Source organism: Thermacetogenium phaeum DSM 12270 (assembly GCF_000305935.1).
GTDB classification, from domain to species: Bacteria; Bacillota; DSM-12270; order Thermacetogeniales; family Thermacetogeniaceae; genus Thermacetogenium; species Thermacetogenium phaeum.
The window spans coordinates 2,747,843-2,939,057 of the sequence record NC_018870.1 but is presented as its reverse complement, the minus strand read 5'-3'; the positions used below and the strand labels follow the sequence as shown (position 1 = coordinate 2,939,057).

Here is a 191,215-nt window from a genome sequence, read left to right as displayed (position 1 = left end):
TAGTTCGATACATGTGAAGCGCTGAGAGGATGCATATTGCTTTGAGAATTGGGCGGGGCATATATCTCCAGGTTTTGGTGTGGCCTAACTTAATTATAAACCTCGATTGTCCATCACTTCAATTCCCGCCACACTTCTCCTAGATTTGCCTCACCCTCATAGCGCTCGCAAAGCTCTTCTCTGTATGTCCTGTTAAGCCTTTCCACAACCTCATTTAGCTTTAGACTTCGCGTCGGCAAACAGAACAGCTTGATCCAATACTCTTTGCAGGCCAATTCAAAATCGGCATAGAATTCACCCCCACCATCCAAGTGGATGGATTTCATTTTTATGAATTCATCTGAAAATTCCCCGGCCATAGAAGCCGCCGCTGCAATCCTTGTGTCCGCGAACCACTGAGTTCGCACGGAAGGCGAGGACAAAAGAAAACCCAGGAGAGGTTCTATCTGCGGAGAGAAGCGGTGAATACGCGGAGGGCCGCAGAAAGGTCTGAGCCTTTCGCCGGCACGGAGCGGGAGAACATTTGCGGGGATCGAGGTAACGGCCTGATGAATCGCACGTTACTAAAGCATTTGTAAGGCTTGGTGAACTGACGTATAGCGAACTGGACGTATGATGGTGTGGGGGGACGGGTGTTAGCCGCCCCCTCCGACCCGATATGCGGGAGTTGTAATATAAAATAAGGTGTCTTAGAACCGTTACAGCCCTGCCCTGCTGACGATTGTCTCGGCTACCTGCTCTGCGCTGCGGAATGGGAAATCGTCGGGGGTGAGCAGCTTTGCAGCTTCTCCCGCCGACATCTTTAAGTCCCCTGCCTGGCAGGTTGTCTCCGCCCCCTGGGGGAAAGCCGCCAGCAATGCCTCGGGGCTGCCAATGGGAAAGTTTGCTCCCTTCAATGCCCCGATAATCTGGTTTTTGATGGTTTCACGCACTGACATCGTCTCACCTCCTCATGGCCTGGTAGTCCGGAAGATGTCCCGGTGCCTCTATCTTACCGCGCTGTGTGATTTGCTGCTGTAAACCGTTTTACAGGAAGTGCAAAAATATAGAGCCGCTGCTTTCAAGCAGCGGCTTTGCGCGGTGTATCCGGCCTATGGGGAGATGCGGTAGATGATTATGCTGTCCCTTGCCAGGCGGTCCAGGGACTCCTGGAGTTCCGCGGCGCTTAATTCCGCTAATTCGGCTAGGTCAAGCCTGGAGAGATTGGTCAGGATCAGGGCGCCGTTCGGTGTCGTAGTTCCTTCCCGGCGGAAGAGCTCCAGGAGCAGTTCCACCGTTTTGCCCAGGGGAGTGCCAGCCTTGATTTCATAGAGCAGAAGTGCCATCGTGTTGATGCGCCGGGCAAGGCTTTGCACCACCTGCATGTTTCCTTCCCCTTGTTCCTGCCGCCGGGGCGCCCGGCTGCCGTTCCTATTTACCGATTTCATTTTGCCATCTCAAAAGGCCTCGGCGGCCCGGACGAGCTTTTCCCGGTTGATCAGGATCAGGCGGTGGCCCCTGGCGGCGATCGCTCCTTCTTCTCTCAGACTGCTCAGGACATTGGTCACCATTACCCTCGAAGCGTTCACCAGGTTGGCGAGATCCTGGTGGGTCAGTTCGATATCTATAGCGGTTCCCTCCGGAGCAGGTTTCCCGTATTCCTCTGCCAGCCTCAGCAGTGCCGCCGATATCCTTCCCTTGACGTCACGGAAGGCGATGCTGGCCACCTGTTCTGTGTAATGGCTTAATTTCTTCCCCAGCAGCTGGATTATTTTCAGCGAGGTTTTAGGGTTCTGGAGCAATAGTGCAAAGCTTTCCCGGCTGCAGGAACAGATGAAGGTGTCCTCCATGGCCTGGGCGTTGAAGGTATGGCGGGCGTCTTCGAAGAAGGTGTTCTCGCCGAAGAGGTCGTCCTCTTTGAGGATGTCGAGGGTGATTTCCTTGCCGGTCAGGGAGACCTTGAACAGCCTGACGCGGCCGGACTTGACCAGGTAGATGGTGTCGGCGGGATCCCCCTCGCAGAAGATGTATTCGTTTTTCCGGTAGATCCTTTTCCCGGCCAGTGCCCCGATTTTCTCCCGTTCGAGAAAATCCAGGGTTGAAAATACGGCCAGATCTTTCATACACCTGATTTTTTTCATCCAGACATCACCCGTCAATAATTTCCTCCAGCAGCTTGCGAAAGTTGTCCAGTTTGACCGGCCTGATTTCGATGGGGACCTGGGTGTAATCGTAGAACTCGAGTATTTTTTCGTCATCGATAGGTGTCAGACCGGTATCGAGGAGCAGGATGCGGTCATAAAAGCCGAAGTTCTGGCGGGCGTCAATCTCGTCCCATTTGAGTCCATCGACGAATATCTTGCGCCAGTTCTCCAGCCAGCCGCCCGTGATATAAAAGGTTTTGGCCTCGGCATCATACTCGGCAAGCAGATCCCCCAGGAGCATTTCGATGCAGTTACCCGCCCGGATCACCCGGGCGCCGAGCTCGCCGGCCAGCTTTTCCAGGTCCGGAGCACACTGTCTTCCTATCACCAGGGGGATGTTTGTGCCGTTGATGCCTTTCAACGCACCGGTCACCGACCGGGCCAGGGCTTCCGGGTCCACGTGCTGGCCGGCATCGAGGTAGAGGATCTCCTCCCGGCCCTGCATCAGATGCTCGATCTCCTTCTGGAGTATACCACAACACACGATCATTTTTTATTCCCCTTTCAAAAAAATGTTTTACCGGAATATTAGCAGAGTTCGGCAGGGCCTGCAGTAAAATGGATTACAAGTTTTTTGTTAAATGACCGGGGGGTACCGGTGGTAACAGGATCCGGATGGATTTCAGCAGGGAATATGCGATATACAGGCATTGCGGTAAATTGGCAGTTCTTCGGGAGTGAGGATCACTCATGCCGTTCACAGGTCCGGAGAGGCATGTCTGCTGAGCCGGCGAGCTGAAAGGAACCCCATCACCTGACCGACGGGAAGGAACAAGAAATCATAGGTTAGGGTTTTGAGTCCATTTTCCGCACCCTGCCTGATACAGACAGGTAAAAATTCTTATATTTAGATATATAATTAATGAAAGGAATGGATGAAAAATTCATAGAAAGTTGTTAGTGATTGTCAATAAGCATATAGGGGGATGGTCATGTTTGAGTTTATTGATGTCAAATTTAGGAACGTGTTAGAAGTACCGAAACTATTCATAGAAAAAGGAAAAATAACAACAATTGTTGGTGCGAGTGGCAGTGGTAAAACAACATTTTTGAAACTGCTAAACAAGATGATATCTCCGACACAGGGCAGGATTTTGTTTATGGGAACAGATCTAAGTCAGATAGATTCTATTGCTCACCGCCGACGTGTTTCCTTGCTCTCACAAAATCCTGTTATATTTGAAGGCAATATCAGAGACAACTTGACTATAGGACTGAAATTTCAAGGGAAGCCCTTACCGAGTGATGATCTTCTAATTGACATTTTGGAGCGAGTCAGGCTACAGAAACAGCTTAACAGCTCTGCGGATACTCTATCTGGGGGGGAAAAACAAAGGCTGGCGTTGGGTCGAGTTCTACTACTTAACCCTGATGTGTATCTTCTCGATGAGCCGTGTTCTGCACTTGATGAGGTAACAGAGGAATTGATTATTGAAATGATGGCAGACCTTGTTAAAAAAAATGGCAAAACACTTGTATTGGTGACACATTCAAAGGCTATTGCTAAACATTATTCCGATACGATAATAGAAGTAATCGATGGTAAGTGTTCCGGGGAGGTACACTTATGAACGGGATAAATAATTTGACAGTTTCGCAGGTTGTACTTGTAATCGTAAGGGTTCGCAGGATTAATAGAGAAAAGGAAATTCTAATTTCGTCTATCCGGATGACATTGCAGCTTATTTTGACAGGCTTTATTCTTACCTATGTATTTGATAACCCCAACCCTTTTATTACAGTAGGGATCATTTTGTTAATGGAAGCTTTTGCAGTTTATACAGTATTTAATAAATTTACGGATAAACTCTCAAATTCCTTAAAAAGGGTCATCGCCTTTTCCATGGGTGTGGGTACTCTTACTTGTCTCTTATATTTCCTTTTGATTGTTGTGAGGGTTAACCCTTGGTATGATCCGCAGTATTTTATTCCGATAGCTGGAATGTTTGTTGGCAACTCTATGACAGGGATGTCGCTTGGAGTGAAATCATTACTTGAAGGAATGACTACTCAAAGAGCCATGATTGAAGAAGCTCTCATACTTGGTGCAACACCAAATGTAGCATCGAGGAGTGTTGTTAACAGTGCTTTTAACTCGGCCATAATACCCACGATAAACTCAATGGTTGGAATGGGTATCGTATTTTTACCAGGTTTGATGACAGGGCAGATTCTTTCCGGTACAGCACCCACAACGGCAATCGCCTATCAAATCTCTATTATGCTTGGTATTTTGGGAGCGGTAGCGCTATCGGTAATTATAATGCTGCAACTTGGCTGCCGGACATTCTTTAATATGGAAAATCAACAGCTTCTTTAAAGCATCAAGCCGCAGACCGGTCACAGCACTGCTGGGGCTCTTTTGGTTTTTTTGTAGGGGGAAATAGTGTTGCAAGTGGGGGGAGGATGCAGAAAGACACGTGTATTGAGGTTTTCCGACTGCCTAAAAGGTGTACGGGTTGAGATCGAAGCGGTTGCCTACGCTGAGGATGGGGAGATGGACTGAAAGGGCGCGCCGAAGGATTTCAAGAAGCCCCGCAAATGTTTGCGGGGCTTCTGTGTGTGCGCCCGCCATGCGCTTCATGATTCGGATTTTAAAAACACTCGCGCGGGGTGGGAGAAACACCGGATTAAGCAGGATTTTATGCCATATCGAGCTGTAATGGGTGTGCTTCCCGCTTGCCGGGAGCTTGATAATATGTTATATTATAACAAAACATGTTTTTAATTACCAGCCGCCTTCCTTTCTTCAAGCCGTTTGCCCCATAAGCCAGTCCAATGGGGTTCTGCTTTCTATGGCTTTAATTCCAGCTGTATTGAAAAGGGGCAGGGCGTTCCTGGTGTTCGGTTGAGGACAGCAGGGACGGTCTGATGCTCTCGGAAAAGATCGCTTTTAATCCAATTTCGAAAAAGTCGCAGACGGGCGCAGGTTGCAGGTTATTAAAAACTCGACCGGCCGGACGGTCGGTGTGCTTCCGAAGGGGATCGGCGGAAGCGGACCGATCGTTCGTGGTGCCGGTCATCTGCCGTTGCTCTGTAAGGATGTACCGAAAGGAGGAGATTTTTATGAATTTTTTGAACGTAGGCACTTATCCACCGCGACAGTGCGGCATTGCCTCCTTTTCCAGGGATCTCAGGGACAATCTTGTCAGTGCCGGACACTCGGTGTGGATAGCGGCAATCTCCGATGAGGACACCTATGCTTATCCCCCGGAGGTGCGCTGGGTGATCCGACAGGAGTGCAGGGAGGACTATATCAAGGCGGCAGGGCAGGCCAGCATCCTCCCCCACCTCCAGGCGGTGATCATTCAGCATGAGTACGGGATCTACGGGGGTGCTGATGGTGGGTATATCCTTGATTTTGTGTCCGTTCTAGATAAGCCCTATCTTTTGGTAACCCATACCGTGCTGCCTCAGCCGGGCCCCAATCAAAAGATGCTGCTGCGTCTGCTTGCGCAGAAGGCAGCGGCCGTCATCTGCATGAGCGAGCGCTCTGCACACTTGCTGGAGAGGGTCTACTCCGTAGGACGGGAAAGGATTGCCATCATCCCGCACGGTGTACCCGTTTTCCGGCCCAAGGAGAGAGAGGAGCTCAAAAGGGCTTACGGCTGCTCCGGGCGCAGGGTGGTCACCACCTTCGGGCTGATCGGCCCCAGCAAAGGGCTGGAGAACGGGATCCTGGCCGTCAAGAGGCTCGTCGATAGACACCCGGATCTTCTCTACATAATTGCCGGCAGGACTCACCCCGTCCTGCAGAGGAGGGATGGGGAGAGCTACCGGGAGAAGCTCCTGGGCCTGGTTGCCGACCTGGGGTTGCAGGATCACGTGCGGTTTGTCAACCGCTTTCTGGACGTTGAAGAACTGGGAGATTACCTGTATCTGACGGACATCTACCTCAGCCCCTATCCGAATCGCGACCAGGCGGTGAGCGGAACCCTCGCTTACGCCTTGGGTTGCGGCAGGGCGATCGTTTCCACCCCTTACGAGTACGCCTTGGGGGTACTCAAGAAAAACAAGTGCGGGCTGGTGGCGCCGGATGCCAGCCCGGAGGCCCTGAGCAGGCTCCTCGACCAGGTGCTTTCCCGGCCGGAGCTCCAGAGGTCGCTGGAGATCAGGGCGTCCCGGCTGGGAGAGGAGATCAAGTGGCCGCGCGTAGCCGCCCGCTATGCTGATGTCGCTCGGCAGGCCTGCAGGCGCCCGGCGAGGGCCTTTACAGGTGAGAAGGTTATTCCCGGTGAGCTGGCTGCATCTGTGGAGAAGAAGGGCCTCTGGAGGTGGTGAGGGTGGACTATCGGCACCTGGCCCGGATGACCGACGAAACGGGGATGATCCAGTTTTCCGTCGGGGGGGAACCGGATCCCGAAAGCGGCTATACCGTCGACGATAATGCCAGGGCGCTCCTGGTTGCCCTGAACATGGAGGACGGTGAAAGGGAGAGGTATGCCTCCCTTTACGCCCGCTTTCTCAAAGAGGCGCAGCGTCCGGACGGGACCTGGTGCAACCTCCGGAAGGATGGGGTCTTCCTCCCGGATCTGGATTCGGAGGACTGTCAGGGGAGGGCCTTGCTGGCTTTAAGCAGCGCCGCCTCCAGCGATCTAGAGGAGGTGAGCGCGCTGAGCAGGGAGATGCTGGAGAAAGCTCTGCCGGCGAACAGGCGGCTCCATTACTTACGCTCCCAGGCCTACACCCTGATCGGTTTGCTCAACTGCACCGCCGTCTTCGAGGAGCGGAGGAACTCCCTCCTGGAGACCGCCGAAGAGTTTTCTCAAAACCTGATCCGCTGCTATCAACGCACCAAGAGCCCCGGCTGGTACTGGTTTGAAGAAAGGGTGACCTACTGCAACGGCATCCTCCCTCAGGCGCTGTTTGCCTATTATTCCTTCACCGGGGACCGCGGGGCGCGGGCGGTTGCCCGGGATTCTATGATGTTCCTCTGCGACCACCTCTTTGCCCGGGGTTACCTGAATGTGGTTGGGAACCGGGGGTGGTGGCGCAAAGGAGAGGACGCTCCCCTTTACGACCAGCAGCCCGTCGATGCCTGTTCCACGGTGCTGGCCTGCCGGGAGGCCTATCTGGCCACCGGGGAGAAGCAGTATCTGGAACTCGCCCGGCTGGCCCGGGAGTGGTATCTGGGTAAGAACATCAACAAGATGCCTCTCGTCAACCCGGAAACCGGAGGGTGCCATGACGCCCTGGTGCCGGGAGGGCTGAACCCCAACCAGGGTGCCGAGGCGCTCCTTTCCCTGCTCTACAGCGAACAGGTGATGCAGAAACTGGCTCCGGAGGGTGAGGCTGGAAGGCGCTGATGCCTGCTGCCGGCAGCCGGGATTTTTGGTGGCTCTGTTGGAGAGGAAGAAAACTGCAGCGAAAGGGGGAGAAAGTCCGGCTCCCAGGCTTCGGATCCGGGTGCGTCCGGATGGCGGAGCCGGAGAGCCGGTTGGAAGACAGCCATGAAGGTTGCTCTTTTGTCGCCGATTGCCTGGAGAACACCGCCGAGACATTACGGTCCCTGGGAAAGGGTCGTCTCCCTCCTCTGCGAGGGTCTGGTAGAGAAAGGGGTGGATGTTACCCTTTTCGCCACCGGGGACTCCCTGACCCGGGCGAAGCTGGAGTACGTCTGCAAGACCCCCTACGAGGAGGACAGCTCCATTCTCCCCAAGGTGTGGGAGTGCCTGCACATCGCCCATCTCTTCGAGCGGGCGGGGGAGTTCGATCTCATCCACAACAACTTCGACTTCCTGCCCCTCTCCTACAGCAGGCTGGTGGACACGCCTCTTGTGACCACCATCCACGGCTTTTCTTCGCCGAAGATCCTTCCCGTCTACAAGGAATACGCCGACAGGAGCTACTATGTGGCCATCAGCAACGCCGACCGCAGCCCGGAACTGGAGTACATCGCCACAGTCTACCACGGCATCGATGTGGAGTCCTTTGAATTCTCGCCGGAACAGGGAGACTACCTTCTCTACTTCGGGAGGATCCATCCCGACAAGGGGACGCGGGAGGCCATCGAGATCGCCCGCCGCTTCGGAATGAGGCTGTTCCTCGCCGGGATCATCCAGGATGAGGCCTACTTCCGGGAGCACGTGGCCCCCTTCCTGGACGGCCACCAGGTAACCTACCTGGGCTCTGTGGGGCCGGAGAGGAGGAGCAGCCTCCTCGGCGGGGCCTATGCCCTCCTGCACCCTATCAGTTTCGAGGAGCCCTTCGGTCTCAGTGTCGTTGAGGCCATGGCCTGCGGCACCCCTGTGGTGGCCTTCAACAGGGGTTCGATGCCGGAGGTGATCAGGGACGGTGTGACCGGCTACCTGGTGGGGAGCGTGGGGGAGGCCGTTGAGGCCCTGGCGCGGATCCCCGGGCTCGAACGGGCTGCCTGCCGGCAGTGGGTAGAGGAGCGCTTTAGCAGGGAGCGCATGGTGAACGATTATCTGGAGGTCTACAGGAAGGTTTTAGAAAAGGAAAAGGCCAGGGCGCGCCGCGCCCGGACCCCCTGGGGGAAGTGGGAGGTCTTGCTCGACGCCCCCGACTGCAAGGTCAAGAGGATCACGGTGGAACCGGGGCGGAGGTTGAGCTACCAGAAGCACTTCCGCAGGCAGGAGCACTGGTATGTGGTGAGCGGGCAGGCCCTGGTGACCCTTGACGGGAGGGGGATTCCGCTTCAATCCGGACAGGCGGTGGATATTCCCCGCGGGGCTGCGCACAGGATCGAGAATACCGGAGAGTCCCCGCTGATCTTTATCGAGACCCAGACCGGTAGCTACTTCGGTGAGGACGACATCATCCGGCTCGAGGATGACTACGGGCGCGCCTGATTCTCCAGCTCCCTCCTGATTTCTTCGGGTATCAGATCCCCCACCCGTCCCGTAGCCAGGCAGAGGTGGGTGTCGGCAGCCCCGTAGTAGACGAGAATTTCGTCATCGGCATCCAGGATTTCCTTGTCTTCCGCCGGGACGGCGCCGCAGGTGAAAACCACATTGGGCACCCAGCTCTCACCCGGCTTCCCGATTTCGTATTCAGCCTCCGGGGAGAGGATGGGGTTGGGAGAGCGGTAGATGATGCGCTCCGGGCTGTCCAGGGGGACGAGCATGACCCCTAGGCGGTACACCCGGGTTTTATCCACCCCGTGGTAGATCAGCAGCCAGCCGTACCTGGTTTTGATGGGCTGGGCGCCGGCCCCGATTTTCAGGAAGTCCCACATCTTGCCCGGGCGCGGGCCCATGATGATGGTGTGGCTTTCTTTGGGAACCGGGAATTTGAGCTGATCCAGATAGGAGACCCAAATGCTGGGTTCGATGCGGTGATAGATCACGTACCTGCCGCCGATCCTTTCCGGGAAGAGGAAGGCATCCTTGTCCCAGACGTCCTGGAAGGCCAGACCCTCCCTGCGCCAGCGGTCGAAGCGGCGGGCCAGAAAGTCCTCGACGGAGATGGAGGCGGCGGCTATCTGGGCGATGACTCCGTCGTAGGCGGTGTAGAGCATGTAGAGGCGGCCGTTGATGATCACGACCCGGGGGTCCTCAACCCCCTTTTTCTCGCGTTCGGTCTGGGGAACGAACACCGGTTCCGGGAGCCGCTCCAACACCCGATACCCGTCGGTGACCGCCAGACCGATGCGGGAAACCTCGTCATCCCCGTAGGCCCTGTAGAGCAGGTGGACCTTCCCCTGGAGGCGGACGGCGGCGGCGTTGAGAACGTACCTGCTCTCCCAGGGGTGCTCTTTCAGAGGGCTGAGGATCGGGTTGCCGGGATGGCGCACCAGGGGTTTGGCCGGGGGGTAGTCCTGGGTTTCCTGGGCGATTACCGTTACATCTTTGGGCTTCAGCCCGAGGAGCACATCCAGGAGGTCATCGTAGGCCCTTCCCTCCCCGATCAGCTGTGTGAGCCGCTGCAGGATCTCCCCCGGATCGAAACCCAGTTCCGCGTAGATTTCCTCCAGGAAGTCGTGGTTGAACCACTTCTCTTCCACGTGCGAGGAGAGGGGGGTGGGGATTCCCGTGCCTCCTTTGGCGCTGTAGCTGGCCCAGCTCCAGGAGGAGCAGGGGATGAAGGTGCCGTCGTCCAGCACCTGGCTGATCCCGTAGCCGTTGCACATCTCCCTCAGCAGCCAGGCATCCCTTTCCAGCCCGGTGAGGGTGATCTTCTGGGCCAGGATGCGGAGGGCGGTTACGAGTGCGCGGTGGTGGAAGTTTTCAAAGATGTTGTAGGCAGAAAAGGGGCTGGTTTCAAAGCGGCCGATGAGGGAGTTTCTAATCTTTTTCCCGAGGTTTTTCCTTTCCCGGGCGTAAGTCCTGTAGAGGAGCGAATAGTTCTGGGCGATCATGATCTGCCTGCCGATGAAGAGGAAGAAGCGGAGCTTAGGATACCTCCCTCCTACCCCCTTGCTCAGGGGGCTGACCACCAGCCTCGTCGTGAGCATGTTGAGATCGGAGATCTTCCCCAGCTTGAACGCCCCTCCCAGGATACTCTCACCCAGGATGATGGGCTTGATCTCCATCTCCTCCATGTCCTCAGGTGTCAGGTGGTCCAGGATCCGGAGCAGTACCCGGTCGGTCCACCTGCGGGTTTCGATGAGGTTGGCCAGGGTGACGGCATCCCTGGGGAGCATCCTCTCGGTGAGCTCCCTGGGTGTCCGGCAGCCCTCCGGAATCATGATGTTGAGGGGCGGAAAGTGCATCAGGGCCTCCCGGAAGATCTCATCCTTGATGCCGTAGGTCTTGGGATAACCGAGGAGCTCGAAGATGCTGAAAACGGCCTCCCTGGTTCCCTCCTCGGTATAGATGTTCCCGGGGGCCAAGCGATCGATGACCCTCTCCATTTCCGCCATAAACTCCTCCAAGTGCCGGGCGATCACGGAAGAAGGGGAGGTGGAAGGTATCTTCAGCCCTTTTTCCAGAAACTCATGGAACCTTTCAGTGTAGCGATTCTGCAGTCTGCTGAAGATGTCGGCCGTCCGGATTTCCCGTCCGCCTTGTCCTTCGATGCTCTTGGGCAGGACGATCGGCCTGCCGGGGATGAACTCCAGGAAGTCGGCGGGGATCAGGGGGGGTTTGTGCTCCCAGGTTTTTTGGCTCCACTTCTGGATGAAGCTGTCGCGCCCGTGCAGGAAGTGCTTTCTCTGCTCCTCCTTCTCGCTTTCGGCCCGGCCGGCGATGATGGTTGCGCTGTAGGCGTTCTTGCTGCTGGCCAGGTCCTCCTGAAGAACTTCCAGGTGACTCAGGAAGCCGGCCAGCCTCCCGCAGAAGGCGGCGGTGAGGGCCTCCAGGATGTCCTCCCTGCCGGCGTCCGGCGCAAAGCTGTAGTGGAAGATGAGGTCGTAGACCAGGTTTGCCCAGGTCTCGCCGTCAAAATGGAAATCCCTATCCTGAGCGGAGGCGCTTCTCTCCAAAGCCGCAAAAAGCGCTTCCGGGCATGCATCGGCGAAAACGGCGCGGTACTGGTGGAAGCCGTTGGCGAAGTGGCGGATGAGAGCCCGGGACTCCGGGGGTGGAAGCAAAGGAGTTTCCCCGAAGGGCTCCTTTTCGCAGATGTCCGGAGTTTTCCGGATGAGCCTCCCTTTTCTCCAGAATTCCTCATCCCTTTTGATGGCCTCAAAGATAAACCCGGTCAGATCTTTAAAAACGTGCTTCATTTTGTCGAGGGATACCTCTTCTGTTTTAAAACCGAGGGGCACCTCGCAGATCTTCTTGCGCTGAATGATTGCCCTGGTGATCATCCAGGGATCGATGCCGAAACCCCGGGTCAGGTCCGACCAGAATTTAATGTCCGTGCAGAAGTCCTCCACCAGGTCGTGGGAGACGGCGTAATTTCCGCTGATGGGGTCGCTGATTTTAAAACCGTAGAGGACCTCCAAGAGTGGCCCTAAAAAGAGCCTGCTCAGGAGATCTTCGTAGTATTGCCTCCGGAAGGAGGCCAGCACCAGGTCGTATTCCTCCCCGATGGGCTCTATCATTTGTTTAACGTGTTCCGGTTGCAGGCCGGATCCCTTTCCCCCCACCAGGTCGGCGGCGAGGAGCACCAGGTCGGATTCCAGGATGTTTGCCAGCTCCATAATTGCCCTGATGCTCGCTCCCCTGCCGTTACAGCCGGGCAGCATCAGAAATTCCATGTGGGCGGCCTTGAGATCGAGTTCCTTGATGGCCTTGAGGGCCTCCGCGCCGGCGGGATCCCCGGCGCAGATGATGAGCGAGCGTTCCAGCGCCTGCATCCCGGCCAGGCCCTCCTCGATAAACTGGAGGACCCGGGGAAGGGTGCGAACCTCGTTGTAAAAGGGAACGCCGATGACCAGGTTGACATCCTTAGTTGCCCGCGCCTGTTCCCGGGGGCCGCTGAGGCTTTTTTGAAACAGGACCTCCGGGTCTAAAACTCCCATTCAAACTCACCCACCTCTTCGTTTTGCCCGATGGCGTCCTTCATGATGGTGCAGATCCTCCTCAGCCCCTCAGGCGTTCGCGACTCGCACCTGGCAACCAGAACGGGCTGGGTGTTGGAGGCCCGCACCAGGCCCCACCCGTCGGGAAAGATCACCCGCACCCCGTCGACATCGATGATTTCGTACTCCCTGCGGAACCTTTCCACCAGGCGGGAGACCACGGAGAATTTGGCCTTGTCGGGACAGGGAATCCGGGTCTCGGCGGTGGCGTAATAGTGGGGGATGTCTGCCAGCAGCTGCGAAAGGGACTTCTCCGTATGGGAGAGTATTCTCAAAAGCCTCCCCGTGGCATAAAAGGCGTCGTCATAACCATAATATTCATCGGCGAAGAACATATGACCCGACATCTCCCCGGTAAAGACCGCTCCGGTCTCCCGCATCTTGGCCTTGATCAGGGAATGCCCGGTTTTGTAAAAGACCGGTTTGCCCCCTAACCTGCGCACCTCGTCTACCAGGGCCTGGGAGCACTTCACTTCGATGATCGCCAGTGCCCCCGGATGGCGGGGGAGGATTTCCCGCCAGAAGAGGCACATCAGCCTGTCCCCCCAGACCACATTCCCCCGATCGTCGACGACCCCGATGCGGTCGGCGTCTCCGTCGTAGGCGACCCCTAAGTCGGCATTTTCCTCCAGCACCACACTTTTGAGTGCGGTGAGGTTGGCCGTTTTCACCGGGTCCGGGTGGTGGTTGGGAAAGGTTCCGTCCGAACTGCAGTAAAGGGGGATCACCTCGCACCCCCAGTTCTGAAGGATCCTTTCCGCAAAAAGGGAGGCCGTACCGTTGCCGCAGTCCACCGCCACCTTGAGTTTCCGCGGCCCCAGCCGGATCTTTTCATTCAGCATCTCTATGTAGGGGCCGGCGGCATCCTTTGAATCCAGGGTGCCGGCTCCGGAGCGGAATTCCCCTCTGGAGATCATTTCCCTCAGGTGGGTGATCTCCTTTCCGTAGATGGTTCCCGGTCCGCAGGCCAGCTTGAAGCCGTTCTCTTCAGGGGGGTTGTGGCTGCCGGTGATCATCACCCCTCCTTCCACCTGCCAGTGCTCCCTGGCGAAGTAGAGGATGGGGGTGACCACCGTGCCGATGTCGATGACGCGGCAGCCGGTTGACAGCAGTCCGTTCAGGAGGGCATGGTGGATTCTCGGCGAGCTAAGCCGGTTGTCCCTGCCCACCAGAACGTCCTTTTTGCCGTGCTCCAGGACATAGCTTCCGAAGGCCCGTCCGATCAGCCGGACGGTTTCGTCGGTGAGATCCCTTTCCGCGTGCCCGCGGATATCGTACTGGCGAAAGATATCGGCATTCATTTTACAGTATCTCCTTATATCCATTTTCTTGAAGGGCGTTGATCACTTTTTTCAGCTCCTGGGCCTTTTTCTTGTGGCAGATGAGGATGCTTCCCTCGTCCTCGACGACGATCAGGTCCTTTACCCCCAGAGTGGCAACCACCTTGCTGGTGGTCTGTACCAGGGTGTTTTCCGTATCCACCAGAACACCACGCCCCTCCAGGATGTTGCCGTTGCCGTCCTTCTTTTTGTAAGACTCCAGGGCGGTCCAGGAGCCGACATCGTCCCAGCCGAAATCGCCGAGGAAGACCAGGACACCTTCGGCCTTCTCCATCACCCCGTAGTCGATGGAGATCTTCGGCAGCCCGGCGTAGACCTTTTCCAGCACCATCCCGCATCGCTCCGTGCCCCAAGACTCCTCGATCTCCTTGAGCCCGGCGGCCAGAGCGGGGAGGTGTTTTTCGATGAGCCTTTCGATCAGGTCGGCCCTCCAGACGAAGATCCCGCTGTTCCAGAGGTAGTTGCCTTTTTCCAGGAATTGAAGGGCGCGCTCCCGGTCCGGTTTCTCGGTGAACCCGAGCACCCGGTAGGCGGGGATGCCGTTGTAATCCCGGTAGCGCTCACCCCGGGCGATGTAGCCGAATCCGGTCTCCGGCCGCACAGGGCGGATACCAATGGTTACGGCGTGTTCCCCGCTGGAGGCGGCGCCGACGGCCGCCTCCAGCACCTCACAAAAGCGCCTTTCGTCGGCGATGTAGTGGTCGGCAGGGAGGACGATGATCACCCCGGCAGGGTCCCTCTTTTTCGCCGCGATGGTACCAAGCCCGATGGCGGCCGCAGTGTCCCTCCCGAAGGGTTCGAAGATGAGGTTTTCCTCGGGGATCTCGGGTACCTGCTCCAGGACGATCTCCCTGTAGTCCCTGGCGGTGATGACGAAGATGTTTTCCGGCGCCAGGAACATCTCCAGCCTGGAGGCGGTTTTTTGAAGCATGGTTCTGTCCTCCACCAGCCTCAGAAACTGCTTGGGGCAGCGCTGCTTGCTTTTCGGCCAGAACCTTTCCCCCCGCCCACCGGCCATAATCACTGCGTAGGTCATGAAATCACCCACCTTTCGCGTCGAGAAACTCGCTGTGCGATTTCTGTCACAATGAATGGCTGTCATTTGCTGCGAGGGTTTGCCGAATTGTGCGTGGTTCTAAGGCTGTGGCATAGGGCCTGTCCGGCCCCGGGCCTTGACTTATAACTTAACTTATAAAAGGAGAGGTTTTCTGAGGAGAAGATCCCGAGGGCTTTTTCCGGCGACATGTCTGCAGTCTATTTTAGCACTTTCTTCTGGCAACAACAACCTTTTAAAAGGAATGCCGGCGGCGGGGCAGAGGATCGTACCTGTGAGAGACGGGACAGTAAGAGTGAAAAAAGCTCGCCGGTCGCTGCTTTCGGGCCGCCAACCGGCAACGGTTGCCGGGTGGACTGCCACTCTCTTGCCTGTGGGGAAAAGAGCGTTTTCTGTTTGTTGCCGGTTGGCAGCTGCCGGATTAAGAATTGCCTTTGTTAGGGGGGTTGGTTGGGAAGATGTGTTATCGCCTGGGGAGTGGATGGCACCCTTCATCGGGCTCCGAAGGGGGTGCGGCTGCTGCTATCTCGCCGGCCCGCAGCTTGCGGAAGAATTCCTGCAGCAGTCGGGCGCACTTTTCCCTCAGCACCCCTCCTGCCACCTCGACGCGGTGGTTGAAGCAGGTCTCCCCCAGCAGGTCGACGCAGCTCCCGGCGGCACCGGCCTTGGGGTCGGGGGCGCCGTAGACGATCCGCTGTACCCGCCCCTGAATGGCTGCTCCGGCACACATGGGGCAGGGCTCCATGGTCACGTAAAGGGTGCAGCCGTTCAGCCGCCAGCTGCCCAGCCGCAGGGCGGCCTCGCGCAGGGCCAGCATTTCGGCGTGAGCGGTGGGGTCGTTAAGCCTTTCTTTGAGGTTGTGGCTGCGGGCGATGACCTCTCCTTTGGAGACGACAACCGCTCCCACCGGAACCTCCCCTTTGGCGGCGGCCTTGTAGGCCTCTTTGAGGGCCTCTTTCATGAATGTTTCATCGCTTGTTGCGCGTTCTTCTTTCTCCATGAATCGTCCCCTGTATCATTTCCCGGTAATGCCGTCCGGGGTACCGACTGGTTTAACTTTTGGCCTATTTTACCATGGAGGCCCGGGCAAAAGCAATTCAGCGCCATCCCGGCGGTGCTGCCGGCAGCGCCGGCTGTTTTTAAAGGCAAATGCGGACGTTTGTGACCTCTGACGGCCGGCCTTAGCCTTCCGTCTGCGGTGGGGGCGGGTGTGAGGTCTCATGTTGGATATTCGACACATAGCAGGAGCAGTCCTTCTATTTGTAAAAGGACTGGTCGAAAATAGAGGGATGGAGGGGCTTTTGCGGACTTGAGAAAGAAGTTCGCGGTTATCCCGGGCGGGTTTTGACAGGTTGATGAAAGTCGGTATATAATTTTTAGGCGACGGTGTTTTTCAAGAAAAGCGGGAACATAGGGAGAGGTGGCCGAGTCCGGTTGAAGGCGCTCGACTCGAAATCGAGTAGGTGGTGCTGAGCCGCCTCGTGGGTTCGAATCCCACCCTCTCCGCCAGAAGCTGCGGGCTTGTGGTTCTGCTGCAAGCCTGTTGTTTTTCCTTTCACCTGCGCCGAATGCCGGTTCGGCTTTAAAGCGGGCACCCCCTCAAGCCGAAGTGTTCCCGGGATCTTAAGAGGTGTCGGGCGGGCGCAAGGGGATGCCCCTCCAGCCCACCCTATATAAACGACTGCCCGGTAATCGGTGCAGGATTTTCTATCTAAATATTGTACTAACTAAATATTGTACTAAAAAAATAGATTGTACTAAAAAATAGATATCTTTGAGGCCGCTGTGGCTTCAAGAAGCGACGAGGTGTGTCCTGCAGGTGGAATTTGTCGGGAAAAGCGGCATAGTAGTTTTAATATAAATATAGAGGGAATGAGTGTGATGGGGCTTATCCGGTATCTGGATCTAATTAATTTGGACCTGATCTACAACCTGTTGATAGCGGCAGCAATTTTCGCATTCTGGGTGGTCCTCCGCAGGGTTTTTACCGATTTAGTCTTTAAGTACGTTCTCTCCTTCACGCAGAAGACCAAGACCAATCTGGATAACCTTTTGATTGAGGGGTTTCGCGGGCCGCTGCAGCTGTTTTTTATCGTCTTGGGGTTGTATTTAGCCCTCAGCTACCTGCCGTTCGGCAGAGAGGCCGACCTGTTTATTGCCAGGTGCTTTCGAACGGCGATCATCATTCTGATTACCGTGGGTTTTTATAATCTGGCCGATCGCTTTCAGGAATTGGATGGGGAATTGGAGAAGCTCCTGGGCATTAAGATCGATAAAATACTGTGGCCGGTCCTCGCCAAAGCGGCCAAGGTGATCATGGTTGCCCTGTCCGTTACTATTATCGCTCAAGAGTGGGAATACAGGATCGACGGTTTTATTGCCGGTTTGGGGCTGGGAGGTCTGGCGATTTCTTTAGCCGCCAAGGATGTCCTCACCAATTTTTTCGGCGGCCTGGTGATCATCACGGATAAGCCCTTTAGTATCGGGGACTGGATCGCGACTCCCAGCGTGGAAGGCACCGTGGAGGACATTAATTTCCGCAGCACGAAGATCCGCACCTTTGCCGATGCTTTGGTGACGATCCCCAATGCCGTTCTGGCCAATGAGTCGATCACCAACTGGAGCAGGATGGGAAAAAGAAGGATTACCTTCAATCTGGGCATCATGTACAATACCCCGAAAGAAAAAATAGCCAGGTGCATCAGGGATATTAAGGAGATGCTGGAAAAGCACCCAGAAGTCCATAAGGAGACGATCTTCGTGCGCTTCGATTCTTTCGGGGAGAGCGGTATAGAGATCTTCCTGTATTTCTTCACCATTACCACCAACTGGGCAAAGTACCTGGAAGTGAAAGAGGACATCAACTTTAAGATAGTGGAGATTTTAGAAAGGGAAGGTGTCGCCTTGGCCTTCCCCAGCACCAGCGTTTATTTTGAAAATGAGTTGCAGGCCAATGTTAAACATTAACGTGGCCGTTATACAACATCGCTGCTTTACCCTCCCGTGTTTTATCTGCCTGTTGTTATTTATTATAGCCCTGCGTATTAAGAATTGTGGGTTGACCCCAGATTTTGACAATTTGTAGCCCCACTACCTGTTATACACTATTTTGGAGCTTGGGGAAATAGGTCTGGCGCATGTGGTCCGATCTCTGGATAAGACCCTTAACATACTCAACCCTTTCTTTTTCGACGCCAACCGCCTGGCTGATTTCTGATTCAGCCCAGCCTTTTTCTAATGCCAGCAAGATAAGATCAAGCTCTTTATAGGAAAGGCCTATTGCCTCTTCATCGTTTATGCCGGGAAGAATATCGGGGGAAGGAGCTTTTTCAATGATATGCGTTGGAATATCCAACTGTTGAGCAAGTGCCTTCACTTGAGTTTTATAAAGGTCAAGAAGGGGCATGACATCAGCAGCGTCGTCGCAGCCGTGCTTGACAAAAAAGCCGATTTTGTATTCTGTCTTGTTGGCGCAGCCTACAACCAGCCTGTTTTCAAGCTCTCCGTGGAGGTAAAGCAGCACCATGCGCAGCCGGTGTTTTAAGCGGTAGTAAGCATTCCCTGTTTTGAGATACGAAGAAAAGTCTTTGTCCTTGAACCCTAAGAGACTCGACGAAAATGGAGTTTCTCCAGTCTTCTTTCGATAGTAGCCGTAAGCGGCTTGCATGATTCTTTCTCGGAGCTTACCGAGAAACGAATATTTGGTTAAAGCAAAAAGACGGTATGCATCCACTTCCTTCAGCCAATTTGTAAGATCGATTACTTTGATATCGATTCCTAAATCTGCCGCCAAAGTGAGAGCATCATGGAAGTGTTCCTTACGAGAGTCTTTGTCTGGCATCACAAGGACAAGTACTTTGTCAGGGCCAATCGCCATTCTGCATAAAGCGGCGACAACTGCCGAGTCCACTCCACCGCTGAGCCCGAGTATCACTCCTTCCCTTTCGAGTTCCTCCACTTTCGCGGCAATGAATTGAGTAAGACGAGAGGCGACAGCAGCGGAATCGATCTGCATTTCTGCTTGGAGACTTTCGAGCCCTGCCAAAGATGGTCTCCTCCTCGTTTTACCTGTCATGAAAATACATCGAGTTCACCCGCCGGTCTACCGCTCGACTCCCGATTCCAGGCCGGACAGGACGACGGCTCGCTTCGGGACAGCTCTGGGATGCTGCGTAACAAGTTGCGAACTGCTTCTGTCAATCGCAGCGTTTGGCCTCGCAGCGAATCCATTCCATCGAAACTCATAAGGTGTCTGTGCTCGCATCCCGACCTGTCATCCTCGCTTCGCCTTTCCTGTTACCCGGCCTTCCATAGGTCGCTCGCCGGTAGACCCGTCGGGTATTTTCATGCTCTGTTGGTGCCGCCCCAGGCGGCTTGAGGGTCTGCTTTTTACCCGGCCTGCCGGGATTACTCTTGTAATCTCTAAACAACCGGCAGGCATCTCTAGCTCTATTCTACCACCGAGGCCGCAGGCTAGGCGTTCCAATTAAGCTTCACCATCTACTATTCTAATTTAACCATGGTTTATAAACAATAAAAATCTTGGAAATTTCCTACAGCGGGTTGTCACCATCTTCAAATTTGAAAATACTGGTATACGGTTGTGACCATAGTGTATGATAGTGGCAGGGGGGATTACTAACGTGGCCATTGAGGATAAGAGCAGCCAGGTAAGCTACCGGGTCACTTGCCACTGCCTAGGCTATGAGGAAGGAACAACGCTTATTAGAAGGCGCTAAAGAAGCTATAACTGAGGCGGAATTGCTTTTTTCAGAAATTACATAACGGGCTGTTCGACGCCCGCCGGAAAGCTGATTATGCCGACCTGGTCAAATTTGAAGCCGATATTGTTGCTACCTGGTTTGATGAAGTAAGATCTTTTGTCGATCAAATTGACACACTTGTGGTTAAAGAGATTCACAGTCCCGGTTGACCTATCCGGCTTTAGAAAGCAAATGAATAAGCTGCTTTTTGCCGGGGAGGCATCCGCACTGCGGCCGCAGATTGCAAGCAGCGGGGCATGGAAGAGCTAATTGGAAGCGGTCTGCGTTGAAGCGGGTTTGGAGCCGGAGAGAAGGGAAAAATGCCGGGGCCGCATTTGCTTGAGGCGGAAAAGATGGTATAATAACAGTGAACGGATCTGGTGCGGAGAGATGGCTGAGTTGGTCGAAAGCGCTCGACTGGAAATCGAGTGGGCGGGTCAAAAACCCGCCTCGTGGGTTCGAATCCCACTCTCTCCGCCATTTTTATTATAGGGGCGCCCATAGCTCAACTGGATAGAGCGACAGACTTCGGATCTGTAGGTTGGGGGTTCGATTCCCTCTGGGCGCGCCAGTTCTCGTCCCTTTATCGGGGAGGAAGAAGTGACGAGAGAGAGAAGAGAGGTATGGTCGTGCTAGATGGGGAGGTAGCGGTTCCCTGTTGCCCGCAGTCCGCTAGAGCGGGGTCGAATCCCTGCCCGAGGGTTAGCCTTGTGGGGCTGCCCGGTGTAAGTGGTGAAGACGTTTGGGTCCCGCGCAGCAGGAACCCATGAACCCCGTCAGGTCCGGAAGGAAGCAGCGGTAAGTGGTGCTTTCCTGGGTGCCGCGGGGGTGCCTGAACCGAGCTAACTGCACCGGTACCGCCCGGAAGGTGTAATTCGGAGGCAGGTGCACGGCCATTAAATTTGAGGATGGCAAAAGTGGCATGAAAAGCCACTTTTTTTGTATAAGAAAGAGCCCGCAGGAAACAGCTGTTGTTAGCCGGCGTTGGCTCGAACCTGGAGTGCGCATGGCCGTCCGGAAAAGGGGACGCCGCAACGCTTTCGAAGGGCGGTGGGTCTTTTAAAGAGCTCACCTGCGCTGCCCTGCGTTGGCAGCCGGGCGCTTTTTTGTTGCGATTTGCCGGTAAGTATACTATATTAATTTTTGGAAAAGGCCACCCCGTGCCTGGTGTGTCTGCGACCGCTTGTCAGTGGAGGTGCAGGCAGAAAGGGGGCGCGGCTTCCGGAGCCGGGAAAGGAGGCTGCAGGGATGGAGCAGCTCGCTTTGTACAGGGAATGGCGGCCGCAGCTTTTTCGGGATGTCATCGGGCAGGAGCACGTCAGCCGCACCCTGAAGAATGCCGTTGTGCTCGGGCGGATCGCTCATGCCTATCTTTTCTGCGGCCCCCGGGGGACGGGAAAAACCAGCACCGCCCGCATTCTGGCCAGGGCGCTCAACTGCACCGACCTCCAGAATGGGGAGCCCTGCAACCGCTGCCCCTCCTGCCGCAGCATCAGCGCCGGGATATCCCTCAATGTCATCGAGATGGATGCCGCCTCCCACCGCGGGATCGAGGAGATCCGCGAACTCCGGCAGAAGGTCGGCATGGCCCCCGGAGGGGGGAGATATAAGGTTTACATCATCGATGAGGTGCATATGCTGACAGGAGAGGCCTTTAACGCCCTCTTGAAGACGCTGGAGGAGCCCCCTGCCCACGCCGTTTTTATCCTCGCCACGACCGAAGCGCAGAAGGTTCCTCTGACCATCCTCTCCCGCTGCCAGCGCTTCGACTTCCGCCGGCTCGACCGCTCCCTGATCAAAGGCCACCTCGCCCGGATCGCCCGGGAGAAGGGTTGGGAGGCCGAGGATGCCGCCCTGGACTTGATCAGCCGCCAGGCTGGGGGTGCCCTGCGGGATGCCCTGGGGCTGCTCGACCAGGCGGCGAGCTTCGCCGGGGGGCGGATCAGGCTTGAGGATGTCGAGATGCTGACCGGGGCCCCGCGTCAGGAGGTTTTGGATGGGCTCATCGCTGCGGTTGCCGGCGGGGATGTTCCCGCACTGATGGAGCAGCTGGACGGCCTTTTCGCCCGGGGGTATGAGCCGCGCCGGGCCTTGCTGCAGCTGGCCGATCGCCTGCGCGACCTGCTCTTCGAAGAGGGGGTGGGAGCGCCGGATAAAAGGCTGTATGTCCGCTTCTTGCGGGAGATTGCCGGTGCCGAGGTGGAGATGCGCGGGAGTGCCCGGCCGGACCTGATCCTGGAGCTGGCCCTGCTGCGGGTTGTTGATGGCGTCAGGGCTGCAGGTGAGGGTGCCCTAAGGGAGGGAAGGGAGGATGCCCTGTCCGGGAAGCGGCCTGCGGCAGTTCCTGCCTCTCGTCCGGCTGCGGCCGGAGGGGGGGGAGGCGGCGGGCAGCAGCAGGGGTTGGATGGTGAAAGGAGCGCAAAGATCCGCCAAAGGGTGCCGGCAGCGCCTGCGGCGACCGGTGAAGGTAGAGGGATGCCTCAGGCTGCTCTGGAGGGAGCGGGAGGGGCAGCCCCGCCGGGATCCGGCGATAAGGCCGAATCCGAGGAGCTGCGGTGTCATCCCGCCGCAGTCGAGGGAGCCCCTTCCTGCAAACGGGAGGAGAAGCGGGGGGCGGTGCCCACTGAGAGCGGGCAGGAGCAAGAGGGGCTGCGCGGTTTTGACCGGGAGGAGCTTCTGAGGGATCCCCCCGGCGGTGAGAACAAAGAGCCAGATCCGGCGGCGATCCGGAACGTCCTCATCAAAAGGGTGGGCAGCCACCCCCTCCTCTCCAGAGTTCTGCCGGAGTGTGGGCTGCGCATCGAAGGCAGCACCCTAGTGGTGGAGGCCCCTTCCATCTACTGCGATATCATCGAACAAAAGGAGGAGAACCGCAGGGCGCTCTGCGAGGCCCTGAGGGAGGGGGGCTATTCTCTGGAGCTGGCGCTGGTGCCGAAAGGCGGCAGCACCCGGCCGGAGGAAAAAGGCCGGGAGGAGAAGAGAGATGCTCCCCAGAAGAAGCAGTCCCCGGAGAGCCCTGTTTCCCGGTGGGTCAATGGGGAAGCTCCCCTCACCGGTGACGATCCGGTGAGTCTGGCTCTAACGCTTTTTAACGGCAAGGTCATCAAAAGGATTGAGGAGGGCGATTGATGTGGGTTTTGGCAACATGCAGAAGATGATGAAACAGGTGCAGAAGATGCAGGCGGAAATGGCGCGCGTCCAGCAGGAGCTGGGGGATATCCACGTCGAAGGGAGCGCCGGAGGGGGCGCCGTCCGGGTGGTGTCCAACTGCCATCAGGAGATCCAGGAAGTGAAGATCGACCCGGCGGCGATAGACCCCGACGATCCTTCGCTGCTGGAGGACCTGGTGCTGACCGCCGTCAATGAAGCCCTGAAGAACGCCCGGGCCAGGGCGTCGGAGGAACTGGAAAAGGTAACCGGCGGGATCAAGATCCCAGGGCTGTTTTAGAAGTGCGGGTGAGCGTTTTTGCTGCTCTATCCGGAGCCGCTGGCGGCCCTGATTGAAGCTCTGCGCCGGTTGCCGGGGATCGGCCCGAAAACCGCTCAGCGTCTGGCCCTGCATCTTCTGCATGCGCCTGCCGGTGAGGCGGAGCAGCTCGCCCGGGCGATTATGGAGGCGCGGGAGAAAATCTTTTTCTGCTCCATCTGCGGCAACCTGACGGATGTAGAGCCCTGCGCTTTTTGCCGTGACGAAAGCCGGGATCGCTCCCTCCTCTGCGTGATCGAGTGGCCGCGCGACATCATGGCCTTTGAGCGCACCGGGGAGTATAAAGGGCTTTACCATGTTCTGCACGGGGCGCTTTCCCCGATGGACGGGGTGGGGCCGGAAGATCTCCGGATCGGAGAGCTGCTGGCGCGCCTGCGCCGGGGGGGTGTCCGGGAGGTGATCCTGGCCACCAACCCCAATGTGGAGGGGGAGGCCACCGCTCTCTACCTGGCCGGTTTGTTGAAGCCGATGGGATTAAAGGTCACCAGGATTGCCCACGGCCTGCCCGTAGGGGGAGATCTGGAATTCGCCGATACGGCTACCCTGAGCCGGTCTCTGCTGGGGAGGCAGGAGATCTAATTAATGGAACGGCAGGCAGCCCTTAACTTTTGCTTTCATCATCGGGCACCCTTCTTCATATAATGTTAAGAAAAAAGAGGGCTCAATCGTCCGAGGGGGTGTCTGCCGTGGTCAACTGGCTTACCGATCAGTGCCGCAGCCTTTCGGATTTCTTCCGCAAGGGCAAGAACAAATACAACGACGACTATCTTGCGCTGGCCGATGCACACCAGGAGTGGGTGGCGGCGCGCAATTTTTTTGAGCAGGTGTCGGACCCCGATCTCGTGGACTACGCCATCCTTTCCCTGAAGGCTGCGGAAAAGCGCTACGTTTATCTCTGGAAGAGGGTCCGGGAGAGGGAGCAGGCCTGGGAGGAAGGTCTATGATCGGGAGCATTCTGGGGGTGCTGTTCGGCATCTTTTTGTTGTTTCTGGTGGGACAGGCCTTGTGGGGGCCGCTGCGCCTGTTTCTGTCCTTAGGGCTTCGCTTGCTCTGCGGCGGGCTGGTGCTGCTCCTGGTCAATGCCTGCACCGGAGCCTTTGGGTGGACGCTGGGCCTCAATCCGGTAAGCGCTGCGGCGGTGGGTTTGCTGGGCCTCCCCGGTTTGCTGCTGCTATTGGCTTTGAAGGCGGTAGCGGGGTAGGTGCCATGCCGGAAGAGGGCGGCAACGCCGGAATCGTCCATTTGACGGCGGACGGCGGTTGGCCGTTGAACGGAAGGAATTTGTATGGCAATCTAAGGGCGTTTCTTGCAGGCCTTCGCTTACCTGCCAGCCGGCAATCCTTTATGCAGAGCTTCTTGGATGCACGCTTATAAACGGGTAGGCGGTGGTTTTTATTGACATTCCGGCTTTTATTCCCTATACTCGTACGCGAAGGCAAGCATAAATCTGGAAGAGCATCTTGCTGGTTTGTGTGGTGTTGGTTGAGATATAATCCCGGCAGCAGTATGGTATTATTGCCATGCTCTTTTTTATTAGAAGACTCCTGCTGCCCCTGGCGGCTCCTGCATAACTCGTTCTATTAAATACACACTACGGATAAATGCATACTACGGAGGCTGCACATGCAGCGAATTATTTTTATTGAAAATAGTAAGCGAAGGCGCACGGTATATCTGAGGAAGATTTTCGGCCGCTTCACGCCTGCCCAGATTCTTGTGTTCGGCTTTGCAGCCCTCATCATGATGGGGACATTCCTCTTGATGCTTCCGGTGGCGGCGCGCGAGGGGCAGGCCACACCTTTGATTACCGCCTTTTTTACTGCGACCTCCGCTGTTTGCGTGACCGGGCTGGTGGTTGTGGACACCGCCACCCATTATTCCCTCTTCGGTCAGTTGGTGATCCTCGGGCTGATCCAGGCAGGGGGGTTGGGTATCATGACCATGACGACCCTCTTTGCCATGCTCATAGGCAAGAAGATCAACCTCAGGGAAAGGCTTCTCATCCAGGAGGGATTGAACGCCATACGGCTGGAGGGGGTGGTCAGTTTGGTGAAGAGCATTATCAAAATGACCATTCTGATCGAGGGTACCGGTGGTCTTATCCTATCCCTGCGTTTTATCCAGGACTTCGGTTGGGCGAAGGGGATTTACTACGGATTCTTTCACGCCATTTCCGCTTTTTGCAATGCCGGTTTCGATTTATTCGGGACGGTCTCCGGCCCCTTCTCCAGCCTGACCGCTTTTAAGGAGGATCCCGTAGTATCCCTCACCATTCCGGCGCTGATTATCCTGGGGGGACTGGGGTTTGTGGTAATCAGGGATGTTGCCGCCCACCGGCGGTTTTCCAGGCTGTCCTTACACTCCAAGCTGGTCATAACCATCACCCTGGTGCTTGTTGTGGCAGCCACGGCAGTAATCTGGCTCCTGGAAAGGGATAATACCTTAAGGGGTTTAACACCCCTGGGTACTTTTCTGGCATCCTTCTTCCAGGCGGTCACTCCGCGCACCGCGGGTTACAATACGTTGAGTATCAGCAGCCTGCGCGGAGCCACCCAGTTTTTCATTGTTATGCTGATGTTCATCGGAGCGTCACCGGGCAGTACCGGCGGCGGCATCAAGACGACGACCTTCGGCACCCTTCTGATTGCCACCTGGTCGGTGGTGCGGGGAGAGATTGATGTCGGGGCTTTTGAGAGGAGTATTACCCAGGATATCATATTCAAAGCGTTGGCTATAACCATGCTTGCCGTCTCGCTGATAGCAACTGTGACAATGATTCTGACAATAACCGAAAAGGCTACCTTCCTGGACATCCTCTTTGAAACAACATCCGCTTTCGGTACCGTTGGGCTGACCACGGGTATTACGCCGGATTTGAGCGAGATCGGGCGGATTCTTATAAGCCTCACAATGTATGCGGGGCGTGTCGGCCCCCTGACACTGGCTCTGGCCATCTGGCAGCATCGGGACCAGTTGGGCTTCCATTATCCAGAAGAAAAAATCATCGTCGGTTAATAAGGAGGTTTGCAGCAGCTTCAAGAAACTGTACTGTAATAGACTATACTTAACTATTTTGCTACCATAGAAGTATGGAACTTTTATCTATTGGAGAAGCGGCAAAGAGATTAGGCGTACACCCGAACAGGCTCCGGGCATGGGAAAAGCAAGGGTTAATCAGGCCCGTGCGGCTGCCCAGCGGCCAGCGGAGATACCCGGTGGAGGAAATCAACCGCATTTTAGGAACGGGAGGGATAAAGGCGGAGTCGGATGCGGTCGTTTTATACGCCCGGGAATCTACAAAGAAGCAGGCTGATGCCGGAAATCTGGAGCGCCAGATGGAGAGGCTGCGGGTATACGCGCGGGAGAAGGGCTACTGTGTAGTGGCGGAGTATTCGGATGTGGCTTCTGGTTTAAACCAACCGTCGGGGATTGGAACGGGTGCTTAAATAGAAATCACTTCGCAGAAAGAGCCTGAGAACGTGCATACGGAACTGGTCCGGGATTTGTTAGCGATAGTGACTTCTTTTTCGGCCCGGCTGTATGGCGCAAGGGGAGGCAGGAAAATCCGGCAGGGCTTCCGGGAGCTGATAAGGGATGCCGAAGAAACACAAGAAGGACAAATTTAGAATGACAGTGTGCGGGGAGTTCTTCCCGGAAATTTACCCAGCCTTCCGGTCTTCTAAGTTGAGCCGTGGCGGGGAAGCCCCTTTTGAGACGGAGATGCGGCTCTTCTGCGCCTGTATGCGGTGGGCCTTCAACCGGCTCCTGGAAGGCGTTTCCCGTGATGAAATCAAAAAGCTGGGGCAGGAAATTTTTGGGCTTAATTCCCGGTATGTGGATGACGCCAGGCTTAAGGCGCAAGGCGTGCTGGACTCCCGGAAAGAACTTCTGGAGCTGGAAATTGAGGAAACGGAAAACAAGTTGGGCCGGGCGAGGAGGAAGCTCGGTCGGGCCATGAGGAAGCTGGCGAAAGCAGAGGAGAAAGGGGCTGCCTTAGACATTGTTGAAAAGCTCCGCCTGGTGGTCAAGGGGCGGAACAACCGGGTAGCATCTTTAGAGAAGAAGCTGGCCGAGCTTGAGGTTCACCGTGAGAATGGCACGATACCAAAGGTAGTCTTTGGCGGCAGAAAACTTTGGGAAAAGGTCTGCAGGGGCCGCGCCGCGCGGGAGGAGTGGCGGGCCGCCCGCAAAAACCGCCTCTACTCCCGGGGCGACGAAACTAAAGGCGGCAACCCCAACATCAAGGTATCATTTGACGGGCAAGACTTCCGCTTGGCTGTCTCCATATCCCACCTTTCCGAACAGACAGGCACGGATAAACTTGGCCGTCCGAAGATGAGCCGTGCTCCCAGGGTAGAGGGCAGGCTGTGGCTGCCGGAAAAGCACCGCGAACTGGTGCGGATATGGCTGGCTATGAGGTTGCCCTATGCGGTAGAGCTGGTCCGCACCCTGGATGGACGTTACCTTGTGCATCTTACATTTGACCTGGGCGAGGCGCCGGAACCTGATTTTTCAAAAGGCTGCCTAGCTCTGGACACGAACCCTGATGGCGTGGCCCTGTGCAACGTCGGTGTGTCCGGCCAACCGGAGCCGTGGCCGAAGGGCTTCAGCGTTCCCCATCCCAGCAACCTGGGCAAGTACGAAGGAGAGTTTCAGGTCATCACTTACCCTAACGGCTTTCTGTACATCAGAGTACCCGACTTGGCATATGCATCCGGCTTCCGGCGTAGCTACCTGATAGGCGTCCTGGCCAAAGTGGTCGTGGACGTGGCTTTCTTCTTAGGCAAACCCGTAGTCCTGGAGAATCTGGATTTCGGCAAGGAACATCTGGATACCAACAAAAAGTTCAACCGCATGGCTTCCAACTTTCCTTTTGCGAAGATGGTAGAAGCCGTGTGCAGAAGGGCCGTCAAGGAAGGGGTGCCCTTCAAGCTCGTGCCCGCCCGGCACACTTCCACCATCGGTCGCTGGAAGTACATGGAGCGTTACGCCGTTCCTGTGCACTGTGCGGCGGCATTGAGCATAGGCCGTCGAGCTATGGGTTTTAAGGAACGGGTAACGAAAGAACTCAGACATCTGGTAGCCCAAATTAAGCAAAACCTGACCCAGAAGGTTGATCCTTATACACCGAGGGAAGGAAGAGGGATGACCCGCAGGGTTGGGGCTATCTTGAAGCATCTGGACGGGAAACTCCCTTTACACAACGGCCTCACTCGGCAGCAGCAGATGCAGTTCTACTCCGTCTGGCACGACTTCAAGGAGTTGGCCCTGGCGTTGCGGTGACCCCGTTTAGCCGGTGTCGATGTCGGACAAACCGGTAGGCGTCCTAACAGGACGCGGGAGGCGGGAATGGTTCCCCACCGGGAGGTCGGCACAACTTAGGTGGAAGTTGAGTTTCCCCGCGTGGGCGGTCCGTGCCGGTTGTGCCCTTCCGGTGTAGCACTCCCGTCCGGGTGGGACTCCCGGGCCGAGGTCCCCTATCGCCCTGCCCCTCGGAGGGCAAATCAAATATCCGAAAGGAGGCGAAAACCTGGTCTGGGGGCCGGCTTGGCTGGAGATAAAAACAGTCAAGTTTTTTGAACCAGGTTTCAGATGGAAAGAAAGCAGTTTGCCGTAATCGGGGTAGGAAGGTTCGGGGGAAGTGTTGCCCGTACGCTTTCCCGGATGGGTTATGAGGTGCTGGCCGTCGATATCGATAAGAATCAGATTGAGGATATCATGCATGATGTAACACACGCCGTTCAGGTGGATGCTCTGGATTTCGAAGCCGTTAAGTCGCTGGGTATCAGGAACTTTGATACGGTAATTGTGGGTATTGGTGGAAATTTACATGCCAGCATTTTGGTTACGGTGCAGTTGAAGGAACTGGGAGTGAAGCGTGTTGTCGCCAAGGCCATGGACGACCTGCACGGCAAGGTACTGGAAAAAGTAGGTGCCGACAGGGTGGTCTACCCGGAACGGGATATGGGGGTGCGGGTGGCCCATTGCCTGGTTTCTACAAATCTAATCGATTATATTGACCTGTCTTCGGAATACAGCATTATTGAAATGCAGGTCCCCGAAGGGCTCATCGGTCTTTCGATGGGGGATGCTGGTCTGCGTGCCAGGTACGGTGTTACGGTGCTGGCAATCCGCCGGGGCAAAGAGGTTATTGTCTCTCCGGGTGCCGATCAGGTGCTGGAGGAGAAGGATATCCTGGTGGTGCTGGGGAGCACAGATGACATCAACAGGCTGGAGGCTAAGAGCAGAAACCGGCGGAGCAAGCACCTGGGGCACGGCAACATACATTCCGCAGGCACCGTATCCGACCGGAATTGATGAGGTGATTCTCTCCAATGCCGGACACTTTAATATGGAGATCGATATCCCGGCACTGGAGAGCAGTCCCGTTTGCGGCGGCTGGTAAAGAAGGATGGGGAGGAGTTTACCATGCGTGACGGATGCCGCATCTATTGCCTGGCGGAGGGGAGACTTGTTAATCTGGTCTGCAGGGTGGGGCATTATTCACCTGCGGCTGCTTGATCTTGTTCAGGGGTTCGTTTATACTCAAAGGAAAATCCGGAGAGCAATTTTGTTAGCGCTGGGGACTGCTTTCCGGAAGTGGAATTTTTTCTGATATTGGGGTATTTCGATGTCCGAACGACAACGTGAGCTCCCGCCGCGTATTCTCGAGGCCTACATCGGAGAGTATGCTAGCGGAAAAAGTGAGAACGCCGTTAACAGGGCGTTGGAGCTTGCACGCCTGGGCCGGAGGGTTACCCTCGTCGATCTCGACCTGGTGGAACCGTGCTATACCCTGCGCCCGCTGAAGCGGCTCCTTGAGGAGCAGGGAATAGCGGTGATCGCCTGGGATACCAGGGAGATGGTGGGGCTCGGGGAGACCGGCAACCTTTTGAAGCCGGAGGCGGCCTTCTGCCTGCTCCGCCCCGGGGATGTCATCCTTGACATCGGGTACGGGGTCGCCGGGGCCAGGGTGCTCAATCTGATTGAGGGAGCAGCCGAAGAGAAGGGCCTCAAGGTTTACGCCGTCATCAACATCGCCAGGCCTCTTACGGCTACGGTTCCCGATATCGTCGAGCACGTACGCTCTCTGGAGCGCGTTGACGGCCTCATCAACAATTCCCATCTTGGAGGTGAGACGGATGTGGAGATCATCCGGGAGGGTTCCCGGATCGTAACGGAGGCAGCAGCGATCCTGGGAGTCCCGGTGATCGCCACCGCGGTGATGGAAGAGCTGGCTCCGCTGGTCGGAGAAACCGACTGGTACGGGCACCCCGTGCGGGTGCTGCGGCGCTATTTGCCGCAGGCTTTCTGGTAGCGGTTTTTATTTTTGTTTTATTTTTGGCGGCATTTTTGTTTTGGAGAACAACGGGGGGTGTTTTTATGGGGATCAAGCCGATTGAAGAAGAGAGAAAGGTATTCATGACCGGTAATGAAGCAGTTGCCTGGGCCGCTCTGGCCGCCGGGGCCGACATCATGTACGGGTATCCGATCACACCGCAGAACGAGATCATGCAGTACTGGACTCGGCTGGCCCCCAGGTATAATAAAAAATTTCTGCAGACGGAGGACGAGCTGTCCGCCGGTTTCACCACCGTCGGCGGGGTGCTGGCGGGGAAGAGGGCGTTTACGGCCACTGCAGGGCCGGGCAACGTCCTGATGCAGGAACCGATGTCGATGGCCGAAGCCATGCGCATTCCGACGGTCGTCGTGATCCAGCAGCGCGGCGGCCCTTCAACCGCTACCGTGATTTACTCCCAGCAGGAGGTAAACCTCACCTGTTTCGGGGGGAATGGCGAGGGGTTGCGGGTTGTCTACTCTACCTCCTCCCATCAGGAGCTCTTCGACTACACAATCAAGGCCTTCAACACCGCCTGGAAGTACCGCTTTCCCACCTTTATCCTGGCCGACGGCTACCAGGCTAAGATGCGTGAATCTCTGGTCATTTACGACCCTGAGCAGCGGGGGATCGAAATGGTTCCCGCCGAACCCTATGTCGGCAAGCCGGGCACACCGGGGGAGGACCGTCCGGCGGCGCATCTCCGCAACACCTACAACATCGAAGAAGAGCTCTTAGAGGTTCTGCGCAGGGATATCGAAGAGTATGAACGGGTGGCGCCGGAGATCGTCGAATACGAGGAATTCAACGCGGAAGGCGCCGAGATACTGTTGGTTGCCCACGGGATCGTTTTCCGTTCGGCAGCCATGGCGGCGAAGGAGCTGGCCGCTGCGGGAAAGAGGGTGGGCTACTTCCGCCCCATCACCTTAAGGCCCTTCCCCCAGGAGCAGCTGCGCCGGGCGGCCCAGGGGGCGAAAAGGCTGCTGGTGGTAGAGTCTGCCTACGGACAGCTGCTGAAAATGGTCAAAGACAACATCTACGGGCTGGACGTTCCCATTGCGGCGCTGCTCCGGCCGGGCGTCGGGATCACCCCCGAGGAGGTTAAGGCCAAATGCGAGGAGTTGCTCGGGGAAAAGGAGGGAATGGAATAAATGGAAATTGCGCCGAAAATGCCGAAGAGCTGGAATCAGGCCTCCAAACCGCATAAATTCTGCCCAGGCTGTGGGCACGGCCTGGTGTTAAAAGCCCTCGGTCAGGTAATCGACGAACTGGGAATCCAGGACCGCATGGTTTTCGGCTGCGATATCGGCTGCTCTCTCCTCTCCTGGGATTTCTTCGACGTCGATTCCGTCCAGACGCACCACGGGAGAACCACGCCGGTAATGGTCGGGATCAAGAGGGCGAACCCCGACCTGATAGTCGTCGCCTACATGGGGGACGGGGGCGGGTACGCCATCGGTTCCCAGCATCTAGTAAACGCAGCTACCCGCGATGACAAGATCACGGTCATTCTGGTCAACAACACCAACTATGCCATGACCGGCGGGCAGATGGCCCCTACCACCATGCCCGGGCAGAAGACGGAGACGACCCCCTACGGCCGTAATGTGGAAGAGGCCGGTTATCCCATGATGGGGCCGGAAATGGTTGCCGCCATCTCCCATGAGGGGGCCTATGTGGCCAGGGGGAGTGTTGCCAGATTCCGTCAGCTCAAAAACTTCATCAAAAAGGCCATCGAAAACCAGATGGCAGGGAGGGGATTCTCCTTTGTCGAAGCCCTCTCCACCTGTCCGACCAACTGGCGTACCAACGCTGCCCAGACCTGGTCCTTCCTGGAGGAGCAGATGACGAAACAGTTTCCACCCGGAGAATTGAAAACCCCTGTGGTGAAGGAGGGATAGGGAATGGGCAAGACGTGGAAGATCGCGCTGGCAGGAGAAGGAGGCCAGGGCGTGCAGTCGGTGGCCATGATTTTGACCGAAGCGGCGGCACTGGAGGGGAAAGAGATTCTCTACATCCCCAACTTTGGTGTGGAGCAGAGAGGGGGGGTCTCCATCGCCTTCGTGCAGATCAGCGACGAAAAGATCGGGGCTCCGAAGTTTAAAACCGGGGATGTCGTCATTGCCCTCAGCGACCGCGCCGTCCGCCGGGTGGGGATGCACACCGGGCCGGAAACCCTCTTTATCTACGATGCCAGCATCGAGGGGGTTGAGGATGACCTCCCCAAAAACGCCGGGAAGGTTCTGGCCATTCCCGCCCTGGAGACGGCCAATAAGGAGCTGCATCCGCGTGTCTTCAACGTTCTGATCATGGGGGCCGTCATCGGGGCGACCCATGTGGTGACGCTGGAAAAGGCGAAAGAGGCCGTGGAAAAGAAGCTGGGCTACAAATTCGAGCAGAACCCTGAACTGCGGGAGCTGAACTTCCGGGCTCTGGAGAAGGGCTATCAGATGATTGCGGGAATGGGGGTATCCTGACCGATGGAAAAGAAGAAAGCGATCACCACCGAGGTCAATAAAGGGAAGGCGATCTTCTCTCTGTTTCCCGGGCTCTGTAAGGGCTGCGGCCTCTGCCGGGAAAAGTGCCCGGAGAAAGCCTTGAACTGGTCGGAGAAGCTGGGGGTTTACGGGACTCCCACCGTGATTCCGGATCCCGCCCTCTGCAAGGCCTGCCGGATCTGTGAGCAGGTCTGCCCGGACTGCGCCATCGCCATTATGCGCAAAGATGGGGATAAGGATAAGTGAAGCGGGTTGCTCCCTGGTTGAACATCATAAGAAAGGCCGGTTCGCCCGCAGGGGCAGCCGGCTTTTGTTGTGACCGGCACTGTGGAAACCGGTAGATTACAGCGTTGGCCTTCGGATTTAGCAGGTTGAGCGTGAAAATGAAGAGAAGTGAAAAATTGAGGGATCTAAAGAGCGGTGGGAGGGATTGATCGTAAATATTTGACGGGTTTGTTTACCGTTAGAGAGCAAATAAAATTTGCCAGCTCCGAGATTGTCGGATATATTGAGATAGAAATGGATCGGGAGAAATCCGATTTTTATGTACAGATGGTTGCGGTTGGGTCCCATTTTTTTGGTTTTTTAGGTGAAGGGAGAAGGTTTTCATGAGAGTGATTGTCGTCGGCGCAGGGAAGGTGGGTTTCAACATCGCCCAGATCCTTTCCAGGGAAGGGCACGATGTGGTGTTGATAGAGAAAGACGAGGAAAGAATTCAGGTTGTCCAGGAACACCTGGATATTCAAACGATCTGCGGGAGCGGTGCCAGCTGCGCCACCCTCGAAGAGGCTGGGGTGCGGGAGGCGGACATGTTCGTGGCGGTGACGGAGTCGGATGAGTTGAACCTCGTGGCCTGCATCATGGCCAAACAGTACGGCGTGCCGAAAACCATTGCCCGTGCCCGCAACCCGGAGTATGTGGAGAGCAGCCGACAGATTTCCTATGCAAAAGTGGGAATTGATTTGTTGATCAACCCGGAAAGGGTTACTGCCCTGGAAATCGTCAAACTGCTGGAAAACCCGCAGGCCAGAGATGTTGAATTCTATGCCGACGGCAAGATCCAGCTGGAAGAGCTGGAAATCAGGGACGACCTTCCCCTTGCTTCCCGGCAAATCAATCAGTTAAAAAACCTTGGCCAGTTTCTGATCGTCGCCATCATCCGCGAAGGCCGCCTGATCATTCCAGGGGGAGATGATTACCTCCGGCCGCGCGACCGGGTTTATATCATCGCCCGGACCAGCGAAATGCCGCGGCTGGAAAGGCATTTTGCCTGCAGGCAGGTGAGAATCGAGGATGTGGTCATCCTGGGCGGGGGGAGAATCGGTTATTACCTGGCCCAGCAGCTGGAGAGGAAAAACTATAACATCAAGGTTATCGAAAAGGATCATAAAAAGTGCAAATCCCTGGCCGCCCGCCTGAAGAAAACCCTGGTCATCAACGGTGATGCTGTCGATACCGATCTGCTTCTGGAAGAGAACATCGGTCAGGCGGACGCCTTTATTGCGGTCACAGGTGATGACAAGCTCAACCTGCTGGTTGCCTTGATGGCCAAGAGCCTGGGGGCCAAAAGGACCGTCGTCCAGGTCCGGCGCTCCGATCTGATCCCTCTCCTGGAGCACGTCGATGTTGATACGGTAGTCAGCCCGAGGATCCTGACCGCCGGGGCAATCCTGCGTTTTGTCAGGAAGGGGGAGGTGGCTTCGGTGACCGTACTGGAGGACAGCCGGGCCGAGGTTATCGAGCTGACGGTCCCGGCGTCTGCCCCCGTCGTCAACCGGAGGCTGAAGGAGGTCAAACTCCCGAAGGGGACGCTGATCGGCGCCATCGTCCGTGGCGGGCAGGCCATCATCCCCGGGGGGGATGACCAGGTCAACGGCGGGGACCGGGTGCTGGTCTTCTCCATCCCGGAAAACATCCCGAAGGTGGAGCACTTCTTTGGGGCGCAGGGGAAGGGTGCCGCAAGGTGAACATCCATCTCGTCGCCCACCTGTTGGGGAGGAGCCTGGTCTTCCTTGGCCTCACGATGGTCTTTCCTCTGTTCTGGGCGGTTTATTACCAGGGGCCGGATCGGGCAGCGCTGCTTTCTTCCGCTCTCATCACCCTGGCCAGCGGCGTGGCCGTTGCGCTGTTGGTGCCCCCGAGAGGGGACATCCGCTATCGCGAGGGGTTTGCCATCGTCACCTTTGGCTGGCTGCTGGTTTCCCTTTACGGAGCGCTCCCCTACCTGTTGTGCGGGGTCTGCAGCGGTTTTCCGGATGCCTTTTTTGAGTCGATGTCCGGGTTTACCACAACAGGGGCAAGCATCCTGACCGATGTGGAGGCGGTACCGAAGGGAATCCTGTTCTGGCGCAGCCTCACCCAATGGCTGGGCGGGATGGGAATCATCGTTTTCCTGGTGGCCTTTCTGTCTCACGTGGGGGTCGGCGCCAACCAGCTGTTCCGGGCGGAGGTCCCCGGGCCGGTGGCGGACAAAATCAAGCCCCGGATCAGTGAGGCGGCGAAAATCCTGTGGCTCATCTATCTTTTCCTGACCGTTCTGGAAACGGCGCTGCTGTGGTTTTTCGGGATGCCGTTGTTCGACGCTTTGTGCCATGCTTTTACAACGATATCCACCGGCGGGTACAGCCCCAGGAATGCCAGCATCGGCTATTACGACAGCGCTGCCATTCAGTGGGTAATCACAATTTTTATGTTCCTCTCCGGCACCAACTTCGCCCTTTACTACCAGGCCCTGCGCGGCCGTAGTTTGAAGGCCTTCTGGCGCAGCGACGAATTCCGCTGCTATTTCAGCGTCGTCCTGCTCGCCACCCTGATAACCGCAGTAAGCATCCGCTCCTTGTTCCCTGGCGGGGAGCCGCTGGTGCGGGCGGCGGCGTTTCAGGTGTTCTCCGTCATCACCACCACCGGTTTTACCACCGCCGATTTCAGCCTGTGGTCGCCGGTAGCGCAGGCAGTTCTGGTGAGCCTGATGTTTATCGGTGGGTGTTCGGGATCAACCGCGGGTTCTGTTAAGATCGGGCGGGTCCTGATCCTGCTGCGGCAGGGCATGCTGGAACTCAAGAGGCTGATCCATCCGCGGGCGGTTCTCTCCCTCAAGATCGACGGCAAAAACATCTCCAAGGATCTGGCTGTCAACAGCCTGGAGTTTTTCTTTCTTTATCTGGCCATTGCAGGTGTGGCCACCATCATCATGGCCGCTACGGGTCTGGACCTGGTCAGCGCTTTCACCTCTGTTGCTGCTACCCTGGGCAATGTCGGCCCGGGTTTGGGGGCGGTCGGGCCTGCCGGCAATTATGCGGCGGTTTCAGCTTTCGGCAAGGTGTTCCTCAGCATCCTGATGCTGCTCGGCCGCCTGGAGATCTTTACCGTGCTGGTGCTGCTGTCGCCGGGTTTCTGGAAAAGGTAACCGGCTGGTCCGGGGAGAGGTGATTCCGATGGCGGGGAAGCGCAACGCAGCGGTCGACTCCTTGAAGGGAGCGGCGATTCTGAGCGTTGTTTTGATCCATGTCTTTCGGGACGGCGGGGCCGGTGTCTTGATCGGGGAAATCGGGAGGTGGGCGGTGCCGGCCTTTTTTATGGTCCAGGGATACTATTTGAGGGGCAGTGTTCTCAAACGGTGGCCGGTTTACTCCCTGAAGAGGTTGAGGCGCGTCTATCTGCCCTTTCTGGCCTGGTCGGCGGGATACGGCATCTATTTTTGGCTTGTTGACCGAAGAGCCTTTACATTGTCCGATGTGCTTCTGGGGGAAACGGCAGTCCACCTCTATTTCGTCATCTATTACGTGCTGTTTGCCCTGCTGCTGCCCTTCTTGTATCTGCTGCCGCAGAGGCTCAGACGCTGCTGTTACTGGGTGATGATTTTCAGCAATTTCGGAATTTGTTCCGCCCTGGAACTGCAGCGCTCTTACGGCATCCATCTCTTTTCCTACAGCGGGATCAATCCTGTCAAGTGGTGGGGGTTTGTGGCGCTGGGGATGCTGGCGGGAGAGCAGCGGGAGGTGCTGGCCGGCCTCATCAAACGGCAGCGCCGGGCTGTCATCTTGATCTCGGCCGGTCTGGCGGCGGCCGGTACGGCTCTCCCTTTTTTGACGGGAACTGTCGGTTATATGTACAACAGGTCGAGCCTTTTTCCCCTGGCTTTTGGCTGCACGGCCGGCCTTTTAGCCCTTTTCGATCGAGAAGGGGTGCCCGGTAGGGATTTTCTGGCCTTCCTGGGAAGAAGAAGCTTCAGCATTTATTTGTCTCATTTTCTGGTAGTGCATTATTGCAAATACGTTCTGGGGTTCGACCTGCTCTGGGCGGTCGCCGTTCTGGCGCTGGCCGTTTCCCTTCTTACCACCGCTGTGGCCGGCAAAGTCTATGAACGGCTCCGCCCCCTACCTGCCGGAGAGGGATGACCCCGCAGGCAGGTCCCCCCCCCAAGGCGAAAAATATTTTAATATTTGATTGTTTTTGGCTCGGAAAGGAATATGAGGAAATATGACGAATATTATCCAGAGAAGGACCGTGGTCGCAGTAATCGGAGAAAAGGGTTCCGCAAATCCCGTGATTTGAGGCCGCTCGGAGGAGGCTGCCCGGTCAGTGCAGTTCATCTGTATTTGGGATCTGGGGCCTGATCGTCAAAAATTAAAGAGAAGATTCAGCGGGGGGAGATGGCGAAGTGGGGAGGGGAGTGTATGTTTGCTACGCCTGCCGGAGCCGCCCTGCCAGGGCCAGAAGCATTGGGGGGACCAGGTACTTCCTTTGTGATGAATGCTACGAACTCCACAAGAGGGCGAACCGCCAGATGATGGAGTATCTGAACCAAAGGCGCTCTTCGTTCCGGAGGGGCACTTGTTCAGGCTTTGAAGAAGTGAGCAGGAAGCGGGATCCTTTCTTCTAATCCTGTTTTCGAGCCGGAGAACGGCAGAAGAGAAAGTGGCCGGTGAGGATTGGATAGGCCGTCTTTGCGTATAATAGTAATAGATCCGGGTGCAGGAGGAGAGGAAAAAATGGTCGGCAGCAGAAGACGACCGGCTACCGATAAGAAAGGGATTTTGCTCCCCGTTTGCGTGGTTTGCGACCAAACCCCTCCTTTGGGTATCGCAGGGGGGATTCTGGTTTCTGGCCACTTTCTCTGCACCCGGTGCGAAGAGGAGATCGTGCGTGCCCGGGTGGGTGACAGCGGGTATTGCCAGATCAAGGAGAAGATCAAAAAGATCTGGAGATGTTGAGGGTGGGAAAAGAGCCGTCGAGCCGGTCGAAGGAAAGCCGTGCGCCGACCGTTAGAGCGGCGGCCTCTGGTGCAGGAGAGCCGGGGAACGGGCGTTTGGGAAGCACGCCGCAGCCCCCGGCGTTTTTTGTTGCCGGCTTCCTCTGCCGGCCGTTTCTGGGGTATGCTAAAATAGATGATGACAGGCGGATGATTCTCTTGGTCGTTGGGAAGGGGCGAGAAGGTGAGGCGGCGAGACTGCGCGGCCTTCCGGAGGGGGTAGGCGGGCGGTGTTCGATCGGGGAAAGAATTGGTTTGCCGGGAAAGCCCCCCTTCTTGAGGGGCTGCTGGGGCACGCTGCAAAAGGGTATTGTGGTTTTCACACCCCGGGGCACAAGCAGGGGCGGGGCGCCTGGCCGCCCTGGCGCCAGCTGCTGGGGGAGCAGGTTTTCCGCCTCGACCTGACCGAGCTCCCGGGGCTGGACAACATCCACGATCCGGAGGGGATCATCAAGGAGGCAGAGGATGCGGCGGCCGGCCTGTTCGGGGCGGCGGAGACCTTTTTTTTGGTCAACGGCGCTACCGCCGGGATCCTGGCGGTGATTCTCGCCCATGCCCGGCCGGGCATGAGGGTGATCCTGCCGCGGGTAAGCCACCAGGCGGTGCTTCACTCCCTCATTCTCAGCGGGGCGCAGCCGGTCTACCTGCCCGTTCGCTCCCATCCGGAACTGGGGTTGACCGGAATGGCGACCACCTCCTCCCTCCGGGAGGCCCTGGTTTCCTGCCCCCCAGGAGAAGCTCTGGTGGTTCTTCTCCACCCCAACTATTACGGCCTGGCGGGGGAGATCCTCCAGCAGGTGCGGCTGGCTCACGAGAAGGGGTGCCTGGTGCTGGTGGATGAGGCCCACGGAGCGCACTTTTGTGCGGATCCCCTTTTCCCCCTCCCGTCCCTGCGGGCGGGAGCGGATTTTGTTGTCCAGGGGGCGCATAAGGTGCTGGGGGCCTTCACCCAGGCCGCCTTTCTCCACTGGCGGGGGGAACGGGGGGACGTCCAGAGGGTGCGGGATGCTTTGGGGATGGTGCAGTCGAGCAGCCCCTCCTACCTCCTGATGGCGTCCCTGGATGTCGCCCGCCTTCAGTGCCAGCAGGAGAAAAGGGGCTGGGGAGAGGTGGCCGTGCTGGCGCGGGAGCTGCGCCGCCGCATATCCAGCCTCCCCGGCCTCCTCGCTCCCGGCGAGGAGATGCTGGATGTGCCGGGGGTGGCGGCATGGGACCCCGCCCGTCTGGTGGTGAATGTGAGGGGGCTGGGGATCACGGGGTTTGAGGCCGCGGAATGGCTGCGCCGGGAGCGGCGCCTGCTCGTGGAGATGGCCGACTTTCAGAACCTCGTTTTCATCCTGGGGCCGGCGGATGACGGCGCCGCCGAGAAGCTCCTCGAGGCGCTGGCGGCCCTGGCGGGATCCTTTGGCAACGGGAGCTGCAGGAGCGGGCGTTACCCCGATCCCCTGGAGCTTCCCCTGCCGGAGCAGAAGATGACGCCGCGAGAGGCCTTTTTCGCCCCCTGGCTCCCGGTCCCCCGGAAGGAGGCCCGGGGCCTTGTGGCGGCCGAGGTGATCGCTCCTTATCCGCCGGGGGTACCAGTCCTCTGCCCGGGAGAGGTGATTACTCCGGAGCTGACAGAGTTCCTGGAGGAGTGGGAAGCGGCGGGAGGCACCTGGCCCGGGAGGAGCCGGGGTTTCATTAAGGTCGTTGCGGGGAGTTGAGGAGTTGGAGGGGAAGCTGATCACATTGGAGGGGCCGGATGGAGCGGGTAAGTCAACACAGGTTAGCCTTCTGGCATCCGCCCTGAAGGCCCGGGGATACCCCGTTTTGGTGACGAGGGAGCCGGGGGGGACGCGCCTCGGTGAGGAAATCCGCGGCCTTTTGCTGAACCCCCTTTACGGGGAGATGAACCATGTAACGGAAGCCATGCTCTATGCCGGGGCACGGGCGCAGCTGGTCGGTGAGGTGATCCTTCCGGCCCTGGCAGCGGGGGTGACCGTTCTCTGCGACCGTTTTGTGGATTCCAGCCTGGCCTACCAGGGGTACGGCCGCGGCCTGGATTTGGGGATGTTGAGGGCGATCAACGGGTTCGCCTTGAAGCAGCTGGGCAGCTTTTTGACCATTTTGCTCGATCTCCCTCCTGAGGAGGGGCTGCGGCGGGCGGCGGCGGGCCGCCGTGGGGACAGACTGGAGCAGGAGGATCTGGATTTTCACAAGAGGGTGCGGGATGGGTACCTCGCCCTGGCGGCCTCCAACCCGGAAAGGATTGTAGTGGTGGCAGCCGCCGCTCCGGTGTCGGCCGTCCAGCAGAGCGTCCTCAAGCATGCCCTGGCTTATCTCGAGGGGAAGAGAAAGGGGGCTTCTTTCTGAGCGGGATTGGGGAAGCCGGCCAGCAGAAAGGGGAGCGAGATCTTGCTGCCCGGCAGCTGCGGCAGGACTTAAGCTGCGGGAGCGTTGCTCACGCCTATCTCCTGGCCGGGCGCGCTGCGGATAAGAAGAAGCGGGTGATACCGGCTTTCGTGCAGGCCCTTCTCTGCACGGCTCCCGAGGGAGGGGTGCCGTGTGGATGCTGTGCCTCCTGCAGGGCCTGGGAGCGCCGGGCGCATCAGGATTACCACTGCCTGGAGCCGGAGGGCGCATCTCTGAAGGTCGAGCAGGTCCGGCAGTGGCAGCCTTTCTTTCGTTACCGCCCTCAGCTCGGAAGGCACCGGGTCTTTCACATCAACCGCCCGGAACTGCTGACACCTGCGGCGGCCAACAGCCTCCTCAAGATCCTGGAGGAGCCCTTGGGATCGGCGGTTTTCCTGCTGGTGACCGAAGATGAGCGGGGCGTTCTGCCGACTGTTGTTTCCCGCTGCCGGCTGGTCTTCTTCCATCCGGAAGAGCCTGGGGATATCGTGCGGCTGCCGGAGGGAGTCCTGGACGCGGAGAAGGCGGAGGCAATAGGGAGAATCATCCGGCAGGGCACCCCTGCCGAGCTGTTGCGGGAGGCGCGCCAGCTGGAATTGGACAGAGCCGGGGCGCAGGCCCTGCTGGACTACCTGCTTAAGAAATTCGAACAGGAGTACCGCCGCCTGCGCCGCTGCCTGCAGGACGGCCGCGGGGATGCAGAATGGCTCGGCAGGGTTGCCGGCTGTCTGCAGCTGCTCTTAAGAGGCAGCAAGCTGTTGGATGAAAACATTTCCGTGCCCTTGCTGTTGCCTCTGCTCTTATATAAAATCCAGAGGAGAATGCACGGGCTAGAATAGAAGCGGGGAAAACCCGGGAAAGCGGGGATTCGATTGATGGACGGTAATGAAAAGTTAAGTGAAGAGACACAGGCCGCCCCGCGGGAGCGGAATGCGCCCTGTGAGGCTGAGGGCGGGTCAGTAACCGTTGTCGGGGTCAGATTTCGCAAGGCGGGTAGGGTTTATTATTTCAAGCCGGGGGAGGAGGATCTCCAGCCTGGGGACAGGGTGATCGTGGAGACGGTCAGGGGGATCGAATCCGGAACCGTCGTCATGGGGCCTCAGGAACTGCCCCTGGATGAGGTGGTGGTTCCTCTGCGCGAGGTGATCCGCAAAGCCACGCCGGAGGATATCGCCGTTGTCGCCGAGAACGAAAGGCGCGCCCGGGAGGCTTTTGCCATCTGCGAGCAGAAAATAGTCGAGCACGGTCTGCCCATGAAGCTCGTCGATGTGGAGTTTACTTTCGATGTGGGTAAGATTCTTTTCTACTTCACCGCCGAAGGGAGAGTGGACTTCCGGGAGCTGGTCAAGGACCTGGCCGCCATCTTCAGGACGCGGATCGAGCTCCGCCAGATTGGAGTCAGGGATGAAGCCAAGCTGCTGGGGGGGATCGGCCCCTGCGGCAGGGAGCTCTGCTGCAGCACCTGGCTGGGGGATTTTGAGCCGGTTTCCATCCGCATGGCCAAAGGGCAGAACCTCTCCCTGAATCCGACCAAGATCAGCGGCATCTGCGGCAGGTTGATGTGCTGCTTGAAATTCGAGAACGAGTGCTACAACTGCATGCGCCAGGAGCAGGAGGCGGAAGCGGAAGAGAGCGCCTGCGGTGAGGCCGCTGGGGAAGAAGAGAGCCCATCCGGCGGCGGGGAAGAAGGGGCTGCCGAAGGGGAGAATGGCGGGAATGGGTGAGCTCTACCTCTGCGCCACTCCTTTAGGCAACCTGGAGGACATCACTCTGCGCGCCCTGCGGGTGCTGGCCGAGGTCGACCTGATCGCCGCAGAGGATACCAGGCATACCCGGAAGCTGCTTGCCCATTATAAGATCGCCACGCCGACGACCAGTTATCACGAGCACAATGAGCGGGAGAAGCTGCCCTTTCTGCTTTCCGAGCTCTCCCGAGGGAAGTCCGTGGCCCTGGTGAGCGATGCCGGAACTCCGGCGATCTCCGATCCGGGCAGCCTCCTGGTGCGGCGGGCGCTGGAAGAGGGGCATCGGGTTACGGTGGTGCCGGGCGCTTCGGCAGTGATTTCCGCTCTGGTCGTTTCGGGAATGCCCGCCTACCCCTTTTACTTTTACGGTTTTCTGCCGCGCAAAAGGGGGGAGCGGCGGGAGCTCCTGCAGGAGCTGGAGGGGAATGCCTGGACGGGGGTGTTTTACGAGGCGCCTCACCGCCTCCGGGAGACCCTGACGGATTTTGTCGAGGTCTGGGGGGAGGGGCGCCGAGTGGCGGTGGTGAGGGAGCTCACCAAGCAGTTCGAGGAGGTCTATCGGGGTTCCTTCGCCGAGGCGAGGGAGCACTACATGAGGCAGGAGCCGCGGGGTGAGATCACCCTGGTCGTCGAGGGGAAGCGGGGGGAAGGAACCGGCCTTCCCCGCCAAAATGCCGCAGAAATCCGGGAGGCGGTAGCTGCCCTCATGGCGGCGGGTGCGGACCTCCACGACGCCTGCAAGGCGGTAGGGCGCGCCCTGAAGATCGGCAAGAGCGAGGTCTACCGCGCCTTTCATGACTAAGAAAAAGAAACCCCCCTGCTGGGGGTTGTTGTTGTAAAGCCTGTCTCTTTCGCAAGGGATGGCAGCACAGCCTTCCCTTTCCAGGGGACTGCTGGTGGGGTTGTCCCTTGCAGGGTTATGAATGATGGCGGACAGAAAGCTAGACGGCCTCGCGGGCCATCTCCTGGGCCATGGCCTTGGCGCACTCCTGGCAGACGTTTTTGCCCCGGAAGTGGGTAATGTTGTCCGCATTGCCGCAAAAGATGCATGCCGGCTCGTACTTCTTGAGGATGATCTTTTCCTGATCGACGTAGATCTCCAGAGCATCTTTTTCGGCGATTCCCAGGGTGCGGCGCAGCTCGATGGGAATGACTACTCTCCCGAGCTCGTCCACTTTTCTGACGACACCAGTTGACTTCATTCCTTTCCCCCTCTCCCTTATTATTTCGACAAGATTCGCTAAGTAAAGCATACCATCTCTTCCATTAACAGTCAACATCCTTTTTGCTAAAAATTTTTGTTTTTTATGGATATTTAGGCCATGTAAAATTTCAGTAGGTAAAAGAAGGGGATCGGCTTCTTAAAAAGAAAAGAGACCTCGGCACCCAAAATCTATCACCCCAAAAAGGAGTGTGAGGTCTCATGTTAGATATTCGCCACATAGTGGGGGCAGTCCTTCTTTTTGTCAAAGGTTTAGTCAAATTAATTGGAGAGTGCGAAGACTTCTCTGAGCTTGAGAAAGGGGTTCACGAACTCTGCCAGGACGTGTGTAACCAGATTTTCACCTGGGCATTAGAAAAGATCGATACCCGTCTGATGAATGAACGAGACCGGAGCATCTGGGAGGTTGTCGGTTTTCGGACAAAAACAGCCATCAGCACCTTTGGGGAATTTCCCTTAAAAAGGCGCCTGTACAGGAACAAAGAAACCGGGGAAACCAAATTCTTTTTAGACGAACTGCTGGGCTGGCCGGAGCGGGCCAGGGTTACTCCTTACCTCAAAGAGTTGGCAATCAAACTAAGCACCGAACTTTCCTTTGGCCGGGCAGCGGAGATATTGAGTTATCTTGTACCTAAATTAAGCACCATGACCATCTGGCATATCACCCAAGAAGCAGGCGAAATACTGCAGCGAGAAGGGGAAGAGAAGAGAGCGGCGGTATTTGAAGACGGAGGAGCACCAGGTGGGAAAGAAGTGGTTGGGGAGTTGCATATTGAAGGTGACGGAGTGATAGTCAATCTGCAACGGGAAAAAGAGAAGCGAGGAGAAATCAAACACATAGTAACCTACGAAGGGAAGAAACAAGTTAGCCGGAACCGCTTTGCTCTGCAAAACAAGCTTGTTGTAAGCACCCTAAGTGAAGGACAAGTGGCCTGGGAAGAGAGCTATGCTCGGGCTGGGGGGAAATGGGATTTAGAACAGATCAAAGAGATCTACATAGGTGGCGATGGAGCAAAATGGATCAAAGAGGGGCTGGAATACTTCCCCGGTGCTGTATACTGCTTAGACCCATACCATCTAAACAGGCATTTAACCGAAGCCCTCTGGTATGACGAAGAAACCTTTCAGAAAGTAGGCGCAGCCATCTCTCATAGCAACTGGCAGGAAACCCAAGCAATACTCACAGAAGCAATCAAAAAAACCAGAGGCAACCGGAAAAAGAGGCTCATCAAGCTATTGCATTATCTTGAAGAGAACTGGACGGGGATTATTAACTCGGCAGGAGCAAAACGTTTAGGAACCATCGAAGGGCAGATTCAGCACAACGTAGCACGGCGGATGAAACGCCTGGGGGCCAAGTGGACCACAACCGGAGGAGACCGGATGGCCCGGCTTCTGGCTGCCAAAGCAAACGGAGAGCTTAGCAATTATGCTTCGCGCTGGCCAGTGGAACATGGAAAGCTGAAGGAGATAGCGCAGATAAAACCGGTAGAAAAGTCGGTAGAAAAACAAAAAGCCGGAGAAATAGGGGAATGGCTGCAGGCGACAATACCGGCATTAAAAGGGCCTTTTGCGGATCGTCCCTGGATAAAACATGTTTTACGGGAACTGACCCGGCCGGAATTTGCTGCTCTTATTTGCTAACCGGTTTTCTGAGTAGCACTGATAGCTTGGCCTCTGCATGTGTTAAATGTTTTGCGACGGGGTAACGTGTTATTGTTGTCTGTTCCTCCTAGCTACCTGGTTGTCAAGTTTATCTCAACAATCTTCAGTTAAATTCAAGGTCAAAGCCATTGCTTTGAAGCTTAAGGTTTTGAACGTCGAGGTCTCTTAAGGGGAAAAATTTTATTAAAAATACCTACTGGATCTTGACATGGACGGATATTTATCAAAAATGGCTAAACAAGTATTTTTTTTGGTATAATTAATCTTTGAATAAAGAAATCACTTTGGCAATGAAAGGAGCTAAAGCCCTGGCGGGAGGGACGGCCTGCCGGGCGTTGTCATGAGTGAACGTTCTTTTTATGTAACGACTCCCATTTATTATCCCAGCGACAGGCTGCACATCGGCCACGCCTACACCACCGTGGCGGCGGACTGCCTTGCCCGCTACAAGCGGATGCGCGGCTATGACGTCTTTTTTTTGACGGGTTCTGACGAACACGGCCAGAAGATCGAGCGCAAGGCCGCAGAAAAGGGCACCGATCCCCAATCTTATGTCGACCGGATCGTCGCCTCCTTTAAGGAGCTGTGGAAGAGCCTCAAGGTCTCCAACGACGACTTCATCCGCACCACCGAACCCCGCCATCAGAAGGCGGTGCAGGCCATTTTCCAGAAGCTCTACGAGCAGGGGGACATCTACAAGTCCTACTATGAGGGGTTGTACTGCACCCCCTGTGAGGCCTTCTGGCTGGAACGCCAGCTTGTCGACGGCAACTGCCCGGACTGCGGGCGGCCGGTGGAGCCCATGAGGGAGGAGAGCTACTTCTTCCGCCTCTCCAAGTATCAGGACAGGCTGTTGCGCTATATCGAGGAGAACCCCGATTTCATCCAGCCGGCTGCGCGGCGCAATGAGATGATCAACTTTATCAGGCAGGGGCTGGATGACCTCTGCGTCACCAGAACGACCTTCAGCTGGGGGGTGCCTGTTCCCTTTGCCCCCGGGCATGTGGTCTACGTCTGGTTCGACGCTCTGGTCAATTACCTCTCCGCCCTGGGCTGGCAGGACGGGGATGAGCGCTTCGAAAAGTACTGGCCGCACGCCGTTCACCTGGTGGGGAAGGATATCGTGCGCTTCCATACGGTGATCTGGCCGATCATCCTGATGGCGGCGGGGATTGAGCTGCCGAGGGCGGTCTTCGGGCACGGCTGGATGCTCCTGGAGGGTGGGAAGATGTCCAAGTCGAAGGGCAATGTGGTCGATCCCCTCGTTCTCATCGACCGCTACGGCGTCGATGCGGTTCGCTATTACCTGCTCCGGGAGCTTCCCTACGGAGGGGACGGATATTACAGCGAGGAAAACCTCGTCAACAGGATCAACACCGATCTGGCCAACGACCTGGGGAACCTGATCAGCCGCACTCTGGGGATGGTCAAGAAGTACCGGGGCGGGGTGCTGCCCGCACCCGGCGGCCTGGAGGGGCCCGACAGCGACCTGATCGCCTGTGCGGCGGAGTCCAAGAGGGAGCTGGAAAGGCAGCTGGAGCGCTTCGACTTCAGCAGCGCTCTGGCCGCCATCTGGCAGCTGGTGCGCCGCGCCAACCGCTATGTGGATGAGACGACCCCCTGGAATCTGGTGCGGGATCCCGGGCAGCAGGAGCGGTTGGGAACGGTTCTCTACAATTTAAGTGAGGCCGTGCGCCATCTTGCAGTCTGGTGCACACCCTTCATGCCGGTATTCCCGGAGCGCGTCTTCGAGCAGTTCGGGATCGGCGACCGGAAGGACCTGCAGACCTGGGAGAGCACCGCCAGCTGGGGGCTGGTGCCCGCCGGCCTTAATGTGCGGCCTGGTCCGGGGCTCTTTCCGCGCATCCAGGAGCAGCAGGAGGAGAGGGCGGTCGAGGTCGCCGTCAGCGAGCCGAAAGCGGCGCAGGGGGATAAGGCCGGGAAGGAAAAGGAGAAACCCCGGAGAGACGGGGCCGCCGCTGAGCAGATCACCATTGAGGATTTCGCCAGGTGCGATCTCCGGGTGGCCCTGGTCCGGAGTGCCGAAAGGATCAAAGGTGCCGATCGCCTCTTGAAGCTGGAGGTCGATCTGGGAACGGAGACGAGGACGGTGGTCGCCGGGATCGCCCAGCACTATACCCCGGAAGAGCTGGTCGGCAAGCGGGTGATCGTCGTGGCCAACCTCGCTCCGGCCCGGCTGCGGGGGGTGACCTCCAACGGGATGATCCTGGCGGCGGGCGAGGGGGAGAGCCTGGGCCTGATCACGGTGGAGCGGGAGATCCCCCCCGGAGCCCGGGTCAGATAAGAGGGGGTCCCTCACGATTGGGTGGGAGACCCTCCCTGTCCTGTGGAATCCCTGAGCGCCGTTTCCTGGAAGGTTCGGGGCGGCCGGGGAATCTCTGGAGGCCGCGGTGAGGCGAAGGCTTTCCGGATAGGGGAGCAGGGCTTTTAGCCCCGCTCTTTTAGTTTTGTTTGGGGGGACGAGGTATGAAGTTGTTCTTTAAGGGCTTTGGCCGCTGTTTTCCAGACGGCGAGGAGGAGGGATGGCGATATGGTCGTAAGCACGTTGGAAATAATCGATACTCATGCCCATCTTGATGACGCTAAGTTCGCCGGAGACCTGGATGGTGTTCTCTCCCGGGCGCGGGAGGCGGGGGTTTTCAGGATCATCTGCGTAGGGAGTGATCTCACCTCCTCCCGGCATGCGGTGGCTCTGGCGCAGGAACATGAGTGGATCTATGCGGCGGTAGGTGTGCACCCCCATGATGCCGCAGGGGTGCAGCCGCGCACCTGGGACGGGCTGCGCCTCCTTGCCTCTCAGGAACGGGTTGTTGCCTGGGGGGAAATCGGTCTGGATCTTCACTACAATTTTTCACCCCCGGAGAAGCAGGAGGAGGTTTTCCGGCGGCAGCTGGAAATTGCCGGGGAGCTCGGACTGCCGGTCATCATCCACGACCGGGATGCCCACCGGGAGACACTGGAAATATTGAAGGATTACCCCGGCCTCCCCGGGGTGGTCTTCCACTGCTTCTCCGGTGATGCCGGCATTGCCGAAGAGTGCCTGGCGAGGGGCTATTATTTTGGGATAGGGGGAACGCTCACCTACCCGAAAAACGGGAAGCTTCGGGAGGTGGTCAGAATGCTCCCCCTGGAGCGGATCTTCCTGGAAACGGACTGCCCTTATCTGCCCCCCCAGCCCTGGCGGGGTAAGCGCAACGAGCCCGGCTACCTCCCGGCAGTTGTGGATGAGATCTCCAGGGTTAAGGGGGTTTCCCCCGAGGTTGTGGCAGGTACGACGACTATGGCTGCGGCGAGGTTCTTCCGGCTGGTTGACCACCGGTAGCGGGCGGCCCCATCAGAGGAAGGAAAAAACACCGGCGGGTCAGGCGGGGAGCCGCCTTTGGAAGGCCGGGTAAAAGGGCCAGCAAACCGCCCCCCTGTCCGGCCGAAGGAGCGGGAGCCGGGCGGAGGAACGGCGGGCAGCTGAGGATGACCGGCTGACCGGCTCCTGCAGGCCTCCGGCATCTGGCCACCTGCCTCTGAGAGGGTTCTTCCGGCGGCTCTTTTGATTAACCCGCGCTCATTTGGGAAATAATGGTCACAAAACCGCTTCTCAAAAAGGGGAGGGGTTGTTGTGACTTTAGTGGAATTCATCGATTTCAGTTATGTCAGGAAGAGGAAGAGGAGGTTTGGGTGGCGCAGGTATTCCGCTGCTGTACTCGCCCTGGTGTTCCTTTTTCTCGGGGCAGGACGGCTGGGCCTGGTGCCGCGGGCGGCCTACGGGGCTATGTGGCAGGGCTTCAGGACCGAGCCCGCGTCCTCCGAAGGCAAGAAGGCTGTTCAAATTGCCGTTGGTTACAGGAAGGGGAGCGGTTTTTTCCTGCAGGCCTTCGAGGATACCCCGGTCAGGGTCCATGTCGACGGGACGACCGTAATTACCCGGGCCAACCTGCCACCCCTGGAAGATATTTTGCAGAACGCAGGGGTGGAGCTGGGGACGAATGACCGGGCGGAGGCCAGGATCGTCACCGGGGAGAGTAAGATCCCGGAGATCGAAGTGATCCGGGTGCGCAACAGGATCGTCACCGAGAAGGAGCCGATCCCCTATCCGGTTAAGAAGGTTCGTGACCCCCGCCTGGAGGTGGGGAAGATCCGCCTCTGTGCCGCAGGTCGGGAAGGGATTCTTCTCCAGAAGTTTGAGATCACCACGGAAAACGGGGTGGTCGTCGAGAAAAGGGCACTGGGCAGTGAAGTGCTGCGGGAGCCGGAACCGAGGGTGATCGCTTACGGAACAAAGGCTCCCCAGGGGGTTGAAAGGGTCGCCTCCCGCGGCGCTCCCCCTGAGGGCGCTCGCCGCGTTCTGCAGGTGGTGGCCACTGCCTATACTCACACCGGCCGGCCTACGGCATCCGGCGTCATGCCCTATGTGGGCGGGGTTGCCGTCGACCCCAGGGTCATTCCCCTGGGGACGAGGCTTTACGTAGAGGGATACGGCCTGGCCCGGGCGGTGGACACCGGGGGGCTGATTAAGGGAAACCGGATTGACGTTTTTCTGGAAACCGCTGAGGAGTGTTACGCCTGGGGGAAGCGCACCGTGAACGTCTATATCCTGGACTGAGGGCTTAAAGTCGAGGCCCTTTCGACAACACCGGGCGCTTCCATGGTAAAAGAGCTTTGCCGGAGTGGCCGCCCTCAAAGGGATCCGAAAAAGGCCTCAGTCTCAAGTAACTGCGTCAAAGGCCGGGGGATAACGCCGAAGCCCCCGGTTTTTCATTTTTTGGTGAGGTCAGCATTATTTTCTTTCCGCAATGCCTTATCGGGAAGAGGAATCCGGCGCCCGGTGTCTAATATTATAAAGGCCGTTATGTTTCACTTTTCCAGACAACTCATATATAATCATAAGATGGCTGGCTATTTATGGTATTGCCCGGTTAGGGAGGAGAGCCAAGTGAGCGGAGCGGAGATCAAAAGCCGGTTGCGCCTTCCCACCCGTTGTGCCCTGGTTGCCGCCGTGACGGGGTTTCTGGTGTGGGCGTCCATCGCCGGTGCCCGGCAGGAAATTAGGATCGTTGTGGACGGGAAGGAGGTGCGGCATCACACCCTGCAGCGCACAGTAGGGGCCGCCCTCGGTGAAGCGGGAATTGAGTTAGGGCAGTGGGACAGGGTGGTACCGGGAACCGCAGCAGCGGTGAAGAACGGTCTGACGGTTACCGTGGAGCGCGCCTTCCCGGTGCGCCTCGTTGCCGACGGCAGGACGCAGACCCTTTGGACCACCCGGACTTCCGTCCGGCAGCTGCTTGAGAGGGCTTCTTTGGAGCTGGGAGAGCACGACCGCCTTAATCTTCCGCTGCAGGCGGTGGTGAGCCGCAGCTGTGAGATCAGGGTGAGGCGGATTCAGGAGAAGACGGTGCGGGAAAGGTACAGCATACCCGCTCCGGTGGAAAGAAGGCCTGACGGCTCTCTCCTTAAAGGGCAGCAGCGCCTTGTCAGAGAGGGCACCTCGGGGGAGGGGGAACGCCTTGTCAAGGTGATCCTTGAAGACGGGAAGGTCGTTTCCAGGCAGACCCTTTCCGAACGGGTGGTGCGGCCCCCCGTCAGCAGGGTTCTCGCCTACGGCACGCTGAACACCGTTTCCCGCGGCGGGCAGATCCTGCGTTTTTGGAAGGCCCTGGAGGTTAGAGCTACGGCTTACAGCGCGGCGGCTGGCAGCCGCACGGCGACGGGGCACCCCGTCGGCCGGGGTGTGGTTGCGGTCGATCCCCAGGTGATCCCTTTGGGTTCCCGCCTGTTCGTCGAGGGGTATGGCTACGGTACCGCCCTCGATAAGGGGAGCGCCATCAGAGGCAACAGGATCGACGTGTTCTTTCCCACGGAAGCCGAGTGCCGCCGCTGGGGGGTGCGTTATGTGAAGGTTTACGTCCTGGAGTGAGGGTGCCTTTTCACCTGCTTTCCTGCCCGAGAGTTGGCGGCCGGCGCTGCGAAGGCGATCCCCGGCCTCTTCTTTTTTTCCGGCTGCGGACGCTCCTGAATTCTCCGCCAGATTGGAGGGGGATATCCTTTTTGTAGTATAATAACGGATGATGGGAGGCGAACGGATGGTTGTGGCGGCGTCACCGGCGGCTCTGCGGGCGCTCCTGAAGCGCTACGGATTGGAGCCTAAAAAGGGATTGGGGCAGCACTTCCTCTGGCAGGCCCGGCTGGTCGAGCGCATTGCCGATGCCGCGGAGCTAACGGAGAAGGATCTCGTGCTGGAGATCGGCCCGGGAACGGGGAATCTCACCGCTGCCCTGGCGCGCCGGGCGGGGATGGTGGTGGCGGTGGAGATCGACCGTTCGCTGTTCCCTCTGCTGAAAGAAACCCTGGCGGGGTTGGAGAACGTCCGCCTGGTGGCGGGGGACGCCAAAAGCGTAGATTACCGGGAGCTGCTGGAGATCTGCGCCCCCGGCTTCACAGGCCCCTGCAAGGTGTTGGGGAATCTCCCATACTACATCACAAGCCCGCTGATCATGCGTCTGCTCGGCCAGGGGTTCCGCAAGGAACTCCTGGTTTTTATGGTGCAGAAGGAGGTCGCCGATCGGATTGCCGCCGCGCCAGGAGGGAAGGAATACGGCTCCCTGTCGGTTGCCGTCCAGTACTACGCGGAGCCGGAGGTTTTGTTTCGCGTGCCCCCCGACGCCTTCTTCCCCCCGCCGGACGTAGCCTCTGCCGTTGTCAGGCTGCGCTGCCGTTCCCGGCCGGCGGTGAAGGTGCGGGATGAAGGCCTTTTTTTTGAGGTGGTGCATGCCGCCTTCCGCTACCGCCGCAAGACTATCAAAAACGCCCTGCGGGAAGCCGGCCTGCTGGTTCCGGAGCGGGAAAGCCGCTTCTTTGCGGAGGTGGGGATCGATCCCGGACGCCGCGGCGAGACGTTCGGTTTAAAGGAGTTTGCCCTGATGGCGGATGCTTTATTCGAGATGAGGGAAAGGAAGGAGCAGTAATGCGCTTCATCAGTCCGAGCAGGGGTCCCCTGAGCTGGGAGGAGGTCGTAGCAGATCTCCTGGATTATGTGACGGAGGACCCGTCGTTCAGCTACAAGATCATCATCGGGACTGATTCTCAGGTAAGGGAGGAGACGCACTTCGTTACCGCCATTGTCGTGCACCGCGTCGGCAAGGGAGCCCGTTACTTTTACTGCCGCCGGACGTACGAGAACGTCCGCAGCTTGAAGCAGCGCATCTTTATGGAGGCGGCCACCAGCCTGGAGATCGCCAGCAAACTGGCCCAGAGCCTGGCGGAAAGGGGGCACCTGGAGCTGGACGTAGAGATCCACCTGGACATCGGGCAGAACGGGGAGACCAAGGGGTTGATCCGGGATATCGTGGGGATGATCACTGGCAGCGGCTTCGACGCCAAGATCAAGCCCTACTCCTGCGGCGCCTCCACGGTTGCGGATAAGTATACCAAGTAAGGACGGGATGAAAAATTTCCTTTGCCGGGTAGAAACAATGTCACCTTCGGTGACGCAGAGGATAAAATGGCGGCTCATCCTTGCAGGCGCAGCGACTTTACGGGGATTGTTACCTCGCCCTTGACGCTGATGACGGCAGCCGAAGCGAAACAGGGCGTTGACTGGGCGGCTCTGCGCGTCGGCTGTTTATCTAGCGAGGAGTTTTAGGGCTAGTTCAACCGAAGATCCAGGAGCAGGCGCAAGGATGAACCGGACATATCAATTTCCAGGGCAGACCACCATGCCGCCAGCGGCGGCAGCAACAGAGGAACGAAAAAAGGATTTATCCTTGCCAGCGCAGCAACCTGACGGAGGTTGTTACTCGCCCTTGACGAAGGAGCAGCAAACGGCAGCCGAATCGAGACAGGATGTCGAGATAGGCGACTCTGCGCCAGGGAAGGCGCATAGGAGCCGGTCGGCTGCTTATCTATCGACAAGTCTTAAGGCGAGTTAAACCAAAAGATCCGGGAGCAAGCGCAAGGATAAACCGGAAGTATTTCCAGGGCAGATGAGAGGGCGTTTCTATAAGCTGCAGATGCTGAGGGCTGGGGCGCTAGACAGATGCCCTTGCGGAACACCTACACGAAGTACTCGATTGCTGCCTCAGGAAAGCGCTCCCTGATCCCCTCCCGAAAGAAGCACTCGATTTCTTCCAGGAGGTCTTTGGGGTAGAGGTACTTCCCGTAGCCAAACTGCCCCCACTTGAAGGACCTCTTTTCTTCGTCGAGAGGGAGCCCGCTTTCCGGAAACAGCTCCCGGATGACCTGCTTCGCTCGGGCTGTGAAGCGGTGGGTGATCAGCTCGAAGGAGAGTCCGGGGTGACCTTGAAAGGTTTTCAACCTGTCCAGGAGGTCGCTGTATTCCTCCCTCCAGTCCCCATCGGGAATGATGGGGGCGATCATGAAGCCCAGCGGGTAGCCTGCGGCGGCTACCCTGGACGCCGCCTCAAGGCGCGCCTCCAGGCGGGGTGTGGCGTGCTCATAGGCGGCGATCACCTGCTGGGAGTTGAGGGAGAAGCGGAATTTGGTTTTGCCCCTGTGCTCCAGGTGGAGCAGGGGTTCGACGCCGGTGAACTTGGTGACGAAGCGGAAGCTGCCGTGCTCCTGTTCGGCGAAAAAGGCGATGGCCCTGGCAAGCGCCCCGGAGTACGGTTCTACTGGGAGGGGGTCGGCGGTGGCCGCTCCCTCGAAGACCGTGTCGGCCGGCAGCCGCTTTTTTATGTGGTCCAGGGCGGTCAGCAGGATTTCCTCCTGATTGACGTAGATGCGGATGTAGGGGTTGCGCCCCAGGTTGGTGTGCAGGTAGCAGTATTCGCAGATGCCGGGGCAGCCGGTGGCCAGGGGGAGCTGGTAGTGGGCGGAGGGGCGGCAGGTTTCCAGCTTTCTGCTTTTCCGGACCCCGACTACCAGGGTGCGCTTGGCCCGAAAGAATTTCTCCCGCCGCGAGCCGCCCGGGATTCCGGTCACCCTGTTGTGCGATCCCGTAAACCCTATTTCTACGCCTTTCTCCCGGAATGTTCTGTACAGCTTCTCTCCCAGCGGGTAGGAGAGAGCATCTCTTTCGAAGAAGACCTTTTCCGGCCGGAACAAGGCTTTTCACCCCGTTTTTTCTTAGTATTGCCGGAAAGGCGGGATCATAAAGGAAGCTGGGGCTTTTTTAGACGGGAGCGGGGAGACCGCAACAGGTTCACTTCTTATTCACGGCGCACCCGGTCGCAGAGGTTGAACCAGTCGCATCCCGTGCAGAAGGAGTCGAACCACTGGCTCGGAGCGGCCAGGACTTTCTCCCGGATCTCCTGCCAGAGGACGATCTCGCCGGGAGCGACCCGCAGGAAGGCCAGGGCCTTCCTGTCGAGCCCCCGGATCTCTTCGTCGGCGCCATCCTTCTGCCCGCAGAGGCCGTCCTTCAGGTAGGGGCAGGCGCTGCAGACTTCGTCCGCCCCGGACGCCACCTCAATCTCCTCTCCCTCTTCCGCCCGCCTGACGATGGCGGACAGGTTTTCCACGAATGCGGGGGAATACCCCTTCCCCCTGTAAAAGTGCAGACAGATCAGATGATGGCCGCGCAGCCTCATGGTGTGATCATCCTTTCTGCTTTCACCGGCAGCAGTGCCTGCTCCGGGACTTCACATGTGGCCCGCTCTTCAGGCCCCGGTCAGCTTCATTCTAATATTCCTCAAGGGCCGAAGGCAACCGCTTTCTTACTTCCTGTTCTTCTTTTGCCCATTCTGGGAGCGGTAGTGCCTCACGGTATCATAGAGCAGGTTGCTCAGTATTTCGTGCATCCATTGGGTGCCTGCACCGGCAAGAATTCCTGCCACGAATTTCCCCAGCCAGGGATTAGCCGGGAAGCCCGATGATGCTGAAGAAATTAACCTGCGTTCCGAAGGCCAGAATAAGGCCGGCAAGCGACCCGCAGACCTTCCAGAGCGCCGAGATTTTTTCCGGACCCCGGTTCTTAACGAAGGGCTTAAAAATCGGTTTGAGTATTTCCTCCAGCCGTTCGGCGAGCAGGGAGATCATCAGTAGGGGAACAATTGAGCCGGAAGCGGCCATTTTCAACCCCCTACCCGGTTTTCTTCTCTATCATAATTTGCCACCGGTTCTGGGCATTACTGCCTGCCGCGGAAGGATCGGGCTGCGGTCGGGAGCATTATGCTGTCGGCAGCGTATGATATAGCAGACCCAAAACTGGATAATCCTGGTACTGCGGGGTGATCTCTATTAAGGGAATTAAGGTCGGAGATGTGGTTGTTCGCAAGTCTTATAAGGGTGATGTCCTGTTCCGGGTTGCGGAGATCGTAAAGGGCGAGGAGGGGGAATTTGCCCTTCTGAAGGGCGTTTTTATCCGCCTCTGTGCCAGCGCTCCTCTCTCCGATCTGGAGAAAAAGGGCGTTGCCGAAATCATTCGCCAGCAGAGCGCCTTTAAAAAGAAGAAGCAGCAATACATCAGGGTGGCACTCTCCAGACAGGGGCGCCTGCGGGAGTACAACCTGCAGAGGGGCGGGAGGAAAGGGAAGTACGATTTTTTTGAGCTGCCTGGCCGGGTGCTGCATCTCGACGGGGATCCCCAGTACTGTGAACTGTGCCTGAAAACTTATTTGCGCTTGGGCGTTCCCTGCCGGGTGCTCCACGTTCCGGAACAGGAGCAGCCGGAGGCGGTCAGAGGGTATCTCCAGGAATCGATGCCGGACATCCTCGTGCTTACCGGGCACGACGCCGTCAAAAAAGGGGTGCGGGATTACCGAAAAACAGATTATTACCGGAATTCACAGTTTTTCCTGGCTGCCGTCCGTCGCGCCCGGGAGGTGGAGCCGGACCGGGACAACCTGATCATCATCGCCGGGGGCTGTCAGTCCCATTACGAGGCCCTTATCGAGGCGGGGGCGAACTTCGCCAGCGCCCCGGAACGGGTCATGATCGACGTCCTCGATCCCGTTTTTATCGCCGAGAGGCTGGCCTTCACCTCGATCTATGAAAAGGTTCATCTCCCCGATCTCTTAGAACAGGCGGCACTGGGGGTGCAGAGCATGGGAGGGATTCAGACGAAAGGGAAGCTGCGGCTCGGGCTGCCGCGCCCGCGGTATTAGGCCGGCACCCCTTTGGCCGTATCTACTAACCCGGCCGGTTAAAAGAGGGAAGGGTTTTGGGTTTATTGGTCTTCTCCCGGTACATATGCTTGTCTGCTTGATCGATAGGTTTGTCGACATCAAGCTTTTGATCCGGTTTGCACACCGCTGCTCCTATACTTACTCCTAGTCCCCCCAGGCGTTCATCCGGTTCAATCCATTCCTTAACCTTCTCTAGCACTAGAAGGCGTTGTTTGATGATTTCCAGCTCGCCGGCACCACCTGGGGTGATTAAAACAAATTCGTCCCCTCCTATGCGGCAGGTGATATCCTCTTTTCTGTGCAGAGATCGCAGGGACCATCCTCTTGATCTGTTTCCGGAGAGTTGGTATAATACTATGAAGTACTTTTTGGACCGCAATCAAGGCTAAAAAGAAGGTGAGGCTCATGGCTACCAAGCAAGCGCTTGCGGAAATCAAGAGGGACCTTGATGCCTATATCGGTAAGAGGGTGAAACTCAAATCCTTTAAAGGCAGGAATAGGGTCGTTGAGCGAGAGGGAGTCTTGGAACGCACCTATCCCAGTATTTTTGTTATAAAACTCGATGAAAAGAAAGTTGAGAGGCGAATTTCCTTCAGCTATACCGATGTGCTCACGGAAAGCGTTGAATTGACTGTCTGTCGCGAGGACGGCGAGATTAAAATCGCAGCCGCCCGGAACTAATGGGCTGAGAGATGAAGATTAACCCCCCGGTTCCCGGGGGGTGTTTTTTTGTGCGCCCGGCATGGGCGTTAACTTGGTGGTGAAAGTCCACTGCAGGCGAGGCAGCACGAGTCTGCTGGCCGAAGGCAAGGGTGTCCATCGCGAGGTGGAATCCGAAGGAAGCTGGCGGCAAAACCACGGCCCGATGAACAAGAACCCCATAAGAGGCTAAGCCGTTCGGATGAGCTGGCGAAACACAGCGAAATCCCAGGCTGCCAAGGGGCGGCGGAGTATATGGGGCGGGCGCGGGGTGAAGGTTAACGCTCTTACCCGGGGAGGCCTGCCGGATAAGCCAGGTAGAGCTGGTAACCTGTGTCGAGAGGCGCGGCTGAGCCGGCAGGAGTCAGCAGAGGGCATAGTACCCTGGGGGACATGAACTCAGGGGGAAGGCCCGAACATCAAGACGGAGGTGAGACCGATGAGTTCGCGAGAAGGTCGAAGACAGCAGAAAACCCCGGAAGGGGCCTGCCCGCGGGAGGAAGTGGTGAAGCCACGGGGGACCGCGGGAGGGCCGAGACCTTCTCCGGCACAAAGCGGAGCGGCACCTCGCGGAGGACAAGGTAGCGGCCTGAACGCTATTCTTTTCTTCGTCAAGCTTGGTGAACCGCCGGATGCGGGCCCGCATGTCCGGTGGTGTGAGAGGACGGGGGCTAGCCGCCCCCTCCTACTCGATGTGCGCCCGGCATGGGCGTTAACTTGGTGGTGAAAGTCCACTGCAGGCGAGGCAGCACGAGTCTGCTGGCCGAAGGCAAGGGTGTCCTTCGGGAGATGGAATCTTAAGGAAGCTGGCGGCGAACCTCCGGCCCGACGAACAGGAACCGCATAGGAGGCTAGCAGCAGTTGGATGAGCTTGCGAAACAAAGCGAAGTCCTTTAGCGTGCGATTGCTGAGAGTAAATTCGGCGGGTAGATGGAGGGAAAGTCGACGCACTTACCCAGTAGGCCTGTTGGTACGCCAGGGATACGGGTAAGCCGGGTCGAGAGGCATGGTTGAACCGGCAGGAGTCAGCAGAGGGCATAGTACCCTAGGGGTCATGGACTCCGGGGGAAGGCCCGAACATCGAATCAGAGGTGAACCGATGAGTTCGTACGGAGGGAGAGAACAGCAGAAAACCCAGGAGAGGGTCTATCCGCGGGAGGGAGCGGTGAATACGCGGGGGACCCCAGAAAGGGCTGAGCCTTTCGTCGGCACGAAGCGGGAGAACACCTCGCGGGAAACGGGGTAACGGGCTCGATTTGCCTTGCTGCTTTTTCGGTCGGGTTGATGAAAGGCGGAGAGACCCCGGCGGCAGGTGCGCCTGGTTAACAGATTATGACAGAGCGCAGCAAATGGGGAAGAAGCGGCTGAGTGGGGTGTGGGCTGGACGGTTCTCTTAATAAAAACTCGGATTTCGTTAGAAGTTGGCGGTTGTCCCCTTCAGGCATTTTGATTATCTTAAAAGAAAAGTTTCTGGAAAGGGGATGTTGGAGCCATTAACCGTAAAGTTCTGTCGATGCTGATTGCAGTGATTTTTCTTGCCGGCCTTTGCGGCTGGTATACGCCAAAAGCGGATGCGTTTACGATGGATGAGTATATCCAGGCTGTACTCCAGGGCAGAACTTTGCCCGACCAGAGCAAGGGCCCTGTTGTGCCGGAACCCCCTGCTGCCGATCCCAAGCCAACACAGCCGGCAAACCCTCCGGTCCAGCCGCCTTCAGCCGGTAGCGGAGGCGCCGGTGGAGGAGGGAACCAGACTTATTATCCGCAGCGGGGGATGACGAGCATTGAAGATTATTACAATGCCGTTCTCAACAATCGATCAAAGCCGGTCTCATATCCGACCCGGCTCCTCCCCTCTGATCAGGCTTCCGCAACACCGGCGGATCCGGGTGGAGCTAGGGATGATGAACCTCCAGCCACATCTGTGCCACCAGTACCCTCCGCGCCTGATGGGCTGACGGCAGACGAAAAGCGACTCTTCGATTTAATCAACAACAGCAGGATTGGCAAGGGTATCTCTCCGGTGGCCGTCGATATGAAACTTACGGAGATCGCCCGGCTCAAGGCGCAGGATATGATAGAGAACAACTATTTCGGTCACATCTCCCCGACCTACGGTTCACCTGGGCAGATGCTCAGAAGGTTTGGCGTCAGCTTCCGGAGCGGCGGGGAGAACCTCTGCAAAGCCGGAGACGTTTATAAGGCGCACCAGCTGCTTTTGGGCAGCCCTGAACATCGAGAGATCATGATGAATCCGAAGGCCAATAAGGTCGGTGTTGCCGTTGTTCCACAAGGAGCCTGGGTGCTGGTTGTTGAGCTGTTCGTCGAGGCTTAAGAGGCACGGTAAAAACGCTGAGGAAGGTTGAGCGAACTAAAGAATTGATGATTTCCCGGGCAGACCCTCACGCCGCCAGGGGCGGCACCAACAGAGTATGCGGTCTATTTTCATGACAGCGTTCTGCTGCCTGCCCTTGCCGTTTCCCTCTCTTTTGGCCTGCCTGGTCTACCCGCTGCCGCTTCTTAATAAAATAAAATAAGCGTTTTTCCCGATCCTCGAAGCCCTTGAAGCTACCGTGTCTCCCCTGATGGGGACGACCGCTTGCCGCTTATGTGGGGTTTGTTAATCCGGTTTTTTCCCGGTCCTCCTCTATGAGAGTGACATCTTGGCAAAAGATACATATTATAACCAGCAGAGGTAATAAAATCTAACAACTCGACAAGGAGGGGTTGTCCGTGGAGGTTTCGGATCAAGAGATGTCCCGGGTAGATGGTTCGGATCAGGAAGTGGCGGAGGAATGTAAGAAGGCACTGCCGGAGGAGAATGCCGCTCCCGAGCACCGGGAAGACGGTGGAATGGATAACTGCGGCCGGCATGTGGATGCAGCTCCGGAAGAGGCCGTTGCTGATGAGGGGAATGAGCCCGTTCCCTCCGGTTTAGCTGAGCCGCCTGCTGGAGAGGATGGGTCTGATGAAGACGGTCAGGAGTCTTGCCGGGGCTCTTTGCGCGACTTGAAAAAATGCGCCATTTCTGAGATCTCTCCGACCGCCGTGGATTTGGCCGGCAAGGCGGTGGTGCCACCGGAGGTTTTGGAATATTACAGGCAGTTCGGGATTGACGAAAGAACATTAAAAATCCTGTTTCAGATGCGACCGCCTGATGCGCAGCCGGGGATGCGGACGGGTGCGGGAATATCCGGCTGAAGAAGGCCCAGCATTTAGCGGCAGGCCGCCGCTGTTGATCGACGAGGGAGGGTCACCTCCCTTGTTGTTTATCGGGAAATGAAAAACCTACCGGGAAAGGAGGTCAACAATGGAGTTACCTTCAATCAAGGTCCAGTTTTCTTTCCAGACCGCTTTACCAGATTACCCGGTTTCCTGCAGGATCGCCAACCCGGCTCTCTTCGGAAAGGTGCTGCCCGATGGCGAGCTTTTGGTTTTTGGCGGCTATGACCTGGTTTTTTGCTGCGGTCTCAGGCAGAGGAGTGGGGGGAATTTCTACCGTACGGTGATCCTTCCCGGCACCCTGACGGAAAAAATTCTGCCGGAAAAGACGGGGTTCGTTGGGGGAGAGAGGATAGAGATTGATCTCAAGCACCCCCTGATCGCTCAGGTCAGGCCCGGCAAGCCGTCCGGCGTGGGAATCTGGAGATTGCTGGCCGGCCTTTTCAGGGATAGGGTGTGGGTTGAAGTGGTTATCGAGGGGGAAATCGCCCTTAAGCTGGCAGGTTCTCCCCTTCGAAAGGAAGATGCCCGGCAGGCGAGCAGAAGGGATGCCACCGGTGCCGCCGGGATCCGGGAAAAGGAGGCACCGGAGGTGCCCGCAGGCAACCAGGCCGGGAAAAACGGCAGACGGGAGCCGGAGCCGGAAGGTGTGCGCATCAGCGATAAAATCGCCCTGGATCTGGACTCCCTGGCGTATCTGGTGGGGCGGGTGATTGAGCAGAGAGAAAAAGGGGCGTTGCCCGAGGGTCCGGCGGGGGGTCGGGCCGATCCCGGTGAGAAGCAAGAGCTTCAGCCAGCCGGGAGGGGTGAAGAGGAAAGCTGCTCGGACATCTTGCGCCGATATGCTGCCCGGAGCGCTCAAGGGCAGGGGCAGCAGAAGGGGAGGGTTACGGCAAAACAGGAGTTTGCGGGGTACGACCTCTCCTCCATCCCCCTGGAGCTGATTCCCAGCCGCCCCGGCCTTGAGAAAACCTTTGTCCAGGAGCCGCCGCCTTCCAAACCGCCTGAGTACGGTGGGTGAGGGAAACCGGCCAAAAAGCCCAGTTGGGCGGAGATCTGCTCTTTACTGCAGCATTATCCGATCTGCCCTCCTGATAAACCCGTCTCCTCTGATCCCAGCGCTCAAAAGAAACCCCAGAAGAAATAAAGAAAGGCGACCAACAGAGTATGAAAATACCCGACGGGTCTGCGGTCTATTTTCATGACAGACCACCATGCCGCCAGCGGCGGCAGCAACAGAGGAACGAAAAAAAAGGTTTATCCTTGACGGCGCAGCGACCTGACGGAGGTTGTTACTCGCCCTTGACGAAGGAGCAGCAAACGGCAGCCGAATCGAGACAGGATGTCGAGATAGGCGACTCTGCGCCAGGGAAGGCGCATAGGAGCCGGTCGGCTGCTTATCTATCGACGAGTCTTAGGGCGAGTTAAACCAAAAGATCCGGGAGCAAGCGTAAGGATGAACACATATTTTCAGGGTAGGATCTGCAGGAAGGAGGTATCTGAATGGCTGACAACTTATTATCTGCCCGTCTTAAAGCATTAATAGGGCAACAGGTGACCCTTTACGGCTCAATCTATAATGTTACCGGCCCCGTTGCTGCCGTCGGGGATGACTATTTGATGCTTGCAGATGCAGTAAGTGCGGTATACGCCCCATTTGCCAGCCTCAGCTTTGTGGAGGTGGTCTTTAATAAGGCGTAAAACAATGAAGTGCAAAGGGAGGAATTGGAATGGTGGTAATTCCAGCTGGTGCTTCTGTGGAGTTCTTTGAACTACTCCGGGCAATACCGGTGCTACCGTGACCGTTATCTCTGTAGCCGGCCCCCCCGGTTACAGGTGTTCTGGATTCTGTCACCGGGAATCTGGCCAAGGTAACCCCGCCGGGGGCACCGCCGGTTTATTTTACTATAAGCTATATCGTATAGGTTGCCATTGAGGTAACGTCGTAAGAGCGAGCGTATTGGGTGCCCTTTCGATTTAAGGCTGCCCTGAGCGGACACGGGCAGCCTTAATCAATGGTCCCCTTTAAAGGAGCAAAAAAAATACCCCGGCCTCGAACGAAGCCGGGGGATAAGGCGAGATTTCAGCTGTTACTAGGGATCGACAGTTCCGTTGAGGACACCGTCGATGAACAAGTTGAATGTTGTCCCCACAGTTCTGACGAATTGGAGGGAACAGACGGTATTGCTGTCATGCAATGTTCCGGTAGCATCGGTAAATGTCGGAGGCACGGTGAAGCTCACCAGTTTCCCGGAAGCGGGATCGGTGAACTGGACAACATCTCCGGCCACAATGGCTCCCAGTGTTGTGAAGGTGGCGGTTCCGGTGATATCTGTGTTTGCCGAGACTGTTGTACCCTCTCGAGTAATGTTGACGGTGACCCCTTGAATCGGGACGCCTGCTAGATCAATAAGAGTCACCACTGGCGGCTCTTGACAGCGCTGGGGTGGGAAGAGCGGCTGCTCCGGCGGACAGGGGAAGAATGGCTGCGGTACCGGAACGCAGGGATCTAGCTCGCAGAAGCCGTAGCTGGGGACAAGAAGTTTGACAAGAGCCTTGATCTGGATCTCCTTGCAGACCTTAACCCGGCAGCAGATGAGCTGGTCTCCAGTAATCGGATCTGTTGCCAGGTCACAAGTACAATCTCCAACAGCAATGACCTGGCACTGGACGAGGGTTCCCGGTGGCGCCCACATCTGGGCCTGGAAGATGCCCTGCAGTGTTATAACAAATGGCCCGCAGATCACAACACCGGCGGCATCGGTGATCGTAACCTCTACATCCACCTGGTTTTGCACCAGCACCGGCCTGAAGAAGGGCGGGTTGAAGGCCCCGAAGCCGATGAAGAAACAGCGGGCTGTGTTTGGCACCACAGTGCAAGAGATAGTGGCGTCATCGGGAATGGGAACTGTGCAGAAGTCGGCGGCCCTGACACACCTCCCCAGGAGCTCTTCTCCAGCGCATTGGTCGAAGACCTTGAAGACCTCAATACAGTCCTTTTCCGTAAAGGGAGGGCACTGGGGTACTCCGTCAACCTGAGGGCATTTACCCGGGGTGATTGGCATGCTAATTCCTCCTTCTTTATTGGTTTTTCTCCGGCGACAGATGGGTGCAACCGCCCGCATCTGTCGCTAATACATAATATGGTAATGATGACAAAGTGTTACTCTTGCTGTGGATTTTTGTCTTATTTTGTGATTCCGGTGGCCCCAGATAGGGGGACGGGTCTTCTCCGGCTCTATTAACAGATCCTTGAGCTCAGATGTCGTTGCAAGCATAAAACAAACCGGTTTTTTAAGCGACCGGATGCCGAGATTGTTCCTCAGGTGCTGCAACCTTACGGAGGTTCAACCTGCCCTCCCACTTCCCGCTTTTTTCTGGAAGTATGCCGGGCAGAAAGCGAGGCACGGCCGAAAGTCGGTGGTTGGCCGTGGGAACGACTAACCCATCAACCCGCCGACGACTATCCAATGCACACCTTGCCAGAAGCAGGAATATGTTATCGCAAGGGAAATGAGGCAGATAACGGAAGGCCGGGGAAGCTTTCCGAGATGAAAGGAGGAAGCGTTAATGCCGACAGTCAAGGAACAGCTGGTCAAGGCCCTGCAGCATGAGCGGCTTTTGCTCAGGGTTTATGAAGAACTGGAAAAGAAGCTGGGTAAAACCGCCCTGGCCCGGGACTGCCGGCTGCTGGCCGAGAAGACGCGGGAGCAGATCGACAGGATCAACGCCTGGTTGAACTGTTCCGGTTGAAAGAAGTGACATCCTGCCCGTGGGCAGGTGAGCTTCAAGAGCGTTATCCCTCTCTCTGACACCAACGGGTGTTCTTCCCGAATATACTGGAGTGAGTAAAGGTCAGGGAGGGAGTGAAAGTGCGGAAATTGTTTCGTTCCCTGGGGGTGGCCGAACAGCGCTATTCCGGCTTGCCCAATGTCGTCGGCATGGGAATCGGTTACAAAAAACGCGGCCGGCAGGATACGGACGAGCTGGCCATCATTTTTTTTGTGGAAAAAAAGGTACCCGCCGAGGCGCTGGGGGTTGACGAATGCGTCCCTAAGCGCATCGGAAGGGTCTGTACGGATGTCATCGAGATCGGGGAGGTGCAGTTCCTCGGGCGGACGGAAAAAATGCGGCCGGCGGCCCCGGGTTCCAGCATCGGCCATGTTAAAGTAACGGCCGGTACCTTTGGGGCTGTGGTGCGCGACCGGAAGACCGGGGAGCTGATGATCTTATCCAACAATCACGTTCTGGCCAATGCCACAGACGGCCTTGACGGAAGGGCGCGGCGGGGAGATCTCATCCTCCAGCCGGGCGTCTACGATGGGGGCTCGGAAGAGGATGTTATTGGGCACCTGGAGCGCTTTGTTCCCATATACAGGTTCAGCAGAGAGGCGGACTGCAATTTGGCGGCAATGAGCGTCAAAGCCGTCAATGCCGTTATTCATGCTTTTCGCCCGAATTACTATGTGCGGCTGGAGAAGCGGGGAGCCAGCAATCTGGTTGATTGCGCCCTGGCCCGGCCGGTAGACCCCAAAGAGATTATCCCGGAGATCATCGATATCGGCAAGGTCAACGGGGTAGCCCAGGCCGAGCCCGGCATGGCCGTCAAGAAGAGCGGTCGCACCACGGGAGTCACCGAGGGGAAAATCACCGCCGTGCACGTCACCTTGAATGTGACCATGGGCCGCAACACCGACGTTGTGCGTTTTCAGGAACAGGTCATGGCCGAGCTGAAGTCCCAGGCAGGGGACAGCGGCTCCCTGGTGCTCGACCGGGAGAACCGGGCGGTGGGGCTGCTTTTTGCCGGCTCAAGTGAATACACGGTCTTCAACCCCATCGAAAACGTTCTCAACAAGCTGGAAGTGGATCTGGTATGAGAGTGAAGAGAAGGCCGGGAATTGCCCTGGGGGGCGGGGGGCTGCTTGGGGTTGCCCATATCGGCGTGCTGGAGGTCCTGGAGGAAAACGGGATTCAGCCTGCAGTGATCACCGGTACCAGCGCCGGCAGCATCGTGGGAGCCCTGTACGCGGCGGGTGTGGGTCCACCTGTTATGAGAGAGCTGGTCTTGGCAGTGCAAAAGAGGGATCTCTTCGCCTGGAACTTCAACCCCTATTCCTTCGTCAGGTTTTTGTTGGGCAATTTGAAGGATATCGCCGGTTTTCTGGAGGCCGTGCCCCGCGGGCTCTTCAGCGGTGAGAAGATCGGGGGCTTGGTGGAGAGGGTGACGGGAAAAAGGAGATTTTCCGATTTAAAGATCCCATTCGGCGTTGTCGCCGCCGATTTGATATCGGGAAAGCGGGTGGTGTTCTCCAGCACCTCAGGTGACGGCCCCTCACCGGACACGATTTTTTTCGGCGACGCCTCTCTGGGGCTGGCGGTTCAGGCAAGTTCCGCCGTACCCGGAGTTTTTGAGCCTGTTCCCTTTAAGGGAACCCTGCTCGCAGACGGAGGCCTGGTGGAGATGGTGCCTGCTTCCCTGGCCCGCCGGTTGGGGGCGTCGGTTGTAGTGGCGGTGAGCTTGAGAAGGCTCGGAACCGTCCAGGAGCCGCAGTCGCTCATCCAGGTGGTACAGCGGGGGATCGACATCATGCATTTACACGGCACCAGGCAGGATCTGGAAGCCGCCGATTTGGTGATCGAGCCACTTGCTCAGGATGTGAAATTGGGGGACTTCGACCGGATCCCGGAACTTATAGAGCGGGGGCGTCATGCGGCCAGGGAGGCGCTTCAGGGCCTGAAAAAACTGTTAGGATAAGAGAAATTCCTTAATTTAGCCCGGTAATCCCCTCCCCTGAAAATGTTTTGATTGTAACATCCGCAAGACCGCTGCGCCGACGAGGGCAGCCCCTTTTCCGTTCCTCTGTTGGTCTACAAAACTTGAGTTAAACCTAAGGCTCCCTCGCCGCGCCGGTGAACACTTTCCGGGCAGCACCCATAGTATGATATGGAAGCTAAAAATGGGAAACTTGTTGTCTTTTGTGGGTTAGCGGGTGAAGAAATGGGGGTGGCGGTAGCGCTGCTGACCGCCACCGCAGTAAAAAGGGGGGATGTTTAAAGTGGCCGGCTTTTCCTATGATGAGAGCGCCCTTCAGGTGATGCAAAGCCTCCGCCCGTATCTGGGCCCCCGAGGCAACGGATGCCTCATTGCTCTGGAAAGCTTGCTGGAACTGCTCCAAAGCGAGCCGGCCCGCAAGACGCTGGATGCTCTGCAGATCCTGGGGCCGGGAGAGGGGTTTCGGACCCTGCTGGTACCGCAGGAGCCTCAAAAGAGGTCCTGCAGACCGGTGAGCCTCTTCTTGCTGCAGGCTCTGTTGTTCCTCGCCGATGCACCGACTGACAAAGGCACTCTTGAGGCGGAAGGGGAGGCGGGCTCAGATTCTGATAACAGTATCTGGCTGGATTCGGAATAGAGTAACACTTTAGATAGCTGCCACATAATATGGAGCAGGATGCCGCAAAAGACAGATTGTGGCATAACGATAACGTCAATTAACAAGAAGGAGGGACCTCAACATGGCAGAAGAAAGAGGGATCGGCTTTGGTGGTGGATTCTTTGGAAGGCGCTTTGCGTTTATCCTCTTCCTGATTTTGATCCTGCTCTTCTTCGGGGATTTTTAGAACGCGTTAGTTGGTGAACATTTTCCAGGCAGCCTATGATAACGGAGAAGGGTGACCAAGCGAAGGGTCCATTTCTTGCGAGAGGGGGAATTAGGTGATGGCGCAAGCACAAAGCGGATTTTTCTTCGGCAGCTGGGCTTTGATCCTCTTCCTGATCCTGATCCTGCTCTTCTTCGGAGACAACTAAGCTGTGACACCGCCACCCGGCTCTTCGGGTTTCGTTGGAGCTCCCCTCTTCTAAGTGAAGGGGGGGAAGTTGGTTCGCCTTCCGAATGCCTTTCTCCGGTTAGACCAACTAGATTCAGCGGAAGATGGAGAACGGGTTGGTTCGGGATTGGGCGTGAAACTTGTCAGGAGGGATGTCAATGGAATCTAAGGGATTTGGCTTTGGAGGGGGCTTTGTGAGAAGCTGGGCTTTGATACTCTTCCTGATTCTGATCCTGCTCTTTTTCGGAGACAACTAACAGCTCGGCTATCAAGCGGGAGGCCACCCCGCCGGTCCGGCAGGGTGGCCTTTCCTGATCAATGTATGGAAGGAGGAGGAGAGATGGCCGCTATCGCGGTTGATGAAAACGCCTTGCAGGTGATCAACAGTTTTCGACCTTATCTGGGACCCCGCGGGAAGAGTCTGGTCGATGTGCTTAAAAGGCTGCTGGATTTTCTCTCCGGTGAAGGGGTGCAGGAGTGTCTGAAGACCGTGAGCAATAGTCTGGCGCTTCCGAGCGGGGGGCTGTTCGGGCCCGAAAATCGGGAGAGGAAAGCCAACCCCTTTACTCTCTTTCTTATTCTGATTCTGCTTCTTCTTTCGGATTTTTCAGGTCACCCGGGTGGGGAACGAAATTAGCGCTTTTGGGAGGAGGGAGTAAAAGTGCCGGATTCTGAGGCTTACGGGCTGACGCAGAATTTTTTGCGGTCTCTCTTCAAAAAGCTGACCGGGCAGCTGGAGGGGAAGGTTGTTGCGGGCAGCAGCAGCGACGGGTCCGTGAAGGTGGTTTTGAGCGGGAAGTTGCGGGTTGTGGAGGTGCGCATCGAGCCTGCGGCCGCAGCGGATAAAGGGCGGCTGGAAAAACTGGTCGAGGAGGCCGTTGACGATGCCCTGGCCGGGGTCATGGAGCTCATCGAATCCGAAGCGGGCAGGCTGTTGGGGAGACCGCCGCAGGCCGGCGGCTGAGGCGGTTGCTGCGGTAAGTGAATCCGCCTCCGGCCGGCAGCGCAGTTAGAAGGCCAATAGGGGCTTGAGGCCGGCGGAGTTCGGGAAAACCGGTTGCCAGGTAGCGGGGCCGGTGATACTCCAATTGCTGGTTGTTTTTGCCGGCGGGGAGGTTTTTTTCTAGGGGGAGGACGCCCGGTGGCAAAGGCTCTGCCGTCCGAGTTGCGGGTGGGGCATTTTCCGGTCACCTGCTGTTCTTCCCGGAATAGAATAAAGTAGAAGATCGATTGGGGGTGATTTCTTGTCTCAGGAAAAGGGTTTTCCGGCGGAACGGGAGGAAAGCCTTTTCTCTTTAATGGCTAGGGCGCTGGATTGCCTTGACGGTAGTAAGGTGGAGCTGCCAGGCATGGTGGCCGTTCTTTCCCTTTTTTCCCTGATGAACATCTTGAGCCTCGTCCAGGCGCAGCAGGTTTTCCCCGGTCTCAGGGGAGCGGGGACGGGGGGAGATCTGGTCGGGATGCTCTCGGCGCTGCTGGCCGGGGGGGGCGGCCCGGGGCCGGAGGCGCTGCTCAACCTGCTCCAGAAGTCGGGAAAGAAGCTGAATCCACAGCTTATCACCGCACTTTTATCCCTTGCCGGGGAGGTGGCTAAAAAAGAGGGGGTTCAGACGGAAACCGCCAGAAGTAAAGAGGAGCCGGAGCCGGGGAAGCGGACGGTAAAGGGGGGATTCTAGGCTTTGGGAGGAGGCTTGCCTGTTGCCGGAGTGAGCGGCAGGCTGCTATGAGGTTGTAAAGGAGGTTGAAGATGGGCAGGGCCAGGGATGTGGAGAGGCTCCGGCTTTTGGAACGCATTTACGGATGCGGCTATGATCACGGCTATGATGACGGCTATCAGGATGGCTTTGCCAGGGCATATCAAACCGGTTACGCCGAAGGGATGGGAGAGGGATGGAAGCGGGGAAGGAGTGAGGGGTATCTGGCCGGTGTAGAAGCGGGCTACCGGGCGGGGAAAAAGGAAGTCGATGAGCTCTTCGATCAGGGGTGGGAGCAGGGATACCGTAAGGGGGTTGAAGACGGGCTGGCCGTCTGCCGGGCGGGAGAGGAGCTGTGCAGTAACCCCGGCTGCGGACACCTGCGGCTGGAAGCGCATCTCTACTGCCTTCAGAAGCCGGTACCGAAAAAACCAGAATCAGACAGCATGTCCTGATTATTTGAAAGATTGCCCTCCGGTGTGTTCCGGGTTAGCTTTTTGCTCCTGACGGAGGGCAGGGCGCGCTGAACAGCTTCGTCCTGCCGGCAGGTGGGGCAGTATAATTATGTTAACATTCCCGAAAAAGGAGTTGCTGGTAGATGTTCAAGAAGAGACGTCTTGTTATCAGTTTGCTGCTCGTCTGTACCCTGCTGGCCTCCCTGCCGGTAGCCGCTTCTGCGGCGACGCGCTATGTCTACTATCAGGGTAGTCTCAGCGACCAGGTTCTGGTTAGTATTTTGCAGCGCCTTTTTCCCGGGGACGACTTTAAGATCATCCGCTCCCATCCCCAGCCCCAACCGCAGCCGCAACCCCAACCTCAGCCTCAGCCCCAGCCCCAGCCCCAGCCGGACGAAGGCGCCCTGAGCCAGGACGAAAGGGCAATGCTGGATCTGGTCAACCAGGAACGCCTGAAGGCCGGTCTTAAGCCCCTTGCGGTCGATTACCGGTTGGTGCGCCTGGCGCGCCTGAAAAGCCAGGATATGGTGGATAAGGGATGCTTCGGGCACTACTCCTCTACTTACGGTTCCCCCTTTGACATGATGAAAGGGGCCGGAGTGCAGTACCGCTACGCGGGTGAGAACCTGGCCGGTGCTCCTACCGTCGCCAGGGCTCACAGCGCCCTGATGAACTCCCCGGGGCACCGTGCCAACATTTTGAACCCCGATTTTACCCACGTCGGCATCGGAGTCGTCTCCGGTGGGCCCTATGGTAAGATGTTTACCCAGATGTTCGTCGGGTATTAGCCGTCAAGCATTCGGGGGCTTTGGTGTCGAATAGCGATTAAGACGGAAGCAATGGATAGTCTTAAATGCCGCCGAGATTCCCTACGGCGGCATTATTGGTTGAAAACACATCCCCTTCTCTTCTGACATATTATATTACTGAAATTCAGGCTTGGAAGAGGAGGGATCAAGATGTACGGCTGCGAGACATTAAAGGTCGAACGCGTCGTGGGGGAGAAGACGAAGCAGGCTGTTGTGCAGGACGTTTTTCGCTTGCCGGAGCCGAAGCCGTGTATAGAGAAGGTCATCTCCATTGACAGGACGGTCAAGGTTACCAAAATAGAGGTCATCGAAGACAAGGTGATCGTCGAGGGCCACCTCAACCTCCAGATCGTTTATGTGGCCGACCTCCCCGGACAGCCGGTTCACCACACCCATGCCCGGTTGGAGTTCACGCAGTTCGTCGAAATACCCGGTGCCGAGCCGGGGATGACGGCGCGGGCAAAGGTGACGGTTGAGGATGTCCAGGGGAAGGTCAAGGCAGATGCTCCGAACAGGGTAGAGATCACTGCCGTTCTCAAGGTCTTCGTCAAGGTGACCGAAACCGCAGAGATCACCGTATTGGTTGAGCCCCCTCCGGGGGTGAAAGCGGATGTGGAAAGGCTCCGGGTGGAGGAGGTGGTCGCCGAGGGCACCGCCCAGGCGATGGTCTCCGGAAGGTTTAATGTGCCGCCGGAGAAGCCCCCTGCCCAGAAGGTGCTGGACGTCGACGCCAGCGTCACCATTACCGATAAAAGGGTCATCCAGGACAAGGTTATAGTGGAGGGGGATGTAGCGCTCCAGATCATTTACGTGGCGGATCTGGCGACGCAGCCCGTTCACCACATGCACCAAACGCTTCATTTTACCCAATTCATCGAGGTCTTCGGTGCAGAACCGGGGATGAATGTCACCGTTGACGAAACCATCACCCATGTCGGTTTTGATGTGGTCGACCCGAATACGGTAAAGGTGGAAGTTGTCATGGATAAGGTGGCCAAGGTCACCGTGCCCAGGGAGCTGGATGTCGTTGTCGATATTGTCGACAGGGATGTTCCGAGGGAGGTGCTCCGGGTTGACCATGTCGTCGGGGAGGACCATGTCCAGGTTGCCGTTAAGGAAGATGTGGATGTTCCGCTGGAAAAACCCGGCTGCACCAAGGTTCTGGACGTCAAGATCCATAAGGTAGAGGTGCTGCCGGAGGACATCGTGATCATCAAGGACAAGGTGATCGTCAGCGGGAGGATCGAGGCGCAGGTCCTCTACGTCAGCGATTTGCCCGATCAGTCGGTGCACCACATGGAGGCGGTGGTCAAATTCCGCAACTTTATTCCCATCCCGGGAGCCATGCCCGAAATGAATGTTTCCGTGCAGAGCACTGTGGAGCATGCCGCAGGGCGCTGCGCCGACTACGGGAGGAGGGTTGCCCTGGAAATCGTTCTCAACCTGACGGCGCGGGTCGTGGAGCCTTTGCAGATCTATGTTGTGCTTTGTGAGGAAATCCCGCCTTGCCCCTCACCGGGTCCTCCGCCGTGCCCTTTTAAACACGTGGTGCAGCCCGGGGATACCATCTGGAAGCTCTCCAAGAGGTATCATGTCAGTGTTGATTCGATTCTGGCCGCCAATCCCGGTATCGATCCCTATAATCTCCGGATCGGTTCGACCCTGGTTATTCCCTGCGATCCTTAAAGCCGGGGAATGCGGGGGCTGTAGAGTTGCGAAGAAGAGAATCGAGCGAGAGGGAGTTTTGCCCGGTAGCAACCGGGCGTTTTTATTGCCCGGTTTAAGGTCTTGGATAATGGAAATAATAGGCGCAGGAGACTGTTCGGGAGAGAGGGATTGACGGTGAAGAGGTTTGTTATCCGGTGGGGAATGGTTTTGGTGCTGAGCACAGCCTTCTTGCTGGCTCTGGCTTCGGTGCCGCGGGCGCCGGAAGGGGAAAGCGATCGCTTTCCAGGCGGCGTGATCCGGTTTCATGTCATCGCGGCCAGCGACAGTCCGCAGGACCAGGAATTAAAGCTTAAGGTGCGGGACGCCGTTTTAAACTATCTGCAGCCGGAGCTCGAAAGAGCGCGGGACGACTCTGCAGCTTTACTGGCAATTCAGGTGAGATTGCCTGAGATTCAGAAGGTGGCTGCGGAAACCCTGCGGGCGGAGGGGTGCGGCGACCGGGTCGAGGTCTTGTTCGGGGTTCACGATTATCCGGCACGTTCCTACGGGCCGCTGACCTTTCCGGCAGGCAGCTACCGTTCGCTGAGGATCGTGCTGGGGGATGGCGAGGGGAGGAACTGGTGGTGCTGTCTCTTTCCCCCTCTCTGCTACGTTGACCTGACGAGCTCGGCCAGGAGCCTGGCGGAGGAGAGGAACTGGCGCGACCGCCGGGAAGAGATGGAGGTGCTGAAGGAGAGGGCAGCCACCTCTCCCCGCTTAGCAACGAAGATCGGGGAATGGCTGGATGATTCCCGCCCGCCTCTTCTTTCCTGGCTCTGGAAGAGGCGCACCTGATAGCCTGCCCTGAAAATGCGTTTCGGTTTATCCTTGCGCTTGCTCCCGGATCTTTCGGTTTAACTCGCCCTAAGACTTGTCGATAGATAAGCAGCCGACCGGCTCCTATGCGCCTTCCCTGCCGCAGAGTCGCCTATCTCGACATCCTGTCTCGATTCGGCTGCCGTTTGCTGCTCCTTCGTCAAGGGCGAGTAACAACCTCCGTCAGGTCGCTGCGCCGACAAGGATAAACCCTTTTTTCGTTCCTCTGTTGGTGCCGCCGATGGTGGCATGGTGGTCTATTTCAGAAAACCGGCGAGCCAAAGGAGGGCATAGCCGCAGAGGACCCCGAGCCAGCAGAAGAGGGGGTTTTGATCCTGGGCGGCGGGGAGGAGCTCATCCTTGATCAGGTAGGTCATTCCCCCGGCGGCCAGGGCCAGGATCAGAGAGAGGTGCCTCGGGGAAAGCTGAATCAAAAAGAGGCCGAGCAGGGTCCCTAAAGGGGTAAAAAGGCTGACGATGATGTTGATTAAGAGGATCTGGCGGCGTTTCAGGCCGCCCATCCGCAAGGGAGCGGCGGTGGCTATCCCTTCGGGAATGTTGTGCAGGGCGATGGAGAGCGCTAGCAGGGGGCCCAGCGCTCCCCCGGCCGCATAGGCCCCGGCAATGGCGATCCCTTCAGGGAGATCGTGAAGGGCGATCCCTGCTGCCATCAGGTAACCGAGCCGCCGGTAGGCGGTTCTTCTGTTTAAGGGGGCTGTCAGCGGCCGGGAGGCGAGGGCGCGGTCGAGCAGCCAGAGGAGCCCGATCCCGCTCAGGGTCCCCATCCCCACCTCCAGGGGGGAGCCAGCCCTGAGGGCGGCAGGGAGGAGATCCAGAAGCACCACCGCCAGCATTACCCCGGCGGCGCCGCCCAGCAGTGCCGCTAGGGCGCGGCGCCCGGGGGTTCCCGCTGCTAACGCGATGAGGCAACCGAAGGCTGTGGCCATTCCGGCCAGCAGGCTGGGGAGAATGGTAAACATGGAGCCACCTGCCTTTCGGCTGTAATATATTGCAGTTGCATGCAGCTTATGCCTGCCCGATTTTGGATGATGGAGGGGTACCGCCGTGTCCGGTGATGTTCAGGGGACGCTCGTAGTCATCGGGGGTGCGGAGGACAAGGAGGGCGACTGCCTGATCCTGAGAAGGTTTGTAGAGCTGGCAGGGGGGGATAAGGCCCGGCTGGTCGTGGTGACGGCGGCTGCAGCCGAACCCCAAAGAACAGGGGAGATGTACCGGTCTCTCTTCCGGAGCCTGGGGGTTGCGGAGGTGGCCGTGCTCGATGTGGGCAGCCGCCGGGACGCAGGGGACCCCGCCGTGACCGGGAAGATTAAACAGGCCACCGGAATTTTTTTCACTGGGGGTGATCAGCTGCGCATCACTAGCATTCTCGGTGGGACGCGGATGGACGAAGCCCTGCGCCGGGCCCACCGCTCGGGTGCCGTGATCGCCGGGACGAGCGCCGGTGCCTCCGCCATGAGTGAAACGATGATCGTGGAAGGGGAAGAGACCGAGCCTCCCCGCAAGAACAGCGTTCAGATGGCACCCGGTATGGGGCTCCTAAGGGAGGTCGTCGTAGACCAGCACTTTGCCCAGCGGGGGAGGCTGGGCCGGCTGCTGGCCGCCGTCGCCCAGCACCCCTACATGCTGGGGGTGGGGATAGACGAGGATACCGCCATTGTGGTCGGCCCCGATAGCACCTTCGAGGTGATCGGGTCGCATGCGGTGACGGTTGTCGACGGGAGGAAGATCGAAGAGAGCAACGTATCCGAAACCGGCTCCAAAGAGCCGCTGGCCCTGACCAATGTAATCCTGCACATCCTGCCCTCCGGATACCGCTTTGAAACGAAGAAGAGGGTTCCGCTGAAAGCTCCGGTGCATAATCGGGATGACCATTAGAAAAAATAGGAAAGGGTGTTATGCCGAAGGGAATTGTTCCTTACGAGGAGGTTACAGCAACGGTGAAGATTCTGGCAACCCGGGCCATCGAGGGCCGGAACGTCTGGATCCACGCCCCGGTCTTGCAGGCCCGGCTTTCTTTAAGCCCCCATGAGCAGGCGGCAACGGACGAGTTGGCGGGTTTTACGGAACGGCTTCTCGACCTGCTGCCTGGGCTGAGGGACCACACCTGCGGGCGCGGCTACCCGGGAGGGTTTGTGGAACGCCTGCAGGAAGGGACTTATCTCGGCCATGTGGTGGAGCATGTTGCCCTGGAGCTCCAGGCCCTGGCGGGCTTTCCCGTGACCTATGGGAAGACGCTGCGCGGCCCAGAGCCCGGCACCTGGGATCTGGTATTGGAGTACGGCACCAGGGAGCTGGGGGTGGCCGCCCTGGAGGCTGCGGTTTCTCTGGTGACGGCGGTTCTTGCGGGGCGCCACTTTCCCCTTCCAGAGACGATGCGGGAGCTGGAGAGCCTGGGGGAGCGGACGCGCCCCGGGCCCAGCACCGAGAGCATCCTGCGCGCTTGCCGGGAGCGGGAAATCCCCGTCATCAGCCTGAACGGGGGCCTGCTCTTCCAGCTGGGCTACGGCCGCTGCCAGCGGAGAATTCAGGGGACGATCACCTCCTTCACCTCCGCTCTGGCAGTAGACCTGGCCTGTGACAAGGAGTCGGCCAGGCGCCTGCTGGAGGATGCAGGCCTGCCCGTTCCGGCGGCGCTGACGGCAGCCTCATTGACAGAGGCCGTCGCCGCAGCCCGCCGGCTCGGTTACCCCGTTGTCGTCAAGCCGCGGCGGGGGAACCAGGGGAAGGGGGTCTGCATCGAATTGAACTGCGACCGGGAAACGGAGGCCGCTTTTCGCATCGCCAGAAATTACGATGAAGAGGTGCTGGTGGAGAAGTACATTCCGGGGAGGCACTACCGGCTGCTGGTGATCGGGGGGAAGGTGGTGGCCGCCGCCGAGCGTTTTCCCGCTGCGGTGATCGGAGACGGGGAGCACACCATCAGGGAGCTGGTGGAACTCGTCAACAGGGATCCCCGGCGCGGGGAGGGGCACGGCAGGCCCCTGACCAGGCTGGAGATCGACCCGGTTGCTGTGCTGGAGCTGGCCAGGCAGGGGTACACCTCTGAGAGCCGGCCAGAACCGGGAAGGACGGTTTTTCTGCGCCGGAACGCCAATTTGAGCACCGGGGGGAGCGCAGCCGATGTGACCGACTGCGTGCACCCCGACAACGCTCTCCTGGCGGTCAGGGCGGCAGAGGTGCTGGGGCTCGATGTCGCCGGCGTGGACCTGGTGGCGCCGGACATCTCCAGGTCTATGCGTGATGGTGAAGGGGGGATCATCGAAGTGAATGCCGCCCCGGGTTTCCGGATGCATCTCTCTCCGAACCGGGGAAAACCGCGGGACGTGGGGAGAGCGCTCGTCGATTACCTCTTTCCACCGGGATCTGAGGTGAGCATTCCGGTCATCGCCGTCACCGGCACCAACGGGAAGACAACAACGACCAGGATCCTCGGCCACCTCTTCCGGCAGCAGGGTCTGACGGTGGGAATGACCACCACGGGCGGGGTCTATGTCAACGACCGCTGCCTTTTGGATGGGGACACGACCGGACCCGATAGTGCCCGTCTGATCCTGCAGAACCCCCAGATCGCCGTTGCCGTTCTGGAGACCGCCCGGGGGGGGATCTTGCGCGGCGGGCTGGGGTACGATCGGGCTGACGTGGCCGTGGTCACCAATATAGGCCCCGACCACCTGGGGCAGGATGGGATTGAGACCCTGGAAGACCTCTTCTGGGTCAAATCCCTGGTTGTGGAGGCGGTGAAAGGAGATGGCCATGTCATTCTCAACGCCGACGATCCTTTCAGCCCCCGCTTTGCCCGGCGCGCCCGGGGGGAGGTGGTTTACTTCAGCCTCCACGAGGACAACATTCTGGTACGGCGGCATCTGAGCACAGGCGGCTGTGCCGTCTTTGTAAGGGAGGGCTCGGTCTACCTGGGGAGGGGTGAGAAGGCGATTCGCCTGTTGAGGCTGCAGTCCATCCGCGCCGGAATGGGGGGGCGCGCCCTGCATAACCTGGAAAACGCCCTGGCCGCCGCTGCTGCCGCCTGGGTTGCCGGGGTCCCCCCGGCTGTGATCAGAAAGGGGTTGCGCACCTTTGGCTCCGACCACAGCCACAACCCGGGGAGATTGATGATCCACCGGGTGGGAAGAGTGACGGTGATAGTGGACTACGGCCACAATGCTCCCGCCTTCCGGCGGATCTCCGAGTTTGTCCGGACGCTTAAGCCGCGCCGGCTGATTGGGGTCGTGGGGGTTCCGGGCGACCGCCGCGATGACCAGATCATCGATGCCGGGGAGGTGGCGGGGAAGGGTTTTGATGAGCTTTACATCAGAGAGGACCGCGACCTCCGGGGCCGTCAGCCCGGAGAAACTTCCGGGCTGCTTTACAAGGGGGCGCGCCGGGCGGGGCTCCTCCCGGAGGTGCTGCACGTCATACCGGATGCTACCGACGCCCTGCGGGAGGCCCTGCGCAGGGCGGAACCCGGTGATGTGGTGGTGGTTTTCTACGAGGAACTGGAGCCGGTGTTAAAGACCCTGCGTTCCGCCAAAGGGCAAGAAGGGCGGCCGGAAGCTCCGCCCCAGAAGGCGGCGTCCCAGAGTTAGGGTTAAGTTAGGCCATTCCGGCCCCAGGTGGTGCAGAAGAGGCCCTCTTTATTGAAAATGAGATCGCGAGTGCGGAGGGAAGCAGGAATTTCGCCTCCTGCATGTAATTTTATATTTCTATGGAGAAGAGAACGGGTGCGGGGGCTCTCCGGGTCCCCGCCTATGCTAAGATCAATTTGACGCTGGATGTCGGTGCCCTACGGCCCGATGGGTACCATCAGGTGACCTCGGTGATGCAGACGATCGACCTGGCCGATACCCTGCTCATCTCCGTTGCCCCTGCGGGCATCGAGGTTTCCTGTGATGCCCCGGATGTCCCTGCGGGGGAGGAGAACCTGGCCCATCGGGCTCTGGCCACGCTGGCTCCGCTCATCCCCGGGGGGATCCGGGTGGACATCCGGAAGAGAATCCCCCGGGCTGCGGGCCTGGGCGGGGGGAGCAGTGATGCCGCCGCGGCCTTGAAAGGGGCCAATTCCCTCTACGGCCTCGGTCTCGGCGAGCGGGAGCTGCTGGCCGCTGCTGCCGGGGTGGGTTCTGATGTGCCCTTTTTCATTGTGGGTGGGACCGCTCTGGCGGAGGGGCGGGGGGAGCTGGTGAAAAGGCTTCCTACCCTCCCCGTTTTTTGGCTGGTGGTGGTGAAACCCGGCTTCGGAGTGAAGACCGGGGATATCTACCGGCTCTACAGGGAGAGCGCGAAGGTAGGCCGCACCTCCCTGCTGCTGCGGGCCTTGGAGGCGGGAGACCGGGACGGCATCATTGCCGCACTGGGCAACGACCTGGAGAGTGTAACCTGCGCTCTGCACCCGGAGGTGGCTGCTCTCAAAGAGCGCCTTCTGGAGCGGGGGGCTCTAAAAGCGGTGATGGCAGGAAGCGGCCCTGCCGTCTATGGCATTTTCCCCGGAGAGGCAGAAGCCCGCCTGGCTGCGGGGGAGCTGAAAAGGGAGATGCCGGGAGCCGATGTTTTTTTAACCAGAACTTGTCGGTGCGTAGATGCAGTGGGAAAACAGGAGGGGTGAAGAAAGAGGAGTGGAAAGGAGATTGCTGCCTGTCAAACTGGATTCGTACAAACCCCTGCGGGAGGTGGTTTTTGACACCCTGCGGGAGGCCATTATCAACGGCGTGCTGCGTCCCGGGGAGCGCTTGATGGAGCTCCAGCTGGCCGAGGAGCTGGGGGTGAGCCGCACCCCGATCCGGGAGGCGATTCGCAAGCTCGAACTAGAGGGGTTTGTGGTCATGGTTCCCAGGAAGGGAGCCTATGTGGCCGGGATTTCGTTGAAAAACATAGCCGATGTTTTTGAGGTGCGGGCCGCTCTGGAAGCCCTGGCGGCCGGACTGGCGGCGGAGAGGATCACCGATGAGGAGCTCGAGGGGCTGGAGCGGATTATTGTTCGCAAAAAGAAGAGCATCGAAGAGGGGGACGTGGCCGGCTTCGTCCAATGCGATATGGAGTTTCACGACGCCTTTTACAAGGCCAGCAGGAATGAGCGGCTCGTCCAGATCCTGGGCAATCTCCAGGATGAGATTCACCGCTTTCGTTCCGTTTCTCTGGCCTATCCCGGCAGGATGCAGGATGCTTTAGAGGAGCACCGGAAGATCGTCGAGGCCGTAGCCGAGCGGGATGTCGCCAGGGCGCAGAAGCTGGCCTGGGAGCATATCGAAAACGCCGAGAACAGCCTCCTGGAAGCCGTACGCGGGAAAGCAGCGGCTGCCGGTGAGGAAGGGGAAGGGTTGGGAAAATGATCGACAGCGTTGCCGCCGTGGTTCTGGCCGGAGGCGGGATGTTGGCCGGAGAGGATGAGCAAGGATGGGGTAGGGAGAGCAAGGCCCTGCTCCCTCTCAACGGCCGGCCGATGGTCGATTATGTCGTCGCCGCCCTTAAGGGGTGCCCGGAGATCGCCAGGATCGTCCTGGTCGGCCCACCAGACCTCACTTCCATTTACGGGGGGGAAGGGGAAATGCTCTTCGCTGATTCCGGGTGTTCGCCCCTGGAAAGCTTTACGGCGGGAGTGGAGGCCCTGGGTTGCACCGGGGAGGGGGAGTGGACATGGGTGCTGGCCTGCACCGGTGACATTCCCTTTCTGACGTCTGAGGCCGTCTCCGATTTCCTCGCCAGGTGCCGGGAGCGGGAGGCGGACTTTTATTACCCCATCATCAGGCAGGAGGCGGCGGAGCGGCGCTTTCCCGGCGTCAAGCGCACTTATGCCCGCCTCCGGGATGGCACTTTTACGGGCGGCAACCTGTTTCTGGTGCACAAGGGGATTATTGACAGGTGCCTGGATTGGGCGGAGGAGTTTGTACGCCTGCGCAAAAAACCGGCCGCCCTGGCGCGCCTGGTGGGGATCGGCTTGCTCTGGAGGTACCTTACGGGGCAGTTGACCGTGAGTGAGGCTGAGCAGCGGATTTCCAGGTTGGTCGGAGCCAGGGGGGCGGCCGTGATCACCCCCTATCCGGAAATCGGGGTAGATGTGGATAAGCCCTCAGACTGGAAGCTGGCAGAAAGGGAGTTTGCCCGTAGCGGTCAATAAGTAATCTCGGGAGAAGGATTCTCTGAATAATTGGAGAATATCAAAAATATCAGAATTCAGAGGAAATAGCGCAATAAGGGGGTACCATGCGTGCAGGTGACAGAGGTGCGGATCCGCAAGGTCGGTCAGGACGGCAGCAAGATGAAGGCCGTTTGCTCGGTGACTTTTGATAACGTTTTTGTGGTTCACGATATCAAGGTTGTGGAGGGGGAAAGGGGGCTCTTTGTGGCCATGCCGAGCCGGAGAACGCCTGCCGGTGAATTCCGGGATATAGCCCATCCCATCACCTCCGATGCCAGGCAAACCATTCAAGAGGCCATCTTGAAGGCTTATCAGGAGATGGAATGACCGCCTCTTGAGATAAGGAACAGGCTTTGAAGTTCGCTTCTTTTATTTTTGGGGTTGGAGCGGGGAATCCGTATCCCCTTTTTTCTTGTTTGCGAAGTGAAGCAGAAAACACCCTCGTTGATGGGAAAAAAGCGCTGTGTGGTGATACCTTATGCAGGGAGTTGGGGCGATCGTTCTGGCAGCGGGAGAGGGAAAAAGGATGCTCTCGGAGGTTCCCAAGGTGTTGCATCAGGCTGCCGGCAGGCCGCTTTTGCGCCACGTCCTCGATGCGGCCGAGGGGGCGGGGATAGAGGAGATAGTCGTGGTGGTCGGCCGGGGAGCGGAGATGGTGCGCTCTGTATTGGGTGACGGCTACACCTATGCCCTGCAGGAGCAGCCCCGGGGAACGGGGGATGCTGTTTTGCAGGGGCTGCCCCACATTTCCGCCTCCTGTCAGGATGTTGTGGTTCTCTGCGGGGATACCCCGCTGCTGAGGCCGGAGACCCTCGTCCGGCTGATTGCGGCGCGGCGGGAGGCCGGTGCCGCAGCAGCCCTCCTGACGAGTGTTTTCGAGAACCCGTACGGCTACGGCCGCATCTTGAGGGGTGACTCCGGCCTGGTAGAGGCCATTATTGAAGAGAGCGATGCCACGCCGGAGCAGAAGGGGATCAAAGAGGTCAACACCGGCACCTATGTGTTTAGCAGGGAGGCTTTAGAGGAAAGTGTCTCCCGCCTGCAGCCCGACAACAATCAGGGGGAATACTACCTCACCGATTGCATCCGGATCCTCCGGTCGCAGGGGAGGAGGGTCGTCGCCCTGACTGCACCGGCCGAAGAAACGGCAGGGATCAACACCAGGGAGCAGCTGTCTTTGGCCGAAGCCATCTTGAGAAAGAGAGAGTGCCTCCGCCTGATGGAGGCGGGTGTAACCATCCGCGACCCGGAGACGACCTATGTCGATAAAGGGGTAGAGGTGGGAAGGGACACGGTTATTTACCCCTTCACCTTTCTGGAGAGCGGCACTAAGATCGGCAGGGGCTGTGCGATAGGCCCCGGGGTGCGGATTTGCGGCGCCACTCTGGGGGACAGGGTGGCGGTGCAGTTTTCCGTAATTGTGGAGAGCGACATCGGTGACGGCTGCCAGATCGGGCCCTTTGCTTACATCCGGCCGGGTAGTGTGCTCGCCGGAAATGTCAAGGTAGGGGATTTTGTCGAATTGAAGAAGGCGCAGGTGGGGCAGGGGAGCAAAATACCTCACCTCAGTTACATCGGTGATGCCGTGCTGGGCGCCGGAGTCAATATCGGTGCGGGGACGATTACCTGTAATTACGATGGCGTCCGGAAGCACCGGACGCTGATTGAGGACGGGGCGTTTATCGGCAGCAACACTAACCTGGTTGCTCCTGTGGCCGTCGGCAAGAACGCGGTGGTCGGTGCCGGTTCGACCATTACCAGAGATGTTCCTGCCGACGCCCTGGCTGTGGAGCGTGCCAGGCAGTCGGTTATTCCCGGCTGGAGCAAAAAAAAGAAGAAGGGGAACGAGGAGAATGAAAGCGAGTAGTGTGAAAGAAGGGATCGGCATGATGCTGTACACCAAAAAGCTCAAGGTCTTCACAGGTGATGCCAACCCTGACCTGGCCAGAGAGATAGCCGATTATCTGGGGATCGGTTTGGGTGACGCCCGGGTTTCCTATTTCAGCGACGGGGAGATCTGCGTTTCCATCAATGAGAGTGTCAGGGGTGCGGATGTCTTTGTGATCCAGCCTACCTGTCCGCCGGCCAACCAGAATGTGATGGAGCTTCTGATCATGATCGATGCCCTGCGCCGCGCTTCAGCGCAGCGGATCTGTGCCGTTCTTCCTTACTACGGTTATGCCAGGCAGGACCGCAAGTTAAAGGCGCGCGACCCCATTACCGCCAAGCTCCTGGCCAATCTGATCACCGCGGCGGGTGCCACCAGGGTGCTGACCATGGACCTGCACGCCGGACAGATCCAGGGCTTTTTCGATATACCGGTAGACCATCTGCTGGGGGTACCCATCCTGGCCGAATACTTCCGCTCTTTAGAGCTTGCCGATCCCATCGTGGTCTCTCCTGATGTGGGAGGGGTGAGCAGAGCGCGTGATATGGCCAGCCGCCTCGAGACCACCATTGCCATTATCGACAAGCGCAGGCCGCAGCCCAACGTCGCCGAGGTTCTGCACCTGGTCGGTGATGTCAAAGGGAGGACGGCAATCCTGATCGATGACATCATCGATACCGGGGGGACGATCGTCCAGGCGGCGGAAGCCCTGCTGGAGCACGGCGCCAAAGAGGTCTATGTTTGCTGTACGCATCCCGTGCTGTCCGGGCCGGCCCGGGTGCGCCTGGAGAATTCCCCGATCAAAGAGGTTGTGGTGACCAACACCATACCCGTACCTCCCGAGAAGCGCTTCCCAAGGTTGAAGGTGCTCACCGTAGCTCCGCTTTTCGGAGAGGCGATCATCAGGATTCACGAAGACCTGTCTGTCAGCAAGCTTTTTGAGTAGCTCTCCCGGCGGATGGCACCATGGGGGGTGGTAGTCGGCATTGAGGGTTCTTCGTAGAACTGGCGGGGGATTCGCAAGGCGAACTTCTGCTCTTCCAACCGCCGGCTGCTACTCCAATGACCGGACGGGTGAGTTCCAGCGGAGTCCGGGAGCAGGTGCAGGGGATGAACAGAGGCTTACCGGGTCTCGTCTTCCAGCTCGGCTTCTTATATGGGCTGGTCTTTCGGGGGTGCATCCCGGGGCACTTCCTCCTCCTGCGGCTTCTCCCGCGGCCCGGTTTCTCCAAACTTTTCTCCCTGGAGCCGGGATTGCAGCTGCCGCGCCTTTTGCAGAAAACGGTTTGTTGTGCCCTTGAGGCTTTTGACGCCTTCTGCCAGCGCGCCCTCGCCTTGCTTTAAGGATTCCTCTGCCCCCTGCCGCACCACCAGGACGTCTTTGCCGATGGTGCGCACCTCTTCTGCCGGAAGCAGGGCCTTTCCCTTCCAGATGCTTTCCGGGCTCTTCCCGCTTATTTCGTAGCTCGTGATTTTTCCCGTGGACGGGTCGACGAAAAAATCGACGACATAGCCGAGGGCGGTACCACCTTCGGTGATCACCCGGGAGCCTTTCAGCTGGACGTTTTCTTTGACCAGGTTGAGGATTTGGGGGAGGCTGGTGAGTTTTTCGGCGCTGCTGGCCTTTTGGACGGTAAGGGCGTTGTTCCCCACGCTGACAACGCGGGGGTAAGGGATCACTTTCTGTTCGGCAAAAATTCCGCCGCGCTGGACGAGGAGCGCTGCAATTTCACCGGCCTGCGGGTTAACTACGAGGCCCCGGATGCGGCCGATCTCTTTGCCCTCCTCCAGGCTGACCACCGGGAGGGAGAGGAACTGGCGGCTCTTGCGCAATTTGCTTCGCCTCCTTGTGCTTTTTTAACGGTTGAGGCTCTTTATCTGTTAAAATATATTGGGCCGTTTTCGAGGGTATTCCTGACTGCGGCATTCCGAAACATTCTTTCATCCGCTTTCCGGAAGGGAAGATGCACCCTTTCCCCTCCGATGAAGGCTCTTCAGCCGCTGCCGTTGGACCTGAAAGGAGGGAGGGATTTTGGTATAATGTGTTGTGAGCGTTACCCGTTTGCCGTTCAGAGCTTGCCTGTACCTGATTGCCCTCGGGCAGCGGCCGCTGCAGGTAGCCTGGAGGCGCCCGGCGGATGGCGGGAACGGCAACGGCTTTTGGGGCAGGTCGTCCTTGATCTTGACCTGTAACAAAAGCTAAACTTAGAAAGGGTTTGAAGAGGGGAATAACTGCGTAAAACTATAGGATAAGGAGTGTCGGCAATGGAAACCATCAGCTTGCAGGCTCAATTGCGAGAGCGCGGCACCAAAGGTAGCGTCCGCGCACTGCGCAATCAGGGGATGCTGCCTGCCGTTCTCTACGGAAAAGAGGTGGGGAATGTCCTTTTAAGCGTTCCCACTAAGTCGCTGGAGCAGGTCATAACCAACCACAGCATCGGCAGCACCTTGATCAACCTGGATGTTGCCGACGGGGAAAAAGGCGGCTCTTACCTGGTGATGTGCCGGGAGATCCAGCGTGACCCCGTGCGGCGTGAGCTCCTGCACGCGGATTTCTACCAGGTTGACCTGACCGAGGAGATCGAAACGGAGATCCCTGTGGTTCTCGTCGGGGAGGCCCCCGGTGTCAAACAGGGCGGTATTCTGCAAAACATGCTGAGAACGGTCATCGTTTCCTCTCTGCCTACGCAGATCCCGGAGAGACTGGAAGCCGATATCAGCAAGCTGGAAATCGGCGACCAGCTGACCGTAGGCGACCTGGAGCCGCCGGCAGGTGTGAGGATCGTTTCCAGCCGGGAATCGGTAATCGCCCTGGTGATTCCTCCGGCGATCGAAGAAGAAGAGGGAGAAGAAGCAGCAGAGGAAGCAGAAGGTGTGGAGGCTGGCACTGCTCCGGAGCAGGGAGAGGAGTAAATGTTTGCCTGGTTGCGGGATGTGCTGCGGCCTGCGCCTGCGGACCCTCCTGCCAAGATCGTCTGTGGACTGGGCAACCCCGGCCACAGTTATATGAACACGCGCCATAATGCCGGCTACCGGGTCGTGGCCAGGCTGGCCGCTCAGGCCGGGGGAAAGTGGGTGCAGCACAGACGCCTGGCCAATCTCTGCCGGGTGGAGATCGATGGGGTCCGGGCGCTGCTCGTTCAGCCGTTGACCTTTATGAACCTGAGCGGGCGGGCCGTCAAGCCGCTGCTGCGCCGCTGGCACCTCTCTCCGGAGGCGCTGCTGGTAATCCACGATGACCTCGACCTTCCTCCCGGCAGCATCAGGCTGCGACCCGGTGGGAGTTCCGGTGGGCATAAAGGGGTTCAGTCCATTATCGATCACCTCAACAGCACCGCTTTTTGCCGGCTGCGCATCGGGATCGGGAGGCCGCAGGACGGTTCCGTAGTGGACTACGTGCTGATGCCCTTTACCCGAAAAGAAAGACAGGACATGGAGGCCGTTTGGGATTATGCCTGTGATGCGGCGCGCTGCTGGATAGCTGAGGGTATCGAAGCCGCCATGAACCGCTTCAACAGGCGGGCTCCTTAAGGCGCGCGGTGACGGCAGCCTGCAGGGCATCTGGAGGGCGATTTTTTCGACGGCGGATGCATGAATTCCCCTTTTCTGGTTAAACTAAGGATGCGGCGCTTCGAAGAGCGCTGAAGGGAGTTTAACCGGATAGAGGGGAGGTGACTCAATGGCAGAGGAAGAAAGGGGTGCCGGCGGCGGTATTTCCCAAACTGTAGGCCAGGGCTGGTTGGCTCACATTGTGAGGTTCATTGTCGCTGCCATCGTCCTGATGGTCGTGAGCTACATCACGCCCGGTTTCACCAGGCTGTCTTTTTGGCATGCCCTTCTAGCCGCCGTTTTGATCGCGGCCATCGGTTTCGGCCTGGAGGCCATCTTTGGGCGCAATATATCCCCTTACGCCCGGGGTGGTGTGGGGTTCGTCGTCTCGGCGGTGATCTTTTACCTGCTCCAGTTCATCATTCCGGGTCTCCGGGTGACGGTCTTGGGAGCATTGATTGCGGCGGCTATCGTAGGTATTATCGATATGTTTGTGCCAACGGGAGTACGCTGAAGCCGTACTGTTCCACAAGGCAAACGGCCTCGCCTGTTTTCCAGGCGGGGTTTCTTTTTGTCGGTGCTTGTTTTGAGCAATCCCGGCCGGCCCGGCCGTGGGTATGGCCTTGGGGATTTACGAGCGGTATAATTTCCTGCCTTGCGGTGATATAATGTGGCAGGAGGACTAACGAGGGGGGTTTCTCCAAACCACCCCATTTTGGCATGGTCCGATAAAGGTTGCCTTGCTCCGCTGCCAGCCCGGGGGATAACCAGCATTTTATCTATCGCTGGGTGACCACCAAAAGATCCGGTAGCGGGCTTAGGGGTAGGAACGCATTTCAGTATGCGATCTATTTTCATGACAGACCCTCACGCCGCCTCCGGCGGCACCAACAGAGTATAAAAATACCCGACGGGTCTGCCGGCGAGCGACCTATGGAAGGCCGGGTAACAGGACAGGCGAAGCGAGGATGACAGGTCGGGATGCGAGTACAGACACCTTATGAGTTTCGACGGAATGGATTTGCTGCGTGGCCAAACGCTGCGATTGGCAGAAGCAGTTCGCAACTTGTTACGCAGCATCCCAGAGCTGTCCCGAAGCGAGCCGTCGTCCTGTCCGGCCTGGAATCGGGAGTCGAGCGGCAGACCGGCAGGGTATGCGATCTATTTTCATGACAGGGGGTGGAGAGGGTGCGCGATCTGCTGGAAAAGATGGGCGCATACGGGCGTATCCTTGCCGCCGTTCAAAAAAGGGAGCTGCCCCTGAAGATCTCGGGGCTTGCGGGTTCCTTAAGGGCTCTCTTTGCCGCCGCCCTCTTTACCGACGGGGGCTTTTCCGGCGCTCTCCTGGTAATTGTACCGGGAATGGATCGGGTAACCCCCTGGATAACCGATCTCGAGCAGCTGCTGCCGGATCGCCAGGTGCTGGCTTTCGATCCTGCCGAGTCCCTTCCCTTCGAGGTGGTTGCCGCCAGCCGGGAGCCGGCGGAGGGGCGCCTGCGCGTCCTGGCTTCCCTTTTGGCGCGAGAGGAAAGGCCGCCGGTCGTCATCGCCCCTGCCGAAGCCCTCCTGCCGAAACTGATTCCGCCTGATGAATGGGAAGCGGCCGCAATTGACCTGAGGATGCACCAGGAGGTCGATTACGAGGCCCTTCCCCGCCGTCTCGTCGAGGCCGGCTTTGAACGCCTGGATGTGGTTGAGGCGCCCGGACAGTTTGCGATGCGGGGGGATATCGTCGATATTTACCCCTTCTACGGTAGTCCGGTGAGGCTGGAGTTGTGGGGGGATGAGGTCACCTCAATCAGGGCGCTCGACCCGGTAACCCAGCGCTCCCGGGGGAATATTTCCATGGTGAGGATCTGGCCGGCCCGGGAGTTTATCTACAAGCCAGATCTGGCCGCCTCCGCCGCCGAGCGCATCAGGGAGGCCTGGAAGAACAGAAAGGAGCAGCTCAAAGGGAACAGGAGCGCCTTAAACCGCCTGCAGCAGCGTTTGAACAGGTTCTTGGAGATGGCCGGAGAAGGAACGGGGAGATCCCTTAACCTCCTGCAGCCCTATTTCTATCCGCAGCAGGCCTCCCTTTTGGATTATCTCCCCCCGGAATCGCTGGTCATCATGGACGAGCCGGGGAGGTTCCCGGAGCAGTGCCGGTCGCGTACCGCCCTGCTGGAGTCCGATTACAGACGCCTGCTCGGTGAGGGGCAATCATTTACCTCCTGGCAGGATTATTATTTTGACGATCAGCAGCTTCTTCAAAGGATCGCCGACTTTCCGGTAGTTGCCTTCTCCAGGCTTTCGACCCGCCTCCCCGGGATTCAGGAGCGGTCGGAAGAGACTTTCACCAGCAAGGAAATGCAGCCTTTTCTGGGGCGTCCCGATCTGCTGGTGAAGGAGGTCAAGGGCTGGCTGCAGAGAAGGGTGACGGTTTTGATCCTGACCCGCACCGAGGCCAACAGGCGGCAGCTGGAAAGGGAATTCAAGAATACGGGGCTCCCCTTCCAGGTTGAGGAGAACTGGCCCGAGAGGCTGGCGGAGGGCCGCCTCCAGGTGGGGCAGGGAGTTTTAAGCGCCGGCTTCGAGGTGCCCGGGATGCTTGCCGTTGTCACGGGAGAGGAGCTCTACGGGCGGGCGGCCGTAGCGAAACGGAGGAGGCGGGCGGGGGGTACTCCGGCGAACATCATCAGCGAACTCACCCCCGGGGACTTTGTGGTTCACATCCACCACGGCATCGGCCGCTATCTGGGCATCTGCGAAAAGGAAATGGACGGTAAGAAGAGGGACTACCTGGAGCTGGCCTACGCAGGGGGGGACCGCCTGTATGTGCCGGTGGATCAGGTAGACCTGATCAGCAGGTATGGCGGGCCGGAGGGGGCGGTGCCGCGGCTGTCCCGCCTCGGCGGTACGGACTGGAATCGCCTCAAACAGCGGGTCAAAAAGCGACTCCGGGAGCTGGCGGAGGACCTGATCGCCCTTTATTCCGAGCGCTCCCGGACTCCGGGGTATGCTTTTTCCCCTGACACCGTCTGGCAGCGGGAGTTTGAGGAATTGTTCCCTTACGAGGAGACCCCCGACCAGCTCCAGGCCATCAAGGAAGTGAAGGCAGATATGGAGAAGCCGCGCCCCATGGACCGCCTGATCTGCGGTGATGTGGGGTTCGGGAAGACGGAGGTGGCCATCCGCGCCGCCTTCAAGGCGGTCCAGGACGGGAAGCAGGTCGCCGTCCTGGTGCCTACCACGGTGCTCGCCCAGCAGCACTACCTCACCTTTAAGGAGCGCTTTTCCCGCTATCCCATCCGGGTGGAGATGCTGAGCCGGTTTCGCACCCCGGCGGAGCAGAAGGCGATCGTCGCCGACCTCGGCAAGGGGTTGGTGGATGTCATCATCGGCACCCACCGCCTCCTTTCCGCAGATGTCGTTTTTAAAGACCTGGGGCTTTTGGTGATCGACGAGGAGCAGCGCTTTGGGGTCGCCCACAAAGAGAAAATTAAGATGCTTAAGACCAGTGTGGACGTTCTGACCATGACCGCCACCCCGATCCCCCGCACGCTGCAGATGTCCCTGGGGGGTGTGCGTGACCTCAGCGTGATCGAGACCCCCCCTGAGGATCGCCTGCCGGTCCAGACCTATGTGCTGGAATACAGCCCCGATCTGGTGCGGGACGCCATTCTCCGGGAGATCCAGCGGGGCGGCCAGGTCTTTTACGTCCACAACCGGGTGGAGACCATCGCCCGCGTCGCTCATTATCTGCAGGAGCTGGTGCCCGAGGCCACCTTCCGCGTTGCCCACGGCCAGATGAGGGAGGACGAACTGGAGGAGGTTATGTGGGAGTTTTTGAACCGCCGCTTTGACTGCCTGATCTGCACCACCATTATCGAAAGCGGGCTCGACTTCCCCAATGCCAACACCCTCATTGTGGAGAATGCCGATTCCTTCGGCCTCGCCCAGCTCTATCAGCTGCGCGGCCGCGTCGGCCGTTCGAACCGGCTTGCTTATGCCTATTTTACCTTCAGGGGGGATAAGGTGCTGAGCGAGCAGGCGGAGAAGCGCCTGCGGGCCATCCAGGAGTTCACCGAGTTCGGGTCGGGGTTTAAGCTCGCCCTGCGTGATCTGGAGATCCGGGGGGCGGGGAACATCCTGGGCCCCGAGCAGCACGGCCATATGGCAGCGGTGGGTTTTGACCTTTACAACCGGCTGCTGCAGGAGGCGGTGCAGGAAGTCAAAGGAAAGCCGGTGCCGGAGCGCAAGGCGGCACCCCCCCTCTTCGATCTCAGAGTGGACTCCTACCTTCCGGACTCCTATATCGGCGACCCCAGGCAGAAGGTGGAGATCTACCGGCGCCTTGCCCTGGCCGAAGACACGGCCGGCGTTGAGGAGCTGGCAGAGGAGGTGCGCGACCGCTTCGGGGAGATGCCGGAGCCGGCGGTCAACCTTTTCGACCTGGCGCGCGTCAGGGCGCGCGCCAGAGAGCTTGGGATGAGGGAGGTTCAGCACGCCGGGTACACGCTGTTCTTGCGCTTTGAGGGGGAAACCGCCCCCAGGGGTGAGGAGCTTCGCCGCTGGAGCGGGGGTTTCGGGCAGCGGGTCAGCTTCTCCACCGTGGCCGGGCTGGAGATCCGGGTGGACACCAGAGGGCTGGCTCCTCAGGATCTCGTCAGGATGCTGAAGAAGGTAATGCTCCCCGGCAGGTGAGGGGAGGTTTATCCTGGAACAGGGGCTGCTTGACGGATCCGGGCGGCGCTCCTGTTTCCGGTGGCCGGATATTCCCGTCGGCCGCCGGCAGGATAATCGTTGTCTATGGAGAAGCTTTAAAGGATTGATTCCTTGAGGCCGGAAGGAGGAGGAAGGGTTGAATTTAGCGGCGAATCCTGGAAGGAAGCGGTTTCCCTACCTGCCGCAGCTGCTGCTGTTCGTCCTGCTGGTGGCGGCGGGCCTGACCTGGATGTGGTGGGTGTGCCGCGGCGACTGGGTGGTTCAGGTCAACGGCACGAAGATCTCCAAGGCGCAGCTGGATGCAGAGTTCGAGCGGATGAGGGATTTTTTCCGAGATTTTTACGGGATTGACTTCTCGGGTGAGGAAGGTGAAAAGCTGATGGGGCAGCTGCGCCGGGAAACCCTCGGCAACCTGATAGACCGCCTCTTGCTGAGGCAGGCGGCGGAGCGCTCCGGTATCCGGGCTGAAGCCTCCGAAGTGGATGCCCAGCTTGCCGAAGACCGGTTGCAGGCCGGGGGCCCTGAGGCCTTTGAGGAGCTTTTGAGGGATAGCGGCCTGACCGTAGCTGAATATCGCCGCCGGGTGGCAGAGGGGATCGCCATTCAGAAGCTACAGCGCGCCGTCATAGGGAGTGTTACCGTAGAGGAAGAGGAGATCCGGCAGGCTTATCAGGAGCAGAAGGACCTCTTGCTTCTCCCGGAGCGCGTCAATGTAGGGCATATCCTCCTCAAGACCAGAGAGGAGGCCCTGGAGGTCATCCGTTCCCTGGAGGAAGGTGGAGACTTCCAGGAGCTGGCCGTTGAGAGGTCAACAGACCCCTCGGTCGCCGAAAACAGGGGTGTTTTGGGGTATATCCGCAGGGATGACCCGGGGATCGCCGAGGCCTTTCTGCAGGAGGCCTTCCGCCTTCAGCCGGGTGAGTTCAGCAGGGAGCCGGTGAAGACGGAATTCGGTTACCATGTTCTCTACTGTTTTGAAAGAATTCCCGCCGGCCCGGCCAGATACGAGGAGGTGCGGGAGACCCTGGAGCAGGAGCTGCTCGGCAGCAAGAAAAACCGGGCCTTTATGAGCTACCTGGAGGGCCTGCGGAAGAACTGCCGCCTCCTGTATAACCCGAAATTTCCCGCGTATTACGGCATTTTTGAGGACTAATCCCAGTTTTGCGCAGTATAGGATGAAATTATTAGGATCGGCATGGAAAAAAATGAATAAATCCCTCCGGATGATTATATACTATTCCTGAAGATGCTTATCTTTGAAAATGAAGGGGGGATAGGACATGAAGGCAACGGGTATCGTTCGCCGCATCGATGATCTAGGTCGCGTCGTAATTCCGAAAGAGATCCGCCGGACCCTGCGGATTCGGGAGGGTGATCCCCTCGAAATCTTTGTAGACCGGGAAGGTGAGGTCATACTAAAGAAATATTCGCCGATCAATGAGCTGGGCGATTTTGCGAAGGAATACGCCGATTCCTTGCATGAGGCTATTGGCCACATTGCCTGTATCGCCGACAGGGATAACATCATTGCCGTGGCAGGGGCTCCCAAGAAGGAATTCCTCAACAAGCCGATCGGCCCTGCGGTGGAGAGGGTAATGGAGGAACGCAAGCCCGTTCTGATCACAAAGGCAGGGGAGCATCCTATTTGCAAGGGTTGCCTTACCGAAGAGGATGAGGAGTGCAAGTTCTCCAGCGAAGTGATTGCACCCATCATTGCCGAGGGTGACCCTATCGGAGCTGTGATCATCTGTTCTAAAGAACCCAACGTCCGGATGGGGGAACTGGAAATGAAGCTGGCGGAGACGGCGGCCGGTTTTTTGGCCAAGCAAATGGAGCAGTGATTGATAGGATTTTTAAAACAAATGCTCGGGGAAGAAAGGTGGCTCTTTACTGCCGCCTTTAATTTTTAGCCGCTTCGGTATATCTCCGTCTCCTGTTTCGTAAGCATGTAGTTAAAAAGGACAAACAGGAGGCGGGCTTTTGAAGACCGATTCTTTTTTGCGCGGCGCATTTGTCCTGACGGCGGCGGCGATTTTCGTTAAGCTGCTGGGGGCCTGTTACCGGATACCCTTCACCAGGATGGTGGGGAGCGAAGGGATCGGCCTCTATCAGATGGCCTATCCCCTTTATACCACCCTCCTCGCCCTCTCCAGCGCCGGAATCCCGGTTGCCGTTTCCTTCCTGGTGGCGGAGAGGGGGGCGGTCGGGGACCGGCGGGGAGCGCGGCGGATTCTCTGGGTGTCTCTTCTTTTTTTGTTTTCGACGGGGCTTTTGCTGGCGCTCTTTCTTTTTCTGGGTGCGCCGTATCTGGCCCGGGAGGTGCTGGGCGACCCCCGGGCCTGCTATTCCCTGGCTGCCGTTGCTCCGGCGGTTCTGGTGATCTCTGTGGTTTCCGCCTTCCGCGGTTACTTCCAGGGGTGGGGGGTAATGTGGCCGACGGCGCTTTCCGAGGTGCTGGAGCAGGTGATCAGAGTGGCAACGGTGCTCCTTGCCGCTTCCGCCCTGATCTCCCGCGGTGTGGAGTTTGCCGCTGCGGGGGCGGCTTTCGGCGCCGTTACAGGGGGGTGTGCCGGGCTCCTCGTTCTGGTCCTGATCTTCGGTCGTTTTGAGAGATCGCGGCCGCTTCTGAACGGCCGGGGCAGGAGCGGCTTTTTGTTGGGAGACGGCCTTAAGCTACTCAAGCGCCTGCTGATTTACGCCTTTCCGATTTCCGCTGCCTCCGCGGTCTTTCCCCTGATGCAGGCTATCGATACCGTGATCATACCCAACCGCCTGCAGGCGGCGGGCTTCAGCGTTCAGGAGGCGACCTCCCTTTTCGGGCAGCTGGCGGGGATGGCCGGGACCATCGTCTATCTGCCTGCCGTTTTCACCGTTTCCGTTGCCATGTCCCTGGTTCCCCACCTGGCGGCGGCCGTTTCTCGCGGCGGCCTACTGGATGTCAGGCGGAGGATCGGCGCCGCCCTGCGCATCACCGTGATCTTCTGCCTTCCTGCGGCGGCCGGGCTCTGCGTCCTGGCCACACCCATCATGGAGCTGCTTTTTGACGAACCGGGGGCTGGTCCGGTAACCGCCTGGCTGGCACCGGCCGCCCTTTTCGCCGGGCTCCAGCAGACCACGGCGGGTGCCCTGCAGGGGATCGGGAACACCTGGCTTCCCGTCGTCAACCTCCTGGCCGGTTGCCTGGTGAAGATCGCCTGCAACTACTATCTCACGGTCATCCCGGGATTCGGAATCAAGGGGGCGGCTCTGGGGAGTTCGCTGGGCTTTTTCCTGGTTTTCCTCCTCAACTTCTGGTTTCTCTCTCTTTTTACCGGCTACCGGTTACAGCCGAACTGTTTGCTTCGCCCGCTGCTGGCTGCTACAATAATGGTGGCTGCACTGCCCGGTATTTACAATCTTTTCTATCACTTAGGCAACGCGGCGGCAACGGGGGCGGCGGTTCTTGGCGGTGCGGCGCTTTACTTTGCGGTTCTCTTCCTCACCGGGGAGATCCGGGTCTACGAAGTAAGGCGGATCTTGAAGAGGTGAGGAGCGAGTTTCACCGATCCTGGCCGGGACGGGGGTGCGATCCTTGAACCGTCCGGCGGAAAAAGCACCGATCGAAGTGAGGTAGCCTGTCATGAAGAAGCGAGGAACGATCTATGTGGTGGGCTTGGGCCCGGGCGACCCCCTGGACCTGCCCCCTCTCAATCTCAGCCTGCTGCGCAGCTACCGGGTCTATCTGCGCACCGAACGCCATCCGGTGGTTGCCGCTCTGCGGGAGGAGGGCATCAGCTTTCATCCCTTGGACGGCTTTTACGAAAGGTCGGACACCTTCGAGGAGGTCTACCGAGGGATGGCCGAATTTCTCCTGCAGACCGCCTGCGAACAAGGGGAGCCGTTGGTTTTTGCAGTGCCGGGCAATCCCCTGGTGGGGGAGTCAGTGGTGGACAGTTTGCGGACAAGCGCCCCCGAGAGGGGTGTGCAGCTGAAGATCTTTACGGCCCCCGGCTTTCTCGATGCTCTCTTCCCGCTACTCGGTATCGACCCGGGGGAGGGGCTGTTGATAGCAGACAGCTTCCAGTTATGCCCCTCCGGGGATGGAAGCTCTCCCCTTGCGGTTACTGGAGATACCGGCATCGTCATCATGCAGGTCTACAACCGCCACCTTGCCTCTGAGGTCAAGCTCACCCTGATGGACAGCTTCCCCGACGACCATCGGGTGATGGTGGTTGAGTCCGCCGGGGTACGGGGGAAAGAGAGGGTATCCGCGGTCCCCCTCTATGAGCTGGACCGCCGGGAACCCGACCACCTGACGACGGTTTACGTTCCTCCCCTTAAGGAAGGGGAGACCGTGCCTCGAAGGACCCTCCTCGGGAGATCTGCGGAAAGGGCTTCCGCTTGCTCCCTGGAGCCCCTGGTTGGTGTTATGGAGCGCCTCCTCTCACCCGAAGGGTGCCCCTGGGACCGCCAGCAGACCCACCAGTCTTTGAAGAAGTACCTGATCGAGGAGGCCTACGAGGTGGTTGATGCCATTGACGAAGGGGATATGCATAAACTGTGTGAGGAGTTGGGAGACTTACTATTGCAGATTGTTTTTCACACCGCTCTGGCCGAGCGGGAAAGGGAGTTCACCATAGCGCAGGTTATCGGCGGGATCACGGAGAAGCTGATCCGGCGCCACCCCCATGTCTTCGGAGGGATCAAGGTCAACGGCGCCTCCGAGGTTCTCAGGAACTGGGAGGCCATTAAACAGAAGGAAAAGGAAGGGGAGCGGAAGTCCCTCCTGGCAGGGGTTCCCAGGCACCTGCCGGCGCTGCAGAGGGCACAGAAGGTGCAGGCAAAGGCCGCCCTGGTGGGGTTCGACTGGCCCGATGCTGAAGGGGCTGCGGCCAAGGTGGAGGAGGAATGGCAGGAGGTGAAGGCCGCCTGGTCGCAGGGTGAGCGGGAGGCTCTGCGGCAGGAGTTCGGGGATTTCCTCTTTGCCGTCGTCAATACCTGCCGTTTGCTCCGGATCGACGCCGAGGAGGCGCTGCGGGCTGCGGTGGAGAAGTTTATGAAGAGGTTTTGGGCGATGGAGCTCAAAGCGCAGGAAGAGGGCATCAGGCTGGACGAGTTGGCTCTTTCTGAGCTGGACGAACTCTGGAACGAGGTGAAGGAAAGGGAGAAGCAAAAATAAAGAAAAAAATTTTTGGGATGGGCTTTGGCAGCAGGAGTTTCGGTTGTTCTGGCGAATTAGGTAGCCGAACAAGAAAATCAATTAAGGAGGGGTATCTTTGAATAAGGCGGAATTGATCGCTGCTGTTGCGGAGAAAGCAGGCTTTGCTAAAAAGGATGCGGAAAAGGCTGTCACCGCGGTTTTTGCTGCCATTGAAGAGGCCCTGGCCAGGGGTGATAAAGTGCAGCTGGTGGGGTTTGGGACCTTCGAGGTGCGGGAACGGGCGGCCCGTACCGGACGCAACCCGCAGACCGGTGAAGAGATTCAGATCGCCGCTACCCGGGTTCCTGCTTTCCGTGCCGGCAAGGCCCTGAAGGATGCCATCGGTTAATTCCTTCTGTAGCTTTGTAGACCACCATGCTGCCATTGGCGGCACCAAGAGAGCATGAAAATACCCGACGGGTCTACCGGCGAGCGACCTATGGAGGACCAGGTAACAGGACAGGCGAAGCGAGGATGACAGGTCGGGATGCGAGTACAGATACCTCTTGACCTGCGATGGAATGGATTTGCGGCGAGGCCAAACGCTGCGTTTGACAGAAGCAGTTCGCGACTTGTTACGCAGCATTCCAGAGCTATCCCGAAGCAAGCCGTCGTCCTGTCCGGCCTGGAATCGGGAGTCGAGCGGTAGACCGGCAGGGTATGCGAGAGATATTCTTTGAAGAAAGGGTCTGTGAGCACGATTGGTGGAGAACAGGCCCTTTATATTTCTTTTTCTGCGCTAGGTGATGATGGCGAAAGGGAACTCCAGGGGTGAGGATGTGAGGCTGGATAAGTTTTTGCAGCTCAGCCGCCTGGTTAAAAGGCGGGTGAGCGCCAGGGAGGCCTGCCGGGGGGGACGGGTCCAGGTCAACGGGAGGATCGCCAGACCAGGCCGAGAGGTGAAGGTGGGGGATGAGATCACCCTGATCTGGGGGAGGAAAGCCCTCACGGTGAAGGTGCTCGCCCTGCCGGAGCGCAGCATTCCTGCCTCCCAGGCGAAGACCCTTTACAGTATTATTGGGGAGGAGAGCATTCCTTCCCCTGAATACCAGGACTTCAGCTGACGGGGCACGCCGCCGGGTTTTTTGCGGCCCGATCCGGTATATGAAATCTCCCTCCCGCTCATAATATAAGGAAAAACAAAGGCGCCGCTACCGGGGAGGGAGTTTTTAATGAGGCAGAACCTGAAGATGAGAAAGCTGGCGGTTGTGCTGTTGCTGGTCATCCTTGCGTGGGAATGGTCGGCAGGGTGCAGGAGGCCGGAGCAAAAGCCTCTGCGGCGGGAGCCCGAAACCGAGTTCCGCTACACCGAGCCGGAGATCACCCTCTACGATAACGCCACCGGTCAGAAGAAGAGAATCAAGTTCGAGGAGTACATAGCCGGCGTGGTTGCCGCCGAGATGGAGCCCACCTGGCCGTCCGAGGCCCTGGCAGCCCAGGCCATTCTCGCCCGCACCTTTACCCTCTTTAAGATCAGGTATGAAAAGGGCGTGCCCCAACACGGTGCGGATGCCTCCACGAGCGCCGAAGAGTTTCAGGCTTACGACCCGGGCCGCATCACACCTCAGGTGCGGGAGGCCGTCAGGAAGACCAGGGGTGAGGTCATCAAGTACCGCGGGAGGTACATCAGGGCCTGGTTTCACTCCAATGCGGGGGGGAGAACCGCAACTGCTGTAGAAGGGCTCAACTTCACCAAGGAGCCCACCCCTTATATCAAGAGCGTCGAGGACCCCGGCCAAAAGGTGGCCAAACCGGAGGCCAAAGCCTGGTCGGCATCCTTTCCGGTGGATGAAGTGCGGGCGGCGGTGATCGAGCAGACCGGAAGGGACCCCGGAGCCATTACCGTGGCCTCCATCCCCAAGAAGGGGCTCTCCGGACGGGCTGTCACCATCCGGCTGGGGAAGGCCACCATCAGCGGTGCCGCCCTGCGGACGGCTCTGGGCCCTGATAAGATGCGCTCCACCCTCATCGACCGGCTGGAATTGCGGGACGGTGTCCTCCACATGGCGGGGCGCGGCTACGGCCACGGCGTGGGGATGAGCCAGTGGGGGGCGTATTACATGGCCGAGAAAGGCAGATCCTACAGGGATATTATCCACTATTATTTCAAAGATGTCACGATCGACAAAATATGGAAATAAGCAGAATGTGACGCCGGAAGACAAGAGCGGTGTGTGCTTAGGGGGAGTTAACCGTGGGAACGAGCGGCCGGACAGGTAACCGGTCTTTTTTTGTTGCCTGGCAGGAAGGATTTTTGCTGTAATGTGACGAAAAAAGTAAAATCGGGCTTTTTTTCTTTGGGGAGGGGATGCCGGTGCCAAGAAAAAGGCGAATGCTGTTGGGCGCAGGGGTGCTCTTCGTTTTGTCGCTGGGATTTGCCGCGCTTTTTTTTCTGCCGGTTGAGGCGCAGGGTAACGGCGCTGCTCCCGGTTCGGCAGCGGATCCTCTGATGACCAAAGAATCGCTCGACAGCTACCTCGACGGCCTTTTTGCAGAAGTGCGCCGGGGGCTGGACGACGCCGCCAGCTGCCTCGATCGGGTGGCGGCCGGAATTCAGGCGCTTAAAGGGGGCACCCCCTCCTTTCCCGACATGCGCGGCCACTATGCGGAAGGAGCGGTGAATTTCCTGCGCAGTAGGGGGATCATCAGCGGTTATCCCGACGGCAATTTTCATCCCGATGAAGGGGTAACGCGGGCAGCTCTGATCGTGATGGTTGTTCAGTCAATACAGTGTCCGGTCAAAACGGGGCCAACGGGTTTTCCCGACGTGCCGGCGGACCACTGGGCGGCCGGCGCCGTCAAGGCGGCTGCCGAGAGGGGGCTTGTGCGCGGTTACCCTGATGGAAGGTACTATCCGGATCGCAAGGTGACGCGCGCCGAGGTTGCAGCGGTTCTGAACCAAGCCTTCGAGCCGGCTCCTCTCCAGGAGGGAATCGGCTACCGGGATCTGAAGGGGCACTGGGCGGAGCAGGCGATTGCCAGCCTGGCGGCGGCCGGGATCTTCGATCCCGCAGCGGACGGATGCTTTCACCCCGATCGCTGGATGACCCGGGCGGAGGTGGCGGTTGCCCTGGCGAGGGCGCTGTCCGGTATCCGCTATTAGGCTTATGGGGATGCCAGGGAGCCCCTGCGGCCGGCCTCCCCCTGAAAAAGATGGAGCGGTAGAAGGGAGCGCTTCGGGCGGTTCCCCGTCTGACTTGTAAAGGGCGCTTTTTCAAAAAGGTTGCGGCTCTGTTCCGCTCGGGAGTTGATGGGGTTTAAGATAAGCGCCTTGGCCAAACTCATAACGGAAGGGTTGGGGAGAAGTGGATTGGGAAGAGACGAGGAAATGGGATTTGAGCGGCCTGCCCACAGATGGTGCCGTTTCCCGGGTGGAGCGGCGCCGTTCCGGTAAGCGCCGCAAGAAGCGGATTTTCAGGTTCCTGGGGGTTCTCCTGGCTTTGCTCCTCGTCCCGGCCCTGGTGGTCGGCGGTTTTTACCTGGCCGGGGGGGATCGGGAGATTTTAGAGGAGGATTTCCCCTCGCTAGCCCCTGCTGCGGCTGCCGAACAGGTGACGCCGGTTTTGTTGCTGGGGGTTGACAGCCGCCATCCGAACGAACCGGCGCGCTCCGATACCATTATTCTGGCTTTTCTCGATCGCCAGAAAAAGTCAGTTAGTCTCCTGTCGATCCCGCGGGACACCTATGCGTTTGTCCCCGGTATGAACGGGGAGGACAAGATCAATGTCGCCTATGCCCTGGGGGGGCCTCAGGCGGCTGCCGAAGCCGTCAGCCACCTGTTGGGGATTGAGGTGAAGCACTACGTTGTCACCGACTTTCAGGGCTTCGAGAGGATTATCGACACCCTCGGCGGGGTGACCATCAATGTCGAGGAGGGCATGTATTACGCCGCTGAGGGGATCCATATTGACCCGGGTGTGCAGCGCCTGAACGGGCATGACGCCCTCGGTTACGTCCGTTACCGGAATTACCCGATGGGTGATATCGACCGCATCAAACACCAGCAGATCTTCTTCCAGGCGCTGGCCGATGAGGCCACCCGGGTGAGCAACATCTGGAAAATTCCCGCCCTGGCGCGGGAGCTCATCGGGGCGGTGGATACTAATTTGAAGACCCTGCAGCTGATCGAGCTGGCGCAGGCCTTTAAGGGTATTGACGGTTCGGGGGTGAAGGGGTATATCCTGCCCGGAGATCCCCAGTATATTGACGGGCTCAGCTACTGGGTGCCGCGGGAAGAGGAGATCGAGCCCCTCGTGGAGGCCCTTATGGAGGGTGTTTCCCCGCCGGCTGAGGATGGCGGAAAGGCCTCCGGAGATCCTGCCGGAGGGGCAGGACAGGCTGAGTGAGGTGGACAGCGCGCCTCATCAAGACAGCAGGGGGAGGGAAAGGGATGGCTGGAATGCCTCCTGAAAGACGAAATGTTTTAGGGGTGGGAATCCACCCTTTAACTTTGAGCGGAGCCGTGGAGCTGATCGGGAGCTGGATCAACTCCGGATCGCCGGTCACCCGTCAGGTGGTCACCCTTAATCCGGAGATGCTCTACCGCGCCCAGAGCGACCCGGCCCTGCGCGACCTTCTGAACGGTGCCGACCTGGTGGTTCCCGACGGTCATGGGATTGTTTGGGCGGGGCGCCGCCTCGGCTGCCCTTTTCCCGAACGGGTGGCGGGGATCGACTTGATCTCCTCCCTGGCGGAGAGGGGAGCGCGGCAGGGGTGGCGCTTTTACCTGCTCGGGGCGAAACCAGGGGTGGCGGCAGCCGCCGCCGAGAATCTGTGCCGGAGCTATCCCGGTCTCGCCATAGCGGGAGCGGAGCACGGCTATTTCAGGAAGGACGAATTGGCGAGGGTGCTCGCAGGTATCCGGGCGGCCAGGCCGGACCTGCTGTTGGTCGGGTTGGGTTCTCCGAGACAGGAATTCTTTATCTGGGCGCATAGAAGGGAATTGGGCGTGCCTGTTGCCATCGGCGTGGGGGGGAGTTTCGACGTAATCTCCGGCAGGCTCAGGCGCGCCCCCCGGATCTTGCAGCGGCTGCGCCTGGAATGGCTCTTCCGGGCAATTCAGGAGCCGCGGCGTTGGCGGCGCCTGCTGGTTCTGCCCTCCTATGTCCTGCTGGTGCTCCGGCAGCCCCGGGAAGGGGGATGTCGGGGAGGCAAAAAAGTCTTCCAGGAACGTAAGAAATGACCCCGTACGGGCGTACCGGTTAGAGGAATTCGCCTGGCTGGCATCAGAGAGGTGGCAGGATTTTTCTGCCATTAAGGAGAAGATAAACACCGAGAGGGGCTGCCTCAACTGCCGGCTCGGCATTAGGAAAATCCGCTGCTTCCGGGAGAGGAGGGGAGCAATTTGAGGCGGTTGGTGGTGTGTTGTGCTGCAATAGTCCTCGCTTGCTTTTTGGTGGTAGAGGCCATCCCCGTCTTTTCCCGACAGGTGGATACGCATCCCCAGGAGACTTCCGGTGCAGAAGAGGGGGAGCGGATGGTGCCTCCGGAGAACCCTGTGGGGCTGTTTTTAATGCCCGTCCGGGAGGGGGAGGAGGTTCCCCGGGAAACCCTTGCCGCTCTCGGCCTGGAAAAGGGGGACCCGTTGGGCAGGGAAACCCTGCTGGTGCGGCTTCCCCTTAACAAGGTGGAGGAAGCGAAAGAGAAGGGGGTTTTTCTCAGGCCCTACTCTGCTGCCGACCGTTTGGCGCCTGGTTTGCAAGGGAAGAAGGGAAGCGAACAGGAAATCGAGGTGCTGGTGACCCTCTTTCGCTCTTCGGATAGGGAAGGCTTTGTCCGCAAGGTGCCGGAGCTGGGGGGAGAGGTTCTCGCCGGGCTGGAGGGCGAAGGGCGGGTGCTGCGCCTGCGTCTTCCCGAAGGGGCTCTGGCGGAGCTGGCGGCCTCCCCGGAGGTTGTCTATGTGGAGCCGGCCCAGGAATACAGGTTTTACAATGAGCGCGCCCGCGATCTCGTTGGTGCGGCCTTTTTACAGGCCGCAGGGTTCCTCTCACCGGAGTGGATGGGGCTTTCCGGGAGGGGGCAGATAATCGGGCTGGCGGACAGCGGGATTGATGCTGGTTCCCCCGGGGACATCCACCCCGATCTCCAGAGCCTCCCGGGGCAGATGCCGAAAGTGGTGATGTTGAAGTCCTGGGCGGGTGCGGCAACTGCCGCCGACTTCAACGGTCACGGCACCCACATGGCGGCCACGGTGGCCGGAACGGGAGCTGCGTCCCAGGGGAGGTTCAAGGGGATTGCACCCGGCGCCAGCATCTACTTTCAGGGGCTGCTGGACGAGAGCGGGAAGCTGACACCTCCCCCCGATTTGACGGTCCTTTTTGAGCCTGCCTACGCAGCCGGGGTGCGCGTCCACATCAACGGCTGGGGTGGAGAGAAGGGGGGTTATTTCGGGACGGCGAGCCAGATCGACCGTTTCCTGCGCCGCTGCCCCGATTTTTTGGCCGTGTTCAGCGCCGGCAACGGTGGGCCCCAGGCGGGGAAGCTCACCCCGGAGGCCTACAGCAAAAACGCCCTTGTGGTGGGGGCCAGCCAGTCGCCTCACCCCCTCTTCAACCCCGCTCAGAATGATGCCGGCTCGATCTCTTCTTTCTCCAGCCGGGGCCCCACAGCGGACGGGAGGATTAAGCCGGAGCTCTATGCCCCCGGCTCTCTGATCTCGGCGCGGTCGCGGCTGGCGGATCTCCCCTCTGCCTTAAGCGACGGTTATACCTATCTGGAGGGCACCAGCATGGCGGCGGCGGTGGCGGGAGGCGGAGCTGCCCTCCTGCGGGAGTTCTTTCAGAGGATCGAGAAGCTGGCTGCTCCTTCGGCTGCCCTGGTCAAGGCAGCTCTCATCTGTGGTGCGCGCACCCCTCAGGGTTGGCCGAACAGCAGCGGCTTCGGGATCCTCGACCTGGGGGGGACGGTCCTCTCCCTGTGGGAAAAAAACTTTCGCTATGTGGATGCCGAGGAAGGGGTGGCTGCAGGGGAGACTTTGAGTTATACCTTTGAAGTGAAGTCGGGGGAATCGCCCTTCAAAGCCACCCTGGTATGGACAGATCCGGGGGCGGCTCCCGGCGCGGAGGCTCCCTTGGTGAACAACCTCGATCTGGTGGTGCGCGGCCCGGAGGGCTCGGAGTGGATCGGAAATTCTTTTCTTTCCGACCGTCCGGATGACGTCAACAACGTAGAACAGGTTGTGATCCCCGCTCCGAAGCCGGGGATCTATACCGTTTACGTAAAAGGAAAGGCCATCACCAAGGGTGTCACCCACCGGGATGGGAGGCCGGCCCAGGATTTCGCCCTGGTTTACGGGCAGCCCCTGGTTCGGGATGTTGTCACCGCAGCAGGGGCACAGGGGCCGGTTTTGGAGTCGGGGCGCGTTCTAGCCGCTGCGCCGCAGCAGGTGCGGTTCGCCCTCAACGGTGAGGTCGCTTCCTGGCCGGTTTCGGACAACGGCGGTAGCCTCGGGAAGGTTCTTCCCGGTGCCGACGTTTATTTCCCCCCTGGGTACGCTTCTCGCGGCTCCATATACATTGTCGGGCGCACCTTCAGGGCAGTGGGGGTGCAGGTCCTCGATGCAGGGGGGAGATATCTTTTAACCGAGATCAATCCGGAGGCGCGCAGCGGAGGGCTTTACTTCGCCCCGGCTGCTGAGAAGGGGGTCTTGATCAACGGAGTCCCGGCGGCCGGCCCAGCCAGTGTTCCGCCGGGTGGGGGGGTGACTGCCTGGATCAACCCCGGGAGTTGGGAAATCTGGGGAGCGGAGTTTTCCTTCTCGGCGGTAGAGGGCCTGCTCGGGGGGGTCGATATGGCAAAAAGGGAGCTTACTCTGATCGGGGTGGAAAAAACCTACTCTCTGGCCCCCCAGGCCGCCCTAGCCTACTCCGATGAAATGGTTGATGTGGATGCAGCCGACCTCCCCTTTGGGGCAGCGGCAACCCCCTGCTGGGAGAACCTCCTGCCGGGCTTAAGGGTCAGGCTGGTGCTGTCCCCGGCAACTGGTGAGGTGACCTACGTGGCAGCCCGGCGGGAACTGGCCGTCGGGATGATCGCAGAGGTCGACGTGATGAACAGGAGGATTGTTTTGAGTACTGGGCGGGATTATACCGTTCCTGTCGGCGTTTCCCTGAGCCTGGATGAGAAGGAGGCCCATCTTCAGGACCTGCGCCCGGGCCAGTATGCTGTGGGGGTTCTGCTTCCGAAAACCCGCCAGGTCCTCTCCCTTTCCGCTTACAGCAGCTTCCTTTATGGCCAGGTTGTTTATACCAGCTTAAGGGACGGGACGATCTATTTCGTCGACAACTGCGGGAGGTCCGGTGCCTACCGCTATCAGGAGGATACCGGGTTTTACCGCTGGGGCCTCCCCGCCGTGGCAGCCGCAGCCGAAGCGGGCTGTTGGGCGCGCCTCATCCTCAAGCCGGGGGAGAACCTGATCTGGAGGCTGGATGTGGCGGAGACGACGGCAGAAAGGAGGGAGATCGTTGCCGGTTACGATGAGGAGACGGGCACGCTGATCACCTCTCAAGGAAGATACCGCTTGACCGAAAGGACTTCGATCACCAAGAACGGCTACCCGGTGGCCGCCTGGGATCTGGTCCCCGGAGAGGAGGTTGCCCTAACCCCATTTCTGGAGGGTGCTTCCGGGGAACCCATGCTGGCGGCGGTGGCGGCCAGAACGTCCGCCGGGACCAGGGCGCCGGAGCTGGAGGTCACCGCCTCCTGGCGCCAGGGGGAGGTAGTGCTCATGGGGAGCACTACTGCGGACAGGCTCTATTTGTATCCGGAAAAGGGGGACCGGATGAGCATTCCCGTCGACGGCAAGGGGAGCTTTCACCTGAGCTTCCGACCGGAGAAGGAGGGGGAGAATTTCCTGCTGGTGGTCGCCGTTGACGGGGGCAGCGGGGGGGTTACCGGCCGGCAGTTGACCGTTTCCCCCGGCACCGGTGCCGTCTTCCGGGACGTGGCCGGGCACTGGGCGGAGCGGGCCATCGAGGAACTGGCCGCCCGGGGGGTGCTGAAAGGCTATCCTGACGGCACCTTCCGGCCGGACGACCCCATCACCAGGTCGGAGTTTACGGTCCTCGTCACCACTGCCCTGGGCTTATCAGGAGGTGAGGCTGAGCTCCCCTTTGCCGACGCCGGCTCCATCCCCAGTTGGGCGAGGCCGGCGGTAGAACGGGCTTACTTGCACGGCCTTGTCAGAGGGAGCGCTGACGGGTGCTTCCGGCCGGCCAGGAAGATCACCCGGGCGGAGGCGGCGGCGGTCTTGAGCGGGGCGCTGAGTGTTATTAACTTCAGAGAGGATACCCCTGTCTCCCCACCGCACTGGCGGGATGACGGGGCGATTCCCACCTGGGCGCGGCCGGCCGTTGAGCGGGTATACGCCGCCGGCGTCATGACCGGGCGCCCGAACGGGTTCTTTGCGCCGGGGGAGATCCTGACCCGGGCGGAGGCGGTCAGCGCCGTCCGGCGCCTGCTGGAGAGGACACCTTAGCGCCTGTTGAGGCCTGGCTCTGTGGCGGAACCGGTCTGCGAGCCCCCGGTCGTTGAAGCAGAAAGCCTTTGTGGATTGTTCTGCAAAAAGGATGGAACGGGGATGGCTTCCCCCCAGTTGGCGGCCGGGGGGCAGATGGTATTTGAGCAGTATTGAGGCAATAAAAAAAGGCTTATGAAAAGCCTTTCATTTTTATTCCCCGCACGTGGCTTCCCGGTTAATCTTCCAGCCAGAGGACGATCACCTCTTTTTCACTGGCTTCGTCCCACTCCTGCAGCTGCCGGGCGAGGAACTCAACCTGGTTGCGGAGCTGTTCCTTTTCGCCTTCCGGGGCCTCTGCCAGTTTTGCGCTCAAGGAGCGGTATTCCTCCAGGGTGCGGCTGAAGTTATTGGTAACGTCTGTCACCGATGTGTCCCTGGTTTTGACCGTGCCTAGTTCCTCGAACCGGGAGATGAGGCTTTTCGCCCGCTCCGGGGGGACGGTGCAGCGCAGAATCAAATTGGCCCGGCCGTCGTTCCGGGCGGTCACGGTCGAAGTCACTTCAGCCCCTTCACTTTGGGCTATTCCCAGGGCCAACCGGTGCGCCTGCTCGATGTCGGCTACAGCGGCCTTCACCATCGTGGTAGTGATCACGCGCTTCTTGTTGTCCATGAAGCGGTATTGACGGTCCTCATTGGCGGCAGGTTTCTCCGGCTTGGGTTTCGGGACCGGTGTCGGTGCGCTGTTGCCGGTTTCAGTTTCCCCTTCTCCGCTTTCCGGCTCAGCAGCCGCTTCTCCCGGCGCCGCCTCCTCCTGGGGGGAACTCACCTGCACTTCTTCTTTAATTTCTTTAATTTTCCCGTCTTCACGCAACCCGCTGGGCGTGCTCCGCCTGTCCGTCTCCTCCTGGACGATCCGGGGGGCGCTGCTGTTAAACCAGTATTTCTCCGCAAAGGCCAGGGATCCGGTCAGCAGAGCTAGAGCCGCCGCGGCCGCAATCGCTCCCTTTACCAGGACGTTCCTTCTGAACGCTTCCAGAATTCCTCTTCTGCTGCTCCCTGTGCTCGGAGCGGCTTCCTCCAGCCTGGAGATCACCCTTGCTGCAAAACCGGGCGGCGGGGTGATGCGCATTGCCTCGCTCTCGAAGGCTTTGCGGTAGACCCGCCAGGCAGCAAACTCCTGCCGGCAGCGTGAGCAGGATTCCTCATGAGCGCGCAAGGACAACAGCGCCTCCGGGTCGAGACGCTCTTCTCCTACTTCGTAAAAGAGTCTCTCCGCTTCCCGGCATTTCATCCTGCTCACCCCCTCTGGCAGTGATCGACCGGCCGCAAGATCTTTTCCTTCAGTGCCCGGCGTGCTCTGTTGAGGCGGGATTTAACGGTTCCCAGGGAGCATCCCATGATCCCGGCGATCTCCTCGTAGGTATAGCCCTCCATTTCCCGCAGCACCAGCACGGCGCGGTACTCCTCCGGCAGGGAACGGATGGCATGTTGTACCATTACCTGAACCTCTTTCTCTTCCAGGGCGACCGCCGGATCGCTGGTGGGGTCGCCGTCGGCGAGAGGTCGATCCATTTCCCCGTCCTCAGTCTGCAACGGGTCGTCCAGCGAGAGCACCTGGTTCCTGCTGCGCCGCATATTCGACCAGGTATTGACGGTAATCCTGTGCAGCCAGGTGCCGAGATCGGACTCCAGGCGGAAGCTTCTCAGGCTGCTGTAAGCCTTCAAAAAAACCTCCTGGGCCAGGTCCTGGGCATCGTTGTGGTTCCCCGCCAGGTAGTAGCTCAGAGTATATACCTTATCCTGATAGATTATGACCAGTTCTTCAAAGGCCTTTTTGTCTCCGGCCTGTGCCTGTCTGATCAGGAGCCGGACGTCTATCCGATCGGAATCCAGCCGTAATTTTTCCGGTTTGGACAAGAGGACTCACATCCCGGGTGCCGGGACCCCCTCAGTTGATTAGACAGTATGAGAAACGAAAAAGTTCCCGAAACGGAAGAATTTTTTTGCTTTTTTGGTTTTGGAAAGTGGAAGTTCGGGATCTCTCTTGGGGGTCCGAAGTTTTACCAGTTATCATATAATTTACTTGATTTCGGATGCTGGCGCAATTCCATTTTTTCTCGGTGTCGGCGTTAAATGATGTGTTCTCTGTTGATGCGGATCAGCTCCTCCAGTTCCTCCAAAAGGTGGTTGATGTGAGGGCGGTATTCCCGAAAGTCGATGACGCCGTGACCGAGGGCGATGAGATCGGGGATGGCGATTTTTTTCATGTGAGAGGCCTCCACAGTGCTTACCGCTGCTCCCGGTTCCCTTCCGAGAATGGTGCGCAGCATCACGATGACATCGGCGATCACCATTGTTTTCGGCTTGAAGGCATAATGAGGCTCTACTTTGAGTTCACCGTTGATATTGACGAAGAGGTCACCGGCGAAGAGGATCTTGATCTGCTCCGTCTGCAGGATTCCGTAAAGGGTGCCCTCGGTCTGGCCGAAGGGGAGCTCGAAAAACTCCAGGGCGAGGGCTTCGTTGCGGTAGGGGTTTTCGGCGGTGACCGGGCTGATCTCTACCCTTAAGGGGAGAAACCGCTCGGCGTCGTTGGCGGCGCGCAGCGGCAGAGGGCGGCGGTGGTAATCGTTCAAGCGCCCTTCAACGAAGATGCTCTTCCCCGTTCTTTCCGCCCCGACCATCTGGGTGAGAACGGCCTTGCAGAGGGGTGAGGAGTAAAACCTGCAGCTGCTGAAGGGTTCGTAACCGATCCAGTGGTCGAGATGAAAGTGGGTAAAAATCACATCGCAGTCGGCGATCCCCAGAAGATCCCGGATCCAGCCTGCATCCCTGAGACCCGGGTCGATGACCGCGGAACTTTTTTCGGCATCCCCCGTCAGGAGGTAGTAGCTCATGTTCTGGTAGTCGCCCAGATTGCGTTCGGGATCGCAGTCGAAGATGCCGATGAGGGATATGGCCCCGCCGCCGTAGGGAAGGGAATAGTCCACAACCTTAAGCCTGTTCTCCGGCCTTCTGAGGATCTCCAGCGCCTCTGCTATTTTCCGGCCGTGCCCGCACGTTCCTTTGTTGTTGTCCTTTTCAGAGTAGCCCATGCTTATCTGCCCCCGAAAATAAATTCTTGCTAATATCTTACCAAAGATGACCGGGTTGTGGATGGCGAATCTTGACTCCCTCCTGCGGATGGGAGAGCAGGCGCCACCGTTTCTGTTAAGAAGGGACCTCTTGAGGAGAAGGGCAGGGAAAAACGGTTTGCGCTTTTTTCGGGATGGGTTTAAAATTGTAGCGGCTGATTCGACACTGCTTTGTTCTTGAAAGGAATGGAAAGCGCTGAAGTCAGGAAGATCGCAGCTGTTCAACGGTCTTCTCGGTTAATTAACGTCTGTGAGAATTTTTCGGGAGGGAAAGTGATGAAAGGGAAAAAACACGTCAGGACTGTTGTGGCGGGGTCGCTGAGGAAGCCGCGCCTGGAGCGGGGCTGCGGTGAGTGTCAGGTATCCTGTCAGTCCGCCTGCAAGACTTCTTGCACTGTGGGGAATCAGGCTTGCAGCCTCAAGCAGGAGTAGCCGCTAACCGGCGAGCCGACGTTCACCTCTTTGAGGCCGGCGGCTTCTATCTGGCCTTCGATGTGAACAGCGGTTCTCTGCACAGGCTGGATGAGCCCGCCTGGTTCCTGCTGCAGAGCTATCTGGAAGGCGGGGACTGGCGGCAGGCCTGTGCAGAGGCGGCACTCCGTTTCGATCCCCCGGAGGTAGAGGAAACGGCAGCGGAGCTGCAGGAGCTGGTTGCCGAGGGGGTTCTCTTCGCCGCCGGCGAGGAGTGGGAGAACTACACCCCGGGGGAAGGCCTCGGCCTCAAGGCCCTGTGCCTGAACATCGCCCACGACTGCAATCTGGCCTGCAAATACTGCTTTGTGCCCGGCGAGGTGCGCCGCCGGGAGCGGACCATGCCCCCCGAGGTGATCGCCGAGGCACTGGATTTCCTGCTCCGGGAGACTCCTTATGAATACCTGACCGTCGATTTTTTCGGTGGGGAACCCCTCCTCAATTTTGAAGGGATTAAATACGCCGTTGACTATGCCCTGAAGATGGGGAAGGAAAAGAAGTGGAAGTTTACCGTCAGCACAAATACCCTTCTGCTGGGGGAGGAGGAGCTGGAGTTTTTCCGGGAGCACGGCTTCAGTCTGGTCTTAAGCTGCGACGGCAGGCCGGAGGTGCACGATTCCTACCGGGTGACCCCGGGGGGAGGGAACACCTCCCGGGCGGTGCGGAGGAGCCTGGAAAGGTTCCTTGCCGGTGTCGGAGGCGCCGAGTATTACGTTCGGGGCACCTATACCCGCCATAACCTGGATTTTACCCGGGACGTCCTCTACCTGGCGGGGCTGGGGGCGGAAAGCATTTCCCTGGAGCCGGTGGTGGCTTCTCCGGAGGCTGACTACGCCCTGCGGGAGGAGGACCTTCCCGCTCTGCGGGAGGAGTACTTCCGGCTGGCGCGCGCCCTTGTCGAGCTGGAGGAGCAGGGGCGGAGGGTGAACTTTTATCACTTCTGCCTCGACCTGCAGGGGGGGCCTTGCGTCGCCAAGCGGCTCACCGGGTGTGGGGCAGGGTATCAGTACCTGGCGGTTAATCCCCTGGGGGAGATCTACCCCTGCCATCAGTTCGACGGCCGTCCGGAGTATCTGCTGGGGGACGTCCGTCGGGGGATCGTCGCAACCGATCTGCAGGAAAGATTCAGGGGGGCACATATTTATCGCAAAGAGCGGTGTGTTAACTGCTGGGCGCGCTTTTTGTGCGGAGGGGGCTGTCACGCCCAGGCCTCTTACCATTCGGATGACCTCCTGAAACCGGATCCGCTGGCCTGCCGGGTGATGCAGGCGCGGCTGGAGGGGGCGCTCTACTATATGGCCTTGCACGAGGAGTTGTTGGGTGCTCGCTGAGTGGCACCTGTAATCTTTTGCCATAAAATAATAAAAATCCAATTGTTATGCAAGGCCGGGCAGGATTTTTAATCTTTCTGTTGAAAAAAGTTAGGTTAGTTGCTACACTCTCGAGCACACCGCTCTTCGCTAAGCCGGGCTGTGAGATGCTTTGTGGCAGGCCGGTTTGGAGAGAACAATTCCGGCGTTCGGGGCAGGAGTTAGCCCTTGAAAGGGAGTGTTCAAAGAGGGTGTGTTTGCTCGGCAAGGGGAGAGGATAAAATGGATACCGCCAATTCGCACAACTCGAAGGGCAGCCAAAAAGCCCCTCTCTTATCTTCGGTCCAGTGCCAACCCCTGTTGGATAGATGGTGTGTCGCGAAGTCTCGTCTCTCCAGCCGCTTCGGTTCCCTGGCGCCGGGGCTGCAGGGCGTCCGGCAGGAGGTGATGAGCTGGCTGGATGAGCGGAGAAAGTGGGTCTTGGGAGACTTAAGGCGGTGCGGAAGAGGAATCGTCGGTTTCCTGGTGGATCTGAGGACCGGCAAGCGGGGCGTGAAGCGGGGCTTCTGGAAAAACCCCCGTTTTTACGCAGCCGTGCTTGCCGGTTGTCTTTTAGGCGGCAACTTTCTGCTGATGGCACGCCAGCACCTGGCCTGCGCAGCTTACTACGGTGACGAGAGGATCGGGCTGATCTCTTCGCAGAAGGCTGGAGAAGAAATGCGGTTGAAGGTGGAGGAAGCCCTGGAAAGGGAGCTCGGCCAGGATGTCTTTCTCCCTTCTTCCCTCGTTTATAAGACCTGTATGGCATCAAGGGTGGAGATGGACTCCCTGCAGCAATTCGAGGCCGCCCTCCGGGAGCTCCCCTGGATGACGAATGCCGTGGAAATGTGCATCGACGGCGAGCCTGTTTTTATCCTGGCGGACCGGAAGGCGGCGCAGGAGCTTCTCAACCGCTTCCGGGATGGCTTCCTCTCCGGAGAGAGCGGAGAAAAGGTGGAAAGCTTTGAGTTTCAGGAGGAGATCACCTTTCGTTCCCGCCGGGTGGCGGTGCAGGATGTGCTCTCTGTGGAGGATGCCCTGACGGTGCTCAACGGGGGAACGTCACGGGTGAAGACCTATGTCGTCAAGGAGGGCGACAACCTCTGGAGCATAGCAAGGGCTCACGGCCTGCTGGTTGAGGATATCTTCCAGGCCAACCCGCAGCTGACGTCGGAAAGGCTGGATGTCGGTCAGGAGATCCGGCTGGCCCTTGAAGAGCCCCTCCTTCATGTGATGATCACCAGCACCCTGGTCAAGAAGGAGGTGCTGCCGCCCGAGACGCGAACCCAGCTCAACGACAGCCTCCGCAGAGGCCAGACGAAGGTGATCAGTTCCGGTGAAAGCGGGGAGGCCATGGTGGTCTACCGGTTGGTGCGCCGCAACGATAGAGTGGTGGAGCGCCAGGAAATCGGGCGTCAGGTGCTGAAAGAGCCGAAGCCGCGGATCGTGGCTAAAGGGACCAAGTCCACGGTGACTGCTGTGGCGGCGCGCGGTTCCGGCAGCGGCGTCCTGCGCTGGCCGGTTTCCGGAAGGATTACCTCCGGCTTCGGCTACCGCGGGGGTGAGTTTCACGGAGCGATCGATATCGCCGCCGCTGCGGGAACGGCAGTCCGGGCCGCAGCAGGAGGCCGGGTAATTTCCGCTGGCTGGCAGGGCGGCTACGGCTATACCGTTGCAATCGATCATGGGAACGGGATGGTGACGCGCTACGCCCACCTTTCCCGGATCAGCGTCGGGACCGGCGAGAGCGTGGCGGCGGGAGAGGTGATCGGCGCCGTGGGCTCCACCGGGAGGTCGACCGGCCCGCACCTCCATTTTGAGGTGGTAGTAGGGGGGAGCAAGAAGAACCCCTTAAACTACCTGCGCTAAGGGTGTGGATGAAGAACCTGAGGGAAGGGTCTTTTTCGGGGACTCTTGGAAGGCCGGCAGTTGCAAGGGGGATTTTGCACGGGGGCAGGCTGAGCTGAGGCCCTCCTTTGTGATATAATCTCCTCGGAGAGAAGAACCGCTGGCAGTTGAGCCGCTGCGGCGGCGGGGAAGCGGTTAAGAGGAGGGCGGCAGATGTTTAACATTTTCCGAGCGCGGCGCGCTTATGCCCGCGTGGTGCTCTGGGTGCTGGTGGGAATGCTGGCCATCGGACTGCTGGGTACCACTGTTGCCTGGTATCTGGAGCCGGACCGGCAGCCGCAGGGGGGAAGGGTCCCCTCAACTGCATCCCAGGAGGCGGAGCAGACGGAAACCGCCAGGTTGGAGGAACTGCTGACCCAGTATCAGGAAATGCTCGCCTCCCGGCCGGGGGATCTGGCGGTGCTGACGGGCTATGCCCGGGTGGAGATGCAGCTCGGGGAGCTCTATCTGCAGGAAGGGAAGGAGGATAAAGGCCGGGAACTGTTCGAACAGGCGGCGGAACATTACCGGCAGGCCCTCGCCGTAGAAGAGGACATGCAGCTCAGGCTGGAACTGGCCGCGGCCTACCAGGCGCTGGGTGCCGCCGACCAGGCGGAGGCAGAGCTGCAGCAGGTGCTGAAGCAGGATCCGGAAAATGTGCAGGCCTTGGTGCAAAGGGGGTTCTTGCGGGAGTCCCGGGGGGACTGGGAGGGAGCTGCCGGTGACTGGAGGAAGCTGTCCACCATCGACGGTATCGATGAGGCTACTAAGGAGTTTGCCCTCTCCAGGCTGCAGGCCGCCGAAGAGAAAATGAAATAAGGCAGGTTCAGCAGAAGGCGGCGTTAAAGAAAAGGGTCTTTTGAAAAGGCAGCCGGCCCGGCGGAAAGGTTCCGGGCTGGCTTTATTTGACTCTTAATGCCCCCTGTCTCTTTATGTATAATGGAAGCTGGAGAGGAGGAACTGGGGATGGAGCGCTTATTAGCGGCCATTGCGGCCGTTGGCCTGGTTTTCGTTTTGGCTTTTCACATTGTCCGGCCGCTTCCCGGGTGTAACTTAGCCCCGGCGGCCGTGCGCTTTGCCCACCGGGCGCTCTTTTCTTTGGAGACCTGGCGCTGGCAGACCCTTGAGGGGGACCACTTCCTGGTCAGGTACCGGCGCGGTGATGAAGAAAACGCCCGGATGGTTCTCCGGGAAGCGGAGAAACTGTATTATCCCCTGGGAGAGGCCTTCGGCTGTTTTCCCCAGAAGAAGGTTCCCATTGCCGTCTACAGGGACAGGGCTTCCTTAAACAGGGTTTTCGGCTGGGGGAGCGAGGAAAGCGCCATGGGGGTGTACTGGGCGGGTGTGATCAGGATACTCTCTCCGCAGGACTGGATCGACGCCGTCAACGATGAGGAGAGGAGCCTCATCTTTCGAAAAGAGGGCCCCGTTGCTCACGAGTATATCCACCTGCTGGTCGATTACAAAACCGCTGGCAATACCCCCCGCTGGCTAACCGAAGGGCTGGCGCAGTACGGTGAAAAGCGCTATGCTGGAGTCGCTGCTGCCGGAGGCGAGGGACGGGAAAGACTTAAACTCACCCTGGATGCTCTGGAGAGGCATTTCGACCATCCGGAGTGGCAGGATTACAGTTACGCCGTTTCCGAAGACCTGGTGGAATATCTCGTAGAAAAGCACGGTGCCGGCTGCCTTCCGGCCATTCTGGAGGCCCTGGGCAGGGGGAAAACCCTGGATGAAGCGCTGCAGGAGGGAGGGGGAGAAGGCCTGGCCGACTTTTTGCGGTCTTATCAGGAGAGTGTCGTATAAGATCCCCTCGTCCTGCCGAAGAATAAAACATCAGGGAAGGCAGGAATATTCAGCCTGAACGAGAATATAACAGATACCGGTAAGGCAAGGAGAGGTTTTTCAGCATACCTTGAGCTTTCTTAAACGCAACAGCGGATTTTTTCAGCACTTACGGTGGAGGATGCGGTAGAGATGAAACTGCTGATCGAGGGAGGCAGGCGGCTCCAGGGGCGGGTCAGGATCAGCGGGGCGAAGAACTCCGCGCTGGTTTTGATCGCCGCCAGCGCCATCAGCGGGGGCGAAGTGATCCTGGATAATGTACCGAAGATCTCCGATGTGCTGACACAGCTGGAGATCGTCCGTGCCATCGGCGGGAGGGCCTCCTGGACGGGGGAGAACACCCTGTGCCTGGACTGGTCCGGCCCGCTGGAAGGTGAGCTCCCTTACGTACATGCCAAAAAGCTGCGGGCCTCGAATTTGTTTCTGGGGGCGCTTGCTGCGCGGCAGAAAAGGGTGAAAATCCCCCTTCCTGGAGGCTGCAATATCGGGTCGCGACCGATGGACCTGCACCTGAAGGGCTTTCACCTGCTGGGATATCAGGTGAGCATGAAACACGGTTTTATCGAGGCCCGGGCGGGGAAGATCGAGGGCAATCGCATCTATCTGGATTTCCCCAGCGTAGGGGCCACCGAGAACATAATGATGGCGGCAGCGGGGACGCCGGGCATTACGGTGATCGAAAACGCCGCCAGGGAGCCGGAAATAGTGGATCTGGCCGGTTTTCTCAATGCCATGGGGGGCAGGGTAAGGGGGGCCGGCACCGACGTGATCAAGATTGAGGGTGTTTCCGAGTTCCGGGGCGCCCGGTTCAGCGTGATTCCCGACCGTATTGAAGCGGGAACTTATTTGATAGCCGCCGGCATCTCCGGCGGCGAGGTGACTGTAGAAAATGTGATCACCAGGCACCTGCAGCCGGTGATCGCTAAATTGCAGGATGTTGGGCTTGATGTCGCTGCCGGTGAAGACAGGATCACCGTCAGGCGCAGAGGTGATCTCTTGCCCACAGATGTCAAGACCCTTCCTTATCCCGGCTTTCCCACCGACCTGCAGTCACCCATGATGGCCCTGCTTTCCTTAGCCCGCGGCACCAGCATCATTGTGGAGAACGTTTTTGAAAACCGCTTTCAGGTTGCCGATGAATTGAAAAGGATGGGGGCGAAGATCCGGGTCAAGGGGCAGACCGCCGTCATTGAAGGGGTGGAGAGGCTATACGGCACCCAGGTCAGGGCGACCGACCTGCGCGCGGGGGCAGCCCTGCTTCTGGCGGGCCTTGCTGCCGGCGGGGTAACGGAAATTCTCCAGGCGGAACTGATCGCCCGGGGTTACGAGAAGGTTGTGGAGAAATTAGGCGCCCTTGGCGCCGCCGTGCGGGTTGCAGGGGATGAAAGCGGAGAGCCGGGGGCCAAGAGCGTATAAGGAAGGATGATCGGGAAAGGATGACTGGAGGCACGGTTTTATCGCGGATTCTGGGGCTTGCCAGGAGCCGGGTCTTTTATACGCTGTTCCTGGTAGGCGCCCTGCTGTGGGGGGGAATGCGCCTTCTGCCGCTGCTCTTTCAGGAGCGCTACATTCTCTCCGGTCTGCTGAGCGTATTCTGCACTCAGGGAATGAAGCCCTTCACCTACCGCTCGGATGGCGGCATCGCCTGGCGCCAGCTGTTCCGCTGCGGAGGGATGCCCAGTTCGCATGCCGCCGTCAGCGCTGCCCTGGCAACTTCACTGGGGCTGGATTACGGTTGGACCTCTCCGATCTTCCAGACGGCTGCGGTGCTGGGTGGGATCGTCATCTATGACTCCGTTACCCTGCGCAGGGTAGTGGGGGAGCATTCTCGCCTGATCAAGGAGATGGTTTGCGACAAATCCAGAAGGATTCCCTTATTGGGAGAGATGATCGGGCATACCCCCCTGGAGGCTTCGGTAGGAGCATTCTGCGGCATTCTCTGCGCTCTGCTGGTGGTGCGGGTTTAGAGCGGGAGCCCCGATGTAAGGGAGTGGGGGTGCGAGGTGATTACTACCAGAGAAATGTTGTTCGCTCTCCCGGGGCTGGAGCTCTCCCTGGAGATTGTGGCCAATGTTGAAGAGCTGGTGACCGACCCCGAGGATGACGACCAGATCCCCTATTGGGCGGAGCTCTGGCCGGCGGCGCGCGGCCTTGCCCGGTACATCTGGGAGAGGATCGACTTTCAAGGGGGAACCGTCCTGGAGCTGGGTGCCGGGCTGGGTTTGCCCGGCCTGGTAGCCGCCTGCAAAGGGGGGAGGGTCACCTTTACCGATTATAAACCGGAGTCCCTGGAGATCATCGCCAGAAACGCCGCCCGCAACGGAATCAAGAATTTTTCCTGTCTCCTGGCGGACTGGCGCGACTTTAGGGCAGAGCAGTGCTTTGACTGGATTATCGGGTCCGATGTTCTTTACAACCCGGCACTGAACCCCTATGTCACGGGGGTTCTTCAAAGCTCTCTGAAACCCGGGGGGCAGCTCATCTTTGCCCATCCTTCACGGCCGGTCACCCTGGAGTATTTGAAGGGGCTGATTGCCTCTTGGGGATTAAGAGAGGAGAGGCACAGCATCCGGGTTCTCGTCGGCGAGCCCGGCGTCCCTGAATTTCATCTCTCCGTCGACATCCACCATTTATATCAGGAGAAGCAGCAGCGGTGATGCGTTTAAAGGTTATCGCGGTTGGGCACCTGAAGGAGCCTTTTTATCGCCTGGCCCAGGAGGAGTACCGCAAGAGGCTGCAAAGATACGCCCGGGTGACCATCATCGAGGTGGCCGACGAACCCGTCCCCGAAAGGGAAAAGGAGCGCACCCTGGTGAAAGAGCGGGAGGGGGAGAGGCTGCTTCAAAAAGCCTCCAACTGCCTCTGCGTCGCTCTGGATCCGGGAGGGAAGGCTTTGACCTCTGAGGAGCTGGCGTCCTGGCTCGGCCGGGAGATGGATGCCGGGCGTGGAGAGATTGCCTTTTTCTTGGGCGGCACCCTCGGTTTGTCTCCTTCCGTCCTGCGAAGGGCCGACCTCTCTTTATCGCTATCCCGCCTCACCTTTCCCCACCAGCTGGCCCGCGTCATCCTGCTCGAGCAGCTCTACCGCGCCTTTCGCATCCTGCGCGGTGAGCCTTATCACTATTGATCCGCTGCCCGGCGGGAAGCCCTTCCCTCCTTTCGAGAGATTAAAATAATACATCGATAGTCCTACAGTAATCAGAACATACCTCCTATTTAGTATCAAAGAGGTATTTCCTATAATTGAATTGACTTAAGTAAGGAGGGATCTTCCATGAAGAGAACGGTATGGATTATACTCGCTGTAATTATTTCGCTGCTTATCATCGCAAATCCTGTTTATGCCGGGCAGGACCACGGGAAATACGGCGAGGCAGGCAAATCCGTGAAGGGTGGGGGTTTAGCCGTCCGTGAGGCCGTAAAAGTGCTTAAGGAGAACAAGGGAAAGTTTCATCAGCTGAAGGTCCAAGTGCAGGGACGGGAAAAAGCGTCCGTAAAGCGTGAGTTCTCGGATACCAAAGCTCACTGGGCGAAGGACTGCATCGCTAAAGTGCAGAGCCTGGGCTGGATCAACGGTTACCCGGACATGACCTTTAGGCCCGACACCCCGGTTACCGGCATCGAGATGGTGTCAATGATGGTATCTTTGGCCGAGGATTTGGGCACCGGGGCTGAAGGCAAGGAAGCGTCTGCTGTGGATGATCAAACCGGGGTTTCCGAAGGGGAGGAAGAAGTCTCCGAGGATGAAGAAAGGGCCTCCGAACCCAACCAGGAGGTTTCTGAGGATCAGGACGAGATTTCCGAAGGCAACGGTGATCAGGGGGAAGAGATCGACATCCCGGATGTGCCCGGCTGGGCAAAGGATGCAATGAAGAAGGCCGCTGCCATGAAGATCGTCAATGTCAACAGGTTCCACAGTCAGGTGCAGGCGACCAGAGCCCAGGCCGCGGTCATGCTGGCCAAAGCCCTGGGGCTGCAACCCGTTGATACCTCGAACATCACTTTTAGCGATCAGGTGTTGATCTCCTCCGAAGATCTTGGTTACATTTTGGCCCTCGCCGAAGCCGGGATCATCAGAGGAACCCCGGATGGCAAATTCAACCCCAACAGCGCCATAACCCGGGCCGAAATCGCCGCCATGCTGGCGGCCGTGGCCGACAGGATTAGTGATGATAATGCCGGCGATACAACAGATCCGGCTACCCAGCCCCCGGCGGATTCTGCAGGACAAACCCTCACCCAACCCACTGACCAAACAACAGCGGTAGATGGTGATACGACCGGCCAGGGGGAACAGACCGCCGCTGAAACCGCTTAAGCATGACCCTCATCATGACGAAAAATCTCCCCCGCTGAAACGGGGGAGATTTTTTCCTTCTAATTGCCCCGCCTGAGGGAGATCGCCGCTGCACCTCGTTGAGAGATCGATTACCTTCTCTCCGGCCGCCGAGCCGGGCACCATTTTTCTCCCTTTGCGTAGGTTCCTAAGATAAGCCGAGATTTTTGCCGCCTTCAGGGATTTAGCAGGAGGGCGTTTCTACAGTATATTACGGATCTAACGCTGTAAGAGTTATAAGAAAAAGTAGTTGATCGTCCAGGAGAAATTATTTTATAATTAAAGTAATCTAGTTATCTATATAAGTTAAAAAGCAAGGTATCCTCGGACAATGTTCTTTGGTCTCAGGGTATAACCATTTAAATCTTCAGATTCCAGTTGGGGAGGGGTGTGAGTTAGGGGTTAAACCGGAAGGCTCATTACAAAGCAGGTGAGTGAAGGACCTGGCCCGGTCCGGCTTAAACTAATGTGTGTTTCCTGCAACGAATCAAGTATGAAGAATATTTAAAATGGAGGGGAAACGAAAATGGGCGCATCTTTGACTACCTACATGGGCGACATGCTGGAGGAAGAGGTTTACGCCGAGGTAAAGAGGCAGCTGGACGAAGGGGTTCCTCCGGAAAAGATCTTTGAGGAACTGCAGAAGGGTATGGAGATCATAGGTGAGAGATATCAGGCGCAGGAATACTATCTTTCCGAGCTGATCATGGCCGCAGATATTTTTAAAAAGGCGGCAGAACCCCTGCAGGAGAGGCTCAAGGGAAGCACGGGGGGAACCCTAGGGACGATGGTGCTGGGAACGGTGGCCGGAGACATCCACGACATCGGGAAGAACATCGTCGGACTTGTTTTCAGCAGCAACGGCTTCAACGTGATCGATCTGGGAGTAGACGTTCCTGTCCAGAAGTTCGTTGAAGCGGTAAAGGAACACAAACCGCAGATCGTAGGACTATCCTGCCTGCTGACCACCAGCTTTGACAGCCTGAAGGCCACCGTCGAAGCCCTGGAGCAGGCCGGCTTGCGGGACGGTGTAAAGGTGCTGATCGGTGGGGGTCCTGTTGATGAGTCCACCTGCAGATATGCGGGGGCAGATGCCTACTGTGTAGATGCACCGGCAGGTGTGGATGTTGCCAAAAAGATGCTGGGGGTGGCGTAAATGGCGACTGCTAAGGAGCTGTACGAAGAGCGTTTAAACCGCATCAAGACGGCGGTGGCCTTGGGCAAACCCGACCGGGTGCCTGTTGCACCACTGGCTAATGCCTTTTGTGCAAGGCATATGGGTGTAAAAATGTCTGAATTCTGCACTAACCCGGAAATTTCCAACAAGACCATTATCAGGTCATTTTCAAATCTAGGAGAGATAGATGCACTGCAAAGCGCTTATTTTTATGCACCTATAGTTGGTACGATATGGCTTTCCAGGGTAAAGCTCCCCGGACGTGATTTGCCTGAAAATGAAATTTGGCAGGTGGATGAACGGGAGTTAATGACAGTTGAAGATTATGATACTATCCTTAATGAAGGATATAATAAGTTTTTCCACGACTATTTGAGGGATAGATTAGATAATTTGGGAGAAAAAGTTCAACAAATAGCGGATTTTGCACCGAAAGCACAAAAGGCTATCGAAGATTTAGGAATTGTGCTTTTCTGTGGTGGAAGTTTTACCATCCCATATGAAATCTTCTGCGGCGGCAGGTCAATGCAGTCATTTTTAAAGGACCTGTACCGGATTCCGGATAAGGTACAGGCGGCGATGGATGTGGCTATAGCCGATATTATTGGAAATGTAAGGAAGATGTTGCGTGCCACCAAACCAATCGGTGTCTGGGTAGGGGGCTGGCGTTCGGCGAGTGAATTTATTTCACCAAGGCTGTGGAAGAGGTTTGTTTTTCCGTATATCAAGCAGCTGGTAGAAGCGGTGGTTGAAGAGGGCGTGGTCGCCATCCTGCACTTCGACTCCAACTGGACCAGGGACCTGGAATACCTGCGGGAGTTACCGAAGGGCAAATGCGTCCTGGCGCTAGACGGCGCCACCGACATCTTCAAAGCGAAGGAAGTGCTGGGGGACCACATGTGCATCATGGGGGATGTGCCGCCGGCCTTGCTATCGCTGGGTACACCCGACGAAGTGCATGACTATTGCCGGCGCTTGATCAACGAGATAGGCCCTTCAGGGTTTATCCTTTCTTCAGGCTGCGACATCCCGCCGAACGCCAAACCGGAAAACGTCAAGGCGATGATCGAGTCGGTGAAGGGTTAAAGCCTCATTCTGCAGGAAACACCTGTTAAATAGAGAATTCCTTCTTGTAAAGGAAAGAAAGGGTTCGGGCGCCCGCCCTCTTCTCCTCTGTGGCGGGTGCCCACCTCCACAGAGGTGTATAAGGTTTCGATGAAGAATCGTACTTCTTTCTTGCCCGCCTACTACCGGGTGGCGGAGGACCTTAAAAAAAAGATCGACCGGGGCGAACTGAAGCCCGGGGATATGATCCCCTCCACAGCCCAGCTCGCCAGGCAGTACGGGGTCAGCCACATGACCGTGCGCCACGGCCTGGAGTTGCTGGTCAAAGACGGCTACATCGAGTCCGTTCAGGGGAAGGGGAGTTTCGTAACTGCCCCCCGGATGGATACGCTGGTTCTGAATCTCTCTGAAGAGAGCATCTTCGGCAAGAAGAGCGGCTTTTCCGTGCAGCTCGATCAACTGGAAATAGTACCTGCTGATGCAAAGATTGCCGGCAAGCTGGGCGTCAAGAGGGGGAATAAGGTTCTGAAGATCAGGCGCATCCTCTCCGAGGCAGAGGGGCCGGTTGCCGTTGACTCCCGCTTTCTCCCCTATGTGAAAGGAGCTCCCCTGCTGGAAAAGGAGATCGCCTACGCCGCCTTCCCGGACCTGGTAGCCCGACATACAGAGCTGATTTCTGTTAAAAACGTGATGGAGGTATCCCCGTGCATTCTGTCGAAGGAGGAAGCGGAACTGTTGGATGCCAGGGAAGGGCTTCCCTCCCTGTGCATCGAACAGATCATCTATGCCGCCGAAAACCGGCCGATCGGATGGTCGAAGATGATCTGCCGCGGCGACCGTTTTAGGCTGAAGGCTGTTTCACGTCCATGACGGGGGAAGTGATCGGGAGATGCAGGCTGTGCGCAAGCTGATAGTTTCTGCTGTTGCGGGGATTCAGGAGGATAAGGCCATTTCCCTGGTCCGCAACGGCCTCGCCAGGGGGATCGATCCCTTCACGCTGCTGGAGGAGGTCAGGACCGGGGTGGAGATCGTTCTGGAGAGATATAACCGGGGGGAGTACTTCCTGGCCGATGTGGTAATGGCCGCCGACATTTACAAGCACGCCCAGCAGGTTGTGCTGGGGCCTGCCGATGGAACCGGAGACAGCGGTCGACATCCTCAGATTGTATTCGGCACCGTGGAAAGGGACATCCATGATATAGGGAAAAACATTACGATCGTGACAATGCGCCATTACGGGCTGGAGGTGCTGGACGTCGGCGTCAACGTATCGCCGGCGGCGTTTCTGGAGAAGCTCCAACAAACGGGCGCTCCCATTCTCTGTCTGTCAGGGCTGATCTCCGATGCCTACGATTCCATGAAAAAGACGGTCGGCCTGATCAAGAAGAGGTTTGGGGAGCGGCGGCCGACGATCATCATCGGCGGCTTGGTGAATGAGGTCGTCTGCAGCTACACCGGTGCGGACTACTGGGTGAAAAACTGCACGGAGGGCGCGGAACTCTGCATCAGATTGCTTAAGGAAGGCGACGGCAGGTGCGCTTCTGAAAGCAGAGCAGCTAAATGAGGTGGAATGAGATGAGCACGATAGTCATAGCATGCCAGACGCTGAGCGATGAAGTAAACATGGCGATTACCGAAACCGGGGTTAAGCACCCGGTGATCTGGGTGGAATCGGGGCTCCACAACCACCCAGAAACCCTGCGTATGAGACTACAGGAAACGGTGAGCAGGATCAGCAATGTGGAGAACATCATCCTCTGCTACGGATACTGCGGGAACTCGCTGTTGGGCCTGCACTCTACCAGAGCGCGGCTGATCGTGCCCAGGGTTGACGACTGCATCTCCCTCCTGTTGGGGTCCTACGAAAAGAGGGAAGCCCTCTCACGGGAAATGGTCAGCTACTTCTTGACCAGGGGCTGGATCGTCAACGAAAACAATATTATCAGGGAGTATGAGCGCTGTGTGGAGCGCTACGGCAAAGAGCGGGCGCAGCGGGTTTTGAAAATGATGCTGGAGCACTACCGGCGGCTGGTTCTGATCGATACGGGAGCATACCCTCTTGACGACGCCTGCCTGGCGAAATCCTACGAAATCGCCGCCATGATGGGGCTGAAGCACCAGGTGGTGAAGGGCTCCATCGGGTTGCTGAAGCAGCTGCTGACAGGCCCCTGGGATGAAAACTTTATCGTCCTGGAGCCCGGGGAAAAGCTTTCTATGGATTACTTCCGCATCGACATGAAGGATTCTCTCTCTAATCTTTCACTGTTCGGCTTTGGAAAGGGATGAAAAGATGAGGGTAATATTGGTAAGCGGTTTCCTGGGCTCCGGCAAGACCACCTTGATCAGGCAACTGGCCGGTTACCTGGTTGTGGACCGGGAGCAGAAGGTGGTCATCATCGAGAACGAGGTCGGGGAAGTGGGGATCGACGACCGTTTTCTCTCCGGGGAGGGGTTCCAGGTCAGAGAGATCTACGGGGGCTGCATCTGCTGCCAGCTGACCGGAGAACTGACCCTTGCGGTGAACCAGATCGCCGAAAGGTTTAGCCCCGACTGGGTGATCATCGAGGCCACCGGTGTTGCCAGACCGAGCACGATCCTGAACACTCTCGAGAGGTACGGGAAAGGGATTGACGGTATCTTCACCCTGGCCGTTGCCGATACCGGGCGCTGGGAGGAGCTGATGGAGATCATGCCGGAACTGATCTCTGCCCAGGTAGCGGAGGCCAAGCTGGTCATTGCCAGCAAGATCGACGAGGCCGGTGAGGGTGAGCTGCAGAGGCTTATGGAGAAGGTCAAGGAGATCAATCCCCGGGCCGGGGTGGTGGCCGCTTCTCTCATTGAAGGTCTTGATGAACCGGCCCTGAGGAGGTTGCTGCAGGATGCATCTGCATGAGGCGGCGGTTTCCAGAGCGCTGGAGCTGAGGCCTCCCCGGCCGCTGAAGGCCTGTGAGGTGGAGGGGATGGTCTCCCAGCTGCTGCTGGGGCTGGCGGAGAGGCTGAGCGTAAAAGGGGTGGTGCCCGGGCACATCAAGGCCTTTGTTACGGAAGGGGAGCGGTATGCCGCCTTCAGCTGCACGAAGCCCGGTAAGGTGGTCACCCGGGCCTCGAAAGAGTGGAGCGGCTCCGTTTTTTTAAAACCCTCTCTCAGACTGAACGTCGTGGTGTTCGGCCCTGGGAAGGGAGAGGTGGAGGAGCTGGTCGAGAGGTGCCTGAGCGAACTGCCGCATCTCCGGGGAGAGCGGGGACTTTAGCCTCTCAAGTTGTTCTTAGTGCCCTCCGGACTTATAACTGCTACGCAAGCTGTTCGTTCTATGGATTTTTTGCTTTTCGGCACCCGAGGTTCTTCTCAAAGGTTTCCTTGGGGCTCTTTTAGACAATTTACGGAGAGATTCCGATAAGCGACTTTGTCCGGCCGGAGGGGCCGGCCATCCCTGCAGCGGGTCTCATCCCGCCCCTCAAAAACCCCTGGCGTTGCTTCGCCAGAGGTTTTTGTTTTCGGGGCGGTAGTGTGCTCGTGCCCTTTAACATAATTTGGACAAAATACTGGTTATATTCAGACGAAGGAAAAACACCCTATCATGTCGAATTATAGCATCTGTCTGTTTGACCGTTTGTCAGGAACTGAGGGGGGGTGTCTTGTGCTCAAAGTTCGCACCGGGATCAGTGGTTTTGATGAGCTGTTCTACGGGGGTATCCTGGCAGGAAGCATGGTGCTTGTGGAGGGGATTCCCGGGGCGGGGAAAACGACGCTGGGCATTGAGTTTGTCTACAGGGGGGCCAAGGATTTCGGGGAGAACGGACTGATTCTGACTTTTGAGCAGTTCCCGGAGTCGCTCTACCGGGACGCCTGCAGCCTGGGATGGGACCTGCAGCAGTTGGAGAAGGAGAACAGGCTCCGCGTGGTCTGCACTTCACCTGAGGTGGTCTTGGAGCCTGAATCAAGATTTCTCGAACAAATCGCCGGGGAAGTGAGGGCGAAACGGCTGGTTGTCGACAGCGTCTCCCATTTTCGCCAGGTGATCTCCAATCCTCTCAAGCTCAGGCAGGCGGTATATGCCTTCGGCAACGGGCTGCGGCGCCTGGGGCTGACCTCCTTCCTGTTGAAGGAGCAGGAGAGCGATGATGAGAAACTGCATTCCTTTGAAGAATTTCTGGTCGACGTTGTGGTGCGGCTGCACTACGGGGAAAGGGACGGCTTGCAGCGCCGGCGCGCCCTGGAGATCGTCAAAAGCCGCGGCCAGCCTCACTTTTCCGGCAGACACAGCTTCCAGATCAAAGAGGGGGGCATCCACGTCTATTCTCTGCGCCCGCTCCTTAAGGAGCCGCAGGGAACCCTGGCCCCAGAGCGCCGGGTGAAGACGGGGATCCGCGGCCTTGACGAACTTCTGCGCGGGGGCTTTCCCGAAGGAGCAGGTGTCGTTGTGGCGGGTGAGGCGGGCACCGGGAAGTCGGTGCTGGGGACGGAGTACCTGGTCAAAGGCGCCCTCTGCAGGGAGAAGGGATGCTATATTTCCCTGGAGGAGCCACCGGAAAGGATCATCGCCCGTTCGGCATCTTTTTCCTGGAACCTGTCTGCTCTTATAGATCAGAATCTGGTGCAAATCTTTTACACGCCCTTTGTGGATGTCAACATCGATCAGTTCATTGCGGAAATAAGGGGGTTGATCGGGAGGCACCGGATCAGGCGCCTGGTGCTGGATTCCCTGCCTGCCCTGATCAGCGGGGTGCAGGACGCTGCGGCCTTACGGGAGAAGCTCTTTTTCCTTCTTGCCTATCTCAAGAATCTCGATTGTACTTCCCTCTTCCTTTACCCGACCGTGGTGGGGCAGGAGGACCGGCAGTTCGGTATCGTCCAGTCTCTCGTTCAGGGGAGCATTATATTGAAGTCGATCCTTTTTCACAACAGGCGCATGCGCCTGTTGGAACTCTATAAAATGCGGGGTACCGCTCACGCTACCGGAAACCATCTGATGGAGATAACAGAGGATGGTGTTCAGGTATTCCCGCGTCCGGGAGGGTGGCAATGAACAACAAGGCGTATTTCGGGATTGAGGGGCTTGATAACCTTATCGCGCAGGGGATGGAATACGGCACCCAGATCATGGTGCACGGTGACACCGGCATCGGCAAGACATTTCTGGCCGGGGAATTCATCAAGGAGGGGCTGCTCTGCGGTGATACCTGCATCTACGTGGCCTGCGACGAACCGCCGGAGGTGATGCGCAGGCACCTGAGGGGCTTCAAAGTGGGAACGAAAGCCTACGAAGAGGCGCAGCGCCTGATCTTCGTCGACGCCTATGAGGAGGAAGGGAGTAGAGAAAAGTATGCGATTGCCGGACAGAGCAGCCTGGATAAGTTTTTTGCCCTGGAGAAGGAGCTCCTGGATCGTTTTCCCGGCAGGAGGAAGCGCCTGGTGGTGGACAGCCTGAGCACCCTCTTTACGCCGTTTGAGCCGGCCGAGATCCTGGAGTTTCACCGGACGCGCTTGAAGTACCTGCGCAAAAGGGGCATTCTGGCTCTCGATGTGTTCGTGGACGGGGTGCTGGAGGAGAGGGTGATGACCGTCACCAGCCACCTTTACAACGTCATCGTGCGCATGAAGTTCGGCGTCTCCGAAGGGAGGCCGGTGCGCCTTTTGCAGGTGGGGAAGGTGAGAAGCGGAAAGTTCAGCGCCGTTCCCCACATCTTCGGCATCAGCCCGGTTTTTGGTATTATCTTTGCACCGGATCTGGGGGTGTAGGGCCGTGCAGAATGGCTTGAATATTTACCAAAAAATCATCAACAGCCTTTATTTAACACTGAGCAGGACCGCTGCTGCAATGCCGTTCGGCAGCAGGTACTGGCTGGAAGAGATTACGCGAGGGATCGGGGAGAGCTTGCTCGAAAGCTACGGGGAGCAGTTTTTGCCCGGGGAGCGGGATCCTCTGGGGATATGCAATTCTTACCTCAGTTTCCTCGGCGAGAGAAATTTTCTGGAGCGAGAGAGCTTCTCCCTGGAAGAGGATGAAGGGGAAATCCTGGTGACGATGAAGCGGGAGCGGTGCACCTATCGGGAATTCTGCCTGGGAGCCGAAGAAGAGGGGCTGCTGTTTTACTGCCCGCGGCTGGGAGCCCTGCAGGCTGCTTTAAAACACAGCCTGGGCCGGGAATACTCCACCTCGGTAGGCGTCGACAGGAAAGCAGGGGTCTGTCTCGGCCGGATCTTTCCCAGCAGGCGACGCCTGAAAACGGAGGCCGTCAGGCGGGAGGGAGATGTCGTCTACATTGAGAGGGAGCGGGCAGTTCTGTTCCACAAGGATGTCTTTACCTCTTTGCTCAGCGCAATCAAGGAATACGCTCCGTTTATTCTGAAAAAGGTCCTTTTCGATGCCGGCTACAGGTCCTACCTGGCGGTTGCCAGGCATATTGAAGATTCTTGTGAGGCGCCGGAGGAGGCCTTAAGGGTGTGTTTCGAGGAGCTGAGCAGCTACGGGCTGGGAAGAGTAGAACTTGTCTCTCTGAATGCCGCCGGCGGGCAGGCGGTCATCCGCTGTTATCGCTCTTTTGAGGCGGCAGTGCTGGAAGATCTTGAGCTGTACAGAACGCCGCGGCCGACCTGCGACCTCCTCCGGGGAAAGCTGTCCGCCTGCCTGACCGTCGTCCTCGGAAGGGCGATCACCTGTGAGGAGATGAAGTGTGCCTCGGTAGAGGGGGACTGCTGCGAGTTTCACGCCTACCCTGAGGAAGAAACGGTGGAAGGAATGAAATGAAAGAAGTGAAAAAGGAGGAACTGGTGCACAAAGAGGAGAAATACTTGCCCGGCGGGCAGGATGTTGATGGCATTCACGAGATCGTGCGGGGGAGTATTGTCCGCATCGAGGTGCTGACCTTTTTTCAGGCCAACCCTCATACCGTTGACACCGCTTCGGGAATTGCCCGACGCCTGCACCGTCCACTGAAGGAGGTCCTCGAAGCAATGGAGATGCTGGCCAGAATAGGGATCTTGGAAAGGGCGGAGAATGGGCGCTTTTCCCTTTTTCGCCTCCGGCACGGGGATCTCATCGCTTCGTTTTTCACCGCACAAAGGAGTGGCCAGGATTGAATATCAGCGCAGAACCGTCCATGCAGCAGATTTTGGAAGTTATTCCTCTGGGAATTGGGGTATTTAACAGGAAAAGGCAGGTCGTCGCTCTCAACACCCTGTTGGCGAAGGTTATCGGAATCTCCGGAGAAGAGGTTGCCGGCCAAGACATCCTGGAAGTGTTCCGGGAGGGAGGGGTTCCGCCGGACCATCCGATACTGCTGGCCTTGAAAGAGGGGGGTAACTACACCGGACCGGTGACACCCATTACCAGCCGGTTCCCTTCTTATTTCAGCACCCATTTCGTGAAGGACGAGGATGGAGGGATAGCCGGAGGGCTGGTAATCCTCTGGGATGCCAGGAGGCAGCAGGAGCTGGAGAATGCCGTTCTCCGAGCGGAGCGCCTGGCCATCATGGGGCAGCTCGCCGCCGCGGCCATGCACGAGATCCGCAATCCGTTGAGCTCGGTGCAGGGCATCCTGCAGCTCCTCAGAAGGGAAGTGAGGGGGGCGAGGTTTCAGAATTACCTGGAGATCATGCTCAACGCCCTCGACCGCGTCAATTCACTGCTCACCGACTATCTCCGTCTGGCCAAGCCGGGAATTCCCCGCCGTGAGCCCTGCGACCTGAAGGAGCTGATGGCCGAGGTAGCGGCGCTGGTAGAGAACGAGATCAGCGGCAAGGGGATCCGGTTCATCTCTTCCCCGGCGCCGGATCTCCCACCGGTGGCCCTCGACCGGGAGCAGTTTCATCAGGTATTGTTCAACGTCCTGAAAAACGCCTTGGAAGCAACACCAGCCGGCGGGGAGATCAGAATGGAGGCTTCGGTTGACGCCGGGCAGGGCGCGGCCAGAATCACCGTCAGAGATACGGGTCCGGGGATCGCCGAAGAGGTCCTCCAGCAGGTTTTTGACCCCTTCTTTACCACAAAGGAGAAGGGGACAGGCCTCGGTCTTTACGTATGCCGGTCGATCGTGGAGAACCACGGAGGGGAGATCCGGATCGGCAACAACCCAGACCGCGGGTGTGCTGTGGAGATTATTCTGCCGTGTAAATAGCGGCCAAGGGTAACCGTCCGGCCTGCTAATTCGTTGTTGGGAGAACACCGATGCGAAATCGGGAGTTGCATAAAAGCGCCGGTCTACCGGATAATAGAAAGGGAGAAACAGACAAGAGGAGTCGTCGAAAAATGCTGCTGGAACATTTGAAGAACCGGATTTATCTCGACCTGAAGGAAGCGGCGGAGAGGGCGCAGGAAGCGGGGGAACTGCAGTTTGACCATCTTCCCCCTTACACTTTGGAGAGGCCGCGGGAGAGCGCCCATGGTGACCTGGCCACCAATATCGCCATGGTCCTGGCCCGCCCGGCGAAAGCGGCGCCCCGGAAGATCGCCGAAGTGCTGCTGAAATACTTCCCTGCCGGGAGGAACAGGGTGGCCCGCTTGGAGGTGGCGGGCCCGGGGTTCATCAACTTCTTCCTGGATCCAGCCTGGGTTTACGACGTAATCCCGGAAGTTGAGGAGATGGATGAAAGGTACGGTTGCTCTAACGTCGGGGGCGGGGAGAAGGTGCAGGTGGAGTTCGTGAGCGCCAACCCCACGGGGCAGTTGCACATGGGGAACGCCCGGGGGGCGGCCCTGGGGGACACCCTGGCCGCCGTGCTTGAGGCTGCCGGTTATGATGTGACCCGGGAGTTTTACATCAACGACGCCGGGAACCAGATCGAGATCTTCGGCCGCTCTCTGGAAGCCCGGTATCTGCAGCTGTTGGGAAAGGATGTTCCCTTCCCTGAAGACGGCTACCCCGGGGAGGACCTCGTCGAGTGCATGAAGCGGCTCATTTCTCAGGAAGGGGACAGGTACGCCGGGATGGCCCCGGAACTGCGGCGGGAGATCCTGATCAAGTACGCGCTAAAAGAGAAGCTGTCGGAGATGGAGAGGGACCTGGCCGACTTCGGAGTGCATTATGATGTCTGGTTTTCAGAGCAGACTCTGCATGATTCCGGGGCGATCGAAGAGGTTTTGAAGGAGCTGCAGGAGAAAGGCTACATTTATGAGAAGGATGAGGCGATCTGGTTCCGCTCAACCCTTTTCGGGGATGAGAAGGATGAGGTGCTGGTGCGGAGCAACGGTGTCCCCACCTATTTTGCCGCCGATATCGCTTACCACCAGAACAAGTTCCGGAGAGGCTTTGACCGGGTGATCAACATCTGGGGGGCGGACCACCACGGCCATGTGGCCCGCCTCAAGGGAGCGATGCAGGCTTTGGGAATCGACCCCGACCGGCTGCAGGTGATCATCATGCAGCTGGTCCGGTTGTTCCGTGGGGGAGAGCCCGTGAGGATGTCCAAGAGGTCCGGAGAGTATGTGACCTTAAGGGAGCTCATGGAAGAAGTAGGGAAGGACGCAGCGCGCTTCTTCTTCGTGGACCGCAGTGCCGACAGCCACCTGGATTTCGACCTCGACCTCGCCAAAGAGCAGTCGAGTGAAAATCCGGTCTATTACGTGCAGTACGCCCATGCCCGGATCTGCAGCATCTTGCGCCAGGCGGGGGAGATACCCAGGGCGCGGGAGATCGACTGCAGTGTTTTGCGGGAAGAGGAGGAGCGCGCCCTGATTGAAAAGATCGCCGAGCTGCCGGGGGAGATCATCCATGCTGCCACCCGACTGGAGCCGCACCGCCTGACCCGTTACGCCTACGATCTGGCGAACCTCTTTCACGGTTTTTATACGACCTGCCGCGTTCTCAATGCCGGGACGGGGCTCCGGGAGGCGCGTCTGGCCCTCGTCAATGCCTGTCGCATAACGCTCAGGAACACCCTGAAGATAATAGGAGTATCTGCTCCGGAAAGGATGTGATCCATGATGATCGTGCGCTGGTTGGGACATGCCTGTTTCTACTGCGAGGGGGAGGGGGTGCGTCTCCTGACCGATCCCTTCGATCCTCGGGTGGGCTATCCTATCCCTGATGTGGAACCGGATGTGGTGACCGTCAGCCATGACCACTACGACCACAACGCAGTGAGCGTTCTCAAAGGGCACCCGGGGGTTTTAAAAAGCCCCGGCGTCCACCGGGTTTGCGGCCTGGAAGTGGAGGGTTTTTCCGTTTTTCACGATGAAGCCGGGGGTGCCCTGCGGGGGAAGAATATCATCTTTGCGTGGAAGATGGACGGTTTGCGCCTCTGCCACCTAGGTGACCTGGGGCACCTGTTGGAGGAGGCCACGGTGAAAGGGATCGGGAGGGTGGATGTTCTCATGGTGCCGGTAGGTGGTGTTTATACCATCGACGCCGCAGGTGCCTTAAAGGTGGTTGAGCAGTTAAAGCCTCGCCTGATCCTTCCGATGCATTACCGCACCCCCCATCTTACTTTTGATCTCGGCCCCCTGGATGACTTCACCCGCCACTTTGAAAGGGTGCGTCGGGAGAAAGTCTGGCAGGGGACGGCGGAGAGCCTCCCTCCGGAACAGGAAGTGGTGGTGCTGGATTACATTCAGTAAAAGCCCATCCCCTTGACAAGGGCATGAAGCGGAGATTAGAATTTCCTTTGTATGTGAGTTAACGAGAACTGACGAGGCAGCGGAAAATGAGAAGATGGAACCGGAAATACCGGTAAAAAAGAGGGGAGAGGCTTTGACGAAGTTCATATTTGTTACAGGTGGAGTTGTATCCTCTCTGGGAAAGGGGATTACAGCCGCGTCACTGGGCCGCCTGCTGAAGAGCCGCGGCTTTTCGGTGGCCATTCAGAAGTTCGACCCCTATATCAACATCGACCCGGGGACGATGAGCCCCTATCAGCACGGGGAGGTTTTCGTTACCGACGACGGAGCGGAAACCGATCTGGATCTCGGCCACTACGAGCGCTTTCTCGACCAGAGCCTGTCTCGTGAGAGCAACGTCACCGCCGGCCGCATCTACGATTCGGTGATCCGCAAGGAGCGCCGCGGGGACTACCTGGGAGGGACCGTCCAGGTCATCCCGCACATTACCAATGAGATCAAGGAATTCATCAGGAGAATTGCCGAAAGCGAGGGCCCCGATGTGGTGATAACGGAGATCGGGGGGACGGTAGGGGACATCGAATCCCTGCCCTTTCTGGAGGCGATCCGGCAGCTGAAAACCGACGTCGGGCGTGAGCATGTGCTCTACATTCACGTCACCCTGGTACCCTTCTTAAAAGCTGCACAGGAACTGAAGACCAAGCCCACCCAACACAGCGTGAAGGAACTGCGCTCTATCGGTATTCAGCCGGACATTATCGTCTGCCGCTGCGAAACCCCTCTATCCCGCGAGCTTAAGGATAAGATCGCCCTTTTCTGCGATATCGACAAGAAAGCCGTCATCGAGGCCGTGGATGCGGCCTCGATTTACGAGGTCCCCCTGCTTTTGGAGAAGGAGGGCCTGGCGGAGATCGTCTGCGAGCGCCTCGGGCTCCCCCAGAGAACACCCGAACTGGAGGAATGGAGGGGGCTCGTCGACAGCTATTATAACCCCCGGCGGAGTGTCCGGGTGGCGGTTGTGGGGAAGTACATCGAGCTCAAGGATGCCTATCTCAGCATTGCAGAAGCCCTCTGCCACGGCGGTCTCGCCCATCAGACGAGGGTGGATATTACCTGGGTGGACGCCGAAGAGCTGGAGGCGGGGGATGCCGATCGCATCTTCGATGGGGTGCGCGGAATCCTAGTGCCGGGAGGCTTCGGCAGCAGGGGGATCGCCGGCAAGATCAAGGCCATCTCCTATGCCAGGAAGAAGGAGCTTCCCTTCCTGGGGATCTGCCTGGGGATGCAGTGCGCCGTGATCGAGTTTGCCCGTTCCACCTGCGGCCTTAAAGGGGCGAACAGCACGGAGTTCGACCCGCAGACCCCTCATCCCGTCATCGATCTGCTCCCCGACCAGAAGGGGGCGAAGGACCTGGGGGGGACGATGCGCCTGGGAAGCTACCCCTGCAAGCTGTCGTCCGGAAGCAGGGCGGCGGCGGCCTACGGCTGTGAGAATGTGCAGGAACGCCACCGCCACCGTTATGAGTTCAGCAATGCCTACAGGGATGTTATCACTGCGGGGGGGATGGAGATCACCGGAACCTCGCCTGATGGGAGCCTGGTGGAGATCGTGGAGATTCCCGATCATCCCTGGTTTGTAGCCTGCCAGTTCCACCCTGAGTTCAAGTCCCGTCCCAACAGGCCGCATCCCCTCTTCCGGGACTTTGTCGGGGCGACCCTAGGTTAAGGGGGTGTCGTTTTGTATCAGGTGCACCTGATCGGAGAAAAAGAGAAGGACTTATTCAACCGCTTTATCAGCACCTCTCCCAAACCGCACTTCCTCCAGACCTACGAGTGGGGGGAGTTGAAAAGGGGGACCGGCTGGCTACCGCTGCGCCTTCTGATCACCAGGCAGGGCACTCCCATTGCCGCCATTTCCCTCTTGAAGAGGACGATTCCCTATTTTAAGAAGTCCATCCTCTATGCCCCGCGCGGACCGGTTTTGGGCAGGGAGTGCGATGAGGAGGGTGAGGCGTTCTTCTGGCAGGAGTTGAGAAGGCTGGGGAGGAGCCACGGGGCGATCTTCATCAAGGTCGACCCGGACATTCCCGTTGAGGACAGGGAGGCCGGAGAGCGCCTGAAAAAACACGGATTGCGCCCGGTGGAGGAGAAGGCGGGATTCGGCGGGGTGCAGCCCCGCTACGTTTTCCGGCTGGACCTGACCCCTTCTGAGGATGAACTGCTGGCGGGGATGGCGGGCAAGACTAGATACAATCTGCGCCTGGCCATCCGCAAAGGGGTTGTGGTGCGGACGGCCGAGAAGAAAGAAGATCTGGCGGTATTTTACGAGATATTGCAGGAAACGGCAGAGCGGGACGGCTTTCTGATCCGTAACTTCGGCTACTTCGAGCGAATGTGGGACCTCTTCGTAGAACAGGGGATGGCGCGGCTTTTTCTGGCCGAATACAGGGGTGAGGTGATAGCCGGAACCATAGCCTTTCACTGCGGGGATAAGGTCTGGTATCTCTATGGTGCCTCCAGCAGCCGGCATCGCAATGTGATGCCCAACAACCTCCTGCAGTGGACGATGATCCGCTGGGCGAAGTCCTTGGGGTGCAGGATCTACGACTTCCGGGGAGTGCCTCCGACGGACGACCCCGGCAACCCCTTATCCGGCCTTTATCGCTTCAAGAAGGGCTTCGGGGGGCGCTTCACCGAATTTATCGGGGAGTACGACCTCGTTCTCTCCACCTTCTGGTACTTTCTCTGGAGGCGGGTGTTCCCCCTGTATTTGAGGTTCACCCACCGCCGCAAGGGCGGGGAGCAGGAGATGGAATAGCTTTTTGTAGCGCTGATTGGCGGCCGCCGATCGAAAACGCCGGAGCCGTCCGGTGAGGGAACACGGCACTGAAAGAGATGTGCTGATATGGTGAAACGTCTGGAGCTGTGAGAGCAGATGACAGAAGACAGAATGCTGCATTCCCGCTGGATAGAGGTTGATCTCGATGCAGTTGCCCACAACGTCTCCCAGGTGAGGGAATTCTTGGGGGAAGGGGTGCGCCTGCTGGCGGTTGTTAAGTCCGATGCCTACGGGCACGGTATCGTCCCGGTGGCCCGCACAGCCCTGGCGAAGGGGGCCTCGATGCTGGGGGTGACCCATCCCGAAGAAGGGATGTCTTTGAGGGAGGCCGGGATCACCGCGCCTATCCTTGTTTTCCGCCCCCTCTTACCCGGCGAGGAGGAGGCGGTGCTCAGGTACGGGCTGACTCCCTCGGTCAGCAGCCTGGAGCAGGCGGTGCGGCTGGCCGATGCCGGGCGCCGATACGGGAAGAGGGTTCCCGTTCACCTGAAGGTGGAGACGGGGATGGGAAGGACCGGTTTGAAGCCGGCTGCCCTCAAGGATGCGGCGGCTGAGCTCTTCTCCCTGGCAGAGCTGGAATGGGAGGGGATCTACACCCACTTCGCTTCTGCTGCCGGGGACCCCTCCTTCACCAGGCATCAGTTTCGGGTTTTCCAGGATGTGGTGCGCCACCTGGCGGAACGGGGAGTGGTCTTCTCCCTGCGGCATGTCTGCAACAGCGCTGCGGCCCTCCTTTACCCGGAAATGCACCTGGAGATGGTGCGGGTGGGTACTCTTTTATACGGCCAACTCCCCGCCGGGGTGCCGCAGAACTCTCTGGAGCTGGCAGGTACCTGGTCCTTTTGGGCGCGGGTGTTGCACCTGCAGAGGGTGCAGAAGGGGGACACGGTCGGCTACGGGAGAACCCATAAGGTGCGCCGGGATACTCTCCTGGCGGTGATACCCGTGGGCTACAGCGACGGCTTCGGCATCGACGTCAGCCCGCGCCCTGTCGGTATGGGGGACCTCATCAAAGTGATGGGAAAAATTGTTTTGAATTATCTGGGTTTTCCGGTCGGCACCGGTTATGTTATAATCAACGGTGCTTCCGCTCCGGTCGTAGGCAGGATCGGAATGGAATTAAGCTGTGTCGATGTGGGCAAGATACCAGGTGTGGAAGTAGGGACGCCGGTGCTTCTGCAGGCACGGCGCACGGTGATCAGGGCATCTGTCCCCAGGGTTTACCGGGGGGAGATGCTGCCGGAGGGGAGCGGTTTTCAGAAGGCGCCTCTGGGCGATACTCAAATGTAAACTTTCTGAATTTTTTTAAAGGATTTAACAGATAGATGGAGAATAAAAGGTGCATGTGAGGCGGCAGAGGCGGAGGAGGTTAGACACATGATCGTTCAGGCAGTTACTGCAGTTGCATTACGTTGCCCCGAATGTGGAAAAATAAAATACTACACTTTATCGCTTTTTCATTTTGCAGGTCAGATCAGGACGGTGCGCTTTTCCTGTGACTGTGGAGCCCCCCTGCTCTCCATTGCTACCAGAGACAGAAAGGTTTACTACATGCAGCTGGATTGTTTGATGTGTGAAGCGAGGCACCTTTACCAGTATTCCTTCAAAGAGATCTGGTCCCCTGATGTCATCAGCCTTATCTGCGAGGAGACCGGGCTTGAGGTGGGATTTATCGGACCGCGGCGGAAGGTGAAGAAGTGCATCGCCAGACAGGAGAAGTCCCTGCGAGAGATGGCGGAGGATCTGGGGTTTTCCGATTATTTTTCCAACCCTGAGATTATGTATGAGATTCTGGACTTCTTGCACAAACTGGCTTCGGAAGGGAAGCTGTCCTGCCAGTGCGGGAACCCGGAGATCGAGGTGGAGATCTTCGCCGAACGCGTGGAGCTGCGATGCTCGCGCTGTGGAGCGGTCGGCGTGATCGGCGCCGAGACCAAAGAGGACTGCAAAGCCATCAAAAACACCTGGGAAATCGTTCTTAAACCCGGCACCCTCCAGTGGGTAGGGCGGGGAAAGGTGAAGAGCAGGAAAAGGCGTTCCAAGGAATAGGGGGATTTTGAGCCTTGGGTCTGGTCACATGTGCGGAAATACTCGCCAGCGCCGAAGCAGGCGGTTACGCAGTCGGCGCCTTTAACTGCAACAACATGGAGATCGTTCAGGCTATTATTCGGGCGGCCGAGGCCGAACGCTCTCCGGTGATTATCCAGGCGAGCCAGGGTGCCATCAAGTACGCGGGTATGGGCTATATTGTGGCCCTGATCCGGGAGGCTGCCGCTTCTGCCAGTGTGCCTGTGGCCATGCACCTCGACCACGGAACGGACTTTCAGCAGGTGATGCTCTGCATCAGGAACGGCTTTACATCGGTCATGATCGACGGATCGCACCACCCGTTAAGTGAGAATATCGACATCACCAAAAGGGTCGTCGAGGTCGCCCATGCGGTAGGGGTCTCTGTGGAAGGGGAACTGGGCCGCATCCGGGGTGTAGAGGATGAGGTCCGGGTTTCCGAGCGAGAGGCTTTCTTTACCGATCCGGAAGAGGCGAGAATCTTTGTGCGGGAGACCGGGGTTGATGCCCTGGCCCCGTCTATCGGAACCGCCCACGGGCGCTACCGCGGGAAACCTGAGCTGGACTTCGACCGACTGGCGCAGATCAGAAAACTGACTGGGGTACCTTTGGTGCTGCACGGCTCCTCGGGTGTCCCCGGCGAGGATATCAGAAGGGCGATCTCCCTGGGGGTGCGGAAGGTGAATATCGATACCGACATCCGGGAGGCCTTTGTGGCCGAGGTCCGCCGACGCCTGGAGGCCGATCCTTCAGAGATCGACCCCCGCCGGATTTTAGGCCCCGCTCGGGAGAAGGCCTGTCAGGTGATCAGGGAGAAGATTCGGCTCTTCGGCTCCGCGGGCAAGGCATAGATAGGCATTGAATATATAAACGTGTAGATCAAGGAGTGGAAGTGCTTTGGAAATCTATCTGGATACTGCCAATGTGGAGGAAATTAGAAAGGCTGCGGAATGGGGTGTGATCTCCGGAGTCACCACCAACCCGACCCTGGTTTCCAAGGAGCGCGGCCGTGATTTTCACGGGATTATCAAGGAGATCTGCACCATCGTCCGGGGCCCAGTCAGCGCCGAGGTAATCAGCCAGGACGCTGACGGGATTCTCCGGGAGGCGCGGGATCTGGCGGCCATCGATCCGCATGTTGTGGTGAAAATACCGGTGACTCCTGAGGGGTTGTCGGCCGTCCGGATTCTGGCCGGAGAGGGCATCCGTGCCAATGTCACCCTTGTTTTCAGCGCCCTTCAGGCCCTGCTGGCGGCGCGCGCCGGAGCGGCTTTTGTCAGCCCTTTTATCGGCCGCATCGACGACATCGGCCAGGAGGGGATGGATGTTGTAGAGGATATCGTCCGGATATTCGACAATTACGGGTTTGGGACGAAGGTCATTGCGGCCAGCATCCGCCATCCCCGCCATGTGCTGGAGGCGGCCAGGTTGGGAGCGGATATCGCCACGGTGCCGTTCCGTGTGCTCGAGCAGATGTTCCGGCATCCCTTAACCGATCGCGGCATCGAGCGTTTCCTTGCCGATTGGGCAAAGATGCGAGAAGAAAGAAATTGAGGGGGATAGGAGATAGGGATCGCTTCTTGACATAAAATAACAGAGATGATAACATTTACTATAACCTGGTGCTGTTTCTACCCCCTTTGGCCCAAGCACTTCTCCCTTCTGGGAAATTCGTCAGGAATGCGGTTCTGGTTGCGAAGAAGTGGTTTGTGTTTTGAACGATGGCTGGTATAATGGGAGTGTAGAGAGCTGCAGAGCGCTTCGCAAGGGGCGCTTTCCGCCAGGCTAAGTCAGCCGCTTTTCTCTGAACAAGCTGGGACCCTCCTCGCGTCCTGGACTGATTAAGGGTGTTTTCCCCACTGTCAATTAGCTGCATTCATTTGGGATCAGAACATCCCCGGTCTGTGCCTGCTGTTTCCCTCTTGATGCTTGCCTTTGTGCATTACCGAAAAACTCTATGATTTTTAATTTTTTTAATCTTAATAGAATTCTTAATCTAAAAAGTTAAGAACAGGAGGATTTCCTTGAACCTAGCGGAATTAGAGCAAAAGACCATGGCCGAGCTGCTGCAGATCGCCCGGGAGCTGGAGCTGACCGGTTATTCCCGGTTGCGCAAAAAAGAGCTTATCTTTGAAATCATGAAGGCCCAGACAGAAAAGGACGGGCTGCTCTTTGCTCAGGGGGTTCTGGAGATCCTGCCCGACGGCTACGGGTTCCTGCGGCCCTTCGCCTATGTGCCGAGCCACGATGATATTTACGTTTCGCCTTCTCAGATTCGCCGCTTTGACTTGAGGACGGGGGACCGGGTGGCCGGGCAGGTCCGGGCGCCCAAGGAGACGGAGCGCTTTTATGCCCTTTTAAGGGTGGAGACGGTCAACGGGTACGACCCGGAAGAGGCCGCCAAAAGGCTACATTTCGACGCTCTGACGCCCATCTTCCCCAACGAGAGGTTGACCCTGGAGGGGGAGGAGGCGGGGGACATTTCCTGCCGGATCATCGACCTCATCGCTCCTCTGGGGAAGGGGCAGCGCGGGCTGATTGTGGCTCCGCCCAAGGCCGGCAAAACCTTTTTGCTGAAGAAGATCGCCAATGCCATCACCAAAAACCACCCCGAAGTGATCCTCATGGTGCTCCTCATCGACGAGCGGCCGGAAGAGGTTACAGACATGCAGCGTTCGGTGGACGGCGAGGTGATCAGCTCCACCTTCGACGAGCCTCCGGAGAACCACGTTAAAGTCTCCGAGATGGTCCTGGAGCGCGCCAAAAGGCTGGTGGAGCACAAGAGGGACGTGGTCATCCTTTTGGACAGCATCACCCGCCTTGCCCGGGGATACAACCTCGTCGTTCCTCCCTCCGGCCGTACCCTCTCCGGTGGAGTTGATCCAACGGCTCTGCATAAACCGAAACGCTTCTTCGGTGCCGCCCGGAAGATTGAGGAGGGGGGAAGCCTCACCATTTTGGCCACCGCTCTTGTGGAAACCGGCAGCAGGATGGATGATGTGATCTTCGAGGAGTTCAAGGGAACCGGCAATATGGAACTGGTGCTCGATCGAAGGCTTTCCGAAAAGCGCATTTTTCCGGCCATTGACGTCAAGCGCTCCGGAACCCGGCGGGAGGAGCTCCTGCTCAGCAAGGAGGAGCTGGAGCTGGTCTGGAACTTCCGCAGGCTCTTCGCCTCTTACGGTACAGCTGAAACAATCGAGATGCTGATCGATGCCATGCAGAAGACCAAGGCCAACCGCGACCTGCTGCGGGCTCTGCCGGAGCTTTTTAAGGACTGACCGTATGCCTGCCCTTTCTTCTCGTGGTGCCGGTGCGATTTTCCTGCCATGAAAATAGACCGCATACCCTGCCGGTCTACCGCTCGACTCCCGATTCCAGGCCGGACAGGACGACGGCTCGCTTCGGGACAGCTCTGGGATGCTGCGTAACAAGTTGCGAACTGCTTCTGCCGAATGCAGCGTTTGGCCTCGCAGCAAATCCATTCCATCGAAGCTCATTAGGTGTCTGTACTCGCATCCCGACCTGTCATCCTCGCTTCGCCTGTCCTGTTACCCGGTCTTCCATAGGTCGCTCGCCGGCAGACCCGTCGGTTATTTTCATGCTCTGTTGGTGCCGCCCCAGGCGGCATGGGTGTCTTCTTTGTTTTTGCTGATTGCTTTATCAGGATGCTCTCTGTAAGAGGAGAAGTCATCCCAAGTGTCTTTTTTGGACGGCTTCCCCTTTCCCTCTCTAAAACGACGCCGAAAGCCACCTTGGGGAGCTTTTGCCATGCCGTAAATTGCCCCTCAGCCAGCCGGCGCGATCTTAAGCAGGGCGTTAATTCTTGAACCCCCTTCCATAAGGCGCCAGCGAATATTTTCCTGCAGATGGGGGAAAATAGCATGGTGACCGGTTTTTTTTAAGAGGTGAGTTGCCATGCACAAGAGCAAAGTGCTGGCCTTTCTTTCGTTCATCCTGGCCGGATTGCTGTTGTTTCCCAATCAGCAGGCCGCCGGTTTTTTCCCGGAGGATGGATTTTCATCCGCCTGGGCAGAAACGGTGGATAGCAGTGTGGTGGAAGGAGGAAACCCCCGTTACCTTTCCTATGAGGTACGCCCGGGGGATACCCTCTGGAGCATCTCCCGGAGTTTCGGTGTCGATCTGTGCACCCTTACTGCGGTGAACGGGATTGACGATGGAGGCCTTCTCCTGCCGGGGCAGGTCCTCATTCTGCCCACCGTCCGGGGGGAGACCCACCGGGTTGCTCGCGGGGAGACCCTCTGGTCGCTCTCCCGCCGCTATCAGGTGAGTGTGAGGCACTTAATGTCCGTCAACGGGATCCAGGATCCAGAGGCTTTGGCCGCAGGGAGGGAGCTGGTTATCCCTTTGCCGGCGGCTCAGCCTGCGGGGGGTACTGCAGCTTACAGCCAGCAAGATGAGGAACGGTTCCTAGCCTGGCCTTTACGGGGGGAGCTGACATCCCTCTTTGGGCCGCGCGGCGGTGAGTTTCACCACGGGCTGGATATTGCCGGTGACGGAGGGGATGACATCAGAGCGGCTGATAGGGGTGAGGTCATCTATACCGGCTGGCTTCCTTATTATGGTTATACACTGATCCTTGACCATGGTGGCGGCCTGAAGACCCTCTACGGCCATCTTTCGGAGTTTCTGGTAGAAGAAGGGAACTTCGTGGAAAGGGGCGAGGTCGTCGGCCGCGTCGGGGACACCGGCAGGGCAACAGGCCCGCATCTCCACTTCGAGGTGCGGATCAACGACCGGGCGGTTGATCCCCTGCCCTTTTTGAGGTAGACTTTTCTTTCGCCCTTGCCTGTTGTTAACCGGGAGGCGAATTCAAAAGAACTGCTTGAAGCCCCTGGCGGCCATCGAGGGCTTCAAGTATTGGGCATCCCGTCCGCAAAGATGAATGGTTCTAGGTGCCGTTAAATCAAAACTTAATGCTTGTTTCAAAACTGCATTAACAGGAAGCAGCCCGCAAGGATTAGTGCCAGAAGGAACAAGGTTTTTCTTCTGGCATTATATTTGCTATTGGAGGGTAAGGAGAGGTTGCCTCCCCGACCCGGCCTTTTTGGAAGGGTTGATAAGCGGCAGTCGCCGGGGTTTCGAGAGGGTTTCGGCCGTTTGCAGTAGCAGGAAGCGGCTGAAAACTTAACGATGGGGGCGGTTGGCAGGGTAATTTTGGTGAAGGATGCTGTTTCTTCGCAGGAGTCGCATTTCTGATCTCTCAATAATATTTGCGGATGGGGTGAGGGTTTAATTGGGGTTCTATGAAGTTGTTACAATTGTGCTGGCAGTTGTCATTCTTTACGGAATTAAGTTGATGAGCTCACCAAAGACCGCTGTGCTGGGGAACCGCCTGGGAGCCCTCAGCATGTTTGTTTCCGTTTTGGTGGTGTTGTTTTACAACGGGATCGCCGATGTTCCGGTCTTGTGGCTTGCCGTTCTGCTGGGCGCGATCATCGGCTATTTGATGGCCATGAAGGTTGCCATGATCCAGATGCCGCAGATGGTGGGTCTGTTCAACGGGCTGGGGGGTGGGGCGTCCGCCCTGGTGGCCCTGGTGGTGATTTTTGAGACCTATCCGGAAATGGGGCTTTTCAGCCGCTTCACCAGTCAGCTTGCCCTGGTAGTAGGGTGGGTCACTTTGAGCGGCAGTCTGATCGCCGCCGGGAAGCTGGACCGGCGCATTCCTCAACAGCCGCTCGTCATCAAAGGGCATAATGTTGTCAACGCCCTCTGCCTCCTCATTCTGGGGGTGCTGGTCGCAGCGGGCTCCTTCGGTTCTGCCGCCGCTGCCGTGGTGGTTTCCGTGCTGGTGACGCTGCTCTCCCTGGGCTTCGGTGTGCTCTTCGCCATACGGGTGGGCGGCGCCGATATGCCGATCACGATTTCTCTCTTAAACTCCTATTCCGGGCTGGCGGGAGCCATCTGCGGCCTGACCATTGGGGATCCCCTGTTGGTGAGTGTGGGGGCGATTGTCGGTGCGGCCGGCATCATCCTCACCGGGATCATGTGCAGGGCTATGAATCGCTCCCTGCTGGAGGTGCTGAACGGGAGTGTGGCCGCGGTTAATCTGGCGGGGGATTCCCTCTTGAGCCCGGCCGCCGGAGAAAACGGCGGCACTGCAGAGAGCGAGAAGAGCCTGGATGCGCCTTCCCTCCTCAAGGAGGCCCAGAAGGTGATTATTGTCCCCGGATACGGCATGGCCGTCTCCCAGGCCCAGTGGCAAGTGAAAAAGCTCTTAGATGTTCTGGAGTCACAGGGGAAGGAGGTCAAGTTCGCCATCCACCCGGTAGCGGGAAGAATGCCCGGCCATATGAACGTTCTCCTGGCGGAAGTGGATGTTCCCTATGACCGGCTTTATGAGATGGAAGCCATCAACCCGGAGTTTAAGGATACGGACGTCGTTGTCGTCATCGGAGCGTGCGATGTCGTCAACCCTGCCGCCATCACCGCTGAGGGGACACCGATTTACGGAATGCCCATCCTCAGGGTGGATGAGGCTAAGTACGTGGTGGTCTGCAACATGGATACAAAGCCGGGGTATTCAGGAGTGCCTAACCCCCTCTATGACCGGCCGAACGTGGTGTTGCTGCAGGGGGATGCTGCCGAAACGGTAGAAAAGCTGACCAGGGAGATTCAATAGCAGGGGAACAAAAAAATCCGGGCGGAATCGGCCATCCGCCCACTGTTTTTTCATTCACCCTCGCAGTTGAACTTGCGCATCAGTCTGTAGGCTTTGCTCTGGCTGATGCCCAGAGCCTTGGCGACCTTATAGGAGCTTTTCAGCCGTTTAAAGGCCGCTGTTACCAGTTCTCTTTCGACCTTTTCCAGAGCGCGGTCGAGCGGCATCAGCTTGGTGACGGAAAGCTCTCCTTCGTCTATTTCCTCTTCTTTCGTTCTGACCGTCAGGTGGGGAAGGTATTGCGGTTTAATCACATCCTCCGGTACGGTGATGACCAGCCTTTCGATGACATGGGCGAGCTCCCGCACATTGCCCGGCCAGGAGTAGGAGAGCAGCATGTCCAGGGTATCTTCGGAAAGGCGCCTGCTGGTGCCGTACTTTCTGTTGTAGGTGGCCAGAAAGTGCTCTGCCAGAGGGATTATTTCATCCGTCCGCTCCCGCAAAGGGGGGATCGTGATCTCGATGACGTTCAGCCTGTAGTAAAGATCCTCTCTGAAAGAGCCGCTGGCGACGCACTTTTTAAGGTCGCGGTTGGTGGCCGCCACGATCCGGACGTCGATCTTCTTGGGGGCCTTGCCGCCGATGTTGATGAATTGGCGCTCCTCGATGACCTCCAGGAGTTTGGCCTGCAGCCTCGGCGGTATCTCGGCGATCTCGTCCAGGAACAGGGTGCCTCCTTCTGCCAGTTCGATGAGGCCTATTTTTCCCGTTCTGCTGGCCCCGGTAAAGGCGCCGGGGGAGTATCCGAACAGCTCGGATTCGAAAAGCTGTTCGGGGAGAGCTGCGCAGTTCAGGGTGATAAAGGGCCCCTTGCTTCTCCTGCTCAGCTTGTGGATTAATTTGGCGAGAAGGCTTTTACCGACACCCGTTTCCCCTAGGATTAGCACGGTGGAGTCGGTTGCGGCCACCTGCTGGGCCATTTGGACGATTTCCTGCATTTTTTTACTGTGAATGATGAACCCGCCCAGGTCTAGTTCCTTTTTAAGCAGCTCTTCCAGCTGGCACTTGTATTTGGTGGCCATGTTTTGAGCCTCACTGAGGTGCATCTTCAGTTGTTCCAGTTCTGTTATATCCCGGGCGTTTTCGACGATCATGACGATCTCTCCGGCCTCGTTGAATACCGGATTGGCGGTGACCAGGAGCTTTTTCCCGACGGCGGTATCCTGAAGCACGGTGACCATCTTTTTCTCTTTCATGACTATGGGAAAGATCGGCGGCTCCCAAATTCCCCGGTCTGCAAAGTGAAAAACCGTCTTGCCGATGATGTCGGCCTTCTTGATTCCGTAGTGCCTTTCCACCGCCTTGTTGACAAAGAGGATGTAGCCGTCCTTGTCTACGATGAATATTTCATCGAAGGACATGTCGAGGGCCTGACGAAGCGCTTCGCTCTTCAGGTTTTTCATCCCGGCCGGTACTGTCTCCTGCCTGCAGCAGGCGGTGGGGAGTTGATCTTGGGGGTGTAACAGGTAGGCATTCAACCCGGGGTTGTCGGCCGCCGGGGAACGGAGATCCACCTTTGTGATTTGAATTTCCGAATCCCTGTCGCCGATCTCAGCGCTGATATCCCGAATATTGGACGGGATGGAAGGGAAAAGGCGTTCCACCACTTCATTATAGGCGATGATCTCCCCCCCCTGAGAAGTGAAAACCACACCCATATTTGGAATCATCCTCAAGACCCCCCTTTTTGGATAGCCGCTAAAATCACTGTGGAAGAGGCTTCGGATTGCGGTTTGTTCAAGAAGGGTGAGAAAACTGGCGGGGAGTCCGGGAGTCGCACCCGGCTACATAGATTTAGAGTCTATGCGATCCTTCCGATCCACCCCCCGTAAACCCATCGGCAGAAAAATGACCGGCAGAGATGATGAATCATCAGGTTATAGTATCTTTTTCGACATAATGCGCGGATCTCCTTTTTTTTATTGATGAGAAATTTCTGAGAAAGGATTGCTGCCGCTGAGACAGGTACCGTGCAGCCTTATAAGTTTCGCCTTCTCCTTTTCTACCCAGCTTAAGTATTCCTCGGCGGTTGCTGCGGTCAGCCCCATCTCCTCCAGGAAGGGGAGAACTCCCGCCACCGTGCGGTTTCCCTCGTCGATATCCCTTCTGCACTGAGCGACTCCCGCCAGCCCCATTAAGGGGGGTATGATCGATGTGACCACATTGGCCCCGGCGTTGATTCTATCCCGCAGTCCGGCAACGCCGTCTACATCCAAAGAGGCCGGGATCAGCCGGTCCGGGAAGAGGATGCGCATCACGGCGATGATCTTCAGTTCGCGAATGCGCGCCGGTGTCTCCCGGTCGGCGAGCGGCGTCCCCTGCTGGGGGACGAAGCTCATCACCCGCACCTGTTGTGCTTGCAGCTGCCGCATTCCCTGGAGGGAAAGCATGATGTCGCTTTCGGTATCCCCTATACCGGTCAGGATTCCCTCCTCCACCAGCAGGCCGCAGCGGAGCGCTTCCTCCTTGCTCGCCAGGCGCTGTTGGTAGCTTTGCTCGAGCCTCAGTTCAGCAAACAGCCTTTCGTTGTGCGTTTCCTGGTAACAGGCGTACCAGTCCGCTCCGGCGGTGGCGAAATCCTGCAGGATGCGGCCGGGCACCACTCCGGGGGAGATCATGACCGGGAGGCCTGTCCGCTTTTTAACCTGGTGGACCAGGGCGATCAGCGGCTGAAAGCCCTCTTTTCGATTGTGGAAGTACGGGTCCTCCCCCAGCGTCAGGTCGATCAGGTGGACCCCGGATGCGGCCAGCCTGGCGGCGGCGTCCAGGACCTCCTCGGCCGTTTTGCGGTAGCGCACGCTTTTAGAATTTGATTTCCGGTAGTAACAGAACGTGCAGTTATTGCGGCACCAGGTGGAGAGGTAAATAAAACCGTAGAGGAAAATTTTGTTGCCGAAGAACCTCTCCCTCAAGGAGCGGGCGGTTCTGAAGAGTTTGTCCAGATCATCCCTGCTTTGCAGTCCGAGCAGGAAGGCCGCCTCCCGGTCGGTCAGCTCTTGGAGAAGGCCGGCCTTCTCCAGAATGCCTTCCAGGCGGTGCTCGCTTTGGTTTCTTAGTGCAGCCAATGCCATCCCCCCTACCCCAGGGTGGGGCTTTTTCAAGACTTTCGCCGGAATCCGACAGGTTGCAACGCTTATGAAAAAAATTAATATCGAGGAACCATTCATTTTAGTGTCCAGAGTGGCGACTGCTGGTTGATCCCTCTGCTGTCTCCTGCGTGATGATCGGTGGCAGAGGAACGGTTCCCCGATATCAATTATAAATCAATAGACTACCATACCGCCAGCGGCGGCACCAACAGAGGAACGAAAAAAGGATTCAACGTGTTGTTGCCGGGAATATCTTCGGCACAGGGATTACTGCTGCCCGGCCAGCTCCAGGCAGACGTCGCGCGCCGAGATGGCATCATCCCCGTATCCATCCGCGCCTATTTCCCCGGCGAATTCCCGGGACACCGGTGCGCCGCCGACGATGATCTTCACCTTATCCCTCAAACCTGCCTCGGTGATGGCATCGATGGTTTCTTTCATGGCAGGCATGGTTGTTGTCAGAAGGGCGGACATCCCGACGATGTGCGGATTGTGCTCATTGATGGCGGCGACGAACTTCTCCGGTGGGTTGTCCACGCCGAGATCGATGACCTCAAACCCGGCGCTGCGCAGTATCATTGAGACGAGGTTTTTCCCGATGTCGTGCAGGTCACCCTTCACCGTTCCTATGACAACGACGCCGGCGGACTTGATCTTCTCCCCCTGCACCGACGGCTTTACTACCTCAACGCCGGCGTTCATGGCGTTGGCGCACATCATCACTTCCGGCACGAACATGTCCCCTTCTTTAAACCTCACCCCTACGACATTCATCCCGGCGATCAGGCCTTCTTCGATGATAGCGAGCGGGTTTTCACCTGCAGCGAGCAGCCCTGCCGCCAGGTTCTTGACCCGTTCCACATCTCCCTCGATAACCGCTTGCTGAATTGCATCGAATTTACCCATTAGTTTAGAAAACCCTCCCTTGAATGTTGTTTCGGCGGCTTTTCTCTAAATAGCTTGGTCATTTTCTTGTGTTTTATAGTGCAATTTCCGTGCCAGCGACGGCGTTTTCCCTCCGGTGCCTGCAACTTAACCGTTTCCGGGAAATCACCGCTGCGCCTTCTTATGATCTGTTAAATCACCGGTGAAACAATCAAGTCAGAATTAAAGAGTTTTTGAGAATGATGAACCGCAGCAGCGGGCTTTTTTCGTTGGCACTGGATTTGCAAGGTCTTTGTTGGCAGCAGGGATGCACCGCGCATCCCACTGACCTGGCGATTTGCTTCTAGTGGTAGCTGGAGATGTAGCGAACAGATTTTGAGAACAAAGGAGGTAGGCCAGAAAATGCAGTTTAAGGGTCTTGCGGTCGGTGTTCCCAAAGAGATCATGCATGGCGAGCGGAGGGTTGCCGCCATACCGGAAACGGTGAAAAAGCTCGTCGACGGCGGAGCAAGGGTCCTCGTGGAGAGTGGCGCCGGGGCGCTTGCCTATATCGAGGATGAGGAATACCGGCGGGCCGGAGCGGAGCTGATTCGGGATGTCGAGGAGCTCTACGCTGCGGCCGACATCGTTATGAAGGTCAAAGAACCCCTTTTCAACGAGACAAAGGGGAAACATGAGGTTGAAATGATGCATAAGGGGCAGTTGCTGGTGACCTTTATTCATCCGGCAGCTCCCCCGAACCACCAGATGGTCAAGGACCTGGCGGCGAAGGGGGTGGTGAGCCTGACGCTGGACGGTATTCCCAGGATCTCCCGCGCCCAGTCCATGGATGCCCTGACCTCCATGAGCACGGTCGCCGGATATAAGGGGGTGCTCATGGCCGCCAACCGCATGGCGAAATTCATGCCCATGACCGGCACGGCGGTGGGGGTGATTCAGCCGGCGACGGTGCTGGTCATCGGAACCGGTGTGGCCGGTTTGCAGGCTATCGCCACCGCTAAGAGGTTGGGGGCGGTCGTCTATGCAGTGGATATCAGGCCGGATGCCGTGGAGCAGGCGAAGAGCCTGGGGGCAAAAATCGTGGAAACCGGCGTTCCTGCCGAAGTGGCCGTGGGCAAGGGCGGCTATGCCAACCACCTTCCGGAAGAGTGGTTGCTCAAGGAGAGAGAGGCAATTCAAGAGGCGGTCAAAAAGGCAGACATCATCATCCTCACGGCCCTCGTTCCCGGCAAAGTGGCGCCGGTTCTGATCACCGAGGAGATGGTCAAATCCATGAAGCCGGGCTCGGTGATCATCGATATCGCCATCGACCAGGGGGGGAACTGCGCCCTGACTGTTGGCGGGGAGGTCAAGGAATTCTATGGAGTGAGCATTGACGGCACCAAGAACATCCCGGGCATGGTTCCGGTGAGTTCCACCTGGATGTTTGCCCATAACATATACAACTTCGTTGCTTACCTGGTCAAGGACGGTCGGGTGGTGCTCGATCCCGATGATGAGATTATCGCCTCCTCCCTCGTTACCAGGGATGGCAAGGTAGTCCACGCCGGCGCCCTGGAAGCGATGAGGCTGATTGCCTAGGGGGTGAAGGGGTTGAGCCCTCTGGCATTAATTCTTATCTTTGTGGTTGCCACGGCGGCCGGATATAAGGTGATCAGAGATGTGCCCTCTCTGCTGCATACGCCGCTGATGTCGGGGATGAACGCCCTTTCGGGTGTCACCATCCTCGGTTCCCTGGTGGCTACCGCTCTGGCAGCGGCGACACATAACAAAGCTTTGGGGTTTATCGCTATCATGCTGGCCACCGTCAACCTGGTGGGCGGGTTTGCGGTTACCGAGCGAATGCTGAAGATGTTCCGGGAGAGGTAACCCATTTTGCGGATTTAACTTATTTCAGGCACCGCTGACTTGCTGTTCTGGTGTGATTAGCCTGTCAGGTAGCGCCCGTTGCGGGAGAATGGCGCCGTACTCACCGGCATCTTTGGGCTGGCATTAAACTTGCAGTAGGCGATGCGATGAGTCGGGGATATCCGGTTTGGTTTGAAGTAGCGGCAAAATTTCGACCATTAATTTTTAAAAATCGGAGGGTAGCTTATGAAGACTTACGATGCTGTTGAGGTGGAAGCCCTCAAGAAAGCCGATGTGGAACATTTCTTGCACCCCACATCAAGCATCACCAGGCTGATGGAGCGGGGTCCCAAGATCATGGCGGCAGGAAAGGGTTGCAAGCTCTACGATGTGGAGGGGAGGGAGTACATCGACGGGACGGCCGGGTTGTGGCTCAGCGCCCTCGGTCACGGCAACGCCGAGCTTGCCGAAGCGGCCAGGGAGCAGATCCTGACCCTGGAATACTGGACGGCCTTCAACGAGTATTCGACCGTCCCTACCGTGAAGCTGGCGGAAAAGGTGGCCTCCATGGTTCCGATCGAGAACGCCCATGTTTTCTTAACCAGCGGTGGTTCGGAGACCAACGATACCGTCTTCAAGCTCGTCCGGTACTATTTTCACAACAAGGGATACAAGAGCAAGGAGATCATCATCTCCCGGCAGAGGGCCTACCACGGCACCACCTATGGAGCCCTCAGCGCCACCAAACTGCCGAATTTCCACGAGGGGTTTGAGCCGCTGCTCCCCGGATTTGATTATGTAGCGGTTCCTTACTGCTACCTCTGCCCGTTCGGGAAGGAGTACCCGGGGTGCGGGCTGGAGTGCGCCCTGGATCTGGAAAGAAAGATTCAGGAGCTCGGCCCTGACAATGTGGCGGCCTTTGTGGCGGAGCCGATTATGGGAACGGGTGGGGTGTTCGTGCCACCTGCCGGCTACTTCGAGAAGATCCGGGAGATCTGCGACAGGTACGAGGTCCTCTATGTTGACGACGAGGTTATCTGCGGCTTCGGGAGGACTGGGAAGCTCTTCGGGATCCTGCACTGGGAGGCGACACCCGATATCATCTGCCTCGCCAAGGCCATTACCAGCGGTTATGTGCCTCTGGGGGCGGCGGTGGTTTCCGAGAAGATCTTCGATGTGCTTAAACAGAAGGGAACATTCCCCCACGGCTACACCTACAGCGGGCACCCGGTGGCCTGCGCCGTCGCCTTGAAGAACATCGAGATCATCGAAAGGGAGAGGCTTTGGGAGAACGCCGCCAGGATGGGCGGGCGGCTTTTGAACGGGATTAAGGAGAGGAATCTGGAGGCAGTCGGCGAGGTCAGAGGGCTCGGCTTGATGGTGGGCATCGACCTGGTGAAGGACAGGGCCACTAAAGAGAAATTCCCCACCCCGCTCGGGGCGAGGGTGATCGAGATCGCTTACGAGAACGGCCTTGTCTGCCGCTGCCTGGCAGGGGACATCATTCAGTTGTCGCCTCCGATGATCATCACCGCCGAGGAGGTCGACCGGATCGTGGAAATTGTCTGTGACGCTATAGAAAAGGCGTATCAGGAGTATACGGGATGAGTTGTTGATGAATGCAGGCGATCTGTTGATCGCTTACCCTAAAAGTCCCCTTCCTCTGGGAGCGGGGGGAGGGGGACGCCCCCCTATTAACTGACGAAAGCGATGGCAATTATAAGGAGGGAAGATCAGCTGTGGCAGAATTTTTCACTAGAATGGGCGATGGATCTGCTGTATGGTTGAGCGAGGCGGAGATCCGCCGGGAGCTCGAAGAAGGGATGCTGGATGCCGCCGAGCGGGGGCGGATACCGGAACTCACCGATGACGAGATGCAGAGGCTTTTCGAGATCGTTACCGATCCTCAGAAAACGGTGAGCATCGAGCGCGGCAACGAGGTGGTGGGAACCTTTGACGCCGGCACCTTGAAGCTGCCAGTCCGCGCCGGGATACCGGTGGACCGGATGACCACCGTCCTTATCCATGAGAGGGCGCTCTGTTCCGATACCATGGAGCTCTGCAGCACAGATTACAGCTATAAGCAGCTCAAGAATTTCGTGCACGAAGAGGCAGCCTCCATGGAGCTGATCCAGCTCAACTGCGTGATTCCGGTGTTTTACGGGGCGATGCCGAATCTGGGGCTGTACACCAAGCCCGACGGGCCCATCGACAACTGGTCCGAGCTGCTCCCGATGGCGAAGATCAAGGAGGCCAGGGCGGCCCAGGAGGAGGCCGTGGAGATGGCGGCCAAGGATATGGTCTACATAGCCAGCATTCTCTATGAGGCCGGGGCCGACGGGATCAACTTCGACACCGTGGGGGCATCAGGTGACGGCGATTTTCTGGCCACCCTCAAAGCGATGGAAATTTTAAAGAAGAAGTACCCCGATATGGCCATCGAGGTGGGGATGGCCGGGGAGTTCGTGCTGGGAATGCACGGCAGACTGGAGTATGACGGGGTGAGGCTGGCCGGGCTTTATCCGCATGATCAGGCGAAGGTGGTGGAAAAGGCTGGGGGCAGCATTTTCGGAGCGGTGATCAACACCAACAGCAGCAAGTCCTTCCCCTGGAACCTGGCCCGGGCGGTCACCTTTACCAAGGCCTGTTCGGAGGCGTCGAACATACCGGTCCATGTCAACGCCGGCATGGGTGTAGGGGCGATTCCCCTGACCAACACGGCGCCTACCGATGCCACCTCTCGGGCCTCGAAGGCTCTTGTTGAAATAGGAAAGGCCGACGGGTTGTAGATTGGCCACGGCGATGCCTACGGAATGGCCATCGCCCACGAAGTGGCTGCGGGCATGGGCGGAATTCGTACCGCCGGAGATCTGGTGGCACGTGTCCAAATGTCCAAGGCCATGAAGATCAAAGAAGCCAAGGAATATGTGGCCGAGAAGCTGGGGATCTCTGTCTTCGATCTCTGTGATTCCTATGTAATGAAAGAGCTGCGGGAGCAGCTGGATATCGGTCATGTGCAGGCGCGCGACCGGGCATCCTACGGGATCGAAGCCAAGTTCAACATTGCCAGACTGCTGGATATCAAGATCAATTCCGTTGAAAACTTTAAACGCAAGGTGAAAATGCTTTAAAGGAGGGGCGACAGTTGAGCTGGGAAGAGGTTATCAAGGAAGCACAGGAGGCCATCGCCAATTGTGATGAGGATAAGGCGGTGGCCGTGGCCAGGCAGGCCATTGATGCCGGTCTGGATCTCGTCGGCGTTCTCAACGAGGGTTTCAGCGCCGGGATCAGGAAGGTCGGCGATATGTTCGGGCGCGGTGAGATCTTTCTTCCCGAACTGATTCTCTCCGCCGAGGTGATGAAAAAGGTCACCGGGGTTCTGGAGGAGGCCATCGCCGGAGGGGCCGCCCAGGACAAAAAGGCGACCATTCTCATCGCCACCGTTGAAGGCGATGTTCACGACATCGGCAAGGGGATAGTCATCTCTCTTCTAAAAACTCAGGGTTTTGAGGTCATCGATTTGGGGCGTGATGTCCCGGTGGACAGGATCATCGAGGAGGCGATCAAGGTTGATGCCGATATCATCGGAACCAGCGCCCTCCTCACGACGACCCTGGCAGAGCAGAAGAAGCTCGAGGATGAGCTGCGGGCGCGGGGGCTGAGAGAGAGGTTCAAAACCATCGTCGGCGGAGCGCCTTGTACCCAGCGCTGGGCGGACAAGATCGGCGCCGATGCATACGGAGAGGATGCCTCCGATGCCGTGAAGAAGTGCCTGGAACTCATTCAAAAATGAGGGGGGAGATCCTTGATCAGAAGCTTACAGGCGGGATTCAGCCGGGTTGACGGAATCGGGTTGAGAATGTTTAGCGAAGACGAGTTGTTTGCCATCCACTGCGCCACACTGGAGGTGATGCGCGACACCGGGCTCTATGTCGGGAGCAAGGAGGCGCGGGAGATTCTGGACGGAGCGGGGGCGATCGTGGACGAGGAAAAAGAGATCGTCAAGTTCCCCCCGTACCTGGTGGAAGATGCCATCCGCTCTGCCCCCAGCACCATCGTCCTGGCCGGCAGGAACCCGAAGTACGACTACGTGATCGATGGCAAGCGCGTCGGTTTCCTGAATTTCGGCGAGGGGCTGCGGGTCATCGACCCCTACACTAAGGAGTACCGGCCCTCCACCAAGGACGATGTGGCCAAAGCTGCCCTCATCTGCGATGCCCTTGACCAGGTCGTGGTGCACAACAGGGCGGTAGGCGCCGACGAGATGCCGGGTCCGGTGCAGCCGTTGCACAACGCCGAGGCCATCTTCCCCAATATTTCCAAGCACTGCTTCATCGGCGCCATGAACGTCCAGAACTTCAAGAAGATCGTGGAGATGGCGGCGGCCATCGTGGGCGGCAAGGACAAGCTTCGGGAGAGGCCGATCTACAGCACCATTGTCTGTCCGACCAGCCCCTTGAAGCTGGTTGCAACCGAGTGCTGCGACATCGTCATCGAGGCCGCCCGGCAGGGGATCACCGTCTGCTTCATCTCCATGGCCATGGCGGGGGCAACGTCGCCGGTTACCCTGGCAGGAACGCTGGTGACTCACAACGCTGAAGTGCTGGGCGGGATCGTCCTGAGTCAGGCCACCCGCAAGGGGGCACCGGTTATCTACGGCAGCTCCACCACCATTATGGACCTGAAGACGGCAACCGCCCCCGTCGGTTCTCCAGAGCTGGGGATGATCAATGCAGCAGTTGCCCAGCTGGCCCAATACTATCTCCTTCCCAGCTGGGTGGCCGGAGGATAGGCTGACAGCAAGATTCCCGACGCCCAGGCGGCTCACGAAAAGACCATCACCGGTCTGATGGCGGCGCTAGGTGGCGCGAACCTGATTTACGGACTGGGGATGCTGGAACTGGGGGTCACTTTCGATTTCGCTCAGATGGTAATTGACAACGAGATCGCCAGGATGATCAACAGGGTGCTCCAGGGAATTCCGGTCAATGACGATACCCTCGCCGTGGATCTCATCAAGGAGGTGGGATCCTCCGGTGAATTCGTGACCAAGGAGCACACTTTCAAGAACTTCAGGAAAGAACAGTCTCAGAGCAAGCTGCTCGATCGCCGGATGCGTGATGCCTGGCTCGAAAAGGGCGGGAAGGATCTGACGGCCAGGGCCTACGAGGAAGCCATCCATATACTGGAAACCCATAAACCCGAACCGCTGCCGCCGGGTGTGCCGGAGAAGATCAGGGAGATCGTCGAAGAGGCCGAAGAGGAGTACGGCCTCAAGAAGAAATAGCGGGTTCCGGTTCTATTCATGGGACCGCCTTCACGGCGGCCCCATGTAAAAAATATAACGACAAGGAGGTGCCCTGGTAAAAGGTGGATATCTTGAAGGAAGTAGCGGAGGCGGTGATCGAAGGGGACGAAGATGCGGTTCCAGAGCTGACCCGGAAGGCCCTGGAGGCCGGTATTGAACCCTTGAGGATAATCAACGAGGGTTTGACCCCGGGGATTGAAGTGGTCGGCGACCGCTTCGCAGCCGGGGAGTATTTCCTTCCGGATTTACTGCTCGGGGCTAAGGCTATGGAAGCCGGGATCGCCGTTCTGGAGCCCCTGCTGGCAGGTGTCAACAGGGAGTTTATCGGCCGGGTGATCATGGGGACGGTGCACGGAGACCTGCATTCGATAGGGAAGAATATCGTCATCATGATGCTGAAGTCGGCGGGGTTTGAAGTGATCGACCTCGGGGTCGACGTTCCCACCGACAGATTTATCGAAAAGATCAAGGAATTGAAGCCCGACATCGTCGGTATTTCGGCCTTACTGACGACCACCGTCGGCAAGCAGAAGGAGATCATCGAAACATTGAAGGAGGAAGGGCTCCGTGATTCGGTCAAGGTGATGATCGGGGGAGCTCCTATCAACCAGACCTGGGCCGACCAGATCGGAGCCGACGGCTATGCCGAGGATGCCACGACCGCAGTGAAGCTTGCCAGGCGGCTTATAGGCAGGACTGCTTAAGACCGTAAACAACAGGGGGATTGCGGTATGAAATTCGAAATATTGCCGGAAGAAGAATTGATGAAGGTGCATGAGGCCAGTGTGGAGATTTTGAAAAACACCGGCATCAGAACGACCTCGCCGAAGTTCAGGAGCCTCTTGTTGGACAACGGGTGTAAGGAGAAGAAGGACCGCATTACCTTTACCGATGATGTCATCGAAAAGGCGCTCAAGTCCGTCCCCGGGCCGTGGGAGATCACCAGCCGCAACGGAGAGCATGTTCTCGAGCTGTGCCGGAACAGGGCCTACGGACAGGTATGTGTAGGCATGCCGGCGGTGATCGATCTGGAAACAGGGCAGAGAAGGGATGCCCTTTTGAAGGACCTTCAGGACTTCACACGCCTGGCCGATGCCCTGGAATTTATCAACGTCGTCTCCCCTCTCTACCCGCGCGATGTTTCTCAAAAAGCAATAGTAACCATCGAAGCTGCGACGTTGCTGCGCAACACGACGAAGCCGATCAGGCTCTGCCTGGAGTCGCATGATGAATGGCCTTATATTCATGATGTCTTGCTGGCCGTAGCGGGTAGCGAGGAGGCCCTGCGGGAGAAGGGATTGGGCTACTATGAGGTTTCCCCCATCAGCCCTTTGGACTTCGGTACGGGGCCTGCTGAGGCCTTGATGGATGTGGTAGAGGCAGGTCTGCCCTTAGGTATCGATCCCGCTCCCATCATGGGAGCAACCTCCCCCATTACTATCCTGGGCAATGTCGCCCAGCATAATGCCGAAATACTGGCGGCAGTCATCGCCTGCCAGTTGATGAGCCCCGGCCATCGGGTGGTGATGTCGCCGCGGGCGGGAGGCATTATGGACATGAGAACAGGGGTGGCGCTCTGGGCGATACCGGAAATGGGAATCGGTGGAGCCCTGGCGGTGCAGCTGGCCAGGCACTACGGGATTGCCCGCGGGGCGGGCTGCTTTACCGGTGCCTCCAAGGCGGCGGATGCCCAGAGCGGGTACGAGCGCATCTACAACGCCCTCCTGCCTGCCTTGATCGGGATCGACTTCTGTGGCACCGCCGGTAGCGTCGACAACGCCCTGGTAGGGAGCTACGAGATGCTGGTCATCGACAATGAGATGTCATCCATCATCCAGCATACTGTTAAGGGTTTGGAGGTCAATGAGGATAAACTGGCCGTGGCCATCGTCGACGAGGTGGTGGAAAAGGGGATCAGCTTCCTCGAGCACAAGCACACGAGAAAGCACCTGCGGGCGGGTGAACTCTGGAGGCCGGTGATCTCCCAGCGCCTGACCTTTGAAGAGTGGGAGGCCAGGGGTTGCCCCAGGCTTGAAGATATCGCCAGGGAGAAGGCAAAGGAATTGCTGGCGTCGCACCGGGTGGAGCCGCTCAGCCCCGAAGTTGATGCCGAGCTCGACAAAATCATCGCCAGGGCAGAAAGAGAGCTAGGGGAGTAACCCCTGACGGTAAAAGAGGTGCCCCGGCAGTAAAAAGCGGCGCTTGATGAGGAACCGATCGCAAGACCGGCGCTAACTTTGGTGAGAACAATTCTTATCGTGAGTTATTCCGCCGCCTGAGTCGCCTGCCAGCCTGCGGCTGAAAGTTCGATCAATCAATTTCAGGAGGTAATGCCATGGAAAAAAGAGGCGAAATCAATCACGCTGTGTTTTGGCCTTCATTACTTGTTGTACTTGGTTTGAGCGTACCCCTGGCCATCTGGCCGGAGCAAGGGGGAAGAGCGGTCAATGCCGTCTGGTCCTTTATTACCGATCACTTCGGCTGGTTTTTCCTGCTGTTCGGGTTCTTCTGCTTTGCGGTGCTGATCTGGCTGGCCCTCGGCAGGTACGGGAATGTCAAGCTGGGCGGCCCCGATGAGGAGCCGGAGTTCTCCACCTTCAGCTGGATCGCCATGCTCTTCGCCGCCGGGATCGGCGGGGGGATCATGATGTGGTGCATTATGGAGCCCATTTTTTACCTGAACGGCCCTCCCTTCGGGGTTAAGCCCGGTTCGCCGCTGGCTTTCGAATGGGCGCACCTCTATGGCATGTTCCACTGGGGGTTCAGCGCCTGGGCGATCTACTGCATTCCCACGATCCCCATCGCCTATGCTGTTTTTGTCCGCAAGGAGCCGACATTGCGATTTAGCACCGCCTTGCGCCCCATCTTTGGGAAGCTTGTCGACGGGTGGGTTGGAGTTATCATTGACGTCTTGATCTGCTTCGGGCTGGTCGGCGCCGTGGGCACCTCCCTCGGCCTCGAGGTTCCGGCGGTATCGGCCATGCTCCAAGGCCTCTTCGGGGTTGAGGATTCTATCTGGCTGCAGCTGGTTATCGTCCTTATCTGGCTCTGCATTTTCGGCACCAGTGTTTACAGGGGATTGAGCAAGGGCATCAAGGTGCTCAGCGATATCAACCTCTACCTCGCTTTCGTACTGATCGCTTTTGTTCTGCTGGCGGGCCCCACTGTGTTCATTCTGAAGATGACCACTAACAGCCTGGGACTGCTGCTCAACAATTTCTTCCGCATGACCTTCTGGATGGATCCCATCACTCGAAGCGGGTTCCCCGAGGCCTGGACTGTCTTCTACTGGGCCTGGTGGATCGCCTACGCTCCGATGATGGGGCTCTTCGTCGCCCGGATTTCGAAGGGGCGCACTATAAAGGAACTGGTAATTGCCGAATGCTTCTGGGGCACTCTGGGGTGCTGGCTCTATATGGCCATCTTCGGCGGCTACTCCCTTTTCGTGGAGGCCAACCACATTGCTCCGCTGACCCAGATCATGAATGAGAGCGGGCAGTTCGCCGTGATCGTGGCGACATTGCAGACCCTTCCTCTGTCGAAGATCGCCATGTTTATCTGGACGGTGCTGATCTTCATCTTCCTCGCCACCACCGTGGACTCCACGGCCTATACCCTGGCTTCGGTGTGCACTAAAAAGCTCCGTGGGGATGAGCAGCCCGCCCGCTGGCACAGGGTCATCTGGGCGATTGCTTTGGCATCCGTTTCCATCGGGCTCCTGGTCGTGGGCGGCCTCCAGCCTGTGCAGCTTTCATCGATCATTGCCGCCCTGCCGTTGACGCCGGTCCTGATCTTGCTGATAATTTCCGGCATCAAGATGCTGAAGGAGGACTTTCCGCATCTGCAGCCCAGGAAAGAGGCGATCGACTACCGGCCTGCCGTGTCTTATCAGCAGCAGAGCGTTGATGCCTGAAATGGGGTTTTATTAACAAGACTTTAAGAAGACGGCCTCTTCCTCCTTCCCACCTGCGGGAAGGAGGAAGAGCACTTTACCTGTACCAGGAGGGATGTGACCTGCCATGATCACCGTCGAGCTCTATTCCAGCCTCAGGTATCTCGTTTCCAACGACGACGGCCTGGTGACCGTCGCTGCCAACCGGCCGCTGACGGTGAGGGAGCTGTTGGAGAAAATCGGGCTCAACCACGGAGAGGTTGACCTGGTGATCTGCGAAGGCAGGTCGCTTCTGCCGGATGACCCGCTGGAGCCCGGCTGCAGGGTTGCCCTCTACCCGATTTTCGGGGGTGGTTAAGGAGTCCGTGAAAGAAGTCTTCGCAGAGGGATGCAGTAGTTAACTGTTATTGTACGAATGACGATTATCCTGAAAGGAGAGGGAACTGGTGCCATACGGGTTCAACAACAGGATACTGCACGTCGACCTGACGGGAAAAAACATATCCGTCGAGGAACCGGGGGAGAACTTTTACCGCACCTACGGCGGGGGGCCGGGGATCGCCCTTTACTACATGCTGAAGGACATGCCCCCTGGCGTCGACCCCCTGGGGCCGGAAAACCTGCTGGTTTTCGCACCGGGGCTGCTGACGGGAACGGTGGCGCCCTGTGTACCCCGCTATACTGTATGCGCCAGGTCACCCCTTACAGGCGCCTTTGGTAAGTCTGAGGCGGGGGGATGGTGGGGGCCTGAGCTGAAGGCGGCCGGGTATGACGCCATAGTCATCAAGGGGCAGGCGGAGGCTCCCGTCTACCTCTGGATCGACGACGGCAAGGTGGAAATCCGGGACGCCGGGAAAATCTGGGGCCTGGAGACCGGGACGGCCGCTGCTGCCATTAAGGAGGAGCTGGGGGATGAGCGGGTGCGGATCGCCCAGATCGGGCCTGCAGGAGAGAACCTCGTCCGCTACGCGGCCATCCTCAATGAGCTGGGGCACTTCAACGGGCGCAACGGTCTGGGGGCGGTGATGGGTTCCAAGAAGCTGAAGGCCATCGCCGTGCGCGCAACCGGAAGGGTGGAGGTCTGCGATCCGCAAAGGCTCAAAGAGCTCTCCCGCTGGGTTTCGGCGGAGGCCAAGGTCCATCCGTTGAGCAAAGCCCTGCACGACATGGGCACACCCGGTGGTGTTGAGGGGAATAACGCTGCAGGGGCGCTTCCTACCCGCAACTGGACCAATGGAACCTTCGAGGGGTATGAGGAAATCTCCGGCACCAGGCTCAACCAGGAGATCCTGGTCAAGCGGGGAGGGTGCTTCTCCTGCCCGGTGCGCTGTAAACGGGTCGTGAGGGTTTCCGGGGAGTACGACGTCGATCCCCGTTACGGCGGGCCGGAGTACGAGGCCCTGGCCTCCCTGGGTTCCAGCTGCGGAATCTCCGACCTGAGGCTGGTTGCCAAGGCCAATGAGGTTTGCAACAGATACGGCCTCGATGTCATTTCCGCCGGATTGACGATTGCCTTTGCCATGGAGTGCTTTGAGAACGGGCTGCTCACCCTTGAAGATACCGGCGGCCTGGAGCTGCGATTCGGCAACAAGGGTATCTTTCTGGAGCTGCTGCGATTGATCGCCTACCGGGAGGGGTTCGGGGAGTGGCTGGCCGACGGTTCGGTCGCCCTGGCGAAGAGGATCGGCAAGGGCTCGGAAAGGTTCCTGATGCACGTCAAAGGACAGGAGCTTCCCATGCACGACCCCAGGGTCAAAACCGGATTCGGGATGCAGTACGCCCTGGCCCCGCAGGGTGCCGACCATCAGTACGCCCAGCACGATCCCTTCTTCGTTCCCGGAAATCCCCTGGGGCAGAAGGCAGGACGCCCTCTCGGGATTTTAGAGGGGGTTCCGGCAACGGATCTCTCCTGGCGGAAGGTGAGAACTATTCTCTATACCAGTTTTCTCAATTTCAGCTACGATTCCCTGGGTGCCTGCGTTTTTGGGTTTATCGCCCGCAGTGTTACGCCTTATAATATTCTATTGGAGATCATCGAGGCGGTGACCGGCTGGGAAACCAGCTTATGGGAATTGATGAAGACCGGCGAAAGGCTTAACACTATGGCCCGGCTGTTCAACTGTCGGGAGGGGTTCGGGCGTGATGATGACCGCATACCGGAGCGTCTTTTCACCCCCTTAAAGAGCGGCCCCAACAAAGGGAGTCTGGCCATACCGCCTGATGATTTCCGGAAGGCCCTGGATCTGTACTACGCCATGGCCGGCTGGGATGAAGCGGGCAGGCCGCGTCAGGGAAAACTGCTGGAACTGGGGTTGGACTGGCTGGCCGGGGTGTAAGTGCAAATACAATGATGGAGGATGGTTTTTGATGAAGGGACTGAAATACGGGCGGACGACACTGCCCCTTCCCCCGGCTCTGCTGGAGCGTGCGCAGTGGCTGGCCCCGGCGGGAGAACCGGAACCCGTGCCCGATCCCGCAGCTGCGGTCAGGGCTGCTCTGAGAAATCCCCACGGCGCCAGTCCCTTGAGGGAACTGGCGGCCCCTGGGGAAAAGGTGGCGATCATCGTCAGCGATATTACCAGGCCTGTACCTACTTACCTGATCCTCCCCCCTCTCCTTGCGGAGCTGCACGGTGCCGGGGTGCGGGTGGAGGATGTCACCATCGTTTTCGGTTTGGGCACCCATCGCTCGATGACCGCAGAGGAGAGGCGCAGCATTCTCGGCGAGGAGGTCTTTGAAAAATACCGGTCCGTAGAACCGCACGACTACGTGCTTCTGGGGAGAACTTCGAGGGGAACCCCCATCGAGGTGACCCCGGAGGTGGCGGAAGCGGACCTGGTCGTCCTGACCGGGAATCTGGAGTACCATTATTACGCCGGCTACACCGGGGGGTTCAAGGCCCTCCTGCCGGGCGTTGCCTCCTATAGGGCGATCGAGAACAATCACCAGATGATGATGGACCCAGCCTCCGGGACCGCCGTTGCCGACGGCAACCCCGTCCGGGAGGATATGGAGGAGTTCGGGCGCTTCTTCCCCAGAACATTTGTGGTGGATGTACTGTTGAACTCGCAAAAGGGGATCTTCGCGGTGATGGCGGGGGACCCTGTGGCCGCCCACAGGGAAGGGTGCCGGCTGCTGGATAACTACTACAAGGTCTTCGTGGATGCACCGGCGGATGTGGTGGTCGTCAGCGCCGGCGGATACCCCAAGGATCTCAACCTCTACCAGGCGCAGAAGGCCCTGGAGAGCGCGGCGCGGGTGGTGAAGACGGGCGGCCGGCTCGTGCTGGTTGCCGAACTGCAGGATGGGATCGGCAACAATGTTTTCGAGGAGTGGATGCTTAATAGCAGTTCACCTGAGCAGATTCTGGAGCGGATGAGGCAAGGATTTGTTTTCGGCGGACACAAAGCGGTCTCCATAGCCAAATTGGTGAGCAGGTGCCAACTGCTGCTGAAGTCGTCCCTGGATGATGAGACCGCCCGCCGCTTCTATTTTCAACCGCTTAAGGATCTGGCTGATCTGGAGTTAAGGCCTGGGGAGAGCGTCTTGATCATTCCTTTCGGCAGTACCATCTTACCTGAGGTGAGAGTGCAGTAAAAAAGACAATCGATTGGCTGGGAGGTATGGCTGTGTCATTACGGGAAGAAGCTTTAGAGTTGCATCACAAGTACAGGGGAAAGATTACGGTACAAGGAAAAGTTGCGGTGAACAACGGCTATGATCTGAGTCTGGCCTATACTCCTGGTGTTGCAGTTCCCTGCCAAGAAATCCACGCCGATGTGGATAAGGTCTATGATTATACCAGTAAGTGGAATATGGTGGCTGTCGTCAGCAACGGCACCGCCGTGCTGGGTCTGGGGGACATCGGGCCGGAGGCCGCCCTGCCGGTTATGGAGGGGAAGGCCTTGCTTTTCAAGGTTTTTGCCGGGATCGATGCCTTCCCCGTCTGCATCCGGGCCCGAAGTGTTGAAGAGGTTGTGCAGGTCGTCAAGAGCATTGAGCCCACTTTCGGCGGCATCAATCTGGAGGATATCAGCGCGCCAGACTGCTTTGCTATTGAGGGCCGTTTGAAAGAGGAGATGAGCATACCCGTTTTTCACGATGACCAGCACGGAACCGCCATCGTCACCCTGGCCGCTCTGCTTAATGCTCTCAAGCTCGTAGGCAAGAAGATGGGCGAGATCAGGGTAGTGATCAACGGCGCCGGCTCCGCCGGGATAGCCATCTGTAAGCTGCTCCTGAGCTCCGGCGTGCAGGATATCGTCATGTGCGACCGGCAAGGAGCGATTTGCGAGGGGCGGGGGGGAATGGACCCCGAGAAGGAAAAAATCGCCGCCGTTACCAATAAAGACAGGCTGCGGGGGACGCTTGCCGATGTGCTGAAGGGGAGCGATGTCTTCATCGGGGTTTCCGCCGCCAATGTGCTTTCACCGGAGGCGGTGCGGAAGATGGCTCCCGATGCCATCGTCATGGCCATGGCCAACCCGGTTCCGGAGATTATGCCCGATGCGGCGCGGGAGGCGGGGGCGCGGATCGTCTGCACAGGACGTTCGGATTTTCCCAACCAGGTCAACAACTGCCTGGCCTTTCCCGGTGTTTTCAGAGGTGCTCTGGATGTGCGTGCCCGGCAGATCAACGAGGAAATGAAGATAGCGGCGGCTTACGCCATCGCCGGTCTTGTGGGGGACGAGGAGCTGAGGGAGGATTACATCATACCCAATGCCTTTGATAGGAGGGTTGCCCCGCAGGTGGCGGCGGGTGTCGCCCGGGCGGCCATGGAGAGCGGTGTCGCCCGGATTTCCGTGGATCCCGCTGCGGTTGCCGGTAACCTGGAGGAATTGTTGAGCCAGGGCCTTTGAGTATGTTTGGAGAGGGCAATAACGGGTCCGGAACTGCCCGCGGACGACTGTTGCTGAATAATTTCTAAAAGCGGTTTTGCCAGTTTACGGATCAATCCAAAACAGCGAAAAACGGTGAGGAGGAAAGAATGATGCTCGTTGTAGGTGAATTGATCAATGCCAGCCGCAAGCCCATCGCTGCGGCGATCGAAGCTCAGGACGCGGAGGCGATCCAGAAGGTAGCCAGGGATCAGTATGATGCCGGAGCCGACTATATCGATGTCAATGCCGGGATCTTCGTCGGGAAGGAGGCCGAATACCTGGAGTGGCTGGTGAAGATCGTCCAGGAGGTGGTCCCTGCCCCCTGCTGTATTGACAGCCCCGACCCCAAGGCCATCGAAAGGGCCCTCGCCGTTCATCAAGGGACTGCCATGATCAACTCCATTTCCCTGGAAAAGGAAAGGTTTGAGGCCATGCTTCCCATGTTGGCGGGTACGGAGCTAAAGGTTGTGGCCCTCTGCATGAGCGATGAGGGGATGCCGGAGACATGCGCCGACAGGGTGCAGATTGCCGACAGACTGATCAACAGCCTTGTCCAGAAGGGGATTCCCCTCGGGAATATCTATGTGGACCCCCTGGTCCAGCCTGTTTCCACCAAGAGCACCTTCGGGGTGGAGTTTCTCAACGCCATTGAAGAGATCATGACGAAGTTCCCGGGAGTTCACACCATCTGCGGGCTTTCCAACATTTCCTATGGATTGCCCGTGCGCAAACTCTTGAACCAGAACTTTGCGGTGATGGCCATTGCCAAGGGACTGGACAGCCTGATCATCAATCCTTTGGACAAGCAGATGATGGCCAATCTGATCGCTGCCGAGACCCTGGCGGGTCGGGATGATTACTGCATGAATTACTTGAAGGCTTACCGCGAAAAGAGATTCGAACTCTAATATGTTTATGGCCGCCCTCCGGTATTTTGTCACAGGGGAGTACGATCGGGGTACGGGTTTTTCGACCCTGCCCCGTACCCTTTTCTCGAACGGAGGTCTGACCTGAGCCCCGTTCAAGGCCTGTATCTGTATAAACGAACAGCGCACCCTCGAAAAAGCGGTTTTGCTCCGATCATTACCTGGAAAGTGTCCGGAGATTCTTAACAAAGAGGATGGGATGTCCGGATTCAATGGATACAATATAATGTATCCATGGTAATGAGTGGAAAAGGGGTGCGTTGTTTTTTATGCATCCTGCCGCATGAAAGCCGGATTAAGCCCTTCGCCGGATTATGGATCTCGGACTGGGGGAATTCATGTTTCAACATCGACTTAAACCTTTAAGTCAGGGGGGAATAAGAACCGGTGCGGGCTGCTCTCTCAAAGCCGGATAGAAAGGGGTTTTGATGCGGCCTTTTCCTGGCATAAAAGTTGCAAAAAGCAGCTTGAAGCGGCCCCATAGTTTCTGCTTCACTTCTGCCGGCCGGGGCAGCGCTGAGGCGGCGGGATTCCTGAACAACACAGAACAGCACCCGGTGAAGGGGAGAGGGCTTATTTTGGGGGAATTCATCGACAGCATTATTAAGAACGAGTTTTTTATCCTGTTCCTGACAACTGCCCTGGGACTGCTGCTGGGAAAGCTCAAAATCAAGGGGGTCGGTCTGGAGACATCGGGGACGCTTTTTGTGGGAATAATAGCCGGGGCTTTAGGGTGCACGGCCGACAAAGCGCTCTTCCAGTTCAGCCTGGTGTTGTTTATCTCGGCAGTAGGGCTTCTGGCAGCGGAGGACATAGGAAGGGTAATGAGGCTGTACGGCTGGAGGTTCCTCTTTCTCGGGGCGATCATCACCTTCAGCGGCGCCCTGGCCACCTACCTATTGACCCTTCTCTGTAAGGGGGAATTCGACCCCTACCTGGTGGCGGGGACTTACACGGGGGCTCTCACCAGTTCCCCCGGCCTGGCGGCTGCCCTGGAGGCCACCGGGGGCAATCCCAACATTACCGTCGGCCATGCGGTGGCCTACCCCTTCGGTGTTTTGCTGGTGATCCTTTTCGTACAGCTGGCTCCGGTCATCTTCAAAATAGATGTTAAAAGAGAGCTTGAGGTTTACCGGAAAGAAATGAAACAGGTGTCTAAAGGCAGGACGGTGCCTGGCGGGAGAGGTAAAGCCGGCTTCGATCTGATCGGTTTCGCCTTCGTCATCGCCGCGGGTATTATCATCGGGAGCATACCGATCCCTGTACCCGGTCTGGCCACCTCCATCAAGCTGGAGATCACGGGGGGCGTCCTTATATCCGCCCTGGTGCTGGGGTATTTAGGAAGAATAGGGCCTTTCACCACGAGGATGTCCGCAGGTGTGCTCAGCGACCTCCGGGAGCTCGGCCTGGCCCTTTTCCTGGCGATCGTCGGCATTCAGAGCGGGGCGGGTGTGGTTGAGGTTCTGGGGGGGCAGGGGATTATCCTCTGCCTGATAGCGCTGGCGGCGGGGATTGTTGCCGAACTCGTCGGATTTCTGGTGGGGAGATACCTCTGGAAGATCAACTGGATCCTGCTCTCGGGAGCGATCTGCGGTGGGATGACCAGTACACCTGGATTGGGCGCTGCCGTTGATGCCGCCGGCACCGATGAGGTTGCCACCGGCTACGGCGCCACCTACCCGGCGGCCCTTCTCTTTATGGTTATCTGGACGATCCTCCTGCACACCCTCCTCGGCTGATCCTCGCAGCTCTGGTGTTATTGATAGGGTTGTCCGTTCTGTTGTTGGTTAACAGGACCGGTGTATTGCTTTGCGATAGCCGGTTGCTCCCTAACCGGTTGAAAAACGGCGACAAAGGGGCGACAAAACTCCGTTTGCCAGGAAACCAGGCGTTGTGCTATAATATTCACCGTTACGATACTGGAGGTGAGATGATGAAAGAGGGTATCCACCCGAAATATAATAAAAAGGCCGTCATCACCTGCGCCTGCGGCGCCCGGTTTGAAGTGGGCTCTACCAAGCCGGTGATGAGGGTGGAGGTTTGCTCCAACTGCCATCCCTTCTATACCGGGGCCAGAACGCGGGTCGTGGAGAAAGGCGGACGGGTAGAAAGGTTCCGGAAGAAGTACGGTCGCTAGGCAATCCGGAAGGGAGAGCGGCGCCTTGCTCCGTAAGAGATCCGTTACACCCTTTCAATACGGCGGTCAGGCCGTGATTGACGGGGTGATGATGCGCGGCCCTCAAGGGATTGCCACTGCCGTGCGCGTGGGGGAAGAGATCGTTGTTCGCAAAGAAGATGTCGCTCCCTGGACGGAGGCATTTTCTTTTTTCAGGTGGCCGCTGATCCGGGGGACCGTCGTTCTGCTCGAGTCTCTCGTGCTCGGGATCAAGAGTCTCAGCCTCTCCGCCTCCCTGGTTTCCGGGGAAGATGGAGGAGAGAGCCTGGGGGCGCTGGAGATCGGCCTTACGGTCTCCTTCGCCGTTCTATTCGCCACTGGGCTTTTCATCCTGCTTCCCACCTGGCTGGGGCACATCGCCCGTTTTCAGGTGGGGATTTTCGGGCAGAATGTCATTGAAGGGGTAACCCGGCTGGGCATTTTTCTGCTCTACCTTCTGGTTATCCGCAGATTTGAGGATATCCGGAGGGTTTTTCAGTACCACGGGGCGGAGCACAAGGTCATCAACACCTATGAGGAGGGAGCCGATCTCACAGTGGAGGAGGTGGCGCGGCGATCCTGCCTGCACCCCAGTTGCGGGACCTCCTTTTTGCTGATCGTTTTGGTGATCAGCATTTTGGTTTTCGCTCTTGTGGGAAACGGCCCCTGGTGGTGGAAATTCGGGGCGCGCCTCCTTCTTCTCCCCTTGATCGCCGGCCTCGGGTACGAGTTCATCCGCTGTTCCAGGAGATACAGAGATCGGATGGGATTGCTCATAGCCCCCGGCCTCTGGCTGCAGAAACTGACGACAGGTGAGCCTGATGCCGGTCAGATCGAGGTGGCCATTTCGGCTTTTAAATGTGTGCTCGTTTCCCCGGCTGCTCCCGGGGAATGACCCCCGGCGTATTACAGACGAAAGGGTGTGGAAGAAGGGGGTAGATAAAGATGATGGAAAAACTGGCGAGCCTGGAAGCTCTTTACATAGACCTGGAGCAAAAACTCGGCGATCCGGCGGTGATTGCCGACATCGACAGATGGCGTCAGTATGCAAAGAGGCACGCCGAGCTGACGGATATTGTGACCGCTTTCAGAGAATTCAAAAAGACCTGCCAGGAGATCGAGAGCACCAAGTCACTGTTGGAAGAGAGCGCCGATGCGGAATTGCGCGATCTTGCTGAGGCGGAGCTCGTGGAACTCCGGAAAAAGAAGGAAAGCCTCGAAGAAGAGCTGAAGATCATGCTCCTGCCGCGCGACCCGCGGGATGAGAAGAATGTCATCGTGGAGATCCGGGCGGGAACCGGAGGGGAAGAGGCCGCCCTGTTTGCGGGAGATCTCTTTCGGATGTACAGCTACTACGCCGAACAGCAGGGCTGGAAGGTTGAAGTTTTAAGTTCCCATGCCACCGATATGGGCGGCTTTAAGGAGATCATCTTCCAGGTCAGCGGTGACCATGTTTACAGCAAATTGAAATATGAGAGCGGTGTGCACAGGGTGCAGCGCATCCCAGTTACGGAATCCGCCGGGCGCATTCACACCTCGGCAGCGACGGTGGCGGTGTTGCCGGAGGCTGAAGAGGTGGACGTGGAGATCAATCCGCAGGACCTGCGCATTGATATCTTCTGTTCCAGCGGTCCCGGCGGCCAGTCGGTCAACACCACCCAGTCAGCCGTCAGGATTACCCATATCCCGACCGGGATCGTCGTTACCTGTCAGGATGAGAAGTCCCAGCACAAGAACAAGGAAAAGGCCATGCGTGTTTTGCGCGCCCGCTTGCTCGACAGGGCTCAGAAAGAGCAGCAGGGTGAGCTTTCTTCCCTGCGCAGGTCGATGGTGGGAAGCGGCGATCGCAGCGAGCGGATCCGGACCTACAACTTTCCCCAGGGCCGAGTAACCGACCACCGCATCGGGCTGACCATTTACCGTCTTCCGGAGATCCTGAAAGGGGATCTGGAAGAGTTGATCACCGCCCTGATCGCTGCCGACAGGGCCGAACAGTTGAAGGAACAGGCTTCCGGCGCGGAAGAAGCGGCAGAGTGATGACGACCTGTAGGGAGCTTTTGCGGAAAGGAACAATCAGATTGAGGGAAGATGGGATCGAGGCGCCCCGGCTGGAGGCGGAGGTTCTGCTGGCACATGCCTGGGAGCGGGAGCGCACCGATCTCTTTGTGTTTTCTGAGGATGAAGTTCCTTCCCGGGTGGTGAAGGAGTTTTGCGCTCTCCTGGAGAGGCGCTGCCGGAGGGTTCCTATAGCCTATCTCACTGGGGAAAAGGAGTTCATGTCCCTTCCCTTTTCCGTCAACCCTGAGGTGCTCATCCCCCGTCCGGAAACGGAGCTCTTGGTGGAAAGGGTGCTGGATTTCCTGAGGGAAAAGAAAGGGGCTGGGGAGCTGCTGATCGCCGATGTCGGCACCGGCTCCGGTGCGGTTGCCGTAAGCCTGGCCTTCTACAGTCCCCGGGCGCGCCTTTTGGCGACGGACATTTCCTGCGGGGCACTGGAGGTGGCACGGGAAAACGCCCACCGCAACGGGGTTGGGGAGAGGGTGGAGTTCCTGCACGGGGATTTGCTGGCCCCCCTGCTTGCCAGGGGTATGGTAGGGGTGGGAACGGTGGTTGCCGCCAATCTCCCTTATATCCCTTCATCGGAAATGGCAACCCTCCCTCCCGATGTGCGTTATGAGCCTTCGATTGCCCTGGATGGTGGGGAGGACGGGCTGGATCTCTACCGGCGGCTGGTGCCCCAGGCGGCCGTTTTTCTGGCTTCCGGCGGCCTGCTGGCCTGCGAAGTGGGGCCGGGGCAGGCCGCGGCCTTCGCCGGTATCCTTGACCGAGAGGGCTGGCGAAGGATCGGTATCGACAAGGACTACCGCGGCCTGCCCCGGCTGGTAACCGCTGTTAGAGGATGAAGATGATCAGATAGTAGGTGACCAGCAGGACGAGCCCCAGAGGAACGCCGAGGCGCGCCCACTCGGAACTGGTGATCTTCAGTTTCCCGGCGGATATGATATTGGGAATATTGCCGGGGATCAGCATCCCTCCGCTTATGAGAAGCCCCATCAGGATCCCCTCGATCTGTAAGCCTGACATCTCCGGGCTGATCTCTGCCGCCGCCAGAGTGGCGTTGTCCAGGATGGCTGAGATCATGTTGATCCAGTAGAGGAGGCGTCCGTCCAGGTGGATGATATAGGTATCGATCAGTGGTTTGAAGCCTGCCCCAAGCAGCTCCAGGGCCATAATGAAAAGGAACACCTTTCCGGCCCTAATAAAAACCCCGGTTATGGTTTCATCCTCCAGGTCGGGGATTTCTCCCTCTTCGGCTTCATTATTATTCTTTTGCCCTTTACCTGCCACGAGGCTGCCGGTGATGCCCAGAATGATGACTCCTGGTATGATGAAGATGCCGATGAGCCTGGCCAGGTACCAGAAGCTTTCTCCCATTTTAGAGATGACGATTGTGGAAAGCGGCTCACCGATGGGTGTCAGGGCAGCCCCCATGCCGATGGCTAAACAGGCAATGATGGTGGTGTTGACCTTTTTCTTCCTCTCCATGGGGAGGGCATTGATGATTTCCGACAGCAGAAGGGCGGCGATGATGGCGGTGATGATACTGGATATCAGACCCAGGATGGCGATGACAAGAAAAACGAAAAAATTCAGAGGGATGTGATGCAAAATCCTCCTTATCCATTTTTGAACCTGGTTTTGAAAGACAGAGAACAGCAGGCCGAAAACGAGGACGGCAGCGGTTATCATGTACATGAGATGATTGGTGAAGATCTCCTCAACCAGGTGTCCGCTCAGAACTCCGGAAATGACGGTGGCCGCCAGCCCCATCACAAAGAGAAAGGGCTCCAGGTTGTGCTCCACCGCTTTGACGAAGAAGGGCAGTGTCAGGACGAGCAATAAAATGATTATTAGACCGACTAACAAATGACAGTACCTCCTTTAAGAGCTATAATTTAGTAGGAACCTCTTTGATTATATAACTATTTGGGGGAATACGAAAGTCGGACGGCGGGAAAATGCCGATAGTATGACTAAATATCAGAAATTTTGGTGAATTATGGCGTTATAGTGAGAGGCATGTTAATTGTGGAAGAGGATATTATTCTGCATCTTTTTGGGAAATCCTAGTTACGACTGGCTGGTGCTGAGATGGAGAAAACGCGCTACCTGCAATTGGACCCCGCTGATCCCGATCCCGACCTGATCGCCGAAGCGGCTGAGGTGATTCGCCGGGGGGGGCTGGTGGCATTTCCTACGGAAACCGTCTATGGACTGGGGGGGAACGGGATGGACCCGGAGTCTGTGAAGAGGATCTTCCGGGTGAAGGGGAGGCCGCCGGAGAACCCCCTGATCCTCCACGTAGCCTCATTGGAACAGGCGCGGGAGCTGGCGAGCAGCTGGCCGCCAGCCGCAGAGGTTTTGGCCCGCCGGTTCCTGCCGGGGCCGCTGACCCTGATTCTGCCGCGAGCGGAGGGGATTCCGGATGAGGTGACCGCAGGGCTTCCCACCGTAGCCCTGCGCTACCCGGCCAACCGGATTGCCCTGGCCCTGATTGCGGCCAGCGGTGTTCCCATCGCCGCCCCGAGCGCCAATATTTCAGGCCGGCCCAGCCCCACCAGGGGAGAGCATGTGCTGGCGGATCTGGGGGGGAAAATCGAGATCATTCTCGACGGGGGGCCTGCGGAGGTCGGGGTTGAGTCGACGATCCTCAGCCTGGCGGACGAGCACCCCGTCCTCTTGAGGCCGGGTGGCGTGACCAGGGAAGAGATCGAAGCTGTGCTGGGGAGAAAGGTGATTGTGCCTGAGGTTGTAAACAACCCGCAGGGTATGGGGGCAGTGGGAAGGAGGGCCGCCCCCTCTCCCGGCCTGCTTTTCAGGCACTATTCCCCCCGGGCGCAGGTGATCGTGGTAACCGGCAGCTCCCAGGAGCAGGTGGCCAAGGTTAGAAACTTCCTTGCCGCGAACCCCGGGCGCCGGGTTGGTGTGCTGGCAACGAGCGAAAATCTCCCGGCTTACCGCGACATTCAACCGCCGCCCTTCTATCTTGCCGCACTGGGTTCCCGTTTCCGCCCGGAGGAGATCGCCGGCAGGCTATTCGCCGCCCTTCGGGAGGGGGATGAGCGAGAGGTGGAAGTGCTGCTTGTGGAGGCGGTTGCGCCTGAGGGCATGGGGATGGCCGTGATGAATCGCCTGTCCCGGGCTTCCGCCCAGCACGAAATCTAAAACGCTGAATTCAAGCTTCTGAAAGAGGGTTTCGCTGTTGGACGAACTGTTGACGTTGATCCTGGTCGCCGTTGCTCTCGGTGCCGATGCCTTTTCCCTGGCCCTGGGGTTGGGGATGGGAAATCGCTCCCGCCGTTATATTATCAGCACCGCCGGAATGGTGGGGATATTCCATGTGTTGATGCCGCTGATCGGCGTTCTGATTGGTAATTACCTGGGCGCTCTGATCGGAAGGCTGGCCGCCTGGATGGGAGGGTTCATTCTGATTATCCTGGGGCTGAGGATGATCGGAGAGGGGTGGCCGTGGAGGGTTACCGCATTCAGTTTGCGGGACTTCAGGGAAATGCTGAGCCCTCCCCCGGCAAAACCGGCCTCTTCCTGGGGCGGGCTTCTGGCTTTGAGCTGGAGTGTCAGCGTTGATGCCTTCGGGGCCGGCATCGGGTTGGGAGCAACGATGAAGGGACTGACTGCTTTCGTGGTCGTGCTGGGCCTGGTGGCCGCCGCAATGACCGCCTGCGGTCTGCTCCTGGGGCAGCTGCTGGGTCACTGGGCAGGAAAGTGGGCCGAGATCGCCGGGGGGTTGGTGCTGGCGGGGATTGGCGTGAGAATGTTTTTCTGATCTCGAAACGGGGTGAAATAGGGCGTGATGCGCATATTGTTCGTCTGCACCGGGAACACCTGCCGCAGCCCGATGGCGGAGGCGCTGGCCGGGAAAATCCTGCGCTCCTTCGACCTGGCGGAGAAGGTTGAGGTAAGCTCGGCGGGGCTGGACGCCTTCCCCGGGGCGGCGGCCAGCCGCCAGGCGTGTGCCGTTCTCAAGAAGGAGGGGATCGATCTGTCCGGCCACCGGGCGCGGCAGTTGAACGAGGAGATGGTGCGGCAGGCGGACCTCATCCTGACCATGACGGCTGCCCAGAAGAGGCGCCTTTTAGAACTGTTCCCGGAGGCAGCGGATAGGATTTTCATTTTGAAGGAGTTTGCCGACGCCGGGGATTTTCCGGCATCTTCCCGGCTGGCCGAAGTGATGAGGAGGATAAGGGATAAAGGGGAAAGATACTGGAATGCCAACGGGTCCGCTCTCGAGGCCCTGGAGGAGGAGAGGGCGGAGGTCCTGAAGCGCCTCCGGGAGATCGACGAAGAGATCTCCGCTTTAAAAGACGGCCTTAACTGGGCCATCAGGGGGGAACTGGAGGAATTAAAGGATTTGGAGAAGGAGCTGGCCGGGTATGACATTCCCGACCCTTACGGCCTGCCGGAGGCCGCCTACCGGGAGTGCGCCTCCGAGCTTGCATCCGCCCTGGAGGGCGTTTTTCGGCGCCTGCGGAAGATGTTGTAGAAAAATGTTCGGTGCGCGGAAGGAAAAAAGGGCAGCCTCCTAGAAGTCTACTTCGTTTATGCGGGGGTGGGTGGTGACAGTGCAGATTGCCATTGGCAGCGACCATGCCGGTTACAACCTTAAAGAGCTGATTAAGGAGCAATTTAAAGGGGAGGGGGTTAGCTTTGTCGATTTCGGGACGAACAGCACGGAGGCTGTCGATTATCCTGACATCGCCCGGCCGGTTGCCGAATCGGTCGCCCGCGGCGAGAGCAGGTTCGGTATCCTGATCTGCGGTACCGGGATCGGGATGGTAATAGCCGCCAATAAGGTTCCGGGTGTCAGGGCTGCCCTCTGCCATGATGTCTTTACCGCACGCGCTGCCCGCGAACACAATGATGCCAACGTTTTAACCCTGGGAGAAAGGGTAACAGAGGCCGGTTTGGCCTGTGAGATCGTTAGAGCCTGGCTGCAGGCTGCCTTTCAAGGAGGGCGGCATGAAAGGAGAGTCAACAAGATCCGCTCGATCGAAGAGGAGTTCTGCGGCAGGTGTCTTCAAAAAAGGGAAGACAGCGCTGTTGACTAAGAATAGCAGGAGGTACGGAATGGACTGCATCGATGAGTACCTGCTGCCCGTTGACCCGGAGGTGGCGGCTGCCATCCGGGATGAAGAGCGGAGGCAGCGGGAGAAACTGGAACTGATCGCTTCGGAGAACTATGCCAGCCGGGCCGTGCTGGCGGCGCAGGGGTCTGTGATGACCAACAAGTACGCCGAAGGTTACCCGGGGCGCCGCTACTACGGGGGCTGCGAACACGTGGATGTTGTGGAAGAGCTGGCCATAGAAAGGGCCAGGAAGCTCTTTGGGGCGGAGCACGTCAATGTTCAGCCTCATTCCGGAACCCAGGCCAATACTGCGGTTTATTTCGCGGTTTTAAAACCGGGGGAGCGCATTCTGGGGATGGGGCTGGAAACCGGGGGGCATCTCACACATGGCAGCAGGGTCAACATCTCCGGACGCTATTATGAGAGTTATCTTTACGGTGTCAACCAAAAGGGCTTTCTCGACTATGAGGAGATCCGCAAGCGGGCTCTAGAGGTGCGCCCTCGCATGATCGTCGCCGGGGCGAGTGCCTACCCGCGCCGCATCGATTTTGAGGCCTTTGCTGCAATTGCCCGGGAGTGCGGTTCTTATCTTTTAGTGGATATGGCTCATATTGCCGGATTGGTGGCGACGGGCCTGCACCCGAGCCCGATTCCCTATGCTGATTTCACGACGACGACAACCCACAAGACGTTGAGGGGGCCGCGGGGTGGGCTGATCTTCTGCCGGAAGTCCTTTGCGGAGAAGATCGATAAGGCGGTCTTTCCCGGGATTCAGGGAGGGCCGCTGATGCACGTCATCGCCGCCAAGGCGGTTTGTCTGAAAGAGGCGGGCAGTGAAGATTTCCGCTCCTATCAGCGGCAGGTGGTGCAGAATGCCTCCCGGCTGGGGGAAGTGCTGAAGGAATACGGTTTTTCGCTGGTGTCCGGAGGAACCGACAACCACCTCCTCCTGGTCGATCTGCGCAGTAAGGATGTCACCGGGAGTGAGGCCGAATTAATGCTGGATCAAGTGGGGATAACTGTTAATAAGAACATGGTTCCGGGGGATGCTCTTGGGCCTCAGGTTACCAGTGGGATCAGAATCGGCACACCTGCGGTGACCACCCGGGGCATGAAGGAGCGGGAGATGGAGCAGATCGGGAGGGCGATCCACTGTGTGCTTTCCTTCCGGGGGGATGCCGCCAGAATTGAGGAGGCGCGCCGGATCGTGGCGAGGCTCTGCCGGGAGTTTCCCATTTATGCGAGTTAGACAGCTGTTGCGCTCCGCTGATACCGATAAATGGGGAAAAAGTAAAGCCCTCAGGGTTTACTCCCGGCGGCGTTGCTGTGCACGGGCAGGAGGGGTTACATGGCAAGACCGGGTTGGGATGAGTACTTCATGGAGATTGCCCGAGTTGTGGCCAAGCGCTCCACATGTCTCAGGCGCCAGGTAGGGGCTGTCATCGTCAGGGATAGGCGCATTCTCTGCACCGGATACAACGGCGCCCCTGCGGGGCACCCCCACTGCAGCGAGGTGGGTTGCCTGCGAGAGAGGCTGCGCGTCCCCTCGGGGGAGCGCCACGAGCTGTGCCGCGGCCTCCATGCGGAGCAGAACGCCATTATCCAGGCGGCCGTCCACGGGATTTCCATCAAGGGTGGGGTGTTTTTCATCACCCACAGGCCGTGTGTCCTGTGCGCCAAGATGATCTGCAATGCCGGGATCCGGGAGGTTTACTTTCAAGGGGATTACCCCGACAGCCTGGCCCTGGATATCTTCCGGGAGGCAGGGGTGAGGCTGGTCCGTATGGGTTATGTCAAGGGAGAGGATGAGAATGGGAGAAATGAGGACGAAGGACATCACGCTCCCGCGCCTGAATAATCTCAAGCCGACGCTGGAGTCCACGGCCCTCAAGCTGATGGAGGAGGCCGGGGAGCTGGCTCAGGCCATCGGGAAGTTTCGGGGAATGAGCGGTGAAGGGACATCCCTGAGCGAGAAGCAGGTTGTGGATCTGGTGCTGCGGGAGCTGCTGGATGTGGCCCAGACGGCGGTTTCCCTCCTCTTCGTGCTGGAAGAGGAGTACGATGCCGATGTCGGAGCCGCCCTGGAGCGGCACATCCAGAAGCTGATTGAGAAGAACTATTTGCGCCTGGATTAGCGCCGGGAAAGCGGTGTGGACATGAAGAAGATCAGGGTTTTGTGCGTCTTCGGGACACGGCCGGAGGCCATCAAAATGGCTCCCGTGATCAGGGAATTGAGGGCGCATGCGGACGAAATTGAAACCAGGGTTGTGGTGACCGCCCAGCACAGGGAGATGCTCGACCAGGTGCTGGACACCTTCAACCTGCGGCCGGATTACGACCTGGCCGTCATGCGCCCGGGGCAGGATCTTTTTGACGTGACGGATGCGGTGCTCCACGGGCTGAAAGAGGTCCTCGGCCGCGAGCGCCCCGATCTGGTGCTGGTCCAGGGGGATACCACGACGACCTTTACCGCCGCACTGGCCGCCTTTTACAGCCGGATCCCGGTGGGGCATGTGGAAGCCGGCCTGCGCACCTACAACAGGTATGCCCCTTTTCCCGAAGAGACCAACAGGGTCCTGACGACCCACCTCTCCGACCTGCATTTCGCGCCTACGGAGCGGGCGCGGGATGCCTTGCTCAAAGAGGGGATTGCCGCTGAGAGGATCTTCGTCACGGGCAATCCGGTCATCGACGCCCTTTTCCAGGCGGCGGAGCAGCCTTTTCAGCTGGAACCGGAACTGGCCAGGGCGTTTCAGGAGAACGGGCGCGTTATTCTGCTGACGACACACCGGCGCGAGAACCTGGGGAAACCCCTGCAGGACGTCTACCTGGCTCTGCGGGAGGTGCTGCTGGCGCATCCCGATGTCGGGGTGGTTTTTCCGGTGCATAAAAATCCGGCGGTGCGCCGGGAGGTGGCCGGGGTTTTAACCGGCGTGCAGCGGGTTTACCTGACCGAACCGCTGGACTACCTTCCCTTTATCAATGTCATGAAGAGGGCCTACCTGGTGCTTACGGATTCCGGGGGCATTCAAGAGGAGGCTCCCGCCCTGGGAAAACCGGTGCTTGTGCTGCGCCAGGTGACGGAGCGGCCGGAGGCTGTGGCGTTCGGCACAGCCCGTCTCGTGGGGACCGACCGTTACCGGGTTACCGAAGAGGTCTCCCGGCTGCTCGACGATGAGGGGGCGTATCTCAAAATGGCAGGGGCGGTCAACCCTTACGGTGACGGCAGAGCAGCGCAGCGCATCGTCCAGGCCATCCTCTCCTATTTCGGGCGGGCTGCCGCTCCAGCTGAGTTTCGGCCTGCTGCCGAGGCCAAGTATTTTTCTCGCTAATCCACCGGGTCTGGAAGGATTTCCATAATCAAGAGCGAATAATAATTATTCATAGCCTCTTCACGTTGCATTCAAATGACAGATTTTGGAGAAAGAGATGGACGAAAAGAAGAGATTCCGCTCAGGATGGCGGGCGCTGGCATTGATGACGAATATTGGGGTTACCATGGTGGCATCGGTTCTGGTAGGATATTATATGGGACATTATCTGGATATTTTTTTGTTCCGGAAAGAAGACTCCTGGATGACCATCATTTTCTCCCTATTTGGGGTCGCAGCAGGGTTCCGCGGCGTTTTCAGGCTCGTCAACAGCGCTCTGGAGGACGGCTGTAAGAACGGGGGTAAGGAGTGATGAGGCGCGGTGAACTACCAATCCCTGCTGCTCGGCCTTTTGTGGGGGGCGGCAGTTAGCATCGGGAACCACTTCTATCTCCAGTGGACGATTAAAAAAAACCAGGACCGGCCGCCCGATCAGGGGATGCTGGCGGTAACCAACTGCTATCTGACGAGGTACTTCATCAATATCCTGGCCATGTTCCTGGTTTACCGGGATATGTGGATGCTCGTGGGGACTGCTGTTGGGCTGACTGTGATGAAAAATGTGACTATAGTGCGCGAATACATCGCTGCCAGGAAGCGTCCTTTCAAAAAAAAACCGCAGTAGTTATCTTCTGGACGTGGGGATTGCAAAGTGGTTAAAATTGTTGTAATGTAAGGGATATAGTGGGAGCCTGGAAAGGGGTTTGTCGATGGAACACGGTAGTCAAGTGCTGTTTACGGTTTTCGGACTAGAGGTCACCAGCCACGTAACGACCATGTGGGCAATTATGGCGTTTTTGCTGCTCGTCTTCTTTTTAGCGACCAGGCGGATGCAGAAGGTACCGGGCCGTTTTCAGTGCCTCCTGGAGTATACCATCGAAGCCTTGCTGAACTTTTTCGGCGGCATTATGGGGCCGCAGAAGGCGCGCCGCTATTTTCCGATCCTGGCCACCCTCTTCCTCTTTATTCTGATCTCCAACTGGTCGGGTATTCTCCCGCTGGCCGGACATGTTAAGGGCTTTACGCCGCCTACGAGCACCCTCAGTGTAACGGCAGGGCTTGCAGTTGTGGCCTTTATCACCTCTGTGGTTGCCGGATTGCGGGAGAAGGGTGTCGGATACTTGAAGCACTTTTTCCAGCCCTTCTTTCTCATGTTCCCTTTGAATCTTATTGAAGAGCTTGTTAAGCCGCTGTCACTGTCCCTGCGACTTTACGGAAATATCTTTGGCGAGGAAACGGTGGTCGCCGTTTTGTTGGGGTTATTTGCGCCTTTGACACCGGTTCCCATGCAGCTGCTGGGGCTTCTCTTCGGCTTTATTCAGGCTTTGGTGTTTACGACGCTGACCGCCATTTACATCGCCAATGCCACAGCAGAGGCTCACTGAGGGCATGGTGGACCGATGGCTTTAAGGATAACCTTTAAATCAACTTAGGTAGGGGGCAGAAAGGAGGGAGAAAATATGGATTTGACGTCTGCGATCATTGCTTTAGCCGTTGCATTGGTGATGGGTATTGCCACAATCGGCCCCGCTCTGGGTCAGGGTACTGCTGCAGCAAAGGCCCTGGAGGGCATGTCCCGGCAGCCGGAGATGTCCGGAGAACTGCGGACTACCCTCATTATTGCCATGGCATTTATGGAGGCCTTGACCATTTACGGACTTTTGATTGCTTTCTTGCTGCTCGGCAAGATGGGTTAAGTCCCCGTGAGAAAGTGGCTGGCATCACAAGGTTTTTCAGGGTATGATACCCGGGGCGTGCCGCGTTTCCGGTCGGTGCACGCCCGGGTATTTATGGACCCGCTGCTGGAGGGACAAAAGTGGAACTGAATCTGTATACAGCGATCTGGGCAATTGTAAACTTTCTGGTAATCCTGTTTATCCTGTATAAATTTGGATATGGGCCGGTAATCGAGTTCCTGGATAAGCGGAGGGAGGAGATAGCCCGTAACATTGCCACAGCGGAGCGCAACCGCGCCGAGTCCGAAGCCCTCCTCAAGGAATACCAGGAAAAGATCGCCTCCGCCAGGGAGGAGGCTCAGGATATTGTGGCACGGGCCACCAAAGCCGCTGAAGAGGAGCGGGCGGCCATTCTCTCTCAGGCGCGCGATGAGGCCACTGCCCTGCTGGAGAAGGCGCGCCAGGAGATTCAACGGGAACGCGACGAGGCCATCTTTGCCCTGCGCCGGGAAGTAAGCGAACTGGCCATTATGGCGGCAGAGAAAATCCTGGGTCGCAATCTCAGCCAGGAGGACAACAGGCGCATGGTGGATGACATTCTGAAAGAGGTAGGGGAAATTCATTGATCGAGAAAGCGGTTGCACGGCGCTATGCCAGAGGTCTTTTTGATGTCGCCCGGGAACAGAACCAGGTCGAAGCTGTAGCGTCCGATCTCCAGGAGGTGGTGGCGACCCTCAGGCAGAATCCGGAGCTGAGGGAGCTGCTGGAGCGCCAGTGGGTTGCGACCAAAGATAAGAAAGAGCTGCTGAGAAAACTGTGGCAGGAGCGGGTTTGCCGCCTGGTTTATAGCTTTCTGGAGCTACTCATTGACAAGCACCGGGAGCGATATCTGGAGGCCATTGCGGAGGTCTATCTCGACCTGGTGAGAGACCTCAAGAACATTATCGTTGCCGAGGTTAGAACCGCTTTTCCCCTGGACCCGCAGCGTGAGGCTGCCCTCAAACAGGCCCTGGAGAAGATGACCCGGAAAAACGTCGAACTGAGGGTGAGCGTCGATCCAGGGCTCATCGGTGGGCTCGTCATTAAGGTTGGGGACCGCGTTTATGACGGCAGTGTCAAAAAACGCCTGCAGATGCTGGGAGCGCGTTTTGTTGAAAGACCTTTAGGAAAGCTTGAGGTGGGAACGTAAGATGGGGATTCGTGCCGAGGAGATCAGTTCTCTTATCAAAACCCAGATTGAGCGCTATCAGTCGGAGATCGAGGTCGCCGATGTAGGCAGCGTCATCCAGGTCGGTGACGGCATAGCCCGTGTTTACGGTTTGGAAAAGGCTATGGCCGGTGAACTCCTGGAGTTTCCGGGAGGAATTTACGGGATGGTGCTGAACCTGGAGGAGGATAACATCGGGGTCGTACTGCTGGGGCACTATGAGCATATCAAAGAGGGGGATGTCGTCAAGAGCACGGGCCGGATCGTGGAGGTGCCCGTGGGGGAGGCTTTGATCGGACGGGTGGTCAACGCCCTTGGGCAGCCCCTTGATGGAAAAGGCCCCATCGAAACCGAGCGCTTCCGCCCGGTGGAGTTCCTGGCGCCAGGCGTTGTCAAGCGTCAGCCGGTAAAGGTCCCCCTGCAGACCGGCCTGAAGGCGGTGGATTCGATGATCCCCATCGGGCGCGGGCAGCGCGAGCTGATCATCGGCGACCGCCAGACGGGGAAAACCGCTCTTGTGGTTGATACCATCATCAACCAGAAGGGGCAGGATGTGATCTGCATCTACGTGGCCATCGGCCAGAAGGCATCCACAGTTGCCGGGGTCATCGAGAAGTTCCAGGAGACGGGGGCCATGGATTATACAATTGTGGTTGTGGCGACTGCCAGCGATCCGGCTCCTCTCCTCTATCTGGCGCCCTATGCCGGATGTGCCATGGGTGAGGAATTCATGTACAACCATCACAGGGATGTGCTGGTGGTCTACGATGACCTTTCCAAGCATGCCGTCTCCTACCGCGAGCTTTCCCTGCTCCTGCGGCGTCCGCCGGGCAGGGAGGCCTATCCGGGAGACGTCTTTTATCTCCACTCCAGACTGCTGGAGCGTGCGGCCAAGCTGAGTGACGAGATGGGCGGGGGCTCACTTACTGCCCTTCCTATTATCGAGACCCAGGCAGGGGATGTTTCGGCATATATTCCGACCAATGTTATCTCCATCACCGACGGCCAGATCTACCTGGAGCCCGATCTCTTCTATGCGGGCATCAGGCCGGCCATCAACGTGGGTATCTCCGTCTCCCGTGTAGGAGGCTCGGCCCAGATCAAGGCCATGCGCCAGGTTGCCGGGAGACTGCGCCTGGATCTCGCTCAGTACAGGGAGCTGGCCGCTTTCGCCCAGTTCGGTTCCGACCTGGACAAGGCCACCCAGGCCAGGCTTGCCCGGGGTGAAAGGATGACCGAACTTCTCAAGCAGGGGCAGTATGTACCGATGCCTGTGGAGGAGCAGATAATTGTCATTTACGCAGGTGTTAACGGATTCCTGGATGGCCTCCCGGTGGAATCCATCCAGGAGTGGGAAAAAGAATTCCTGCGCTTTGTGAGGAGCAATCACCCGGAGATCCTTGCGGAGATCAGGGAGAAGAAGGAGCTCTCCGACGAGTTGATGGAGCGGATGAACAAGGTGATCAAAGACTTTACAGATGAGTACGGCGCCGCCTTTTCCATCCAAAGGACTGCCTGAGCGACAGGGGTGATCTAATTGCCGGAACAGATGCGGGACATCAAAAGGCGAATCCGGAGCATTAAAAATACAGAGCAGATAACCAAGGCGATGGAAATGGTGGCTGCGGCGCGCTTGCGGCGCGCCCAGGAGAAGGTTGAAGCAGCCAGGCCCTACGCCCGGGAGATTCAGGGGATGATCGAGAGAATTGCCGGGGCCTTTGCCGAATCCACCCACCCTCTTCTCGTACCGCGCGAGCGGAAGAGCGTGGGTTATGCTGTTTTTACTTCCGACAGGGGGCTCTGTGGGGCTTTCAACGCCCATATCATCCGACAGGCGGAGACGGTTATGGCGCAGGAGGAAGATACCGGGCTCGTCGTTATCGGGCGGAAGGGGCGCGACTACTTTCGCCGCCGGAAGTACAACCTCGTTGCGGAGTTCCTGGCCATCGGAGATGAGCCGACGATGGCGCAGGCGCAGGCCATCTCCCGCGCCCTGGTCAAGCTCTATGAGGGGAATACTTTTGATGAGATCAATCTGGTATTTACGGAGTTTATATCCACGGGAAGGCAGCACCCGAAGGTGGTGAAGCTGCTTCCGATTGATGTGGATGGCGCTCCTGCCGCCGCAGCGGAAGAGGATGGCGAGGCAGATTATCTCAGTGATTACTTTATCGAGCCGAGCCCGCGGGCCGTTCTGGAAATGATCCTGCCTCGCTTTATCGACGCCGAGGTTTACCGCGCCCTTCTGGAGTCAAAGGCCAGTGAACACGCGGCGCGGATGGTGGCCATGAGCCACGCCACGGAAAACGCCGGAGAGATGATCCAGCAGTTGACCCTGTTGAGCAACAAAGCCCGTCAGGCGGCGATTACCAAAGAGATCTCCGAGATCGTCGGCGGGGCGGAGGCCCTGAAAGGATGAAGGAGGTATAAGAGTTGAGTGAACCAAACTATGGCACCGTTGTCCAGGTTATCGGGCCTGTTGTAGATATTGAGTTCCCCCCGGGGCATTTGCCGAACCTTTACGATGCCATCAAAATAACCAGAGATGACCAGGATGAGGAAATCAAGGCGACTCTGACGCAGAACGTCAATGTTACGCTGGAGGCGATGCAGCATCTTGGCAACAACACCGTCAGGTGCGTTGCCATGTCCTCCACCGATGGAATCAGGCGCGGAATGAAGGCGCTGGACACCAGATCGCCGATCAAGGTTCCGGTGGGGCGGGGAACGCTGGGGAGGATTTTCAACGTTCTGGGGGAGACCATCGATGAGAAGGGTCCGGTAGAGGCGGATGATTATTACCCCATCCATCGCCCTGCTCCCTCTGTGGTCGAGCAGCGCCCGGCCAGGGAGGTGCTGGAGACCGGGATTAAGGTTATCGACCTGCTGGCCCCCTTTGCCAAAGGTGGCAAGATCGGCCTCTTTGGAGGAGCCGGTGTCGGCAAAACCGTCGTCATCATGGAGTTGATACGGAACATCGCCTACGAGCACGGAGGATTTTCCGTTTTTTGTGGGGTCGGTGAACGGACCAGGGAGGGGAATGACCTCTACCTGGAAATGACTGAGTCCGGGGTTATCGATAAGTGTGCCATGGTTTTCGGCCAGATGAACGAGCCGCCGGGTGCGCGCCTCAGGGTGGGACTGACCGGCCTGACGCTGGCGGAGTACTTCCGGGATAGCGAGGGGCAGGACGTTCTGGTTTTCATCGACAACATCTTCCGCTTTACCCAGGCCGGATCCGAGGTGTCCGCCCTCCTGGGCAGGATGCCTTCGGCCGTAGGTTACCAGCCGACCCTGGCGACGGACATGGGTCTGCTCCAGGAACGGATCACCTCGACCCGCAAGGGCTCAATTACCTCGGTGCAGGCGGTCTACGTTCCTGCCGATGACCTGACCGATCCGGCGCCGGCGACCACCTTCGCCCATCTGGATGGTACCGTTGTTCTCTCCCGCCAGATCGCCGAGCTGGGTCTCTACCCGGCGGTAGATCCCCTTGACTCCACCTCCCGCATCCTTGACCCGAATGTGGTGGGGGAAGAGCATTACCAGGTGGCGCGGGGTGTGCAGAAGGTTCTCCAGCGCTATAAGGATCTGCAGGACATCATCGCCATCCTCGGTATGGATGAATTGTCGGAGGAGGACAAATTAATCGTGGCGCGAGCCCGCAAGATCCAGCGCTTCCTCTCCCAGCCCTTCTTTGTGGCCGAGGCCTTTACGGGACGGCCTGGGGTTTACGTTCCCATTAAGGAGACCGTGAGGGGCTTTAAGGAGATCCTGGAGGGGCGCCATGACGACATCTCCGAACAGTGCTTCGTTTATGCCAGCACCATTGACGAAGTGGTCGCCCGGGCGCGCGAACTGGAGGCTGTCAGTTAAGTGGCGGAACAGGCTAAGGAAAAAGGGAAAACCTTTCGGTTGGAGATCGTTACCCCCGAGCGGGTTGTCGTCGAAGAGGATGTGGAAGGAGTGGTCATCCCTTCGCAGGACGGCCTGCTGGGCATCTTGCGCAATCACGCCCCTATTATCGGCGGGCTGGATATCGGTGTGATCAAATACGTCAAAGAGGGGCAGCCCCATTATGTCGCCTGCGGTATGGGGGTTTTCGAGATGAGCGGCAACGTCCTGCGCATCCTCCCAGATACTGCAGAGCGGGGGGAGAGGATTGACGTGGAAAGGGCAAAGCAGGCGCGACAGCGGGCGGAGAAACGCCTCCGGGAGAAAGCGGAAGGTCTGGATGTTCTCCGGGCAGAGCTGGCCCTGCGCAGGTCCCTCGCCCGGTTGAAGGCTGCCGAAGCGGCGGGCAAAATGGTTAAATGAAGGAGATATCTGACGGCCGTTACCGGAAACCCGGGAGCCTGTTGCCCGGGTTTTTTGCTCCGCAGTGTCAGGTGGAAAGCGGCACAATTAGTCGCACAGGGAAGGATTTTGCCGGTTAAGTCACGAAGATCTTAAAAGAATAATAAAAAATGGGATCTTTTCTCCGAGCCAAAAGGCCTGAGGCCGGCTCTCCGGCTATGGTCTTTGGCCGCTGGGCAGGACGGGAAACCGCCTTGCCTCCCGTGTTTGGAAAGGAGAGATCTTATCGTGGGATGCAAAGCCTGAACTGAAGCGGTTTTTCGATTAAGCTTAGTTCAGGCGTTTTCTTTTGGGCAGGAAGCGGCCGCAGGGGGCGCTGCCTCCGCAGGATAGCAAAGGCGCTTTGTTCTTGTTCTTTTCGCTTTGAGCTCCCGGGTCCGGCCCATCGTGGCCCTGCCCTTCCGTGGTTGGTCGCTGCTCGCCAGCATTGAAGAACGCCGGAAGCAAGGGGAGGCGGCAACCAACAAGGGCAAGTACCTGCAAGGTTTCGGCCTTCGACATTTGATGGGACACATTTGCTGATTGCCAAAACTTTTGTCAGAACTTCGGTGATAAGATGACAGATAACGGTTTACTCTCTTCGATCTGGCAGTTTTTTACCTCCCTGGGGGATGAATTCACCGGCATTGTCGGCCTTTCCCTGGCTGTTTCCGGAAGCGCGGTTGTCATCGGGGCGCTGATCGGGGTACCGCTAGGGGCGTTGCTGGGGCTGAAGAGGTTTCCCGGGAGGAAGCTGCTGCTGCGCTTGATCTATACCTTGATGAGCCTTCCCCCGGTTCTAGCCGGGCTGGTGGTCTACATGGTCTTTTGCCGGAACGGCCCCTTGGGTTTTCTGGACATTCTTTTCACACCGGCGGCCATGATCGTCGCCCAGGTGCTTCTGGCTACGCCGATTATCGCCGGCATCTCGGCAGCGGCAGTTGCCGCCAAGGAGAAACTGGCCATGGATACGGCCAGGTCGCTGGGAGCCAGCCGGCGGCAGGCCGCCTGGATGGTGATTAAGGAGGCGCGCTCCGGGATTATTGCCGGTATTATGACGGGGTTCGGCAGGGCTTTTGGGGAAGTGGGGGCGGTGATGCTGGTAGGCGGCAACATCCGCTATTATACCCGAGTTCTGACCACCTCCATCGTGCTGGAGACCAGGCAGGGCAACTTCGAGTTCGCCGTTGCTCTGGGGGGCGTTCTGCTCGCCCTTTCCTTTATTGTCAGCAGCATCCTGCTCCATCTGGATGAATCCAAACTCGGATAAGAAGGCGGGGAGTAGTGCCATGCCGGAATTTTTATATGAGATTGAGGACCTGGTTAAAAAGTACGACGGGCGTACGGTACTGGAGATCGACGACCTCAAACTCGAGGGGAATAAGATCTACGCCATCCTCGGCCCCAACGGGTCTGGAAAAAGCACCCTGCTCCGGATACTGAACCTTCTGGAGGAGCCTGCCTCGGGCAGGGTGATTTTTCGGAACATCGATACGGGCCGGGTGGGGGAAGGGGTGCGCCTGAAGCTGAGGCGCCAGATGTGCATGGTCTTTCAGCATCCTTACATGTTCAACACCTCCGTCTATAACAATGTGGTCTATGGGCTGAAGCTGCGCGGCCTCCCTGCCGCCGAGATCAGGGAGAGGGCGGAAGAAGCCCTTTCTTTTGTAGGGCTTAAAGAACTGAGCCGGCGCAGCGCCGTCAGGCTGTCGGGGGGAGAAACCCAGCGGGTTGCCCTGGCCAGGGCCATTGCCATCAGGCCGCGGGTTTTGCTCCTGGACGAGCCCACCGCCAACCTCGACCCTGACAGTGTGGCCCTGATCGAAGAACTTATCCGGAAGGTGCACGACGAACTGCAAACGACGGTTCTGCTGGTGACTCACAATCTTTTCCAGGCACGGCGGGTAGCGGAAGAGGTGCTCCTGCTCTACCAGGGGAGGCTCGTGGAGAAGGCGCCGGTCGAGGAGATCTTCAACTGCCCCAGGTCCGAGTTGACCAAGCAGTTTGTGACCGGAAAGATGATCTATTAGATGCGGAACCACTTCTTCTCCAATCCCTTGCCCAGCGCTATTCCGGCGATGAAGGCGACGGCGGGATTGATCGCCAGGGCAAGGGCGGCCACGGCCAGGATGAGGAAAAAGTCCTCCCGGCACCCGGTGCCCCCTCTGGCTGCCAGGGCGAGGTCGAGACCGCTGTAAAAAGGAGACAGCCCAGGGCGGCATCGGGGATCAGGGACAGGACTTTGGCTCCGTTGCCTCCCAACAGCAGCCCCACCACCAGCAGGATGATGCCGATGATGTAAGGGGTGTGCTTTGTCCTGCCGCCGAAGCGGTAGTGGGCGGCCACCCCCCCGCTCCCGTGGCACATCATGTACCCTCCAAAGGGCGCTGCCAGGAGGTTGCCCAGCCCCATCGTCAGGCAGAGATTTCTGTCATTCACCCGGCGGGCTTTGCTGCCGTAGAGTTCCGCGGTGAGGGCGGTCGTCACCAGGACTGCGTTTGTCAGTGTGAGGGGGAGCTGGGGCAGGACGACCATGAAAAGGCTCTTCTGGAAATCGGCGGCTGCAGGCCAGATGATGGAGGGCAGGTGCACCCCGAAGGCGATCCGGGGCAGGTCGAGGCCGGGGTGGAGTATCACGTTGAGTGCCGTTCCCACCAGAACTGCCATAATGGCGGCGGGGAAGCGTCTGCTGCTGAGGAGGGGCAGCATCATGATCAGCACCGGCCAGCCCAATAAGGGATCGGCAGCGACCATCTTGATCCCGAGGGTCGCCAGGGAAAGCCCCAACCCTACCTGAATCCCCCCGATGACCCCCGGAGGGGTGATCCGGGCGATTCTGTCGATGAGACCGGTAACGCCCAGGAGAAACAGCAGCAGACCGATCATCAGCCCGGCCGCCGCCACCTCCCCGGGAGTCAGCTTTTGCACCAGGACGGCCGCCGAAGCCGCCTTCATGGGCTGAACCGCCATGGGAATCCTGTAATACCAGCCGCAAAAGAGATAGAAGAGCCCGAATCCGGTGAAGATGCTGGCGGGGTTGAGCCCGGCAACGGAGATGGCTCCGAGCACATGGGGGAGGAAAGTGCCCAGGTCACCCATTGCTCCCGAAAGTTCTCCCAGGAAGCTCTTCTGTTCCGGGTTTTCCCGTTGTTTTTCGGCTGCTTCTGTGAGGCTCTCTTTGTTGGTGGCCATGATTTCTTCTCCTAAGTTTTCTGTTATTCTTTTCGACAGATGGAAGGAGACATCCTGTCTCCTTCTTTCCAGAATCTATTCCCGCCAGTTAAAATTGCTGTCCAATTACCCCGCTGGCTTCCATCCTGAACAGGAAAGTTCTCGATCTCTGCCACCCGGTTCCCGTTATTAAAGCGCCGGTCCGGGCGAGCACCAGGTTCGTCAAGGCCGGCTCAGGGCGCTCTTGCCTGCTGGCTCATGGTATTCTTCCGGTTTAGAATCCTGATATTCAGGTCAGATGCCCATACCGCTAGGTGGGTACCGGCAAAACAGGAAGCATTCTCTGGGTTATTTCCTGCGACCATTCAACATCCGCCCGATAGCCCCGCACAACAGGATGGCATCAGGCGTTTTCCAGGAGAATGATCTTCACCTCATCACCCAATTGCAGCGGCGGGTGTCCCGCCGGAAGGTCGATGAGGCAGTTGTAATCGATAAGGGAGTGGAGATTGCTGGGTTTTTGAAAGGGAAGCACGGCTACCCTCCACCCCTGATGGCTGCCGAGAGCGTACCCCAACAGGAAGCGCCGCGGCCCTCCCCTTTTAGGGAAGGAATTGGTGGCGACTGCAGGAATGCGGTGCAGGTAGGGGTTAAGCCCCTGCAGGGCGCGCAGCACCGGGGCGGCCAGGAGGTGGTAGCCGACGGCACAGGGCACCGGGTTACCCGACAGCATCAGGATAATCCTGCCGTCGAGAATACCGGCAGAGGTGTGGCTTCCCGGTTTAACCTGATACCCCGCGAAGAGCGGGCGCCCTCCCACCCTTTCTATGAAATGGTGCCCCGGGTCGTTGTTGCCCGAAGCCGTTCCCCCGATGGTCAGCACCACGTCCGCTTCCATCAGCAGTTCCCCGATCTGCTTTTCGGTCTTCGTGCGGGCGTAATGGATAGCGACGACCTGACCACCGGTGCGGCGGGTCAAAGCGGCCAGCAGGGGGCCGTTGCTGTCCCGGACCTGGCCGGGGAGGGGGGTGGCCTGGTGAGGTGCGATCTCTTTCCCCAGGTTTACAATCGCCACCCTGGGACGGCGGAAGACGCTGATTTCCTGAAACCCGAAGGCCGCCAGCACGGCGCTCAAACCGGGGGTGATCCTTGTGCCGCGCCGGGCGATCACCGCTCCGGCCGGGAAGTCCTCTCCCTGATCCCTGATGTTTTCCCCGACGGTTAGATCCTTATCAATGGTCAGGATGCCGTCCTTCACCATGGCATCTTCCTGGCGGACGACCGCCGCGGTACCGGGTGGAATATGCCCCCCTGTGAGGACACCTGCTGCCTCCCCGGGGCCTAGAGGGTGACCGGGGAGATCCCCTGCCCCCAGGATTCTCTTCACGGAAAGGGGGCTCCCTCTCTTCCCCTCGCGAGGGATGGCAAACCCGTCCAGGGCCGCCTGGGGGTAAGGGGGAAGATCGTGAGGAGCAAAGATATCTGCGGCAAGAACCCGCCCCGGTGCTTCCTCTAGGGTGATCGTCTCGCTTAGCAGGGGTTTTATCGAACTCAGGAGGAGCTCCTGGGAGTCCTCCAGGGGCAAACAACTTTTCATTTTCAAAATCCCCATTCCTTGAAATCTTGCTTAGCTCAACGGAGAATCTGTCACCGTTTACCAGGCGCTTTTCCCGAAGGAGCAGTGCGGGTAGTGGCATGCTTCGCACTCGGCGCAGAGACCGCCGTGACCGAGGGCGACAATATCCTCCCTGGTTATCCGGTCGCCGGCGAAGAGCCGCGGCAGGACGAGGTCGAAGATGGTGGTTTTGTTGAACATGACGCACCCCGGCAGCCCCACGACGGGCACGTGCCCCAGATAGGCCAGCATGAACATGGACCCGGGGAGCACGGGAGCGCCGTAGGTGACCACCTGGGCTCCTGTTCCCCTGATCCCCGCCGGTGTGACGTCATCCGGGTCCACAGACATCCCTCCGGTTACCAGCACCAGTTCCGCACCCTCCCCGATCATCTGGAGAATCTCCCGGGAGATGCAGTCCGGATCGTCGGGGACGATCACCTGGCCGAGCATTCTGGCACCGAAGGGGGCGGTTTTGCGTCTGACAATACTGCAGAAACCGTCCCGGATGCGGCCTTCATAAACCTCTGTTCCGGTGGTGACAACTCCCACCCAGAGGGGCCGGAAAGGTAAAACTGTCAGGAGAGGAGAAGGGCTGCCGCAGTGCCTTTCCGCCTCTACCAGGATCTCATTTTCGATGGCCAGAGGGATCACCCGGGTGCCGGCGACGGGCTGCCCTGCAGCAACCGGCCGGTTGTTATGAAGGGTGGCCAGGGAGATCTTCTCCAGGCTGTTCACCCGGTTGAGCTGCTCCAACCGGACTTTCAAAATGCCGTCGTGAGCTGCTTTCAAAGTCACCTTCCCCTGGTTGGGTTCCCCCCAGGTGACCCCCGGCCCGGCGGCACTCCGGGCGAGCCGGATGGCGGCCTCATCCTCGTGGACGAGGCCTGCCCCCGGATCCCAGACGTAGATATGCTTCTTCCCCATATCCAGAAGGGCAGGGATGTCGGCGGGAGTGATGATATGCCCCCTTCGGAAGGCCCGGGTCTTTTCCCTGCCGGGAACGATCTTTGTCAGGTCGTGGCAGAGGATCATCCCTACTGCCTTGTTCACAGGAACTTTCTGCATTTTTCAATGCCTCCCGGGTTTACTGATTCAGCTTCTCCACTCTCACCGCACATACTTTATATTCTCCGGTTTTGGTGACCGGGTCGACGGCGTCACTTGTCAGGACGTTGGTGGGGCTGTCTGCATAGTGGAACGACATCCAGATGATACCGGGCGGCACCCGGTCGGTCACCTGAACCCTGGTAACGAGCTGGCCGCGCCTGGAGGTCACCTTTACCCTGTCCCCTGTAGCCAGCTTGAGGCGGGAGGCATCATCGGGGTTGACCTCCGCGTACTCCTCCGACCACATGCTCTGGATGCCTGCCGAGTACGGGGTGGTGACGTTGTAGTGGAAAAGGATCCTTCCGGTGGAGAGGAGGAAGGGGTACTCGTGATCCGGCAATTCCGCCGGAGGCACATGGTCGATCCCCTGGAAGAGCCCTTTGCCCCGGGTAAAGGTTGCTGCATGCAGGTATCTGGTTCCCGGGTGGTCGGCGGTCGGGCACGGCCACTGGAGCCCTTCCTTCTCGATTCGGGAATAGCTGATCCAGGCGTAGGACGGGGTCAGGGAGGCCATTTCCTTGAAGATCTCCTCGGCGCTGTTGTAGTTCATGGGATAGCCCATTCTGGTGCTCAATTCCATGATCGTCTGCCAGTTGGTGCGCCCGGGGAGCGGTTCGATGGCTTTACGGACGCGCTGGACGCGGCGCTCGGTGTTGGTGAACGTCCCGTCGGTCTCCGCAAAGCTTGCCGCAGGCAGGATCACATCGGCATAGGCTGCGGTTTCCGTCAGGAAGAGCTCATGCACCACCAGGAATTCCAGTTTCTCCAGGCCGGATTTAATATGGTTGGCGTTGGGGTCGGTCAGGACCGGGTTTTCCCCCAGAATGTACATGGCCTTGATTTCACCGGAATTGGCCTTATCGAACATCTCCGGGATCATCAGGCCGACATCCGGAGGCAGGGAAACCCCCCAGGCCTTTTCAAACTTCTCCCGCACCGACGGGTCGGTGACCTTCTGGTAACCGGGGTAAACGTTGGGGAGGGCGCCCATATCGCAGGCTCCCTGAACGTTGTTCTGCCCGCGCAGGGGATTGACGCCTGTGCCGGGGCGGCCGATGTGCCCGGTCAGCATGGCCAGGTTGGCAATGCTCATCACATTGCTGGTGCCGCAGACATGCTCGGTGATCCCCAGGGTATAGAAGATCCCGGCCTTGTCGGTGGTAGCGTAGAGGCGGGCCACCGCAGTGATATCCTCCACCGGCACACCGGTGAGTTCGGAAACGTATTCCGGCGTATATTTCTCGACGGTCTCCCTGAGGGCCTCGAAGTTCTCCGTTCGCTCTTCAATGAACTTCCGGTCGTAGAGCCCCTCTTTGATGATGACGTGCATGATGCCGTTCAGGAGCGGGATGTCCGTACCCGGTTTGAGGCGCAGCCAGTAATCGGCCTCTTCTGCCAGTTCGGTGCGCCGCGGGTCGACGACGATCAGTTTGGCGCCCTTCCTCTTCGCCTGTTTCATCTTATAGCCGATAACGGGATGCGCTTCGGTGGTGTTGGTTCCGATCAGGAATAATAGTTCGGCCTCCAGAATTTCGTTGATGGAGTTGGTCATTGCGCCGCTGCCAAAGGAAGTGGCCAGACCGGCCACTGTGGGCGCGTGTCAGGTGCGGGCACAGTGGTCGACGTTGTTGGTGCCCATCACCGCCCTGACGAACTTCTGAACCAGGTAGTTTTCTTCATTGGTGCACCTGGCGGAACTCAATGCAGCAAAAGAGTTGGCCCCGTATTTCTCTTTAATTTCCTTCAAACGCTCAGAGATGGTGGTGAAGGCTTCATCCCAGCTAACAGGCACGAACTCCCCGTTTTTCTTAATGAGCGGGGTTTTCAGGCGCTTGTCGCTGTGAACGAAATCCCAACCGAAACGGCCCTTGATGCAGAGCGCCTTCCCGTTGACCGGGCTGTCCGGATTGGAAGCCACCCCGGCGATCTTCCCATCCTTGACCAGGAGGTCGAAGTTGCAGCCGGTGCCGCAGAAGGGGCAGGTGGTCCTCACCCTCTTGTATTCCCATCTCCGGCCCCGCCCCCGCATCTGTTTCTCTGTCAGGGCTCCGGTAGGGCAGACCGACACGCAGTTCCCGCAGTAAACGCAGTCGGATTCGATTAAGGGGGTATCGCCGAACGGCGTCACCTTGGTATTAAAGCCGCGATAGGAAAAGTCGATGATGTCCTTGCAGGTAATCTCGGCGCAGGCCCTGATGCACCTGCCGCAGAGGATGCACTTGTTTAAGTCCCGGATGATGAAGGGGTTGCTCTCCTCCAATTCGTAGTTATGTTTTTCACCGCCGATAAAGGGGCTTTGGGTGACACCGTAGCGGTAGCAGTATTCCGCCAGCTGGCAGTCCCCCAGTTTCTCGCAGGTGAGGCAGTCCAGGGGGTGGTTGGCAATTAACAGCTCCAGGATGGTTTGGCGCGCCTCGATGACCGCCGGTGTGGCGGTGCGTACAACCATTCCCTCGCTTACCACGGTGACGCAGGATGCCGGGAGGTTCCGCATCCCTTCGATCTCCACCACGCAGAGGCGGCAGGCCCCTACGGGCGTCAGGTCCGGATCGTGGCAGAGCCGGGGGATGT

Annotated in this window: 181 protein-coding genes, 3 tRNA genes, 1 other RNA gene, 2 pseudogenes and 1 riboswitch (1 of these 188 only partly in view); of the genes and pseudogenes, 158 read left to right on the top strand and 29 right to left on the bottom strand. The window is 58.3% G+C overall.

The window, feature by feature from the left end:
* Positions 1–113: 113 nt before the first annotated feature.
* The 5 genes from TPH_RS14465 to TPH_RS14445 all read right to left on the bottom strand — a co-directional run bounded on the left by TPH_RS14465 (position 114) and on the right by TPH_RS14445 (position 2,673).
* On the bottom strand, positions 114–326 hold the full coding sequence (locus TPH_RS14465; RefSeq protein WP_148275930.1) for a transposase family protein: 213 nt from the start codon (positions 324–326) through the stop codon (positions 114–116).
* 372 nt (positions 327–698) lie between these two features.
* A complete protein-coding gene (locus TPH_RS14460; protein WP_015051939.1) occupies positions 699–938 on the bottom strand; it encodes an MTH865 family protein in 240 nt (79 codons plus the stop codon).
* Between the two features lie 153 nt (positions 939–1,091).
* The gene (locus TPH_RS14455) at positions 1,092–1,364 is read right to left on the bottom strand and encodes a hypothetical protein (RefSeq protein WP_028991235.1); all 273 of its coding nucleotides are present in this window, start codon (positions 1,362–1,364) and stop codon (positions 1,092–1,094) included.
* A gap of 72 nt (positions 1,365–1,436) precedes the next feature.
* Entirely contained in the window at positions 1,437–2,120 is a 684-nt protein-coding gene (locus TPH_RS14450; protein ID WP_037999671.1) for a Crp/Fnr family transcriptional regulator, read from the bottom strand.
* Positions 2,121–2,127: 7 nt separating this feature from the next.
* Positions 2,128–2,673 carry a DUF1638 domain-containing protein gene (locus TPH_RS14445; RefSeq protein ID WP_015051936.1) on the bottom strand — a complete coding sequence of 182 codons (546 nt, stop codon included), beginning with the start codon at positions 2,671–2,673 and terminating at the stop codon, positions 2,128–2,130.
* A gap of 442 nt (positions 2,674–3,115) precedes the next feature.
* Between TPH_RS14445 and TPH_RS14440 the strand changes: the two genes are divergently transcribed.
* The 6 genes from TPH_RS14440 to TPH_RS14420 all read left to right on the top strand — a co-directional run bounded on the left by TPH_RS14440 (position 3,116) and on the right by TPH_RS14420 (position 8,995).
* Positions 3,116–3,754, top strand: coding sequence for an ABC transporter ATP-binding protein (locus TPH_RS14440; RefSeq protein ID WP_015051935.1), 639 nt, complete (start codon positions 3,116–3,118; stop codon positions 3,752–3,754).
* Positions 3,751–4,503, top strand: a complete 753-nt coding sequence (locus tag TPH_RS14435; protein ID WP_015051934.1) for an ABC transporter permease — start codon at positions 3,751–3,753, stop codon at positions 4,501–4,503. The genes TPH_RS14440 and TPH_RS14435 overlap by 4 nt, the downstream gene beginning before the upstream one ends.
* 746 nt (positions 4,504–5,249) lie before the next feature.
* A complete protein-coding gene (locus tag TPH_RS14430) occupies positions 5,250–6,464 on the top strand; it encodes a glycosyltransferase family 4 protein (RefSeq protein WP_015051933.1) in 1,215 nt (404 codons plus the stop codon).
* 2 nt (positions 6,465–6,466) lie between these two features.
* Positions 6,467–7,489: a hypothetical protein gene (locus tag TPH_RS14425; protein ID WP_015051932.1), complete on the top strand. Its 1,023-nt coding sequence runs from the start codon at positions 6,467–6,469 to the stop codon at positions 7,487–7,489.
* Positions 7,470–7,637, top strand: a complete 168-nt coding sequence (locus TPH_RS15510; RefSeq protein ID WP_158502686.1) for a hypothetical protein — start codon at positions 7,470–7,472, stop codon at positions 7,635–7,637. The genes TPH_RS14425 and TPH_RS15510 overlap by 20 nt, the downstream gene beginning before the upstream one ends.
* Positions 7,634–8,995: a glycosyltransferase gene (locus tag TPH_RS14420; RefSeq protein ID WP_015051931.1), complete on the top strand. Its 1,362-nt coding sequence runs from the start codon at positions 7,634–7,636 to the stop codon at positions 8,993–8,995. The genes TPH_RS15510 and TPH_RS14420 overlap by 4 nt, the downstream gene beginning before the upstream one ends.
* Here the strand turns inward: TPH_RS14420 and TPH_RS15790 are convergent.
* From TPH_RS15790 to tadA, 4 genes are all read right to left on the bottom strand, one after another.
* Positions 8,980–12,552 (bottom strand): glycoside hydrolase family 130 protein, encoded by a 3,573-nt coding sequence (locus TPH_RS15790; RefSeq protein WP_015051930.1) that lies wholly within the window; start codon positions 12,550–12,552, stop codon positions 8,980–8,982. The genes TPH_RS14420 and TPH_RS15790 overlap by 16 nt on opposite strands.
* Complete coding sequence (locus TPH_RS14410) at positions 12,540–13,913, bottom strand: phosphomannomutase/phosphoglucomutase (RefSeq protein WP_015051929.1); 1,374 nt, start codon at positions 13,911–13,913, stop codon at positions 12,540–12,542. Before TPH_RS14410 ends, TPH_RS15790 begins: the two co-directional genes overlap by 13 nt.
* A gap of 1 nt (position 13,914) precedes the next feature.
* Positions 13,915–14,988, bottom strand: a complete 1,074-nt coding sequence (locus TPH_RS14405) for a mannose-1-phosphate guanylyltransferase (protein ID WP_015051928.1) — start codon at positions 14,986–14,988, stop codon at positions 13,915–13,917.
* Between the two features lie 481 nt (positions 14,989–15,469).
* A complete protein-coding gene (gene tadA, locus TPH_RS14400) occupies positions 15,470–16,006 on the bottom strand; it encodes a tRNA adenosine(34) deaminase TadA (RefSeq protein WP_015051927.1) in 537 nt (178 codons plus the stop codon).
* Positions 16,007–16,420: 414 nt separating this feature from the next.
* On the opposite strand from tadA, the gene TPH_RS14395 reads away from it, so the two are divergent.
* Both TPH_RS14395 and TPH_RS14390 read left to right on the top strand, forming a co-directional pair.
* Positions 16,421–16,515: transfer RNA gene (locus tag TPH_RS14395), tRNA-Ser, on the top strand.
* A 372-nt stretch (positions 16,516–16,887) separates the two neighbouring features.
* A complete protein-coding gene (locus TPH_RS14390; protein ID WP_037999146.1) occupies positions 16,888–17,973 on the top strand; it encodes a mechanosensitive ion channel family protein in 1,086 nt (361 codons plus the stop codon).
* Between the two features lie 130 nt (positions 17,974–18,103).
* On the opposite strand, the gene nadE is transcribed toward TPH_RS14390, so the two are convergent.
* Positions 18,104–19,051 (bottom strand): NAD(+) synthase, encoded by a 948-nt coding sequence (gene nadE, locus TPH_RS14385; protein WP_015051925.1) that lies wholly within the window; start codon positions 19,049–19,051, stop codon positions 18,104–18,106.
* Between the two features lie 1,102 nt (positions 19,052–20,153).
* Between nadE and TPH_RS14380 the strand changes: the two genes are divergently transcribed.
* The 28 genes from TPH_RS14380 to rsmI all read left to right on the top strand — a co-directional run bounded on the left by TPH_RS14380 (position 20,154) and on the right by rsmI (position 43,282).
* Positions 20,154–20,249, top strand: a tRNA-Ser gene (locus TPH_RS14380).
* Positions 20,250–20,263: 14 nt separating this feature from the next.
* Positions 20,264–20,340 (top strand) — tRNA-Arg (locus TPH_RS14375).
* Positions 20,341–20,396: 56 nt separating this feature from the next.
* An RNA gene (gene ffs / locus TPH_RS14955) (signal recognition particle sRNA large type) lies at positions 20,397–20,662 on the top strand.
* Positions 20,663–21,017: 355 nt separating this feature from the next.
* Positions 21,018–22,898, top strand: coding sequence for a DNA polymerase III subunit gamma/tau (gene dnaX / locus TPH_RS14370; RefSeq protein WP_015051924.1), 1,881 nt, complete (start codon positions 21,018–21,020; stop codon positions 22,896–22,898).
* Between the two features lies 1 nt (position 22,899).
* Positions 22,900–23,217, top strand: coding sequence for a YbaB/EbfC family nucleoid-associated protein (locus TPH_RS14365; RefSeq protein WP_015051923.1), 318 nt, complete (start codon positions 22,900–22,902; stop codon positions 23,215–23,217).
* An 18-nt stretch (positions 23,218–23,235) separates the two neighbouring features.
* Positions 23,236–23,835, top strand: coding sequence for a recombination mediator RecR (gene recR / locus TPH_RS14360; RefSeq protein WP_015051922.1), 600 nt, complete (start codon positions 23,236–23,238; stop codon positions 23,833–23,835).
* Positions 23,836–23,942: 107 nt separating this feature from the next.
* A complete protein-coding gene (locus TPH_RS14355; protein ID WP_015051921.1) occupies positions 23,943–24,200 on the top strand; it encodes a DUF2508 family protein in 258 nt (85 codons plus the stop codon).
* The gene (locus TPH_RS14350; protein ID WP_015051920.1) at positions 24,197–24,457 is read left to right on the top strand and encodes a pro-sigmaK processing inhibitor BofA family protein; all 261 of its coding nucleotides are present in this window, start codon (positions 24,197–24,199) and stop codon (positions 24,455–24,457) included. The genes TPH_RS14355 and TPH_RS14350 overlap by 4 nt, the downstream gene beginning before the upstream one ends.
* A 422-nt stretch (positions 24,458–24,879) precedes the next feature.
* On the top strand, positions 24,880–26,271 hold the full coding sequence (locus tag TPH_RS14345) for a TrkH family potassium uptake protein (protein WP_015051919.1): 1,392 nt from the start codon (positions 24,880–24,882) through the stop codon (positions 26,269–26,271).
* Between the two features lie 74 nt (positions 26,272–26,345).
* A complete protein-coding gene (locus TPH_RS16265; protein ID WP_015051918.1) occupies positions 26,346–26,702 on the top strand; it encodes a MerR family DNA-binding transcriptional regulator in 357 nt (118 codons plus the stop codon).
* A 148-nt stretch (positions 26,703–26,850) separates the two neighbouring features.
* Positions 26,851–28,539: an IS200/IS605 family element transposase accessory protein TnpB gene (locus tag TPH_RS14335; protein WP_015051917.1), complete on the top strand. Its 1,689-nt coding sequence runs from the start codon at positions 26,851–26,853 to the stop codon at positions 28,537–28,539.
* 309 nt (positions 28,540–28,848) lie between these two features.
* Entirely contained in the window at positions 28,849–29,574 is a 726-nt protein-coding gene (locus tag TPH_RS14330; protein WP_015051916.1) for a potassium channel family protein, read from the top strand.
* A 72-nt stretch (positions 29,575–29,646) separates the two neighbouring features.
* Positions 29,647–29,778 carry a hypothetical protein gene (locus TPH_RS16260; protein ID WP_269077474.1) on the top strand — a complete coding sequence of 44 codons (132 nt, stop codon included), beginning with the start codon at positions 29,647–29,649 and terminating at the stop codon, positions 29,776–29,778.
* Between the two features lie 109 nt (positions 29,779–29,887).
* Complete coding sequence (locus tag TPH_RS14320) at positions 29,888–30,574, top strand: P-loop NTPase family protein (protein ID WP_015051914.1); 687 nt, start codon at positions 29,888–29,890, stop codon at positions 30,572–30,574.
* 65 nt (positions 30,575–30,639) lie between these two features.
* The gene (locus TPH_RS14315) at positions 30,640–31,746 is read left to right on the top strand and encodes a transketolase C-terminal domain-containing protein (protein WP_015051913.1); all 1,107 of its coding nucleotides are present in this window, start codon (positions 30,640–30,642) and stop codon (positions 31,744–31,746) included.
* Positions 31,747–32,496, top strand: coding sequence for a thiamine pyrophosphate-dependent enzyme (locus TPH_RS14310; protein ID WP_015051912.1), 750 nt, complete (start codon positions 31,747–31,749; stop codon positions 32,494–32,496).
* Between the two features lie 3 nt (positions 32,497–32,499).
* Positions 32,500–33,072, top strand: a complete 573-nt coding sequence (locus TPH_RS14305; RefSeq protein ID WP_015051911.1) for a 2-oxoacid:acceptor oxidoreductase family protein — start codon at positions 32,500–32,502, stop codon at positions 33,070–33,072.
* A 3-nt stretch (positions 33,073–33,075) separates the two neighbouring features.
* Positions 33,076–33,339 (top strand): 4Fe-4S dicluster domain-containing protein, encoded by a 264-nt coding sequence (locus TPH_RS14300; RefSeq protein WP_015051910.1) that lies wholly within the window; start codon positions 33,076–33,078, stop codon positions 33,337–33,339.
* A gap of 362 nt (positions 33,340–33,701) precedes the next feature.
* Complete coding sequence (gene trkA / locus TPH_RS14295; protein WP_015051908.1) at positions 33,702–35,060, top strand: Trk system potassium transporter TrkA; 1,359 nt, start codon at positions 33,702–33,704, stop codon at positions 35,058–35,060.
* Positions 35,057–36,499 carry a TrkH family potassium uptake protein gene (locus TPH_RS14290; protein ID WP_015051907.1) on the top strand — a complete coding sequence of 481 codons (1,443 nt, stop codon included), beginning with the start codon at positions 35,057–35,059 and terminating at the stop codon, positions 36,497–36,499. The genes trkA and TPH_RS14290 overlap by 4 nt, the downstream gene beginning before the upstream one ends.
* Positions 36,500–36,527: 28 nt before the next feature.
* The gene (locus tag TPH_RS14285; RefSeq protein ID WP_015051906.1) at positions 36,528–37,490 is read left to right on the top strand and encodes an acyltransferase; all 963 of its coding nucleotides are present in this window, start codon (positions 36,528–36,530) and stop codon (positions 37,488–37,490) included.
* Positions 37,491–37,753: 263 nt separating this feature from the next.
* Positions 37,754–37,975 carry a hypothetical protein gene (locus TPH_RS14280; RefSeq protein WP_015051905.1) on the top strand — a complete coding sequence of 74 codons (222 nt, stop codon included), beginning with the start codon at positions 37,754–37,756 and terminating at the stop codon, positions 37,973–37,975.
* 109 nt (positions 37,976–38,084) lie between these two features.
* Positions 38,085–38,306 (top strand): sigma factor G inhibitor Gin, encoded by a 222-nt coding sequence (locus TPH_RS14275; protein ID WP_015051904.1) that lies wholly within the window; start codon positions 38,085–38,087, stop codon positions 38,304–38,306.
* Positions 38,307–38,574: 268 nt separating this feature from the next.
* Complete coding sequence (locus TPH_RS14270; RefSeq protein WP_015051903.1) at positions 38,575–40,047, top strand: aminotransferase class I/II-fold pyridoxal phosphate-dependent enzyme; 1,473 nt, start codon at positions 38,575–38,577, stop codon at positions 40,045–40,047.
* A gap of 4 nt (positions 40,048–40,051) precedes the next feature.
* Positions 40,052–40,696, top strand: a complete 645-nt coding sequence (gene tmk / locus TPH_RS14265) for a dTMP kinase (protein ID WP_015051902.1) — start codon at positions 40,052–40,054, stop codon at positions 40,694–40,696.
* Positions 40,693–41,574 (top strand): DNA polymerase III subunit delta', encoded by an 882-nt coding sequence (locus TPH_RS14260; protein ID WP_081578699.1) that lies wholly within the window; start codon positions 40,693–40,695, stop codon positions 41,572–41,574. The genes tmk and TPH_RS14260 overlap by 4 nt, the downstream gene beginning before the upstream one ends.
* A 36-nt stretch (positions 41,575–41,610) precedes the next feature.
* Positions 41,611–42,459 carry a PSP1 domain-containing protein gene (locus tag TPH_RS14255; protein ID WP_015051900.1) on the top strand — a complete coding sequence of 283 codons (849 nt, stop codon included), beginning with the start codon at positions 41,611–41,613 and terminating at the stop codon, positions 42,457–42,459.
* On the top strand, positions 42,377–43,282 hold the full coding sequence (gene rsmI, locus TPH_RS14250; protein WP_236608800.1) for a 16S rRNA (cytidine(1402)-2'-O)-methyltransferase: 906 nt from the start codon (positions 42,377–42,379) through the stop codon (positions 43,280–43,282). The genes TPH_RS14255 and rsmI overlap by 83 nt, the downstream gene beginning before the upstream one ends.
* 139 nt (positions 43,283–43,421) lie before the next feature.
* Here the strand turns inward: rsmI and TPH_RS14245 are convergent, their stop codons facing one another.
* Positions 43,422–43,682, bottom strand: a complete 261-nt coding sequence (locus TPH_RS14245; protein ID WP_015051898.1) for an AbrB/MazE/SpoVT family DNA-binding domain-containing protein — start codon at positions 43,680–43,682, stop codon at positions 43,422–43,424.
* Between the two features lie 221 nt (positions 43,683–43,903).
* Here TPH_RS14245 and TPH_RS14240 point away from each other — a divergent pair, with 221 nt between their 5' ends.
* From TPH_RS14240 to TPH_RS14205, 8 genes are all read left to right on the top strand, one after another.
* Positions 43,904–45,346, top strand: coding sequence for an ISLre2-like element ISTph1 family transposase (locus TPH_RS14240; RefSeq protein WP_015050843.1), 1,443 nt, complete (start codon positions 43,904–43,906; stop codon positions 45,344–45,346).
* Positions 45,347–45,707: 361 nt separating this feature from the next.
* Complete coding sequence (gene metG, locus TPH_RS14235) at positions 45,708–47,672, top strand: methionine--tRNA ligase (protein ID WP_015051897.1); 1,965 nt, start codon at positions 45,708–45,710, stop codon at positions 47,670–47,672.
* A 246-nt stretch (positions 47,673–47,918) separates the two neighbouring features.
* Positions 47,919–48,710: a TatD family hydrolase gene (locus tag TPH_RS14230; RefSeq protein WP_015051896.1), complete on the top strand. Its 792-nt coding sequence runs from the start codon at positions 47,919–47,921 to the stop codon at positions 48,708–48,710.
* Positions 48,711–49,001: 291 nt separating this feature from the next.
* A complete protein-coding gene (locus TPH_RS16340; RefSeq protein ID WP_015051895.1) occupies positions 49,002–49,985 on the top strand; it encodes a 3D domain-containing protein in 984 nt (327 codons plus the stop codon).
* A 330-nt stretch (positions 49,986–50,315) separates the two neighbouring features.
* Positions 50,316–51,296, top strand: coding sequence for a ubiquitin-like domain-containing protein (locus tag TPH_RS14220; RefSeq protein ID WP_015051894.1), 981 nt, complete (start codon positions 50,316–50,318; stop codon positions 51,294–51,296).
* Between the two features lie 166 nt (positions 51,297–51,462).
* A complete protein-coding gene (gene rsmA, locus TPH_RS14215; protein WP_015051893.1) occupies positions 51,463–52,344 on the top strand; it encodes a 16S rRNA (adenine(1518)-N(6)/adenine(1519)-N(6))-dimethyltransferase RsmA in 882 nt (293 codons plus the stop codon).
* Positions 52,344–52,814, top strand: a complete 471-nt coding sequence (locus TPH_RS14210; protein WP_015051892.1) for a ribonuclease H-like YkuK family protein — start codon at positions 52,344–52,346, stop codon at positions 52,812–52,814. The genes rsmA and TPH_RS14210 overlap by 1 nt, the downstream gene beginning before the upstream one ends.
* A 21-nt stretch (positions 52,815–52,835) precedes the next feature.
* The gene (locus TPH_RS14205) at positions 52,836–53,021 is read left to right on the top strand and encodes a hypothetical protein (RefSeq protein WP_028991243.1); all 186 of its coding nucleotides are present in this window, start codon (positions 52,836–52,838) and stop codon (positions 53,019–53,021) included.
* Positions 53,022–53,431: 410 nt separating this feature from the next.
* Here the strand turns inward: TPH_RS14205 and splB are convergent, their stop codons facing one another.
* The 3 genes from splB to TPH_RS14185 form a co-directional block, all read right to left on the bottom strand.
* Positions 53,432–54,442 carry a spore photoproduct lyase gene (gene splB, locus TPH_RS14195; protein WP_015051890.1) on the bottom strand — a complete coding sequence of 337 codons (1,011 nt, stop codon included), beginning with the start codon at positions 54,440–54,442 and terminating at the stop codon, positions 53,432–53,434.
* Between the two features lie 104 nt (positions 54,443–54,546).
* The gene (locus TPH_RS14190; RefSeq protein ID WP_015051889.1) at positions 54,547–54,927 is read right to left on the bottom strand and encodes a DUF1284 domain-containing protein; all 381 of its coding nucleotides are present in this window, start codon (positions 54,925–54,927) and stop codon (positions 54,547–54,549) included.
* A gap of 265 nt (positions 54,928–55,192) precedes the next feature.
* The gene (locus tag TPH_RS14185) at positions 55,193–55,408 is read right to left on the bottom strand and encodes a hypothetical protein (RefSeq protein ID WP_015051888.1); all 216 of its coding nucleotides are present in this window, start codon (positions 55,406–55,408) and stop codon (positions 55,193–55,195) included.
* Between the two features lie 158 nt (positions 55,409–55,566).
* Between TPH_RS14185 and yabG the strand changes: the two genes are divergently transcribed.
* Positions 55,567–56,442 (top strand): sporulation peptidase YabG, encoded by an 876-nt coding sequence (gene yabG / locus TPH_RS14180; protein ID WP_049886145.1) that lies wholly within the window; start codon positions 55,567–55,569, stop codon positions 56,440–56,442.
* 25 nt (positions 56,443–56,467) lie between these two features.
* Here yabG and TPH_RS16665 read toward each other — a convergent pair whose 3' ends face one another.
* A complete protein-coding gene (locus tag TPH_RS16665) occupies positions 56,468–56,842 on the bottom strand; it encodes a diguanylate cyclase (protein ID WP_028991246.1) in 375 nt (124 codons plus the stop codon).
* A gap of 26 nt (positions 56,843–56,868) precedes the next feature.
* On the opposite strand from TPH_RS16665, the gene TPH_RS14170 reads away from it, so the two are divergent.
* From TPH_RS14170 to TPH_RS14145, 6 genes are all read left to right on the top strand, one after another.
* Complete coding sequence (locus TPH_RS14170) at positions 56,869–57,144, top strand: Veg family protein (protein ID WP_015051886.1); 276 nt, start codon at positions 56,869–56,871, stop codon at positions 57,142–57,144.
* Between the two features lie 1,117 nt (positions 57,145–58,261).
* Positions 58,262–58,408 (top strand): hypothetical protein, encoded by a 147-nt coding sequence (locus tag TPH_RS15505; RefSeq protein ID WP_015051885.1) that lies wholly within the window; start codon positions 58,262–58,264, stop codon positions 58,406–58,408.
* 336 nt (positions 58,409–58,744) lie between these two features.
* Positions 58,745–59,497 carry a CAP domain-containing protein gene (locus tag TPH_RS14945; protein WP_015051884.1) on the top strand — a complete coding sequence of 251 codons (753 nt, stop codon included), beginning with the start codon at positions 58,745–58,747 and terminating at the stop codon, positions 59,495–59,497.
* Positions 59,498–59,895: 398 nt separating this feature from the next.
* On the top strand, positions 59,896–60,363 hold the full coding sequence (locus TPH_RS14155; RefSeq protein WP_015051883.1) for a hypothetical protein: 468 nt from the start codon (positions 59,896–59,898) through the stop codon (positions 60,361–60,363).
* A 109-nt stretch (positions 60,364–60,472) separates the two neighbouring features.
* Complete coding sequence (locus tag TPH_RS14150) at positions 60,473–61,405, top strand: hypothetical protein (protein ID WP_015051882.1); 933 nt, start codon at positions 60,473–60,475, stop codon at positions 61,403–61,405.
* 482 nt (positions 61,406–61,887) lie between these two features.
* The gene (locus TPH_RS14145) at positions 61,888–62,085 is read left to right on the top strand and encodes a hypothetical protein (RefSeq protein WP_015051881.1); all 198 of its coding nucleotides are present in this window, start codon (positions 61,888–61,890) and stop codon (positions 62,083–62,085) included.
* 392 nt (positions 62,086–62,477) lie between these two features.
* On the opposite strand, the gene TPH_RS14140 is transcribed toward TPH_RS14145, so the two are convergent.
* Entirely contained in the window at positions 62,478–63,449 is a 972-nt protein-coding gene (locus TPH_RS14140) for an Ig-like domain-containing protein (protein WP_015051880.1), read from the bottom strand.
* 505 nt (positions 63,450–63,954) lie between these two features.
* Between TPH_RS14140 and TPH_RS14135 the strand changes: the two genes are divergently transcribed.
* The 11 genes from TPH_RS14135 to spoIIR all read left to right on the top strand — a co-directional run bounded on the left by TPH_RS14135 (position 63,955) and on the right by spoIIR (position 72,669).
* On the top strand, positions 63,955–64,137 hold the full coding sequence (locus tag TPH_RS14135; protein WP_015051879.1) for a hypothetical protein: 183 nt from the start codon (positions 63,955–63,957) through the stop codon (positions 64,135–64,137).
* 119 nt (positions 64,138–64,256) lie between these two features.
* Positions 64,257–65,261, top strand: coding sequence for a chymotrypsin family serine protease (locus TPH_RS14130; RefSeq protein WP_015051878.1), 1,005 nt, complete (start codon positions 64,257–64,259; stop codon positions 65,259–65,261).
* Positions 65,258–66,139 carry a patatin-like phospholipase family protein gene (locus TPH_RS14125; protein WP_015051877.1) on the top strand — a complete coding sequence of 294 codons (882 nt, stop codon included), beginning with the start codon at positions 65,258–65,260 and terminating at the stop codon, positions 66,137–66,139. Before TPH_RS14130 ends, TPH_RS14125 begins: the two co-directional genes overlap by 4 nt.
* Positions 66,140–66,431: 292 nt before the next feature.
* Positions 66,432–66,794, top strand: a complete 363-nt coding sequence (locus tag TPH_RS14120) for a hypothetical protein (RefSeq protein WP_148275927.1) — start codon at positions 66,432–66,434, stop codon at positions 66,792–66,794.
* Positions 66,795–67,549: 755 nt separating this feature from the next.
* A complete protein-coding gene (locus tag TPH_RS14115; RefSeq protein ID WP_015051872.1) occupies positions 67,550–67,846 on the top strand; it encodes a hypothetical protein in 297 nt (98 codons plus the stop codon).
* A 24-nt stretch (positions 67,847–67,870) separates the two neighbouring features.
* On the top strand, positions 67,871–68,173 hold the full coding sequence (locus TPH_RS14110; RefSeq protein WP_015051871.1) for a YbaB/EbfC family nucleoid-associated protein: 303 nt from the start codon (positions 67,871–67,873) through the stop codon (positions 68,171–68,173).
* 280 nt (positions 68,174–68,453) lie between these two features.
* Complete coding sequence (locus TPH_RS14105) at positions 68,454–68,885, top strand: hypothetical protein (protein WP_015051870.1); 432 nt, start codon at positions 68,454–68,456, stop codon at positions 68,883–68,885.
* A 71-nt stretch (positions 68,886–68,956) separates the two neighbouring features.
* A complete protein-coding gene (locus tag TPH_RS14100) occupies positions 68,957–69,358 on the top strand; it encodes a FliH/SctL family protein (RefSeq protein WP_015051869.1) in 402 nt (133 codons plus the stop codon).
* A gap of 143 nt (positions 69,359–69,501) precedes the next feature.
* Positions 69,502–70,146, top strand: a complete 645-nt coding sequence (locus TPH_RS14095) for a CAP domain-containing protein (protein ID WP_015051868.1) — start codon at positions 69,502–69,504, stop codon at positions 70,144–70,146.
* Between the two features lie 171 nt (positions 70,147–70,317).
* Complete coding sequence (locus TPH_RS14090) at positions 70,318–71,853, top strand: DUF3794 and LysM peptidoglycan-binding domain-containing protein (protein ID WP_015051867.1); 1,536 nt, start codon at positions 70,318–70,320, stop codon at positions 71,851–71,853.
* A 156-nt stretch (positions 71,854–72,009) separates the two neighbouring features.
* The gene (gene spoIIR, locus TPH_RS14085; protein WP_015051866.1) at positions 72,010–72,669 is read left to right on the top strand and encodes a stage II sporulation protein R; all 660 of its coding nucleotides are present in this window, start codon (positions 72,010–72,012) and stop codon (positions 72,667–72,669) included.
* Between the two features lie 278 nt (positions 72,670–72,947).
* Here the strand turns inward: spoIIR and TPH_RS14080 are convergent, their stop codons facing one another.
* Entirely contained in the window at positions 72,948–73,670 is a 723-nt protein-coding gene (locus TPH_RS14080) for a ZIP family metal transporter (RefSeq protein ID WP_015051865.1), read from the bottom strand.
* An 85-nt stretch (positions 73,671–73,755) separates the two neighbouring features.
* Between TPH_RS14080 and TPH_RS14075 the strand changes: the two genes are divergently transcribed.
* From TPH_RS14075 to TPH_RS14040, 8 genes are all read left to right on the top strand, one after another.
* Positions 73,756–74,586, top strand: coding sequence for a cyanophycinase (locus TPH_RS14075; protein WP_015051864.1), 831 nt, complete (start codon positions 73,756–73,758; stop codon positions 74,584–74,586).
* Between the two features lie 20 nt (positions 74,587–74,606).
* Entirely contained in the window at positions 74,607–77,294 is a 2,688-nt protein-coding gene (gene cphA, locus TPH_RS14070) for a cyanophycin synthetase (RefSeq protein ID WP_015051863.1), read from the top strand.
* 119 nt (positions 77,295–77,413) lie between these two features.
* Positions 77,414–78,310, top strand: coding sequence for a 4-(cytidine 5'-diphospho)-2-C-methyl-D-erythritol kinase (gene ispE, locus TPH_RS14065; RefSeq protein WP_015051862.1), 897 nt, complete (start codon positions 77,414–77,416; stop codon positions 78,308–78,310).
* Positions 78,311–78,320: 10 nt separating this feature from the next.
* Positions 78,321–79,034, top strand: a complete 714-nt coding sequence (locus TPH_RS14060) for a GntR family transcriptional regulator (protein WP_236608799.1) — start codon at positions 78,321–78,323, stop codon at positions 79,032–79,034.
* Positions 79,031–79,819, top strand: a complete 789-nt coding sequence (mobA, locus tag TPH_RS14055) for a molybdenum cofactor guanylyltransferase (protein WP_015051860.1) — start codon at positions 79,031–79,033, stop codon at positions 79,817–79,819. Before TPH_RS14060 ends, mobA begins: the two co-directional genes overlap by 4 nt.
* A 90-nt stretch (positions 79,820–79,909) precedes the next feature.
* A complete protein-coding gene (spoVG, locus tag TPH_RS14050) occupies positions 79,910–80,167 on the top strand; it encodes a septation regulator SpoVG (RefSeq protein ID WP_015051859.1) in 258 nt (85 codons plus the stop codon).
* A 151-nt stretch (positions 80,168–80,318) separates the two neighbouring features.
* A complete protein-coding gene (gene glmU, locus TPH_RS14045) occupies positions 80,319–81,707 on the top strand; it encodes a bifunctional UDP-N-acetylglucosamine diphosphorylase/glucosamine-1-phosphate N-acetyltransferase GlmU (protein ID WP_028991250.1) in 1,389 nt (462 codons plus the stop codon).
* 19 nt (positions 81,708–81,726) lie between these two features.
* Entirely contained in the window at positions 81,727–82,674 is a 948-nt protein-coding gene (locus tag TPH_RS14040; RefSeq protein WP_028991251.1) for a ribose-phosphate diphosphokinase, read from the top strand.
* A 206-nt stretch (positions 82,675–82,880) separates the two neighbouring features.
* On the opposite strand, the gene TPH_RS14035 is transcribed toward TPH_RS14040, so the two are convergent.
* Positions 82,881–83,561, bottom strand: coding sequence for a PRC-barrel domain-containing protein (locus tag TPH_RS14035; RefSeq protein ID WP_015051856.1), 681 nt, complete (start codon positions 83,559–83,561; stop codon positions 82,881–82,883).
* Positions 83,562–83,993: 432 nt separating this feature from the next.
* Between TPH_RS14035 and TPH_RS14030 the strand changes: the two genes are divergently transcribed.
* The 16 genes from TPH_RS14030 to TPH_RS16255 all read left to right on the top strand — a co-directional run bounded on the left by TPH_RS14030 (position 83,994) and on the right by TPH_RS16255 (position 104,794).
* Positions 83,994–84,641 carry a 50S ribosomal protein L25/general stress protein Ctc gene (locus tag TPH_RS14030; RefSeq protein WP_015051855.1) on the top strand — a complete coding sequence of 216 codons (648 nt, stop codon included), beginning with the start codon at positions 83,994–83,996 and terminating at the stop codon, positions 84,639–84,641.
* Positions 84,642–85,259 (top strand): aminoacyl-tRNA hydrolase, encoded by a 618-nt coding sequence (gene pth / locus TPH_RS14025; protein ID WP_015051854.1) that lies wholly within the window; start codon positions 84,642–84,644, stop codon positions 85,257–85,259. It begins immediately after the preceding gene.
* A gap of 148 nt (positions 85,260–85,407) precedes the next feature.
* A complete protein-coding gene (locus TPH_RS14020; protein ID WP_015051853.1) occupies positions 85,408–85,791 on the top strand; it encodes a phage holin family protein in 384 nt (127 codons plus the stop codon).
* 674 nt (positions 85,792–86,465) lie between these two features.
* On the top strand, positions 86,466–89,963 hold the full coding sequence (gene mfd / locus TPH_RS14015) for a transcription-repair coupling factor (RefSeq protein ID WP_015051851.1): 3,498 nt from the start codon (positions 86,466–86,468) through the stop codon (positions 89,961–89,963).
* A gap of 157 nt (positions 89,964–90,120) precedes the next feature.
* The gene (locus TPH_RS14010) at positions 90,121–91,137 is read left to right on the top strand and encodes a SurA N-terminal domain-containing protein (RefSeq protein ID WP_015051850.1); all 1,017 of its coding nucleotides are present in this window, start codon (positions 90,121–90,123) and stop codon (positions 91,135–91,137) included.
* A gap of 127 nt (positions 91,138–91,264) precedes the next feature.
* Positions 91,265–91,825, top strand: coding sequence for a stage V sporulation protein T (gene spoVT / locus TPH_RS14005; RefSeq protein ID WP_015051849.1), 561 nt, complete (start codon positions 91,265–91,267; stop codon positions 91,823–91,825).
* 139 nt (positions 91,826–91,964) lie between these two features.
* Positions 91,965–93,512: a putative polysaccharide biosynthesis protein gene (locus TPH_RS14000; RefSeq protein ID WP_015051848.1), complete on the top strand. Its 1,548-nt coding sequence runs from the start codon at positions 91,965–91,967 to the stop codon at positions 93,510–93,512.
* Positions 93,513–93,603: 91 nt separating this feature from the next.
* Positions 93,604–95,142 (top strand): bifunctional methyltransferase/pyrophosphohydrolase YabN, encoded by a 1,539-nt coding sequence (yabN, locus tag TPH_RS16105; protein WP_015051847.1) that lies wholly within the window; start codon positions 93,604–93,606, stop codon positions 95,140–95,142.
* A gap of 97 nt (positions 95,143–95,239) precedes the next feature.
* The gene (locus TPH_RS13990; protein ID WP_015051846.1) at positions 95,240–95,512 is read left to right on the top strand and encodes an HU family DNA-binding protein; all 273 of its coding nucleotides are present in this window, start codon (positions 95,240–95,242) and stop codon (positions 95,510–95,512) included.
* Between the two features lie 430 nt (positions 95,513–95,942).
* Positions 95,943–96,227, top strand: coding sequence for an RNA-binding S4 domain-containing protein (locus TPH_RS13985; RefSeq protein ID WP_037999707.1), 285 nt, complete (start codon positions 95,943–95,945; stop codon positions 96,225–96,227).
* 108 nt (positions 96,228–96,335) lie between these two features.
* Positions 96,336–97,304 carry a SpoIID/LytB domain-containing protein gene (locus TPH_RS13980; protein WP_015051844.1) on the top strand — a complete coding sequence of 323 codons (969 nt, stop codon included), beginning with the start codon at positions 96,336–96,338 and terminating at the stop codon, positions 97,302–97,304.
* A 173-nt stretch (positions 97,305–97,477) separates the two neighbouring features.
* Positions 97,478–98,266, top strand: a complete 789-nt coding sequence (locus TPH_RS13975; RefSeq protein WP_015051843.1) for an S-layer homology domain-containing protein — start codon at positions 97,478–97,480, stop codon at positions 98,264–98,266.
* A 202-nt stretch (positions 98,267–98,468) separates the two neighbouring features.
* Entirely contained in the window at positions 98,469–99,509 is a 1,041-nt protein-coding gene (locus tag TPH_RS13970; protein ID WP_049886142.1) for an LCP family protein, read from the top strand.
* 44 nt (positions 99,510–99,553) lie between these two features.
* Positions 99,554–100,345 carry a WecB/TagA/CpsF family glycosyltransferase gene (locus tag TPH_RS13965; protein WP_015051841.1) on the top strand — a complete coding sequence of 264 codons (792 nt, stop codon included), beginning with the start codon at positions 99,554–99,556 and terminating at the stop codon, positions 100,343–100,345.
* A gap of 162 nt (positions 100,346–100,507) precedes the next feature.
* The gene (locus tag TPH_RS13960; protein WP_015051840.1) at positions 100,508–104,638 is read left to right on the top strand and encodes a S8 family serine peptidase; all 4,131 of its coding nucleotides are present in this window, start codon (positions 100,508–100,510) and stop codon (positions 104,636–104,638) included.
* Positions 104,639–104,659: 21 nt separating this feature from the next.
* Positions 104,660–104,794, top strand: coding sequence for a hypothetical protein (locus TPH_RS16255; RefSeq protein ID WP_269077473.1), 135 nt, complete (start codon positions 104,660–104,662; stop codon positions 104,792–104,794).
* Positions 104,795–104,855: 61 nt separating this feature from the next.
* Here the strand turns inward: TPH_RS16255 and TPH_RS13955 are convergent, their stop codons facing one another.
* The 3 genes from TPH_RS13955 to TPH_RS13945 all read right to left on the bottom strand — a co-directional run bounded on the left by TPH_RS13955 (position 104,856) and on the right by TPH_RS13945 (position 107,715).
* Positions 104,856–105,911, bottom strand: a complete 1,056-nt coding sequence (locus tag TPH_RS13955; protein ID WP_015051839.1) for a DUF4349 domain-containing protein — start codon at positions 105,909–105,911, stop codon at positions 104,856–104,858.
* Between the two features lie 5 nt (positions 105,912–105,916).
* Entirely contained in the window at positions 105,917–106,537 is a 621-nt protein-coding gene (locus tag TPH_RS13950) for a sigma-70 family RNA polymerase sigma factor (RefSeq protein WP_015051838.1), read from the bottom strand.
* Between the two features lie 212 nt (positions 106,538–106,749).
* Entirely contained in the window at positions 106,750–107,715 is a 966-nt protein-coding gene (locus TPH_RS13945) for an MBL fold metallo-hydrolase (protein WP_015051837.1), read from the bottom strand.
* Positions 107,716–108,030: 315 nt separating this feature from the next.
* On the opposite strand from TPH_RS13945, the gene scfA reads away from it, so the two are divergent.
* The 33 genes from scfA to TPH_RS13785 all read left to right on the top strand — a co-directional run bounded on the left by scfA (position 108,031) and on the right by TPH_RS13785 (position 141,992).
* Complete coding sequence (scfA, locus tag TPH_RS14940) at positions 108,031–108,186, top strand: six-cysteine ranthipeptide SCIFF (protein ID WP_015051836.1); 156 nt, start codon at positions 108,031–108,033, stop codon at positions 108,184–108,186.
* Complete coding sequence (gene scfB / locus TPH_RS13940) at positions 108,165–109,556, top strand: thioether cross-link-forming SCIFF peptide maturase (protein WP_015051835.1); 1,392 nt, start codon at positions 108,165–108,167, stop codon at positions 109,554–109,556. The genes scfA and scfB overlap by 22 nt, the downstream gene beginning before the upstream one ends.
* 261 nt (positions 109,557–109,817) lie before the next feature.
* Complete coding sequence (locus TPH_RS13935) at positions 109,818–111,443, top strand: M23 family metallopeptidase (protein ID WP_015051834.1); 1,626 nt, start codon at positions 109,818–109,820, stop codon at positions 111,441–111,443.
* Positions 111,444–111,635: 192 nt separating this feature from the next.
* Positions 111,636–112,280, top strand: a complete 645-nt coding sequence (locus TPH_RS13930) for a tetratricopeptide repeat protein (RefSeq protein WP_015051833.1) — start codon at positions 111,636–111,638, stop codon at positions 112,278–112,280.
* Between the two features lie 147 nt (positions 112,281–112,427).
* The gene (locus tag TPH_RS13925) at positions 112,428–113,267 is read left to right on the top strand and encodes a peptidase MA family metallohydrolase (RefSeq protein ID WP_015051832.1); all 840 of its coding nucleotides are present in this window, start codon (positions 112,428–112,430) and stop codon (positions 113,265–113,267) included.
* Between the two features lie 171 nt (positions 113,268–113,438).
* Positions 113,439–114,722, top strand: a complete 1,284-nt coding sequence (murA, locus tag TPH_RS13920; protein WP_015051831.1) for a UDP-N-acetylglucosamine 1-carboxyvinyltransferase — start codon at positions 113,439–113,441, stop codon at positions 114,720–114,722.
* Between the two features lie 20 nt (positions 114,723–114,742).
* Positions 114,743–115,273, top strand: a complete 531-nt coding sequence (locus TPH_RS13915; protein WP_015051830.1) for a divergent PAP2 family protein — start codon at positions 114,743–114,745, stop codon at positions 115,271–115,273.
* A gap of 36 nt (positions 115,274–115,309) precedes the next feature.
* Complete coding sequence (locus tag TPH_RS13910; protein WP_015051829.1) at positions 115,310–115,963, top strand: class I SAM-dependent methyltransferase; 654 nt, start codon at positions 115,310–115,312, stop codon at positions 115,961–115,963.
* Positions 115,963–116,433 carry a 23S rRNA (pseudouridine(1915)-N(3))-methyltransferase RlmH gene (gene rlmH, locus TPH_RS13905; RefSeq protein ID WP_028991258.1) on the top strand — a complete coding sequence of 157 codons (471 nt, stop codon included), beginning with the start codon at positions 115,963–115,965 and terminating at the stop codon, positions 116,431–116,433. Before TPH_RS13910 ends, rlmH begins: the two co-directional genes overlap by 1 nt.
* Positions 116,434–116,580: 147 nt before the next feature.
* Entirely contained in the window at positions 116,581–117,624 is a 1,044-nt protein-coding gene (locus TPH_RS13900; protein ID WP_015051826.1) for an S-layer homology domain-containing protein, read from the top strand.
* 544 nt (positions 117,625–118,168) lie between these two features.
* Positions 118,169–118,798 carry a cobalamin B12-binding domain-containing protein gene (locus TPH_RS13895; protein WP_015051825.1) on the top strand — a complete coding sequence of 210 codons (630 nt, stop codon included), beginning with the start codon at positions 118,169–118,171 and terminating at the stop codon, positions 118,796–118,798.
* A 54-nt stretch (positions 118,799–118,852) separates the two neighbouring features.
* Positions 118,853–119,905, top strand: coding sequence for a uroporphyrinogen decarboxylase family protein (locus TPH_RS13890; protein ID WP_345940320.1), 1,053 nt, complete (start codon positions 118,853–118,855; stop codon positions 119,903–119,905).
* 129 nt (positions 119,906–120,034) lie between these two features.
* Complete coding sequence (locus TPH_RS13885; RefSeq protein ID WP_015051823.1) at positions 120,035–120,754, top strand: GntR family transcriptional regulator; 720 nt, start codon at positions 120,035–120,037, stop codon at positions 120,752–120,754.
* 28 nt (positions 120,755–120,782) lie between these two features.
* Positions 120,783–121,448 carry a cobalamin B12-binding domain-containing protein gene (locus TPH_RS13880; RefSeq protein WP_015051822.1) on the top strand — a complete coding sequence of 222 codons (666 nt, stop codon included), beginning with the start codon at positions 120,783–120,785 and terminating at the stop codon, positions 121,446–121,448.
* Positions 121,449–121,459: 11 nt separating this feature from the next.
* Positions 121,460–122,170 carry a DUF1638 domain-containing protein gene (locus tag TPH_RS13875; RefSeq protein WP_015051821.1) on the top strand — a complete coding sequence of 237 codons (711 nt, stop codon included), beginning with the start codon at positions 121,460–121,462 and terminating at the stop codon, positions 122,168–122,170.
* Between the two features lie 4 nt (positions 122,171–122,174).
* Entirely contained in the window at positions 122,175–122,777 is a 603-nt protein-coding gene (locus TPH_RS13870) for a GTP-binding protein (RefSeq protein ID WP_028991259.1), read from the top strand.
* The gene (locus TPH_RS13865; protein ID WP_015051819.1) at positions 122,764–123,135 is read left to right on the top strand and encodes a hypothetical protein; all 372 of its coding nucleotides are present in this window, start codon (positions 122,764–122,766) and stop codon (positions 123,133–123,135) included. The genes TPH_RS13870 and TPH_RS13865 overlap by 14 nt, the downstream gene beginning before the upstream one ends.
* Positions 123,136–123,522: 387 nt before the next feature.
* Positions 123,523–124,911, top strand: a complete 1,389-nt coding sequence (locus TPH_RS13860) for an ATPase domain-containing protein (RefSeq protein WP_015051818.1) — start codon at positions 123,523–123,525, stop codon at positions 124,909–124,911.
* Entirely contained in the window at positions 124,908–125,624 is a 717-nt protein-coding gene (locus TPH_RS13855) for an RAD55 family ATPase (RefSeq protein ID WP_015051817.1), read from the top strand. The genes TPH_RS13860 and TPH_RS13855 overlap by 4 nt, the downstream gene beginning before the upstream one ends.
* Before the next feature lie 4 nt (positions 125,625–125,628).
* Positions 125,629–126,633 carry a hypothetical protein gene (locus TPH_RS13850; protein WP_015051816.1) on the top strand — a complete coding sequence of 335 codons (1,005 nt, stop codon included), beginning with the start codon at positions 125,629–125,631 and terminating at the stop codon, positions 126,631–126,633.
* Positions 126,630–126,965: a hypothetical protein gene (locus TPH_RS13845; protein ID WP_015051815.1), complete on the top strand. Its 336-nt coding sequence runs from the start codon at positions 126,630–126,632 to the stop codon at positions 126,963–126,965. Before TPH_RS13850 ends, TPH_RS13845 begins: the two co-directional genes overlap by 4 nt.
* Positions 126,962–128,002: a two-component system sensor histidine kinase NtrB gene (locus TPH_RS13840; RefSeq protein ID WP_015051814.1), complete on the top strand. Its 1,041-nt coding sequence runs from the start codon at positions 126,962–126,964 to the stop codon at positions 128,000–128,002. Before TPH_RS13845 ends, TPH_RS13840 begins: the two co-directional genes overlap by 4 nt.
* Positions 128,003–128,133: 131 nt before the next feature.
* Positions 128,134–129,801, top strand: a complete 1,668-nt coding sequence (gene argS / locus TPH_RS13835) for an arginine--tRNA ligase (protein ID WP_015051813.1) — start codon at positions 128,134–128,136, stop codon at positions 129,799–129,801.
* A gap of 3 nt (positions 129,802–129,804) precedes the next feature.
* Positions 129,805–130,440, top strand: coding sequence for an MBL fold metallo-hydrolase (locus TPH_RS13830; protein WP_015051812.1), 636 nt, complete (start codon positions 129,805–129,807; stop codon positions 130,438–130,440).
* A 133-nt stretch (positions 130,441–130,573) separates the two neighbouring features.
* A complete protein-coding gene (locus TPH_RS13825) occupies positions 130,574–132,166 on the top strand; it encodes a CTP synthase (protein WP_028991261.1) in 1,593 nt (530 codons plus the stop codon).
* 21 nt (positions 132,167–132,187) lie between these two features.
* Positions 132,188–133,258 carry a lipid II:glycine glycyltransferase FemX gene (locus TPH_RS13820; RefSeq protein WP_236608886.1) on the top strand — a complete coding sequence of 357 codons (1,071 nt, stop codon included), beginning with the start codon at positions 132,188–132,190 and terminating at the stop codon, positions 133,256–133,258.
* A gap of 117 nt (positions 133,259–133,375) precedes the next feature.
* On the top strand, positions 133,376–134,569 hold the full coding sequence (gene alr, locus TPH_RS13815; RefSeq protein WP_015051809.1) for an alanine racemase: 1,194 nt from the start codon (positions 133,376–133,378) through the stop codon (positions 134,567–134,569).
* An 87-nt stretch (positions 134,570–134,656) separates the two neighbouring features.
* Complete coding sequence (locus tag TPH_RS13810) at positions 134,657–135,328, top strand: hypothetical protein (protein WP_015051808.1); 672 nt, start codon at positions 134,657–134,659, stop codon at positions 135,326–135,328.
* Positions 135,329–135,342: 14 nt separating this feature from the next.
* Positions 135,343–136,197: a class II fructose-1,6-bisphosphate aldolase gene (locus TPH_RS13805; protein WP_015051807.1), complete on the top strand. Its 855-nt coding sequence runs from the start codon at positions 135,343–135,345 to the stop codon at positions 136,195–136,197.
* 46 nt (positions 136,198–136,243) lie between these two features.
* Complete coding sequence (gene fsa / locus TPH_RS13800; RefSeq protein WP_015051806.1) at positions 136,244–136,900, top strand: fructose-6-phosphate aldolase; 657 nt, start codon at positions 136,244–136,246, stop codon at positions 136,898–136,900.
* A gap of 464 nt (positions 136,901–137,364) precedes the next feature.
* A complete protein-coding gene (gene rho, locus TPH_RS13795; RefSeq protein WP_456243262.1) occupies positions 137,365–138,627 on the top strand; it encodes a transcription termination factor Rho in 1,263 nt (420 codons plus the stop codon).
* Between the two features lie 637 nt (positions 138,628–139,264).
* Positions 139,265–140,137 (top strand): peptidoglycan DD-metalloendopeptidase family protein, encoded by an 873-nt coding sequence (locus TPH_RS13790; protein ID WP_015051804.1) that lies wholly within the window; start codon positions 139,265–139,267, stop codon positions 140,135–140,137.
* Between the two features lie 466 nt (positions 140,138–140,603).
* A complete protein-coding gene (locus TPH_RS13785) occupies positions 140,604–141,992 on the top strand; it encodes an NAD(P)(+) transhydrogenase (Re/Si-specific) subunit beta (protein WP_015051803.1) in 1,389 nt (462 codons plus the stop codon).
* 50 nt (positions 141,993–142,042) lie between these two features.
* On the opposite strand, the gene TPH_RS13780 is transcribed toward TPH_RS13785, so the two are convergent.
* From TPH_RS13780 to TPH_RS13770, 3 genes are all read right to left on the bottom strand, one after another.
* A complete protein-coding gene (locus TPH_RS13780) occupies positions 142,043–143,701 on the bottom strand; it encodes a sigma-54 interaction domain-containing protein (protein ID WP_015051802.1) in 1,659 nt (552 codons plus the stop codon).
* 249 nt (positions 143,702–143,950) lie between these two features.
* Positions 143,951–145,102 (bottom strand): methylornithine synthase PylB, encoded by a 1,152-nt coding sequence (pylB, locus tag TPH_RS13775; RefSeq protein WP_049886141.1) that lies wholly within the window; start codon positions 145,100–145,102, stop codon positions 143,951–143,953.
* A 285-nt stretch (positions 145,103–145,387) separates the two neighbouring features.
* The gene (locus TPH_RS13770; protein WP_015051800.1) at positions 145,388–146,026 is read right to left on the bottom strand and encodes a cobalamin B12-binding domain-containing protein; all 639 of its coding nucleotides are present in this window, start codon (positions 146,024–146,026) and stop codon (positions 145,388–145,390) included.
* Between the two features lie 381 nt (positions 146,027–146,407).
* Between TPH_RS13770 and TPH_RS13765 the strand changes: the two genes are divergently transcribed.
* The 19 genes and pseudogenes from TPH_RS13765 (at position 146,408) to prmC (ending at position 167,917) form a co-directional block, all read left to right on the top strand.
* Positions 146,408–147,586: an NAD(P) transhydrogenase subunit alpha gene (locus TPH_RS13765; RefSeq protein ID WP_015051799.1), complete on the top strand. Its 1,179-nt coding sequence runs from the start codon at positions 146,408–146,410 to the stop codon at positions 147,584–147,586.
* A gap of 12 nt (positions 147,587–147,598) precedes the next feature.
* A complete protein-coding gene (locus tag TPH_RS13760) occupies positions 147,599–147,874 on the top strand; it encodes an NAD(P) transhydrogenase subunit alpha (RefSeq protein WP_015051798.1) in 276 nt (91 codons plus the stop codon).
* Positions 147,875–148,099: 225 nt separating this feature from the next.
* Positions 148,100–149,461, top strand: a complete 1,362-nt coding sequence (locus tag TPH_RS13755; protein WP_015051797.1) for an aminotransferase family protein — start codon at positions 148,100–148,102, stop codon at positions 149,459–149,461.
* A gap of 131 nt (positions 149,462–149,592) precedes the next feature.
* A pseudogene (gene mtbB / locus TPH_RS13750) lies at positions 149,593–150,984 on the top strand ([dimethylamine--corrinoid protein] Co-methyltransferase).
* Positions 150,985–150,998: 14 nt separating this feature from the next.
* Positions 150,999–151,646, top strand: a complete 648-nt coding sequence (locus tag TPH_RS13740; protein WP_015051794.1) for a cobalamin B12-binding domain-containing protein — start codon at positions 150,999–151,001, stop codon at positions 151,644–151,646.
* A gap of 66 nt (positions 151,647–151,712) precedes the next feature.
* Positions 151,713–153,140, top strand: a pseudogene (gene mttB / locus TPH_RS16100) ([trimethylamine--corrinoid protein] Co-methyltransferase).
* An 83-nt stretch (positions 153,141–153,223) separates the two neighbouring features.
* Complete coding sequence (locus TPH_RS13725) at positions 153,224–153,865, top strand: corrinoid protein (RefSeq protein WP_148275926.1); 642 nt, start codon at positions 153,224–153,226, stop codon at positions 153,863–153,865.
* Between the two features lie 27 nt (positions 153,866–153,892).
* On the top strand, positions 153,893–155,320 hold the full coding sequence (locus TPH_RS13720; RefSeq protein WP_015051790.1) for a trimethylamine--corrinoid methyltransferase: 1,428 nt from the start codon (positions 153,893–153,895) through the stop codon (positions 155,318–155,320).
* A gap of 176 nt (positions 155,321–155,496) precedes the next feature.
* Complete coding sequence (locus tag TPH_RS13715; protein WP_015051789.1) at positions 155,497–157,074, top strand: BCCT family transporter; 1,578 nt, start codon at positions 155,497–155,499, stop codon at positions 157,072–157,074.
* Positions 157,075–157,180: 106 nt separating this feature from the next.
* Positions 157,181–157,411: a ubiquitin family protein gene (locus TPH_RS13710; protein WP_015051788.1), complete on the top strand. Its 231-nt coding sequence runs from the start codon at positions 157,181–157,183 to the stop codon at positions 157,409–157,411.
* An 88-nt stretch (positions 157,412–157,499) separates the two neighbouring features.
* Positions 157,500–159,389: an aldehyde ferredoxin oxidoreductase family protein gene (locus TPH_RS13705; RefSeq protein ID WP_015051787.1), complete on the top strand. Its 1,890-nt coding sequence runs from the start codon at positions 157,500–157,502 to the stop codon at positions 159,387–159,389.
* Between the two features lie 31 nt (positions 159,390–159,420).
* Positions 159,421–160,650, top strand: a complete 1,230-nt coding sequence (locus tag TPH_RS13700; protein WP_015051786.1) for a nickel-dependent lactate racemase family protein — start codon at positions 159,421–159,423, stop codon at positions 160,648–160,650.
* Between the two features lie 32 nt (positions 160,651–160,682).
* Positions 160,683–161,912, top strand: coding sequence for an NAD(P)-dependent malic enzyme (locus TPH_RS13695; protein ID WP_015051785.1), 1,230 nt, complete (start codon positions 160,683–160,685; stop codon positions 161,910–161,912).
* A gap of 128 nt (positions 161,913–162,040) precedes the next feature.
* A complete protein-coding gene (locus tag TPH_RS13690) occupies positions 162,041–162,841 on the top strand; it encodes a methyltetrahydrofolate cobalamin methyltransferase (protein ID WP_015051784.1) in 801 nt (266 codons plus the stop codon).
* Positions 162,842–163,437: 596 nt separating this feature from the next.
* Positions 163,438–164,598: an aspartate-alanine antiporter-like transporter gene (locus TPH_RS13685; RefSeq protein WP_201764460.1), complete on the top strand. Its 1,161-nt coding sequence runs from the start codon at positions 163,438–163,440 to the stop codon at positions 164,596–164,598.
* 194 nt (positions 164,599–164,792) lie between these two features.
* Entirely contained in the window at positions 164,793–164,996 is a 204-nt protein-coding gene (gene rpmE / locus TPH_RS13680; RefSeq protein ID WP_015051782.1) for a 50S ribosomal protein L31, read from the top strand.
* Between the two features lie 25 nt (positions 164,997–165,021).
* Positions 165,022–165,909: a DUF1385 domain-containing protein gene (locus TPH_RS13675; RefSeq protein WP_015051781.1), complete on the top strand. Its 888-nt coding sequence runs from the start codon at positions 165,022–165,024 to the stop codon at positions 165,907–165,909.
* A gap of 50 nt (positions 165,910–165,959) precedes the next feature.
* Positions 165,960–167,051: a peptide chain release factor 1 gene (prfA, locus tag TPH_RS13670; RefSeq protein ID WP_015051780.1), complete on the top strand. Its 1,092-nt coding sequence runs from the start codon at positions 165,960–165,962 to the stop codon at positions 167,049–167,051.
* A complete protein-coding gene (prmC, locus tag TPH_RS13665; RefSeq protein ID WP_015051779.1) occupies positions 167,051–167,917 on the top strand; it encodes a peptide chain release factor N(5)-glutamine methyltransferase in 867 nt (288 codons plus the stop codon). Before prfA ends, prmC begins: the two co-directional genes overlap by 1 nt.
* Here the strand turns inward: prmC and TPH_RS13660 are convergent.
* Positions 167,907–168,941: a DUF1646 family protein gene (locus TPH_RS13660; RefSeq protein ID WP_015051778.1), complete on the bottom strand. Its 1,035-nt coding sequence runs from the start codon at positions 168,939–168,941 to the stop codon at positions 167,907–167,909. The two genes, prmC and TPH_RS13660, sit on opposite strands and share 11 nt — an antisense overlap.
* Positions 168,942–169,166: 225 nt before the next feature.
* Between TPH_RS13660 and TPH_RS13655 the strand changes: the two genes are divergently transcribed.
* The 20 genes from TPH_RS13655 to TPH_RS13560 all read left to right on the top strand — a co-directional run bounded on the left by TPH_RS13655 (position 169,167) and on the right by TPH_RS13560 (position 184,778).
* Complete coding sequence (locus TPH_RS13655) at positions 169,167–170,240, top strand: L-threonylcarbamoyladenylate synthase (protein WP_015051777.1); 1,074 nt, start codon at positions 169,167–169,169, stop codon at positions 170,238–170,240.
* A gap of 37 nt (positions 170,241–170,277) precedes the next feature.
* Positions 170,278–170,859, top strand: a complete 582-nt coding sequence (locus tag TPH_RS13650) for a manganese efflux pump MntP (protein WP_015051776.1) — start codon at positions 170,278–170,280, stop codon at positions 170,857–170,859.
* A gap of 27 nt (positions 170,860–170,886) precedes the next feature.
* A complete protein-coding gene (locus TPH_RS13645; protein ID WP_015051775.1) occupies positions 170,887–171,576 on the top strand; it encodes a low molecular weight protein arginine phosphatase in 690 nt (229 codons plus the stop codon).
* Between the two features lie 73 nt (positions 171,577–171,649).
* Positions 171,650–172,141: a ribose 5-phosphate isomerase B gene (rpiB, locus tag TPH_RS13640; protein ID WP_015051774.1), complete on the top strand. Its 492-nt coding sequence runs from the start codon at positions 171,650–171,652 to the stop codon at positions 172,139–172,141.
* A 19-nt stretch (positions 172,142–172,160) separates the two neighbouring features.
* On the top strand, positions 172,161–173,408 hold the full coding sequence (locus TPH_RS13635) for a serine hydroxymethyltransferase (protein ID WP_015051773.1): 1,248 nt from the start codon (positions 172,161–172,163) through the stop codon (positions 173,406–173,408).
* Positions 173,409–173,507: 99 nt separating this feature from the next.
* The gene (locus TPH_RS13630; protein ID WP_015051772.1) at positions 173,508–174,017 is read left to right on the top strand and encodes a deoxycytidylate deaminase; all 510 of its coding nucleotides are present in this window, start codon (positions 173,508–173,510) and stop codon (positions 174,015–174,017) included.
* Positions 173,971–174,294 carry a MazG-like family protein gene (locus TPH_RS13625; RefSeq protein WP_015051771.1) on the top strand — a complete coding sequence of 108 codons (324 nt, stop codon included), beginning with the start codon at positions 173,971–173,973 and terminating at the stop codon, positions 174,292–174,294. Before TPH_RS13630 ends, TPH_RS13625 begins: the two co-directional genes overlap by 47 nt.
* A 21-nt stretch (positions 174,295–174,315) precedes the next feature.
* Positions 174,316–175,491, top strand: coding sequence for a non-hydrolyzing UDP-N-acetylglucosamine 2-epimerase (wecB, locus tag TPH_RS13620; RefSeq protein ID WP_037999152.1), 1,176 nt, complete (start codon positions 174,316–174,318; stop codon positions 175,489–175,491).
* Positions 175,492–175,588: 97 nt separating this feature from the next.
* Positions 175,589–175,843, top strand: coding sequence for an AtpZ/AtpI family protein (locus tag TPH_RS13615; RefSeq protein ID WP_015051769.1), 255 nt, complete (start codon positions 175,589–175,591; stop codon positions 175,841–175,843).
* Between the two features lie 9 nt (positions 175,844–175,852).
* Complete coding sequence (locus TPH_RS13610) at positions 175,853–176,155, top strand: ATP synthase subunit I (protein WP_015051768.1); 303 nt, start codon at positions 175,853–175,855, stop codon at positions 176,153–176,155.
* Between the two features lie 85 nt (positions 176,156–176,240).
* Complete coding sequence (gene atpB / locus TPH_RS13605; RefSeq protein WP_015051767.1) at positions 176,241–176,915, top strand: F0F1 ATP synthase subunit A; 675 nt, start codon at positions 176,241–176,243, stop codon at positions 176,913–176,915.
* A gap of 75 nt (positions 176,916–176,990) precedes the next feature.
* A complete protein-coding gene (gene atpE / locus TPH_RS13600; RefSeq protein WP_015051766.1) occupies positions 176,991–177,227 on the top strand; it encodes an ATP synthase F0 subunit C in 237 nt (78 codons plus the stop codon).
* 119 nt (positions 177,228–177,346) lie between these two features.
* A complete protein-coding gene (atpF, locus tag TPH_RS13595; protein ID WP_015051765.1) occupies positions 177,347–177,832 on the top strand; it encodes a F0F1 ATP synthase subunit B in 486 nt (161 codons plus the stop codon).
* Positions 177,829–178,395 (top strand): F0F1 ATP synthase subunit delta, encoded by a 567-nt coding sequence (locus TPH_RS13590; RefSeq protein ID WP_015051764.1) that lies wholly within the window; start codon positions 177,829–177,831, stop codon positions 178,393–178,395. Before atpF ends, TPH_RS13590 begins: the two co-directional genes overlap by 4 nt.
* A 1-nt stretch (position 178,396) precedes the next feature.
* Positions 178,397–179,932 (top strand): F0F1 ATP synthase subunit alpha, encoded by a 1,536-nt coding sequence (gene atpA / locus TPH_RS13585; protein WP_015051763.1) that lies wholly within the window; start codon positions 178,397–178,399, stop codon positions 179,930–179,932.
* 18 nt (positions 179,933–179,950) lie between these two features.
* Positions 179,951–180,832 (top strand): ATP synthase F1 subunit gamma, encoded by an 882-nt coding sequence (gene atpG / locus TPH_RS13580; RefSeq protein ID WP_015051762.1) that lies wholly within the window; start codon positions 179,951–179,953, stop codon positions 180,830–180,832.
* A gap of 14 nt (positions 180,833–180,846) precedes the next feature.
* Entirely contained in the window at positions 180,847–182,289 is a 1,443-nt protein-coding gene (gene atpD / locus TPH_RS13575) for a F0F1 ATP synthase subunit beta (RefSeq protein ID WP_015051761.1), read from the top strand.
* Positions 182,290–182,730 carry a F0F1 ATP synthase subunit epsilon gene (locus TPH_RS13570; RefSeq protein WP_015051760.1) on the top strand — a complete coding sequence of 147 codons (441 nt, stop codon included), beginning with the start codon at positions 182,290–182,292 and terminating at the stop codon, positions 182,728–182,730.
* 149 nt (positions 182,731–182,879) lie between these two features.
* Positions 182,880–183,003, top strand: a riboswitch (molybdenum cofactor riboswitch).
* 322 nt (positions 183,004–183,325) lie between these two features.
* Positions 183,326–184,018 carry an ABC transporter permease gene (locus TPH_RS13565; RefSeq protein ID WP_015051758.1) on the top strand — a complete coding sequence of 231 codons (693 nt, stop codon included), beginning with the start codon at positions 183,326–183,328 and terminating at the stop codon, positions 184,016–184,018.
* Positions 184,019–184,037: 19 nt separating this feature from the next.
* Complete coding sequence (locus TPH_RS13560; protein ID WP_015051757.1) at positions 184,038–184,778, top strand: ABC transporter ATP-binding protein; 741 nt, start codon at positions 184,038–184,040, stop codon at positions 184,776–184,778.
* A 37-nt stretch (positions 184,779–184,815) separates the two neighbouring features.
* On the opposite strand, the gene TPH_RS13555 is transcribed toward TPH_RS13560, so the two are convergent.
* The 4 genes from TPH_RS13555 to fdhF all read right to left on the bottom strand — a co-directional run.
* On the bottom strand, positions 184,816–185,940 hold the full coding sequence (locus tag TPH_RS13555) for a solute carrier family 23 protein (protein ID WP_015051756.1): 1,125 nt from the start codon (positions 185,938–185,940) through the stop codon (positions 184,816–184,818).
* A gap of 382 nt (positions 185,941–186,322) precedes the next feature.
* The gene (locus TPH_RS13550; protein ID WP_015051755.1) at positions 186,323–187,516 is read right to left on the bottom strand and encodes a molybdopterin molybdotransferase MoeA; all 1,194 of its coding nucleotides are present in this window, start codon (positions 187,514–187,516) and stop codon (positions 186,323–186,325) included.
* A 57-nt stretch (positions 187,517–187,573) separates the two neighbouring features.
* Complete coding sequence (locus tag TPH_RS13545) at positions 187,574–188,602, bottom strand: molybdopterin-binding protein (RefSeq protein WP_015051754.1); 1,029 nt, start codon at positions 188,600–188,602, stop codon at positions 187,574–187,576.
* Positions 188,603–188,621: 19 nt separating this feature from the next.
* A protein-coding gene (gene fdhF, locus TPH_RS14935) for a formate dehydrogenase subunit alpha (RefSeq protein WP_081578693.1) crosses the window boundary here: on the bottom strand, positions 188,622–191,215 show its 3' portion. 91 nt of this gene lie beyond the right edge of the window; only the last 2,594 of its 2,685 coding nucleotides appear in the window; the start codon falls outside the window, past its right edge; it ends in the stop codon at positions 188,622–188,624.

What these genes read in the sequence shown, in the direction of transcription:
- TPH_RS14440 (WP_015051935.1), top strand. Translation starts at nt 3,116, where the DNA reads ATGTTTGAGTTTATTGATGTCAAATTTAGGAACGTGTTAGAAGTACCG.
- TPH_RS13715 (WP_015051789.1), top strand. Translation starts at nt 155,497, where the DNA reads ATGGAAAAAAGAGGCGAAATCAATCACGCTGTGTTTTGGCCTTCATTA.
- TPH_RS13845 (WP_015051815.1), top strand. Translation starts at nt 126,630, where the DNA reads ATGAAAGAAGTGAAAAAGGAGGAACTGGTGCACAAAGAGGAGAAATAC.
- scfA (WP_015051836.1), top strand. Translation starts at nt 108,031, where the DNA reads ATGAAAGGGAAAAAACACGTCAGGACTGTTGTGGCGGGGTCGCTGAGG.
- TPH_RS13755 (WP_015051797.1), top strand. Translation starts at nt 148,100, where the DNA reads ATGAAGACTTACGATGCTGTTGAGGTGGAAGCCCTCAAGAAAGCCGAT.
- TPH_RS13560 (WP_015051757.1), top strand. Translation starts at nt 184,038, where the DNA reads ATGCCGGAATTTTTATATGAGATTGAGGACCTGGTTAAAAAGTACGAC.
- TPH_RS13655 (WP_015051777.1), top strand. Translation starts at nt 169,167, where the DNA reads ATGGAGAAAACGCGCTACCTGCAATTGGACCCCGCTGATCCCGATCCC.
- rpmE (WP_015051782.1), top strand. Translation starts at nt 164,793, where the DNA reads ATGAAAGAGGGTATCCACCCGAAATATAATAAAAAGGCCGTCATCACC.
- trkA (WP_015051908.1), top strand. Translation starts at nt 33,702, where the DNA reads ATGAGAGTGATTGTCGTCGGCGCAGGGAAGGTGGGTTTCAACATCGCC.
- TPH_RS14455 (WP_028991235.1), bottom strand. Translation starts at nt 1,364, where the DNA reads ATGCAGGTGGTGCAAAGCCTTGCCCGGCGCATCAACACGATGGCACTT.
- atpA (WP_015051763.1), top strand. Translation starts at nt 178,397, where the DNA reads ATGGGGATTCGTGCCGAGGAGATCAGTTCTCTTATCAAAACCCAGATT.
- TPH_RS13645 (WP_015051775.1), top strand. Translation starts at nt 170,887, where the DNA reads ATGCGCATATTGTTCGTCTGCACCGGGAACACCTGCCGCAGCCCGATG.
- TPH_RS13955 (WP_015051839.1), bottom strand. Translation starts at nt 105,911, where the DNA reads ATGAAATGCCGGGAAGCGGAGAGACTCTTTTACGAAGTAGGAGAAGAG.
- pylB (WP_049886141.1), bottom strand. Translation starts at nt 145,102, where the DNA reads ATGGCATTGGCTGCACTAAGAAACCAAAGCGAGCACCGCCTGGAAGGC.
- rsmA (WP_015051893.1), top strand. Translation starts at nt 51,463, where the DNA reads ATGGTTGTGGCGGCGTCACCGGCGGCTCTGCGGGCGCTCCTGAAGCGC.
- spoVT (WP_015051849.1), top strand. Translation starts at nt 91,265, where the DNA reads ATGAAGGCAACGGGTATCGTTCGCCGCATCGATGATCTAGGTCGCGTC.
- TPH_RS14170 (WP_015051886.1), top strand. Translation starts at nt 56,869, where the DNA reads ATGGCTACCAAGCAAGCGCTTGCGGAAATCAAGAGGGACCTTGATGCC.
- TPH_RS14310 (WP_015051912.1), top strand. Translation starts at nt 31,747, where the DNA reads ATGGAAATTGCGCCGAAAATGCCGAAGAGCTGGAATCAGGCCTCCAAA.
- prmC (WP_015051779.1), top strand. Translation starts at nt 167,051, where the DNA reads ATGACGACCTGTAGGGAGCTTTTGCGGAAAGGAACAATCAGATTGAGG.
- TPH_RS14445 (WP_015051936.1), bottom strand. Translation starts at nt 2,673, where the DNA reads ATGATCGTGTGTTGTGGTATACTCCAGAAGGAGATCGAGCATCTGATG.
- TPH_RS13980 (WP_015051844.1), top strand. Translation starts at nt 96,336, where the DNA reads ATGAGGCAGAACCTGAAGATGAGAAAGCTGGCGGTTGTGCTGTTGCTG.
- prfA (WP_015051780.1), top strand. Translation starts at nt 165,960, where the DNA reads ATGATGGAAAAACTGGCGAGCCTGGAAGCTCTTTACATAGACCTGGAG.
- TPH_RS13545 (WP_015051754.1), bottom strand. Translation starts at nt 188,602, where the DNA reads ATGCAGAAAGTTCCTGTGAACAAGGCAGTAGGGATGATCCTCTGCCAC.
- TPH_RS14330 (WP_015051916.1), top strand. Translation starts at nt 28,849, where the DNA reads ATGGAAAGAAAGCAGTTTGCCGTAATCGGGGTAGGAAGGTTCGGGGGA.
- TPH_RS13615 (WP_015051769.1), top strand. Translation starts at nt 175,589, where the DNA reads ATGGACGAAAAGAAGAGATTCCGCTCAGGATGGCGGGCGCTGGCATTG.
- TPH_RS14230 (WP_015051896.1), top strand. Translation starts at nt 47,919, where the DNA reads ATGGTCGTAAGCACGTTGGAAATAATCGATACTCATGCCCATCTTGAT.
- cphA (WP_015051863.1), top strand. Translation starts at nt 74,607, where the DNA reads ATGCCGAAGGGAATTGTTCCTTACGAGGAGGTTACAGCAACGGTGAAG.
- TPH_RS14305 (WP_015051911.1), top strand. Translation starts at nt 32,500, where the DNA reads ATGGGCAAGACGTGGAAGATCGCGCTGGCAGGAGAAGGAGGCCAGGGC.
- TPH_RS13915 (WP_015051830.1), top strand. Translation starts at nt 114,743, where the DNA reads ATGACTGGAGGCACGGTTTTATCGCGGATTCTGGGGCTTGCCAGGAGC.
- TPH_RS14185 (WP_015051888.1), bottom strand. Translation starts at nt 55,408, where the DNA reads ATGGCCGCTTCCGGCTCAATTGTTCCCCTACTGATGATCTCCCTGCTC.
- metG (WP_015051897.1), top strand. Translation starts at nt 45,708, where the DNA reads ATGAGTGAACGTTCTTTTTATGTAACGACTCCCATTTATTATCCCAGC.
- TPH_RS13930 (WP_015051833.1), top strand. Translation starts at nt 111,636, where the DNA reads ATGTTTAACATTTTCCGAGCGCGGCGCGCTTATGCCCGCGTGGTGCTC.
- TPH_RS14150 (WP_015051882.1), top strand. Translation starts at nt 60,473, where the DNA reads ATGGAGTTACCTTCAATCAAGGTCCAGTTTTCTTTCCAGACCGCTTTA.
- wecB (WP_037999152.1), top strand. Translation starts at nt 174,316, where the DNA reads ATGAAGAAGATCAGGGTTTTGTGCGTCTTCGGGACACGGCCGGAGGCC.
- dnaX (WP_015051924.1), top strand. Translation starts at nt 21,018, where the DNA reads ATGGAGCAGCTCGCTTTGTACAGGGAATGGCGGCCGCAGCTTTTTCGG.
- TPH_RS14080 (WP_015051865.1), bottom strand. Translation starts at nt 73,670, where the DNA reads ATGTTTACCATTCTCCCCAGCCTGCTGGCCGGAATGGCCACAGCCTTC.
- TPH_RS14190 (WP_015051889.1), bottom strand. Translation starts at nt 54,927, where the DNA reads ATGAGGCTGCGCGGCCATCATCTGATCTGTCTGCACTTTTACAGGGGG.
- TPH_RS16265 (WP_015051918.1), top strand. Translation starts at nt 26,346, where the DNA reads ATGGAACTTTTATCTATTGGAGAAGCGGCAAAGAGATTAGGCGTACAC.
- TPH_RS14245 (WP_015051898.1), bottom strand. Translation starts at nt 43,682, where the DNA reads ATGAAGTCAACTGGTGTCGTCAGAAAAGTGGACGAGCTCGGGAGAGTA.
- TPH_RS14210 (WP_015051892.1), top strand. Translation starts at nt 52,344, where the DNA reads ATGCGCTTCATCAGTCCGAGCAGGGGTCCCCTGAGCTGGGAGGAGGTC.
- yabN (WP_015051847.1), top strand. Translation starts at nt 93,604, where the DNA reads ATGAAGAAGCGAGGAACGATCTATGTGGTGGGCTTGGGCCCGGGCGAC.
- TPH_RS13810 (WP_015051808.1), top strand. Translation starts at nt 134,657, where the DNA reads ATGATCGTTCAGGCAGTTACTGCAGTTGCATTACGTTGCCCCGAATGT.
- TPH_RS14275 (WP_015051904.1), top strand. Translation starts at nt 38,085, where the DNA reads ATGGTCGGCAGCAGAAGACGACCGGCTACCGATAAGAAAGGGATTTTG.
- TPH_RS14125 (WP_015051877.1), top strand. Translation starts at nt 65,258, where the DNA reads ATGAGAGTGAAGAGAAGGCCGGGAATTGCCCTGGGGGGCGGGGGGCTG.
- alr (WP_015051809.1), top strand. Translation starts at nt 133,376, where the DNA reads ATGACAGAAGACAGAATGCTGCATTCCCGCTGGATAGAGGTTGATCTC.
- TPH_RS14095 (WP_015051868.1), top strand. Translation starts at nt 69,502, where the DNA reads ATGTTCAAGAAGAGACGTCTTGTTATCAGTTTGCTGCTCGTCTGTACC.
- TPH_RS13945 (WP_015051837.1), bottom strand. Translation starts at nt 107,715, where the DNA reads ATGGGCTACTCTGAAAAGGACAACAACAAAGGAACGTGCGGGCACGGC.
- TPH_RS14390 (WP_037999146.1), top strand. Translation starts at nt 16,888, where the DNA reads ATGGGGCTTATCCGGTATCTGGATCTAATTAATTTGGACCTGATCTAC.
- TPH_RS14315 (WP_015051913.1), top strand. Translation starts at nt 30,640, where the DNA reads ATGGGGATCAAGCCGATTGAAGAAGAGAGAAAGGTATTCATGACCGGT.
- TPH_RS14145 (WP_015051881.1), top strand. Translation starts at nt 61,888, where the DNA reads ATGGCTGACAACTTATTATCTGCCCGTCTTAAAGCATTAATAGGGCAA.
- TPH_RS13790 (WP_015051804.1), top strand. Translation starts at nt 139,265, where the DNA reads ATGCACAAGAGCAAAGTGCTGGCCTTTCTTTCGTTCATCCTGGCCGGA.
- TPH_RS13830 (WP_015051812.1), top strand. Translation starts at nt 129,805, where the DNA reads ATGATGATCGTGCGCTGGTTGGGACATGCCTGTTTCTACTGCGAGGGG.
- TPH_RS14285 (WP_015051906.1), top strand. Translation starts at nt 36,528, where the DNA reads ATGGCGGGGAAGCGCAACGCAGCGGTCGACTCCTTGAAGGGAGCGGCG.
- TPH_RS13625 (WP_015051771.1), top strand. Translation starts at nt 173,971, where the DNA reads ATGGGAGAAATGAGGACGAAGGACATCACGCTCCCGCGCCTGAATAAT.
- TPH_RS13895 (WP_015051825.1), top strand. Translation starts at nt 118,169, where the DNA reads ATGGGCGCATCTTTGACTACCTACATGGGCGACATGCTGGAGGAAGAG.
- TPH_RS13865 (WP_015051819.1), top strand. Translation starts at nt 122,764, where the DNA reads ATGCATCTGCATGAGGCGGCGGTTTCCAGAGCGCTGGAGCTGAGGCCT.
- TPH_RS14410 (WP_015051929.1), bottom strand. Translation starts at nt 13,913, where the DNA reads ATGAATGCCGATATCTTTCGCCAGTACGATATCCGCGGGCACGCGGAA.
- TPH_RS14040 (WP_028991251.1), top strand. Translation starts at nt 81,727, where the DNA reads ATGATGCTGTACACCAAAAAGCTCAAGGTCTTCACAGGTGATGCCAAC.
- TPH_RS14435 (WP_015051934.1), top strand. Translation starts at nt 3,751, where the DNA reads ATGAACGGGATAAATAATTTGACAGTTTCGCAGGTTGTACTTGTAATC.
- TPH_RS14450 (WP_037999671.1), bottom strand. Translation starts at nt 2,120, where the DNA reads ATGAAAAAAATCAGGTGTATGAAAGATCTGGCCGTATTTTCAACCCTG.
- TPH_RS13870 (WP_028991259.1), top strand. Translation starts at nt 122,175, where the DNA reads ATGAGGGTAATATTGGTAAGCGGTTTCCTGGGCTCCGGCAAGACCACC.
- glmU (WP_028991250.1), top strand. Translation starts at nt 80,319, where the DNA reads ATGCAGGGAGTTGGGGCGATCGTTCTGGCAGCGGGAGAGGGAAAAAGG.
- TPH_RS13565 (WP_015051758.1), top strand. Translation starts at nt 183,326, where the DNA reads ATGACAGATAACGGTTTACTCTCTTCGATCTGGCAGTTTTTTACCTCC.
- TPH_RS13925 (WP_015051832.1), top strand. Translation starts at nt 112,428, where the DNA reads ATGGAGCGCTTATTAGCGGCCATTGCGGCCGTTGGCCTGGTTTTCGTT.
- argS (WP_015051813.1), top strand. Translation starts at nt 128,134, where the DNA reads ATGCTGCTGGAACATTTGAAGAACCGGATTTATCTCGACCTGAAGGAA.
- TPH_RS14240 (WP_015050843.1), top strand. Translation starts at nt 43,904, where the DNA reads ATGTTAGATATTCGCCACATAGTGGGGGCAGTCCTTCTTTTTGTCAAA.
- TPH_RS14120 (WP_148275927.1), top strand. Translation starts at nt 66,432, where the DNA reads ATGTTTAAAGTGGCCGGCTTTTCCTATGATGAGAGCGCCCTTCAGGTG.
- tadA (WP_015051927.1), bottom strand. Translation starts at nt 16,006, where the DNA reads ATGGAGAAAGAAGAACGCGCAACAAGCGATGAAACATTCATGAAAGAG.
- TPH_RS13700 (WP_015051786.1), top strand. Translation starts at nt 159,421, where the DNA reads ATGAAGGGACTGAAATACGGGCGGACGACACTGCCCCTTCCCCCGGCT.
- TPH_RS14140 (WP_015051880.1), bottom strand. Translation starts at nt 63,449, where the DNA reads ATGCCAATCACCCCGGGTAAATGCCCTCAGGTTGACGGAGTACCCCAG.
- TPH_RS15505 (WP_015051885.1), top strand. Translation starts at nt 58,262, where the DNA reads ATGAGTTCGTACGGAGGGAGAGAACAGCAGAAAACCCAGGAGAGGGTC.
- TPH_RS14030 (WP_015051855.1), top strand. Translation starts at nt 83,994, where the DNA reads ATGGAAACCATCAGCTTGCAGGCTCAATTGCGAGAGCGCGGCACCAAA.
- TPH_RS13900 (WP_015051826.1), top strand. Translation starts at nt 116,581, where the DNA reads ATGAAGAGAACGGTATGGATTATACTCGCTGTAATTATTTCGCTGCTT.
- atpB (WP_015051767.1), top strand. Translation starts at nt 176,241, where the DNA reads ATGGAACACGGTAGTCAAGTGCTGTTTACGGTTTTCGGACTAGAGGTC.
- TPH_RS13875 (WP_015051821.1), top strand. Translation starts at nt 121,460, where the DNA reads ATGAGCACGATAGTCATAGCATGCCAGACGCTGAGCGATGAAGTAAAC.
- TPH_RS13765 (WP_015051799.1), top strand. Translation starts at nt 146,408, where the DNA reads ATGCAGTTTAAGGGTCTTGCGGTCGGTGTTCCCAAAGAGATCATGCAT.
- TPH_RS13885 (WP_015051823.1), top strand. Translation starts at nt 120,035, where the DNA reads ATGAAGAATCGTACTTCTTTCTTGCCCGCCTACTACCGGGTGGCGGAG.
- TPH_RS14460 (WP_015051939.1), bottom strand. Translation starts at nt 938, where the DNA reads ATGTCAGTGCGTGAAACCATCAAAAACCAGATTATCGGGGCATTGAAG.
- mobA (WP_015051860.1), top strand. Translation starts at nt 79,031, where the DNA reads ATGATCGACAGCGTTGCCGCCGTGGTTCTGGCCGGAGGCGGGATGTTG.
- TPH_RS14255 (WP_015051900.1), top strand. Translation starts at nt 41,611, where the DNA reads ATGGACGGTAATGAAAAGTTAAGTGAAGAGACACAGGCCGCCCCGCGG.
- TPH_RS13780 (WP_015051802.1), bottom strand. Translation starts at nt 143,701, where the DNA reads ATGATTCCAAATATGGGTGTGGTTTTCACTTCTCAGGGGGGGGAGATC.
- atpE (WP_015051766.1), top strand. Translation starts at nt 176,991, where the DNA reads ATGGATTTGACGTCTGCGATCATTGCTTTAGCCGTTGCATTGGTGATG.
- TPH_RS14345 (WP_015051919.1), top strand. Translation starts at nt 24,880, where the DNA reads ATGCAGCGAATTATTTTTATTGAAAATAGTAAGCGAAGGCGCACGGTA.
- rlmH (WP_028991258.1), top strand. Translation starts at nt 115,963, where the DNA reads ATGCGTTTAAAGGTTATCGCGGTTGGGCACCTGAAGGAGCCTTTTTAT.
- TPH_RS13720 (WP_015051790.1), top strand. Translation starts at nt 153,893, where the DNA reads ATGAAATTCGAAATATTGCCGGAAGAAGAATTGATGAAGGTGCATGAG.
- TPH_RS14090 (WP_015051867.1), top strand. Translation starts at nt 70,318, where the DNA reads ATGTACGGCTGCGAGACATTAAAGGTCGAACGCGTCGTGGGGGAGAAG.
- TPH_RS14100 (WP_015051869.1), top strand. Translation starts at nt 68,957, where the DNA reads ATGGGCAGGGCCAGGGATGTGGAGAGGCTCCGGCTTTTGGAACGCATT.
- TPH_RS14945 (WP_015051884.1), top strand. Translation starts at nt 58,745, where the DNA reads ATGGATGAGTATATCCAGGCTGTACTCCAGGGCAGAACTTTGCCCGAC.
- TPH_RS13690 (WP_015051784.1), top strand. Translation starts at nt 162,041, where the DNA reads ATGATGCTCGTTGTAGGTGAATTGATCAATGCCAGCCGCAAGCCCATC.
- TPH_RS15790 (WP_015051930.1), bottom strand. Translation starts at nt 12,552, where the DNA reads ATGGGAGTTTTAGACCCGGAGGTCCTGTTTCAAAAAAGCCTCAGCGGC.
- TPH_RS14135 (WP_015051879.1), top strand. Translation starts at nt 63,955, where the DNA reads ATGCCGACAGTCAAGGAACAGCTGGTCAAGGCCCTGCAGCATGAGCGG.
- TPH_RS14350 (WP_015051920.1), top strand. Translation starts at nt 24,197, where the DNA reads ATGATCGGGAGCATTCTGGGGGTGCTGTTCGGCATCTTTTTGTTGTTT.
- murA (WP_015051831.1), top strand. Translation starts at nt 113,439, where the DNA reads ATGAAACTGCTGATCGAGGGAGGCAGGCGGCTCCAGGGGCGGGTCAGG.
- TPH_RS13635 (WP_015051773.1), top strand. Translation starts at nt 172,161, where the DNA reads ATGGACTGCATCGATGAGTACCTGCTGCCCGTTGACCCGGAGGTGGCG.
- TPH_RS13855 (WP_015051817.1), top strand. Translation starts at nt 124,908, where the DNA reads ATGAACAACAAGGCGTATTTCGGGATTGAGGGGCTTGATAACCTTATC.
- TPH_RS14320 (WP_015051914.1), top strand. Translation starts at nt 29,888, where the DNA reads ATGTCCGAACGACAACGTGAGCTCCCGCCGCGTATTCTCGAGGCCTAC.
- TPH_RS14430 (WP_015051933.1), top strand. Translation starts at nt 5,250, where the DNA reads ATGAATTTTTTGAACGTAGGCACTTATCCACCGCGACAGTGCGGCATT.
- TPH_RS13935 (WP_015051834.1), top strand. Translation starts at nt 109,818, where the DNA reads ATGGATACCGCCAATTCGCACAACTCGAAGGGCAGCCAAAAAGCCCCT.
- TPH_RS14465 (WP_148275930.1), bottom strand. Translation starts at nt 326, where the DNA reads ATGAAATCCATCCACTTGGATGGTGGGGGTGAATTCTATGCCGATTTT.
- TPH_RS13630 (WP_015051772.1), top strand. Translation starts at nt 173,508, where the DNA reads ATGGCAAGACCGGGTTGGGATGAGTACTTCATGGAGATTGCCCGAGTT.
- TPH_RS14115 (WP_015051872.1), top strand. Translation starts at nt 67,550, where the DNA reads ATGGCCGCTATCGCGGTTGATGAAAACGCCTTGCAGGTGATCAACAGT.
- TPH_RS13965 (WP_015051841.1), top strand. Translation starts at nt 99,554, where the DNA reads ATGGCTGGAATGCCTCCTGAAAGACGAAATGTTTTAGGGGTGGGAATC.
- TPH_RS14420 (WP_015051931.1), top strand. Translation starts at nt 7,634, where the DNA reads ATGAAGGTTGCTCTTTTGTCGCCGATTGCCTGGAGAACACCGCCGAGA.
- TPH_RS13555 (WP_015051756.1), bottom strand. Translation starts at nt 185,940, where the DNA reads ATGGCCACCAACAAAGAGAGCCTCACAGAAGCAGCCGAAAAACAACGG.
- TPH_RS14335 (WP_015051917.1), top strand. Translation starts at nt 26,851, where the DNA reads ATGCCGAAGAAACACAAGAAGGACAAATTTAGAATGACAGTGTGCGGG.
- TPH_RS14300 (WP_015051910.1), top strand. Translation starts at nt 33,076, where the DNA reads ATGGAAAAGAAGAAAGCGATCACCACCGAGGTCAATAAAGGGAAGGCG.
- TPH_RS13550 (WP_015051755.1), bottom strand. Translation starts at nt 187,516, where the DNA reads ATGAAAAGTTGTTTGCCCCTGGAGGACTCCCAGGAGCTCCTCCTGAGT.
- ispE (WP_015051862.1), top strand. Translation starts at nt 77,414, where the DNA reads ATGGAGAAGAGAACGGGTGCGGGGGCTCTCCGGGTCCCCGCCTATGCT.
- TPH_RS14020 (WP_015051853.1), top strand. Translation starts at nt 85,408, where the DNA reads ATGGCAGAGGAAGAAAGGGGTGCCGGCGGCGGTATTTCCCAAACTGTA.
- TPH_RS13770 (WP_015051800.1), bottom strand. Translation starts at nt 146,026, where the DNA reads ATGGGTAAATTCGATGCAATTCAGCAAGCGGTTATCGAGGGAGATGTG.
- TPH_RS14405 (WP_015051928.1), bottom strand. Translation starts at nt 14,988, where the DNA reads ATGACCTACGCAGTGATTATGGCCGGTGGGCGGGGGGAAAGGTTCTGG.
- TPH_RS13710 (WP_015051788.1), top strand. Translation starts at nt 157,181, where the DNA reads ATGATCACCGTCGAGCTCTATTCCAGCCTCAGGTATCTCGTTTCCAAC.
- pth (WP_015051854.1), top strand. Translation starts at nt 84,642, where the DNA reads ATGTTTGCCTGGTTGCGGGATGTGCTGCGGCCTGCGCCTGCGGACCCT.